The organism is Segetibacter sp. 3557_3, assembly GCF_004354985.1.
Lineage (GTDB): Bacteria > Bacteroidota > Bacteroidia > Chitinophagales > Chitinophagaceae > Segetibacter.
Genome location: NZ_SMSK01000001.1, coordinates 173,015 through 403,700, shown reverse-complemented (window position 1 = coordinate 403,700; position 230,686 = coordinate 173,015). Strand labels below are relative to the sequence as shown.

General features: G+C 45.2%; 145 protein-coding genes and 1 tRNA gene (2 of these 146 cut by a window edge). 55 read left to right on the top strand and 91 right to left on the bottom strand.

Annotated features, from left to right (window positions below; all coding sequences use genetic code 11):
• Positions 1–401 carry the 5' portion of a glycosyltransferase family 4 protein gene (locus EXU57_RS01375; protein WP_133266365.1) on the bottom strand. 751 nt of this gene lie to the left of the window's left edge, so 401 of the gene's 1,152 nt are visible here — the first part of the coding sequence; the start codon lies at positions 399–401; its stop codon lies off the left edge, out of view.
• Between the two features lie 120 nt (positions 402–521).
• Here EXU57_RS01375 and EXU57_RS01370 point away from each other — a divergent pair, with 120 nt between their 5' ends.
• The 3 genes from EXU57_RS01370 to EXU57_RS01360 all read left to right on the top strand — a co-directional run bounded on the left by EXU57_RS01370 (position 522) and on the right by EXU57_RS01360 (position 3,256).
• The gene (locus tag EXU57_RS01370; RefSeq protein ID WP_165957993.1) at positions 522–1,169 is read left to right on the top strand and encodes a TlpA family protein disulfide reductase; all 648 of its coding nucleotides are present in this window, start codon (positions 522–524) and stop codon (positions 1,167–1,169) included.
• A gap of 65 nt (positions 1,170–1,234) precedes the next feature.
• Complete coding sequence (locus EXU57_RS01365) at positions 1,235–2,074, top strand: 2,3,4,5-tetrahydropyridine-2,6-dicarboxylate N-succinyltransferase (RefSeq protein WP_133266363.1); 840 nt, start codon at positions 1,235–1,237, stop codon at positions 2,072–2,074.
• Between the two features lie 270 nt (positions 2,075–2,344).
• Positions 2,345–3,256 carry a DMT family transporter gene (locus EXU57_RS01360; RefSeq protein WP_133266362.1) on the top strand — a complete coding sequence of 304 codons (912 nt, stop codon included), beginning with the start codon at positions 2,345–2,347 and terminating at the stop codon, positions 3,254–3,256.
• 262 nt (positions 3,257–3,518) lie between these two features.
• Here the strand turns inward: EXU57_RS01360 and EXU57_RS01355 are convergent, their stop codons facing one another.
• The 14 genes from EXU57_RS01355 to EXU57_RS01290 form a co-directional block, all read right to left on the bottom strand.
• Positions 3,519–4,661 carry an endo-1,4-beta-xylanase gene (locus EXU57_RS01355; protein ID WP_133266361.1) on the bottom strand — a complete coding sequence of 381 codons (1,143 nt, stop codon included), beginning with the start codon at positions 4,659–4,661 and terminating at the stop codon, positions 3,519–3,521.
• Positions 4,662–4,959: 298 nt separating this feature from the next.
• Complete coding sequence (locus EXU57_RS01350) at positions 4,960–5,976, bottom strand: mannonate dehydratase (RefSeq protein WP_133266360.1); 1,017 nt, start codon at positions 5,974–5,976, stop codon at positions 4,960–4,962.
• Between the two features lie 545 nt (positions 5,977–6,521).
• Positions 6,522–7,265 (bottom strand): RraA family protein, encoded by a 744-nt coding sequence (locus EXU57_RS01345; RefSeq protein WP_133266359.1) that lies wholly within the window; start codon positions 7,263–7,265, stop codon positions 6,522–6,524.
• 34 nt (positions 7,266–7,299) lie between these two features.
• Positions 7,300–8,142 carry an SDR family oxidoreductase gene (locus EXU57_RS01340; RefSeq protein ID WP_133266358.1) on the bottom strand — a complete coding sequence of 281 codons (843 nt, stop codon included), beginning with the start codon at positions 8,140–8,142 and terminating at the stop codon, positions 7,300–7,302.
• Positions 8,135–9,538 carry a glucuronate isomerase gene (gene uxaC, locus EXU57_RS01335; protein ID WP_133266357.1) on the bottom strand — a complete coding sequence of 468 codons (1,404 nt, stop codon included), beginning with the start codon at positions 9,536–9,538 and terminating at the stop codon, positions 8,135–8,137. Before uxaC ends, EXU57_RS01340 begins: the two co-directional genes overlap by 8 nt.
• A 13-nt stretch (positions 9,539–9,551) precedes the next feature.
• Entirely contained in the window at positions 9,552–11,090 is a 1,539-nt protein-coding gene (locus tag EXU57_RS01330; RefSeq protein ID WP_207955355.1) for a beta-galactosidase, read from the bottom strand.
• Positions 11,091–11,116: 26 nt separating this feature from the next.
• The gene (locus tag EXU57_RS01325; RefSeq protein ID WP_133266356.1) at positions 11,117–12,808 is read right to left on the bottom strand and encodes a sodium:solute symporter family protein; all 1,692 of its coding nucleotides are present in this window, start codon (positions 12,806–12,808) and stop codon (positions 11,117–11,119) included.
• Positions 12,809–13,037: 229 nt separating this feature from the next.
• Complete coding sequence (locus EXU57_RS01320) at positions 13,038–14,321, bottom strand: hypothetical protein (protein WP_207955354.1); 1,284 nt, start codon at positions 14,319–14,321, stop codon at positions 13,038–13,040.
• A gap of 16 nt (positions 14,322–14,337) precedes the next feature.
• Positions 14,338–15,753 (bottom strand): GH39 family glycosyl hydrolase, encoded by a 1,416-nt coding sequence (locus tag EXU57_RS01315; protein ID WP_133266355.1) that lies wholly within the window; start codon positions 15,751–15,753, stop codon positions 14,338–14,340.
• 28 nt (positions 15,754–15,781) lie between these two features.
• Positions 15,782–16,720, bottom strand: coding sequence for an RraA family protein (locus EXU57_RS01310; RefSeq protein WP_133266354.1), 939 nt, complete (start codon positions 16,718–16,720; stop codon positions 15,782–15,784).
• Between the two features lie 355 nt (positions 16,721–17,075).
• Entirely contained in the window at positions 17,076–19,019 is a 1,944-nt protein-coding gene (locus EXU57_RS01305) for a DUF4861 family protein (protein WP_133266353.1), read from the bottom strand.
• Between the two features lie 51 nt (positions 19,020–19,070).
• Positions 19,071–20,540 (bottom strand): RagB/SusD family nutrient uptake outer membrane protein, encoded by a 1,470-nt coding sequence (locus tag EXU57_RS01300; RefSeq protein WP_133266352.1) that lies wholly within the window; start codon positions 20,538–20,540, stop codon positions 19,071–19,073.
• A 20-nt stretch (positions 20,541–20,560) separates the two neighbouring features.
• On the bottom strand, positions 20,561–23,671 hold the full coding sequence (locus EXU57_RS01295; RefSeq protein WP_133266351.1) for a SusC/RagA family TonB-linked outer membrane protein: 3,111 nt from the start codon (positions 23,669–23,671) through the stop codon (positions 20,561–20,563).
• A gap of 319 nt (positions 23,672–23,990) precedes the next feature.
• On the bottom strand, positions 23,991–24,632 hold the full coding sequence (locus tag EXU57_RS01290) for a beta-L-arabinofuranosidase domain-containing protein (RefSeq protein WP_133266350.1): 642 nt from the start codon (positions 24,630–24,632) through the stop codon (positions 23,991–23,993).
• Positions 24,633–25,336: 704 nt separating this feature from the next.
• Between EXU57_RS01290 and EXU57_RS01280 the strand changes: the two genes are divergently transcribed.
• Entirely contained in the window at positions 25,337–26,083 is a 747-nt protein-coding gene (locus tag EXU57_RS01280; protein WP_133266349.1) for an IclR family transcriptional regulator, read from the top strand.
• 631 nt (positions 26,084–26,714) lie between these two features.
• On the opposite strand, the gene EXU57_RS01275 is transcribed toward EXU57_RS01280, so the two are convergent.
• The 3 genes from EXU57_RS01275 to EXU57_RS01265 form a co-directional block, all read right to left on the bottom strand.
• Complete coding sequence (locus tag EXU57_RS01275) at positions 26,715–27,833, bottom strand: two-component regulator propeller domain-containing protein (protein ID WP_207955353.1); 1,119 nt, start codon at positions 27,831–27,833, stop codon at positions 26,715–26,717.
• Positions 27,834–27,843: 10 nt separating this feature from the next.
• Entirely contained in the window at positions 27,844–28,479 is a 636-nt protein-coding gene (locus tag EXU57_RS01270; protein WP_133266348.1) for a YceI family protein, read from the bottom strand.
• A 469-nt stretch (positions 28,480–28,948) separates the two neighbouring features.
• Positions 28,949–30,046: a two-component regulator propeller domain-containing protein gene (locus EXU57_RS01265; protein WP_133266347.1), complete on the bottom strand. Its 1,098-nt coding sequence runs from the start codon at positions 30,044–30,046 to the stop codon at positions 28,949–28,951.
• Positions 30,047–30,494: 448 nt separating this feature from the next.
• Between EXU57_RS01265 and EXU57_RS01260 the strand changes: the two genes are divergently transcribed.
• Positions 30,495–31,631: a winged helix-turn-helix domain-containing protein gene (locus EXU57_RS01260; RefSeq protein ID WP_207955352.1), complete on the top strand. Its 1,137-nt coding sequence runs from the start codon at positions 30,495–30,497 to the stop codon at positions 31,629–31,631.
• Between the two features lie 299 nt (positions 31,632–31,930).
• Here EXU57_RS01260 and EXU57_RS01255 read toward each other — a convergent pair whose 3' ends face one another.
• Positions 31,931–32,884 (bottom strand): DUF1259 domain-containing protein, encoded by a 954-nt coding sequence (locus tag EXU57_RS01255; RefSeq protein ID WP_133266346.1) that lies wholly within the window; start codon positions 32,882–32,884, stop codon positions 31,931–31,933.
• A gap of 729 nt (positions 32,885–33,613) precedes the next feature.
• Between EXU57_RS01255 and EXU57_RS01250 the strand changes: the two genes are divergently transcribed.
• A complete protein-coding gene (locus tag EXU57_RS01250; RefSeq protein ID WP_133266345.1) occupies positions 33,614–34,789 on the top strand; it encodes a chromate transporter in 1,176 nt (391 codons plus the stop codon).
• 145 nt (positions 34,790–34,934) lie between these two features.
• On the opposite strand, the gene EXU57_RS01245 is transcribed toward EXU57_RS01250, so the two are convergent.
• Both EXU57_RS01245 and EXU57_RS01240 read right to left on the bottom strand, forming a co-directional pair.
• A complete protein-coding gene (locus tag EXU57_RS01245) occupies positions 34,935–35,222 on the bottom strand; it encodes a PD40 domain-containing protein (RefSeq protein WP_165957992.1) in 288 nt (95 codons plus the stop codon).
• Positions 35,194–36,822, bottom strand: a complete 1,629-nt coding sequence (locus tag EXU57_RS01240) for a PD40 domain-containing protein (RefSeq protein ID WP_165957991.1) — start codon at positions 36,820–36,822, stop codon at positions 35,194–35,196. The genes EXU57_RS01245 and EXU57_RS01240 overlap by 29 nt, the downstream gene beginning before the upstream one ends.
• Before the next feature lie 727 nt (positions 36,823–37,549).
• Here EXU57_RS01240 and EXU57_RS01235 point away from each other — a divergent pair.
• On the top strand, positions 37,550–38,494 hold the full coding sequence (locus EXU57_RS01235; protein ID WP_133266342.1) for a Na/Pi cotransporter family protein: 945 nt from the start codon (positions 37,550–37,552) through the stop codon (positions 38,492–38,494).
• A gap of 662 nt (positions 38,495–39,156) precedes the next feature.
• Here the strand turns inward: EXU57_RS01235 and EXU57_RS01230 are convergent.
• The 10 genes from EXU57_RS01230 to EXU57_RS01185 all read right to left on the bottom strand — a co-directional run bounded on the left by EXU57_RS01230 (position 39,157) and on the right by EXU57_RS01185 (position 52,653).
• On the bottom strand, positions 39,157–42,309 hold the full coding sequence (locus EXU57_RS01230; protein WP_133266341.1) for a TonB-dependent receptor: 3,153 nt from the start codon (positions 42,307–42,309) through the stop codon (positions 39,157–39,159).
• 724 nt (positions 42,310–43,033) lie between these two features.
• Complete coding sequence (locus tag EXU57_RS01225) at positions 43,034–43,513, bottom strand: hypothetical protein (protein WP_133266340.1); 480 nt, start codon at positions 43,511–43,513, stop codon at positions 43,034–43,036.
• Positions 43,514–43,914: 401 nt separating this feature from the next.
• Positions 43,915–44,292: a hypothetical protein gene (locus EXU57_RS25305; RefSeq protein WP_243745472.1), complete on the bottom strand. Its 378-nt coding sequence runs from the start codon at positions 44,290–44,292 to the stop codon at positions 43,915–43,917.
• A complete protein-coding gene (locus EXU57_RS25300) occupies positions 44,273–44,557 on the bottom strand; it encodes a hypothetical protein (RefSeq protein ID WP_207955350.1) in 285 nt (94 codons plus the stop codon). Before EXU57_RS25300 ends, EXU57_RS25305 begins: the two co-directional genes overlap by 20 nt.
• A gap of 179 nt (positions 44,558–44,736) precedes the next feature.
• On the bottom strand, positions 44,737–44,955 hold the full coding sequence (locus tag EXU57_RS01215; protein WP_133266339.1) for a DUF4287 domain-containing protein: 219 nt from the start codon (positions 44,953–44,955) through the stop codon (positions 44,737–44,739).
• The gene (locus tag EXU57_RS01210) at positions 44,930–45,364 is read right to left on the bottom strand and encodes a DoxX family protein (protein WP_133266338.1); all 435 of its coding nucleotides are present in this window, start codon (positions 45,362–45,364) and stop codon (positions 44,930–44,932) included. Before EXU57_RS01210 ends, EXU57_RS01215 begins: the two co-directional genes overlap by 26 nt.
• Positions 45,365–46,158: 794 nt before the next feature.
• Positions 46,159–47,229 carry a PKD domain-containing protein gene (locus EXU57_RS01205; protein WP_133266337.1) on the bottom strand — a complete coding sequence of 357 codons (1,071 nt, stop codon included), beginning with the start codon at positions 47,227–47,229 and terminating at the stop codon, positions 46,159–46,161.
• A 399-nt stretch (positions 47,230–47,628) separates the two neighbouring features.
• Positions 47,629–48,873, bottom strand: a complete 1,245-nt coding sequence (locus EXU57_RS01200; protein WP_133266336.1) for a glycosyltransferase — start codon at positions 48,871–48,873, stop codon at positions 47,629–47,631.
• A gap of 635 nt (positions 48,874–49,508) precedes the next feature.
• The gene (locus EXU57_RS01190; protein WP_133266335.1) at positions 49,509–50,819 is read right to left on the bottom strand and encodes an MFS transporter; all 1,311 of its coding nucleotides are present in this window, start codon (positions 50,817–50,819) and stop codon (positions 49,509–49,511) included.
• A gap of 118 nt (positions 50,820–50,937) precedes the next feature.
• Complete coding sequence (locus EXU57_RS01185) at positions 50,938–52,653, bottom strand: IlvD/Edd family dehydratase (RefSeq protein WP_133266334.1); 1,716 nt, start codon at positions 52,651–52,653, stop codon at positions 50,938–50,940.
• 311 nt (positions 52,654–52,964) lie between these two features.
• On the opposite strand from EXU57_RS01185, the gene EXU57_RS01180 reads away from it, so the two are divergent.
• The 3 genes from EXU57_RS01180 (at position 52,965) to EXU57_RS01170 (ending at position 56,078) form a co-directional block, all read left to right on the top strand.
• Positions 52,965–53,837 carry a chlorophyllase/cutinase-like alpha/beta fold protein gene (locus EXU57_RS01180; RefSeq protein ID WP_133266333.1) on the top strand — a complete coding sequence of 291 codons (873 nt, stop codon included), beginning with the start codon at positions 52,965–52,967 and terminating at the stop codon, positions 53,835–53,837.
• 7 nt (positions 53,838–53,844) lie between these two features.
• The gene (locus tag EXU57_RS01175; protein ID WP_133266332.1) at positions 53,845–54,711 is read left to right on the top strand and encodes an alpha/beta hydrolase; all 867 of its coding nucleotides are present in this window, start codon (positions 53,845–53,847) and stop codon (positions 54,709–54,711) included.
• A gap of 374 nt (positions 54,712–55,085) precedes the next feature.
• On the top strand, positions 55,086–56,078 hold the full coding sequence (locus EXU57_RS01170; protein WP_133266331.1) for an SMP-30/gluconolactonase/LRE family protein: 993 nt from the start codon (positions 55,086–55,088) through the stop codon (positions 56,076–56,078).
• Positions 56,079–56,639: 561 nt separating this feature from the next.
• Here the strand turns inward: EXU57_RS01170 and EXU57_RS01165 are convergent.
• Together EXU57_RS01165 and EXU57_RS01160 are read right to left on the bottom strand one after the other, a co-directional pair.
• Positions 56,640–58,040 (bottom strand): family 43 glycosylhydrolase, encoded by a 1,401-nt coding sequence (locus tag EXU57_RS01165; RefSeq protein ID WP_207955349.1) that lies wholly within the window; start codon positions 58,038–58,040, stop codon positions 56,640–56,642.
• 727 nt (positions 58,041–58,767) lie between these two features.
• Positions 58,768–60,387 carry a family 43 glycosylhydrolase gene (locus EXU57_RS01160; protein WP_133266330.1) on the bottom strand — a complete coding sequence of 540 codons (1,620 nt, stop codon included), beginning with the start codon at positions 60,385–60,387 and terminating at the stop codon, positions 58,768–58,770.
• A 954-nt stretch (positions 60,388–61,341) separates the two neighbouring features.
• Between EXU57_RS01160 and EXU57_RS01155 the strand changes: the two genes are divergently transcribed.
• Both EXU57_RS01155 and EXU57_RS01150 read left to right on the top strand, forming a co-directional pair.
• Positions 61,342–62,418 carry a hypothetical protein gene (locus EXU57_RS01155; RefSeq protein ID WP_133266329.1) on the top strand — a complete coding sequence of 359 codons (1,077 nt, stop codon included), beginning with the start codon at positions 61,342–61,344 and terminating at the stop codon, positions 62,416–62,418.
• Positions 62,419–62,550: 132 nt separating this feature from the next.
• Positions 62,551–73,488 (top strand): CARDB domain-containing protein, encoded by a 10,938-nt coding sequence (locus tag EXU57_RS01150; protein ID WP_133266328.1) that lies wholly within the window; start codon positions 62,551–62,553, stop codon positions 73,486–73,488.
• A 1,262-nt stretch (positions 73,489–74,750) separates the two neighbouring features.
• Here EXU57_RS01150 and EXU57_RS01145 read toward each other — a convergent pair.
• Complete coding sequence (locus EXU57_RS01145) at positions 74,751–75,710, bottom strand: alpha/beta fold hydrolase (protein WP_133266327.1); 960 nt, start codon at positions 75,708–75,710, stop codon at positions 74,751–74,753.
• A 752-nt stretch (positions 75,711–76,462) separates the two neighbouring features.
• Between EXU57_RS01145 and EXU57_RS01140 the strand changes: the two genes are divergently transcribed.
• The 4 genes from EXU57_RS01140 to EXU57_RS01125 all read left to right on the top strand — a co-directional run bounded on the left by EXU57_RS01140 (position 76,463) and on the right by EXU57_RS01125 (position 80,832).
• Positions 76,463–76,669, top strand: a complete 207-nt coding sequence (locus EXU57_RS01140) for a hypothetical protein (RefSeq protein ID WP_133266326.1) — start codon at positions 76,463–76,465, stop codon at positions 76,667–76,669.
• A gap of 898 nt (positions 76,670–77,567) precedes the next feature.
• Positions 77,568–78,209 (top strand): adenylate/guanylate cyclase domain-containing protein, encoded by a 642-nt coding sequence (locus EXU57_RS01135; RefSeq protein ID WP_133266325.1) that lies wholly within the window; start codon positions 77,568–77,570, stop codon positions 78,207–78,209.
• A 1,349-nt stretch (positions 78,210–79,558) separates the two neighbouring features.
• Entirely contained in the window at positions 79,559–80,275 is a 717-nt protein-coding gene (locus EXU57_RS01130) for a hypothetical protein (RefSeq protein ID WP_133266324.1), read from the top strand.
• 29 nt (positions 80,276–80,304) lie between these two features.
• Positions 80,305–80,832, top strand: a complete 528-nt coding sequence (locus EXU57_RS01125; RefSeq protein WP_133266323.1) for a hypothetical protein — start codon at positions 80,305–80,307, stop codon at positions 80,830–80,832.
• Positions 80,833–81,238: 406 nt separating this feature from the next.
• On the opposite strand, the gene EXU57_RS01120 is transcribed toward EXU57_RS01125, so the two are convergent.
• The 4 genes from EXU57_RS01120 to EXU57_RS01105 form a co-directional block, all read right to left on the bottom strand.
• Positions 81,239–82,282, bottom strand: coding sequence for a WD40/YVTN/BNR-like repeat-containing protein (locus EXU57_RS01120; RefSeq protein ID WP_133266322.1), 1,044 nt, complete (start codon positions 82,280–82,282; stop codon positions 81,239–81,241).
• Positions 82,283–83,255: 973 nt separating this feature from the next.
• Positions 83,256–84,044: a DUF3823 domain-containing protein gene (locus tag EXU57_RS01115; protein ID WP_133266321.1), complete on the bottom strand. Its 789-nt coding sequence runs from the start codon at positions 84,042–84,044 to the stop codon at positions 83,256–83,258.
• Positions 84,045–84,069: 25 nt separating this feature from the next.
• Positions 84,070–85,983, bottom strand: a complete 1,914-nt coding sequence (locus EXU57_RS01110; protein ID WP_165957990.1) for a RagB/SusD family nutrient uptake outer membrane protein — start codon at positions 85,981–85,983, stop codon at positions 84,070–84,072.
• 12 nt (positions 85,984–85,995) lie between these two features.
• On the bottom strand, positions 85,996–89,244 hold the full coding sequence (locus EXU57_RS01105; RefSeq protein ID WP_133266319.1) for a SusC/RagA family TonB-linked outer membrane protein: 3,249 nt from the start codon (positions 89,242–89,244) through the stop codon (positions 85,996–85,998).
• A gap of 1,704 nt (positions 89,245–90,948) precedes the next feature.
• Here EXU57_RS01105 and EXU57_RS01095 point away from each other — a divergent pair.
• From EXU57_RS01095 to EXU57_RS01055, 9 genes are all read left to right on the top strand, one after another.
• Positions 90,949–91,278: an ArsR/SmtB family transcription factor gene (locus EXU57_RS01095; protein ID WP_133266318.1), complete on the top strand. Its 330-nt coding sequence runs from the start codon at positions 90,949–90,951 to the stop codon at positions 91,276–91,278.
• A gap of 57 nt (positions 91,279–91,335) precedes the next feature.
• Positions 91,336–92,184, top strand: a complete 849-nt coding sequence (locus tag EXU57_RS01090; protein WP_133266317.1) for an arsenite methyltransferase — start codon at positions 91,336–91,338, stop codon at positions 92,182–92,184.
• A gap of 22 nt (positions 92,185–92,206) precedes the next feature.
• Positions 92,207–93,289: an ACR3 family arsenite efflux transporter gene (gene arsB / locus EXU57_RS01085; protein WP_133266316.1), complete on the top strand. Its 1,083-nt coding sequence runs from the start codon at positions 92,207–92,209 to the stop codon at positions 93,287–93,289.
• A gap of 11 nt (positions 93,290–93,300) precedes the next feature.
• Positions 93,301–94,074 carry a metallophosphoesterase family protein gene (locus EXU57_RS01080; protein WP_133266315.1) on the top strand — a complete coding sequence of 258 codons (774 nt, stop codon included), beginning with the start codon at positions 93,301–93,303 and terminating at the stop codon, positions 94,072–94,074.
• A gap of 244 nt (positions 94,075–94,318) precedes the next feature.
• Entirely contained in the window at positions 94,319–94,537 is a 219-nt protein-coding gene (locus EXU57_RS25795) for a DoxX family membrane protein (protein ID WP_207955387.1), read from the top strand.
• Between the two features lie 131 nt (positions 94,538–94,668).
• Positions 94,669–95,799 carry a chromate efflux transporter gene (gene chrA, locus EXU57_RS01070; protein WP_133266314.1) on the top strand — a complete coding sequence of 377 codons (1,131 nt, stop codon included), beginning with the start codon at positions 94,669–94,671 and terminating at the stop codon, positions 95,797–95,799.
• A gap of 823 nt (positions 95,800–96,622) precedes the next feature.
• Positions 96,623–97,693, top strand: coding sequence for a serine hydrolase domain-containing protein (locus tag EXU57_RS01065; RefSeq protein ID WP_133266313.1), 1,071 nt, complete (start codon positions 96,623–96,625; stop codon positions 97,691–97,693).
• Positions 97,694–98,255: 562 nt separating this feature from the next.
• The gene (locus EXU57_RS01060) at positions 98,256–102,437 is read left to right on the top strand and encodes a Calx-beta domain-containing protein (RefSeq protein ID WP_133266312.1); all 4,182 of its coding nucleotides are present in this window, start codon (positions 98,256–98,258) and stop codon (positions 102,435–102,437) included.
• 274 nt (positions 102,438–102,711) lie between these two features.
• Positions 102,712–102,972: a hypothetical protein gene (locus EXU57_RS01055; protein ID WP_133266311.1), complete on the top strand. Its 261-nt coding sequence runs from the start codon at positions 102,712–102,714 to the stop codon at positions 102,970–102,972.
• Between the two features lie 313 nt (positions 102,973–103,285).
• On the opposite strand, the gene EXU57_RS01050 is transcribed toward EXU57_RS01055, so the two are convergent.
• The 12 genes from EXU57_RS01050 to EXU57_RS00995 all read right to left on the bottom strand — a co-directional run bounded on the left by EXU57_RS01050 (position 103,286) and on the right by EXU57_RS00995 (position 117,914).
• Positions 103,286–103,369, bottom strand: a tRNA-Leu gene (locus EXU57_RS01050).
• 268 nt (positions 103,370–103,637) lie between these two features.
• The gene (locus EXU57_RS01045) at positions 103,638–105,347 is read right to left on the bottom strand and encodes a serine protease (RefSeq protein ID WP_133266310.1); all 1,710 of its coding nucleotides are present in this window, start codon (positions 105,345–105,347) and stop codon (positions 103,638–103,640) included.
• A gap of 448 nt (positions 105,348–105,795) precedes the next feature.
• The gene (locus tag EXU57_RS01040; RefSeq protein ID WP_133266309.1) at positions 105,796–106,257 is read right to left on the bottom strand and encodes a DUF2846 domain-containing protein; all 462 of its coding nucleotides are present in this window, start codon (positions 106,255–106,257) and stop codon (positions 105,796–105,798) included.
• Positions 106,258–106,859: 602 nt separating this feature from the next.
• Positions 106,860–109,589 (bottom strand): DUF5695 domain-containing protein, encoded by a 2,730-nt coding sequence (locus EXU57_RS01035; protein WP_133266308.1) that lies wholly within the window; start codon positions 109,587–109,589, stop codon positions 106,860–106,862.
• Positions 109,590–109,845: 256 nt separating this feature from the next.
• Complete coding sequence (locus tag EXU57_RS01030; RefSeq protein WP_133266307.1) at positions 109,846–110,355, bottom strand: ferritin; 510 nt, start codon at positions 110,353–110,355, stop codon at positions 109,846–109,848.
• Between the two features lie 664 nt (positions 110,356–111,019).
• Complete coding sequence (locus tag EXU57_RS01025; RefSeq protein WP_133266306.1) at positions 111,020–112,138, bottom strand: ABC transporter permease; 1,119 nt, start codon at positions 112,136–112,138, stop codon at positions 111,020–111,022.
• On the bottom strand, positions 112,135–113,241 hold the full coding sequence (locus tag EXU57_RS01020) for an ABC transporter permease (protein WP_133266305.1): 1,107 nt from the start codon (positions 113,239–113,241) through the stop codon (positions 112,135–112,137). The genes EXU57_RS01025 and EXU57_RS01020 overlap by 4 nt, the downstream gene beginning before the upstream one ends.
• 11 nt (positions 113,242–113,252) lie before the next feature.
• Positions 113,253–113,993, bottom strand: a complete 741-nt coding sequence (locus EXU57_RS01015; RefSeq protein ID WP_133266304.1) for an ABC transporter ATP-binding protein — start codon at positions 113,991–113,993, stop codon at positions 113,253–113,255.
• Position 113,994: 1 nt separating this feature from the next.
• Positions 113,995–114,909 carry an ABC transporter ATP-binding protein gene (locus tag EXU57_RS01010; RefSeq protein ID WP_133266303.1) on the bottom strand — a complete coding sequence of 305 codons (915 nt, stop codon included), beginning with the start codon at positions 114,907–114,909 and terminating at the stop codon, positions 113,995–113,997.
• A 112-nt stretch (positions 114,910–115,021) separates the two neighbouring features.
• Positions 115,022–115,912 carry an HlyD family secretion protein gene (locus EXU57_RS01005; protein WP_133266302.1) on the bottom strand — a complete coding sequence of 297 codons (891 nt, stop codon included), beginning with the start codon at positions 115,910–115,912 and terminating at the stop codon, positions 115,022–115,024.
• A 3-nt stretch (positions 115,913–115,915) separates the two neighbouring features.
• Positions 115,916–117,193, bottom strand: a complete 1,278-nt coding sequence (locus tag EXU57_RS01000; protein ID WP_133266301.1) for a TolC family protein — start codon at positions 117,191–117,193, stop codon at positions 115,916–115,918.
• A gap of 64 nt (positions 117,194–117,257) precedes the next feature.
• The gene (locus EXU57_RS00995) at positions 117,258–117,914 is read right to left on the bottom strand and encodes a TetR/AcrR family transcriptional regulator (protein WP_243745471.1); all 657 of its coding nucleotides are present in this window, start codon (positions 117,912–117,914) and stop codon (positions 117,258–117,260) included.
• A gap of 731 nt (positions 117,915–118,645) precedes the next feature.
• On the opposite strand from EXU57_RS00995, the gene EXU57_RS00990 reads away from it, so the two are divergent.
• From EXU57_RS00990 to EXU57_RS00955, 9 genes are all read left to right on the top strand, one after another.
• Positions 118,646–120,958 carry a tetratricopeptide repeat protein gene (locus EXU57_RS00990; protein WP_165957989.1) on the top strand — a complete coding sequence of 771 codons (2,313 nt, stop codon included), beginning with the start codon at positions 118,646–118,648 and terminating at the stop codon, positions 120,956–120,958.
• Positions 120,959–121,015: 57 nt separating this feature from the next.
• Positions 121,016–121,666 (top strand): response regulator, encoded by a 651-nt coding sequence (locus tag EXU57_RS00985; RefSeq protein ID WP_133266299.1) that lies wholly within the window; start codon positions 121,016–121,018, stop codon positions 121,664–121,666.
• A 655-nt stretch (positions 121,667–122,321) separates the two neighbouring features.
• Positions 122,322–125,018: a LamG-like jellyroll fold domain-containing protein gene (locus EXU57_RS25715; RefSeq protein WP_133266298.1), complete on the top strand. Its 2,697-nt coding sequence runs from the start codon at positions 122,322–122,324 to the stop codon at positions 125,016–125,018.
• A gap of 68 nt (positions 125,019–125,086) precedes the next feature.
• Positions 125,087–126,304, top strand: a complete 1,218-nt coding sequence (locus EXU57_RS24930; RefSeq protein WP_165957988.1) for a hypothetical protein — start codon at positions 125,087–125,089, stop codon at positions 126,302–126,304.
• 284 nt (positions 126,305–126,588) lie between these two features.
• Entirely contained in the window at positions 126,589–127,008 is a 420-nt protein-coding gene (locus tag EXU57_RS00975) for a DUF5675 family protein (protein ID WP_133266297.1), read from the top strand.
• Between the two features lie 1,266 nt (positions 127,009–128,274).
• Entirely contained in the window at positions 128,275–130,638 is a 2,364-nt protein-coding gene (locus tag EXU57_RS00970; RefSeq protein ID WP_133266296.1) for a glycoside hydrolase family 127 protein, read from the top strand.
• A gap of 292 nt (positions 130,639–130,930) precedes the next feature.
• Positions 130,931–131,230, top strand: coding sequence for a hypothetical protein (locus tag EXU57_RS00965; protein WP_133266295.1), 300 nt, complete (start codon positions 130,931–130,933; stop codon positions 131,228–131,230).
• A 90-nt stretch (positions 131,231–131,320) separates the two neighbouring features.
• Complete coding sequence (locus EXU57_RS00960) at positions 131,321–132,949, top strand: SulP family inorganic anion transporter (RefSeq protein ID WP_133266294.1); 1,629 nt, start codon at positions 131,321–131,323, stop codon at positions 132,947–132,949.
• The gene (locus EXU57_RS00955; RefSeq protein WP_317130020.1) at positions 132,940–133,638 is read left to right on the top strand and encodes a carbonic anhydrase family protein; all 699 of its coding nucleotides are present in this window, start codon (positions 132,940–132,942) and stop codon (positions 133,636–133,638) included. Before EXU57_RS00960 ends, EXU57_RS00955 begins: the two co-directional genes overlap by 10 nt.
• A gap of 508 nt (positions 133,639–134,146) precedes the next feature.
• Here the strand turns inward: EXU57_RS00955 and EXU57_RS00950 are convergent.
• On the bottom strand, positions 134,147–135,088 hold the full coding sequence (locus tag EXU57_RS00950) for an ornithine cyclodeaminase family protein (RefSeq protein WP_133266292.1): 942 nt from the start codon (positions 135,086–135,088) through the stop codon (positions 134,147–134,149).
• A 339-nt stretch (positions 135,089–135,427) separates the two neighbouring features.
• Between EXU57_RS00950 and EXU57_RS00945 the strand changes: the two genes are divergently transcribed.
• Positions 135,428–136,276, top strand: coding sequence for an NAD(P)-dependent oxidoreductase (locus tag EXU57_RS00945; protein WP_133266291.1), 849 nt, complete (start codon positions 135,428–135,430; stop codon positions 136,274–136,276).
• Between the two features lie 602 nt (positions 136,277–136,878).
• On the opposite strand, the gene EXU57_RS00940 is transcribed toward EXU57_RS00945, so the two are convergent.
• A complete protein-coding gene (locus EXU57_RS00940) occupies positions 136,879–137,682 on the bottom strand; it encodes a YtxH domain-containing protein (protein WP_133266290.1) in 804 nt (267 codons plus the stop codon).
• A 297-nt stretch (positions 137,683–137,979) separates the two neighbouring features.
• Here EXU57_RS00940 and EXU57_RS00935 point away from each other — a divergent pair, with 297 nt between their 5' ends.
• On the top strand, positions 137,980–138,906 hold the full coding sequence (locus EXU57_RS00935; RefSeq protein WP_133266289.1) for a bestrophin family protein: 927 nt from the start codon (positions 137,980–137,982) through the stop codon (positions 138,904–138,906).
• 244 nt (positions 138,907–139,150) lie between these two features.
• Here the strand turns inward: EXU57_RS00935 and EXU57_RS00930 are convergent, their stop codons facing one another.
• Together EXU57_RS00930 and EXU57_RS00925 are read right to left on the bottom strand one after the other, a co-directional pair.
• On the bottom strand, positions 139,151–139,723 hold the full coding sequence (locus EXU57_RS00930; protein WP_165957987.1) for an MOSC domain-containing protein: 573 nt from the start codon (positions 139,721–139,723) through the stop codon (positions 139,151–139,153).
• A gap of 197 nt (positions 139,724–139,920) precedes the next feature.
• Complete coding sequence (locus EXU57_RS00925) at positions 139,921–141,039, bottom strand: Gfo/Idh/MocA family protein (RefSeq protein ID WP_133266287.1); 1,119 nt, start codon at positions 141,037–141,039, stop codon at positions 139,921–139,923.
• 238 nt (positions 141,040–141,277) lie between these two features.
• Here EXU57_RS00925 and EXU57_RS00920 point away from each other — a divergent pair, with 238 nt between their 5' ends.
• Entirely contained in the window at positions 141,278–142,144 is an 867-nt protein-coding gene (locus tag EXU57_RS00920; protein WP_133266286.1) for a metallophosphoesterase family protein, read from the top strand.
• Positions 142,145–142,250: 106 nt separating this feature from the next.
• Here the strand turns inward: EXU57_RS00920 and EXU57_RS00915 are convergent, their stop codons facing one another.
• The 13 genes from EXU57_RS00915 to EXU57_RS00850 all read right to left on the bottom strand — a co-directional run bounded on the left by EXU57_RS00915 (position 142,251) and on the right by EXU57_RS00850 (position 170,834).
• On the bottom strand, positions 142,251–143,657 hold the full coding sequence (locus EXU57_RS00915; protein WP_133266285.1) for a Gfo/Idh/MocA family protein: 1,407 nt from the start codon (positions 143,655–143,657) through the stop codon (positions 142,251–142,253).
• Positions 143,658–144,020: 363 nt separating this feature from the next.
• Positions 144,021–144,851 (bottom strand): endonuclease/exonuclease/phosphatase family protein, encoded by an 831-nt coding sequence (locus EXU57_RS00910; RefSeq protein ID WP_133266284.1) that lies wholly within the window; start codon positions 144,849–144,851, stop codon positions 144,021–144,023.
• Between the two features lie 145 nt (positions 144,852–144,996).
• A complete protein-coding gene (locus EXU57_RS00905) occupies positions 144,997–155,130 on the bottom strand; it encodes a right-handed parallel beta-helix repeat-containing protein (RefSeq protein ID WP_133266283.1) in 10,134 nt (3,377 codons plus the stop codon).
• 430 nt (positions 155,131–155,560) lie between these two features.
• Positions 155,561–156,478: a glycerophosphodiester phosphodiesterase family protein gene (locus EXU57_RS00895; protein WP_133266282.1), complete on the bottom strand. Its 918-nt coding sequence runs from the start codon at positions 156,476–156,478 to the stop codon at positions 155,561–155,563.
• 5 nt (positions 156,479–156,483) lie between these two features.
• On the bottom strand, positions 156,484–157,173 hold the full coding sequence (locus EXU57_RS00890) for a GDSL-type esterase/lipase family protein (protein ID WP_133266281.1): 690 nt from the start codon (positions 157,171–157,173) through the stop codon (positions 156,484–156,486).
• A 107-nt stretch (positions 157,174–157,280) separates the two neighbouring features.
• Entirely contained in the window at positions 157,281–158,684 is a 1,404-nt protein-coding gene (locus EXU57_RS00885; RefSeq protein WP_133266280.1) for a calcineurin-like phosphoesterase C-terminal domain-containing protein, read from the bottom strand.
• A 379-nt stretch (positions 158,685–159,063) separates the two neighbouring features.
• A complete protein-coding gene (locus tag EXU57_RS00880) occupies positions 159,064–160,584 on the bottom strand; it encodes a DUF5689 domain-containing protein (RefSeq protein ID WP_133266279.1) in 1,521 nt (506 codons plus the stop codon).
• Between the two features lie 52 nt (positions 160,585–160,636).
• Positions 160,637–162,217 (bottom strand): SusD/RagB family nutrient-binding outer membrane lipoprotein, encoded by a 1,581-nt coding sequence (locus EXU57_RS00875; RefSeq protein ID WP_133266278.1) that lies wholly within the window; start codon positions 162,215–162,217, stop codon positions 160,637–160,639.
• 13 nt (positions 162,218–162,230) lie between these two features.
• Entirely contained in the window at positions 162,231–165,449 is a 3,219-nt protein-coding gene (locus EXU57_RS00870) for a SusC/RagA family TonB-linked outer membrane protein (RefSeq protein ID WP_133266277.1), read from the bottom strand.
• Between the two features lie 24 nt (positions 165,450–165,473).
• Positions 165,474–166,805 carry a glycerol-3-phosphate transporter gene (glpT, locus tag EXU57_RS00865; RefSeq protein ID WP_133266276.1) on the bottom strand — a complete coding sequence of 444 codons (1,332 nt, stop codon included), beginning with the start codon at positions 166,803–166,805 and terminating at the stop codon, positions 165,474–165,476.
• A 70-nt stretch (positions 166,806–166,875) separates the two neighbouring features.
• A complete protein-coding gene (locus EXU57_RS00860) occupies positions 166,876–167,604 on the bottom strand; it encodes an MIP/aquaporin family protein (protein ID WP_133266275.1) in 729 nt (242 codons plus the stop codon).
• Positions 167,605–167,649: 45 nt separating this feature from the next.
• Positions 167,650–169,164 (bottom strand): glycerol kinase GlpK, encoded by a 1,515-nt coding sequence (gene glpK / locus EXU57_RS00855; protein ID WP_133266274.1) that lies wholly within the window; start codon positions 169,162–169,164, stop codon positions 167,650–167,652.
• Between the two features lie 41 nt (positions 169,165–169,205).
• Positions 169,206–170,834, bottom strand: a complete 1,629-nt coding sequence (locus EXU57_RS00850) for a glycerol-3-phosphate dehydrogenase/oxidase (RefSeq protein ID WP_133266273.1) — start codon at positions 170,832–170,834, stop codon at positions 169,206–169,208.
• A 169-nt stretch (positions 170,835–171,003) separates the two neighbouring features.
• Between EXU57_RS00850 and EXU57_RS00845 the strand changes: the two genes are divergently transcribed.
• Positions 171,004–171,768, top strand: coding sequence for a DeoR/GlpR family DNA-binding transcription regulator (locus tag EXU57_RS00845; RefSeq protein ID WP_133266272.1), 765 nt, complete (start codon positions 171,004–171,006; stop codon positions 171,766–171,768).
• A 346-nt stretch (positions 171,769–172,114) separates the two neighbouring features.
• On the opposite strand, the gene EXU57_RS00840 is transcribed toward EXU57_RS00845, so the two are convergent.
• The 15 genes from EXU57_RS00840 to EXU57_RS00770 all read right to left on the bottom strand — a co-directional run bounded on the left by EXU57_RS00840 (position 172,115) and on the right by EXU57_RS00770 (position 196,355).
• On the bottom strand, positions 172,115–173,143 hold the full coding sequence (locus EXU57_RS00840; RefSeq protein WP_133266271.1) for a formylglycine-generating enzyme family protein: 1,029 nt from the start codon (positions 173,141–173,143) through the stop codon (positions 172,115–172,117).
• 346 nt (positions 173,144–173,489) lie between these two features.
• On the bottom strand, positions 173,490–174,335 hold the full coding sequence (locus EXU57_RS00835) for a glycerophosphodiester phosphodiesterase family protein (protein WP_133266270.1): 846 nt from the start codon (positions 174,333–174,335) through the stop codon (positions 173,490–173,492).
• Positions 174,336–174,473: 138 nt separating this feature from the next.
• Complete coding sequence (locus EXU57_RS00830; RefSeq protein WP_133266269.1) at positions 174,474–175,430, bottom strand: glycerophosphodiester phosphodiesterase family protein; 957 nt, start codon at positions 175,428–175,430, stop codon at positions 174,474–174,476.
• A gap of 28 nt (positions 175,431–175,458) precedes the next feature.
• Entirely contained in the window at positions 175,459–176,061 is a 603-nt protein-coding gene (locus EXU57_RS00825; RefSeq protein WP_133266268.1) for a histidine phosphatase family protein, read from the bottom strand.
• A 187-nt stretch (positions 176,062–176,248) separates the two neighbouring features.
• On the bottom strand, positions 176,249–177,757 hold the full coding sequence (locus tag EXU57_RS00820; RefSeq protein ID WP_243745470.1) for an FGGY-family carbohydrate kinase: 1,509 nt from the start codon (positions 177,755–177,757) through the stop codon (positions 176,249–176,251).
• Positions 177,703–179,163 carry an FGGY-family carbohydrate kinase gene (locus EXU57_RS00815; protein ID WP_133266267.1) on the bottom strand — a complete coding sequence of 487 codons (1,461 nt, stop codon included), beginning with the start codon at positions 179,161–179,163 and terminating at the stop codon, positions 177,703–177,705. The genes EXU57_RS00820 and EXU57_RS00815 overlap by 55 nt, the downstream gene beginning before the upstream one ends.
• Positions 179,164–179,166: 3 nt before the next feature.
• Positions 179,167–180,180, bottom strand: a complete 1,014-nt coding sequence (locus EXU57_RS00810; protein ID WP_133266266.1) for a 2-hydroxyacid dehydrogenase — start codon at positions 180,178–180,180, stop codon at positions 179,167–179,169.
• A gap of 102 nt (positions 180,181–180,282) precedes the next feature.
• Positions 180,283–180,507: a hypothetical protein gene (locus EXU57_RS00805; protein WP_133266265.1), complete on the bottom strand. Its 225-nt coding sequence runs from the start codon at positions 180,505–180,507 to the stop codon at positions 180,283–180,285.
• 130 nt (positions 180,508–180,637) lie between these two features.
• Positions 180,638–181,930 (bottom strand): MFS transporter, encoded by a 1,293-nt coding sequence (locus EXU57_RS00800; RefSeq protein WP_133266264.1) that lies wholly within the window; start codon positions 181,928–181,930, stop codon positions 180,638–180,640.
• Between the two features lie 85 nt (positions 181,931–182,015).
• Positions 182,016–185,333 carry a carboxypeptidase regulatory-like domain-containing protein gene (locus EXU57_RS00795; protein ID WP_133266263.1) on the bottom strand — a complete coding sequence of 1,106 codons (3,318 nt, stop codon included), beginning with the start codon at positions 185,331–185,333 and terminating at the stop codon, positions 182,016–182,018.
• A gap of 448 nt (positions 185,334–185,781) precedes the next feature.
• Positions 185,782–188,208, bottom strand: coding sequence for a bifunctional YncE family protein/alkaline phosphatase family protein (locus EXU57_RS00790; protein ID WP_133266262.1), 2,427 nt, complete (start codon positions 188,206–188,208; stop codon positions 185,782–185,784).
• 551 nt (positions 188,209–188,759) lie between these two features.
• Positions 188,760–190,193, bottom strand: coding sequence for an FAD-dependent oxidoreductase (locus EXU57_RS00785; RefSeq protein ID WP_133266261.1), 1,434 nt, complete (start codon positions 190,191–190,193; stop codon positions 188,760–188,762).
• Entirely contained in the window at positions 190,180–191,460 is a 1,281-nt protein-coding gene (locus EXU57_RS00780) for an MFS transporter (RefSeq protein ID WP_133266260.1), read from the bottom strand. Before EXU57_RS00780 ends, EXU57_RS00785 begins: the two co-directional genes overlap by 14 nt.
• A 130-nt stretch (positions 191,461–191,590) precedes the next feature.
• The gene (locus EXU57_RS00775; RefSeq protein ID WP_133266259.1) at positions 191,591–193,270 is read right to left on the bottom strand and encodes a RagB/SusD family nutrient uptake outer membrane protein; all 1,680 of its coding nucleotides are present in this window, start codon (positions 193,268–193,270) and stop codon (positions 191,591–191,593) included.
• A 10-nt stretch (positions 193,271–193,280) separates the two neighbouring features.
• Entirely contained in the window at positions 193,281–196,355 is a 3,075-nt protein-coding gene (locus EXU57_RS00770; RefSeq protein WP_133266258.1) for a SusC/RagA family TonB-linked outer membrane protein, read from the bottom strand.
• Between the two features lie 479 nt (positions 196,356–196,834).
• On the opposite strand from EXU57_RS00770, the gene EXU57_RS00765 reads away from it, so the two are divergent.
• From EXU57_RS00765 to EXU57_RS00750, 4 genes are all read left to right on the top strand, one after another.
• Positions 196,835–197,599: a DeoR/GlpR family DNA-binding transcription regulator gene (locus tag EXU57_RS00765; RefSeq protein WP_133266257.1), complete on the top strand. Its 765-nt coding sequence runs from the start codon at positions 196,835–196,837 to the stop codon at positions 197,597–197,599.
• 164 nt (positions 197,600–197,763) lie between these two features.
• Positions 197,764–198,774, top strand: a complete 1,011-nt coding sequence (locus EXU57_RS00760) for an aldo/keto reductase (protein ID WP_133266256.1) — start codon at positions 197,764–197,766, stop codon at positions 198,772–198,774.
• A gap of 154 nt (positions 198,775–198,928) precedes the next feature.
• Positions 198,929–199,849 carry a helix-turn-helix domain-containing protein gene (locus EXU57_RS00755; protein ID WP_133266255.1) on the top strand — a complete coding sequence of 307 codons (921 nt, stop codon included), beginning with the start codon at positions 198,929–198,931 and terminating at the stop codon, positions 199,847–199,849.
• A 311-nt stretch (positions 199,850–200,160) separates the two neighbouring features.
• Positions 200,161–200,484 (top strand): putative quinol monooxygenase, encoded by a 324-nt coding sequence (locus EXU57_RS00750; RefSeq protein ID WP_133266254.1) that lies wholly within the window; start codon positions 200,161–200,163, stop codon positions 200,482–200,484.
• A 422-nt stretch (positions 200,485–200,906) separates the two neighbouring features.
• Here EXU57_RS00750 and fabF read toward each other — a convergent pair whose 3' ends face one another.
• The 4 genes from fabF to EXU57_RS00735 all read right to left on the bottom strand — a co-directional run bounded on the left by fabF (position 200,907) and on the right by EXU57_RS00735 (position 204,477).
• Positions 200,907–202,157, bottom strand: a complete 1,251-nt coding sequence (fabF, locus tag EXU57_RS00745) for a beta-ketoacyl-ACP synthase II (RefSeq protein WP_133266253.1) — start codon at positions 202,155–202,157, stop codon at positions 200,907–200,909.
• Between the two features lie 146 nt (positions 202,158–202,303).
• Positions 202,304–203,554 (bottom strand): MFS transporter, encoded by a 1,251-nt coding sequence (locus tag EXU57_RS00740; protein ID WP_133266252.1) that lies wholly within the window; start codon positions 203,552–203,554, stop codon positions 202,304–202,306.
• Positions 203,555–203,629: 75 nt separating this feature from the next.
• Positions 203,630–203,803, bottom strand: a complete 174-nt coding sequence (locus EXU57_RS24925; RefSeq protein WP_165957986.1) for a hypothetical protein — start codon at positions 203,801–203,803, stop codon at positions 203,630–203,632.
• Between the two features lie 80 nt (positions 203,804–203,883).
• Complete coding sequence (locus EXU57_RS00735; protein ID WP_133266251.1) at positions 203,884–204,477, bottom strand: TetR/AcrR family transcriptional regulator; 594 nt, start codon at positions 204,475–204,477, stop codon at positions 203,884–203,886.
• Between the two features lie 413 nt (positions 204,478–204,890).
• Between EXU57_RS00735 and EXU57_RS00730 the strand changes: the two genes are divergently transcribed.
• The 4 genes from EXU57_RS00730 (at position 204,891) to EXU57_RS00715 (ending at position 207,387) form a co-directional block, all read left to right on the top strand.
• Positions 204,891–205,343 (top strand): nucleoside deaminase, encoded by a 453-nt coding sequence (locus EXU57_RS00730; RefSeq protein WP_133266250.1) that lies wholly within the window; start codon positions 204,891–204,893, stop codon positions 205,341–205,343.
• A gap of 208 nt (positions 205,344–205,551) precedes the next feature.
• The gene (locus EXU57_RS00725; protein WP_133266249.1) at positions 205,552–206,004 is read left to right on the top strand and encodes a GNAT family N-acetyltransferase; all 453 of its coding nucleotides are present in this window, start codon (positions 205,552–205,554) and stop codon (positions 206,002–206,004) included.
• 131 nt (positions 206,005–206,135) lie between these two features.
• A complete protein-coding gene (locus EXU57_RS00720) occupies positions 206,136–206,882 on the top strand; it encodes a trypsin-like serine protease (RefSeq protein WP_133266248.1) in 747 nt (248 codons plus the stop codon).
• A 40-nt stretch (positions 206,883–206,922) separates the two neighbouring features.
• Positions 206,923–207,387, top strand: coding sequence for a hypothetical protein (locus EXU57_RS00715; protein ID WP_133266247.1), 465 nt, complete (start codon positions 206,923–206,925; stop codon positions 207,385–207,387).
• Positions 207,388–207,515: 128 nt separating this feature from the next.
• Here EXU57_RS00715 and EXU57_RS00710 read toward each other — a convergent pair whose 3' ends face one another.
• Positions 207,516–209,108 (bottom strand): RagB/SusD family nutrient uptake outer membrane protein, encoded by a 1,593-nt coding sequence (locus EXU57_RS00710; RefSeq protein WP_133266246.1) that lies wholly within the window; start codon positions 209,106–209,108, stop codon positions 207,516–207,518.
• An 18-nt stretch (positions 209,109–209,126) separates the two neighbouring features.
• Positions 209,127–212,339 (bottom strand): SusC/RagA family TonB-linked outer membrane protein, encoded by a 3,213-nt coding sequence (locus tag EXU57_RS00705; RefSeq protein ID WP_133266245.1) that lies wholly within the window; start codon positions 212,337–212,339, stop codon positions 209,127–209,129.
• Between the two features lie 330 nt (positions 212,340–212,669).
• Here EXU57_RS00705 and EXU57_RS00700 point away from each other — a divergent pair, with 330 nt between their 5' ends.
• From EXU57_RS00700 to EXU57_RS00665, 8 genes are all read left to right on the top strand, one after another.
• Positions 212,670–213,380, top strand: a complete 711-nt coding sequence (locus EXU57_RS00700; protein ID WP_133266244.1) for a FadR/GntR family transcriptional regulator — start codon at positions 212,670–212,672, stop codon at positions 213,378–213,380.
• Positions 213,381–213,531: 151 nt separating this feature from the next.
• Entirely contained in the window at positions 213,532–215,841 is a 2,310-nt protein-coding gene (locus tag EXU57_RS00695; RefSeq protein WP_133266243.1) for a chondroitinase-B domain-containing protein, read from the top strand.
• An 8-nt stretch (positions 215,842–215,849) separates the two neighbouring features.
• On the top strand, positions 215,850–217,988 hold the full coding sequence (locus EXU57_RS00690; RefSeq protein ID WP_243745469.1) for a heparinase II/III family protein: 2,139 nt from the start codon (positions 215,850–215,852) through the stop codon (positions 217,986–217,988).
• 1,156 nt (positions 217,989–219,144) lie between these two features.
• Positions 219,145–220,029 (top strand): alpha/beta hydrolase, encoded by an 885-nt coding sequence (locus EXU57_RS00685; protein ID WP_133266241.1) that lies wholly within the window; start codon positions 219,145–219,147, stop codon positions 220,027–220,029.
• Between the two features lie 47 nt (positions 220,030–220,076).
• Positions 220,077–221,087, top strand: a complete 1,011-nt coding sequence (locus EXU57_RS00680; protein WP_133266240.1) for a coagulation factor 5/8 type domain-containing protein — start codon at positions 220,077–220,079, stop codon at positions 221,085–221,087.
• A gap of 134 nt (positions 221,088–221,221) precedes the next feature.
• A complete protein-coding gene (locus EXU57_RS00675) occupies positions 221,222–222,511 on the top strand; it encodes an MFS transporter (RefSeq protein ID WP_133266239.1) in 1,290 nt (429 codons plus the stop codon).
• Between the two features lie 11 nt (positions 222,512–222,522).
• Complete coding sequence (locus tag EXU57_RS00670) at positions 222,523–223,275, top strand: SDR family NAD(P)-dependent oxidoreductase (RefSeq protein ID WP_133266238.1); 753 nt, start codon at positions 222,523–222,525, stop codon at positions 223,273–223,275.
• A gap of 580 nt (positions 223,276–223,855) precedes the next feature.
• Positions 223,856–225,295, top strand: coding sequence for a polysaccharide lyase 6 family protein (locus EXU57_RS00665; protein ID WP_133266237.1), 1,440 nt, complete (start codon positions 223,856–223,858; stop codon positions 225,293–225,295).
• Positions 225,296–225,378: 83 nt separating this feature from the next.
• Here EXU57_RS00665 and EXU57_RS00660 read toward each other — a convergent pair whose 3' ends face one another.
• Positions 225,379–226,161, bottom strand: a complete 783-nt coding sequence (locus EXU57_RS00660; RefSeq protein WP_133266236.1) for an ion transporter — start codon at positions 226,159–226,161, stop codon at positions 225,379–225,381.
• 222 nt (positions 226,162–226,383) lie between these two features.
• Positions 226,384–228,213, bottom strand: coding sequence for a glycoside hydrolase family 15 protein (locus EXU57_RS00655; RefSeq protein WP_133266235.1), 1,830 nt, complete (start codon positions 228,211–228,213; stop codon positions 226,384–226,386).
• Positions 228,214–228,492: 279 nt separating this feature from the next.
• Here EXU57_RS00655 and EXU57_RS00650 point away from each other — a divergent pair, with 279 nt between their 5' ends.
• Positions 228,493–229,512 carry an AI-2E family transporter gene (locus EXU57_RS00650; protein WP_133266234.1) on the top strand — a complete coding sequence of 340 codons (1,020 nt, stop codon included), beginning with the start codon at positions 228,493–228,495 and terminating at the stop codon, positions 229,510–229,512.
• A gap of 2 nt (positions 229,513–229,514) precedes the next feature.
• On the opposite strand, the gene EXU57_RS00645 is transcribed toward EXU57_RS00650, so the two are convergent.
• Positions 229,515–230,686, bottom strand: partial view of a glycoside hydrolase family 125 protein gene (locus EXU57_RS00645; RefSeq protein WP_133266233.1) — the 3' portion only. 247 nt of this gene lie beyond the right edge of the window; the window shows 1,172 of its 1,419 coding nt (coding positions 248–1,419); the start codon falls outside the window, past its right edge — the gene reads right to left on this strand; the stop codon is at positions 229,515–229,517.

Below are 230,686 nucleotides of genomic sequence, written 5' to 3'. Positions count from 1 at the left end.
TTCCTGTAGATATGCACGTCTACCCAGTTGTATAGCTCGGGATAACGCTCGAAGATCAGGTCATGAATGGTCACGACTGTTTGGATACCCGACGACCTGATGCAAACGGGTATTTCGTTACTAAGGCCGTGGTAGATGTTAATGTTTGAAGCCACGAGATCCTCGGTCACCCATTTGCTTCGCCACAAAGATTTCAGCTTTTTGGCGGCCATGGTTTCAGGAACGATATTGTGCATGTTTCTAAAGCCGGCAATACTATACCTATTGGTTAGTTTTGGGGCACAGAGGAAATATTCATTTTCGGGATAAGCGTTAGCGAGTGAAGTAATCAGGGTTCGGCTATAATACCCTAGTCCAGTATTATTTTGGTATGCACGCTTTGCATCAAAGGCGATCTTCATAGTTTAAAATCCTTGGATAAGAATACACTAATGTACAGTACAATTCAGTTCGCAGAAGTAAGGTCCCGGAAAACTTACTGCCTCTCCTATGTTTTACTTCTCCTGACAATTTATTCGAGTATGCTCACAGCTCAGGGTCAGCAAGTTGTTTATGATCCCAAAATTGCGGCAACATTCGACTACCTCAATGGTAAAATCTTGCAATTGCCCGAGATGGAAGATGAAACCGGAAACATTTTCAAGAATGAACAATTAAAAGGAAAAACCCTTTACGTTGATTTTTGGTTTACCACCTGCCCGCCTTGCCTTGAGGAAATCGAACCGGCACGGGCGTTGAAAACCTTCTTCCAGGCTGATACAAATATTGTTTTCCTGAACATTTGCATCGAGAATTTTGAAAAGAAAGAAGCCTGGAAAACAATGATTAAAGAAAAGCAGATAAAAGGAATAAACTTGTTTTATGCGCGCAACCGCCCACAACGGCTCAACCTGGTGCGCTTATATGGTGTAGACGATTTTCCAACTTACCTGCTCGTGAACCCCCGGGCACAGGTAATTGGCTATCGCGCTCCCCGGCCATCACAGTCGGGGTGGGTGCATTGGGCACTCTACAATGCCGGCTCCGGACAAAGCCTATCGTCAAGTTACCGGCAGATGTTTGGAAACGATAAAAACCGCCAGCAATTCTTTGCTCAAAACAGGCAGCGGATAGATTCCCTGAACGTCATCACCGGAATGTCTCCCTCAACTGAAAATATCCGGGAGTAAAGGATAAATAGCTATGCATAATCTTTTAAATGGCTAACCCTGTATTTTCGCACAAATTTTTATTCATGGAATTAAAGTCACTGATACAACAGGCCTGGGGAAGCCGCGACCTGCTAAAGACACAACGTTACGAAAATGCCGTACGCGATACCATTGACCAGATCGATAAAGGTTTGCTTCGTGTTGCTGAGCCATCAGACAGCGTGCGGTTAAACGACGAGGAAGGAAAAGGTTGGGTAACCAATGAATGGGTAAAGCAGGCCATCCTGATGTACTTTGGCATACAGCAAATGCAAACGTATACCCTTGAACCTTTTGAGTTCTACGATAAAATGAAGTTGAAAAGTAATTACAAAGACCTGGGGGTACGTGCTGTTCCGCATGCTGTTGCACGTTATGGGGCGTTCCTTGGTAGAAACGTGGTTCTGATGCCAAGCTACGTAAATATCGGTGCCTATGTTGATGAGGGCACTATGGTAGATACATGGGCAACGGTTGGCAGTTGCGCGCAGATTGGTAAAGGTGTTCACCTCAGTGGAGGGGTTGGCATTGGCGGGGTTCTGGAGCCTTTACAAGCCAGTCCGGTGATTGTTGAAGACGGCTGTTTTATCGGCAGCAGATGCATTGTTGTGGAAGGCGTAATCGTAGAAAAAGAGGCCGTACTGGGAGCAAATGTTGTACTTACACAGAGCACGAAAATCATTGATGTTAGTGGCGAACAGCCGGTAGAGTACCGTGGTCGGGTACCGGCGCGCAGCGTTGTTATACCGGGTGGATATAATAAGAAATTCCCGGCCGGAGAATATAATGTAAGCTGTGCACTCATCATCGGGCAACGAAAACCGAGCACCGATTTAAAGACGAGTTTAAACGACGCTTTGCGGGATTTCAATGTTTCCGTATAAATGCGTTTAGCCTAATTTAACTTATAAGTGGGGGCCGTCTGTATCATCAGGCGGCCTCTCCTATTTGGTCAACATCTTTGATTTAAACAGCCGTTGTTGCTTGATTGCGCTTACATTAAGCGGTTGCCACTTCGTTTTTGGTAGTGGACATAGAGTACGTCAAGCAGCCGCGCAACCAAAGTACCGGATTGTAAAAGTGCCGGAAGATAAATGTTGTTCCATCTCGCCAGCTGCGGCGGAAATACTTAGCTGAATTTAATGTAAATACGAATGCACAAACAGGTAAAATATAAGATCAGTATAGCAGGATTTATGATCACGTTTATCGGTGCCGTACTATTTTCGACAAAGGCCATATTTGTAAAACGGGCATTTGCCGACACCAGCTCTGATGTGCTTACACTACTGACACTCAGAATGCTATTCTCCTTACCTTTTTATTTAATTGCAGCTTATTTTACCTCGCGCAAAATGGGGAATGTGCGTATGAACCGCCGGCAGTGGCTTTATGTGCTTGGCCTTGGGTTAATGGGGTATCACATTAGTAGTTACCTCGATTTCTCCGGACTGCAATTCATTTCGGCAGGCCTCGAGCGGCTGATCCTGTTTTTATACCCAACTTTCGCGGTGTTGATCAACGCATTTGTGTTTAAACAGAACATGAAGCGAAACCAGAAAATAGCGTTGCTGTTGACGTATACGGGGATCGCAATTGCCTATTTTGGCGAATTGCAGATTGAGATGAGCCCTGAATTTTTTTGGGGTAGTTTCCTGGTTTTTCTGTGCGCAGTAACCTATTCGATCTACATCGTTGGGGGTGGCAAGTTGGTGCCCGTTGTGGGTTCAGCCAAATTCACTGCCTATGCCATGCTTGGGGCGACTGTGGGTATTTTCATCCATTTTTTAGTTGCTGGCGATTACCATAACTTGAACACTGGTGCGGGATTGTGGTGGTACGGCATACTGCTGGCGGTAGTGGCAACCGTTATCCCCTCCTTTATGATCTCCGAGGGGATGAAACGTATAGGCTCAAATAATGTCGCCATCATCTCCAGTATCGGCCCGGTCTCAACGATTTTGCAGGCGCATTATGTGCTGGGTGAAAAGATGTTTATGGAACAGGTTATTGGTACCCTGCTGGTAATTGCGGGAGTGCTCTTGATCGGCTGGAAAGGAAATTGAGCGCAACCCGGTTTTTTACCCGTTCATTTATCACGCATTATGAAGTAGTGGCTGAGGTCAAGGGTACGACTGTTACTTCACATACTGCCTGAGCATGCTTGTAACCCGCCCTTAATTCCCCGTTGTCGAGCAAAGTTTTGACTCAGGTAGCAGGAATGTATCCTTGTGCAGACGTGCATTTACCCATTCCCTTTCGCCGGCAGCTTTAGTCGGGGTTCGGCTATTCATCTGTGTTTGTTTAGCGTTTATATACCGGTTTACGCTATTGTACGGTTTTTACTACCTCCCAATAGGCTTTTTTTGGCTTTAGGTTCTGGTCGAATAGCAAAGGATAATCTTTCCGGTTTCTCACGGGAAAGTTATCTAACCAGCTATACCGGTCGGCGAGATTCCAAAAGGTGATACTGGTAATTGCACTCCGGTATTTCTTAAATAGTTCGAAACACATCCGGTACTTCTCGGTTTGAGCCTGTTCTCTTTCCGCCGTAAAGTCGGCAAAGGCATCTTCGGGCCTTCTTTCGCGTGCATCATGTTCTTTCGGATAAACGGAGATGTCTAACTCGGTAATCTGGATCTTTAATCCAAGATCGGCAAACCTTTTCAGCGTACTATCAAGTTGTCCGCGGCTTGGTTCATTGATTGCCCAATGCGCCTGTAAGCCCACTCCATGGATGGGTACACCAGCGTCTTTAAGACTTTTTACCAACCGGTAGATTTTTTCCCGTTTTATTGGGCTGATCTCGTTATAGTCATTGTAAAACAACTGGGCTCCAGGGTCAACCTCGTGAGCCCACTGAAAAGCTTTTATGATGTAATCCTCGCCACATATCTTATACCATTCAGACGGGCGCAGGTACTCGTCGGGCTTATCGGAGATTACCTCATTTGCTACGTCCCATGCATATAGCTTGCCTTTGTACCGGCTCACCACCGTGGTGATATGGTCTTTTAACCTTTGTAGTACCAATTCTTTGGAGGCCTGGTTACCATCTTTATCTTTAAATATCCATTTCGGTGTTTGTGACTCAAAGTGCCAAACCAAATTGTGACCGCGAACTTTCAGGTTGTTTCTTTGTGCAAAAGCCACTATGGCATCTGCATTCGCGAAATTATAACGGCCTTCTTCGGGGTGAATGGGCCCAATTTTCATGTCGTTTTCGGGAGTGATACTGTTAAACTCTTTTACAATCAAAGCGGAGTCATCGCCGCGTAGCGACCTCGTATTTACTGCAACACCTATGGGAAAGTACTGGCTGAAATAATCCTTCAGCCCTTTATTTGCTTGTGTTTGATTGTTTTGGGTTCCTGTGCTAACCGGATTTTGGGGTACAATTTTGCTTTGGCAACCAGTAATGATTACAGTTGCAGTCAGCAGGTGCCCCAAGCGCTTTAATATTCCTGACATGGTGGTTGGTTTTGTTCACTCAATAGATTAGGTACTTCGTCGATCCTGCAAAGGAACATATTAGGTGGCTTGAGATAACCAATTGCCAAGTACAATGGCTTTGGCTATCGTATACTCAAGGTGTCACACAACACAGGTCCGGTAGCATTTCGCAGGGTCGGGGTACAATGTAGCCATACTCTTCCAAATTGTAACATCCGGGTTGAGGTGAGTTCAAAGTTTCTCTTAAGATGAGATGCAGATAGCCGTTGCCAGCCGCCGTTTCGCCGATGCACCAACAGCAGGTCTGGCGAAGGTGTTAAAATAGATTTTCAACGTAGGTTTGATCATGACTCGGTGCCGGCGTCTTCTCTCCATCTAACGCGTCCAGCAAGCCCTTTATGTACCCAATTCCAAAGAGGCTACCTTTCATTTCGTAACCCGCGTGTTCATTGTTTTCACCTGCCATTGTTGGCACATGATCCGAACGAAGCGGACCATCAAAGCCCACTTCCTTATACGCCTTCATCATATCGAACATGTTCGTGGGACCATTGTCGTGAAAAGTTTCCCTGAACTTTGTTGGTGTACCAACAACATCACGAATGTGTACAAAAAAGATTTTCTTGCTGCTTCCAAATTCGTGAATTAAGCTTCGTACATCTTCGTTCATGGTCGTATAGGTGCCCTGGCAAAATGTAAGGCCATGCGATGGGCTATCGGAAAAGGATAATGCCCTTCTGATCGCGTCGGCAGAGGTCAGTATTCTCCCGATACCATTGACCGGGCTAATTGGCGGATCATCGGGGTGCAACGCCATCTTCACCCCGCTCCTTTCAGCCACGGGCATCACCTGCTCAATAAACCAATGATAGTTGTCCCACACCTGGCTTTCACTTACCGGTGCATATTTGTTATCGGGCTCCTTTAAGGCCGCCTCGTACGAAAAGCCACTCACCAGTGCGCCACCGCGTTCACGAATTGCCTTATGTGTACGATACCAGCCTGTATACATAAAATTGTAGCAGATCAGGTTTACGTTCAGCCGGCCCATGTTTTCCAGCATCCGGCAATACAAGTCAACGTCTTGTTCCCTCCCCGGAAGTCCGAGTTTGATGCGTGTCATATCCATCTGGTCGCCTTCTAGCCCTGTCAGCTCGAAACCTTGTTCTTCGTAAACAGCTTTTGACCTGGCAAAGGAATCATAGTCCCATGGTGGCAAATCACCCGTAAGTTCCGGAGCCAGCTTTGCTATTGCATGGCCAATGCCCATCTGGCTGCATAGCTGGAACTTTTCATCGGGCTTATTGCCAAAAAATAAAAACGATAATTGCATGGTGCTGGTATAACATGTTCTATCAAAAAATCTGCGTCTCAAACGCATGTGACGACACTGATTTATATACCGTAATCAAAAGATATTGTTTCTTTTGGTACCCGTCTGAGGCACTTCGATGATTTATCGTTGCCCTGCGCAACGACCCACTGCCTCCATGGTGTAGCGGGTCTAGAACGCAATGGCAACGATAATTCTCTTGTTAATTCTTTGTCAATGCCATGTAGTTAAGCTTCGCACTGCGTTAAAGGGGAATATTGAAACTGCAGTACAAGCCCGCCCGGCTGAAGCCATTCGGACGGGAGTGCGACGCAAGGATGCCAAATAGAAATATGACGGCCTGGTCCAAAAAAAAGAATTAACTAAACGACACTCATCCCTTTATCATCGTGCAACAAGAATGGTCACCGCTGCTTTCTGAGTATTATTTTTTGCGGTACAATTGAGTGCCCAAGGCTTTGGGACTGAGCACGCACAACGATGTTGATTAGCGTACAACTGTTTACCCCAAAAAAATATCCCTGCTCACTACAGGTTACAATTGGCTAAAAGTAGCCGCCCTTTTCTGTTATTTCATGTACAGTCTGACCTTCTGCCACCCAGCCAAATATCTTTTTCTCGTTCTCCTTGATTTCCTCAGCACGGAGTAATACATCGTAGGCAATATCACGCGGCACAACTAAAACCCCATCAATATCACCAACAACAACGTCGCCTGGCTTTATGGTAACATCGCCTATTTTAATTGGAATTTGGTAATGCGTAATCAGGCAACGCCCAAGACTGCCGTTTGAAATACGATATTCGTAAAAGACAGGAAAGTCGGCTTCCAGAATCTGGTGGGTGTCGCGAATGCCACCATCAATGCAAGCTGCCTTCAACTTTTTACCCTTTGCCGTTGCGGTCATTACACCGCCCCAAAGCGTTGCTTTTTTATCGCGGCTGGTATCCCAAACAACAAAGGCGTCTTCATGCATCGCATCTAGCATATGGGTGCGAAATTCCATTTCACCGGTTACCTGTACATTGGGTGAACTCTTAACCGTAAAGGCAAACCCTGCAACCGTGCGGTATTCGCGCAATGGAATAATGTGACCTGGCAGCGCCTGGTCTAATAAGCAAAACTCGCGAAGCACATCATTTAATGCACCTGTATATAGCTTCTCGAAACGATACAACAACTCCTTATCACTAATGGGGAAAGTGGCATCGGAAATGGTTTCCCTGGATTCGATTAGCTTTTCAAGATTCATCATTCCTACTTCCTTTTTATACTGATCGACACTCATGGCTTAAAATTTTATGGGTTAAATATTTTGATTACTATACTCCTGAACTTGATAAGAAACCGCCATCAATCGGTATCACCGTTCCGGTAACAAATCCTGCGGCTTCATCACTGATCAACCAATTCATACAACCGATCAATTCGGGCGCTTCGCCAAAACGTTTCATAGGGGTGTGCGACAAAACACTCTTTGCCCTTGCGGTGTGACTGCCATCTTCATTAAACATGATCTTACGGCTCCGGTCGTTGAGAAAGAAGCCGGGGGCAATTGCATTAACCCTTATGTTGGCAGGTGCGAGATATGCAGCAAGCCATTGCGTGAAGTTTGCAATGCCTGCCTTCGCGATGCCATATGCGCCGACCTTAGAAAGTGGGCGATAACTATTCATAGATGCAACATTGATGATCACACCTTGTTTTTGCCTTGCCATGGACCTGCCAAAAACAAAGCAGGGTATTACCGTACCCATGGTGTTGACTTTTATGACATTTCCAAAGACATCCATGCTGAGGTTAAAAAACCCCTTTACTATTCCATCATCCAACAACTCCCGCTCATCAAATTCGGTTATGTTGGTCAGGGCATCAGGCTGATTGCCTCCTGCACCATTTATTAAAACAGAACAGGTGCCGAGTTCTTGTTCGATGGTGTTTCTGGCAGCCTTAACGGCAGCTTCATCAGCCACATCGGTACTAACCGAAATAGCAGTACCTCCTTTTGCGATGATCTCCTCCTCTACTGCTTTCAGTTTTCCCATATCTCTTCCCAGCAAAGCCACCTTGTAACCTTGTGCTGCTAAGTTTATCGCCATTACCGAACAGAGTGTACCCCCGGCACCGGTCACAACGGCTACTTTATTTTTTGGTGTATCAGTCATTTTTTATCCAGCTTTTTATGTTGTTGTAAGAGATATTTTTCACCATCGTTGATAACAGTATCCAATCGTCGGGGAGTCTCCCTTCTTCTACCCAGCTGCCCAGGAGACTACAAAGTATGCGGCGGTAGTATTGGTGCCTGATAAAAGAAACTAAACTTCTGGAATCGGTAGTCATGCCTATTGCAGTACTTAACAGTCCGAAACTGCTCAGTGCATTTAGTTGCCTGAGTATACCCTCGTGGTGATCGTTATACCACCATGCGGGGCCAAATTGAATTTTTGCCTGCACACCGCCTTCACTATAGGAACCGGTTAGCGAAGCAAACACGTCGTTGTCGGCCGGGTTTAACGTGTACAAAATTGTTTTGGGTAAACCACCATCCTTATCGAGATCATCTAACAAATGGGTGAGCGATTGAACATCAACCGTATTGCCAATACAGGCATATCCTCCTGCAGGTCCCACTTTGCTTCTTAGTACAGAGCTCGTATACCGGTAGGCACCAATATGCAACTGCATCTTCCACTTGCGCTTTGCGTACTCATTACCTAGAAAGTACAGGAGGTATGATTGAAGGCGAACCATCTCATCGGTTGTAAGTGGCTCATTTGATAACAACCGTTGAAAGAGCCGTGCGGCTGAATTGCTGTCGCAGGTCGTGTATGTGAAACCACTATCCAGCGAATGGTCGCTTAACAAGCATCCTGCCTGATGAAAGAAGTTAAGGCGGTTGACGATAGCATCGGTATACGTTTGCAGGTCAACTACATCAATAGTCGATTGTGCCTGCAGTTGTTGCAACCAGCCTTTAAATGATGGTTGATCAAACGCCAGGATGCTGTCTGCACGCAACGAAGGCAGGCAGGTTACGCCTGGTTGTTGCTTTGCCAATTGAATATGATGTTCAAGCGAATCGTTTAAATCATCCGATGTACAAAGCATTTCTACGCCAAAGCCTTTTACAATCCCCAGGGCTGAAAACTTATCCTGTTGCAGTAAGTTGTTCGCTGTGTCCCAAACCTGTTGTGCATTTTGGGGGGTGAGTATGTCTGTGATTCCAAACAGGGTTTTTAGTTCCATGCACGACCAATGAAATAGGGGGTTACCTACCGTAGCTGGTAAACATGTCGCCCAGGCAACAAACTTCTCGTAATCGGGACCGGAGCCTGTAACCAGATCTTCAGGTATTCCGTATATACGCATTGCCCTATGTTTATACGGGTCGTGATGCACCCAAAGCTGGTAGATATTCTCAAACTTTTTATTGGTAGCCAGTGCACCGGCATCGATATGGTTATGTGGATCGATAACTGGCAATGACGCTGCGATCTCATGGTACAATCGCTTACCATAATCGTTCATCAACAGGAAGTCATTGTCGTTAAATGGTTTCATCTGGTTAATCCGTTTATCGGGTTGGTATTAAACTTTTATCAGCAATCAGGATGGGTGAATCGTATATCGGCATGTCTTTGAAAGTGTACTTATTGCCCTTCCTCGTCCAGTTGCCAGACGGAATTTCGAATACCGCACCCGTAATCAGATCAACATAAACGGGCTCACTAAAATTGGCATTTAGAAAGGTGAGGGTGATGTTTCTTGTTGTGTTGCTATTTGTTGGTATATACTCATCGTTCCAGATGGAATACAGTTGCATTTTTGTACTGATTTTTTCGTACCCATAAACCGAAATGCTTCTGTCGGTGTTTTTGGCATACCTGTGTTCCAAAGTATCCACCCGGGGATCGGCATTAAAGGTTGGGTGCAGATCTTTTAAGCGTTGAAGTGAGTGATCGAAAATCGCTGCAACATTTTGCATGGCATAATAGGCCATCTTTGGCCGGATTGCCCTTTTCGTAGAGTCGGACTCTATTATGCCTTTGACATTCATCCTGGTGATGGGCCCGGTTTTAGGATAGTTCATATCGATTATCCCGAGGATACTTGACTCTATGTCGTGACCAAGATCACCCAGCATTCGCCTGATGTTCCATTTTGCCTGCGACAGTTCCGTCCAATCGTAATCGCCTATCGCGCCCCGGTTCGGTCCACCGAATGAAGGTGAACCGTTTTCGCCCTGTCTCAGTTTCACCTGTGGTGCATATTTGTCCAGTACCCGCCTTAGATCCCCCACATGCCCGTAGTTGGCGTCAGGATTATACACATAGTCGTGATAGGTCATGTTATCGAACAAGTTCATTTTCTTCTTCTGGTGAATGACCCTAAAGAAAGCATCAGCATAGTCAAGGCTGATATGGCCCATGGCAAGACCAGAAATCGTTGCTGCAGGCTGATTTTTTTTAATGATTTCAGCCGTCCTGATATTGAGTGCTGCGACCAATTCCGGGCGGTTGATTTCATTATCTCCAAAGTTTGGCTCATTCCAAATCTCCCAGTCTTTTACTTTATCCTTGTAGCGTTTCACCAGGGCATCAACCCACTTGTCCCATGCCTTTAAAGCAACTGCCGAGGTAGGTATTCCACCGCTAAGGGTTATGCCACCACCACCTTCGTAAAGCGGGTTACCGTAGCCGGTCTCCAACCAGGGTTGAAAGCCCTGCTTTGCAGCGTCGTTGATGATGTTATCCAACCATGCCCAATCGTAAACACCTTTGGTCTTTTCCGTTTTTGCCCATCCCGCCTGCATGCGCAAACGTTTTATGCCCAACGGAGCGATGTATGCTTTGTACTGCTCATAATCCGTCATATCGCGGTCGAGCGTTTCGCAACCCAGGATCCAGTTGGAAGATTGTATTTCGTTGGTTGACCTGGGCTTTATTGAACCGATCAGTGCAAAAGGAACCTTTAGATCTGTAATCACACGGTTACGTGAGGTGTCGATGTTTTGCGCATCTCCATGGGCCGGCAGTAGTATCATTGTAAGGCAAACCAGCAGCAAACACATCGTGCATATGGATAACATCTCTTCTCCTACTGATTGTTTCATTGTTTTCATAAGGCGATTATTACGGCTTACTGCTCCAACAGTTGTTCTGATTTTGACTCCACCCTTATTGGTGTACCCTTTCTAACCCGGTTTGAATAAAAAACGGCTGCACCTATCAGGCATAATACACCAGAGCCTATTGCAAGCTTACCGCTCATTGTGGCCGCAGAAGGGATCCCCATTACGATAAACATAGCCCCCGTTACTATAAATGCAATTGCATACAACGACATCAGCCCGCTGATCACTGCATTATCGGTCGCATCAGCTTCGGGCGCCGGTGTAGCCAGCTTTTTGAAAAAGGCAATAACCCGCTTGTTGTAGGCCCCATCCTTTGAAGGAACAAATCCGGAGGCCAGGAACACCACAATACAAACCACCACTTCGATTAATGTTGCCATTTCCCAACTAAAGAGCTTACTGGCATTCAGCAGGCTGCCAACACCAATACCAATTACCATTGAAGCAATGGCACCCCATGGTTGCGGACGCCAGAATATCACACCCATTATTACCGGTATAATCATCGGGATAGCGAATATGCCCGAGAGGTATTGATTCACCTGGAACGCACCACCTAACTTTTCAACGTATAAGGCGCCGGTGGCTACAATAACACCAACGGCCATCGTCATGATCCTGGCTACCCAAAGCGTTTCCGTTGGTTGTGCGTTTTTTCTAAACAAGCGTTGGTAGATGTCGCGGGTAAGCACACTTGCGGTAACGTTAAACTCGGCACTAAGCACCGACATTGTCGCGGCGAACATTGCTGCAATCATCAATCCCATGATACCCGATGGCAGCAACTTCAGACATAGAGCAACATAGGCCATCTCAGGATTTTTTAAGTCAGGAAGTATAACCCTGGCGGCGACGGAAGGAAACAAAAATATCACGGGAAAAACGAGGAACAACCCGGCTGAAAGCCAACCAATTTTTTTGCCATCTTCCTCCGACCGGGCGCTGTAAAACCGTTGGATGAATGTCCAATTTCCCAGGTATTTTATGATGATCGTTAGATAGTACACCAATAAGAAGAAAGGCACTCCACGATGTCCGTTAAAAAAACTCATGTTCTCCGGAATTACCCTTTGCATGTTGGATAGCCCGCCCGCAGCATTGTAAGCAAGCGGTACCAGGATAAGGGTGGAAAAGAACAGGATTACAAATTGTACAACGTCGGTTACGATCACCGCAAGAAAGCCACCCACCACCGTATAAACGGCAACGACCAAACCACAATAAATCACCGCGGTTTGAAATGGGATACCGGATGCTGCCGTCACAAAGATGCCGATTGAGTAGAGCTTGATCATGTCGTCGAGCAGTTTAAGAAAGACCCCGCTCCATGAAAAGACTTGCCTTATTGGTGCATTGTACCGCGTTTCCAGAAACTCAACCGGGCTGATGATACCTGCACGCTTCCATAATTTGGCATAAACAAATACTGCGATCAATGAAGGCAAAATTGTAGACCACATCAAAGTAATTGCTACCATACCGTCGGAGTAGGCAATGCCTGCGTATGCAACAAATACAAAGGTGCTGAACTTCGTCATGAAGTTGCTGATACCGCCTGCTACCCACGACACTCCGCTGCCACCTTTAAAATAGTCACTGATGTTCTTGATGTATTTGCCCAGGAACAAACCAATGCCTGCCATCAGCACCATGTAAATGATGATCGTTATATAATCAAGTTGTTGCAGTTTGTTCATTTTGCTATAGCGATTTAGCTGACGATTAAGAATTCTAATTTCAGTTGTTGTTTTTTGTTGACCAGCATGTGCTTTCCATGGCAGCTTCCGATGTCCGACCGCATTAATCCGTTCGGACGGGGGGGCAATCACCTGGACGGCAAACCAATGGTCTTCATCGATTAGCGGACCAAGCTGATTTTGTTCGTCGTTGCAACAACACTAAGGTTACAGGCTAACACTGAAAGTTTCATTTTAGAATTTTTTTTAGGTCAGCTACAAATACATTGCGTGTGTTTCCGACATATCCATTAAATATAACAAAGCGTCCGCTTTTGTCCCATGCCGGGTGTGGATCTATTCTAAATTCACCATTTGTATTGGATACAAAAACTTCTGCTATGTTTTCTTCCCTATTTGTATCGGTATGTAAAAGACGAAGGGGTACTGTACCGTTACGCTTTGTGATCGGTTCATCAGGATAAGCATCTGTAATAATCAAAGGCAGGGCCTTTGGATGGAAAGACGGATGGCCCGATCCTGGTGAAAAAACAGACTTCAGACCAGTACCATCATACTTTACAGATATCAATTCCAATCCTTCCTTACCATCAATGTTTAAGTTCATCGAAAGATGCTCGCCATCTGGCATCCAGTTTATATGATGTCCGCCTTTTGCCCATTGTTCCGGCGTAATCGCGGTGTGTATATCAGTTCCATTGGGGCGCATGGTAATGACTGAACGCAACCTCGGCCCTCCCCCAATCGGGGACCATTGTACTGTTGTTAATAACCTTGTTCCCTGCGGGTTCCATTTTACCTGGAAACAATAATATTCGTAGTCCCGGGGATTAGAGATAGCGATTGAAGGTGTTGTTTTCTCGTAGATATCTTCGATGCTAACAATCCGTTTTGTTTTGCCACTTGCAATATCGGTGATGTAAATTCCATCATTATCTACAGGACCAAGGTTTTTCTTGACCAGGTTTTTAGGAATAATAACCCCATAACCAACTTGTGCATAAATCGAATTAACCAGGTTATAGCTTGCTATCTTCTTACCATCATTTGAAGCCATGAAGATTGTTCCATCAAGCTTCCTTGCTTTACCTGTTTGCGGATTGAGCACTACACAATATGCTTTCCAGGTAGTGGTATCAACATCGTTAAAAAGAAGTTCCCTATCCGACTTACCCCATTGCACATTGGCGCCTAGCTGTACCTCCCAGCCCCTTGATTGTGCGACTACGCTTTCTTTGCCCGTTTTCATATCGATAAGAACTACCTCTCCTGCATCTCCTGCCCTCGGCGACTTGTTCTCATAAGGCATTCTAAATAGAGCAAGATACCTGCCCGAAGGACTGAGCGGCGATGTGTCGAAAAAGCGATGGATGACCCTATCCGTACTTACCTTTCTTACACTTACACCTTCCCCGGCAATAATTTCTGTAGCCACCGCAGCGCCTGCCTTTTGTGCCAGCAGCTTTGTAGTAGCCGTAATCAGCATAAGAGATATAAGTACTTTATTAAACATTGCTATTCTTATCTATTTAGTTCTTCAACGGTATCAGTGATTTCTCTGCAATAACTATCGGGTAGTCGGTTACTGGTATTCCACTGAATGTATAGGTATTACCAGCTTTCCTGAAATTTGCAGTAGGTATCTCATAAACCTTACCCGTTATCAAGTCAGCTAATACTGGATTTTTAAATGTTGCGCCTTCTACAGTTAGCGTAGTTGGCTTCGGTTGGTATGTATCCGAAGGCCGGTCTTCATGTTGCCAGATGGTAAACAATGCGGATTTATCGTCGGATCTGTAAGCAAAAAAACTCTGATCGGCGCTGCTGGATTTGATCTTCACTGTGGTATCTACACGAACCTGGCTATCAAATAATGAAAATACATGCTGCGCAGCCCTATAAGCCATTTTAGGCCGGTCAATTGTTTTATCAGGATTGGTCTTCAGTATTCCTTTTGAGTTCACTCCTACCATGTGATCTCCGGGTTCATAGTGAATGTCGCTTATGGTAAACAGGTTAGTCGCAATACCGCGCCCATGATCGCCTAACATGCGGTGCAGGTCCCATTTGGCCTGGGTAAGCTCAGACCAATCAAATTGACGTAATGCACCAATGGTGATTTCTTTTGGCGTTGATGGCGCGCCGTTTTCCCCCTGCATAAATACTATGGATGGTTTGTACGTCCAGACCAAAGCCCTTAATTTTTCAATTTGCGGATAAGATGTAGATGGGTTTGGCGCATATTCATGGTATGTCATAACCTCAATAAGACCTAATGCATTATTTTCTTTCAGGTAATCCATGAAGTCTTTTACAAAATCCAGTTTTGTAACACTCGCCATTCCCAGCGCTATCAGCCTGGCATTTGATTGAATGGAACGAACAACTTTCGCAGTTCTTACATAAAACGCCCCGATTTCTTTACCGGTATGTGCAGGGTTTAGGTCGGGTTCATTCCATATCTCCCATTCCGGAACATAATCCTTGTAACGATCAACGATTGCTTTCACCCAATTATCCCATGCAGTTAAAGCCTCCGGTGATGTTGGAATATGCCCGGCAAGCTTTGCTTCGCCCCCACCTTCATAAATCGGATTACCGTAAGACAGCTCTACCCAGGGATAAACACCTCTTGATACCGCATCAGGAATAACGGAGTCAAGCCATGCAAAATCATATCGGCCCTTTACCTTTTCACATTTTGCCCAACCACCCTGAAGACGGATGCGTTTTGCTCCCAGCGGCCCAAGGTATTTTTTGTAGGATTGATAGTCGGTGTAATTACGGTCCAACGTCTCTCCGCCTATTGACCAGGTGCTTGCTTTGATGTCTTTTGCGTCACGTGTTCTCAATTGCCCAACTTCTTTCCACGACAGCTGCAATTGGCCCACTGTTGAAAATGCTACCGATAAAAAAGCCAAAGAAAATATGAGATACTTTGCCATTAGTATATTAGAATTTTGGAGAACAGTTTTAAAAATTTCGTGTTTCTAAATATTTATCCAACGATTCTCTTGACATAGGCAATTGACCCTTGTAATCCTTTACCCAATCCTTAAAATCCTTCTTTATTGAATTTGTCCATTTGCTATCTATTTCACCTGCCGTGTATTTCTTTTCTTTTATTCGTTGTTGTCCGAATACATCAAATAGTTTTGTCACCTCTCCCGTCAGTACTACATGTTCTACCAGGTGAGAAGGAACAAACAGGACCCCATCTTTTTTTGCAAGCACAGCGTCACCTGGTAATACTATGGCCTGCCCTATGCGAATTGGCGCGTTTATAGAAGTAAGAATGGTTTGCCGCATATACGATGGATGAGAACCTTTAATCCAGCCGTTAAAGCCTTTTATTTTACGCAAGTCTTCCATATCTCTTACGTAACCATAAAAGACAACACCCTTCCCTGTTCTTGTAAAAACGCCGTTGCCTAAATTAGAGCCGACAATAGTACCAAGCACCGTTTTGCCATAACCATCAGCAACGTATATATCACCTGTCGTAAGCGTTGGTATGGCCCATGAAACGGTAGCCTTATCATAAGCTCTGCCCTCAACCTTTCCCTGTTCCCTGACTTGCTTTTCAAGGTCGGGACGGGCTGGCATGAATTGAGCGGTAACGGCCCGACCGACCATTGTTGCCTCTTCCGATTCGTTGATTAACTTCCATTCACCTTCAAACTGGTTTGGGTAGCCAAGTTCAATTAATTCGGCCCAGGCTTCCTCGAGGGTTAACTTCTGTAAACGGTCGAGCAGGTTATCTGAAACTTTAGGCCTGCCGTCGGCTAAACGTTCCCCCTTCCAATCTGCACTTAAGGCTTTAATATAATCAGGAGATGATCCAACATTTTGTGCACTCATAAAAAGACCGTTTATACAAAAGGCAGCTAATAAGATGAACTTCTTTATCATGACTTATACTTCTGTTTTTTTCTTACCCATGCAGTATCGCTCCTATTCCACATCGTTGCCCCGGGATGACCCGGTTGACTGGATTATACACTCTTGTACTTCGATATCTTAATTCAGCATCTCTTAACCGGTTAATACTAAACTTTATCTATGCTCAGGGAATACTATTGGCATGAACATCTCGCCTATATTTTAATACTCAATACTGTCAATAGTCGCGTGGTGTCGCTTTTACATATTGCTGAATAGCATTACTATCCGTACAAGTGAGTGACACAACGATGTTTAATCAAACATTCCAATGTTGGTGCCCCAAAAAGCAACTCTCACACTTACATTTCAGTTCAGTGACGCTTTAGCTAAACTTAACTTTCTTCGATTCATTCACTACATATGTTTTCCAATCGATGTTTTTTTTTATGCGCGTACTCTTGTCCCACCCTGCACCCGCATAATAGGTGAAGGGAACATTTGTTTTCACTTTAACCAGTATATGTTCATCACCATTAGCTGCAGCAAAACCGGCGAACTGTGCAGGAGCAACAAGTACAGCAGTTCCTAAGCTCCCATGAGATGAGCCAAAGTTCTCCCATACCGTAAGAGCAGAAAGTTTTTTATCCCGCTGAACTTCCTGTTTACCATACGTAGTAAGGCCAATGGCCACAGTAATATCAACGTCTTGATCGCTTTTCAACGTGCTTGTTACTTTAAAGAAATTGGTACCCTGTTCCATCTCAATCCTTTTTAATTCCGTTATTTTCAAGCCGGGAACGTTCCATGTTTTGTATTCTAATTCTACCCCAACCCTATCGTTTTGATTTTGTCTTATTTTATAAGAGTCGAACGTTTCCGAAGCATAAGGTTTACCGTCGATCCATACAGCAAGGGCACCACACCCGAGTTGTTTACCCATGTGATAAAAATCGTGTCCTTCGCCGCGATCAGTATGATAATCTTTCCCTTGTGCATTTAGTTTATACCATTTGTCGAGAACAGGATAGCCAACTGATTTTGCCCATATATCTATACCACTGCGAACCTTGTTGCGAACAGACGGTCCACCATAGACCCGAAAACCAATGCGGTCATTTTCCCAGGAGACATCAGTTCCGCGGGCATAAGTGGCATAAGTTCTTGGCACATTTGGCTTATCGATAATGGAGTAATAACCTAGTTCTTTTGCTGGCTTTATGTTGGTGATACCCATCTTTGCTGCCTGTGCAAAAGCAAGCACAACCGGCCCGAAAGCATGAGGGTCGTTATATACCCATGGGTGGCTCGTATAATCTTGTTTTGTTCCTTTACCCGGGCATAAGCAGCTGAAGCACGAATGACTAACAGAACCGTCGCTGCCTATATAAGAGGTTAAACTTTGCAGCCCTCGTTTGAAGTGTTGCATATACTCATTGTCAATAAGGCCTTGTTCAAGCATGATGCCTTGGCCATACAGCAGCAAACCACTTCCTGAAGTTTCCACGTACGATGTGGGGTCGCTTATTTCCTGGTGCCATAAACCTTCTTTATTTTGGAATTTAAAAACAGCATTGAAAAACTGCTTTGCCAGTGCTTCAACTTCTGTACGTTTAGGATGGTTTCCAGGCAAGTCTCTTACCAGGATTGCGAGCGCAAAAGCACCCCATCCATTTCCGCGGCTCCAATTGTCTTCAGTCAAATTACCCAAGCCATTATAACCTCTTGCCTGATGCAGCAACCCGGTCTTTTCGTCTTTTAATATTTTAAACAATCCCAGTGTCTCAAAAGCAGCAAAATCAATGTACTCCTGATTACCGAGCTTTAAACCTGAATACAATAGATAAGGGGTAACAGCAAACGCCATATCAATAAATACCTGGTGCAATTCATTGTTTGCACTCATGGCAGTCATCAGACCTTCGGGTGAGCGCTTTTGCTTTCTCATCATTTTATCTGCCGCTATTGATACCTGTTCGTCGAGCTTATTACTCGCACTTTTATACGCCAAATAAGCTGCGCCCGAACCGCCTGCTTCATAAGAAATGAAGTTCCCTTTGGCCTTTATTTCACCAGTCCCAAATTTTTCGTACAAGCCAACAACACGTGCCAGTAATTCATCATTACCTTGTAATACAGCAAATTCACTGATGCCGTGCATCATTAAGGTGCCTGCATAAAAATCGATGTCGGTATGTTGGAGCCCTTTTTCAAAAACTGAGTTAGTTATATCGAGGGTGGACACAAACTTGCTCTTCTGCCCAAGTGAAAGCGCCGGATTGATAACAACCGCAAAAAGAACGGGCAATATGTATTTTAGTTTTTCCAACTTTTTAGATGTAAAGATTTCGAAATCGACAGAATGACTATGCGAATGTTCTTACTTATACCCTTCGTTCTGGGCAAGCGATGGGTTTAAATCAGTTTCACGCTGAGGAATGGGATAAAACTTATGAAACTCTTTTGTAGCATAACCCTTTGAAGTCATTACCGCCAGGTAACGCCCGGTACGTATCAAATCGAACCAGCGATGAGCCTCAAAAGCAAGTTCGAACCGGCGCTCATTTTCAATAGCCATTCGTGCGTCTGCCTGTGAAAGTGTGGTTGACAAGCCAGCCAAACCTGCTCTTGTGCGCACCTGGTTTACAAAGGGGACCGCCGTTGCTACCTGCCCCTGCTCAACCAAAGCTTCGGCATACATCAGTAACACGTCGGCATAACGTAATACCGGAAAGTCGATATCGGCTTCGTTTTGATTGATACCATTCTGCCGGTATTTTACGAGGTAGCGTTCGTTAACGGTTGTATTTCCAATCATATAGGAGGTAGCAACAGTTGCAGCTTTTCTTAAATCGCCGGGCTCGTAGGCATTTATCATTTCAGCAGTAGGACGCAAAAAGCCTTCTCCACTTCCACCGTTTACCCCGAACGAGGTTGCAGGGCCACCCCAGGGTATAGTAGCAGACCATATTGCACTGCCCTGACCGATATTGCCGGATTTATACTGAACAGCGAAGATGATGTCTTTGTTAGCACTGAAAGCGGTAAGGTTACTGAAAACCGCAGCATAGGTATTGGCCGTAACGTTAAACTGTGCCGAAGCAATTATTTCGTTAAGTTTCGTGGCCGCTTTTACATATTCTTTTTGGGTGAGGTAAACTTTCCCTAACAACGCCTTTGCAGCCCAACGGGAAGCCCGACCAGCTTCTGCATTAGAGATTGCAGCTGGCAGTAATGTTTCGGCAGCGCTCAGATCGCTGATGATTTGTTCGTACACTTTTGCCGCAGGGCTCTTTAGAATGTTGTAGCCTTCGTTTGGATCATTTGTTTCGGTAGTTACCAGTTGAACATCGCCGAACAAACGCACCAGGTTAAAGTAAAACAGCCCGCGCAAAAATTTTGCTTCCCCTTCAAAGCGGTCGCTGAGGGCTTTGTCGAGGGAAGCAGCCGGCAGCCTGCTCAGGATGGTATTGGTTCTGGCGATGCCAATGTAATGGCCCGTCCAGGCCGACGAGAAAAAGGTATTGCTTAGTGAAAAGTTGAAGTCCTCCAACTCGAAGGTTGAAACATTACTTACGGCCCGGGTAGCGCCAAAGTCGGCATTGTCAGAAACTGTTTCGCCTAAATTCAGCAACGCAGCGTTAGCCCCTCCATTACCGTACAATCCGTTGTGTTTAAGCGTTGAATAAGCCCCGATAACGGCATTATAAAAATCTCCTGAAGTTTTATAAACAGTATTTGTAGTGCGGGTTGTTTCGGGCAACTGTTCCAAAAAGTCTTTGTTGCAGGAAGAGGTAACGAGGAATAGAACAAAGACAAGGGCGGTATATATTACGAATTGCTTTTTCATTGTTGATCGGTTATCAGTAATTAAAAAGAGATGTTTACGCCGAGCGTGGCAGTGCGGGCAAGTGGATAGGTACCAAAGTCGACACCAAAAGAGGTTTGGTTGTCGCCGCCATTTCCCACTTCGGGATCGAAGCCCCAATATTTGGTGAAGGTGTGCACATTGGTGATGCCTGCATAAATCCTGGCTGACTGTATCTTTAGCTTTTTAGTAAATGGCCCGGGAAGATTGTAACCGAAGTTGATTTGACGGATGCGGAAAAAAGAGGCGTCGTATAAGAACAAAGAACTGTATTGAAAGTTGTTATTCCTGCCGCCACGAATAGCCCTTCCAAGCTGGCCAAGATTGCCACTGCCGGGTTTATCCGTGCTTCTCCACCGTGCCTCATCTACAAACGCCGCATTATTTTGCACGGACGAATTGTTCGCATTAAACGTGCCCGAATAAATACTTTGGCCCACCATTGCGTTGGTCAGCACATCAAGTGTAAAACCGTTGTATGAAAAGGTATTATTGAACCCAAGGAAGTAGTCGGGATGCGGTGTTCCGATTACCTCCCGGTCGTTATCGTCTATTTTCCCGTTATTGTCTATATCCTTGAACTTAATGTCGCCGGCCGTGGCAAAAGGTTGAGCACCGTAAGCCTTTGCTTCTGCATCAGAAGCAAATACACCAATCGCTCTGCGTCCATAGAACACGCCGATAGGCTGGCCGACCATGGTGACGTTGGTATTGGTGGCGGTAGCGGCCCCGTTGAATATCTTATCGTTTGCGGTGCTCATCGACAAGACCTTGTTACGATTGAAAGTGATGTTGAAGTTGGTGTTCCAGCTCAACCTGCCTGTAAGGTTGCGGGTGGTTAGCGTGAACTCAAACCCTTTGTTCTGCACTTCGCCCAGGTTGACCGTAGCTGAGGTGAAACCGGTGACCGAAGGGGTTTGCACCGTAAAGAGCATGTCTTTGTTCCGCTTATCATAGAAATCAGCAATCAGGCTTACCCGGTTGTTAAATAAAGACAGGTCTAAACCGATGTCGAACTGGCTCTGCGACTCCCATCCCAGGTTTCGGTTCGCCAGTGAGCTGGGGGTTGTACCAGGGGTAAGTGCGTCGCCAATGATATAGTTAGATGTAGAAAGCAGGCTAAGTGCGCGGTAGTTGCCAATTGCATTGTTCCCTGTTACCCCGTAGCTGGCCCTTAACTTAAAGTCTGAAACAAATTTCAGGCTTTCCATAAAGGCTTCCTCCGACACCCGCCAGCCAATGGCTCCCGACGGGAAATTACCCCAACGACGGTTTTCGCCAAACCGTGACGAACCATCCCTGCGCAACGTTGCTGTGAATAGATACTTGCCTTTAAGTACATAATTGGCGCGCGCCAGGAAGGACAGAATATTGTTGCGGTCGACGCTTTCTCCACCTGAGGTAACCGTGCCCCCGTTAATGTTCTGCAAAAGATCATCTGCAAAGTTGACCGCAGATGCATTTATAGCATTGAAGTAATCGCTTTGTGCTGTGAAGCCCGCAACAGCATCCAGGCGGTGGTCATTCCTGTCGAATTTGTAAGACACCGTGGTTTCGCTAAGCCAGTTAGTAGCTTCGTTATTTGCAGCATTGGCAAGTGCAGGCGCCGTGGGCGAGTTGGACGACAACGTGGAGGGTTTAAATTCACGCCGTTTAAAGTAATTGAGGTCCGCACCGAAAGAAGAACGCAATTTCAGGCCAGGGCGAAAAGCGTATTCAGCATATGTGTTGCTGAAAAAGCGTGATTGCGTAAAGCGGAGCTTGTACTCATTTGCAATCTTAATGGGATTAGCCATTTGTGTATTTCCGCCGTCGGGAGATATGTAGCTGTAGCTGCCATCGGGGTTGTATACCGGAATGGTCGGGTCTATACCTAGTGCCGTAACAATAATCCCGAGCGCTCCATAGTGGCCCTGGATCATTGGTGTTCTTTCCTGGGTATATGTAGGCAGGATGCTTGTGCCAACACTTAGTTTGTCTGAAAGTTTTGCATCAATATTTGCTTTGAAACTATATCGTTTGAAGTTGGAGTTGAGAATGATGCCCTCCTGGTTGAAATAGCTGCCGGATAACGAGTACCGCACAGCTTCATTGCCGCCTGATACGGTTAGCTGGTGTTGACTAATGGGCGCTCTTCTGAAAATCTGGTCCTGCCAGTCGGTGCCTTTCCCAATTGAATCCATAAAGGTTTTATTCAGGTAGCGCTCTGGGATGTCCCATGATGCACCTGGCCGCACGTTGTTGTTGTCGTTGATCGTTCCGTTGGGGTTGTTGTCTAAGTAACCGGCGTTGCGCCCATCAATAACAAAGGATGCGAACTGCTGAGCATCCATCAGCTTTATACGGTGGGCCACTTCCTGGAAACCAACATAGTTGTCAAACTCGATCCTGGGCTTACCCGACTTGCCCCTTTTGGTAGTCACGATAATAACCCCGTTCGAACCTCTTGACCCGTAGATGGCGGTAGCGGAGGCATCTTTCAAGACATCAACAGATTCAATGTCAGCCGGGTTTATGGTAGATAAAGGATTGCTGTATCCAACACTCGTTACCGGATAACCGTCGATAACAAAAAGGGGCTCTACGCCTCCGGTGATCGAGCTGATACCCCTGACTAAAATGGTCGTATTGCCGCCGGGGGCCCCCGATGTGGTCGAGATCTGCAAACCTGCGACCTGGCCCTGTAAAGCTTTGTCTACACCATTGGTTGGTATTTTTTCGATTTCTTTTGCGCCAACGGATGCAATTGCGCCCGTAAGATCTTTTTTACGTTGTGTACCATAACCAACAACCACCACGTCGTTTAGCTGGCGTTGTTCACTTGTCATGGTTATGGATAGAGTGCTTTGGTTGTTCACCCCCACTTCCTTTTCAGCATAGCCAACGGCTGACAGCAGCAGGCGTGCATTTTGGCCGCTCAGCCGGATAGAGAAGCTTCCATCGTCTTTGGTAACTGTGGCGTTTCCGCTTCCTTTTTCGGTTATGGTGATACCTGCAAGCGGTTGGTTGGCACCGTCGGTAACCTTACCGGCAACGCTGGATTGCGCAAAGAGCTGTAATGAGAAGAATGTAAAAAGCAGCAGGATTACGATCGGGGGAATAAAAAACTTCATGGCAAACGTTTAAAGTTAATTATTATTGAATAACAATTACATTACGTAAAACTTGTGAAAATTATTGAACAAACAAAAAAAATCGCTCCCTTTTTCATAAAAATCTTTTTTGTAGAGGCAAATCTTATGAAACACCAGTTCAGTAATATTGAATTAATCTCGGGCTAACCTCCCGAATTGATAATCAATTACCAGGTTCAGGTAGACAACTCGTTTTCTATGCTTTTGATACCCGGTAGTCGACTCATTACATACGATATGTGACGGAAGCAAAAAAAGTCGCAGAAAGGCGACTTTGAGGATGTATATACCGGCTTAGCTATTCCATAGCCACGTGAACGTGCGCATCTCCAGACCCCTGGATGGGGTCATATTCGTGTGGAATCATCGCAATACCTCTTGGAACACTCGACATGCAGCAGGTGATGTTACATCCAAAAGGTTTTTGCCCTTCCAACGGGGTATAATAGCTTACACAACCGGTTTGCGGGTTCTCTGCACCCATAAGGTGATTATATGCCCCCCTTTCCAGTTCATCGAGGTACTGCATTTTACCGGAAAGTAAAAGCAACTGGTAATTCATTTGTATCCATGTAGTGGTTACGCAGCCTTCACCCATATGGTCGTTTACGCCGGCGGGCAGCACATGATCATCTTTGAAATGTTCAAAAGAACATGTTGTTCCGGTAATATACAGGCGGTTTGCGGCAATGTGTTTCCACGATTTTAGCACAGGGTTGTATACGCTTGTGTCGCCGGTGATCTTGTAAAGTTTGATTAAGCCAACAAGGTTCGACATCATCTCATAAGCTTTTGCATTTGCCGTTTTATCAACCCGGCCATCAGTAGCATTCAGCGTTTTAATTAGTGCAGGGCCATCTTTTACGTTGTAGCTGTCCACGATATAATAACAAAAGTCGAGGTACTTCTTATCACCGGTAAACAGGTAAAGATCAGTCATCGGGTCGCTTCTATGCCTGTGAGGTCGCTGGGTTCGAGTGCACCATTTGCGCCTGAAGCCACTACTATACAGTTCTCACCTTGCTCATCAACGGTGATGAGTGCGACACCGGATGGAAGGTTAGCTCAGTTATATTGAATAGTATATCAATAATGTTGTAAATGGAAGAATTTTATTTAGTTCCACCAAACTATTTTGGTGATATTTCTCAACAATGCTGTTCCACCCCGGCACATCAAATTCTTTCCTATCTCCTCCCCCTTCTATGTTATTATGGTTCATCTGCGGGAGCCGTTAAGTACAGGTATACAGCTCCACTGTAGTTATCCGTTTTGCTCCGAACGCATGAAGGCAGGTGCTTTGCTGCATATGTGGTTTTTTATGGCACCAGCAGTAGAAGTTCAATTGGGCTCCGGTTGTGTCACTCCCTTGTACGGCATCTCGTTATTCACCGGGTGATCAGCTAAATTCATGAAACCATGTAAAACAGGAGAATATCCGGGTTTATTGTCAGCCCGGGAAATTATAAAGTGCGTTGAACATACAAATGGAGGTTTATCTCCCTCGCCTTGGAGAAAAGCGGTTCAACCTGCGGCCTCGGTCTAAGAGAAGGCCCGTATAGCAAGTATTTATTTTAAGGCAAGACAAATAATTCAACCTAATTGAACTGTAAATTTTACTAGTTTTACGCGAATTACTTCGCAATGATACAAGTTATTGAAAGAGCCCTTGACATCCTGGAGTTTGTTGCCCAACATGGAAAAGAGCCTGTACAGTTGATTAAGATTGCCGAAAATGCCGGACTCAGTCAACCTACTACCGCCAATATTGTCAAAACTCTGGTAAACAGGAACTACCTGGAACATGTTGGCCGGAAAGAAGGTTACCGTTTAGGCGCGAATGCTTATCAATTAACCGGCAACCTTGCTTATAGCCAAAACCTTATCCTTGCCGCAAAAGATCTCATGGAAGATCTTACCGAAAGTTTAAACGAAACCTGCCTCCTTGCGGTAATCAGGAACAACAAGCGATTTGTTGTTCATACTGTTCAAAGTAACCAGGATCTCCAGGTGCGCACCCGAATTGAGGCCCCGATCTACCAGACAGCCAGCGGCAGGCTTTTGCTTGCGTACCAATCCCAAAAGGATCTCGATAGATTTATACAGGTTGTAGGTATTCCCGATGCCCAACAATGGCCAGGTGTTCAAACCCGGGAGAAGCTCGAAAAGGCGTTGCAGAAGATCAGGGAAGACCAGTTTAGTCATACTGTAAATGCCAATCATATATTAGGTTTTGCCGTTCCTATTTACAAGAATAAACAGGTAGTTGCCAGCCTTAGCGTATACCTTCCTGAAAGCCGGCTTACGCCAGCCCATAAAGCGAACATTACAAAGTTGATGTTGCGCACAGCGAACAAAATAAAAGAACGATTGAATAAAGAAAATGGTTAGCATCAACGAGGTATGCGTAGGTTAGACCGGCTGCTTTAGTCCTTGGCTGGAGTTCTTTTTGACGGAGCAAATCTTTGCAGCTTCCTTGGATGTCCCGGGATAATTGTTGTACTTGTTATATGATTTGTATAAGGATCTGCTATTGTGCTCACTTCTTAAGTGTGCGCCCCGTACACCCGGCAATCTTATAAAGCTTATATCAAAGCTTCAGAAACAAAGTATTACTGAAGATGAATAAAGATAGACTACAGAGCCAACAAGACTCAAATAACTAATTGGCAATGTCGGGAATAATTGCTTACATCCAGTCGTATATGACCAAAACCTCTCTGCTAGACTCAGCCCTGCAAAAGTAAAGGTAGACGCTCTCCAGTGCTAAAAAGGGAACGTTTATACCTTGTGGACAGACCTGGTATCAGGCAAATTGCCGGGTGTTTTAGACCGGCAATAGTGAGGTGTAAGCGTAATTAAAGTAGGGACTTGCAGGGTCTGGCTCAAACAAAAGGGTGTCATATGATCAAGGTCATCCTGGCAGCAATTGTTTGCATGCAATGGAGTACTGCGGATCTCGCGATCTCTATGACGGCTTCCTAAGGTGTGTACTGCCACATGACGAGTCGTTACCTTACAGCTATTGCGGGAAAGGCAGCCAGACAGGCTTTTCCCAAGGCCCTTTTTGTTTGACCTTAGAAAAGCGTGATCCATCAAATCGATAAAGCCCCTGGCCGGTACCCAACCACACATTTCCTGACTTATCTTGATACATACTTTGCACACAGCAATTTAAACCGTTGTCGGGTGTATACACAGTAAACGCTTTTGCATTTGGTAAAGGTATAGAAGGGTCAAATCTTGTTGTACTGCCCCTGGCGGTAACCCAAATCTTACCTGACTGTTCAACGAGTATGCCCCAAAACTCATTTCCCCATAGACCGTCTTTGGAAGTATATTTTGTAAAGGTCTTTCCATCATATTTGCAAATACCATTTTTCATGGTAAACCACATATTACCTGCTTTATCTTCAGCAATCCCACCTGCATAGTTATTGCCTAAGCCTTCTATCTCGTTGAAATTTACAATCGCTTTACCGTCATATCGAAAAACACCTTTATCAAACGAAGCGAACCACATATTGCCCTTTCTGTCTTCCACCATGTCTGCAACACCTATCGGTGGAAGTGATTCGAAAAGCGAGAATGATAAACCGCCTTTACTATCTGCCGATGCGTCGTAACGGTAAACCCCACCGTGTGTGCCTACCCAAATAGTACCCCATTTATCAACAAGGATGCTTTTACGCCCAATCACTAAGTTCTTAAGTCCATCTTTCTCGTTGAAGTTTCTAAATGTTTTCCCATTGTATTTATAAACGCCCTGGTCAGTGCCAAACCAAATATTGCCAACTTTATCTTCAGTAATAGCAAAAACAGTGTTGTTATAAAAACCTTCCGGATGGGAAAAGTAGGTCAAGGTTTTTACATCATACCTAACTGCTCCTTCGCCCATGGTGCCAAACCATAAATTTCCTTTCGAGTCCTGGAAAATACTTCGTATGTATTGACTGACTAAAGTAGTGTCAAAATCCGGCGGCAAGGCAGCAGCCTTAAAGTTTCTTATTACCATCGGACTTGGTTTCGATGTATTTTGGTCTTTAGGAGTATTTGTGTTTACTTGTCCGCTACATGAAGTAATCAATGCAAATAGCAGGAACAGGCCGGAAAAAGGTGCGCACAGTTTCATTGTACTCATTATAGATTTTTTATTTCTTAGTAAATACCAGGTTCAGGCTAACCGGAATATCATTATCAACAAGATGACCTTTCATGCTGTCAAAAAGATTCCACGACTTGGGTTTCTGCTGGAGATTGATATTCCAATTCTCGCGGTTGATGACGAGGTTTGCTTTGGCAGTAATCGTATTGCCCTGTTGTTTCAGGATAGCAGTAAATTCAATGGGTTTGGTCACGTTTTTAATCGTTAGATCGCCGTAAACGCTGAAGGTTGTGCCATTAGGTTCGGCGCGTATCTTGTTTACTACTATGGTGGCAGTCGGGTATCTTGAAACAGCAAAGAACCCCTCGCTTCTCAACTCGTCGTCAACCCTTTCTCTTCCCTCGGGGGAACTTTCGTCAGTACTTCGCATGCTGTTCATATCTATGCTAAAATGACCACGGGTTGGATGGCCCGCAATAACGCCGCTAAGGGTACCGGAATTAAATAAGATGAAACCATGATGGCGGTTGCCGGGAGCGTTCCATAATAGTTTGCTTTGTTTAACATCGAGCTGGTAATCGGGTCCCTGACTCCCTTGCTTTTGCCGGGCATGTGCAGTAAAGAAAATCGATCCGGTCAGTATAATTAGCAGGCTATACAAAAGCTTTTTAATATGTTTCATGGTTTTATTAATTCAATTAGACAAACTTAGGTTGCTCCCTTTTTGCAAGGGCGGTTCGGCCGGTAAGGAGAAGTACTTTTCTGAATAAATGTCTTTGTGACCGTTTAGGGGGTATACTTTAAGTAGTTCTTATGGTGGAATTGCTTAAAACTTTATTTGATGATGATCTTGTGTACTGGTAAGCATTGCTCGGTAGCTGCAGCATTATCTCGATGGTGTTTTCAGCAGTCTTGTTTTTTGATTCCATTCTAAATGGCATTGTACTTTAAATGTCTCCAAACGCTGAACGCATGATTTTTTTTATCAGCTCCTTGCACCCGGATCTTCTATTTCAAATCAGCTAAGGTGACTTCATTAATCGGACAGCTTAATTTACCAACTTATAGCCCTTTTTGAAACTAAAACTGGTAACATCAAAGCGTTCACCACCATACGCCGACCATGTTTGTTGCTTCTTTGTGTTAGTTGTTTATTTTTCTTCAGAAAAGCTTATGAATGATTTCCCATCAAAGCGGTACAAACCGGTATTACTGGTGCCGATCCAAAGGTTGCCCGTTTTATCTTCCAACATTGACCATACACCATTACTCTTTCCAGCTTCCCGCGATAACCATGTTCCGCTATCGATTACCCTATCTTGTACTGTAAAGTGAGTAACAGACTTTCCATCGTAGCTCCAAAGTCCCCCAGCACCTCCAAACCAAAGATTTCCTTTTCTATCTTCAAGCATTCGGGTAATAGGATTAAGAGGATTTGTAGATAAGCCATCCATTTTGATCAATGATTTGCCATCATATCGGTGTGCTCCGGCCCAGTTGGTGAACCAAATATTTCCTTTTTTGTCCTGCAAAGCAGGCCAGGCCCAAGTAAGATCCTTTTGTTCGCTGATTTTGAGGTTGGTTATGGCCTTTCCGTCGTATCGATACACGCCGTCAGTAGCGCGTCCTCCAAACCAGATGTTACCTGCTTTATCTTCCAGGATAGATTCTACGTTATGATTACTACTCATAAAGCCAGGTCCATCTTTTTTTATAATAAAGGGCAAAAAGGTTTTACCATCGTAGGTGTAAACCCCATCAATGGTTGCGAACCATAATTTTCCGCTTTTGTCCTGCATAATGCTGAATACATTGTGGGTATTTCTCTGCGAGTTAGGAGGCATATCTTTTCGCAGCGGAATTTGGACGGTAGCAAATGTGTTACCATCGAAAACATTAAGACCTGCTTCGGTTCCGATCCAAATTTTACCCGATCTATCTTCTAACAGAGAAGTGATCTTGTTACTGTTCAACCCACTATCAATTGTAAACTGCCGGAAAGATTTTCCTTCATACTTATACAGGCCATCACCTGTTCCAAACCAAAGGTCACCAGCTTTGTCCTGCACGCTACCAGAAACATTGTTCCCTTTGGTTCTTCCTATTTTTGGCGGTTCAACAGCTTGTGTTTTTGGCTCACTAACGCTTTCTTTTCGTAGATCTTTGGTGGTTTGTCCGTTGCAGGAACAACAAGAAATGGTTATTGTCAGGAGAAGAAGGCGTCGGATTTGCCCAAGATATCTTTTCATTGTTCAAATTTTAAGTTTTAGTCTTTAGCTGGCTTTTGGTGGCAGTTTAAAAATCGCTGATACACTGGAACGTTCTTTATCAGGTTAACTGAATTTATACCAAAACCCTTTCGGTTTTACTACCCTGCTCGCCAGCCGGGTTGAACTTCAGACTGTTTACATTTACGATGGCCGCTCTCTTTTGATAAGTCACTTTTTCTTGGCCGAAATCTCTTGTCAATATTTTAATAGATCATCACTCGACTTTGCTTGCCCGTTTTTTTGTTTAGACGTCCGGCAATCAAGACCTCACCATCTGGATACAGCCTGGTCAGGGTTGTAGCGATGTCAACTTTCGAAAAGAACATTCTCCCTCTGCGCTCCATAATCCAAATTGATTAACTTCCCTGTCCAAACGTACGGTCGAACCTTGCTGTTACTTGTAAATCAATTGTAAAATGAAGTGTAAATGAGTGTAAATCCCGCCTTTGCAGGCGTTTTTAGTAACCGTTTAGTCATGCGTTATGGTAGTGCGACCATGTTGCTGGCGGCTTTAGTTATTTTTTCGGGTTTTAAAGAACATTCCGGGCGGGACTCACGGGCTAAGCAAGTGAACCTTTTAATTCGCGAGATCGGAAATCGGTTGCTGCTGCAGGCGGGTGACTCAACCTCACGTGTATTGCCCGTTATCGAAACTAAAGAAGGCACTTTTCTGCTCAGGTTCGAAAAGGAACTTGTTTTTAGCCACGATTCACTGATGGTGATGTCTGACGACTTGCTGCCCAAAACTGCGTTCAGATCCGGCTATGCCGTCACAGTACAAGATTGCACGAAACGGGACATTGTTTACGGTTTTCAGGTGAGTAATAGTTCACCCGACATCCTGCCCTGCAAACGCCGGAGTCAACCTCCTGGTTGTTACACAATTGAATTTGCATTTCCGGATTTATATGAGAATGCAGATCGGAAGAATTCTAAAACTTCTTCTTTAACTCAGCCAGTTGACCTCAATCCTCAGGAAGTCAACCCCAGACCTGAAAAAGTAACTACGACAACCGTTGACATCGGGCAGGAGACTAAAGAACTCAAACCAGGCGAAGCTGACCCTAAGAAATTCAATTCACGGCTTGAAGGAGTAAAAACGTCAATCGCAGGCAATCCGTTAAGAGATTTGGTCTATGCTGGCGTATTGGTGTTATTGGCTGGCATCTTGTTTATGGGGCGTTTTGGAAAATCTTTAAGGCGCCTGCCCTTGCAGCGTGGAAATTCTGCTTTTGTAAATGCCCCCGTTCCGGAATTTGCTGCACTTGGGAAATTTTTATTTGACGTGCAGGATCGGCGCCTGCTTTTAGGTACTGACGTGATTAGCCTGACAGATAAGGAATGCAAGGTTCTGGAATTGCTCCACGAAAGTTTCGGGGAACTGATCCCGCGAGAAACGTTGTTGCAGAAAGTTTGGATTGACGAAGGGGTCATCACCGGACGTAGCCTGGACATGTTTGTGTCAAAACTGCGAAAGAAGTTAAGCCCTGATCCCGAACTCAGAATAACGAATATACATGGAAAGGGGTACAAGCTGGAAATACTCGAAGGGCTAAAAATTTAAAGTCCTGGTGAGCCTGAAATCATTTGTCACTGCCTGGCCTTTCCCAGCGTTCCGCGTAATTCTTGCATAAGTTGATCCCGCAGTTCCCTGATCTCCGAAGTGCGCCTAGCATTTTTACGGCGAAACCTGTCTTTTGAAAGCTGGTCAACCCGGAAACGTTTTGGAGCTAATCGGTACTTGCCGGATTTCAGATCTGTAGTATGGTAGACCTAATGTGTGTCCTGACATTGACATTTCCTTAACCCCCCTGGCACTGTCGATCGAAGTACATAACTTGACCATCTCCAGTAAGGCCATTTTTAATGCATGCCCATCCGCATGGTATTTTTCCCTGTTGCATTCAGTGCTGTCCTGAGGCCTCGTGCTAATTGTTCCGCATTGCCAACGCCCCAATAATGTAAAAAGAACGTGCGCGGCTTTTCATGTACCATATGATTATGCAGGGCAACCACTTCAATACCATTTTCAATTAATGCTTTCAAAACGGGCTCAACTTCGTCCTCCAGCATTGTAAAGTCGCCAGCCACGGCAGCTTTGTCCGGTGTTCCCTGGAAAGCTGCCCAGGTATTAAAACCCAGGAAGGTACTTACAGGCACGCCATGTTCAGTAAGCTTAACATCCGGACGGCCGATGGTGTATTTATATACTCCTTTAGTCATTTCCCCTTTGTGGCCAATTAGCTCATCCAATCTTTTTGTATCTAATGTATTGACAACCGCTTCTAATGAAGCAGTGCCGGCAGACGGGTTTGTCTTTCGTACTTCTTTAACCTTATCCAGCACAGCTCTGGTTTTTTGTGCCATCATCTCGGTACTTCCTGAGCCACCCATGTGCATAAACATGATGTTGGGGTGGTTACGGACAAAGTGGTTGTGAATGGCAGTGGTTGTTAGACCTTGCTTGATAATCTCCTGCTGTACTATCTTTAAGTCGTCTTCAGTTACTACAATATCTCCCATTACCATTACTCCGTTTTTCGATGGGGTAAATGCGACCCAGGTACTAAGACCCATGGCAGGTATTATCTTAAAACCGTCTACGAGTACGCTAAGGTCATTTTGTGGAATCGTTATCTTGTATTCCCCGTTGTTGCTCTTTCCTTTTATAGCCACAATCTGCTCAATAGCTGCAGTGTCAATTGGCTTGAAGTTTCTTTTGTGTTTTTGAGCAAAAACATCCTGAAAAATGGTTGATGCTGATACGGCCAGTAAAAAGGCCAGTAGCTTAAATTCACATCGATAAGTTGCCTGCATAGTAGTTGCTTGTGTTCTCGTGAACCGAAGGACAATAATCTCCAAAGGTGTTATCAAATATATGACCCATTTTATAGTAATTTGACATAAACTAGCTTCGGTAGTGCACCCCCTTCTTGCGGCGTCGAAAAGCTGACCGTTGGCAACAGTTGTTTATTCAATTGGTATTGGATTTAATTTCAGTTCAGCAAGTATTCGACTTCCTGGCAGTAGTAAAACCCTTTACTATTCCATGAAGGTTAAAACAAAACTTGAGGCAATTCAACTGGTCTCTGCATTTTACTCTCATGGAGCCGGTAGACCTAAGCGATCAAAGAAAGACCGATTGCTTAACCCATATTTTTTCCACCTTTGTAAACAATTGCGGAGTTCATGTATGTTCTCGGATGGACAGGCTTTGTACAAGCCGGGGGTTATAAACTATACCCCACAGAATTCCCGGAGCTGAATATTCAGATGAAATGAGTATTGTACTTTTGAAAACATCATAATAAATTAGAACCTGGCTGATCCGTATCAGCCGATAGCTATCATCGTTTTGCGTGTGAATACAGATCGCTTGACCTTGCTCCGCAGGCGGCAGGCGTTTGGCAATTCCTGCTGGACTTTCCAAAAATGAGCAATCGACTATGACATACTTGCTATGGGTATGAAGACACGTGTTGGTAAATAAAGGCATGCTTAACATAGGACAAGACGAAAACACATGTTGCAACCAAAATCAGCCGAATGGAAGAAAACAAAATGACACCGGTCTATGAACTAAAAGCGTTGATAGGGTACTTCTTCAAACTTGGCTATGCTGGGTTTGGAGGCCCGGTAGCACTGGTCGGATATATGCATCGGGATCTGGTAGAAGATCGTAAGTGGATCTCCGAAGAGGATTATAAAGACGGTTTGGCTTTAGCACAACTTGCCCCCGGGCCGCTGGCAGCACAGCTGGGGATCTATTTAGGGTATGTCCACTACCGGACCTTAGGTGCAACGCTATGCGGTTTAGCTTTTATACTACCCTCATTTTTTATGGTTGTCGCTTTCGGAATTGCCTATAGAGCGTTTGGAGGGTTACCCTGGATGCAAGCTATTTTCTACGGAGTAGCTGCAGCTGTAGTAGGTATTATCATCATTAGCAGTTTTAGGCTCACTGAAAAGTCTATCAGCAAAATAAACATAAAGTCACTGGCCGAAAAATGGATGCTTTGGTTATTCTTTTTTTTAGCCGCGCTTATCACTATCCTTACAGAGAAGGAAGAGGTCTTATTGTTTGTAGCAGCAGGGTTGATCTATATGTTAGTAAAAAGTCCGCCTAAATGGTTTAAGAAACCTGCCGTATCAAACGTGATACTTCTTTTTGGGACTGGTTTTTGGCAATTTGAGACGGATACATTGGGTCAAATTGCGTGGTTTTTTACAAAGGCTGGTGCTTTTGTATTTGGCAGTGGCCTGGCAATCGTTCCATTTCTACACACCGGTGTTGTTACTGAGTATCATTGGTTGAATGAACACGAGTTTATCGACGCGGTAGCTGTTGCTATGATAACACCCGGTCCTGTCGTAATTACGGTAAGTTTCATTGGCTACCTTGTTGCGGGTTTTCCCGGTGCTTGTATCGCTGCCTTTGCTACCTTTTTGCCTTGTTACCTTTTTACAATCCTTCCAGCTCCGTATTTCAAAAAACACGGCAGGAACCCAAGCATTAAGGCTTTTGTAGATGGGATAACAGCGGCAGTTGTAGGCGCGTTGGCAGGAGCAGTCATAGTTATTGCTCTCCGAACCATTATAGACCTTCCGACTGCTGCGATAGCTTTAATCACTGCTATTATCCTGCTAAAAACAAAGAAAGTCAAAGAGCCCCATATTATCTTAATCGCGGCACTCGTTGGGATGGCGCTTAAGTTGATTTGATAGCCGCCTGTTTGCTTTACGGCTTTGACTCCAAAGCCACTTTAATCCGGGTCAACTTTGCTTGATAAGACGCTAACTAAGCATATGGTCTAAGCCTTAAATTGTGCCTTGAAATTCGCTGATCTTTTAGCTAAACCAACGAAATCTATTTAGCATAATAGCCCCAAAAAGGCATCCCGTCTTCCCATTTATCATGTGTTAATTGAATCGGTGGTTTGTCGCTGCCAATTTTCTTAATAAAAACCTCTCCATACGGTTGGGGGTTAAATCCGCAAAGAGGAAACTCATCATACATAAAGGCTCTGGAAGAAACAAACACAACCCATTTACCATCCGGTGAAAACCGCGGATGCAAATCTAGTTTGTCGGTAACGGCATCAAGCGGCACTCCTTTATCGTTTGGATTATTGACCTCCTGTACATAAATGTTCAAGGCATTTGTCATTGCATTTTGACGACAATAAACGATCCACTTGCCAATCAGGGGAGATGGCGGGCATGGTTTCCGTTTCGGGTGTGTGGGTCTTTTGTCTTAGATTCTTCCCCTCACAATCCATCAAAAAGATGTCTTTATTTTCTTTCCCGTTTTCGTTTTTAACGCCGCGGAAAACAATCCAATTACCATCATATGAAACATCTGGAAAAGCATTATTACCCGGCATGCTGGCGGTTAAGTTAACAGGTGCTGTGCCGTCGTATTTTACCTTCCAGATATCAACTTTTTCCCCGGAACCGGCAAACCTGGCTCCGGAACCGAAAATGATCCATTTTTTATCCCGGGTTACAACAGGGGTCCAGGCAAAACCGTTTTTCGAAGTAAACAGGGTCCGATAACTATTGCCGTTTAGATCGCAGGTAACAATAGGTGAAGACCCAAGCGACTTTTCATACGGCGTAAACTCATTGACCCATTCGGCCGAGATAATTTCTTTGCCGTCGGCAGTTAGCGTGGGCGTGTATCCCCTGATCCCGCCAATCAAAAGTTTTTCATTATCAACGGTAACTTCCCGGATGGTTTGAGGGCGGGCAAATGTTTCGCCATTCGATTTTTTGTTCATTCCCTCGATTGGTCCATTTCCGTACAGCAGGATCTGGTTTCGGGTGTTTATTTTGGGGTGGTAATAGTTAATGTTAGCCGTTTTCAAGAGAATCTTCTTTCCCCCTTTCGCATCGGTTTTTGCCAGGTAAAAGTATTGGTTGATTCTTCTATGTGACAATGTCGTTAAGCTATCATCCCGCTGAACATAGACTACTTCATTACCGGAATTTATGGCGGGGCTAAAGGCATGGCTAAATGTATCAGTCACAAAACTCGTTCTCTTGCTGGCGAGATCCATCACCATTATGCCACCTGTTTTACCGACGCCCTTGATGACATCGCTGAGGTCCTTGTAGTAATAAAGATTGGTTCCGGTCTGATCCCAGCATGGCGAACCATATATGGCTTTAGTATCCGTTAACTGTCGGAGATTTTTCCCGTTTTTATCAACTACATAGATATCTGTCCAATCAGGCCATACATAGTCTAGCTCTCCCTTATTCTTGAACCGTTGTATAGCCGCTTGATTGGAAGAAAAAGCAATCTGCTGTCCATCCGGGGAAAAGACCGGGTTAAATTCGCCATACTCTTTCGTTTCAGTGACTGCTCTGGCTTCCTGTTCCGTTTTTGATGAAGGAGCTAATGCATTGAAGGGCATTATCCAAAGCGAGGCATTGCCGCTGCGGGTACTCATAAAAACAATCTGCTTACCGTCCGGAGAAAAAGTTGCCTGGTCATCTACTCCTTTATCGGTTGTCAGGCGTATACTATGCTCATCTGTTTTACCATTTTGCAAGGCATACAAATCCGTATTGCCATTATGTTCAGAGGTATAAACAATCCATTTATTACCTGGTGAAAAGCTGGCATTGTAATCCATCCCCTTATGGTTGGTTATTCGTTTGGGAACGGTGCTATTTTCTTCCAGTAAAAAAATATCATACTGTTCGGGTTGCAAAGTAGTATATACAATTGCCTGCTGGCGTGATGACATTTTTTGATTACCTAAAAGAAGTATAAAAATGATAGGCAAGAAATGTTTAAGACGTATCATAATTGAGCATTTTAAAACTTACCCAGGAAGGTTTGCGGCAGTACCGATCATGGTTTTATAGATGCTTTAAATTACCCTTTATTTCCTTAAGATAGTACCTTAATTTAATTAACTAAAAAGCAGACGATCGTCGAGCGATATATGTACCCCAACTCATAATTTTCAATTGTCGACCCTGCTAATCACCTTAAGAGCACTGCCTTTACTATCATTATCATGTTTGGCCTTCAGGGTGAACAGATTGTACGTATCTCAAAACCTTGCCCATCTATCGTACACGAACCATCTTGTAAAACCATATGACTCAAGAGATCTACAGACTTTACCTGCTCACGCCGCCGAAATGCTTAGAAAAGAATTTGAATAATACTTCGAATTGGTTTCCAATAGAGAAAACTCATGATCAAACATTAAAGGCGGCGGAACCATTTACCTCCAGTGAGCCTGCAGTTAGAGATGTTTATCCCAATCCACTCCAAGTGGTAACTGATCACTAAATTAAATCTGTCGAAGTCTGTAATGATCTGTTGACTCTGCAGTGAAGCTGACTGATAAAACCAGGGAAGCCTGTCACAGTTTAGGCTTAAGAAGAATCTGAACACAAGTAAGCAAATGGGGTAACAATAAGATAACGTTGACCAACTTAGAAGTTCTTTTACCTTTTAAGATGGAAATCATTTTACTAGTTATTGGTGGCTTGAGCCTGTTTCTCTTTGCGGTCAACAATCTTTCTGAAACCCTTAAAGAACTACTAGGCGAAAAATCCAAAAAATGGATGAGCTATCTTACCAAGAACCTGCTTGCCGGCATACTTACCGGTGCAGTGGTGACTATTCTTTTAGACTCTTCTTCAGCCGTCATAATAATGACCATAGTATTAGTGAACTCCGGAATGATAACCTTTCGACAATCAATGGGTGTGGTCATGGGTGCAAATATTGGTACCACTATTTCAAGCCAGATTATTGCGCTCGATATTGGCCAATGGTCCCCTATTCCCATTTTTGTGGGCCTGGTATTAAGTTTTTTTGCTAAGAAAGCAGAAGTGTCCGCTACTGCCAAGGTGATCATCTATTTTGGCATTTTATTCTTTGGTTTGTACACGATGGAGAGAGCAGTAGAGCCTTTAAAAAACCATGAGCAATTTATCAGTTGGATGACGCGGTTGGAAAATCCGCTAGTCGGATCGGGAACCGGCGCGCTGGTGACACTTATAATTCAATCATCATCAGCCACGGTCGGCATGGCAATCACACTTGCGAAAAAAAGCTTATTGACGCTGCCAGCCGGGATCGCCGTTATGCTTGGGGCGGAATTGGGAACATGCTCAGATACACTGTTGGCAACTATTAGATCGGATCGCCAAGCCATTAAAACGGGTGTATTTCATTTTACGTTTAATCTCATCTGCATCTGCCTTGGCCTTATTACATTTAATAGCTACATACAACTCATAAATTATATATCAGGAACCGCGTCCATTGAACAGAAAATAGCCACGTCTCACATGCTTTTCAATCTTGCCGGCGTAATATTATTTATTCCTTTCGTTCCGTTGATTGAGCAAGTTCTTAATAAATGGCTGCCTGAAAAGGCTAAAGCTGTTTCTTGATGCGACCCTAGTTGAAGTTGATACCAAACATTGTGGACCCAATAGCCGCTTATGGCTTTGTAATGGTTACGCTGGTCGGACTTCAATTTTAATTGCCTCTTTTTTGGTGACTCATCATTATATACCGGAGCTATGCGAGTCGACAACGACCGCTCAGTCCCAAAGTCTGCCACTCATTTAGTTTATTTTACTTCGGTGGATGACCCTAAGCAATTGAACACAAGATCATTCATGCTATACTTGTGAATAACCCCGGGAGCTAATCTATTAGGTATTAATCTCGATACGGTTGATGATCATCCACTGCCGGATAGGAGGTCAACACATTGTTCCCTAACGATATCATCAGTCAATCTGCTGGGTTTTAGATTGCACCCCGCATCAATGTAGTTTCGTAATGTGATTAAGACCTGGTGCAAAAGCGCGGGTGAATATCAAGCGTTGATACGAGAACCTTGCGATAAGGAAGGTCATTGGAGATTTTATATGATGTAATAGAAAAGTACCTCAGCCAGGAGAATAAGCAACCTATACTGGATTATTAGGAGCAAGTGAACCGGAGCATATAACAATAAAGTGGTGCCCAACTATTAGCTGGGCACCACTTATTAATGACGCATAATCGATTTAATGGCGATAATGCTCGAGATTACAAAAACGACTTAAAAGCTGTACCGTAATCCAACTTGCGCCTGGAAAGGAGTACCGCCTAAAGGCGACACGCCAGAAGTCGTGTTGACGCGATACCCAAACGTGGCTGCTTCGGTGTTGAAAGAAGTTACATTATAGATATTCTGCTTACCTAAGTTCCGATTTACACCCCGCTTTTTGTTAAAGGTGTTTGCCACATTGAAAAGGTCCATCGACAACTCTACGCCGTGCTTTCTATGTATCATCACCTTTTTAGCCAGGCGCAAGTCGAAGGTGCCAAAGAAGCCATTAATACCGCCGTTGCGTTCGGCAATTTCACCAAAGCTGCGGGTAATATAATCCTTTAGACTTTGCTCCACGTCGGGGTTGTCCAGTATGGCATTAATACCATCGGCAATATACTTAGGAGTGGAAGGATTCTTTGGATCGTAGATGTAAGCAAGGTCGTTGGAGTTCACAAAGTCACCGTTCATGTTGCCGGCCACTGCCAGGGAGTAACGTGTGCCACCTATTCCCGAGAACCGAAGACCAAGCGTGATACCCTTAATACTTGGTGCATTCGCATATACCACCACCTTGGTTCTAAATTGATTATCGGCATAAGCCATGTTGCGCAAGTCGCGGGGATCATCTTTTACCATAAGGTTAAGGGTAGCTGTGTTAGCTACGTTACCATTGTAGGAAGTATTGTCCCGGCTGTCACTCCAGGTGTATGATGCCGTAATCTGGCCATCCTTGTAATAACGGTAGGTTCCATCTACTACAATCGCGTACTGGTTCTTCTTACCATCGCTGATCAATTCCAGAACGCGGCCGAGTGTGTTTGTTTTACGGCTGTTTACCCAATTCGCTACCCCATTTCGGTTATTGATCGTAGCAGCTGGCACATAAACCCCCCGGTTTGCTTCCTGCTCAATGGTAAAGAAAGGTTGGTCAACCATGTTGCGGTCTACATACATATAATTCTTACGAGCAAGGGTGGCATAAGCACTCACACCCATTCGCAGCTTTGTGCCAAAAATATGATTATAGGTAAGGCTGGCCTTGTACACCGTAGGCACCTTAACATCCTTACTGTTAGTGTTTATTGTTACCAACTTCTCAACGCCTGGTATATCAAATAATTCTTTGCCGGGTGCCGTGGTGGGATCCTGGCGATAACCAATGAAATCAGGTGAAGGCAGGTTGGTCGTCAGATCCACCGAAGCCACCTTTGTGCCATCAAACAGGATGTTGTTGATCATCGAGTATGGGTTCAGGTTAGATCCAAAAATACCTGCACCGAAACGGATAAAGTCCGTTTTCTTTTCGCTTACATCCCACATTAATTCAAATCGGGGTTGCAATTGGGTAGTATTGATCTTGTTACTGGTATTTATATTCAGCTGCTTATCAGCTATGGCGTTATAATCAGCTCCGTTCAGGTATTGGGTATTGTCCACCCGGATCCCCGCCAGCAGGTTTACACCCCTGCCCAGTTTCGTTTCCATTTGGGCGTAAGCGCCTGAAGCCATTTGATGAAGTATGGTAGATGGATCATCAACAATTGCTATTTCCCGCACATACCGATAAGGAGTCCTGTTCTGGAAATTGTCGAGTCCGGTAAAGAAGAAACGGCCGTTCATCTCACTTCCATACACGTTATGCATGCGGGTGTACATTAAGTCAACTCCAAAGGTATATTTCACCCTGGAGGTGTTCAGGTATAGGTTGTTTACGGCCTGGTACACGGTTCCTTTAAACCACTCGGGAGAGAAACGCTGCCCACCAATCTGGATAGAGTTGGTGTAGGTGGTTCCATTTTGACCGGTTGAGGTAACGTTTTCAACAATCGCCCTCGGTATACTTGCCGACGGCAGCTCCGGGCTGGGGATTACAAATTCGTGCTGAAGAAATTGCTGTGCTTTGAACTCATTAGTGAGTTTGGGATTAATGGAAGTGCGCAAGGAAAGAATCAAGCTATTGTTCATCTTCTTGCGATCAATATAGGACTCGATAGCGTTTATACCCGAATTGTCTCCTTCTGAAAGGTTATCGGTTTCAGATACGTAGTTGTTGCGAATAGAAAGGAGATTTTTGCTGTTCAGCTGCCAGTCAATTCTTCCAAACAGTGCGTCGGTAGAGCGGCGCTTATCAAATGACCCAAACTGTTCGGTATTTCCTACGCCGTACTTTTCGCGGGCAACCTGGGTGAAGCGCTCCAGTGTGCTTTCGGTCACCCGGAAAGCAGCTTCATCAGCTGGTGTCCGGATGTCTGCATTGTTCAATGGCCGCGAATCTTGCTGATGGTCCCACACAAAGAAGAAATGTGCTTTATCCTTGACAATAGGGCCACCCATAGAAACACCATACTGTGCTGTTGAGAAAGGCTGGTTTCTCTTGTTTCCACGGATATCGTAAGAGCTGGATAACTTATTATGGCGCAGAAAGCCAAAGACACTACCGGAGAAGGTATTTGTGCCCGATTTGGTTACCGTGCTAATGGTACCACCACCGGCGCGTCCTTCGGTTACATCATATTCATTGTTCACTACTTTAAACTCACGAATGGCTTCGATCGAAATGGAATAGGCCCCTGAGGTGTTACCACCTGCAATAGTGCCTCGAGCTGTCATACCATCAATGGTAAAGTTGGTAGAGGACTGCAATTGTCCGCCGATGCTGGTGCCATTGGCCACCGGTGACAGGTCAATCAGGGTAGTAAAATTGCGTCCATTCACCGGTAAGGTGTTCAGGTCTTTTGGGGAGATGGTGGTGGCGGCTCCCACATTGGCAACATTGCGGCGTAGCGTATTGGTGGTAACCACTACTTCTGTAAGCGTGCCTTCGCTTCTGATCAGGTCAAAACCAATATCAATGCGATCGCCCTGATTTAAGGTGATGCCTGTCTTTTTTTCCGACTTAAAGCCTACGAAAGACACGGTGATGGAATAAGGGCTGCCCAGGGGAAGCTGATTGAAGATATAACCCCCTTCTTTGTTGGTTAGCGTAGTGGCGGTAAAACCAGTAGACTCGTTTTTTACTGATAAGGTTGCGCCCTGAACGGGTCCATCCGGGCTTGACACCATGCCGAGTACAACAGCCTGGGTTGCATTTTGCGCCCATGAGAAAACAGGGCTCAGCAGGAAAATTAAAACCACCGAAATAGTAAACTTTGATCTCATTTTTATAATTGTTGATTATAGCAGGTAATTCCCACCAGGAAAAAAGATCGGAATACGGGTGCATAGCATGCCGCATATATGGCACGTCCAGGGCATAACACTTTTGCACCTGCAGTTGATGCCGCTTTCGTTTAAAGGGCAAACTGAATGATTCGATGTAACCTTATAATGAAGGGAATGTGACGGTTATGTTAATTCAACAATAGAGCTTGCTGTTTCAAAAAGTCTTTCACTAACACGATTACCCAGGTAACTTCAATATAGTGCTGGCACACAGCTTTACTTAGCGATGAAATGAACCGGGGCTTTTTTGTAAACGACTTGTTCAATACGATCATTTGACCGTTGTTATGAGCAGAGAGATAGCAACCTCAGCGCTCGTTATGACGGGGAGTTTAACTAAAAGAATTTCTGAATCGGCATTACAAGAGCAATACATTAAAGAAAGGGCTAAAGACCTTGCATTAGCGGATGAAATGGCACCGAACATTTCCAGTCGGCAATATGTAAAGGAAGGCAGAAGCCTAGTTCAGCTTTGAAAATCAGTATAGCCGACTGACCATAATTGTAGGTATTTAAGGCAGCCTTATTGAGGATGCCCCGGTCCTACTTAGCGATTTTAGTAAGCGGGATGGGGTGGATCGTATGTTGGATCATCAACACTGTAAGCAATGCATAAAGCTCCGGTTGTGTACCGGATGACGAGGGTTTCCCGAGTCGGAAGCTACTCAGAACCAAAATTAGTTTTGTTGTAGATAGAACGCTGCCTGAGCGCCTGCAAACTATAGCTTTCGGTATGTTGCAGGTATTCAATTTGTAACTCTTCGCCGCGCGTTTTGTATTCATCCCTGCGCACCTTTAGCCTTACGGTGCAATTCTGTCCTGAGTCGTCAACCCCCGAAAAAACCATAGTTGTACTATCCTTCTCAAAACTGGGCGACTTCATGTCGCCTGATATCGAAATCGTTTTTTTAACATGAAACGTGTCGGTACTAAACATTCCCGTCGATCTGAATAGAATCCTTTTTTGGTCGAGGTCGAAATGTATATGCATTTGTTGAAGCATTCTTTCTTTAACCCTCGTTACATTACCATTCATATCTTTCTGAGCAACAGAAAAACCCAGGGATAAAAATGTAACAGCCTGGGCTTTTAGGCCAACAATAAACAAAACGCAAAGCAGGGTAAGTGTTATCCTTCTCATCGTATGGACTTCTTTATATTAAAGTTAGATAAAAAGAAGTATCTCTGGGTACCGGTCATACCCTCTTTGCAATTGAAAGTTTACCTGGCGTTATAATCTTTAACTACTAACGTTCTTCTCAGCCAGGTTAGCTGATAAAGTGATTGCGACGTTCGTCTTGATGAAGCCGGGCAGTCGACAATGATGCAAATTGGCATCGTGAATGCAAATCCATATAAAAGGGGCAAACACATCGTTTTTGAAAGCGTTAGCGTGTTTACGCTAGTGGATTATTATCGCTGGTTAACCAAAGCTATTCAGTACATTAAAGCCCGATGATCATACACTGAACTTTATTCCCATTAGTTGCAATCAGAAATCGTCCCAGCTTCCGGTGTCTTTTAAACGTTCTGTTCCGTTAATCATAAACTTCGCTTGGTGCTTTCAAACCTAATGAACTCGGGCAAGTAATCAGGGGTACACCCTTTTGATAACTTGTCGCCTTTGTAAAGACCGGTTCTGTGTCCAATTTCAATACAGCGCCTTCGATATTTTATATCAAAAACCCCAATCCATCCTGCCGTGAAATTCATTGCCCATTGTACTTCCGATTTTTCGCTTGCTATCTGTTTTTCAATTGTAGAAAGCAATGCTTCTGTATTTGGAGGAGGTGTTTGTCCGAGCCAACGCAAGCGAGCCTGGTAATACCAATATACACGTCTTTGTAGTGAAGAAGGGCTGTTTTGCCAGGACTCCATAAGCGTTATGGTCTTCTTGTCTTTAGAAAGTTGGTTTGCCATCAACCAGTCCACCAGGTTGATTTCGTTCATCAATTGGATGATCCTGCATGTCCTTGTCAAGCTTATCTATGAAATCCTGCGTAAGCAGCTTATTGTTCAAAATAAGGATCGCGAGTTGGCGCGGCAAAAGTTCACGCGTTGACCATAGTTCCATCGCCAGTTCATGATCCTTCTTAATTTCCCTGGCCATTTTCCGCAAGTCGCCCAACCTGGTTTCGCTATTAATTTGACCCAGGATGTTTTCAGCCTTCGAAGACAGTATCATCTCAATCTCTTCTGTTTTTTACCAGCGACAAACAAGATGCCTGGTCATTATGCTTTTCAATGTTGCAGAATAAGAAAAGCCATCACCCTGGTTCAGGATACCACGGTGATTGAAGCATCATTGTGCTTTGTGCCATCAACCCCAATCTAGCATATCCTCCTGTTTGCGCGAATGATTGCCTAACCTGTTTTGCCTTTAAATGCAGCATAAAGTGCCATCGCATGTCCATGTCCGAGTGCAAATTCTTTTTTCAACCAATTCGTGATCTCTGTGGCTTTTACCGTTGGCTTAATTTCTCCTTTCTCCAGGAAGCCTTTTTTCTCTGCAAGTATTTTGAATTCGGCGACGTCTTTACCGGTTTTCTCTTTTATGTTACTGATGTATGCTTGAAACGACATAATCGTTGGCTTTAAATGTTAGCTTACTATTATTCTGGTATCTGTTAAGTCTAAAATAGAAAATGTAAGAGGTAATAAGTATAGCCAGGAAAAAAAGCGGGAAGAAGGTCTGTCCGCCAAAGCCGTCTACCGCCCAATGACTGATACCGGCAAAGATAAAGTCAAAAGCAAAACCTGCATAGGCCCATTCCTTGATACGATTTGGAACCTTTGGCATTATCAAAACGATTGCACCCAAAACTTTGAAGACAACCAGGGCTTTGCCAAAGTATTCAGGATAGCCCAAATGCCGGATGCCTTCTTTTGCAAGTTCTGTGTGGGATGTTAGGGCTGGCATGACACCTTCCATCACGAATATAAGGATGGTAGTTGTCCAATAGATGATCTTTTCAGTCTTTGTAGTTTTCATGATTGTTGTTTTTTGATAATAGTACAAAGCTCGAACTTGCTATATAATTCCAGGGGTGCAGTTACGCCATTTTAGACCGCTTTTTGCGACAAAATTAGTCAGCTCTTTGAGGGAGGTTCATCTGCTTGCTACCATACCAAGCTGGTGATCCGAATCAAAAATAAATTGGACCTTGATGGTTTGTTTACAGGGTTTAAGTCGCTCTGAGGTCAAGCTTATTACATCTGAAGCACCTTTACCCAACTTGGAGCCTACAGTGGGTATGCCGTCAAGAAAAGAGAGGTCACCGGCAGGAAGATCAGGGTGTGGGGCTCACGCCATTGATTGCATCCACATGAATGGGCGTACAAAGAGTTTTTCGTTGGGCGAGGCAATGGTAAACCTACCCTCTATGATCGTTAGTTCCATCGAAACGACATCGGCAAAGTAACCTTTAGATTCAAGGTATGTTCAGGGCGCAGTGCCGGTTAAGGTAACGGTCCCACGCTTTTCTGAATAACGTGCCTGGGCGTAGCCCATTGTACTGCAATTAGGAATATGCTGAATTGAATAATGTTGAGTCTGGTTTATGCAAACTTGTGTTTATTACGAGTTTTTTTGATAGAACCCGGTTTACATGAGCCTAAGTGATCCGACATCGTTTAGTTAAGCGGATTCTTTGGACCCGGCTTGTACTCCATATCGTTACTCCGAAAATCAACTGCACAAACGGCTCAACTAAAAGATCATCGATAAATGAATGATTGTGTAGAATTGAACGCGTGATGTGCACGGTATAATTCACTATAAAAACATCATTTTACCGCCACATCCCAAACGTTAGCCATCCGGCTTTTACCTGCCGGACCTTCAACATCCAACACCACGATATACTTGCCCGGTTTTGTGTATTTGTGCACAGGATTTTGCTCGTTTGAAGAAGTGCCATCACCAAAGTCCCAATGCCACTTCTTTATTTCGCCACGGCTTTCATCTTTAAATAATACTTCCCGTTTGTTCATATCCGTAATCACGAATGACCATCCAGCTTCAAATGACTTTTTATATTTCTCCTCGAGTGGCATCAAGGTAAACAGCAGCCCCAGGCTTGCGTTACCATACATTTTATGGTGCTGCGATAAATTCCAGAAACCCTTGTTCTTTTCATCCTTTACATCATCATAATCAATCACCGCCCACGACAAGCCAATCTTTTTATTATCGTACAGTTTTGACTCCACTGCACGGGCAGGGCCCTCCGCACCTGCATAGTCGAACGGGGTAATCCAGAATTCAGCAACCAATTTACCTGGCTCTCCTGGTTTGAAATTGTAATTGTAAGCAATGTTAGCATAAGGCATCTGTTTGATCCATGGCTGGCTGCCCCAAGCCAGCGCCCAGTCTTTACCAACTGCCGGGGTGAAGATGTGGTAATTTTGTGCATGCACCCCATGGTATTCAAAATAGCGCTGCTGCCAGGGTATCTCCTGTTTTGGGTGTTGCTCATCGATCAGCGGACCGCCCGAAGCATCTCCGTCTACAACAATTTCTAAGATGTCGTTGTGCAAACCAGGCAGGGAAAAGTCCCAATAGTTATCAAAAGCTTCATAAAGAAAATACAAGCGATTCAAACCTTTTACCCAGGCCACTTTTACTTTAACATCAAGGTTCTTTGGGTCAGGTGCGGGGTAACGTTTTGAGTCGTCCCACAACTTGTCTGTACCCACGATGTACGATGTGGGAAAACTATCCCAGTCACCTGTTTTTCCATCAATCGTTGGGATCATGTTAGCCGGGAACTGGTAGATCTTAAAGCCTTTGTCCTCTTGTGCAAAGGCTGCCATGCACAGGAAGACTGATAAGATTAGTGTTTGTATTTTCCGCATTACAATAGTATTTCAAGCTGGTATGTGTATAGTACTTTGCTGTTCAAAAGCCCGGTAAGATATTGAAGAACCGCTAACGGTGTCAGAAAGCTCAATCTGTTCAACATTCTTGTTAGTAACCTGTTCTCTTTCCTCCACGGTTGCAGGCAGACCCTATAAGTGAACATCGGGGTCATGTTCAAATACCCTTTGCAATCCACTGCAGTTTGAAAAATTATATTCTACAGCATATACTTCAGTGAGCTATGCATCACCGTTCTGTTGGGCGCTCGTTCATTTTAATGTTCAAAATTAGGCTCGAGGATTTTTCGTTGTGTCCATTGGGCGTGAACACTCGCCGATCATCAATTTGTGCATTGAAGCCAGACCAAAGTTGTAATAGTAGCACGTAATCCGCCGCTAAGTCAAGTTGCTGTTAGCCGTGGTGTTTTCTATGTCTTCAATTGTCTTCTCAAGTCCATTTTCGCTGTTAACAAGTTGTTGCATCTGTCTTGCATTGTCATAAAGTCGATTGTTGGTCAACAGTTCCTGTACACCCTCAAAGAACATTTTCTCTGTCATTTTGCTGATGGGTGTGGGCTTAACTGCAACTCCTTTTTTGAAGGCGTGTTGCCCCCAAAAAAACTGGTCGCCAATGGGGTAAAGAATTGGGCAAATCATAAAAGGTTTGCCTGCTCTCAAACATTCGGCGGTTGTGCCAATGCCACCATGATGAATGATTGCTTTTGTAAACGGGAAAAGTTTGTCGTACGGTGCAGCTTCGATTATTTTAATCTTTGGATTGTTTTCAATTGTTTCTGTGTGGTTAAGTCCCCAACCTTTAACAACGATGATTCTCGTGTTAAATTTTTCAATGACTTTGATTATACCTGTCTGCAAATCAAACTTGCTCTTGAATGGCATACTACCAAAAGTCAGAAGCAAAGGCGGTTCTCCTGTTTTTAAAAACAATTCCAGGTCTGGGGTCAACTCCGTTTTTGCTGAACCAAACCAAAAGCCTGTAAATTTAGATTGGCTCGAAAAGTCGTGTGGAAGCGGTAAGAAACCGGGACTTATTCCATAAATATTCTTTATGAGGGGAACCTTGAATTTCTTGGATAAATTAAGCTTGTTTCTAAACTGACCAATTGGTTTCGAAAGTAGCTTTTGGCTGAGGGTTGAAAATGTATAGGTCAATCGGTTAAGAAATCCAGGAACAGGTAAACCACTCAAGGCGGGATTTGCAAATTCATTTGTCGGTTCTACGATTGGTAAAACTGAAGTCCGAATCATCTTTTCGGGGAACTGGTCGGCAAAACTGTCCGCTAATGTCTTAACGTGATAAAGAACAACGTCACTCTGTTTTGCCAGGTTGTAAAAGTCAACAAGGGAATTAGTGATTAAAGGATAAACCCAACTGTTCAGATTTCGCTTGATGGCAAAAGGATTTCCCTTCATCATCTTTTTGCCTTCTTCAGTGTTTAAAATCTGCTGAAAGTCCGCATCAACAGGTAAAAAGTCAATATGATAGGATTTCACAAGTTCCTCAAAATTTTTTGCCGTTGATAAAGTCACTTGATGCCCGCGCTGTTGCAGCGCTTCTCCTAAGACGGCATATGGTTGAACGTCTCCACGGGTTCCAAGTGTTAGTATGGCTATTTTCATTGTTTTATGGTCGCCTGGGTTGAAGATTTGCGAACCTTGTCGGGGGTTACAATAGACTGATAATTGAAAATCCGATATCCATGAGATCGCCGTGGTTTGTTATATACTGAAGTACAAAGTTTGGTACATCTGCCTAATTTTCACATGGTTGGTTGTTGTGGCGGGAGGGCGCCCGGCTGAAGCCGTTCGGACGGGAGTGCGACACACCAATAAATTGGGGGCACGGCGCAACGATGTACCATTGAAAACTGCCGCTGGGTCCAAAAGAATCTACTTATTCGATTGTTTACCGGTTTAAGCTATGCAGGATACGCCCAACCCGCCGGGTTCAAAAGACTTCCCCTCGAAGTTTCTCCACACATAAACTATGTAGTGTCTTCATTACCTTGACACCTTTTTGTTCATTTCAGAATCAATGCCGTTTACTTAAGCAAATTTTTATGGACCTGGCCACAGGAATTCTATAGGACATCGTTGCGTCGCACTCTTGTACGATTGGAAGTAGCTGGGCAAACAAATTACATAATCGGCTTAACTAAACGACATTGATTTCAGAATGTTTAGACTCACGCTAACCGCGAAAGTTAACCAATAGCCACAGCAATAGTATCTTTTAGACATTGCGAAGTTGTTCGCTAATGAATATCGTCTTCATCTTTAATCCGCTCAATTTTACCCACGATGAAAATATAAGAGCAGGCACCTATCACGGTTATTGTACCAATAAACAAAAGAGCAGGTTCGAAATTTCCGTCCCGCGCTAAAAACCCGATGACTATCGGAACAACGACAGAAGCCAGGTTGCCAATGAAATTAAATACACCACCGGTTAAGCCGATGAGGTTTTTGGGAGCTAAGGTGGAAACAAAGATCCAGGTGATTGTAGCAAAGCCATTACCAAAGAAAGCAAGCGCCATAAAAAAAATAATCCACGCCGTACTGTCAACATAATTAGCTCCTATAATTGATGCCGATAACAATAAGCCAAAAATAACCGGTGCTTTACGCGCTATGTTTACAGACACACCTTTTCGTAATAAATAGTCGGATAAAAAACCCGATGTAAGTAATCCTGCAAAGGCTGCAAGAAAAGGCGCAGACGCAAGGAAGCCGGACTTTAGAAAATCCAATCCACGATACTTTACCAGGTAAGTTGGAAACCAGGTTAGAAAAAACCAAAGGGTAGAGTTAACAGCAAACTGCCCTATGTATATGCCCCAAAGTTTACGGTACATAAATACCTTCTTCAGGTTTCGCCATTCGAATTTTGGCTTTGCCAATGTTGTGCCTGACGCCCTGTTTATTAACCCACCACCCCGTTCTATATGATCCAATTCTGACTGGTTTGCCATTGGATGGCTTGTTGGATCACGATATCGCCAGTACCAGATAATACCCCAAATGATACCTACTAAGCCAGTGACAATAAACAAACCTCTCCAACCAAGGTACAGTTGAATGAAGGCTAAAACAGGAGTTACAAAAGCGATTCCAAGAAACTGCCCTGAGGTATAAACAGCAATAGCCGTTGCCCTTTCATTGTCGGGGAACCAACTGGTAACAACACGATTGTTTATAGGATAAGCTGGTGCTTCGAAAACCCCTATTGCGAGCCTCAGACCAAACAATGCCGAAAAACCCCGGGCAAAGCCCTGGAAAAGGGTCATGAGTGACCATGTAATGAGGCTAAAGGTGTATAACACGCGTGGACTAAACTTGTCGACTAAAATGCCACCCGGAATTTGAAGTGCAGCATAGGTCCAGCCGAAGGCTGAAAATAAAAGGCCCAATTGTACAGATGTTAACTGAAGGTCTTCTGTAATCGCGGTAGCTGCTACAGATATGTTGGTGCGGTCCATGTAGTTGATGACAACACTTACAAATATGAGTGCAAGAATCCGGTATCTTATTTTCGATGGCCTGGCAACATTCGTTAGATTGTTCATTGGCAATGAGTGGTAAGTGTGTTCACATACTGCTGATAGTAGAATCTATCAGTACAAGTGAGTGACACAACGATGTTGAAAAAAGATCGAAAGCCGGCGTCAAAAAAACTCAACCCCATTAGTGTGAGTGACGGGTAACCTTCGACCCTGAACTTCCTACAAGATAATCCAGGTCTGCTCCTTTATCTGCTTGCTGCACATGTTTGATATACATGCTTGCATATCCCCTGTCTGCTACCGGATCAGGTGCCGTCCAGTTTTGTCTTCTCCTGGATAACACCTCAACAGGCACGTCTAAGTGTAACCTCCTGTTCGGAACATCCACTTCAATAAAATCACCATTTTCAACAAGAGCCAGGGTGCCTCCAATTGCCGCTTCGGGAGATACGTGTAATATAACCGTTCCAAATGCGGTACCACTCATTCTGCCATCTGAGATCCGCACCATGTCTGTAATTCCCTTTTCGAGGATCTTTTTCGGAAGCAACATATTTCCTACTTCAGGCATACCCGGGTAACCCACCGGCCCCACATATTTTAAAACCATAACGCAGGTTTCATCAATATCAAGGTCAGGATCATCTACCCTTGCATGATAGTCTTCTATCGTTTCAAACACCACTGCCCGTCCGCGATGCTTCATAAGCGCCGGACTTGCTGCTGACGGTTTTATTACCGCCCCGTTTTCAGCCAGGTTTCCTTTTAAAACAGCAATACCTGCTTCAGCGATAAGAGGCTCTTCAATTGTTGATATTACTTCGGTGTTGTAATTATGATAGTTTCCTTCGATATTATCGTGATGACTTTTACCCGTTACTGTAATGGCATTGATGTGCAGATGTTTCCTGATTTCATGAAGTATAACCGGAAGCCCGCCTGCATAGAAAAAATCTTCCATCAAATACTTTCCTGAAGGCATCAGGTTTAATAATAACGGAATCTTGCTGCCTAACTTGTCAAAATCATCCAGGTCTAAATCAATACCTATTCTGCCGGCAATTGCTAAAAGATGAATAATGAGGTTTGTGGATCCACCTACTGCAGCATTTACCTTTATCGCGTTCTCAAATGCGTCACGGGTTAATATCTTTGATAATCGAAGATCTTCTTTTACCATCTCCACTATTCTCATTCCACTTAAATGAGCCAGGATTTTCTTTCTTGAATCAACTGCGGGGATAGCTGCAGCACCGGGAAGTGTAAGACCTAATGCCTCTACCATACAAGCCATGGTTGAAGCAGTACCCATGGTCATACAATGACCTGCACTTCTTGACATACAATTTTCTGCGGCCAGGTAATCTTTAGGGGTCATTGCGCCCGTTTTCATATCTGCAGCAAACTTGATAACGTGCGTTCCTGAACCAATATCTTTTCCCTGGAATTTTCCATTCAACATCGGTCCGCCAGGAACAACTATGGTTGGAAGGTCTACACTGGCTGCGCCCATAACTGTTGCAGGCGTGGTTTTATCGCAGCCCGTAAGCAGGACTACACCATCAATAGGATTTCCACGTATCGACTCTTCAACTTCCATGCTTGCCAGGTTTCTGAAAAGCATTGCTGTGGGCTTAAGCTGGGTTTCGCCCAAAGACATCGCCGGAAATTCCAACGGAAATCCACCTGCCTCATATACGCCTCTTTTAACCACTTCTGCAATCTCTCTCAGGTGTGCATTGCATGGTGTTAATTCAGAAAATGTATTACAGATGCCTATTACTGGTCTTCCTTCAAATAGATGGTTTGGATATCCCTGGTTTTTAAACCAGCTCCGGTAGTAAAACCCCATTTTATCTGTTTTCCCAAACCATCCCTGGCTTCTTAATTCAGACATTGTATTCGTTTATAGTTGTGATTGATAAGTGAATATAAATTGCTTTGGTTAAATACAAAATAGAAAAACGCGGACAATCGGGTAAGATGGTGAATAGTTTTTTTCTGAGTCCTTCCTGCATGCAGCTATCGCAGATAGCAATCTAGAATAATTCGTATATCCTGCTATCTTTGAAGCAGTACTGTAACTTGCCGTAGTGAAATTTCTGCCTGCCTATTGTTTAGATCCTATGTCTTAAAGCTTTCATAGGTTTGACATCGGAAAATAACCGCGGTTCGATTTTATTCCCTTACCACCAACCTAACGAATGCATGAAAAAGTTACTTTTCGCAGTTTGCTTGTTTTGCTCAACCGGTAGCATTACAAACGCCCAGGTCGTAGATTTAAAGGTTATTGACAATGGTAGCAGTGGTCCTTACAAAGCAATTGCCGCGAAAGAAGCGACTTTGCCAGACTTCACAGTGTACAGGCCAAAAGACCTTACTGTTGCTTCCAAAGCAGAAGGTAAACTTCCGGTTATTGTTTTTGGCAACGGTGGTTGTTCCAACACCTCCATCACCCACGAAAAGGTACTATCCGAAATTGCCTCACACGGTTATATCATCATAGCCGTTGGCCCTTTGCCAAAAGAACCCCGGGTACCCGATGCCAGTACCCCATCAAAAATGCTTATTGACGCGATTGACTGGATGATTGCACAAAGTAAGGACAAGAACAGCGAGTATTTCCAGTCGGCAGATACAAACAAGATAGCAGCAGCAGGCCAATCCTGCGGCGGAGCACAAGTGGTATATGCATCCGCTGATCCCCGGGTTAAATCTTCCATTATGTTTAATTCAGGTATGGGTGAAATGACCATGGCCGGAGCCAGTAAAGAGTCATTGAAAAAATTACATGCGCCAATTGTTTACATCATCGGGGGCCCTTCAGACGTAGCCTTTGCTAATGCACAGTTGGACTACGACAGACTGACGCATGTTCCTGTGGCCGTTGCTGGTTTAGGAAACGGAGGACATATGGGTACATTCGGTGTCGAGTTCGGAGGCTCTTTCTCTAAAATAGCCCTTAAATGGTTGGACTGGCAGTTCAAGGCAAAGAGTTCGGGTGCTGAGGTATTTCTCGAAAACGACTTAACCAACTTCCCCGGGTGGACTGTAAAAGCAAAAAATTTCGCTTCAAAATAATTGTAACATGAAAATAATCATCCACCTTTTAATCGTGTGTTTTTTTGTTGCAGGTATACTCGCCTGTAATCGTGCTTTCAGAAAAAACACCAATGTCCCTCCAATGCAGGATACAGCATTCAAAACAGTCAGCATCGCAAAGAATATCCGCTATCGTGAAGGCAACAGTGCATCATGGGTTTTGGACATGGCCGTACCAGCTAATCAAACCGGCAAATTGCGCCCGGCTATTGTTATTGTTCATGGGGGCGGATGGAGTGCGGGATCGAAAACAGACCAGGTATACCAAAAGTTGATGCTTGAATATGCCCTGAAAGGATATGTTACCATCAATGTTAATTACCGCCTTACCGGCGAAGCGCCTTTCCCGGCTTGTATAGAAGATGTTAAGTGTGCCGTACGCTGGCTTCGTGCCCACGCCAACAAGTACCAAATTGACACCAATCGCATAGGAGGATACGGTCATTCGGCAGGCGCCCACCTTGTGCTAATGCTGGCCATGACAACAAAGTCAGCAGGCTTGGAAGGCGATGGTGGTTGGGATGGATATTCAAGCAGGCTGAACATGGTAATCGCAGGCTCACCGCCAACTGAGTTGGGGCGCCAATCTCCTATGGCAAAAAAAGAGTGGTGGCCGATTGCATATATATCGGCTGATCATCCTCCCATGTTCCTCATCCAGGGAACGGATGACAATATTGTTCGTGCACCTTTAACCGAAGATTTTGTAACTAAGATGAAAGCCGCCGGCGCCAACATTGAGTACCTGAAGATTGACGGTGTAGGACATGCTGTAGCTTATAACGAAAAACTTTCCATTACCGATCCGGCGATGGAAAAATTCTTTGCGAAGTATCTTAAGCCAGGGCAGTAAGCATTATAATTCTTAGCCGCTGAGGTCCTGTTATTCCGAGGTACGAGGAAACCCATCCAACATGGAAACTCATGGATGTATTGCATAGATCGTTCGCACGCCGAGAACCTCCTTCGTCAGCATGGGAACTAAAAGCAGTCACCCTGGCAACAAGGGATGTATGCCAGGTGTATAGCAAACGTATGGCAGTAGCGATTTCTGCATTGGATCCTACTCATGATACTATACCAGGTGTTCGTAAAGGCATCGCCTGAGCTGCAGGGTTTTGAACAAGGGAAGGCTCAAACAGATGGTGAAACAGGGAATTACATTTCGCTATGGACAGAACATTATACATTTACTTTGAACCATTTATCTATCTAACCTAATTAAAGATGAACAGGCACTTAATCATTCTTCCGATTTTTCTGAGCTTATGTTTAGCAGGCGTATGCCAGGATAAGTTCAGCGCGCAGGTTGTTAAGTTCAATCCTAAACTGGATGCAATCATTAGTGAGAACGCGGAAGTAGAAGTTATCGCCGAAGGTTTCCTTTGGTGCGAGGGCCCACTATGGCTCGAAAAAGAACAAATGCTACTTTTTTCAGACGTTCCGGCAAACACTATTTATAAGTGGACTAAGCAAAAAGGAAAAGAAGTTTATTTAACACCATCAGGATATACAGGAACGATTAAACGCGGTGGCGAAACGGGTTCAAATGGTTTATTGCTAAATAGAAAGGGACAACTTATTCTTTGCCAACATGGAGACCGAAGAATTGCACTAATGGACGCTCCCTTGAAGCAGCCGGCTCCAAAATTTATAACACTTGCAAACCTTTACAATAATAAAAAGTTCGATAGTCCCAACGATGCGGTGGTACGCAGCAACGGGGATATCTATTTTACCGACCCGCCCTATGGGCTGGAAAGAAATGTAAGAGATACAAACAAGGCTGCACCTTACCAGGGTGTCTACAAAGTCGATACAAAGGGAAAGGTTACTTTACTCACTGACACCATTACCCGTCCAAACGGCATTGCTTTTTTTCCAGGGGAAAAGAAAATATTGATTGCAAACTCCGATCCTCGTAAACCGTATTGGTATATATATGATATCAGTAAAGATAGGGAGCTTACTAATGGCCGGATTTTTTATGATGCCACCAACGAAGCTAAAACTGAACGGGGCGCCCCGGATGGTTTAAAGATCGATAAAAAAGGCAATGTCTTTGCTACCGGACCGGGCGGTGTCTGGATATTCGACAGCAATGGCAACGTGCTTGGAAAGATCAAAGTAAACGACCTGACATCAAATTGCGCTATTTCAAAAGATGGAACGCTTTACATAACGGCTAATCGTCGCGTGCTAAAAGTGAAGCTTAAGTAACGCGCAAAAAATCGCTATTGATTCTGGTAAACATTGCTGCACAAATTTGTGGCAGTTTCAACACGTAGTGTTTAATTAGCAGCAAGAGAATTGACAAATACCAACTAACATCAAACCCTTTGAGTTCATTTTAGGATAACGTGTAAGTTGCACAACGGGTGTTTCTGGTACGGCCAGCATATCGTGATGATACATCTTTGCCCGCCCGGATGAACCAGTTCGGACGGGCGTCGCATTCCGTTCATCTCTTGTACACTATTCAGCAGGTCGAGAACCCGGTAGAGTCAAACCTGCTTACCCCTGCAATCATTCATTTATTGGCGAACAGCGGAAACTCAAGCCATCTTTTTGAGTATCGATTATTGGATAACTGATAAGTACGGCTACGAACTTTTCCAATTATAATTCTATTCCGTTTATTAAGCAAAGGCTTTTGGACCCAACTAAAAGATGGCTATTTAACATCCTTGCGTCGCACTCTTGTACAATAGTAGTTGCCTGAGCCAAAAAAACTGTTTATCGCTTTAAGTAAACGACATTGAATTATGAACTAGTAACGGGTTACTTCTGCGCTGTAGACCTTTTTGGGGGCACTACAGGCCAGCCATTATCCCAGGCAAGCTTATCTATCCCCAGCCGGTTTCCCTGCCTGGTATAAGCATGATAAACGAGGTAATCAACGCCGTCGAATGTATAGGCGGAGTTATGTCCCAATGCAGCGATTACTCTGGGTTCGGTGGAATCTCCTCCAAGAACCAGTGTTCCGCCACCTTTCGCCAGGTCAACCCCGTCCTTGTCGAGATAAGGACCGGTAATTTTTTCTGATCTTCCAACACGGATATTGTAAGTAACACTGTCAAACACGGTACAGCATCTTCCCCACGATGTAAAAAGATAATAGTACTTATCTTTTTTAAATATAAATGAACCTTCTATAGCATGTGGCCTTTCGCCTGCTTTATCATCCGGGGTCTTTAATATATCCCTTCCACGGCTAGCTATTGTTGACCATTTTTCTGGCTGAGCAATAGATTTTAGATCAGGATTTAATTTGACCAATTTAATTCCATTCCACCAAGAACCGAAATTCAACCAGGGAGTTCCTGTTTCATCAAAAGCAAGGTTTGGGTCAATTGCATTCCACATATCCCTCCCCGTAACTGACTGCACCACTTTCCCTAAATCCACCCATTTATAATCGGGAGACGAGCGATCGAGCGTTTTATTTGTAGCCACACCTATTGCAGAACTGTTCGCTCCAAAACTGGAGACACAATAATACAAGTACCATAAGCCGTTGTGGAAAGTGATGTCGGGAGCCCAGTAAGAACCGGCCCTGATACCTGCTTCTCTAACCCATGCAGGCATGGCGTCAAAAACAGGAGGTTCTTTTTTCCATGTTGTCATATCTTTTGAAGACCATACACCTCCCCCGGTATAGAACACATAATAAGTGTCACCTTCCTTAGCCATAACAGGGTCATGTACATCGGGTGTTGTAGTGATTGAACCGACGGGTAGTCCGCCACGACCTCCACCAACCTGGCCAAAGCCCTGGGTTGCAGGACGTGCTTTTGCAATTACATCGTATGCAGTCTTCTGAGAAGCATTTAAAACCTTAATGAAATTCTTCTCGTTTGCCTGCATAATTTCCAGGCGCTTAGGTTGTAAAGCTGCGAGTTGAGTGGGCCTGTCGGCCGCATCGGCAGGAATGGTCGCGTTCAAAGCGTCTAAGGCTTTATTTTGGCCAACAAGAATAGCCAGGACTTTTGTTTTCTGGTCCGGGGTCAGGTTAAGTGAAGCGAAACCCGGTCCGTCAAGGGTCCGCTGAGCCCTCACCTCAGGCGTTGCAGCTTGTTGTCCGGCACCCTGCCCAAGGCCTTGTCCACCAGCTGGTGGCTGTGCGGTACCAAACAGTACCATATTTACAAGTAATACAAAGATAGTTACACCTTTTTTCATTGTGTTTCTGTGGTTATCTTATGCGATATTGTTAAGTCTACTTTTGATTTTGCCACCGGCCCCGGTTGAACAACAGGCCCCCTGCCCTCCTGTCACAAGTATCATCCCGAGTCTGTTTCCATATTGCCGATATGGATGAAACAAGTTAAAGAAAATATAGTAGAAGGCTTTGGTAAGATATAACATCGACTTAGTACCAAGTGACATTTTCTTCGGTACGTTCTTCTAAGCTATCCTGCGACAATGATGTGAAATGTATGCTTTTCATTCAAGGGCTCGTTTTCGTCATTACATCGTGCATCCTTCAACAGCCTGCTGGTGATTAGGAAACCGCTTGTCCCCAAATGAACTTTAGGCAGTAGACTTAGCACAAGAATGGGAGACAGAATGCCTGGTACTATAGATTTCCGAAATTTTCATTTTATGAAATTTTATTGAGTTCCTTGCTGGCTTATTTTCCCCAGGATGGTTTGCAGTACAAGCCTCCGCCCGAACGTCGTGCATATGGGCGTGCAACGATTTACTACTCCCAAGCGGTGGCTCGGTTCATAGGGAATTGCTTAACTAAACGAATATGCATTTACATGCATGATTATCTTACCAGGCCGCAAGTCCAACCGGCGAACAAAAATTACACATTGCTGGAGTACGGACAAAGTATACCGATCAAAATAGGCTACGAAGCAGTGTGAAAATGCCCTGCTGCGTTTGCAGCTAATCAAAAATGCTATTCTTTCAAAAGGGATATATCATCCACATAACAAAAGGAGTTGGCCGAGCCATCCGCGAGAAATCCAATCTCCAATTTCTTGCCGTCAACTCTTATGTTGTCAATTCTGATAACCTCCCATTCGGTGGTTGCTTTTTTAATCTGATGCCTGAAAGTCTTGCCCGTGGACGTTGCATACATTTCGAGATTGTTGAACCCATTGCTGTTTTTCACTTTTGCTATTAAAGTATAATTGCCGTTCTCCAGTTTTACATATGGCGAGGAAGAGATGGTCTGAAATACTTTGCGCTTGAACGATACCTTGTCACTCAGGTTAAGGCTTTTTTCACCAATAACAACCTTTCTTTCAGCGTCCGTATTATTGTGGTTCAGGACAGGAGATAAGGAGCTGTCCTGGCTTATGAGATTGCCTTTCAGCACGACGCTGGTCCAGCCTGTCAGTTGATCCTGCACAGGCTTTACGGGACTGGGGATTAGTTTCCGGTCGGCTTCAAAGCTTCCATTCATTACAAAATTGTTGCCGGCAGCTACGGTCCATTCACCTGTTTTTGCATCCAATTTCCAGGCGCTGAGAGAATTGAAATAGGGCGTAGCTCCATCAAAGGAAAGTGGTACCCATTGGTTATACCCTAGTCCGTTACCTGCAAAATTGGCCCAGCGGTCCCCGCAATAAACCACCGTTTCTTGTTTGCTTCCTTTCACGTTTACAAAAAAGCCCGTTTGCGTAACGTGTGCATAATCTTCGGTGGCGCCGTTAATGATCTTCATGTTGTTTTCGGGAAGGTAGGGTCCGCGAATGTTGTCTGCGACCAGGTAGTACGCCAGCGAAGCATCCCAACCGTACAAATTCGATGCAAACATGTAATACTTGCCTTTGTATTTAAACATGCAATTTCCTTCCCTACCGGCGCCCTGGAAAATCCTGGTGCAGTCCAGCAGGTTCACCATGCCGTCTTTTACACCAATCTCCGATACGTAGATTTTATTTCTTCCCTGTCCATACGAATATACAAGGTAAGATTTGCCGCTGTCTTCGTCGGTAAACACGGTTTGATCGCCCGTGTTGGGCGTGCCGATCATTTCCTGCATACTGATGCGCTGATGCCAGGTAAAAGGGCCGCCTGGCGAATCGGAGACGGTAATCAGTACCTGGTTCCCGTGCTGCACTAACATCGCATACTTTTTCAGCTCCTTCACATAAGCTACACCGAGGCGGCCTACCCAAAAGGTTCTTCCGTGCGCATCCAGTTCTTCTTTGGTCAGCACGTTACCTTCAAAGGTCCAGCTTACCAGGTCGGTGGAAGTGTAACAGGTTACGGCAGCAAAGTTGGTGCGCGGATGCGTAATGGAGGGATTGGAGCGATAGGCCTCGGCTTCTTTGTAATGTACACCGTACCAGTAGTATTTTTCTTTGTTGGTTTTAGGATCGGTAAACCGGAAAATGCCTCCTCCCTGGCTGTAAATCGGTTGGCCATCTACAGTGTTCCAGAATATGTCGTTTTCGATGATCCCTGCCGCTGCTGCGGAAGAATTCGCCTGAAACCCACTCAGGGGTTGTGCCGCAACCTTAATCCAAAATAGCAACGTACAGGTGAAAGTTAAAAGCAGTGTTTTCATCTATTGATTTTTGCAAATGAGTATATGTAGGAACAGGAATTAGAAAAGAGTACTAAATGTAGATATTACTGGTTAATCCTTGCGGGAAGCTGTCTTTTTAAAAATCAACTTAACAGGCAACTGCATATCAGTCGCTCTTTTGTCAACTAATATATGTCAGCTGCTTTAAAGGTAAATGGGGTAAAAAAGATAATTATGCAATCGAATCAAAACCTGGAACAAATCTGTAAAGTGAAGTCCAGGAAAGAAACACGTATATTGCTGTGATGTAACGATCAACAGGCCTTAGCATTCAGTCACCTGATAGTTTTTTTGACATCTTCGTACGTGAACAATAAGCTGCGTTGATTAACTGCCCGCCCGCAAAAAGATTGATGTAGCCGACATCAGTTTTGGATTTTGCTAGTTGCGACGTGGTACCTCTCTTCGTATGCCCACGAACTAATAAGAGAAAATCGCGTCACAAAAGGTACAAAAAACATTATCACGATTATTTAAACCATTTGCAACAAACTGGCCGATTCAGCTCCACGGAAAATTTTTGAATTCAGCAGCTAAAAGTGTTTCCGTAGGCACCCGCAAAGTAAGGATTGGATGGTCTAAGAATTAACTTTGCAACTACCATGTATTGTACTTTCTATATTGAACATATCCAACTACCAATGCGTCTGCGAGCAAGTTGAGATCGGCGCAAAAAAATTCATTTGCCTTTTCTTGCAAATAAAATTCGAGTTATATATTTTTAACGACTCAGCAAGACATCAATAAACCACCTGCGTGGTTGATAGGCATAATCATGCATTTGAATAGTCAGGTAAAACATCGATTGAGCACGATATCAAAATAAATTGATACTGTAATTCATTATTGTATCTGGTATAGTCTATCTCTTATTGAGAATAGTCTATAGTTTTTTTTGCACCTCCGCATTTTGTACACCTAAACCTACCGCTTATGTTCAAGCTTTGCTCTACTACATTTTTTGTTGTTTACTTACTTACAATCTCCTCTACAACGTTCGCCAAAATCTGGCGTGTAAATAACAACTCCGGTATTGCCGCAGATTTTACTACACTGACCAATGCGCATAACGGAGCAGCAGCAGGCGACACGTTACATGTGGAGGGCTCTCCTAACAGCTATGGAAGCCTAACTGCAACTAAGAGGCTTATCATCATTGGTCCGGGATATTATCTGTCTCAAAACGAAAATACCCAGGCATTGAAGCTTACTGCACGGGTCGACGGTATAACTGTGAATACGGGTGCCAGCGGCACCCAAATTATGGGGATGGACTTCAATGGTTATAGCGTATCAGTTTTTGCGAATGACGTGGTCATAAAAAGAAACAGGTTTTCCTCCACAAATGGGGCAAACATGGATTGGGTTGCCGGATTAATTAATACTTATTATACAAACAACAGTTCAAATCTGCCGGCGAATAATATCATCATTAGCCAAAACTATGGTGTAAGGATTGATATAAATTACCCGTCTACCGGCGTGTTGATAACTAACAACTATCTACTATATGGTACTGGTTATGGTGATAATACAACGGGAGCAGCGTTAGGTATGCATGCCAATGCGATTGCAATCATTCAAAACAACGTAATCAGAAACGGAAAATTAGCAATTAATAACAGCAGTTTTACGAACAATATTATGGTTGCGGGCTCCTTCGACGGCGCGGGTAACTTAATTTCCAACAACCTGGCCAGTGGTACCCAATTTGGAACTGAGAATAATAACAGGGCAAATGTGGATATGAGTTCCGTATTTATAGGTGCAGGTGCCAATGTGTCTCCCGATCAACAATGGCGACTTAAAGCAGGATCCCCTGCCATCGGAGCAGGTTTCGGAAGCACAGCCCAAAACCCCGTGGATGCAGGCATGTTTAGTGGCCACACCCCATACGTTCTGGCCGGTTTGCCTCCTGTGCCAACCATATATTTCTTCGAAAACAAGCCAGTGGGCAGTGATACAGATCCCATTACTGTCACAATCAAAGTGAAGTCTGTGGGTAATTGACAAGTGATCTGCTTTTCTTGAAAGTACCAGGTACGTGAAGCAAACTGCAACTTGCGTTGCTAAGATTCTACAGCTACCAGCTGTCATCGTTACACTCTGCCCTACAACCTTCTGCCACACTACAAGCTTACTATGAGAGCTATATACCCGCCCATTAAAGTTTGCACTACAGCCCTTGCTTTGTTGTGTATATCGGTTATTACAAGTGCACAAAACATTTCGAGGATTGAATACTTTGTAAATACCGATCCTGGCTTTGGTCAGGCTACCAGCGTGCCGGTTTCTTCGGGGCAGGATATTACCTCCTCCTTTCAGTTCCATGTCAACTCGCTTACGCCCGGCTTTCATAGCCTTTATGTCAGAAGTTATGTTGCTCCTTATAAATCACCGGGAGATACCACATGGAAAGGTGGTTGGTCCTTAACCAGCAAACGCACTTTCTTTAAAGAAACGATTAGCAGCAATACAGCTAATTTAGCTAATGTAGTTGCCGGCGAGTATTTTGTGGATAGTGATCCTGGCTTTGGTAGAGGTACGAACATTCCTGTTTCACCATCCACCAATTTATCTAATGTTTCTTTTACAATAGACATTACATCTTTATCAAATGGCTTTCATAACCTGTACGCCAGATTTAGAAATGCAGATGGCACATGGGGATTAACAACAGTAAAAACGTTCTATAAAGAACACGTTCCAAACGTTGGCAGCGCACTTTCCAATATCGTAACTGGAGAATATTTCATTGATACTGATCCCGGTTTTGGTGCCGGCATCAACATACCATTTACACCTCGCACAGATGTTAGTAACATAACTTTCACCGCCGACATCACCACCGTCAGCAATGGGTTCCATACATTATACGTTCGGTTTAGAGATGCTGACGGAAAGTGGGGTCATACAAATACACGAAATTTCTATAAGGAACAATTGCGGTCAGGACAAGCTGTTCCAAACGTTGTGCGGATGGAATACTTCATCGACAATGATCCTGGTTTTGGTAATGGAAAGGCCGTAGCAATTAATGCCTCAGCCGACATCAACAATCTGGTATTTCCAATAGATATGTCCAACATTTCTATAGGAAATCACAGAATTTATGTACGGGCGCAGGATGCGAACGGGGTATGGAGTCTTACCAGCACAGGGAGCTTTAAGGTAGAGGCTCCTGGTGAACTGTTTATCACTGTTGCCAGTGTTGGAAGTCCACTATGCGCAGGCGCTGCGGTTGCGGTTCCCTTTACAGTTAATGCTCCTTTCGGTTCAAATAACGTATTTACCGCGCAACTATCCAGCAGTAATGGCAGCTTTACAAATGCGGTAAACATTGGTACGTTCGCGGGCCGCGACTCGGACACTATCCGCGCCACCATTCCGGCGAATGCTGCTGCAGGCACCGGGTATCGCATCCGTGTTATCGCAAGCTCTCCGCTTGATACAAGCGCAGCAAATAGTCAGCCTATAACCATCAATAGGGTTCCGGATCAAGGATTTTCCATCAGTGGCCGGGCAACATCATGTATCGCAACTGAAGTGTATAGTGTAAGCAGTGTTCAGAACAATGTTAATTACACATGGAGTTTAACAGGAGGTGGCAGTTTTGACACTTCCGGTATATCTACCACCGTTACCTGGTCCGGTACTGGTTTGCATACCTTGTCTGTAACTCCGTCGAATGCATGTGGAAACGGTCCGGTGAGAACCTTACAAGTACGTGTTTTTGATGTACCCCCGGCGATTACACCAACTATTACTTCCAATGGTAAGATACTGATTATACCACCTGCTACAGCAACACAGGGCGTCGCAGGGTACGAGTGGTATAAAGATGGCGTTTTGATAACGGGAGCAACTTCTACCACGTATAACGCGACTGCCGACGGATCCTACCGGGCCGCGTATGTAAATCCTTGTGGCGCGGGTCCTCTTTCAAGTCCGGTGAGTATCAACACATCTCTGACTGATTTTGTACTACGTGGAGAGGCTCTTTCGGAAGACAATAATTGCTTCCTGTTAACGCCGAACGCGGGCTCGAGATGGGGTGCGGTATGGTATAAGAACTACATAGATCTAACCGAGAACTTCGACTTCAATTTCAAGGTGTTCTTAGGAAATAACGACGGAGGTGCTGATGGAATTGCCTTTGTTCTTCAGCCAACCAGCACATCTTCAGGCAGCGAAGGTTTTGGCCTGGGTTACCAGGGCATCAATCCCTCCATTGCAGTTGAGTACGACACGTGGCAGAACAGCGGCGAACCTTCGTATGATCATATAGCTATCCATCGAAATGGCGATCCTTTAACCACCGGGGTAGTGGCAGGTCCCGTACAGGCGCATTCAACAAGGGTTAATATTGAAGATGGTCAATGGCATACCACCAGGTTGGTTTGGAATGCTACAGCAAAAACCCTGATCGTCTATTTCGACAGTACTGAAAGGATCACCTATACCAACGATATCATTGCAAACATGTTCAACGGTAATCCTCGCGTATACTGGGGCTTTACTGCTGCAACAGGTTCAGCATCTAACCTTCAAAAGTTTTGCATCGACTCCAGTTCATTCCAATTATACAAACAGGTACAAACGATCAGTTTCGACTCAATACCCGATAAAACTTTCAATGATCCCCCGATAAAATTAAATGCAACTGCTTCATCCGGCTTGCCGGTAACCTTTAGTGTTGTCAGCGGACCGGCTACAGTTAGAAACGATACACTTACCATTACTGGTGCAGGTATTGTAAGAGTCCGTGCTCAGCAGTCCGGCGATAGTGTATATCATAGTGCATCCGCAGAACGTACCTTCAATGTAACCAAGGCTAACGCTTCGATCACCTTGGGTAACCTAATTCAAACCTATACGGGTACAGCTAGAACGGTGTCGGTACAAACCCAGCCAGCAGGGCTGCCGGTAAGTGTCACTTATAATGGCAACACGTCTGCACCGGTAAATGCCGGCAGGTACGAAGTAATTGCCACTGTAAACACGGCTAATTATACGGCTACTGTTTCCGACACGTTAGAAATACAGAAGGCCAACCAGGTAATCAATCTCGAAGCAATAACAAACGTATTTCCCGGCTCAGATCCTGTTGCAATACGTGCAAGTTCTACCTCTGGATTAAAGGTGGTTTTCACGCTTCAAACCGACCCTCCCGGCATTGCAACGATCAGTAATGATTTACTTACCGTTACAGCGCCCGGCAGTATAACGATCATTGCGAACCAGGCGGGCAATGCTAACTATAATCCTGCACCACAGGTTACGCATACTTTCCAGGTCACTGGTGCGCCTGCGAACATGGAGTATGTATCAGGCACTGCTACACAGCCAAATACCGTCAGCATTCAAAAGAATACTGCCAATAATTTGATATTGGGTATTGAAATTGTTACTACAGGCTTGTTCAGCCCTATCAAACCTGTATTTACATTCAATACAAATGGTTCCATTAACCCGGCGACAGATATTACAAGAGCTAAGCTCTTTTATACTGGAGGTAACAGCACCTTCTCAACAAGCACCCTTGCAGGCACATTCAATGCTCCTAACGGTACATTCCAGATTGCAAGTTCGGTCGCACTTGCAGGAAACGTCACCAACTATTTCTGGCTGGTGTATGATGTGCCTTCCTCTGCAGGAAATGGTAACCTGCTCGATGCAGAGTTGATATCGATAGATGCCAGGGGAGCAAAAGTGCCCACTGTTCAGGCACCGGCTGGTAATCGGTTCATCTGCCCTACTCCAACAATTGCAGCCAACAGAACTACAATATGTGCCGGCACATCTGTGACATTAACCTCTGACATTGCTTCTAACATAAGATGGTCAACCGGTGAGACAACGCAAAGCATCCAAGTGACCCGGGCCGGTACTTACCAGGTTATTTACAACGATCCCGGCAACTGCTCCAGCACTTCCAGTCCGCTTACAATAACGGTTGAACCGAGGCCTTCTATTTCGATTTCCGGAGCCTCTACACTTTGCCGAGGAGATGCGGTACAACTGGCAGTAAACAATGCATCAGGCGTTCAATGGTCCACCGGACAAACAACTAATGCGATAACTGTATCACCTACCGATACTGCAAAGTATCGGGCTACTTATACTACTGCACTCAACTGCACGTATACCGACAGTGTTACCATCAACGTGATCTCTCCATCAACACCAACTGCAGTTAGCAACATGCTTCCTTCGAACGGTGTCCTCAATGCATTTTTACCACTAAACTTTTCATGGGCGCCCGGTACAAATGCATCAGATTACGATCTGTACATCTGGCCGGCAGGTAATACTCGCCCCGCAACTCCGACCGTTCCAAATATCAAGGTCATCAACCTGACTTACAATGGCAACCTTACTTATGGCATAGTATACAACTGGCAGATCATCTCTAAAAACTCATGTTTGCAAACAGAAGGTCCGGTTCAAACATTTACCTTACGCAATCTGCCCGATTTGATTGTTGAGAAGGTACAAACGCCTAATTTCCTGTATGCTAGTCAACGATTAACGGTTAGTTGGGAGGTAAAGAATACAGGTTTGGGAAGCACCAATTCGCAAAGCTGGAGAGATGGTGTGTATCTATCCCTTGACACCGTCTTAAATACAACCGTAGACATACAGCTAGGCACCGTAAACAACCTGAGTTATTTACCTCCCGGGCAAAGCTATATTCAGAATGCATCCTTTGCTTTACCTGAGAATATTGCTGGCAGTTACTACGTGCTGGTGAAGACAGACGCACTTGAGCAATTGCAGGAGCAGGCAGAAGAGAATAACTATTCCCACAACCAGGGCGAAACGATGTTGAGCATATCCATTCCACCTAAAGCTGACCTTATAGTAAGCTCAGTGGGTGCACCAATATCGGCCTTCGGTGGAAGTAATATCACTTTAAATTACTCCGTGAAAAACGTAGGACAAGTCGATGCCGCAGGCAGAGCTGTCACTTCCTACCCTGCCGTTTCCAGTACTACAACCGGTAGTGTTGACCCGACACGCTGCGATCTTACCGAGCGGTACTGGAGAGACGTAGTTTACATTTCCGAAGACTCTGTTTTCAGTTTATCTAAGTCTACTTTGCTGAGCGATGTATATATAGGATTTAGATCAGCAGCAGCCATACCGCGGGTGTGTGAGAATTCTGCATCGTGGAATGCAGTAAACGACTATCTGTTGAAGGATAGCAGCTACAGCAGAGCTGTACCGCTCAAAATTCCTCATACCTATGTTGGCCGATATTTCCTCTTTGTGTTGACAGATCGATATGATCACGTTTCGGAACTCACCGACATTAACAATTTACAGCGTAGTGCAGTGATCAGTATAACACTTACCCCGCCCCCTGACCTGGTGGTCAGCAACATAAGTGCTCCTACAACCGCATTATCGGGCAGCAATACAACAACTACCTGGCGGGTAACGAATAGTGGGGCTAATCCTCCCGTTGAATCTACATGGAAAGACAAAGTATACCTCTCAACTTCCGAGAACTGGAATGCCGCACAAAGCATCCTGGTCGGAACGTTTGTTAAAACCCATGGAAATTTGCTGAGTGCAGATTCAGCTTACGCTCCATCAATCAACTTCAGGATACCCGACGGGTTATCCGGTACGTACTATGTTTATGTACACACGGATGCGGAGAACAATGTGTTCGAATACACTTTTGATAACAACAATATCAGCCGTTCCGCAAACTCTATCAACATAGTCCTTTCTGCTTATCCTGATCTGATTGTTGAATCAATACAGGTGAGTGATACAGTAGAAGCTGAAAAACCTTTTGATGTAACATGGGTGGTGAAGAACCAGGGTGCTGCAAAAACAAGTAGCAGCTGGACGGACAGAGTTTACTGGTCAAAAGACTCCGTGTGGAATATTGCGACTGCGGGCGAACTTGCAACTATCACCCATGTCAAGGCTTTAGACACTAGTGAGACCTATACCAGTAAGGCTGCCATCACATTACCCCGCGGCGTAACCGGCTCGTTTTATATGTACGTAGCTACCGATTTAACTAACGATGTTTATGAGCACTTACACGAAGACAACAATGTAAGGCAGTTGCAGAACAACGGCACTACGTCGCCTCGTCCTTTGCCGTTTGTTGTTACCCCAAGTACAAACTCTGCTGACCTGGCAATAACTTCCTTTACGGGTCCCTCTTCAACAGGATCTGGTGATACGGTTACCGTCAATTGGTCGGTCGTTAACAGCGGTAATGCAGCTACGAATACCAGGGTATGGACAGATAGAGTATTTATTTCTGCAGATACTACAATAGATGCAGGTGATATACAGCTCACAGGTAGAACAAAGACTGCCGTTCTGCAGTCTGGCAGTACATATAACGAGAGTGCGAGGCTGGCAATACCGAACTCATATAACGGCCTGTACTATATTCTGGTAAGAGCCGACGCTGATGGGAAGATCACCAACGAATCGTCGACCACCAATAATCTCGCCCGGTTCGCGATCAACATTACACAAACGACTGTGCCCGATTTGATCGTACAGAGTCTTACTATCCCTGCCACATTAATCAGTGGCCAGCAGTTGACGGTGTCTTTCACAATACGAAACCAGGGGGCTGGTGCAACAAGACCCGGAGCTTGGTCCGAACAATTCTTTATAGGTTCAAGCCCGGACCCCAGGAATGCCACCCCATTAACAGCCTTCAACCGAAATGCACCACTCGCAGCCGGAGAAACTTATACCGGCACTGTAACGGTCACCATGCCGTCTTATTTGTCGGGCAACTACTATTTTATTGCTGTTACCGATCAGAATAATAAGGTGTACGAGGCAAGTGCCGAAAATAACAACATCAGCACAACTGTAATAAATCTTAGTATTCCTGCACCTGCTAATTTATTAGTTAGCACGCTGAATGTTCCTGGCAGCGTAACGCTTGGTGATGATGTAAACGTAAACTATACTGTAAAGAACGTGGGTACCAATCCGGCTGTCGGTAAACTACGCGATGCATTACACCTTTCTGTTGATACCATTTTAAATGGAGCAGTGGACAAGTTGATCTTCAATAAAGATCAACAGATATTGATCAATCCCGGTGATTCAATTAGTAATAGTGTCACTGCCCAAATGCCTGGCGTACTGGAAGGAAATTACTACGGAATAGCCAGCACCAACACGCTTCAGCGCATCATAGAAACGGATTACAGTGATAACGCAAAAGTTTCAAACAATACATTAGCCGTATCTATTAAGCAACTAACACTGGGTGTAACTGAAACTACTAATCTGGCCAACAGCAACTATCTGTACTACAAAGTAGCAGTAGGTGCCAACCTCGATCTCATTGTCGATCTAAAGAGCAACCAGCCAAACGGCTCTAACGAAATGTATGTTGCCTTTGGCCGGGTTCCTTCCCCGAACGACTTCGACTACTTATTTGAACGGCCAAATAGTACTGAGCAACAGGTTCTGGTGCCCGGAACGCAACAAGGCTTCTATTACATCATGGTTAGCACTGTAACCCAGTTTGGTACACCGCAGCAGGTTGAAATTCTGGCTGAGGCATTGCCGTTTACTGTGCTTTCAGTAGCGCCGCACGCGGTAGGTAAAAGTGTGGTGACGACCCTGGTGAAGGGTGCAGGCTTTAAGCCAGGTACACAGTTCTACCTCAATACAAACACTGGTGCAGTTACCGGTACTATAAAGAGGTTGTATAACAGCATGAAGGCAGATTTGACATGGGACTTGACAAACGTTCCGGTTGGATCTTATACGGTTTATGCAAAGAATCCGGATAACGAAGTGGTGCAACTGAACAATGGACTCGTAGTAGAAACATCGAGCGGATTCCTCGTGGATTACAACCCCGTTGCCCCAAGTCTTCTAAGAGTAGGCGGTAAGGGTCATTATACCTTCTACTTCCAAAATAAAGGCAATGTAGATATACCAATCGCACAAGGAGATATAACAATACTAACCAGCGCAGAGGTCGTTCAGCTTAAAACCACGGGAAAAGTTCGCAGCAGAAGGCAACTCGCGCAAAACAGTGCAATTGGAATAGAAGACTATTACCTGGAAGGTAATGGAAAAGTTATTCCGTTTATCGCCCATCATCTGGCACCGGGTGAAACATTCTCCATAAATCTTGTTGTAAGTAATTTCACTACTGCCACTTTCCCTGTCAGGGTAAGAGCAGAGGGATATTCTACTAACAACTTCATCGAAAGGCAGGCTGTGGTAGCAGAAAACTTACGACAGTCAGTGTTAAGCGGCCTTGCGCCTGTAAGTGGCATCCCCGGAATGCGTACACTTGCAGCAGATAGCATTGCATTTATTGACTCAATTTTCGGCGTTTATTACGATGCAGACTTATTTACAAGGCAAGATGTAAATGCGATACAAATAGTAGGTTGCCCAACATGCACCGGAGCCGAACCGATTGACACTACCACCAGGCGCAGATCTGGCTATACCTTTAGCCCTGGTGCCAGCCCTGGTACAGCTAACTTGACCAATGTTACTTTTGGTCCCGCACAATACATGTTATGGGAAATAAATCAGTATGCCGGCACGCCCGGGGGTAATCCGGGCTGGGACTTGATTCGGGCAAGTGGAACTTTGAATATAACCGCTACACCCCATTCGCCGTTTACCATTGTCGTAGCCTCACTCGATTACAATAACTACGGTAGCTACATGGCAGGCTGGTATCCCGCAGTGGATACAAGTTGGCCTATAGCAATAGCTGCAGGAGGGATAACAGGCTTCGATGCAGCCAAATTTGCTCTCGACACTTCACTGTTTGTGTTATACAATTATACCTATGGAGGAAAGTTTGGTTTAAGGTTGAAAGGTACTGATACCCTTCTGCTTACGTTCACGTCCTTTAAACCTGGCCCTGGCCAGCCTGGTGTACCCGGTGCACCAGGTGGATGGGGGCAGCCTGGTTCTCCGGGTGGCCCCGGAGGTCCTGGTGCTCCCGGTGGCCCGGGAGGTGCTGGAGGCCCAGGTGCTCCCGGTGGTCCCGGTGGACCCGGCGGGCCCCCACCCGGTCCTGGTCTGCCACCCGGTCCAAGTGGTCCTTCTGGTCCGGATACACCAACTCCACCCCCAGGTACCCCTCCTGGAACACCCCCCGGAACGCCTCCAGGCACACCACCTGCGACACCTCCCGGTACGCCTCCGGGTACTGGTCCTGGCAGTGGCCCCGGCCCCGGCAGCGGTTCCGGTTCCGGTTCAGGCTCGGGATCAGGGTCGGGCTCAGGATCAGGTTCGGGTTCTGGACCTGCTCCGGGCCCTGGTCCCGGTCCGGTACCATGTGGCTCTGACAATCTTGGGCAGATAATATGCAATGTTACGTTTACTACCACCGGTTGCATTCTTACAGGTGCCGGTTGCTGGGCCGGATATACTGCGGTGGCTAATGTGCCAGGTGCGATCATCGGAGGGGCAATTTGTGGTCTTGGAATTGCGAGCTGCATCAATAGTATAAAAGGGGTAATAGATGATCCTGCCAATACAGGCGGAGTTGACCTGATGGGATGTATCCCTGGTGTAAATGGCAAAGGAGTTCCAGACATAAGTCTAGGTGGTTTGGCATCACCCATCAATTGCGGATTGCAATGGCTGTGTAACCAGGTCGTAAAATCATGCGATCCAAACGATATCATAGGTCCGCAAGGTTATGCCGCACCTAAGTATGTTGCAGCAAACAGCATCATGCCTTACACCATCAGGTTTGAGAATGACTCAACTTTCGCTACTGCACCAGCGCAAATGGTTGAAATCAGGCAGGTGTTAGACGCAAATCTGAATCCGTTATCGTTTAGAGTAAAAGACTTTGGTTTTGGAAGTTACACGTTTACTGTTCCTGAAAACACCTCGTCTTACTTCCATACTGTGGACTTACCAGACTCGCTCGGTTACGATTTACAGGTAACTGCTGGCATCGATATCACTAAAAATGAGGCATTCTGGATCCTGCAAACCGTGGATCCCGCTACTGGTTTACCTCCTGTAGACCCCTTAAAAGGTTTCCTTGCTATCAACGACATCAAGGGAAGTGGTGAGGGTTTTGTAAGCTATACGGTGAGACCCAGAGTTACGGTAAACACAGGAGATACGGTATATGCATTGGCCGATATCGTGTTTGACATAAACGCGCCAATTGTGACCCCACGAATATTTAACACCATTGATGCTTTACCACCTGTAAGTAAGATGAACCCTTTGCCAACGAGAACCGACAGTACATCTGTATCGCTGACCTGGAGTGGCAGGGATGATATGGGAGGTAGCGACATTCGGGAATATGCCCTTTATGTTTCTGAGAACGGGGGTCCTTTCGTTCAATATATGAAGGGTATTCTAGACACAACGATTACGTTCAGCGGCGCTTTGGGCAATACTTATGGCTTCTTTACTATAGCCACTGATAATGTAGGCAATCAGGAACAAATGAAATCCGGAGCAGAAGCAACCATCTATATTGGCAGCGGTGGCCCCTTACCTATCACATTAATGCACTTTAAAGGCGAACAAATACGTCAGGCTGTGATATTAACCTGGATCACTGCAAATGAAGTGAACAATAAATTGTTTATCATAGAAAGATCCATCGACGGGGTGCGATTTGAGAAAATTGGGAACGTGAAAGCGGTAGGCAACAGCACCCGGATTAACTATTATAGTTTTGCCGATAATGATGCTTTAGCTCAGTCTGCAAAAGTTCTTTACTATCGTCTTCAACAGGTAGATGCAGATGATAAAGGGACTTATTCGAATGTTGTGATGATAACATTAGGGAAGGTTTCGAATGAACAGGAATTCAGGGTTTATCCAAATCCATTTACTAAAACAATTAACCTTTTAATTAATACAGCCGGTTCAGTTAAAAGTGATGATAAGGTGGAATTATTGACTATTGAAGGACAATTGTTGTACCAGAAGAATTTATCAGGAAGGAGAAACAATGTACCGGTTTATTTGAATGATTTACCAAACGTTGCTTCTGGTATCTACATTCTAAAAACGGTCCTGAATGGTAAACCAACTTCCACAAAAATTTACAAGCAATAACGGGATAAGCTGTAGGTGAAACAAAATCCATCTTAACAACGCTCTAAAAGCAATGAAACTATTTTCGGGTGCCGGTTATCTGCGGTCCGGTTTTCCTTGACATACTTTTCATAATAGTCGAAGAAATTAGCCATGAGCTTATGTTGCAGGATATAACCTGAACCTACTGCCTTGGCGGTCCAGGATCACCTGTGCCCGTTTGGTCTTCAGGAAAGCAAATGCTTCCTTGTTGTGGGTCTTCCGGATTGGGGTACCTTGATGTGCATAAGTATAGATCACGGTTGCACGACTTTCGCCGGATCCCTTGCCTTATTAGAAATCGTACCAGAATTTTGCGCTATCTCTGGAGGGTTTGGTGTAGAGCTTTACATTTTTATGGCTCCTTTTTATGCGAGCCAGGTGGGGACAGCCGTGAGCAAAATCTAAGCCCAAAGGGGTGAAAAAGCGTAACAAGGTGGCAGAAAATGGCTCGCAAATCGATATCTATTTGACACTTTGTATATACCCCTGATGATAAGCCCTCGAATTAACCGTATGTTTAGTGGAGCACATATTTGGCACTTCGTCTACATTCATCAAACCTTTTTTAAATTGAACAGCTTGTTTTTTAGAATGTTTGCAAAGCGAGCCTTCGATGATATACTTTAAGGGGAGCTTCAACTCGTAAGACTTAGACAGTGATAAGAATAGTGTCTCGCGTTATTGCGACAATAAACTGGTGTGTATCGGTTCTATCGACGATAAAAAGAATAATCGAGACAATATCCTTAATACGGTCTCATGGCATAAAGTTGCCCCTAGCAGGTCTCTAGTAATATTTCCAGAAGTTTTAGCTCTTTACTTTGTTCTAGTGAGCTATACTGGCAAAACGTGTTCGTGTGATTGCGTATGGTAAGTTTTTATTTTATAGAAAAGTTCAATTACTGCTACAATAAACGCGACCACAGCTGCGATTACAGCTGTGCTGCACAAGTGAAAGTATCTGTGGTTTGTTCTTTTACAACCGGAAAGTCGGCTGATTGACGTGTTAATAGTTCTAGGTGCCTTAAAATAGATTTATCTCCTGATTGTTCAGTGCGTCTCTCGGGCCTGCTCGCTCTCCCTTAAACAAAAAATCTCAGCAACTGTGCTAACAATTCTTAAACAGGCAAATTAAGATCTTCCACAAAGAAGCGGAATTTATTTGTGTAGAAGTCGCTTGGCGAAAAGTTTCATTTAGGTACTAAATGATGAGCTAATTGACATCATTTGCTTTGCACGTACTAATCTTTTCGAAGAAAATGATTAACAGCCCGGAAGAATTGTCTTGGCACCTCAAGATATGGAAAATGTCCAACTCCCTTAAGCAGTAAGAGCCGACCATTAGGAAGAACTGTGGCCCACTCTTGAGCGGCTGATTGTGGCAGGGGGTCTGCAGTTCCATGGATGATGAGCGTTGGTGCTAGGACCTTGCTTAGCGGTGATCGCCAGTCCCATTGTCCAAGAGATGCCATTGTATAACGATCTACACTACTCATTTTGTTGCGGCGTGACTCCAACGTCCCGGCACAAAAATCTCCTTTACTGCGTGTCGCGGCATTACGATTTCCGTAGAATGCTTCAAACCAAAGTGCGTACAAAGCCGTGCAAACAGCTGTGTTACCTGGATCGGCCACACTTTTTTCATGTAACTCACGCATACGCTTTAGGGTGGTACTGTCTCGTCTAGCTTCCAAGTTCCGGGAGGCTTCTCCCAACTGATGCTGTTGCAGTGGGAGGGCACCTACAATGATCATTTTGTCCACTTTCTCAGGATAGCGGGTTGCGTAAAGTGATATGACCGCAGACCCCCACGAATGTCCCAGCAATGCCAATTTTTTAATACCGAAGTACTTCCGTATCGCTTCTAAATCTTCAGCGAAGCGTTGCGCATCAAGCGAGATAGAGTCGCTAACAAGTGTTGACCGGCCTGTACCACGTTGATCGTAAAAAAGAAGTGTGTGATTGACAGCAAGTGGCGCCAGATCGTCAAAAAAATAATCCATGGTCAATCCGGGTCCACCATGAATAACTACCAAGGTATCTGGGCGAGCCCCAAGTAGACGGTAGAACAGGCGCACACCATTAGCGGCCTCAACATAGCCTTCCTGTGCTCGGAACACCGTCGATGTTCTCTCAGCTGTCTTGCAACCGAACAGAACAACAAGAAGAAACAACATCGAATTTGACACACTCTTTAACATATTAATTTCGGTAGGCAATTCGCGACTGGCAACTGACCATAACAGTTGCGCTTGTGCAAAATAGCATTACTGACGCCTAGTTAGGGCAATAACGCTACTATAAGTGCCACAGCAACAATCAAAATTATCAACGCTGCCATAAAGTGGTTAAAACTTGGTTCAGTAACTTATGGTTACCAGAAGCAATTGCCCTTCTTGTATAAAGCTGTAGTTAATGTACAAATATTTTTAAACATATACTACTCTTCAACTAAGTCGATGGATAAGCACCTGCGGAAGAAGGTTTGTACTTTGTCGAAACGTACCGTTGTTTAAGACGGCGTGAGTTATTACTCGGTTATCCGTGGGCATGGTAAAGAGCAGCTGAGCAGTTTGAGGAACGAAAAACACATTTTTTCTGAGACAAGGTTCGCTCAGCAATAAACCACAGTCAACGTTGGTTATAATCGCTTGATGTGAGTCATTTGCGATAATAGGTACTGGGTCTGAACGAAAGATCCTTTTTTTTGTGGTTTAAATTCCGCGCGGATTCGAACTAGTTGCCTTAACCCAGATCCCCTAAGGTCAAGCCTGGCTAGATAATGACCATTACGCTTCCGGCGCCACGGTTTCCACATCCTGAAACACGTATAAAATGAGTCATTTTCTTAAAAAAATCGTAAAAGACAAAATGGAACACTACTACGAATAGTGTCTCACTGTTTATGGAGAATTTCAAAAGTTCAGTCTTAGGTAAAATAAAAACTGTTACTATGAAGCAATTATTTTTTCTTTTTTGTTTTGTTTTTGGCTTAGCTTCCTACTCCTACTCCCAGCAGAAGAAGACTCCACCCAAAGTTAATTTAGAGAACTTTCAGCCGCCAAAGGAAAAGAACATTAAAAAGGAAAAGAAAAGTAAAAAGATGGCAATTCCAAAAGTTGACATATCTAATTTCAAGCCTCCAAAAAAAGAAAATTAGCAGGGTATAAAAGAAAACGGCAGACAGCCTGTATCCTTAGTCGGCTCTTGTTTTAAAGGTATTTGTTGCGGTAATCAAGCATCAAATGTGCAAACCAACACACTCCCAAATGGAAGTGTTATAGCCAAATCCTTAGTAACCGCGTGAAAGAACAACCATATTACTAGATAATCCTTTTGATCACATATATACGGAGCAATCAACATTGGTAAAAGTAAAGAGACATAATTGCTCATACTGTCTCACACATGTACATTTTCCTTTTCAGAAACGTATATTGATAACTGTTCACCTCAACCATAAACTACACCTCTTAAGGTTATCTCTTTTTATTTCATGTGTAAGCAATGAGTTTGGCCATTATCCCAATTCAATACGTAAGGACTCCATACGACCCAACCTTACGGCAAATATTCAAGAAGATTTTATCAATTAGGGTGACCCTACATTGCGAAACCAGATGATTAGATTCAACAATACAATGGTGGGAAACATACGAATAGTCCAATAATTCCCGGATGCCAGATTTGCTTTCGTAAAAAATAAGGTGCATCAACATGCACCTTATTACAAAGAACTTACAATCTGCGCTGAGGTTGTAAGTTTACTCAACCCCGCACGTTGATGGCACTAATCTGGGCAGCAAACGCACTCAGCGCACGTACATACATCACAATTGCAATTCGGATTGCCGCAACTTTTACATGTTTGGCTTATCAGCCTTTTAAACTTTTTCATCATTTTTTATTTTGATTTATAATTCAAAGTTAGATACACGGTGAACCTTTCCGGTTACACTATTATGGATAAGATTTGTAAGATTTTGTGTTCCCCATATCGTTCCTTACTACTTGCATAAGTCTTTATATAAATGTATTTTTAAGCGTTGATTCCTTTTATGGAACAGGATATTGCTATATTGTTTGCGGATCTCTCAGGTTATACGGCGTTAACTGAAACCCATGGTTCGTTATCTGCCGCCGACTTGATTGATAGATATTTGTCTATTGTTAACGCTTCACTTATAGGTAGCAGTAAGTTGCAAGAACGTGTAGGAGATGAAGTATTGATTGTTTCCAACTTTGCTGATGAACTCCTTGCTACAGCTGAACTTTTATTGCAAAGAACGCAGGAGGAATACAACTTCTTGGAAGTCCATGGAGGTTTGCACGTGGGAAAAGTATTGAAACGCAATAATGGTTATTTTGGCTCTGCGCTTAATCTTACCGCCAGGTTAGCTTCGCAGGCAAATCCTGGAACTTTCCTGTGCTCCGGCGAGTTTATAAACGTAATTAGCAACAAGTCGATATATAAGTTCCTACCCAAAGGTCAATGTTATTTCAAAAATGTAAAAGACGCGATAGAGGTGTACGAAATCAAACTTTCGAAACCTACACATCTTTATATAGATCCTGTCTGCAAGATGATTGTGAACAATGAAGGAACTTCGTTTTCTCATCCCAACAAGCCTGACATTTTATTTTGTTCGCAACATTGCCTTGAGACGTATTTACAAACCCATGAAGTAAGATCAACTTGATTAAGGCTTGGTTACAGATTTAGCCAGATGTTAGCCATCTTTATCGCTCAAGAACTCGCCGGATCCAAAGCAAGTTTCTATTCCCGCCCGTTTTAAATGTGTTTATTGCTCAACTGATAAAATAACACGTTAGCCGGCTCAAACGAAGAGTTCCATCGTCGATAACGACCAGGATGATATCCATAGTTCTATTTCCCAAAGCATCACACGGTTGGTTTCCACTTTCCTGTCTGTTGAGGCGATCTCTTTGTCGAAACAGTGCCGTCGCCGAGCTGACCCAGACCATGCTATTCCACGCCCATTGTGTTTCGTCGGCTTTCAAGGCAAAGCTGTGGCTGTGGCCTACAGCCACGGTCGCCCATTTATTTACTGTGACCACCTGTGCCGTCGTCCAAAGGAAGACTGAGGTGCCTACACCAGTTGGCCGTCTTCATTTCGTTCCCAAGCCACAGGGTACCTTGTTTAATTTCGAGTTTAATTCGCATTTACGATAAACGTAAAACGGGTTGCGGAAAACGGAAATCAGGCATTTTGTGTAAGCGTAATAGTAAACCTCAATGGATTGTAAAACAATTTAGAGCAGTTTTTCTTTTGCTTTTACTTAATTAAGAGTCAATGTCGTCTAGCTAAGAATTTTTTTTTGGACCCAACTACTGGATTGCGATCGAACATCGTTGCGCTGTGCCCCCAATTTGTTGGTGGGTCGCACTCTTGTACTGCATAGCATTATTGAGCTGGTTAATTGACAAGCGACTTAACTAAACGACAACGAAACAAAAATGGATATAAAATGAATGTATCACATACAGAATGTTAACAAAGGAAAGAGCAATCCTGGTCATCTACCAACATTTCAAACCTAAAATCGCCAAAACGAATATGACCTCCCACGAGAACAGACCCGTTTTGTCGCTACCAATGCTCCACATCCGAAAAATAGCATTTCTACGGTTGGGCAAAGTCAACGGATCATCGTAGAACTTTAAGGCTAACAATAGTAAATCGATTTAAACCTATCTGCTTGCAACGTCTTGATGAGCCGTTAGTGAGAAACGGACTCCGATTCTCTCCATTACTAAGGGAGCGCTTTGCCACGGTGCGATAGCGGCTTTAATTGTCAGTGTGGAGCCACTTTGTCCTGTATAAAATGTTTGTCTGAAGCAACCTGAAATTTTCTAGTGTTTCAGTTGGTTTACGCGTTTGAATAATGATTGTAAGTCCATTTGTGGCTTCATACAATTGTAAGAGAACTGAAGCTCGGACGAGAACATGAAAACTATCTTAGCCCCTAACAATTTGCGAGGAACAAAAACGTTCTATACGGAAATTATACCCATTCAAATTATCCTATGTTGAAACAATTTTTCCTGGCGCTGCTAATTGTTGCTTTACTACCATCTTGTACTAAAGAAGACGTCACTGTCTCTACCACTCCGGAATTTTTTAGGGATAAAATAGTATTACACGATCCGCAAGCTAGTGCAGACTCGGTGGTATTAACATGGAGTAAATTAGATACTGCTGCTTTCCGGCAATATGTAGTATGGAGAAAAGAAGATCCAACGGATGCAGGAGCCCAGATAGGTGCCATCTATGATAGGACTATCAATAAATTTACGGATAAGAATGTTCCTTATACCCCTTATGTTGAATATGAGATTAGGGGAGTCCTGCTTTCGGGTGCTGTCATTTCCAGTAATAAGGTGATCTACACACGTTCTGAGATTAAGCTAATAAATTCAACCCCGTTCGATGTGATTTTCAGCCCTCAGGACCGCCTGCTTTATTTGTTCGATAAGAACGGCGACATCACCCAATACAGTCTACAGTCGAGCCAGATAGTCAAAAAAATAAGTACAGGAGCTGTAATAGGATACTCTGATCTGGGCACATACAATAATAAGAAAGAGTTATATGTACCACGCAACGATGGCTGGATATTTGTTTATGATGCAATAACATTAGATAAAATTGACCAGATAAATGTGGGCCTAAACTCAACGTGCGTGGTTTTCAATAATAATACATTATTGTGTCCACCGCTGCCTGGACTAATCGGCCTTTAAAAGTATACAATCGATCAACCAAAACATTGGTGTCAGAAACGGGAGATTTTGATTTAACAAGGTTTAAGAAAATACCTGGTTCTAACACAGAATTACTCGAGATTACAATTAACATAGGCCCGGTTGACCAGGATTATTATTCCTTCGGACCAACCGGCAATTTTATTACTCGTCTCAACGATAAGTATCATGGAGACTATCCGCTTGATCATAGAATTTTTGAAATTTTCCCCTCAGGAAATAAATATATTACACACTCTTCTGGTGCCATATACAACAAGACCATGACGTTTGAAGCGACTTTGCCAAGAGGAAACCTTGAATTTACAACCTTCGATTTTGATGTAGCTAATAGTCACATTTATGCGGGAACAAAAACAAAAACAGTAGAAGTTTACACCATGGATAGTTATACCAAGGTAAGATCAATACCCACTAAGGCTTATCCAATTAAGATATTCAAAGATAACGCTGGTGTCATTTGCGTTAGTTCTACAATCGCGCCCAGTAATTTTTCCAACACACCTTTCAAAGTTATAATTGAAGAGATTAAGTAGGTTGTTTATTAGTGTTGGAGAGCAGCTGCCATAGTGAACACAACTACTTTAAGCAATCAGCGTAATTATTAAGTCTGCCTTTTCGAGTCATCATTTTTTATGTTTCTTAAGTCTGTATTATGCTAGCAATTTCTAGGCAAATGCATGAGGGAAGACTCAAAAATCAACTTAAGTATTACAATCGGCAAGAAGATCGCTGTACATGTTGGGCTGATGAAACTAATTATGCTACCATCTTTGCTGGTGCAAAAATTGAGTAAGCAATCCTTGAACAAAGGACTCAAATAGCTCTATTATCAAATCGGCTTAAAACACCAACAAATCATAGTCATTCAAAACCATATAGGCCAGTTGAGGGCTTGAGGAAACTTTCACCCACGGAATGAAATTTGTTAACCTGAATTTTTTAACATCCACCCTTGCTGGGTATGGCATAGATCACGTTACCTAAAACAAATAAATTGAAACTTTTATCTTCTACAGAGGGAAGTAACAATTTCCATGTTTGTCCCTCGTCTGATGACCTGAAAATGCCGTCAGGATGAGTACAAAGGAAGTTTCCACCCACCTGGATAATTGAAGTCAAGAACGCTTGCACACGAGGGCGATCATCCCAGGTCCTCCATATCAAGTCAATAAAAACTTTGTTCTGAAAGCCGGCATCAACTGGCTGCCAGGTTTTACCGCTGTCGTAAGATGTCCTTAAGCTTCTGGTATTCGTCTCTGAACTAGCAGTTATAGCGGCGAACCCACCCTTTATGTGTTTTACATCGAAAGCCACACCGTCTTTGCTGTTCACCACCGTCCAGGTTTCGCCATCATCGGTGGATCTTATTATCCTTCTCATACTGGTGGCTAAGAGTACGCCATCTGACTCTGCCAAATGCCCTACCAAGCCTCCGGCATGGACATGTTTCCAGGTTTTTCCAAGGTTGACAGATTTAAAAAGGCCTTTGGCGGTGCCAAGGAAAATTGCACCTTTGGTGGTCTCAAAAACGCTGCGTATTCGTGGCTCGTAATGATTTTCAAATAATGGCGACCATACACTCGTTCCATTTCTTGTTTTCAAATTTACACCCCAGAAATTAAAGGTAATTGTTCGGGGCTTACCAGCGGCAACGCTGCTAGGTTCGTCAGGGAAAATCTCTTTGGTCCAAAAAGGAGCTGAGGCATTTGGTTTACTGTTATAGCGTCCGTTTCCAACCTTCAAAAACAGTCCTTTATCATTTGCATAGAAGCTATTTCCCTGAATACTATCTTCCCGCAAATTTTTAGGCAGCCCTTCGCTGATGTCCTGCCAGCTTTGTCCGCCATCTGTAGACTTGAAAACAACTTTTGCAGTTCCGGCCGTCTCTGTTTTTGGGTCTGGATGGCTATCACTGAGAAGAGAAGACGAGGAAACACCGAAAAGGAGCAAAAGAGCTAAGAACCCGTACATAATTTCTTTCATATCACTGGAGGTTTAAAGAATATAGATCTTCGTCTAAGACATTTCTTGTAATCTTGATAAACTTTTAAGTTGGTGCAACAAAATACTCTGGTAGTGATCAGAAACAGGAACCTGGATTGTAAATTTTAGTGTAAATTTTGTAAATCCCGTTTTTGCATTACGCATTTTAGAAGGACCAACAGCACGGCAAAGAAGACATGGAACTTCGTTTCTTAAAGAACAAACTTTGACGTCGAGTTAATCGAGAGGAAAGCTGACTGCGTAGACCACACAGTTGTTTATGTGTCAACTCATAAGAAGGTAGCCTGGGAAGTCGTTAGACAATGATTTTTGATCCTTCGTAAGAATACTCCAGAAACACCTGACAATACGTGCGCTTACACTTGCAAATCATAGCCGGCGTGGAAGATATTTTGATTAACCCTAGATCAAGATAATCCAAAAAAAAAGAAAAGGTATTTATTTGTGCAGAGGTCGCTTGGGGAAGGTTTCGTCTAAGTCCAGAGATGAGCGAATTGACCTCGTTTGCTTTGGCGACAGACCATAACAGTTTGCGCTTTGGCGAAAATAGCATTGCTGCCGCCTAGGTGCCTGTTCCCTGCAGTCCGGTTTTCCTTAACATACTTTTCATAGTAGTCGAGGAACAACAAGCCTTTCTATATCAAACGAAAACCTGGGCCGAAGAAAAAAGATAAGGAGTAATAATCAATTCTTGTATTAGCTTCGGAATGCTTGTTACAAAATTATTAGAATGGCCTTTCGAATTTCAATAAGGGTTGAAGTCAACACCCGGGCTGGAATAATTTACATTCCCAATAAAGGTTGTGGCAAAATGTGTGTAAGAACCTGAACAAGATTAAAAACCGTTAGCTGTAACTATGACGTTCAACAACAATTAGAAAACCCTAAGCTAAAACTTCGGTGAATTTACAGCTGCGTAGAATTCCAAAACGGAAGACAATAAATTTGCTTTTTACTTCAGTAACACTGCTTGTTGGTATAACGCATCAGCTATTGTTGAAGTCTTGACGGCTACATTTGCCCATAGTAAGCCTGTAGTAGCTTTCATCGCATTCCTTTCAGCGGCAGACATTCCGGAGCCTTTTAAATCAACTTTTATCGTGCAATTACCATTCACGTTCACGCCTTGAGCTGGAGTAGTAAAAGTACGTTCAAAGATTTTACCGCTTATATCCGCTAGTCTTGTCGTGTTGAAATATACTTTAACATTCTCCAGGGGTGTTACTACATCTACCCCCTGGCTATTTTTAATGGTGGGTACGATCCTGTCGAGTTTGAACGTTGCTGTAAAAACCGAATCAACATAAGTAGTCTGGTAATTACTCACCCAAAAGTATGGCGTTACTGCGAAGTCTATTTTAATGTTACCTTTTAACGTAAACTGGACAGGCGTAACATCTAAAAAAGGGTTTTTCTTAGCCACACCGGTAGATATTATGTAATCACCGTCAAAAGTGTTAATCGAGTAGGTGCCATCGTTTTTGGCAAAAACTTTAATAAACCCTCCGCTCAACGGCTGAGGTGCAGTTTGCACCAACTGAAATATATGCTGCGTGTTATTAGTTGAGTTAAGATCATTCGAAGTAGGTATCATATAAACTGGCTGGCCGTTGTATGTAATAGCACCAGACACTACTGACGGTGGGTATGCTTCTTTATTGTCCTTCTTGCACGATTGCACAAGAAAGCCTGCTGCAGCTAGCAGCATTATCAAAAGTGAAATTCTATTTTTCGTTTTCATATTTTTCTACAATTGATGATAACGGTTATTGGTAAGGGTTTCTTACCCAATTCGGGTTATTAGGATTTATCCATCCCAAATCTATACTTGCATAATAACTTTCGGCACGAAAATCAAATGGAGTGGTTACACGCCTGTAGGCTCTCCTTCTATCAAATACCCATTTCCCGTTATTAGGATCCCCTGGTACTTTGACCTGGAAAGCATATAATGCAAACGCCTGAGCGTTGGGATCATCTTGTACACCGTTCCAGAAAACATGTGCTAATCTCCATCTTTTTAAATCCCAAACCCGGTGGTCTTCAAATGCGAACTCAACAAAGTTCTCGTTTACGATCTTATCAAACGTAAAGGCAGCAAGGGAAAGCGGTTGTATACGGCCGTGGTCTACCCTAATTTTGTTTATGTACGGTAAACCCACTGGTGCCTGGTTTAATTCCAAAGCAGCTTCGGCAGCTATCAGGTAGGCTTCTGACAAGCGGAAACGCGGAAACCATACTTCGCTAAAGTTTGGCAATACCCCGGCACCCGCGGTTTCGTCGAGCCATTTGCGTACGCCAAAACCTGTTTTGTTTACAAAATTACTGCTTACATCTGCCGGTCCGTTTGGACCGGTAGATGCATTTGGAGCGGATCTTAAAGGTGGAGTTGTAGCATAGGTATACGGCAAAGTAGTTTTTGTTAAATCACCGGCCTTTAATGATACGGGGGTGCCGCGGTATAACGCATTAGGCCATATAACTGTTCCCCATAACCGGGCATCCTTTGCCTTAAACGGCGCTTCAACATCATCATAAAAAACGTAAGCAGAGGTAGGACCGCCAACTCTATCCTTGATCTTAGGATCTGACCCATCCCTGTTTTCAAACCTTTCAACCGTGTTAAGTGTTGCACCCAGGCTATTACCTTTAGACCCATCTGAGTGGCTTAGGGGGGCCACATCACTGGTATATTCTGTTCTTACATTAGGAGATTTTCTGTCAGTTGCCCATATTACTTCGGTATTGTTTGCTTTTAAGGTAGTTGCATTGTAAAACGAATATTCAGGGTTTGATGCATTTGACATTAAAGTATAAGGGCTGTTTTCTATAACGTCTTTTGCAGCGTCCAGGGCCGCAGTATAAAAACCAGCAGCCTGGCTGGCAGGAATACCTACTACATCGGTGCCTTTCGCATCTTTCATTACATTACCAGGCGCACGTAACGGTGTATATTTAGCTATCGCAGCGGCAGTTATGGCTGCACGCGATTTAAGCATCAAAGCTGCCCATTTATTGGCAATAGCTCCGTTGAGTGTGCGTGCGGTACCTAGATTAGTGTTATTATTTGAGATTGTGACGGCATGTGCAAACTTTGAAGCAGCAGAATCGCATTGATCCATTATATATTGATAACATTCAGCTTCTGAGTTGCGATGCAGTTGAAGTGGCGTGACATCCATACCTGAACTGTAGGTAAATACCTGGTCACCTACAATACTCATTCCCCCCAAAGTACGAGTCATGAAAAAATAATTCCAGGCACGTAAAAACAAAGCCTGTGCTTCAAAGTTGGCATTCTCACCTGGGGTCATTGCTTTTTTTGATACATCTGACCGTATACCTTCCAGGAACTGGTTTATTCTTCGTATAAGCGCATAATCCATCACACGGTACCTGTCTCTTCCCCAAACAAGGTTGCCGGTACTTGGAGCGCCGTTATTATTTACACCCTCGTCAGGGTCCTGCTGATAGTTGTTCCAATTATCGTTGAACGCACCATAGCCTTGCGTTTGCTGGTAAAAGCGGGCTAACACCGATGTTATTAGGTTTTTATCGGTATAAATGTCGTCCGTTGGTAACAGGCTATTTGGAACAACGGTCAAATCCTTTTTGCATCCTGTGAACAAAGCGTTTGTCGCAAAGATTGCAATAAGACAATATAATATTTTCTTTATCATACTCATTTGCTTTTAGAATTTCGCTTGAACACCCACGGTTAAAATCCTGGGGTTAGGATATCCCTGACCGCCACCGGATGTAATTTCAGGATCAAGCTTTGCAGGCATGTTCGAAAAAGTGATCACATTCTGTCCGGATACGTATACCTTAAAATTTGAGATACCTAATGGTTTCATTACTGAGAATGGGAGGGTATAGCCGATATCTATGTTCCGTAATTTAACATAGGTCACACTGGTTTGCCACCCCGTGCTTGTATAACTTGTATTGGGGGGAGGGGTTTGTTGCAAGAGCATCGGATATTTACCGACAATTATCGGACTGTTCCTATCCCAGATGTCACTATAATAACTTGAGTTATCCATCAGATATTGCGATGTATTTTGGTTAGGGAACCACTCACGCATAAAGTTTGGCGCAGTATTGTTACTGACAGCGTCCTGTTGAAACGTGAACATTGAACCACCCGCAAAATCCATCCTGATATCAAACCCTTTGTAACTGGCACCCATATTGAAGCCAAAGCCTAGCATTGGGTTACCCCCATTTATACCGTAGGTGGCTATTTGCCTGTCAAGGTCATTAATAAAACCATCGTTGTTTGTATCCTGGTATATAAAATCGCCCGGGCGAAGGGTTTGATTGCCTTTACCATCCTGGTCAATGGGATGATTAGCGATTTGTGTCCAGTTTTGAAATTGCCCTGTTGTTATCAATTGGAATGTTCCGCCCGTTAAACGGCCTTCGTCATTAGCCGGATTTCGCCACCTGGAATAAAGGCTGCTAAAAAGTTGTTGATAACGGAAACCCGTTATATTTCTTCCGTAGATAAAGTTACCTCCTATCTGATAAGTAACGTTGCCGATACGATCACGCCATGAAACATTGCCATCAATACCGCGGTTTTTATCGGTGTTAAGATTTTCACTGCCAATAGTGTAACCTGCCAGGTTCGGCACAAACACATCATTCCTTGGAGCCAGAATACCCGTCCTTAAACGGTTGAAATAATCAAACGTAATGCTTAGGCGGTTTCTTAACAAGGTAAAGTCAATACCTACGTTGGTCGATTTAGAGCGGCCCCAGGTTACATAATCAGAATTAAGACCTCTTGCCTGTGATCCAATTATAGTGTTACCGTTTAAAACCGCCACAGCAGTATTGTTATTGCCAGGGTTATAATCATAACCTGTTAAGAAGTTACCATCATTTTCGAAGCCTAAAATACCATACGAGGCCCTAACTTTAAAATCATTGATCTTCGTTAAGAACGAACTTTTCTTCCAGAAATCTTCCTGAGAAATACGATAAGCCACCGACCCTCCGGGGAAGAACCCGTATCGCTTGCTGGGTTTAAATAAAGGCGAACCATCATAAGTTCCGAAAAACTCAGCAATGTATTTTCCACCGTAGTCATAATTAAGTCGTACTATATATCCATGCCTTGGTGTATATACACTGATGTCATCATTAACGTTAGTCACAAACGTTAAGATATTGGGTACAAAAGCTATGTTGTTAGCAGGAGGCGCACCGTTAACCCTTATCTGTGGTGAATAATTTAACCTGGTCTCCATACCGCCATTTGCCTGCATGTTATGCTTGCCAAAAGATCTTTTATACTCTAATTGGAAGTTGGTTGAAGTATTGTCAGTATTGGTAAAAACATGATCCACATTCCGGTTTTCGGTAGAAAAAGCAACATTATAAGAATTGGTTGCTGCGTTAAAGCTATATAGTGTGGGTGATTTACGGCGCGAGTCAAGTTGATTCGATAAAAACGAATAGCTGCCAAGCATACGTGCCTTAAGTCCTCTTAAGATGTCTATTTCCAGATTAGCATTTATCTGTACACTTCTTCTTGTGGTCGATTCAACTCCGGAAAATTCCGGACTTACTAAACCATAGCTATAGGTGAAGTCACCGGCCGCTGAATTTTGCGGGTATAATGGGTTATCATTGGCAAAGGGGCGATGTGTTGGCAAGTTACGGTATGAGGTTTCGCCTGCAAAGTCATAATCATCGCCGGGAATATTTGTATTGGATAATCTTGACCAGTATCCGTTCAATTGAACACCGAATTTAACACGCTTGCTTACTGTAGCGTTAACATTAGCCTGCACATTGTGGCGGGTAAGACCATCGCCAAAGTTGCGTAGCATCGGTTTCTGCGATATGGTAGTTCCGGCTATATAATAGTCTGCATTATCCGATCCACCGCTAATAGAAACCTTGTGCGACGATTGCGGTGCATCTATGTATATATATTTATACCAGTCAAATCCCTCGTAACCCGGCACTGCACCTCCCTTACCGCCAGCCATCCACTTATCGTATTCTTCGCGTGTTATCGTTCTATTAGCTGTGCTTGTAATACCGTTTCCGTATGTTTCGGTTTGTACTATGCCTCTGATATAACTTTTTATATCGGCTGGCTTATTGAAGTTAACGATCTGTTGTACACCATAATAGCTATCATAGCCCAGAGTAGGCTTTTGATTTCTTTTACCCTTTTTTGTGGTTACAACGATTACACCGTTTTCTGCCTGCATGCCGTAAATAGCAGCGGAGCCGTCTTTTAGAACGTTTAATGATTCAATATCATTAAAGTCCAGGTTATTAAAAGCATCCAGGTTCCGTCGTACACCATCAATTACATATAGTGGGTTACCGCCAAAGTTACGGATGCGAATATCCGGCGCCGACCCCGGCCGGCCTTGAGCTTGCCTGAAGTTTACACCTGCTACCTTACCTACTAACGCGCCGGAGGCTGATGTGGCACGTGAGCGCGACAACTCCTCGCCACTAACCGTTGCCTGAGCCCCGGCAACTGTCTTCTTTTTCGTAGTTAAGCCAAAACCTTGTACAACAACCTCCTCTAAGTTGGTTGTTACTCTGGATAGCTTTATATCAAGCACCGTTTTGCCTTCTAATGGAACTTCCTGTTCTGTGTAGCCCACAAATGTCACTATCAAAACGGAATTGGCGTTTGGCACCTCTATAGAAAAATGACCTGCACGGTCAACAGGTACGCCAGTATTTCTGCCTTGTACTCTTACTGTAGCGCCAATCAAAGTTTCACCAGTTGAAACGTCTGTTACTAACCCTGATACCCTTAGCGATCTCGGAGCACTTTGGGAATAGGCCCAATTACTGCTAGACAAAATGATCGCTATAAAAAGAGAGACTGCAATTTTTGCCGATAAGATTTCCCAAGCGGATTTGACCAATAAGAAATACTTGTTTGTAAAAAGAGTCATGATTGACGGGTTGTAGGATGATAGATTATGATCGCGCAAGGGCAATCCTCAGAATCGAGCGGCTGCTCAGTTCAAGGGAAGTTTGGCATGCAATGTTAGTTTGTGTTAATTGTTTGGTAATATAATGGAAAATTTGAACCAAAAAAATATAAGTTGAGGTATAGGGTCTACAGATTTCGGCTTCACATGTCGCCAGAAGCATGGCTTGGGCGTCAAGCACTTCGCTGGAAATTGTCCATTGAAGCTTAACATGCATTGCAGCCTCATTTATTTGGGTGCGTCCGTCAAACGAAGTCGCGTGTGCCGGTACAAAAAAGGTTTTCGTCCATAACCCAGCTTGTATAACAATGGTCGATATGGATTTAATATCGTTTACTTAAAACCTTTTTTTGGCGACCTGCTGGAGGAATGCTATTCACCATCGTTGTGTCACTCACTTTTACCGCATCACTTTATTCACCATATTTCTGGTAACAAGCTTAAGTAAACGACATGGACAATGATTGATGATCCGGATTGTCTCCAATTATCATCGCCTTGTCTGCTACTCGGACGCCAGGACGTACACGCAGGTGCCGGATGATTACATTGTATTCAATAACAAACACGCATCAAACGATCAGGTACGGCAATCATTCAAGTCGCGAAATAAAACTGCAATTGACCTGGCCTTTTTACACCGTCCAAATCAATCATCAGCAGATCTGATTAACACCTCAGCAAAAAAAAAAAATTAGTACTGTCCTCAGGCAGAATGAGTCAGGATTAATCTACGGCTTGACCCATGTGGACCATAAAACAAGGTGCGTGTTTAACGTCAGTGACCTTGGCAAGCAATACACAGCTAAACGCATTGGTGAACGTCTCTAACTCGCAATGGAACCGATGGCTCAAGAGCATCAATATGCTAAACAATCACAACAAATGAGTCTGGTCCAGAGACACGAAGACGAAGAGGCTCCTGCTTTTGGTAAACAGGGCATTTTACAAAGCTTGTAACGCCGAAACAGTCGGCTGAACATATCCCCAATCGGCGAAAAAAGGCGGCAAAAAGAAAACGAAAAACAGATATCAAAAAACCTTTAACCTACAAACAAGCGGTGTGGTATAGAAATAACCAACGATCACGGACTAAGAAAAATCCAGGACATGACAAGGCTAATCAGCCTGACTATGCTAGGACTAAACTTTACTATTGACTCTACCAGGCTTTTAAAGTCTGGAGACTAACGGGATCAATATTTGACCGCGATCTCACCGTTCTTCTCCACTCGGCAACGACTGAAAACGTTTAATGAGCAAAGCTGATTTTAATTGGCTTTCTGATCATTTCCATAGGTCGGAGAAAGAAGCCAGAAGAATTCACAGTTCAAATACAAAACCGGAATGACTCACCTTTTGATCGGACTCGGGCTTTAATACTAAAGGGCGGCAGTTGCTGCTTTTACATGAGTACGACCGAGATCGGGGATACCGTAGTGCTTAGTGGAGTATTGGGCTTTCCCAGGTCGTAGATGAAAAGATCATCAACAACGTCATTTTTAAACCTTGAAAGTGACAGCGCCTCATAATTGATCGGGTAAATCAACGAATGACATGTCTGAATAAAGATCAACACATGTAAAGAGCTTTTAGGCACCCAAACGCTCTTGGATTATCTTAAAATTAGTTTTTGGTTTCTAAAACTAATCGTAATATTGCGATATGGGAGCTACGAAATCAGATGAGTTTAGTGTAAAGGAGAACAAAGTTGCCAACATCGCAAAGGCTCTGGGGCATCCTGCAAGAGTTGCTATTTTAACCCTATTGGCAAAACGGTCGGCCTGCGTTTGCGGAGACATAGTAGAAGAATTGCCGCTTTCTCAAAGTACCGTATCACAGCACCTCAAAGAACTAAAGGAAGCCGGATTGATCCAAGGGGAAATAGATGGTGCCAAAGTTTGTTACTGTATAGACCCTAAAGCATGGCAGGCGGCGCAGGCTGTAATAAATGAAATGTTCGACAGCTACAAAGCTGGCAGCAATTGCTGCTAAGCTTTTTTTTGCAAATGATCATCGTAATATTTCGATAAACATCTAAAAATTTAAACTATGGAGACTCAACAACAAGTTAAGGACCTGGTGAGGCAGAAGTATTCAGAGATTGCCTTGCAGGATAAGGAAACCAACCAAAGTTCATGCTGTGGATCCGGTTGCTGCTCGACGGAAGTATACAACATCATGGCTGACGACTATAATGAGCTGGAGGGCTACAATCCGGATGCAGATCTCGGCTTAGGCTGCGGCTTGCCGACACAATTTGCCAAGATCAAAGAAGGGGATGTAGTAATAGACTTAGGGAGCGGTGCAGGTAATGATGCCTTCGTTGCCAGGCACGAGACTGGGGAGACAGGAAAAGTAATAGGGATAGACTTCACACCCGCTATGATTGAACGAGCCAGGATAAATAATGAAGTGAGAGGCTTTAACAATGTTGAGTTCAGGCAGGGAGACATAGAAAAGATGCCTGTAACAGCAAATACCGCGGATGTAATCGTAAGTAACTGTGTTCTGAACTTGGTTCCCAACAAAAACGAGGTTTTTAAAGAGATCTACCGGGTATTGAAGCCAGGGGGACACTTTAGTATTTCAGATATCGTGTTGGAAGGCGAACTACCAGCCGAAATCAAAGAAGCTGCGGAAATGTATGCAGGCTGTGTCGCTGGTGCTATCCAAAAAGGCGCTTATTTGGAACTAATAGAGAGCAATGGCTTCACTAACCTTACCATTCAGAAAGACAAGGCCATTGTCATCCCTGATGATATCCTAAGCAATTATTTATCCGCTGAACAAAACGCAGACTTTAAGCAGTCAGGAACCGGGATCCGAAGCATAACAGTTTATGCTGAGAAGCCCGTTGCCGAGCAGGCAGCTTGTTGTGCTCCGGGATGTTGCAATTAATCCAATACTAAATCTGCTCAAAATGTCTGCAAACAACTGTGCTCCGGCCAGTGAACGGAAGAAACTTAGTTTCCTGGATAGATACTTAACGCTTTGGATTTTTATTGCAATGGCGCTGGGTGTTGCTCTTGGCTATCTGTTCCCTTCCTCCTCTACCTTCATCAATTCGTTTTCTACAGGCACCACCAATATTCCTCTGGCAATCGGGTTGATTTTGATGATGTATCCCCCTTTTGCAAAGGTGAAGTACGACAAACTAAAAGAGGTTTTCAAGAACACTAAGGTTTTAGGCGTCTCGCTGCTGCTTAATTGGATAATCGGGCCTATTCTTATGTTTATCCTGGCCATGGTCTTTTTACATGGCTATCCTGAGTATATGGTGGGCCTGATCCTGATCGGGCTTGCACGATGCATCGCTATGGTAATCGTCTGGAATGAACTAGCCGAAGGTAGCAGAGAATATGCCGCGGGACTTGTTGCCTTAAACAGCATCTTTCAGGTGCTTCTCTACAGCATTTACGCTTATGTTTTTATTACTGTACTACCTCCGCTCTTCGGCGGGACGGGATCGGAAGTAAATATCACAATCGGCCAGATTGCTGAGAGTGTTGCGATCTATCTAGGTATTCCATTTGCCGCTGGTGTTATAAGCCGCTATGCCCTTATTAGCCTTAAGAGCATTGAATGGTATGAAACGAAGTTTATCCCGTTCATCTCGCCAATTACCTTAATAGCACTGCTTTTTACCATTGTTATCATGTTCAGTCTTAAAGGCGAACTGATTGTACGTATCCCGCTTGACGTAGTTCGAATTGCCATTCCTTTGGTCATATACTTCGCTGTAATGTTCCTGGTCAGTTTTTTTATCGGCAAAAAGATGGGAGCAGATTATTCAACAAATGCGTCGATCGCCTTTACTGCAGCTGGAAATAACTTTGAACTAGCCATTGCTGTTGCGATAGGGGTATTTGGAATCAACAGCGGGCAGGCTTTTGCAGGAGTCATAGGTCCGCTGGTAGAAGTGCCTGCATTGATTGCCCTGGTCAATGTTGCATTCTGGTTAAGAAATAAGTATTACTCCAAACCTCAACTTCAAAACGCATAAATCTCTTCTACATGAGAATTGCATTGTTCAGTGATATACACGCGAACCTTCCTGCATTGGAAGCTTGCTTTAAGAGCATAGAAGCGCAGATGCCTGATGCCATTTACTGCCTTGGGGATTTAGTTGGCTACAATATCTGGCCCAATGAAGTAATCAACGAAATCAGGAAAAGAGGTATTCCAACCATTGCAGGAAATTATGATCAGGGTATCGGCCTGATGAGTGACGAATGTGGCTGCGCCTATAAAACAGAACCTGAAAAGGACATGGGTAAGATTTCGATATCCTACACAAACTCGCTGGTGAAACCTGATGAGAGAAGATATCTAAGGACCTTACCTGCTCACATCAAAGTAGAATTTCAGTTAAATGAAGACAACCTAAACCTGTTATTGGTACATGGTAGTCCCCGAAAAATAAACGAGTACCTTTTTGAAGATAGAGACGAGAAAAGCTTGCTGAGAATTATGGAGCAGGCTGACGCTGATATCATGTGCTTTGGACATACCCACAAACCCTATCACCGGATCCTTTCAGCTGATCCTGGGGGAACTCCCCGTCATCGGCATGCCATTAATATTGGCTCTGTAGGCAAGCCCAAGGATAACTATCCAAAGGGCTGCTATGTCATTCTAACGATAAATCCTGAGAGCTCAATATCAAACAAGGCGGCCATTCAGGTCGACTTTGTAAGGTTTGAATATGATGTAGAAAAGGCAGCTAAGGCCGTTGAGGAAAGTCCCTTACCTAATGAATACGCCGAAATGCTTAGAAAAGGATGTTGATGACTCACTAAAAGCAAAGATCAAAAACTAAAGAGATCTAAACTATGAATGATCTGCACCTGAACGCGTAGTAAAAAGCAACCGACTGCTACACTTCTGATAACTTAGGCTGTATCGAAACACAGGTAAAATGTGCTTGGGTTTCGGCTCTCACCCATCAGTACACGAAAAATAACATGTTTCCAAAAATCAGAACAGACAATCAGAAAACCACCGTACTGATACGACTAACGGTAGGAGCTTTATCTCTAACAGATGGTATACAAAAGTTTTTGTTTGCAAAAAATTAGTATCGGGACGGTTTGCCAAAGTTGGGTTACCAAATCCGGACTTTTTTTGTCCTCTTGTCGCGACCTTGGAAATTACTTGCGGAATACTTCTTCTTTTGGGACTACTAACCTGGCTTGCTGCTATTCCTCTTTTCCTTTATCATGCTGGTAGCCATCCCTACGACAAAAGCTGAAGTTTTAGCCAATGAAGGTTTATGGTCAATGATGCATGGCAGCCGAACAGACTGCGCAATGCTGTTAGGTAGCATTTTCTTAATCACCAAAGGTGGTGGCCGATGGTCGGTCGACAGTAAATTACAACGCAATGGGACAGGATAACACCAGGCTTGGCGATATAGCCCGATTATTTCTAAAGTTAGGTGTAATCGGGTTTGGCGGCCCTGCCGTACACATCGCTATGATGGAAGAAGAAGTTGTTAGAAAAAGAGGCTGGATGAGCCATCAGCATTTCTTGGATTTAGTTGGAGCTACCAGTTTAATCCCTGGTCCAAATTCTACGGAAATGACCATGCACATCGGCCATGAAAGAGGAGGTTGGAAGGGACTAGTGGTGGCTGGTAGTTGTTTTATCATTCCGGCGGTGGTTATTACGGCTTTGTTTGCATGGGCATATCAATTGTATGGCCAGTTGCCACAAGTGCAACCTTTTATTTATGGCATCAAGCCTGCGATAATTGCTGTTATCGTAGTAACTATGATCAATCTCGGAAAGAAGGCATTGAAAAACGTGCAATTAGCCATTTTAGGTGCTTTGTCCGCAATAGCTGTCTTAGCTGGCCTGAACGAAATTTTCGTTCTGTTTGGTGCGGGCCTGGTTGGGATCTTGCTCTATTTCATTCAGAGCGGTAGAAACACAGCCTGGAGCATCTTTCCGTTCACCTTGTTTCAGATTGGCTACTCACATCCTAATGTTACGTCACTGAAATTGTTTCTGATTTTTTTAAAGGTCGGTGCTATCCTTTACGGAAGCGGCTATGTTTTGTTTGCTTTTTTAGATGCGGAGCTGGTAGCCAGCGGCCTTCTCACAAAACAGCAGCTCATTGACGCGATAGCTGTAGGACAATTCACCCCTGGGCCGGTTTTTTCCTCAGCCACCTTTATCGGCTGGCAGATTGGTGGTTTCGGTGGTGCCCTTGCCGCAACAATAGGTATATTCTTGCCTTCTTTTCTTTTTGTTGCCCTTTTTAACCCTTTATTACTAAAGCTTCGACACTCTAAGATCTTCAGCGCTTTTTTAGATACAGTGAATGTAGCGTCCATTGCTATCATTTTTGCCATTTTAGTAGAAATGAGCAGGGAGACATTGCTGGACTGGAGAACCATTACTATCGTGGTACTCAGCTTTGCCGTAACTTATTACTTTAAAAAGATGAATACGGCATTCATTGTTATAGGTGGAGCCTTGTTGGGCTATCTCTTAATTTTAATTCCATAAATAATAGTTCAAACAAAAAACAAACAAGAAATGACCGTGCAAGTACAAAGTCACACAAAGAAAGTTCTAACACCTGATAACAGCCTAATAGCCATCCTTGTCCTTGCAATACTTAGCACCATCACGGCTTTTAGTAGAAAAACACAGGGACCGGTTCCGGAATTTTTTGCTGGTAAGCTTGTCTGCCGGTATCCGAACGCTACCACCGGCGATCTCGTCCCTGCAAAAGCGTGCTGAGAAGATGCAGGAACTGACTGCTCAGCGTCGCCCGGAGCAAGGCTGGATACTTTCAGGATGCACTAAGTACACACCCATTAATGTAAAGCTTATAAGATTAAGGGATGGTCTTCTGGACCTGGTTTAAGTATTTTTTAAACTCTTTTCTTTTTAATTGCTCGACGAAGTGAGCAATCGTTTTTTGGGTTCGCCCACTCTTCTATCTTGTTCTAAGGAACCTGTGAAGTGTTTTCATCGTGGGTTAGTAATCGAGCTGTGCTTAGGTGTATGAACCTGCCGAGCTTTTGATGGTTGTTCAAACTTGACTAACAAACTTATTCGTCTGCGATAATTTCGGGATGAAAATTTAAACAAGAGCGAACCAACCAGCAAATTTTAACTGCTAGGCTTAAGATGCATCAAACACTGATATCAGGTAAAAATTCCTACTAAAACAATTTTAATTTTTACAAATAAGTTTGTACCCACGCTGATTACCCGCCAACTTTTTAGGGTTGCGTCTCATATTCACTGTTCTGGTCCACTAAGCGTAAATATCGCTTTGACACATTAAACGTTTTATTACCCCCATCGTCATAGTTAACTTATGAGATGCTTTTTATCAATAATTTTTGCGACCATTCTAACTACGAGTTGTAAGAAACAGAACAACACACTTTCTTATTCCAGCATGTACTTTCCCCCGCTATCAAGTAGCTGGGAGATGATTACACCATCTTCGCAAGGATGGAATGAGATAGAACTTAATAACCTTTATACTTTCCTGGATCAGAAAGGCACAAAAGGATTTATTGTGCTTAAGAACGGACGCATAGTAGTGGAACGATACTTTGGATCGTTCAATGCAGATAGTAACTGGTATTGGGCATCGGCTGGAAAGACACTTACATCATATCTGGTAGGGATCGCGCAACAAGAAGGTAAACTAAGGCTGAGCGATAAGACCTCTAAATATCTCGGTGTGGGATGGACGTCACTACAAGCTGAAAAAGAAAACCTCATCACCATTCGTCATCAACTTACTATGACCACCGGTTTTGATGATGGATTAGGAAATCCCGATTGCACTTTACCCTCCTGCCTGCAGTATAAAGCTGATGCATCAACACGTTGGGCGTATCACAATGCACCATACACCTTGCTGGAAAAAGTGGTAGAAGCTGCCACTCATACTACTTACAACAACTATTTTCAGCAAAAAATCAGGAATCCTATCGGTATGAATGGGCTTTGGGTAAGGCAGGGCTACAACAACGTATATTTCAGCACACCCCGTAGTATGGCTCGCTTTGGGTTACTGTTACTAAACAAAGGTATGTGGGATGGAAAACCTATTTTAACCGATTCAGCTTATATATCCGCCCAGGTAAATAGTTCTCAAGACATTAACCCCAGTTATGGTTATTTAACCTGGCTTAATGGAAAAAGCAGCTACATGCTGCCCCAAACACAATTTAAATTTAACGGTTCACTAATCTCCAATGCGCCGGCAGACACTTACGCTGCCTTGGGGAAGAATGATCAGAAGTTATATGTCGTTCCCTCACAGAATCTCGTAGTGATCCGAATGGGTGAAGATGCCGGCAATGTTCAACCTGCAGCGTCTGGCTTTGATAATGATCTTTGGGGTAAACTTAAGTTGGTGATGAAGTTATAAACTTCAGATTTACACTTAAATATATCGACCTGTGGATAAGGTGCGTTTTAAACTATAGCTGCAAGAAAACGTTTCCCTTCTTACGCCATTATAAATAGCACCCTTCGAGTTTCGGCCTTTGTGTCCAACTTGGATTAATTTGTTAAGCTCCTAAATAATCTGAACTTAAGGAGTAAATCTATAGACCTTTGTTCCGGCTGTTGTAGACAGACGCAATGGACCTCAAGGCTTTTTACATTCCGTAACGAGGCGAAAGGATGATCCTCGTCTACTGTTTTGAGATAATATAGTATTTAATGTTTGTTACCGTTGAAGCTATCTGTGTTGCAAAGCAGCGAAATAAAGATTATATTCATCATCTGACTGAGCGATGAAACTCCCCACTGTCGCTTACCCTAACTCGGCAATACATCTTGTAATTTCTTGAACAAGCTCAAGGATAAGATCATGTATTAATTGGATGATGGTAAACTCAGGTTTAACGCCAATATCGTTTCTTTTACCTCCATGTTCGATTGACAAACCACGCGTGTTGTAATTTATCCTTTTTAAGAACATTGCTATGCCCCATCTTTTACCCCTTCGTTATTTTCTTGTGTTATTGACGCTTATGTTGCAGGGATTAACTGCGATTTGCCAGAAAATGCAAGCCACGATAAAGCCCGGATCAACCCCAACAAGTGTTGATATTTATACAAGGTCTACAGTGTCTTTTTCAAGGTATGATGACCAGGTTACGATAACCCTGGCGATACCGGCAAGTGTTGTACCCGTTCCGGGGGAGTCGAAATCACCAACCATTCTTAACCAGGCCGGCCTGGTTCCCGGATTAAATGGAGTACGCCCTAATATCCTGTATACAGGTATTACGGCTGAAAATGTTGAGGTAGTTACCAGCATGGAAACCATTAATAATCTTCCTTACTCTGTATACACCATTGTATTCGGATACACAACGCCTATTTTTCATACGTATGTTGCAGGCGTAGAACAGAAGGTGCTGACCGTTCAATTTGAAGGTTGCACATCCAATTGCAGTCTTCTTGCTACAGATATATTAATGGTAAGTCTACCTAACGGCGGAAAAAACGCCATCAGCTATTTCTATTATCAATCCAATACCATTGCCGATATTACAGATGTTACAGAAATGTTCTACCAAAATCCGCAGTCGAGAAAACCCATCAACGGCGGAAGCTACGAACACCTTTCTACCATCGGCGTTGCGGGCCCGATAGAAATAGGCGATTTGAAGCAAGCAGAAGGAGATTCAGGTACCACCCTTTTCAATTTTAATGTTAACCTGCGGCAGCCGGCGCCTCCGGGAGGCATTACTTTTCACCTGAACACTTCCGAGGGTACGGCTACCCCAGGTGTTGATTATACGCCCGTGAACAGATCTTTTGCTATTCCCTCAGGCAGTAGTTCGATTGTTGTGCCCGTCAATATCTCCGGCGACAGAACAACAGAACCCCACGAGACGTTCAACGTAAATATCACCCAGGCCAACATCGACAATTTTGCACCCAGAACTGCTGTTGGAACGATTATTAGTGATGACGGGGTGCTTCCGCCTAACCTTACCATTGACGACGTGCAGCAAACTGAGGGACACAACAGCGGTATTATGGGTTTTAAGGTAGCTTTATCACATCCGGCACCAGCAGGCGGCGTCAGATTTTCAGTTGCACTTAAGCCTGGTATTGCTCAGGTTTCCATCGATTATGGACCGATAATCAGCAGTACTTTGTATGAGATCCCGGAAGGAGGCTTATCAACAGTGATTCCTGTTCAGATCCTGGGTGATCGCGCTGCCGAAGCAGATGAAGACTTCCAAATGATTATTACCAGCGCTTACAACGCTATAATTGTTGACTCTATTGGTACGGGTACAATTTTAAACGATGACACGCTCTTGTTACCAGCCTTGTCAGTAGCAAACATTTCAAAAGCTGAAGGGAACGGTGGCACTACGAAGTTTGAATTCAAGGTAAGCCTATCCTCTCCAGCGCCAACCGAGGGTGTTACTTTCAGATTTGTTACGATCGGTGGCACAGCATCACCAGCAAGTGACTTCGTGTCTTTAACGTCCGTTGGTCGAATTCAACATGATAGTACTTCAACAACGGTTATCGTAAATGTTCTTGGTGACTTTGCGAAGGAAGCAGACGAAACTTTTAACGTAAGCATTACCGACGCGACAAATGCAGATATCACAGTTGGTACTGCGACTGCAACAATCACTAATGATGATGTACTTGAACTCCGTGAGATAACGATGCCCCCCTCACCGGTAATGCAAAACGAAGGTAACAGCGGGACAACAACATTCAACATTCAAGTTGACCTGTCAGCACCTGCACCAGCAGGTGGAGTAACCTTTAGGGTCAGAACCCTCGATGGCTCTGCACGTTCCTTAAACGACTACGTTCCTTTAGATACAAATTGGCATATTTCTGCGGGAAACATTTCGACAACCATACCGATTAAAATACTCGCGGATCTTATTCGTGAAGACAATGAATATTTTTACATGAACCTTTTGAGTATCACTAATGCTTACCTGTTGACTGCTACCCTGGAGGTCCGTATACTAAATGATGACTCACCGCCCGGCTTTAGTAATCCTGCGGATCACTTCCGCTCACGACAACCTGGAGGATTTACATCATATAGTACCTGGGAGTCCTCACCCGACTCATTCAAAACAATCATTGTATCTCCGGCTACGACTCGCCCGGACTACAGGGCAAACACAATCACCATTAGGCATGATCTTAGGTTGAACACGGATATCATGCTTGATCAAACTACAATCACGCCCGGGGGCAGCATCTCAATCAATAATAACTTCACCCTCGAGGTTGTAGATGGTGAAGGGCCCGATATGATCGTCAATGGTAAGATCACGATCAACCCGGGAGGAAAAATGATTATCAAGTCATCAGCTACCGGAACTGCTTCCGTTGGAAAATCATCAGGTAGCGTTATGGGCGAAGTAACCGTAGAACGGTATATTCCGGATAATGGTCACCGGGCGTGGAGGTTGTTAAGTGTGCCGGTTAATGGAACACGGAGCATTATGGAAACATGGCAAGAAAGTGGACAGGCGCTTCCATACTACGGAACGCTTCTTTTTTCAAATTTCTACCATGGTGCTACTGGCTTCGATGGGTTTTCAGACTCATCAACAATTTTTACGTATAAGCAGGGCGGAATTGCCGGTCCGCAATGGCTGCCCTTACCTTCTACTACGCTCCCGCTTTCGAGCCACAATGCTTACCGGGTTTTTGTACATGGCGACAAGTCAGCCTTGCCATCAAACAACCTGCGTAAACCCACTACCCTACGCAGCACCGGTGATTTAAACATGGGAATACAGCCACCCATAGTGGTACCTGCTACAGGCCCGGGATATACCCTGGTGGGAAACCCTTATGCATCCCCGGTAAGTTTCGAGAACATTGCCTCTACTGCAAACCTAAACCCCTTGTATTACGCCTGGGACGCAAACCTTGGTGGTACAACAGGTGTTGGCGGGTACCGGCTTGTCGAACGGCTCAGCCCTGGTGTGTATCGTCAAACCCCACAACTTGCCGGAGCGGCCTCCGACAATAGCAACCTGCAGTTCATCCATTCCGGGCAGGCAATTATGCTCAAGGCAAGTGGTGCAGATGCAGTCGTAAAATTTATTGAAGACTTTAAGTCAGACCAGCTGCCGCCATTCAATCCATTCCGAACCGTAGCCTTACAGCCCGAGCTTTCGATAAATCTTTTGTCGGTGCCTGCCGGTGAAGCTCCTGAATTAGTTGACGGTGTAAGGGTGAACTTTGATAATGCATATTCGGACAAGGTGACTCCAGAAGATATTATAAAGCTGCACAACTTTTCAGAAAACCTTGCGGTGCGCGCCGGCAACACCATGCTGATCGTAGACAAGCGACCTGAAGTGATGATTGCAGACACGGTCTTTTTACAACTCACCAATACCCGGATCGGAAGCTACCGTTTCGAAATCAGCGGTAAAAACATGTTGTCGGGATATGCTGCTTATTTGCATGACTCTTACCTGAACAGTCAAACCCCGCTCGACCTTACGACTTCAACTTATGTAGATTATACCGTTAGCGCTGATGTTCGTTCTTCAGCTGCCGACCGCTTCAAAGTCGTGGTGAAAACATTGAATACGCTTCCTGTTACCCTTACTTCATTTAAAGCTTTTCAGCAGGCTGATGGAATTGCCGTTGAGTGGAAGGTGCAAAATGAAAGTAGTATCAAGCACTATGAACTGGAGAAGTCTTATGAGGGCCGAACTTTCAAAAGTACTATTACAAAACCGGCAACAGGTAACAACATGAGTAAAGTTGATTATGCCTGGTTTGATAGGGATGCAAAACAAGGTAACAACTTCTACCGGCTGCGCAGCATCGGAGTAAATGGACAGATACAGTTGAGCCACGTGGTAAATGTATTTATTACCAATAAAAAAGCTGGTTTCCTGGTTTATCCAAACCCGATAACTAGCGGAATTATCAACCTGCAGTTTGTCAACCAACCAACAGGGATATACACGGTTCGCTTGTCGAATGCCATTGGTCAGCTGATATCGGCTAAGTCGATCAACCACACCGCGGGAAGCAGTACCGAGAGCCTGCAACTGGATTACAATGTACTAACAGGTAACTACTTTCTCGAGGTCAATGGACCAGGTAAGATCAGGCAGTCGTTTAAGATAACGAGGTAGCTACTGACTTGGGGGCTAACGGAACTACCTATAACCTAACCACAACTGAAAGGCTTCCATTAAACGATACAGTAGAAGAACACCAGGACTTAACATTCTGGGCGGAACGGGGTATCACGATCCTTAAAATAAAACTTAGCTAGTATCGATATGAAAACATGTTTCGTTATAATCGTGGTTTTTCTGATCTGGTCACAAGATATCATGCTCAACGTTGGATGAAAATGATGAATATCCAAAAACATTATTCCTTCATGCAAGTAGTTAAGGGAATATGAGAAAGAAGGAAAGAGACAGGCGTAAAAAGCGACTGAAAACAAATGGCAGGCCAGGCAATGTAGCTGAGGACGAAACCGAAGAGATGTCCAACGTGTATAACAGGTTCAATTGGATATGGGTAAAACGGGTTGAAGCGAACGGTAAGTATTCGGATGAACCCAGGGCTATTAGCGAATGGAAGGACTTTGAAAACTCCGATTCACGTCGAAGTCAAAGAACATTAAGAGTTTTTTCGAAGCCCATGTTTACATCCTAGGGTCATTTGCTGTACCTGGGGAGGAGCATGGTATAGGGCGAATGGACTTTATCGGATTTCATCCTACAGATCCTAACGTATTTTATCCCATTGCCAATGCCGGGCAACTTGGCAAAACAAGAGATGGAAGCTAAAATTTTGCTATGACACTCGTGTTATGAGCGTACCATTCATAACGGCTGTGTGTCAAAGTGAGCGTCAATTGGGTGTCAAACTCAGTAAGAATATGCTTGAAAAAGCGGCGAAAAATGGCCCACAGCATTAAAAAACCCCTGTAAATCACTCATTTACAGGGGTTTAGAAATCTTTGTTGTGCCCAGGACTGGATTCGAACCAGCACATCCTTGCGAACGCTGCGACCTGAACACAGTGCGTCTACCAATTTCGCCACCTGGGCATTGCAACATTAAGGGGTACTTTTTGCTGTCAGGAGCGCAAATATAGATAAAACTGGAATCCGGCAATCAACTGGAGCTAAAATTTATCGACCTGCTTTGGGGTCCTTTCGGCGTAATAAACCCTAGCAGAAGAACCGATTTACGCCAAAAGAAGACGATGTCTAAAATTCACCAACGACCTCACAAACACTTGCCTGCCAATAACAATTGGAACGATGGCGCGTTGCCAGCTGCATTGCTTATAAATCTGTTGCCGGGTAGACATGCTCACCAGTCCTTTTCAGCGAATTTCCGCCTGATGGTTTGGATAGCTATTCCTTCATTAGCGTTGTAAGTGCCCGGTTTGCCGTTTAAACAGCTCATTTCTACGCTGCCGGCATGATGTAGTCCGATCAGTTCCCATTGCTGGTTGAATACAGGACTGCCGGAACTGCCACCTTCAGTAGGGGTGCGGTAATGCAACCTGGGATCTTCGCAATCCAGTAGAATGTTATCCTGAAATGATAATTGTAATGTGCCTCCATACGGATGACCAATAACATAAACTCGCTCAGCCACACCGTTACTAGCGGGTAAAGGCAGTGTTTTAGCGACTGGATAATGGTCAATACCCGAGGTGAGCTTTTGTAATCGTTGCTGGTCAAGTGGCGTAAACCTTATGATCGTGGCATCCAGCTCCCAGCTGGATGATGTAAAAAGGATCTCCCCAACCTTAAATTCTTCATCACGATCCAAAGCCTCAAAAATAATGACTGCTTCGTGCGGTCTCAAGCCTTTTTCATGGGGATCATCACTTACCACATGCGCGTTCGTTACTAACACCAACTCATCGTTCAAATTGTGATGTAGCTCCTGGCCTTTTAAAAGAAATCCTGTTCCGGCGCCCTTCGAGCTATCCCTTCCAATTCTTGCCACTGGCAGGCACCGCGATGCCCCCCGCATGTACCATTTATAAGTTTTGAAAGAGTCATCACCAAATACCTTTTCAAGCCGAAGGCCGGATTGATCCGGGGTCTTAACCGCGAGGGAATTGTAGACTTCGGTCGTGGCAATCTCACTGCTTTTTTGTTTTTGCAGCTCATCGAAACTGATCGTTAGAGTTCCGCCTTCACGTTTGAGCAATTCAGACCTGAGCAAAGGCAATATCAGGCTGCCTGCTGCTGAGTTCATATTCAGGTTCCAGACGGTTTCAAGTTGCCTAAGCGTTCCGGCAAGTTCAAAAGCATTAACGAGAGGCATTCGTGCATAAACGCTAAACCACTCAACTGCTTCTTTAGTACGGCCAAGTGCTACGCAAGCCTCTGCGGCAACTGCAAGATCCCAGGCAAGGGCTTCCTGTTTGTAAAACCTTGTTGCTATTGTGTCTAAAATCGTCTTTGCAATAGAAGTGAAATCGGGGTATGAATATGTGTCTATGCCGTTTCGTTTCGCGCTATGCAACAACGCCACTACGTTGATCCCATGCCAGGTATAAGTCTGACTTTCCGAATTGTAAACTTCCAGGTAGTGATCAATTGCACCCTTTAAATTGTAAGTCTTCTTTTCAATAGAATCATGAACCCGGTTAATATAAAGCTGCTTAAAAATGCGCCCTAACAGGCCCTTTGCTTCATTGGCCTCGCTTTTTGCATTTGCATCAACATGCGACACCTTTTCGGCATCATGAATCAACCCGCTTAATATTGCAGTTGCCGCCGTGAAGATATTTTGATCAACAAGGGATTGCCCGTAAAGCTTGCGAATTTTAAACGATTCCTTTCCTGTCTGGATAAGCGCGTCGCCCACTTTCATCATCGAAACAAACATCCGTTTGCTTCGTAGTTGCTGCATTATAGTTTCTGCATCATCTACATCGAAGGGCTCATTTGTATAAGTGAGCCAGGCGATCAGTTCTTCAACAACTGCCACTGCACCCGTTTTATCAAATGTTTTTAGCGCTTCAACCAGTTGAATTAAATACTGCTTTAAAGGTGCCATGACATGGAGATTGTTAAGCGAACGGGTTCTGGCGTTCAGATATGATTAAGCCAACCTGGGTGTTAGCTTGATTAAGTGCACATGCTGCCCTGGCCAGTTCTTTACAGGCACACTTTACGTACCGCCTGGAGTTTTCCGTTGGTTTCGCGCAATTTCACGATGGCGAAAAGTAGAATTGATGTCCTCTCAGGCTATCCGCCATCATCATACCCGCGGTTCCTGAAAGCAAGTGGAACCGGGTTAAGTAATCATCAAATTACACCATCCTTTAACCACTTACAATAGGTGAAAGCAATAAACCCCCAAAATATTTTATCAGCTTTTTCATGCACATAAAAACATTGTATCAGCCTACCCTGTAAACGGTATCATCATCTTCAACCTGGAACTGTTATGCTTAACAATTACATTTGAACCAATAATTACCTGGACTGGTACCGGCCGCAGTTTAATCGCATTCGTCGTGTTTATATTTTGCAATCAGCGGCGCGGCAGTGTTGTAAGTAATTTCCTCAAGGGTGATTTCGGTGCTTGCAAATCGCTGCTTGATCTTCATGGTCATATAATAGGTCTTCCCTGCTTCTACCGGCACTTTCAATGCGAATTTTTCTCTGGAACCTGGCTTGTCCCAGGAAGTGGCATTAAACAGGTGGGTACCGGGCTGAACAAAAAACTCGGCGTACCGGTTGTTGTGTACTTTGCAAAACATCATGTCGTCTACCAGCACCCTGAGGTTTATGGCACTACCAACATGCCCGGTGGATCTGATGACATAAATTTTCGACATCGAGGCACTATCAACCGTATTTGTTTGTACGGATCTCGATGTGTCGATAGTAGTTGAATCTGCTTGTGCAGAAAGCGAGGTGGCGGCAATGGTAAAGATTGCAGCGAAAATCAGGTTTTTCATTTACAGTTAATCGGGCAATTAATGGTGATTGTATAAAGCGCTTTGCGCGAGATTTATAACGAACGTGTTTGGGTGTTCAGTATCTCCGCTGTATCACTTTTTCAATTGCTCCCGAATTATGTAAAATCTAAGCAAACGTTATTGATCTTAAACCAACGTCAATGTTTGTGGAAGTAAGGAAGGCACCATAGAACCCAGGCTTGCCAACTGTTCATGCATAAAACAACAACCCAGTAAACGCAGAATAAAAAGCATTTTTTTGGACCAGGCATTTGTAACACAGATGTAACCCCGGTTGCGACGCACTACTTTCATCGGTTGTAATGCTTATCAACAGAACGAGGAAAAGCAAGATGAACACCGTGCCTTTACCGACTTAGCACTACCATTGGATTGTATACGCGTTTGGCAGGTGACAATGATTAGCCGAGTCAACTACACCAGTACAAGAGTGCGACGCAACGGAAGTTAAATAGATAATCACCGGCTGGTGCCAAAAAAAATACCCGAATCGGAGATTGCATATTTCAATTGCACAAGTATTTAGTCTCGTTGCATTGTAATAAATCTAAACGTCGTTGATTGAAGTTGATAGGCCACAATTACTTATTTACGCGAACCAGTACTACTTCTGTTTCCCGTTGTCCAAGGTTTATTTCATAGTTGTCCCGCGTCTGAATACCGGCGCCCACCTTATAACCGTACCGTGCTTTAGCTGCTGGTTGCTCAATGCTCATAAAAGCTTTTGGCGTAAATTGATCTGCTACGTCAAGCTGTATCTTGATCTGACCAGTGGATGGTTGGTAAGCTATCTTTGTTATCTGCCCTGCTTTTAGGTTCACGCTAACACCTGCAGGAGCGATGAAAACAGACCTTCTTCCAGCAGTTGTGGGTGACACTTCTATCCACTGGTCTTTCCTGGTTACGTTGCCGCCAAATGCCAGCCATCCAAAGTCCGGATGCTGCACCAGGTATGTCGCCGAATTGATAGCATAGCCAAAAAAGCCCGAACCATAATCACCGGATATAGGATCGTTTTTAAGGGTGGAAGGATAGCTGTGAAAAGCCGTTGGTGCAAATCCTTCTTCGGTAATGTTGGAGAGTGCACCAAGCACGCCACCGTAACCAACACGCAACAAATAAAAGTTATCCGGTTTCCGCCGGTACTCCGTTAACACCGGGATGGCATTTAGGGGCGAACCATAGTGATGGATCATTCGCTCTACCCGTCGCAAGCCTCCGGCATACAGGAAATCCCAATAGCGCCTAGCATTGCCGTTATAAGCCCAATGCGGGATGGTAGGCATGTATGCAAGTATTGCATCCAGGGTAACTGCTGCTTTTTCTTCGTAGCCAAAAAAGAGCGACCAGATGTATACTTCCTCCTGGCCGGTAGAATCCCATGGCATCTCACTTCCAAACGGGTATGGCAATGAGGCCCAATGCAGGGTTCTTTGTTTCATGGCTGCTTCCAGTGCGGCCGACATCTCGCTTTTACCTTCGGCTTTCAGGTCTTTGAGCACAAGGTAAAAGATGGTTCCTTCCATTTGCCCAAACTCGGCATACTGTGGCGCGAGACGAACCATTGCCATGGCCGTTTCGTATGCATTGGCGAGGTACCAGTCCCAGGTTTGATCGGTAACTAATCCGGTATGGTTCCGGGCGAGCCGGTACATCACCCAATGGGCCGCTGCAACGTGTGGGTAATTATAGGAACGTCCAAGTGAGTTGGCTTCTTTCTTTCGCCAGAATGTCCACTGTTTTAAGTTGACCGGGTTTTTATAGGTACCCGCGGGTAAGGAGTCTGGTTCGTAATAAAAAACGCTCTTGCGTACACCGAACTTTGTTGGCCCTTCCGAAACCTGTATGCGACCCCACATGGTTTGGTTGATAAAACGTTGCAATTTGTCGATCTCCGACTTGTTGGGAATGACAGATTGTTTCATTACTGCACCAAGCCAGCTTCCCGCACCACCTTCGTCGCTGAGGCCCGAAACCCATGCCCGCGAATCTTCTACCACCTGTTCCTTTTTTTCGTTGTCGTAGGTGATTACAGATGGGCTGCGACCAAAAGGGTCACCTTCTTTTTCAAACCATTGTTTGGTGAGTGAAAAATTGCCATAATCTGAAACGGTTTCTCTTTCGGGTTTGATCACCTTATAGTGAACCGTTTGTACCAGCCCGTCGTCGTAGCGGATCGTTATCCGTGCCCTGCCCCATTTTGTTCCCCTTACGGCATACGATTTCCAGCCATTTTTAACGGTCTGCGCAGCACCTATCGTCAACGCGCCGGCAGGCTCGACCAGTAAGTCTTTTACCTTGCTTTTGTAATTAATAAACAGGCTGCCATTTACATCCTGTGGCAATACATAACCCGGAATGCCGACCGCGACAGGCCGGTTATGCTGCATGAGCGATTTTTCGATGCCGGCAGGCGGACCTGCCAGCACAAAGCGAAGGCCATATGTTTTTGTCTCTCCCGGTTTGACGATAATCGACGTGGGTTGGTTCCATTGTTCTGCAGCTTTCCATTCATTCTCTGCATATGCCTTGCTGCAAACAACCCATTCGTAAAAACCTTCAAAGGCCACTCCCCTTGGCGTGGGATCGTCGTTTAATGGGTTGTATGCTTCGAAAGGTGTTTTGTTATATGGAAGCACCAGCAGCGTTGAATCGCGTCCATGCAGCCGGGTTACCTGCAGGTAGCCCGCATCCAGGCCAAGGTAGGGATCGTACAAAACGTTCTTTGCATGCGCCTTTACCAGGGTGTTTCCTTCGAGAATGTTATTAAAGATGAGGGGGATGCCCATGGAGCCAATTTCAACTTCCTGGCTGGAACGATTCACGAGTTCAAATCGCAGTATAAGCTGACCCCTTTCGAGTTGCCAGAATCGTTTAACATTAAGCGGGATGTCGTCGGGTAAGGTGTTCGACAAGTCGGCCGCAGCAAGCACCGCACCAGCAGCAGGCAAGGCTGTAACTGGCTTGCGGTCTGTTGCAGTGGAGAAGTACTTCCAATCTTTAGAATCGCCCTGGCGAATGCGCATGTTGAGGTCGCCGGGATGATACATGCCTTTACTGCTGCGTACTTTTAGCCGGTCGCCCGGGGTAAAATCAAACCCTGTGTCGGACTTAGGATGTAAAGCTGAAAGTGTTTGTGAACTCTTTAGAAACCCGCCGCTGAATGAAGCCGATTGAAAAGGAATTGATCCCTGCTCAAGGTTCAACACGGATGACCTTTCAGCAAGCTCTTTCCAGGATTGGGCATACTGGCTAAGCGGCGCAATAAGTAGTAAAGATCCAAAGGTTAGTCGAAGTCCAAACAATTTCATACCGGCACGTATTGGTTTATTCAACATGGTGGTTATTGGCTTTAGCTGAAACAGCAGGCCGAAAATTACGATATAGTTTCGGTCGGCACACTTATGTACCCCAGGCGGAGACCGTACACTACCAGGCAACATTGCGATCCCAAAGTGGCGCCGTTTTTTAAGCAGCAGCCAATCATTCCTAATGAAGCCAATAGGAGAACGATGTTTACGATGATGGTCGCAATACCTTATTTACATAGGCAGGTATTCGGCTATCCTACTTCTTTTGTTCACCTTGCCTGGTCGACATGATATCACGGTCGAACAGGTAAAGCCCGCTTTTATCGTTGCCAATTAGCTCCAGCTTATCGTTTAATACCCTTGCACTTCTTTCTTCTTCTATCTGCTCACTAACGTACCACTGCAGGAAATTATGGGTAGCATAATCTTTCTCCTTTAATGCCAGGTCAACCAACTCGTTTATACTTTGAGAAATGTCTATCTCGTGTTTCAGGAACTCTTCGAACATGCTCTTTAACCCTTTGAAAGTTATAATGGGTTGTTGAAGTGCCGGAACCAGCGCAAAGCCGCCACGTTCGTTTACAAAGCGAATGAGCTTTAGCATATGCACCCGCTCCTCTTCGCTTTGAAGAAAGAAGTACTCAGCTACATTGTCGAGACCTGGCTGAATTTCACTCCAGCTGGCCATAGCGAGGTAAGCCTGTGATGAGGCAGCTTCTAACATGACCTGCCTGTTAAGCGCATCTTGCATCGATTTCGAGAGCATATAAGTTGTTTAGACAGTAAAGTAAGCGTTTTTATTATTTAGAAGAACCCCTGGGAACTATATAGCTATACTACCCGCCCGAGAACACCTTTATGAGTCAGGCAGAAAGAACAATGTGCAACAGCCGTTGCCCGCCCGGCTGAAGCCATTCGGACGGGGGCGTCGCACTCTTGTACAGTTTGTTCTCAATTGAAAACTATCCCAGATAACGTAAACAAAACTAAAGAATTGAGAATGATCTTTCGGGCAATAGCAGTGAAAGTTGAAAGTGAACTGTACCGAAGATTTTATAAGTGACCGAGTCTCGGCCGTTCCCGGAAGAAAACATAGCTGCCATCAAGCTTTGCCGTTAAAGGCCTACCGTGTGTACACAATAAGCACAGGCACAAGGATTTCACGGAATAATGAATTCAAATTTTAAACGAAATCCGTATACATAGAGCGCTTTGCTATACTTCCTGTACCAGGTAGGCAGATTTCTGCCACGCAGAACGATAGTCCACACCTATCCGTCCAATCGGGGTCATCGGTATGCCATTTACAACCTGTTCAAAGACGTGTCCACACGCGAGTTACTCTATTTCAGCTGTTCCAAGCTCTTTTGAAAAAACCAGATGACGAGTGGAGTGGTTGGCTGGTAGCGTAAAATTACAACAGAGTATTCCTAACTCGTCTTTTTATAATTCAACATTGCCCAGCAGTTTAAAACTACTGCAAACCCGGCGATGATGGCAAGGTGCTTCCAGATGTCGACAAGCCCGCTTCCTTTTAGAATAACCATCCGCATTACCTCTATTAAATAACTTACCGGGTTAAACCAGGTAACCACTTTTGCCCATTGTGGCATACTGTCGATTGCGGTAAACAGTCCACCCATGAGAATAAATACCATCATAAAAAAGAACATTATAAACATTGCCTGTTGCTGTGTATCGCAATAGGTGGAAACAAGCAAGCCAAAGCCAAGCACCGCCAGCAGGTACACTGAAATAAAGCCGTACAATAATACAATGCTCCCGAGTGGAACTATATCATAAATGAGCCACGAAACTAAAAGACCAATAGAAAAAACCACATTGCCAAGGATCCAGAAGGGAATGAGTTTTCCCAATATGAAGTGATGTTTACGAATTGGGGTTACATTGATCTGTTCGATGGTACCGACTTCTTTTTCCTTCACGATGTTAAGTGCTGAAAGAAAACCCCCGATCATGGTAACCAGTATTGCAAGGATGCCCGGTACCATAAACAATTTATAGTTGAGCAAAGGATTGAACCAGTTCATCGGAACTACGCTTATAACGGGTTGTGGACTTAATCGCCCCGGTTGCACCAGGTCGAAGCGGATTTCACCAGTGTAGTCGCGAATGATGGTACCAAGATAAGCACCGCCAAGATTAGCCTTCGTACCGTTGATAGCGTTTACGGCAACAAAAAGTTGTTGCTCGTTTTCGCGAATCAGGTTGCCCTCAAAACCAGCAGGTATTTCAAGAATTAAGTCCGCCTGGTCTTGCTCGATGAATTTAAAGGCTTGTTTAAATGAAAAATTGTACGCTGCTAATTTGAAGTACCCTGAGGCGGTAATTTTTGCAATTAGCTTTTGCGAGTAAGATGAATGATCATTATCGATGATGGCTATGTTGATGTTCTTCACTTCGTAGTTTGCAGCAAGCGGCAAAATGATCAACTGCATCACCGGCATAAAAATCACCATTGCCAGAATAGACTTATTCCTGAAGATCTGCCTGAATTCTTTTTGCAATAAAAACCTGATCGTTCTCATGATAGCCGTATTTTGAAACTTTTCAAACTCACCATTAACAAGACGAGAGTTATGCCGGCAAGAATTAACGTCTCCCGCCAAATAGCACTAAAACCCAGTCCTTTAATCATGATGGCTTTAGCGATAATGTAGAACCATTTCGCTGGAATGGCATTCGAGATAATTTGTAAAGGCAGCGGCATGTTTTCTATCGGAAACATAAAACCACTAAATAAAATGGTCGGCAGTAACATTCCCATCAACGAAATGAGCATTGCAACCTGCTGCGAGCTCGTTTTGACCGAAATGAAAATGCCAATCGTGAGACAGGTGATGATGAAAAGTGTGCTTTCAGCAAAGAGTAGCAAAACACTACCGTTCACCGGTAGATCAAGTACAAACACACTTAATAATAAAATGGATACAAGATTGATGAGGGACAATAATAGATAAGGTACTGTTTTGGCTACAATTACGAGTATGGGTTTAAATGGAGAAGCCAGCAAAATTTCCATCGTACGTGTCTCCTTCTCTTTAACGATGGAAACGGCCGTCATCATTACGCAGACCAACATCAATACCAAAGCCATCACACCGGGAACAAAATTGTGGGCGCCTTTTAATTGTGGGTTATACAACATCCTCACCTGCGTTGTAACCTGGTAAGGCATCACCTCGGAACGGTTAAGATCCGTTGTGTAATCCTGTACAATTGAGTTTACATAATTGGTTAAGGTAGCCGCCGTATTTGGATCTGAGGCATCGGCAATTACCTGTAGCTGTGCACTATTTTGATGCAAAAGGTCGTGGTGGAAGTTCAGCGGAAAGACAACTGCGAGTTTGACTTGTCCTTGCTTAAAAGTGGATTCAACTTCATGCACATTGTTTGATTTTTCTTCGATTTCGAAATATCGTGACGCTTCAAGTTTATCTATGATTTGTCGTGAAGCGATATCATTTGCCTGGTCGACGACCAAAACTTTTGCATTTTTGACTTCGTTCGTCAGTGCAAATCCGAAGATGAGTATCTGGACCACGGGCATGCCAAATAAGATTAGCAAGGTTTTCCGGTCGCGCAGCACGTGTGCAAATTCTTTTTTGATAAGTGCTAAAAACTGTTTCATTGATCAATCATTTATTCACCCCTTTTAGCGCCACGTGCCAGTTGGTAAAAGACTTCGTCCATTGAAGTGGCCCCGTACTTTTCTTTCAGGTTTCCTGGTGTATCCAAAGCTTCAATTTTGCCGTCAACCATTATAGAAACACGATTGCAATACTCGGCTTCATCCATGTAGTGCGTGGTGACGAATACCGTAATACTATTTTCGACGGACTCATAAATTAATTCCCAAAACTGCCGCCGTGTTACCGGGTCCACCCCGCCAGTGGGTTCATCGAGAAACACCACCTTGGGGCTATGTAAAACTGCCACCAAAAAAGACAGTTTTTGTTTCCATCCAAGGGGTAACGTGCCAACCAGCCTGTCCTTGTCTTTTTGCAGGTTGAGCCTATGAATTAATTCGATTGATTTTGCTTTCAACTGCTGGTTGCTTAAGCCATAAATACCGCCAAAGAAGCGGATGTTTTCCAATACCGTCAGGTCTTCGTACAGTGAAAATTTTTGACTCATGTAACCAATGCTTTTCTTGATCTTTTCAGTTTGTTTATAAACGTCGAATCCGGCAACAGTTCCTGCTCCTGAGCTGGGTATCAACAAGCCGCATAACATACGCATTGCAGTAGTCTTACCCGCCCCGTTTGCTCCGAGGAAGCCGAAAATTTCTCCTTGCTGCACTTCAAACGAAATGGCATTTGTCGCAATAAACTCACCAAACCTTTTGGTGAGCTTATCGGTTTTGATTACTGCTTCCCTCATATTAGTTGCTTAAGCGTTTGATAAAACAATCTTCTATGGTCGCAGGAGTTCTTCTCAGTTCAATGCCACTTAACCCCTGTTGTTGCAAATAACTTTGAACGACATTAACCTCTATCGCTTGATCTTTGAAGGAGACGTGGGCATATTCGCCAAAGGCGTTATTGCTTAGTACCTCGTCGTAAGCACTCAGCGTTTTAAGGAGTGCTGGCATATTGTCCGCTTTCACAGCATAAAGTTGTTCGGGATAAGCGGATATGATGTTCGCTGGTGTGTCAACGGTGAGCAGGTCCCCGGATTGAATCAACCCAATCCTATCGCAAAGATTAGCTTCATCCATATAGGGTGTAGAGACCACAATGGTAATTGCTTGCTGCTTAAGTTGCTTGAGCATTTCCCAAAATTCTCTTCGTGAAACCGGGTCAACTCCTGTAGTGGGTTCATCTAAAAACAATACGGCTGGCTTATGAATGAGCGCACAGCAAAGTGCAAGTTTTTGTTTCATACCACCAGATAACTTGCCGGCCATGCGCTTTTTAAAGGGTTCAAGTTGTATGTAAATGTCTTTGATGAGATGGTAGTTTTCTGCAAGACGGGTATTAAAAATAGTCGCGAAGAAGGTCAGGTTTTCCTCAACCGTCAGGTCGGGGTATAATGAAAACCTGCCCGGCATGTAGCCTACCCTGCTGCGAATTTTCTTGTGGTCTTTTACCACGTCGAGGCCAATGACTGATGCGGAGCCACCATCGGGTAAAAGCAACGTAGTTAGCATTCGAAAAATACTCGTCTTGCCAGCGCCGTCGGGCCCGATCAAACCAAACAATTCTCCATTGCTCACTTCGAATGACACCTTGTTTACGGCAATAGCCTTTCCCTTGCCATAAACCTTGCTGAGCCCGTTAAGTGTTACTGCTTTCATAGCGGTTTTTTAAGAGAAGACGACTTATTGTATACCTCGCTGATCATTAGCTGTTGTAGTAGTTGTAAGCCGTGGTTACATCAACATGGAAATTTAGAAGACAGGAATTCACTTAAAACATTACTTCACCATACATGCCGATTTTTAGATAGCCGTCGTTTTTCACGCGGATTTTAATTGCATAAACCAGGTTGGCACGTTCATCTTTTGTTTGTATTGTTTTCGGGGTAAACTCTGCTTTATTACTGATCCACGAAATTGTGCCCGGGTATTCTTTGTAGGTTCCCTTTACGTCGTCGACCAATACCTTAACTTGCTGCCCGGTTTTTACCCCGCTGATCTGATCACCTGTAATGTATGCCCTGAGCGTGATTGAGCCCACATCGGCTATCTTATAAAGCGGTTTACCTACAGCGGTCACCTCATTGCTTTCGGCATATTTTGTCAGCACCGTGCCTTGGATAGGATTAACGATCCGGCACCTGGCAAGCTGATCGTCTATTTGCTGCACCTGTACCTGGATTGGTGTCGCCTCTTCCTTCAGGCTGCCAGTGCTGATCACCAAAGATGAATGCTGGGCAGCGATTTGCTTTTTGATTATGGCGATTTGTGCATTAGCTTCATCGAGTTGTTTTGGAGTAGCTGCATCTGCCTTTACTAAATTTTCCAAACGCAGCTGCTCCCTTTCTGCATGGCGAAGCTGCTCCTGCAGGGATGCCGTTTGTGCAGCTATGTCGGGCTTCCTGCTTAAGACGGCCCTTGCCTGCGCCCTTAGCTGCTGCTTTTTCAGGTAGAGCTGCAGGCTATCAATGTATCCCACGACAACACCTGCTGATAAAAGTTGTCCCTCCTCAACATCAAAGGTTTTAATTGTGCCGGAGGCTTCCGCCGAAACAATTGTTTCAACAGCTTCAAAGCTTCCGGCAGCATCAAATACGTTTTCCTTTTGTCTACAATGGATAAAGCTGATTAGTATCAAAGTAATTATCGGTACGGTTTTCATACTTTACTGTTTATTTCCTGTGGTTGTTTGTTGGTTATATTCAGCCATTAATAACTGGGTCTCGTGCACTATTTTGCTTTGCCTGGCCTGGTCCTCTGCGTTCACCTCTCTCAGGTAATCATTTGAATTGATCACACCATTTTCCAGTTGTGCAAAAGCGGTGTTTTTAAACTTTGTTCTTAAAGCAATGATCTCGTCATCTGAAGCGAGTAATTGAATGTATTTGCTGATCTCTAAAGTTTGTTGACTAACCATCATGTTGGTGTTCAACAGAAAAGTTTCTTTCTGCACTTCAATATGCTGACGACTTATTTCGATGAGCGACCGGTCACGTTTAAGCGTATATATTCCCACAAGGCTCCAATTCAATCGAATGCCACCGATGTAATAGGGCTCGAACTTGTTGCTGAGCATGTTCAGGCCGGGTCGGCCAGCGCCTGCCTGCACGAAAACGTTCACTCTGGGCCGGGTTTTTACCGCGAGCATTTTGTCCTGCGCATCAAGCAGCCGGCTTTGTTCCTTATACACGATCAACTCAGGCCGGTTGATGACGTTACCTGTTATAATAGCTGCCGGCCGGACCAATAAAGAAGGTGATCCGATTGTTTGGCCGATAAACAAGCTCAACGTATTGATATAAGCAGTCTGATTTGCCTGGAGTTCAATGGTACGTTGTTGACTCCTGAGTAGCTCAGCCCTTAATACATCTGCGTTACTTTTTAACGCAGTGCCGTAACTAATTGCCGCTTGAACTTTGTTTATTCCTGTTTGAATATCGTTAATGAGTAGATGGCTTTGCTTTAACTGTTCGGCGATGAGTAATGTGCCAAAAAACAATTGATTAACGCGTTCTTTTAGCTTGTACAATTCAGCTTCCAGTTGTTGCTGTTGTATGGACTCACTTGTTTGTTGAAGCTGCTCTTGCTGCCGTGTTTGGCCGCCATCAAACACGAGCAGGCTTAGATCTCCATAAAGCCGGTACTGGTCTTTACTGATTGTTGGCGGCACAACGCCGGGCAATTTGAAAGGGAGCTCTGTTACGGATGACTGGTAGCTGGCCTGGCCGAGCACACTGAGTTGTGGCAATAACCCTTTTTGAATATTTTCAATGGTTAAAGCCGAAGCTTTTTGGATCAGCCCACGCTGTTTCACCAGGGGATAATTACGCATTGCAAGCTCATAACACTCTTCAAGGGTGAGGTAATCCCCCCGCTGTGCATGAGAAATGCTTGAGGCGGAAGCCAGGCACAGGATTGATAATATGATGAAAGGAGTTTTCATGTTAATCAAGACGTTTATTAATTTGATTTAGTCAAACGATTAAAAGCGAGGTAAAAAAATTTTCTTATCTGACGAGCAATTTCATCCACTTTGAAACCAGTTCTTTCCGTTCTCCCATAAGCTGTTCAAACATTTTATCGTTTACTGCGCCTGCGGCTTGTAACACCGGCTTAGCGATAAACGGAAAAATAAGCATCCCGAGCAAACTCATGATTAGCTGAACCGGGTTTACATCCGGCTTCTTTTCTGCAAGCTGCTTTACGAAGTGCGATTTCAGTAAAACATCATCAACATGGATCGCTTTACTAAAGCTTTCCGGGTTGTTGCGTATCTCACTTAATACAAACAGCGGAAGATCTGTGTTTTTAACAAGCAAATCAATGTACCTGGTTGTAATCAGATCAATTTTCGTGTTCAGTGAAGTTTCCTTATCAGTAAATACCGGAGCAATAGCAGCAAATAGCTGTTGAACCTTCTCCATCATAATGATCTCAAAAAGCTTTTCCTTACTCCTGAAGTAATAATTCAATAATGCAAGATTTAAACCAGCTTGTTCTGCAATATCCCGGGTTTTTGTAGCGGCATAACCTTTTTTCAAAAACACAATCCTGGCCGCCTCTTTAATTTTCTCTTCTGTCGTTAGCTTCTCGTCTGCTTTCAATACCTGGTCCATTCTTCTTATTATTACTTCAAAGGTATAATCGTTTTTGGATTTATTCAAGTATTTTAATCAAATGTTTAAAAAAAGTTGGGTGCATGTTCCTGCTTCTGTCAGGGAGTTGTTTTCTGGCCGTTGCGACAATATTTTTGATGATAAATGGGTCTAAATTGCATAGGGTTCATACGGGCGGGCACAGCGGGACCAACCGTAGTGTAATCTGGCATCCACTGCTTGCTCCATAAAAAGGCTATTTAAATCCATGCTACCACATACTATTTCGCATTCTTTCCCCAGGAAATAATTTAGCGAGTAGTTTGTCGAACATTTTTATATGGCTTTCCACCAATTTCTGAAATGAATGCAACAGCCTGGAAAATTAATCTTCCGGGCTCAGCAATATCTATCCCATAGCTATCCGGTCGATGTAGCTGACAATCTTCTTAAAGCCGCCGCAAGCTAAGGTGTATTTTGTCGATGTCATTTCCTGGTATTTATTATTGATACAACTGAATGGGCCTATTATGATTATATCTGTTTAACACGTTTCTTGTGTACTCAACTAAGGCGTCTGCACGTTGTGATGTTGCCACACAATCGCCCATCCGGGAAGGACTCGCACTGCATTGTAAACAAAAGCCTTTGATGCCTGCAGCGGCTAAATTGAATGATATTGAGTTATGATCCACTATGATCACGGATTTGCAATCACTAATAAACTTGCTGATCTGCTAGATGATATGATAAAAGTATTATATCTTAATAGTGCCAACATTCTTTACAAAACACCCGCTATGAAAAAGGCACTGCTATTTGCTTTCCTTTTTTTCTGTGTATCCTACTCCTTCCCCCAGCATAAAACAATCGACTCACTTTATAAAGCCCTTCATGTGCATATGGAGGACACCAATAAAGTGAACACGTTACTCCACATTACAAGGGGAATACTTATGCAGGGAGATACCGCCGAAGCAATTCGTTGCGCAAAGGAGGCCCTGTCAATTTCTAATAAACTCCATTACAAACGTGGCGAAGGGCGTGCTAATCGCGAATTAGGTTTAATTAAAATGAACCAAAAACAATTCCAGCAAGCACTGGCCCATTTTCAAATAGCTCATGATTGCTTTAGGGCAATAAATGATAAAGACGGACTTGGGCAAGCCATGTTCAGTATTGGCGATACTTATGCAGCCATGCGGAATTTTTCGGCGGCGGTAAATAGCTATTCCGTCGTGCTACAACATTATAAAGCAGTAAACAACAAGCGAGGGATCGCAAATACATATCGTTCAATTGGCGATACTTATTCTGCGCAGCAGATCAGCCCTGAGGCGTTAAGAAATTACTATTCGGCCTTAAAGCTTTATGAACCACTGCCGGATAAAATGCCGCTCGCACTTTGTATGTCGAGGATTGCGAGAGAACACCAATTGCAGGAAAACCACCCACTAACCATTAATTATTACCGGCAAAGTTTGAAATTATTAGAAGAAGTTGGAAACAGGGTAGAAATTGCCAGGGTAAGTAATCTTTTAGGTACCGCCTATTTTGTAATCGGCAAATATGATGATGCAATGCAGGCGCATCTAAAGGCCTTAAAGATTGCAAATGAAATAAAGGGGATTCGCTGGCTTTTGCCTATGACCCATGCCCGGCTCGGGGGCGATGTTGAGGCACTGGCACAAATCGCTGCTGCAGCCGGTGATACCACCACATCAAACCGGCTTTACAGCGATGCTTTGTCGTATTATGGCCAGGCGCTTAAATCAAACCGGGAACAGGGAAGCAAAATGGGTGAGGCTGACGTGAACTGGCATTTTGGAAGTATATATACCAAGCTCAAAAAATATCAACTTGCGCGAAAACACTTCCAGGAAGCCTTAGCACTATACAAAGAAGAGCATTTTAAACCGTTTGTTGCATTAAGTTACTACAGCCTTTCCCAGCTTGACAGCATTGATGGCAATTTTCGCCAGGCTTATGAGCACTTTAAAGCCGGTAAAACATATCGCGACAGTACCTTTAATGATGAGACCTCGCGCAATGCGATAAAGGCCAAAGTAGAATATGAATACATCAGGAAAGAAGACTCGCTTAAAACGGAGCAGCTGCTCACCGCCGAAATGCTTAAACGGCAACAACTCCTGACTATTCAACAGCGGCAACGCATGCAATTACAATTGGCTTCGCTTAGTTTGACAGAGCAGCAAAAGGAACTGAACCGGCTGGCCTACCTTCGAACCCAGGCTGAACTACAGGTAGAACAAGGTCAACGGCAAGAGCGCGAAAAGCAGCTTATTATCCTCGCAAATGAAAAGGCACTTGAACAAGCCAACCTGAAAATCAAAAATCATGAACTGTTGCTCAAAACCGAGGAAGTAAAAGCAAAATCACTGGAGCGAAATGTTATTGTAACAACAGCTGTTGCCATCCTGGTTTTAGGTATCGCCCTTTGGCAAAACCACCGGCGCAGGCAGATCGCCAACAACCTGCTGGAAAAACATAAAATGCGAATGCAGATAGCCAGTGATCTACATGACGATGTAGGCTCTGAACTTTCCAGTATTTCATTCTACAGTGAGATGGCCCGGATGAACCTGGCAGTAGAAAACGGCACTGCCAACAACCTGCTTGGAAAAATCGGCGACAACGCCAGGAATGTAATTAACAATATGAGTGACGTTGTATGGCTCATCAATCCCGAAAATGATGTGTCCGCAAATCTCTTAAAACGCATGAAACTTCATGCTGCGGAGATTTGTAGCGAAAGGGGAATTGCATACAGGTTTACGGCAGATGACCAAATTGCAACAGCAAACCTCGATATGCGTCAACGTAAAAACATCTATCTCATTTTTAAGGAAGCCATACACAATGCAATAAAGTATGCGGATTGCAACGAGATCGACATAACCTTTTACCAGGGTAATCATAGCCTTAAAATGATCGTCCATGATGATGGAAAAGGGTTTGATCCAATGAGCGCAAGGGAGGGTAATGGATTAAGCAGTATGAAGCGCCGTGCTACCGAAATTAATGCAACGATTGAAATCCAAAGTCGCAGGGATAGTGGCACATCCATAATTCTGAAAGCAAAAATCACCTGATGTGGTGATAGTATTTATAGTCATTCCGGTGTTTATTTGTAATCGTCAACCGTCACCATGTCGATCCCCCTCATCAAAGTAACACTTTTTGAAGACAAGAAAGATACCCGGGAAAGCATCCAGGCAATATTAAATTGTAGTCCCGGGTTTACCTGTTCCGGTGCATTTGCAAATTGTAACAACCTGGTAAAACGTTTAACCGAAAGTGATCTCGATGTCGTGCTTATGGATATTCAAATGCCTGGAATTTCCGGTATAGAAGCTGTCGCGATCATCCGGCAGCAGTACAGTGATGTACCGGTGTTAATGCAAACGGTGTTTGAAGAAGAGTCCAAAATTTTCGCGGCAATCTGTGCCGGAGCTAATGGTTACCTGCTCAAAAGTACTGTGCCTTCCAAATACATCGACGCTATCAGGGAAGTGGCAGAAGGCGGTTCTCCTATGTCACCGGTAATTGCAGCTAAAGTATTAAAAATGTTTAAGCACCAGAACGTTCAGGTTGATTCCATCACCGACTATAATTTAAGTAGCCGTGAGCAGGAGATTTTAGGCTTGCTCGTTGACGGCCTCAGCTATAAACTTATTGCCGGTAAGCTGTTTATCAACTATGAAACGGTACATTCTCATGTTAAAAACATTTATAAGAAATTGCACGTAAGCTGTGTTAATGAAGCCGTTTCAAAAGCCATCCGCAACAAGCTCGTTTAGCGCTGTTGCTATGCCGTTTGTAATTAAACCGATTTGCGAATATTATTCATCGCCTAAACATTTCTTCTCGCTCCGGCCTCAAACGAATAATCATTTCTCTGCCTGGCAGATCTATAGATCGTAATTATTCGGGTTATCCCTATCATCCCTGTTCCTTTTTAAACCGGCTCGGCAGATGTGTCCACACGAGCATTGCAGAAGAGGAACCAGCCAAAGCACTACCGGTAATCACCCCGGTTAAGACTCATTTACCGCCATATTACCACAATTATATACAACCACAGAATACCTCGACCAACTTCTTTAAGTTGGCGCGCTCAATCAGGCTTTTGCTGATGTGCCATCTGGTGCACCTCAGCCCTCCTGGTTCAAGTTCTAATGGCTGCTAAGCATACCACAGCCTGGCAAAGCAAAACCTTACATCAAAAATCGCCCTAAGAATTTACTTGAAAGGTGATGAAATCACCACGACGAATTCGAGACTACACTCCTACTTTCTTGATCTATCACAGGGGTGGGGGTTGCATTTAAATAAAATAATGCTGTTATTGTTAGTCCCTTTTAATGCTAACGACTCCCGGACAGGCGATACATGCTGCTGATCAAAAACACTTAAGGGGCAACAAACGCAATTATTCACTTTCAATCCTAAATCATGTCAAAAACACTTGTCTTTTTGCGAACCGAAAACAATGATGTTTTCGATGGATCAGTTAAGGGTACCGCGGTAAAGCTTGTTGGCGATGTTACCCACTCGAAACGTGAAAACGCTTTCGTCATCAAACGCGGAAGTATCGAGTTGGGAACCATTCCGGAGTGGCAAACAAGCGATTCCTTCACTTTTGAAGCTTATGTTACACCGCAGGCAATCGGGCCAGGCAGGCAAAACATTATCGAATCGCAAAGTCCCCCCGCAGCCTTTTTTATCGATCCTGCGGGCCTGATTGTTGGCAGTGTACACACCCCCGCCGGCTGGCAGTCTGTCCAAAGTCAACAAGCGCTGCCTGCGGGTCAAACATCCATGGTCCGGTTTAGCCGCGACGACAACGGACAGCTTAATCTTGAGCTAAATGGAAACAATGTAGGGAGTAAAAGCATTCCAGGTAAACTCGTTCCGGTGGGTAATCTGCCGGTGAAAGTTGGTGCTGGTATGGACGGACGTGCGTTCCAGTTTACGGGCGAAATTGCTGATGTACAAATCGCTAAAGGCGCAATCAACGCAGCTGAAGTTAAAAGCCGGTTTGCAATCGCCAAAAACCTTGAAGATGCAATACGAACAAAAATCGGAACCCATGCGGGCATACGCGTAGTCGCAAGTCTCGATGAAAGTCATTCCCGCTTACAGCCGATCAAGGATATCATGAATGCAGCGGGTGTACAGAAGTTGTCTGATTTGTCGACCCTTCGCGTTACCGTGCCTACAAAAATGTCGCGGGGCAAAATACTGGTTGCCGCAAAAAAGAACGACGTGGCCACCGTGGACTGGGGTAAGATCGCAACCAGTTTCACTACACTCGATGTGACAAAGAAAAAAGAACAACTGGCTAAATTCCTTCCAAATCGCAACAGCACTGCAACCTTCAAAACCGCATCGATAGAGCCATCTTCTGCACCAGTTCGGCCTCCAAGGGTGCCGGGTGTGCCGCCCCTTGCAGCTGCTGCACGTGCCTTCCGGCCGGGCATAAACATTGCCAACCACATCAAAATTCAGGATCCGGGTTTTAAGATCGTTAATCCTGATCTGCTGATAAAAAACCTGGCTGATAAAACACCCTCACTCTGGCCCAAACTTTCAGAACCTCCGCAACCGGTGTTATTGAAAACAATACCCGTTGGTTCTTCGGTGATCATCGCCCAGGTACTCGATCTTACCGATACACATTTGATTATTGAACCCGATGTTGAAAAGCTTTACATCATTGCAGAGAAGGTAATCTGTGGACCTAATGCGAAAATCACCTGGCGTCGGCCGGGGGGTTCAACCGCACCGCGGGCGTCCAATCCCGATCTTAACGGGCGTGGCTGGAACGGCATTCATACCAAGCCGGGTTCGCGTGACGGCTTAGATGGAGATGATGGCAGAAGTGGCGAAGCAGGTATAGGTGGGGCCACAGGTCGCCATGCCCCCGCACTTGAAATGTGGGTTAAGGAGATGACGAACATACCAAACATCGACCTGAATGGCGAAGATGGCATTATCGGGGGAGCTGGTCAACGGGGCGGTCGCGGTGGAGATGGGGCCGACGCAGCAGGCGGCGAGCGGATATGGTTTTTCGGCTGGCACTGCACTGCTGACCCCGGCGATGGCGGCCATGGTGGGGACGGCGGCAATGGTGGTCGTGGGGGTCTCGGCGGGCGCGGTGGTAATGGTGCAAGCCTGACCATTGGCGTACTGGACGGCACACTAGCGGGCACTGTTACAAACAACAGCTTCAGGCTAAAAAACCAGGGTGGTCAAAAGGGCCGTGGTGGACCCGGAGGCGTCGGCGGTTCAGGAGGTTCTGGCGGACGTAGCGGCAATGGCGACACTTGCCGCAGTGCCGACAATGGTCGCCGCGGTGCACCAGGTCAGCCAGGTGCACAGGGTCCCGACGGTGCTTCAACAGGCAGCGATGGCCTTATCCAGTTTTTCCAGTTTAGTGAAGATGCATGGGAGGAGATGCTCACCCGCCCATACATTACCGAAGTTGCACCCAACCAGGTTTTTCCCGGCAATACCATTACCCTTCGGGGAAGTCGGTTTACCGATAGCGATCGCGTGGTAATCGAAAGTGCGTCGATTGCACCCAACATTAATCCCGACGAAAGTTTAAGCATTACCGTACCGGCAAACATTACCGGTGGTGCGAAGTCAATATTTGTCCGCCGCCCTGACGGTACAGAAAGTAACCGGGTATCCATCAGGGTAAAGCCACAACTTGAGCCTGTTACCGCGGCCCTTGCACCAAATGCCACCGTGCAGTTAACCGGAAAAGCATTTTTGGCAGGCGCCGCTGTGCTCATCAATGGCTCCGCGATACCAGCGAGTGTGGTAAATTCCAATACCCTAAGCTTTGTAATTCCTGGTACTGGCGGGGCCGGAAGCCAGGTGGTTCTGTGGTGGTACAGGTGCGCAACCCCGACGGGCTTGTCAGCAATAGCCGCACAGCAACACGTCCGGGCATCCTCGAAATACCTTTTACTTATGGGGTTAACAACCTGCCTTTCGACAACTTTACCGATGGGCTACCAACATGGGGCACATTCGAAGATACTTTTGGGAAGGCCGAAGTATGGCACGAACTCCTCGATCCTGTTTTCGGGCACCCTGTTCTTACCGGGGCTTACTTCGCCTTTTATAAGCACTTCTTAAAAGGCAAAGCCAACGGGGGACTTGCTACCGGCTATTGCACTTCGCTCGCAAGTCTTGTCGCGGATAAGTTGTGGAAGGGTGAAAACGATACCATCACGCAAACGGAGGCTGCCTGGAAGCCATGGTTAACCGGGGTGCATGGCAAGTTACTCAGCCGCGAAAGTTTACTTACCTTCCACGACCAGGGACGTGAGGGCAATGCGAGGGTACAAAAAACGTATCGCGAAATCGAGCATACTTTTATGACCGGCTGCGATCGCAATGTTGCTCCGCTCCTGTTCTTCATTCCATCCGGCGAAGTTTGGGACTCCGGTTATTTCGATAAGTTGAGCGACTCGCATTGCATTATGCCATTCCGTTTTGTTTATCCCGCGGGGCGAAACCCACAACTAAGTCCTGATGGTAGTACAACCGTCACCGATCCCAACGAAGTTGAACTGTTTTGCTGGGACTGTAATAATCCCACCAACTCAAATTGCCGTTTAAAGTTCAGGCGCACCGGCGGGGAGATAAGGTTCGATTACTTTGATGGTGGTACAACACGCAAATTTTGCAGTGAAGATGGGATTACACTGGGCATGATGACCAATGGCGATTACCTGCTTGCCGACCATGATCTGCCTTTCAGCGGCCCATTTGGACTAACCAGTTTTATCATTGATTTCCTGTTGTCGCCTGCCGAACTCGAGATTACCGACGAGGATGGCCTGCGGGTTGGCACCTTTGGTAAACAAATCCTCAGCGAAGTACCCGACTCACATCCTTGTTACCTTTTCAAAGGCGCATACCTCATGCCTGTAGATCGAAACTACACCAAACGGATTGTTGGAACCGGCACGGGCAAGTATACCTACAACAGCATAATGCCAGATGGAACAACGCTCGTAATTGAAGATGTAAGTACACAGGCCGGGCACCAGGATACATTGATGGTTAATGCCGATGCTTCGCAAATCAGGTTTGCTCCGCATGCCGAAAAAAGCTTCAGCGTTACATTTTCAAAACTGGTGGGCACCCAAATGCGATCCCTGGCGCTTACCGGGGTAGGCGGCGGCCCCGCAACCGAAGTAGATATTACGGTTGCACCCGATCTGTCGTTGTTCAGGCTGGGTAATCGTAGCAGTGTTAAAAACGTGGAAGTACGCGCATTTACCATCGAGCGAACTACAAATGTTCCGGTCAATAAAAAAATCAGCGGACTTAACGTGCCCACCAACCACGACCTGGTTGTAACGGTACCAAACTGGAACACCCTCGACCTGAATGCAGAAGCAATCGCCTTCTAGTAGGCATTCCTAAGCACACCCCCGCCGGCAGGAAATACAGTATCCTGCCGGCTGCGGGTTTATGTATACGTTTCCGAACCTGTTTTGGCTTTGGTATACATAAGCGCATTTTTATGAACCCGGCGGCAGATACGCTGTTGTAGCCCCGGTTGCGTCGCACTCTTATACCACAACAATACTATTCGCCGCTGCTCTGCCTGCAGTTGAAGTCAACAATCCGGGATAAACTATTAGCGGCTATTGCACCATCGAAATGTTTCTTCTACTTTTCTAAAAAATATATTATGGAGCTTAAAGTAGTTCGTTCGGTATTTACAGATACTTCCATTATGGGAAAGATGTATCTCGATGGTAAGTTTTTTGCGTACACCTGTGAAGACAAAGACAGGGGACTTAATGGTGATTGCAGTAAAAAAGTCAAAAACAAAACGGCAATTGACAGGGGTAAATATGAAGTCATCCTAAGCTTTAGTAATCGCTTCAAAAAGTACCTGCCGTTAGTGCTTAATGTCTGCTGCTTCGAAGGAATTCGAATACATGGCGGCAATACAAGTGAAAACAGCGAAGGTTGTATTTTGATCGGCGCCGAAGGCGATATGAAAAATCGCATCTGGAATTGTGCAGGCAAGGTAAATAGCCTGGTGGCGGCTTTAAAAACTTACGAACGCAAGGAAAAGATCTGGTTGAACATCGTGAATGAATAAGTTGCGTCCATGATACCGGTGCCTTGCGCACCGTTTTTATTTAAACTGAGAAATCAAACTATCGCTTTGCATAATCTTACTAAAACACATCCTTTCTCGCCCGTATAAGGCCTGTGCTTTAATTCTCAAAGAACATTACCATTTAGCACAACCCACTTCCCCCCCATCCTGCCAATCCCCCCCCGTACAACATTCAACGGATAACATCAACATAGACCAAAGCCTCCAAAAGCTGTACCCATAGCTCATAATGGTCTACATACAACATCTGTTGTCGTTTAGTTCAGCTGTTGCACTGCATGAGAGCTGCGTGTTGTAGCTGTAGTACAGGAGTGCCACCCACCCACATATTGGGGGCACCGCGCAACGATTTACAATTAGAAAACTGCTGCCTGGTCCATAAAAGATTGCAATACCTAAACGACATTGATGTAACATTCAACACACACCAAGACTCATACCCTGCGCTCATAACTCTCCCATACAACATTCAACGTGTAACATAACTCAACTCATAACGCTGCTCTCATACCTCATAGCTCTCCCATACAAAAATTTACCCTACAACATATAACGTAAGCAACCGACTCATAATTCTGCACTCATAATTCAATGTCGTTTAGTTAAGCCGATTATGCAATTTGTTTGCCCAGCTACTTCCAATCGTACAAGAGTGCGACGCAACGATGTCCTATAGAATTCCTGTGGCCGGGTCCATAAAAATTTGCTTAACTAAACGGCATTGACTCATAATTCTTAACTCCCTACATACAACATCCAACATAGACCACCGACTCATAACTCTGCACGCTTAACTCATTATTCTCTACATACAACATTCAACATACAACATATAACATAAGCCACCGACTCATAACTCTGCACTCTTTACTCTTAACTCCCTACATACAACATTCAACATAGCCCGCCGACTCATAACTCTGAACTCTTAACTCTTAACACCCTTCATACAACATATAACATAAGCCGCCGACTCATATCTCTGCACTCTTAAATCTCAACTCCCTCCATACAACATTCAACATACAACATATAACATAAGCTATCGACTCATAACTCTGCACTCTTAAATCTCAACTCCCTACATAACGCTGCACTCCTAATTCTTAACTCTCTACATCCAACTTTCTACATATAACATCAGCATAAACCAACGACTCTCGCTATTTTTGGGGCGAATGGCGGCCCAAAACGCGGTTTACCCGACCGGCCGTCTTGCGATCACCCGGATAATAATATGTAATCATGAAATGTATCTTGCTTGCCTTAACGATCTTGTTGGCTGTTCCATTTGGGGGTTTCACGCAAACAGGCCAGGTAAAAATGTTTCCCCTTTCGGCCGTCCGGCTGTTGAACAGCCCTTTCAGGCAGGCGCAGCAAACAGACCTGAAGTATATACTCGCCCTTAATCCTGATAAATTGCTTGCCCCCTACCTACGCGAAGCTGGTATCGAACCCGGGGTAAGAACCTATGGGAACTGGGAAGGAACCGGGCTTGATGGGCATATAGGTGGGCATTATCTGTCGGCTCTCGCCAATATGTATGCGGCAACGGGAGATAAAGAGTTGTTAAGGAGGTTAAATTATATGATCGACAAGCTGGCGGAGTGCCAGCAGAAGAACGGTGACGGATATGTAGGCGGGGTGCCCGGTGGCAAAGCCATGTGGAAGGATGTTGCAGAAGGAAAGATCAATGCAGGGAGCTTTTCGCTTAACAATAAGTGGGTGCCATGGTACAACATCCATAAGCTGTTCGCGGGGCTGGCCGATGTATACCTTATTGCGGGTAATCAAAAAGCAAAAACGGTGTTGGTCAAACTTTCCGATTGGGCAATCAACTTGACCACCGGCCTAAGCGACCAACAGGTTCAACGTATGCTACGAAGTGAGCATGGTGGCATGAACGAAGTGTTTGCGGATGTATCTGCAATAACAGGTGACCCAAAATACCTTCAACTCGCAAAGCGCTTTTCCCATCAGACAATCCTTAATCCCCTACTCGAGTCAAAAGACTCCTTAACGGGCCTACATGCAAACACGCAGATACCGAAAGTAATCGGGTATATGCGGGTGGCCGAAGTTGCGGGCCAGGAAGATTGGGCAAATGCAGCCCGCTTCTTCTGGAACACGGTAGTGGAGAACAGAACAGTTTCTATTGGTGGAAACAGTGTAAGGGAACACTTTCATCCTGCTGACAATTTTGCATCAATGATGGAGTCCAAAGAGGGTCCCGAAACCTGTAATTCGTACAACATGCTTAAACTTACGAAGCACCTTTTTCTGGCAAAGCCTTCAGTTGAATATATGGATTATTATGAGCGTACGTTGTACAACCACATCTTGTCCTCGCAACATCCCGATGGCGGATTTGTTTATTTCACTCCTATGCGACCAAGGCATTACCGGGTATACTCACAGCCAGACCAGGGTTTTTGGTGTTGTGTAGGTTCGGGACTGGAAAATCATGGCAAATATGGTGAACTGATATACAGTCACCATGAAAACGACCTTTATGTTAACCTGTTTATCCCTTCTCAACTGAACTGGAAAGAAAAAGGAATCAACGTTACCCAAACAACATCCTTCCCTGCCAGCGAAACATCAACCATTGCAATAACCATGAATCGCCCAAGCAGCTTTGCGCTAAACCTGAGGTACCCGGGATGGGTAAAAAAAGGTCAAGTAAAAGTGTTGGTGAACAACAAACCTGTGGCCATTGGTGCAAGCCCCGCAACTTACATTACGATTAACCGGACGTGGAAATCCGGCGACCGGGTAACGATTTCGCTACCTATGGAAACGAAAACAGAGTACCTGCCTGATGGCTCCGATTGGGTGTCTTTTGTTCACGGTCCTGTTGTTCTCGCCGCTGCAACAGATACAACCGACCTCGTTGGGTTGCGTGCAGACAGCAGCAGGATGGGCCATATTGCCAATGGTCCGCTTTACCCGGTAGAAGAAGCACCGTTTATCGTAGCTGAAAACAAAGACTTCAAACCGGCGTTAACACCGGTACCTGGTAAACCCATCACTTTTTCGGCAGCAAATTTCATATATCCCGACCGTTTCAAAAGGGTTGAACTGGTTCCGTTTTACACGATACATGACAGCCGTTATATGGTGTACTGGCCGGTGACAACAGCCGATAAGCTTACAGAAAAGCTGCAAGCCTTCAAAGCACATGAAGAAACCCGGCTTGCACTGGAAAAAATTACCATAGACCAGGTAGCGCCAGGGGAACAACAACCTGAGTCGGACCATAACTACCAGGGCGACCGATCCGAAACCGGGGTTTATAAAGACCAGCACTGGCGAAACGCCAAAGGCTGGTTCAGTTATGATTTGAAGAATACTGCCGGGCAAGCAAGCAAACTTAGGGTAACCTATTATGGTGCTGAAAAAGACCGGAACTTTAATATTACAATCAACGACACCCTTGTAAAAACAGTTCAGCTAGATGGAACCTCAGGTGGCAAATTCGTAGACGTAGATTATGACATTCCGGAGGCGGTGCTGAAGACTTCCGCCAATGGACTGTTGCGGGTAAAATTTATTGCACAACCGAACTCATCAACGGCAAACGTTTACTATATACGATTGTTGAAATAAAGGATTTCTTGGTAGGCTCGGCAACAAAGTTGATCCACAAGGTTATGGAAACTTTTCACCAATTTAAGTGTTGACACCTGGAAAGTTGCAAACTTATGCCCTGGTCATTGTTGCCAATGGCGCATGCACGAACTTGGTTGATTGGTGCATCCTGTCAAATGGAACTCGCATGCCGGCTCACATGAACCAGGATTGGTGGCGTTAAAATCCCGGAATACAAAAAAATTTTCAACCATTAAACTAAGATCTGCATACATTTTGTTGGCGGTTTTATGCATCATCTGATGGGCTTATGTTACGCGTATTGCTGATTTTGATAACTCTTGCAACGTTATTTAAGAACGTTACAAACTGCAGCATCCTTGCGGGCAAGAGTAGTATGGCCCTGTTTACCCAGGAAGATGAGGAGGGTAAAACAGAGAAAAATAACGAGAAGAATTCCAAAGATAATGGCGACCAGGTTCATGAATATCATACAGCCAACATTCAGCATTTGGCTTCGTTTTTAAAATCATCGGCTGCCTTTCGCGATCAAAAGAATTATTGCAGTTTTCACGATCGCCCAAATACTCCCCCTCCCAACCGGATCTGACATCTTTCCACTTAAGTCGACATCTCCTTGCACAGGCTAACGATGTGTCGTCTAGTATGCTCATTGATTTACGAACTTAAATGTCAGGTCATGAAAAGGTCTTTATTGGCAAATCTGAAATACGATATTCCATCGGGTATAGTGGTTTTTTTGGTTGCGGTGCCATTGTGTCTTGGTATAGCGCTTGCCTCAGGTGCCCCTTTCTTCAGCGGTTTAATTTCCGGCATTGTCGGCGGCATTGTAATCGGATCGATCAGTAATTCCAACCTAAGTGTAAGTGGCCCGGCAGCGGGGTTGACTGCCATCGTACTAGCCGGAATAACCCGCTTGGGAACATTTGAGGTATTTTTGGTTGCGGTGTTTCTTGCAGGGGTGTTCCAGTTGATTTTAGGACTTTTAAGAGCAGGAAGCATTGCCAACTATTTTCCGGGCAGCGTTATTAAAGGTATGCTTACTGCCATTGGCATTATTATCATATTAAAACAACTACCGCACGCTGTTGGTTACGAAGCACCTGCGGAGGGCGCAGCCGCAGCTACTCCCGGGAGCGACAATTTTAGTGGCTGGTTCGCGCCCTTGCAACACATACATCCCGGGGTCACCATAATCACCCTGGTGTCCATAGCCATACTTCTGTTTTGGGAAAAGCCGTTTATGAAACGACTAAAACTTTTGCCCGGCGCATTGGCAGCGGTGTTAGTGAGCATACTGCTAAATATTTTATTTACAGCAGCTTTTCCTGCTCTTGCCGTATCAGGCAAGCAACTGGTACAGGTACCGGTTGCCGACAGTTTCAACGACTTTTTAGCACTGTTTACGCACCCGGATTTTACAGCCATAACAAACAAAGATGTAATTATAACGGCCATAACAATCGCAGCTGTCGCCTCTGTTGAAACACTCCTGTGTATCGAAGCAGTGGATAAGATGGATCCGCTGCGCAGGATCACCAGTCAGAACCGTGAATTGAAGGCACAGGGTATTGGCAATATGGTTGCGGGTCTCCTGGGCGGGTTGCCATTAACCAGTGTAATTGTACGATCTTCGGCCAATATCAATGCAGGAGCAAAAACAAAAGCCTCGACCATTTTTCATGGCTTATTGATCCTGGTTTGTTCCGCATTAATCCCCGGTATTTTAAATATGATTCCACTGGGTGCACTCGCCGCTATTTTGTTGCTCACGGGGTATAAACTTGCGCGTATTTCAATTTTCAAAAACATGTATGCCAACGGCAAGTTTCAGTTTGTTCCATTTCTTGCTACCGTAGTTGCTGTGGTCACTACCGATTTGTTGTTGGGCGTAGGGCTTGGTTTGCTAACCAGTATGCTTGGGGTGCTTTATGGCAACATGAAAAATCCCTATTACTTTCATAAGGAGAATCATCACCAGGGTGAAATCATAAAGATCTATTTGTCTGAAGAAGTATCTTTTCTGAATAAGGCAAGTATCAAACTCACCCTTGATCATTTACCCGCAGGATCCAGGGTAGTAATAGATGCTTCCAAGACCCGGTATATAGACTTCGATGTTTTGGAGCTGATTACCGAATTCAAAAACATAAAGGCGCCTGATAAAAACATTGAATGTATTCTAACCGGGTTTAAGGAAAAGTACAACATCCACAACAATCACCATGTACTATCAGAGCACCAGGATAAAGAAGTACATACAGAGAAAAGCCAGGCTAAACATAAGCCGGCGGTCGCATTTCATTAAGCTTAATCGTAAACAGTTCAATAATGAGAACACTTAACAAAGAGTTACAGCAACAGATTACGCCGCACAAGGCGCTCGAATTACTCCAGGAGGGTAATAAGCGGTTTATCAAAAACCTGCAATTACACCGTGACCTGCTGGAACAGGTAAATGATACCCGTGATGGTCAGTGGCCATTTGCAGTTGTTTTAAGTTGCATTGACAGTCGGACCTCGGCAGAATTGATTTTCGACCAGGGGTTGGGCGATATTTTCAGCGTCAGGATTGCTGGCAATGTTATCAACAACGACATATTAGGCAGCATGGAGTTTGCCTGTAAAGTGGCGGGCTCCAGGTTGATTATGGTGCTGGGACATTCGAACTGTGGGGCGATTAAGGGCGCATGCGACCATGTAGATATGGGTCACCTGTCTGAGTTGCTTCATAAAATAGAGCCAGCGGTCGAGGCGGAAAATACGACACAGGATAATCGAACCTCTGCTAATGCTGATTTCGTTGAACGGGTAGCGAGATTAAACGTAGAGAAAGGTGTCCGGGAAATTCTTGAGCGAAGCAACATTCTTAGGGAAATGGTGGAAGAAGGAAAAGTCGGCATCTGCGGAGCCATGTATGATGTAAAAAGTGGTAATGTGGAAATATATGAGCACACAATTACCATCAATAATCCTGCAACAGCAGCAATGGCATAAGACTTAGCAAACACGGATGAGCTTGGTCAAGCTCATCCGTGTATTTATTTAGTTGGTGGCTACAAGAATCGTTTCTTCAATAAGCTGGTGATGGAAAACTGTAAATGCCAGCTGTACTCAACTAAGCATTCCTGCAGCTGCGTTCATCGACCAAATATCCGCCTGATTATGTGTAGAAGTGAACCGTAACCATACTTGTAAGTCAACGCGGTTAGCCATGACCGGCAATGGGTAGATAAGACTGAGGCGGCTTACGATATAGGCTCCTGGTTACTCCCTTACTGCCTGATCAAAAATGGACATACTGCGATAATCTTGGAGGGTGACGTAACCTGGACTTCCTCAAGAATAAATTATTCTCATTGAAAACTGAGTCAAAATCTCGTTATCCATGATTGATTCGATAAAGCCGCTTCGATAGGTTATTAAAACCTGGGAGTAACGAGGATCAGAGCGTTAGCATAAGACCTTCCATCTTGAACAATCAACTTTTCCAATGTACGGAAAGTCATTCGTGCATTTGTGAGCGGTAAATTATTAACGCTGCTGCAAGGTCCTCTACTGCGAGTCCCGCGGATTTGAATAAGGTAATTTCCTGTTCACTGGTTCGTCCGGGGTGAATGCCTTTAACCAATTCAACGATGTCGGCTTTTACGTCATTTTCGCTGATTAAGCCGGTGGCAATTGGTATGGCCAACTCCCCCGTTTCATGAAGCGCACCCATCCGGGAATCCACAAAGATGGAACTAAGCCCAATCGCATGATTGTCGGCCTCGCGGGTGTCGGGTTTATGTGCCCCCACAAGGTCGAGGTGGGTACCCGGCTTAAGCCAGGATCCTTTTATCAGTGGTGTTTTTGAAAGCGTTGCACAAGTAATAACATCAGCTTGTCTCGCAGCCGACTCCAGGTCACTAACGGGAACAACCCTAATTCCGCTCCGCCCTGCCTCCGTCACAAAGGCTTGAGATTTGGCAGGGTCACGCATCCAAACGTAAGTATTTTCATAATCACGTACCACCGCGTGTGCAGCTACCAGATGTTTTGCTACACTGCCCCCGCCTACAATCAGCAGGGTCTTTGCGTCTTTACGGGCAAGGTAAGAAGCAGCCAATGCAGATGTGCATGCCGTTCGCCTTGCCGTTAGCTCAGTTGCATTCATGAACGCTAACGGAACACCGGTTCGAGTGTCTAGCAAAGTGTATTGGGCATGGATAGCCGGAAGATTTTCATCACGGTTACCTGGCGCAACAATCACCTGCTTAATGCCCATATAATCCTCGTTCCAGACCGGCATCAGGATGAGTGTATTATCATCACCTGATTTGTTTTTATAGAAATGATGATGGCGTAAGGGCATTTGGTATGCGGAGGCAAAGATTTCTTTAAGCGCAGGGATCAGGGCTTCATACTTTAAGGCAACGCTTATTTGTTCGTCTGATATTATGATCATTGATCTTGATTTTACGGGTTGCAAGCCGCTTCGAAAATATCGCTCTTTCGTGGAAGAGGACGGAAATCATTTGGTGTATGCAGGGTCCCGGAGGCTTTGTAATTATTCACATTTTAGCGTTTGCTGCAATGCGTGTCATCCAGGTGGTGATGAAAAGCTGCTTCCCATGTATTGTTCACCGGGGTCCTCAAGGAACATCAGGGTATTGGGTTGGTATGCCTTGTCTCAGAGAAGATTCTGGGTCACCTCCCGCCGTTAAACAACATGATCTTGTCCCCATCCAACCTTGCAATGTTATCACTGGTTTCAACACCTAACTTTGCGAAAAATCAAGATTATATGAAAGCTTTCTTAGGGATGGGATTATTGGGTTCGAACTTTGTAAAAGCAATGTTACAAAAAGGGGAAGAGGTACAAGTCTGGAACCGTACTACTGCCCGGGCACAGGCATTGGAACAATTTGGTGCTAAATCCTTTGAACAGGTACACGAAGCGGTGCAGGGAGCAGACATTATACATGTTACCCTGAAGGATGACGCCGCTGTAGATGAGGTGCTTGGAAATGCTGCTTCAGGGTTTCAGCAGGGAGCCATAATCGTAGATCATACCACAACTTCGGCCAGGGGGGCCATTGAACGTGTGCAAGCCTGGAAAAGCCGTGGTGTCAGGTACCTGCATGCGCCAGTTTTTATGGGACCTTCCAACGCATTAGAAGGCAGCGGTGCGATGTTGGCTTCAGGTGACCAGGAACTCATAAAAGAGCTGGAGCCTGTACTATCAAAGATGACCGGCAAATTCATCAATCTCGGACCTGTAGAAGGTAAAGCTGCAGGTATTAAGCTAACAGGTAATTCCTTCCTGCTGAGCCTGACCGCAGGATTGTCCGATGCACTTGCTGTCGCTAAATCACATGGCATTAGTGCCGCTGAAGTGCTTGGCCTATTTGATGGCTGGAACCCGGGTGCAGGTGTGCCGGCGAGACTAAAGAAAATTACTGAAGGCAATTTTCATGACCCATCATGGGAACTGGTCATGGCTCGCAAAGATGCAGGTTTGATGTTAAGTGCCGCGGAAGCTGCCGGAACCCGGCTCGCTATAATCCCCGCAATTGCAGCTGAAATGGATCAATGGATAGCACAGGGGAACGGCAACCAGGATTGGAGTATCATAGCGAAGGATAATATCTGATGGGAGCATCGATGAACGCAATGGAGCAAAAGTCAAAAGTAAAAAGTAAGAAGTAAAAAGCGGAGTTCGCATTGGATCATGACCATTGCTCGATTAAGATCGGTAGTTGGCTTTTCTCTGCGCAGTCTCTGCCGCTCTTGTTCTCCGCGTAAAAAAGTCAAAAGTAAAAAGTCATAAGTAAAAAGTAAAAAGCGGAGTTTACACTGGATCAAGCCCTTGATCGAATTAAATTGATTATTGGCTGTCCTCTGCGTCTCTTGTTCTCCGCAGTAAAAAGCAAAAGTCAAAAGTAAAAAGTAAAAAGCCGAGTTTAAACTGGATCATGACCCTTGCTCGAATAATATTGATTACTGGCTCTCCTTTGCGTCTCTTGTTCTCCGCGGTAAAAATCCGGAATCCGTTCATCCGCAATCCCCAATGAACTCTCCTCTGCGTAGCCTCTGCTTCTCTTGTTCTCTGCGGTAGAATCCGGAATTCGTCCATTCGCAATTCGCAATGAACTGCCTCTCTTGTTCTCTGCCGTTAAGGATCGTCTTCTGATAAAAAAAGGGCTGAAACACTTATTGTGCTTCAGCCCTTTCATCGTTATATGAGGGATTGACTTATAAAGCGCCAATGCCGCTTCCGCCGGTATAAGTACCACCTCCGCCAACAGTAGTTGACCCTGAAAGTGGTGTTGTGCCCGGTGAATAAGTGGTAGGTGCTGTTGACGTACCGGCACCAGATGTACCCGTTGCGCCGGTAAGTCCCTGTTGCTCTTGCTGGGTTCTTTGTTGTTCCTGTGCAATCAGGTCATTTGCACCCTCTTTTGCTGCCTCGTAGGTATCTGCCAAAACCTCCTTTACCTGCGATGCTTTCTCCTTTAGGTCAGACGCCATCTTCTTACTGCCCTTAGCCAGCCGCTTCCTGGTGTCTTTGCCTTTTTCAGTTGCGAAACTCCAGATTACTGTGCCAGCTATCGAAGCGATCAATGCGCCCAACAATACTTTCTTCTTGGTGTCGTTGCTGCTGCTGTGACTACTGTAAAGCTGGTTGGTGGTATAACCGGCGCTGCTGGCATAAGCTGGTCGCCCGCCATAACTTGTTCTGCTGGATGAAAGGCCAACTTTCTGTTTACCTTTCTCGATCAGGCTGGAAGCTCCTTCTTTGGCAGACTCGAAACTGTTGACAACCGCATCTTTAACATCAACAGCTTTATGCTTAATGTTATCAGCTAATTTCTTCCCTTGCTGAGCTGCACGGTGGCGGATCTGGACGCCCTGAGGGGTAAATGCACCTGCTACAAGTGTACCGAACGCGGCTCCTGCCAACGCCCCGATAATAATCTTATTTGCGTCCTCCTTGTTGTTATCTGTATACGATGTACCATAGTATTCATCGTCGAAGTCTCTTGAGTCGTAATTCATATCGTAATGTTTTGAGGTGAATGAATCTGAGTTGTCCTGTAATCAGCCTTAAAAAAACGATGCCATCATTATTACACATCCACCGATGTTGGTCTTGCACGGGGGTTACCAGAATTATTACTAAGTTCGGGGCAACCTTTCTCGAAGTAATTGGTTGACGCTAGCTCAGAAAATGTAACGCCTCCAATTTGGTGATGCATACGCAGGAGCTTTCATAAGGGTTCATCTCCGGATCGCCATTAAAGGGGGCGTTTCGGTGCAAGTTTGAAAACAAAACACAGCAAGACAACATCTTATATGATCATCTATCAATCAAACAGGAACTGGCTACGCGACATTCGGCACCTTTTTACCAGCTTCACAATGCAGAAAGTGGTAAAAAGTACACTCTTAGTTATGCTACTTACCGGGGTAATCGCCTGGGTTCAATCAGATATGATTAATTTAGGACGCCGGGGTCTCGATGTTACGGTATTTTCTTTACTTGGCGTTGTTTTGAGTATCCTGCTTTCGTTTCGGACGAATACGGCCTACGATCGTTGGTGGGAAGGCCGCAAACTATGGGGTGAGCTCGTAAACAATTGCAGGAATATGGCGGCTTACCTCCACAGCACTCTGCCAGATGAAGACTTAAGTTCGAGGCGTTTTATTGCTTTCAGGCTGAGTAATTTTTGTATTGTGCTAAAGGGCCATTTGCGTAACAGTATCGAAATGAAAGAACTGCTGAGTGTGAGCGAGGAAGATATCCGGGTATATTCAACAAAATCGCACTTGCCCTCATTTATTGCTTATGAAATCATGCACCACATACAAGGCTTTTTAAAAGCAGGTGAAATCAGGGGTGAAGACCTGATCAATCTGCATGAACACTCAAAAGCGTTACTGAATATAGCAGGTGCCTGCGAGAGGATCCGCAAGACACCTATTCCATTTTCGTACAATGTTTACCTGAAATTGTTTATCACCGTATATGCCCTATGTCTGCCGTTTGCACTGATTCCGATGTTCCACTACTGGTCGGTGCTGCTGGTAGGCTTTGTGTTTTTTGCCTTCATCGGATTGGAACTGATGGCAGAAGAAATAGAAGATCCTTTTGGGCTCGATTGTAACGACCTGCCTATCGCAGAGATCGCGAACAACATTAAAAAGAATATTTTTGAAATTTTTGAGCTACGCCAACCCGAACAGGAGCCTGCCAACCCATTGTACACCAAGGTATTTTAGGGGAGCTAAGTTATCCTGTTACGTCAGTAACGATTGCAAATCTTTTTCGGCAGCAATTCAAATAGTACTAGAAATATGATCCATGACTCGCGACTAATTGGGAATGCGTAACAACCCTCTCGAAAGAAGAAGCACTACATTTAACTTATATGGGTTCTGACGAAAGACACTTAAAAACAACTCCCCTTTACAACCGGATTTAAGCAGCATCACCATTTTGTGCCTGCCAAATTTCGATAGCTGGTTATTGATGGAAACTTTTGAATGCCTTATACAGATATTCCGGCAGAAAGTCAATTTTAAGTATATCAGCCAACAAGTCTTTGTCTGCTCCTTTGTTGTAATAGCAATCTACGAGTTGCTGAATGGTGACTTGATGCGGAGTTTTTTCAACCAAATGGATTTTATCACCTGCTTGCAGCCTTCCCGGTTGTAACACGGAAAAGTAAGTGCCGTTTCTTGCTACTTTGGTAAATAGCTGGATCATATTGTTATTTGCAAACCTGATATTAAGCTTAAAGCAGGGAAACCGGGGCTGAACTGCCTTAAGTACAACTGAACCCACCTGGTAAACATCGCCGACGCATATGCTGTCGTCCGCAAGGCCTTCAGTTGTAAGGTTTTCACCAAATAAGCCATAACTCCAGTCCTCGCGATCAATAATATTTTTCCATAGATCGTAATAAGAACGGTCGTACGAATAAACAGCTTTAAGGCGGCCTCCATGAACCGAAAGGTCTGATTGTTCGTCGCCCTCGATATTAACAGCTGTTACATCCCGCGCACCAGCAACAGGGAACTTGAAAATGGAAGTCATGCCGTGTTTCCCTCGATATGCATAAGGTTGAGGTTTGCCTACGTTAAGCGAAATAAGCTTCATGTCGGCAAGATATAAAAGTAACGAGAGTCAGCATTGCGAACATATCATAGACATCCGTCTGAACGCAATTCTTGCCAGGCATCTTCTACTTAGAGGGATGACCAATATTAATCAATCGGGTTTAAGCTTCCCGACTATACTTTTAAACTGACTTTCCTACCCTCTTTTACGGCCGCATAGATTGCATCGATGATCTTCAGGTCCCTTAAGCCTTCTTCACCATCTACCGGTATTATGGGTTGTTTTCCTTCGAGGATAATGCCTGCCATCTCTTCCATCTGCACGGTTTGGTGGGTGATATGGGGCTGATCGAGTTCGCCTTTATGAGTACGACCCCGGATTGGCCCGTAACCTGTTGCAGGCAGTAACTCGCCAAATCCTTTTTCGCCATTCAGGAAAAAGCGATCCAGGTTGTTCATGTTGTAGGTCGACAGGCATGAGGCTACTGCTCCGCTCGGAAATCCGAGTTGAAATTGTATCGTCTCATCTACACCGGCTTTGAATTTTACGGGGTCGGTCTTAGTTTCCTGGGCAGTTACCCATATCGGCTCCTCGCCGACCATATAGCGGGAACCATTTATTGAGTAGATACCAATATCCATCATTGCGCCACCCCCGGCAAGTTGCTTGTTAAGCCGCCATTGTGTAGGGTCTCCCGCTCTGAAACCCGAAAGTCCCTGGAAAAACATAATCTTACCCAGCTCTCCATCCTTGCGCATGCGCACGATCTCCAGGGTTTTTGGTTCGAAGTGCAGGCGATATCCCACGAGCAATTTTACCTTTGCTGCTTTACATGCGTCAACCATCTCCTGCCCTTCTTTCGCGTTTATAGCCATCGGTTTTTCGCAGATCACGTGCTTGCCCGCCTTGGCTACACGAATTACCTGGTCGTGGTGCAGTGCATTTGGTGTGATAACGTACACCGCATCGATGTCGGGGTTGTTTTTTACCTGGTCGAAGTTTTCGTAATTGTAACAGTTCTTTTCCGGGATATTGAACTTGCTCTGCCACTCTTTTATTTTGGAAGGAGTTCCACTAATTACACCCGTAAGTTTTGCCTTTTTACAGGCAACCATCGCGTCGGCTACTCTTCTGCCATAGCTGCCAAGACCCATAATGGCTACCCTTAACACCGGCCCTTGATAAGGCATGGCCAAGGGATTAATCGAACCAGCTTTTGTTTTCTCTGATAGCAGTGGAAGTGCAACTATTGGTGCGGCCAGTTTTTGCAGGAATGAACGACGAGAACTCATAAGATTTGTTTTTGGGTGATGCGGCTGTTATGGTATGCAGCGCCTGGGGCTGTTTGAACTGAATAAATATAGTTACGATTATTAAGCCAATAAAAAAATTATACTCACCCATTTACCCCCTAAGCAAATCGGGAATGGCGCACAAGCCGAGTCTATTATTTTAGTCTCCGGGTAGGCGATAGAACTTAAACAAAAGGTAATACGCACAAACCGGCTTATCAAACAATTAGCTACCTTAATGCTTACTTTTATACCCACCATTTATCAGATTATGCATTATCATCGGAGGCGCTTTCTAAAGCAAGCCATTACAGGAGCAGTTTGTATCAGCACGGGCAACACCCTTAAGGTTCTTGGGAACAACTTTACATTGCCGCCGGCGAACAAGTTGAAATTGCGTGTGGCAATCGGTTCGGATGGGCATTATGGTGAACCTAAAACCGCGTACGAGCAGCGGCACACCGAGATGATCCGCCTCTTCAATGCCGAGAAGGCTGACCGGGGGGTTGACTTTGCCTTTATTAATGGCGACTTGTTTCACAATGATGTCGCTTTTTTTCAACCCATGAAAAAACACTGGGACACACTCACAATGCCCTATTTCGTGTCTCACGGCAACCATGATATGGTTGATGAGGAAACCTGGACAAAAACATTTAATCACGGTTGGCACTATGGCTTTGAAAACAAGGATATCGGTTTTGTGGTGTTGAATACCGCAGACGTAACGGGTAAGTACGTGAGCCCCGACGTTGAAAAAACGAGGCAACTGCTGCAACAGTATGCAAAATACGGGCAGTTGTTTGTATTTATGCACATTACCCCGATCAAATGGACAACCCACGCAATTGAGTGCCCTGAGATTGTAGAGATGTTCAACAAGCAATTCAACCTGAAAGCCGTCTTTCATGGTCATGATCACGACCAGGATAGTGTAAAAGAAAATGCAGGGAAATGCTATTTCTTCGACTCGCATATTTCCGGCAGCTGGGGCACCGATTATTATGGATACCGGATTCTCGAGGTGATGGAAAACGGGGAGATTCTCACCTATCAAATGAACCCCGGGGCAAAAGCACAGGTAAATAGCCGGAAGCTTACTTGAGTGCAACATAAAAGCAATTGACAAAACCTAATGCCTCCAAAATACAAAATCCCGGACTCCCGGGATTTTGCGTTTATCCTACTAAGCGATATCGTTGCTTCCCGTGCTAAACGGCTTTATTTCTATTAATTTTTATGTCCATAAACCGGTTATTTTTTCTGCTTTCTTCGGCCATGAATCCCATAATATGCGACTCAATGGATTCATCGATTGTTGAGGTCAGCAAGGCAGGGTTTTGTTGCGAAACTGCTTGTACAAAGTCGCGCGCCAGTAACCAGTCACCACCGCCATGACCGCTATTGGCATAACCTTCTACGTCTTCTGCTTTCGGGGTCAGCTTGGTTTGCTTGCCCGTTCTAAAGTCGTTGATGACCAGGTTGTTCATATCGCCTTCCATATCACCCATTGAACCCATTATCCTGGTTCGTCTTCCTGCATAGCTGGTAAAAGCTTCCATCGAGAAATTGGCGGTAACATTATCTGCAAACCTGATGCTCGTGATGTAGTGATCAGGCTGGTCGTTATCCATCCGGTACACACAGCGACCGTAATTGGTGGTCTTGAGCCGGTCCATGATCTCATCAGCATGTTTGGATTTATCGGCCGAGAGGTCGAACACATTTAACCGTTGCCGTTTATCGTAATAACTCCTGATGGCTGAGTATGGGCATTCCCGTTCAACCTTGCAGCCATCGGTACAGCGGTTGGTGCTGCCCTCCGGTGCATTTTCTTTCCTAAACCATTTCAGGTCGCCCATTGCGATAATCTGCTTGCTTGGTTTATCGATCACCCATTTGATGATGTCAAGGTCGTGGCAAGACTTCGCAAGTATGATTGGTGTCGTCTCCTTCGAGTTATGCCAGTTGCCACGAACATACGAATGCGCCATGTGGGTATGCTCGATCGGTTCAAGGTGTTGCACACTCATGATCTCTCCCACTGCTCCCTTAGCCAATAGTTCTTTCATCTTAACAAAGTAAGGCGCATACCGGAGCACATGGCAAACAGCCACAATCCGGCCGGTCTTTTTTGACAAAGCAAGTATGTCGCGGCATTCCCGTTCCGTTGGTGCGATGGGTTTTTCAAGCAGCACATCATAACCCATCTCCAGCGCTTTCATACAAGGGCCATAATGCAGCCTGTCGGGGGTCGAAATGATAATTGCATCTGCAAATTTTGGGCGTTGAAAAACATGCTCCCATGTCGTGAAACGGTTCGCATCCGGAATGGTGTGGATCTTTGCATAACGGTCGTTTCGGTAAGGTACCGGTTCGGCAACACCAACGATCTTCATTTGTGTTGCATTACCTGCAGCAAAGCCACCATATACCATTCCACGATTGCCTGCACCCAGTGTAATCGCCGTTATCGGCTTGTCCAGGGGTTTGTGTAAAGGGTTCGGCGGAATCGCAAACTCATAAGCGCCTTCACCTGTTCGCGCGAGAAGCTGGGTTGACACAATGGTTCCACCGAGGCTAAGCGCAAACGACTTCAAAAGTTTTCTCCTATTCATATCGTCAGGGATTGTGCGAGAAATGTAGTTAATAATTTTTACGTGACCAGCTTTTGTATTCCATGTGATCCATCGTTGTGCGGTGCCTCCAATTATGGGCCGGTCACTCCCTTGTACGTTCGTACGCTGATGAGCTAACAAAGGATGCCGGAGAGTCAAATATGGATTTGCGGGTGTCGTTTATTTAAGTTTATTATACAGTTTGTTGCTCAATCAATTTCAGCGGTACAAGAATGCGACACCGGGCAAGGATGTTCCATTGGGATCCTGCAGCCTGGTTCAAAAAAAATTGCGTACGGAATGACATTGATTGAGCCGGAGCCTTTCGAAACTGTGCTAACTAAGTGTTCATCAATCTGTAACTCATTTAAGTTGTAATACAACTTCTACCGGCAGGTGATCCGAAGCATACTTTTCATCGATGACCTGGTGTTTAACAATGGTGAAAGCAGTTGATGGTTTGTAAGCAACGAAGTCGATCGTTTTGGTTGGATTGATTACCGGGATGGTAAAGCCACAATTCTGGATACAACTCCTGGTAAAAGATTGATCTAGTATGTTGATGACCTCTCCACCTGCTACGGCATTAAAATCGCCCGCAATCACAACTGTAAGTTTTTCCTGTTTCAAAACTTCTCCAATTTTTTGTACCTGCAAAAGCCTGTTTGTATCGGATCGTTGTGCGTCGAGGTGTGTACACGCAAAAACAAACTTGCTTCTATTGGGAAGGGTAACCTCGGCTGTTGCCAGTGTTCTTGGCTCGCCGTTCGTACCGGCGGCTGTTGGAAGAGGGGTATTCTTCATGTTTGATAATGGCAATCTCGACAAAATCGCAACCCCGTATTCCCCGCCATCGTAATTGATCGCTTTGGCAAAATAATAGTGTGGCATGCCCGACAATCGCGCAAGGTCTTCTGCCTGGTTCGAAGTTTTTCCTGAACGGTTGGTGTTCACATCCACTTCCTGTAAGGCGACAATATCCGGGGATGATTGCCTGATTACTTTAGCAATTGCATCAAGATCGATCACACCCGGCTTTGAAGGCGGGCTTGCATGATGAATGTTGTAACAAAGCACATGAAGTTCATTGGACCAGTTAGTATTTGTGCCAGCCGATGAACCAGTCTGCGCAAGTTTGCGTGTACAGCCAAAGGTTGCCAAAAAGATCACCAGGAAGAAAGAAAATAATTTCATTCTCATTATATAGCTGAATAGGTTTTGATGTGGTTTGATTATGTAAATTTTTTTCTTGATTGCTTTGCCTGCTGGCTGCTCAGTCGCCGGGTAAGTATTCTGCAAACCGCGTAAAGCTCCGCTCCTCTGGTCCTCTGCATTCGCTTTATTTAAATAATCTAATGACATGTGTTTCGCCTGCTATTATAATCTTTAACAGGTACAATCCACTACTCCATTGTTCAAGTCCTCCTACGGGCAATGAAGTAAGACCCGCGCTAACTTGTCTGCTTCGCTTAATCAACATAGCGCCTTTTGAGTCCGTAATGGAGAATACTACGGAGGCATCAGCGACGGAATTGATGTTAATTAAAACTCTGTCGGAAAAAGGATTTGGTGTTACGGTGATCAAATTACTTCCTGTCTCGATGTCAATCTGGACCACTCTTGAATATTCGAGGGTGCCATCTTTACTCATCATCTTCAACCTGTAATAAAGCACCTTACTCGTTGCACGACTAAGTATTCCCCGATCAACTAAGGTATAATTTTGAACGCCCGAGATTCCATTTGCACTTAGCAGCCCGGCTCCTTCGAACGTTCGTCCATTTGCCGATCGTTGAACTTCGAAACTGGCGGTATTTACCCCGTTTGTCGTTTTCCAGGCCACGACAACATCGTTGCCGGCCTTTGCCGCAGTAAATGTAAGCAGGTTAACAGGTAGAGGTGAATTGTTTTCCATAGCCGCGAACAAGGAAAAATTACTGAGCTGACTATACCCTATTGTATTCGAAACCGTATCGGGAATTGAGTTAGCATAGGTGACCCAACTTGCCGGACTGTTTCGTTTAGCAAGCCTGGTCAGCCTCTCGTTTAGTAATGTTCCAAGCCATGGATCTTTATAGTTGATATCGATACTATAATTGTAGGGGCCCGTGCCAAAGGCCTGGATACTGTCGAAAAAGTACATGGACTTTGTTGTGGGTACGACCGAAGGCGGAATGACACCGGAGTACCTGCTGACCTTAACGGAGTCAGGTACCCGGGCACCCGCGGCCCACGTGATTTTTGCAATTGTATCTGTTGCAAATAAAAACGATTGGGTTGTTCCTGCTGAAGGAAGGGCAGGCACTGCGGTGGCAACAGGTGGCCCCACACGGGGTGTAAACTCGTATGCACCAAGGTCAGGAACACCTTCAACTAACGTGGTTGGACGAGCCCTGCCAAGTTTGTCCCGGTCATTTCCGGGCACCTGCACACCTTGCCCATGTAACGCCCACACTTCCGCTTTAAGGGTGTCGGGGTATAACGGTCGTGGATTGTCGCCTGAAAAGTCACGGATAAATACCGGTGGATAGCTGATTGAGTTTTTGTCTAACCCTGTTGCATTTCGCCAGGCTTGTAGCGTATTGTAAGCAGCGGCCGGAGATCCTGATCGTACAAGTACAGCACCGCTGCTATAGATATCGTTGTAGTCGCTTGTGAATGCAGCCGGGTTTTGGAGAGAGAGTGCTGTACCCAATCCGTTAGTCTGAGAAAAAATATTGTTTTTAAGAATGCCGATGCCTGCACTAAGCGAAGTTCCCCGCACGTTGGCATTGGTTGAATTTCCGCCTGCGTCGATACTCACGGTATTGTTGTAAGCCTCCAGTTGATTGGCGTTTATAGATAAAGCCACGGAGTTTGAAAAATAAGTATTAACCTCAACCGTGTTATTTACAAACATTACGTTATTCGAACTGATCACTAATCCTGTAAGGCTGGTAGCAGCGTCATTCGATGTACCGCTGCCGGAAACCGCATTGTTCATTATTCTCAGCGGCTCCGAGCCTGCGGCAGAGCAACTGATCACGAAGGCAGTAGCACTACGATTAAAGTTATAAGAGATGCCCGCACTTACCCTGTTGTTCAAAATTTCAACTGTACTATCCCCATTCAAGATTACGGCCGTATTGAAACGGGTGTCACCACCTGTACTAACCTTATTAGCGTTAAAGGTGAGCAACCGGGAGCGCGTGATATTCACCCCCTGAACAAGGGTAGTTATTGAATTTCCTCTCATTGTTAGGTTTCTACCAGCCTCAAGGTAGATGCCGTAAGAACCCGCAAAAACAGCCGAATTGATGATGGCGCAATCGTTACCCATACTCCCTTGTATACCGATGGCCGACATACCCGTGGCATCGTCATAAGCAGCAGGCAGCGAAATGGAACAGGCAATAATGCTGTCGGCATGTCCGCCATTCAGGTTTATACCCCTTCCATATGGATTGGTAAAAGGTACATTGTTCACTGCCCGAATAGCAATACCACGAAGGGTTACAAAACTTGAAAATAAGTTGATCAGTGTATAATTAGATGCGGTAGTCACCATCGAAAGTTCAGGACGGTTAAGGCTATCTACCGCCTGGAAGGTTATTCGGTTGGAAGCGGAAGATCCGTTTATGAAATTGATCGTGATCTGCTCATTGTACGTGCCAGGCGCGATGTTAAATACAACCGGCCCCGCTATCCCACATGCAAGTGCGTTAACCGCGGCGTTGAAACTTTCGTAGTTCCTGCCTCCCGTTGGCTTCGCCTGATTGATGGTGTACGTACCGGAAAGCCGTGCAGGAAAGACCACTTGTACCGGAGTTGAGAATTGCGTATTGCCTCCGCAGGTTACAGCTGCCCGATAGTAGGATGTGCCGGAGACCTGGACAATCGTGTCGGACCGTATAGAAAAATTACCAATTGAAGTAAAAGGTCCCGTGGCATTAAATGCCCTTTGCCATTGGTAGGTTTGACCAGCCCCTGCTGAGTTGCCTGTAAGTGCTAACTGAACCTGCGCCAGGGAACAGGCGTTGGTTATTGCTCCTAAGGTGGCTACCGCCGTTCCGGGTGTTGGTGGATCTACACATAATGGAACAGTAAATTCATATGCCCCGATATCGGGTGTGCTGGTACTTCTTGCAACGTCCCTGATATCTGTTGAAACACCAACAGGTGTGCCTTTGTTATCGAGCAAAGGAGAAAACGGTTGAAAGTTGCCGCTCGCCGGGTTCACGAATTGCGGGTCGGTACTCGAACTATTCACATCTTGTGCGGTGGCTGCCTGCCATGCCGATAGTGTTGCATAATTGATGCTATTTGTAACACCGATAAACCGGTTTGCTTTTGGAGGAGCATAATAGTTGTTGTTGTTGAATATAGCTCCATTAGGTTGCATGTATACAGCTACCTGTAAGCCTGTACCTGACCTGGTCAGGTTGATTAAGTTGTTGGCTATTTTGTTGGAGGAATTATTTGCAAACTGAATGATGATCCCATATACCACCCCGGTTGACGTGGTCACTGTATCGTTGAGAACAATTGTATTGTGATAAAGGCCCACATTAGTGGAAGAGCTTAGCGATATGCCGGTGATACTGCCCTGCCCATTAAGATTGTAGATTAGGTTATTGCTTACTATGTTATCCTGTGTACCAAGCCCGGTACATGATTGAAGCGAAATACCGTTCATTTGCAAGTTGTTTGAACGATTCATTTCAAAAGGGTTGAACAGCCGGTTTTTTGAAACAACGGCTGCTTTACTGTTGATCAGGTAAATGCCCCTGAATAGTGCAACATTTAAGCGGTAGGGTCTTGAAAGTGCATTCTTTTCAATAACTACGTTTTCATTACGGTCGATGTATATGCCCGTATAATGAAAATCGGTAATGCTGTTGTTTTGAACAACGTTGCTTTTGCAAAAGAACGAGTCATTGCCAATGGCTGTTATTCCATAATATCCTCCATTAATCTTATTTGATGTGATCAGGTTACTTTGGCAAATGAAAGCACCGGCACCTGCCTGATCGGCGGCATTTAGGTTGGGATTTAACACAATACCTGTAGACGACCAGGCATTTGATGCCGTGGTGGTGTCAATATAAACCGAACAGTTCTTTACTGTGTTAAAACTTGCATTTCTGATGAACTGTAAACCGTATTGGTACATGCCCGCGCCACGGGAATCGATAACCAAACTATCCAAAGTAATGAATTTCGCTCCATTCAGTTTTACAACTGCCCGTTCCTGCATGTTATTGGAACTGTAGTTTATAGATGCGCCGTTTCCATTGAACGTAATGGTATTCGTTGCGGACATTCCTGGTATGGAATCGATAACGACCTGCTCATAATACGGACCGCTTCCGGGAGCAACGTTAAACACGACAGGTCCGCTGATCCCGCACTTTGTGGCTTCAGTTGCGGCAGCAAAACTTTGGAAATTTCCTCCACCCGTTACTGCCCTCGAGTTGATGGTATAGGTGCCACCCTGGAAAAGCAGACCTGTACTAACAAGTACCGGCTGTGCAAATCCTGTGTTTCCGGCACACGTAATCGCAGCTCGGTAGTACCGCGAATTTGATATGTTGATAATGGTATCCGGGTGGTATTGTGGAGTACCCAGGTTTGAATATGGCCCTGATGCATTGTTGGCAGTTTGCCACTGGTAAGTTTGCCCTGGCCCTACCGACTGGCCTGTTACTTCAAGTAATACGGGGGTTCCGGAACAAACAGAACTTAACGATGCTGTTGTTGTTCCCGGGACCGGTGGCGTAGTACAAGTAGCTGCACCAAATTCGTAGGCACCAACATCGGGAGTGTTGGTATCGCGGGTGCGACCCGTAAAGTCGGAAAGTATACCAACGGGCGTTCCCCTGTTGTCTAATGCGGCGTTGGTCGGTAAGAAATTCAGCACGGCCGTATCAGTGAACTGGGGGTTTAATGTAGTTGAATGTTTATCCCAACCCGTTGCTGCCTGCCATTGCTGTAAACTGCGAAAAGTAATTTGTGTAGTGTCACCTATGGCATTGTTGCCTGAGCTACCGTTGATAAAGTAGTTATTAAAGTCAGCAGTCAGCCCTGTTGTCCTTTCCGAAACTGCAAGGCCTACATTTTTTCCTGTTCCCCCACCTGTAATGCTGATAATGTTATTCTTAAACTCCGTATTTGTACTTCGATTATGTTCGTAGCCTGTCGAGCCTGATAAGGACTGTGAAGATCGGTTAGCAAATACAACTGTGTTATTTGAAACCCTAATGAAGCTCGAGTTTGTCACGAACAAACCAGTTCTTCCGCCGGCTCCATCCATCTGGTACACAAGATTGTTACTCACGAGCACTTCGTTGCCTGCAGTTGCAAAAGCAGAGGCAACAGAAATACCCGTAGCCAAAGCGTCAAGAACGAGGTTTCCACCGAAAGGATGATGAATAACATTCTGCGAAATGTCGATGTTATTGGCTGTACCTTCTGCAAAAATTCCAACAAATCGATCAGGATTGCTTCTTAAAGGCCTGCTGATGTCATTGCGTCGAACAATTGCGCCTGGAGCATTGGATAAGTAAATGCCGTGAGAGTAAAAATCCTGCACGATGTTGTGTTCAAGGGTGTTTGGCTGCCCGTTAGACAGGATGCCATAAAATCCGCCTAATATGCTGTTGTCGGCGCACAGGTTCCCTCTGCTGCCATTCATGTCTATTCCAATGAAACCGAAACTGGTAGTACTTCGCGACATGTTGATGGTACACCTCCTGATGACATTAGAGTCTGACCGACGAGTCAGTTCAAACCCAGTTCCAAATGTTCCGGTTCCGGTATTTAAGATGAGGCTGTCGAAGGTGACAAATTTTGCGCTCTCAAGCTTAACAATGGCTTTTTCGCTTGATGTATTGATGTTGAAGCTGATGACAGCTCCATTGCCATTAAAGGTAACCGTGTTAGCTGGTGAAGCACCGGGTATGGATATGATTTTAACCTGCTCGTTGTATGGCCCGCTTCCGGGTGCCACATTGAAAATTACTGGGCCATCAATGCCACACCTGATGGCATCAACGGCATCTTTAAAACTTTTAAAATTTGTTCCGCCCGTTGCCGCTGCTGAATTGATCGTGTAGATACCGACTGCAAAAACAGGTTGTAAATTGATATGGAGGGTATTCGAAAACGCAGTGTTTCCTCCACAGCTTACGGCAGCGCGATAATAAAAATTACCGGAACCCAGGAAACTGGTATCGGGCAGCAACATGGGTTCGCCCATTGCCGTCCACGGACCCTGCTCTGAATCGGATTTCTGCCACTGGTAGGTTTGGCCATCACCCTCGGAGTTCCCTTGCAGGTATAACCTGATCATGGATCCATTACACCAGTTGGATACTCCTGTAACCGTATCCCTGGCCAAGCCAGGGTTAGGAGGAGTTGTACAAGATGGGCCGGTAAATTCGTATGCGCCCATGTCGGGGTATTTGAAACTCCGCTGCTGACCATTGATGTCGATGGCAATGCCAACCGGTCTGCCTTTGTTATCCAACGCTGCCGTGAGGGGTTGGTAGTTTCCTGCTAAAGGATCGACGTATCTCGGATCAGTAAAAACCGATGCTAAATCCCTTCCGAACCTTTGCCATTGCGACAAACTGGAAACATTACCACCTGAATAAGCCACAAAACTATTTGCGCCGGGTGAAATAAACAACCCGTTGTTATCGGAGCTTAAAATGGTATTGGTACTTGAACTTGCGAAGTAAAAAAGGTACTTGTTGCCCGTTCCGCCACGATTGATCGTGATGATGTTATTGAATATTAGCTGCTGTGATAACGGGCTAGAACTTGAGGGGAATTCCATCCCAACGGTGCCCCAAAGTGATCTGCTACTGGTATCGTCCAAAGCAATAGTATTATGATATATGCTCACCTTTTCGGCACTTGAGTTGCGTATGCCAACTATGCCGCGTTCGCTAAAGAAGTGATACAGCAGGTTGTTTGTTAAGATGTATCCTTGTCCACCTGGCTTGCCCCTGGTAATGTGTATACCCGTGGCCGATACAGTAGCCAGGCGATTTACACCAAAAGGATCAGAAATGCGGTTCCTGGTTATTACGGCGCTTCTTGCACCATCTAATTCAATTCCGGTGAACTCTGCTACATTAACCCTGGCGGGGCGGGCGATAATATTCCGTTCGATGACAACATCCGTATTTGAAACTGTCCGGATCCCATAATTAAAAAAGTTGGTTATGGTATTTCCGGCTACGCTGTTATTTCTTTGCTCTGCCGTATCGCTCCCATTAAGATAGATCCCAATGTATCCACCATCAACTTTATTGGAGCTAATGGTGTTGCTGTCACACGAAATACTTCCTGTTAACGCAGCTAATTTGCTCAAGTCATCGGCATTTACCAGTATCCCGGTGTACATTTCCCCGGTGGGCGCTATTGTAGTGTCCGTATAAATTGTGCATCGCTTTATGGTGTTAAAATCTGCATTGTTCACGAGTTGAATGCCCACCTGGCGCCTGCCGCTCCCTCTTGCGTCAATTACTAAACTGTCAAGCGTAATCCGTTTTGCACCCCGGAGTTTAATAACAGCCCGCTCATCTGCGTTATTTGAACTGAAACGAAGGATTGCCCCGTTGCCATTGAATGTAACCGGGTTTGCAGCAGACCCGTCTGCAACAGAGTCCATTATTACCTGTTCATTATAGGGACCGCTACCGGGAGCAACGTTAAAAACAACCGGGCCTGTAGTACCACACTTTACCGCAAGTACAGCATCGGCAAAACTTTTAAAGTTTGTTCCCCCGGTACTAACGAATGAATTAATTGTATAAGTTCCTCCTGGGAACAGCTGGCTGGCCTGGACCCTGAATGGTATTGAGTACTGGGTACTTCCACTGCACGTAACTGCCGCGCGGTAGTAGTTGTTGTTTATCGCGTTGACAATGGTATCCGGGTAAAACAGCTGATTTCCTATGGACGTATATGGGCCTGTTGCTGAAGTCGACGTTTGCCATTGATAGGTTTGTCCTGCACCAGTTGAGTTGCCCGTTAGTTTAAGGGACACCCCAGTTGCCGCACATATTACCGGGTTGGGTGAAGTTGCCGTTCCGGCTGATGCGGGGCTCACGCAGGTTGTAAACTCATAAGCACCAATGTCGGGAGTGCTTACATTTCGCGGCTGGTTCAAAATATCGGTGGTAATCCCAACGTATACGCCTTTGTTATTGAGCGCAAGGGCAAGCGGTTGATAATTGGCGGCTGCAGTATCGGTGAATAAAGGATTTAGCGTAAGCGAGTGTACATCCTGGCCCGATGCTACCTGCCATTGGGCCAACGTAGACTGGAACGTATTGTTGGTTTGCCCGATATAATTTGTTATAGTTCCGGTAAGATAATAACTGTTGTAATCAGCGCGGAAAACGGAGGATGAATAAGTTGAAGGGACATCAAAGACCAGGGCGCTGCCCTTTCCGCCGCTTCCGATATTAAAGATGTTGTTGAACAAGTGAGTAGCAGTACCGATTCCGCTACCGGTAGCGTTGGAATAAAAACCTATCCTGGTGCTGTTATAGACCGCCCGCTTTTTGTCATCAAGTGAAATCGTGTTATGATAAATCCTGAAGCCGCGTGAACTGAAAAGATAAAGGCCGTATATCCATCCCTGGCCATGCATATTATAAACGAGGTTATTACTGATTGTTCCCTCCTCACCCTGGTACGGGTTAACACTGCTCAGATATATTCCATATGCCGAAGCTGGACTGGAGGGATCACCGCCAAAAGGATCATGGATCCGGTTTTTGGAAATGATAAAATTTGCGTTGTCGTATGTGGCGTAGATACCGGTGAAGGAAGCACCCTGCCTTAATGGATTACTAATATCGTTGCCCTCAATTATGGTTGCTTTCGTTTGAGTGAGGTACATCCCGCTGGATTGGAAGTCAGTGATTACATTGTTCGTTACTGTGTTGCCGTTGTCACTGTATTGCCGGTTGAAGCCAACGATGGTAATACCATAACCACCGCCGGTAATATAATTAGATGTAATCAGGTTAAAATTACAAATGCCCTGAGCAGTCCCCGTTGAGGTTGGGCTTTTCGAATCAGAGCTAATTACGATACCTGCAGCATTGTCGGAGCCAGCCGTTAGGGATGAAACTATGCGGCACCGCCTGATGATATTTGTATCAGCGTTATTTGCAAGTTGTATTCCCCATCCATATAACCCTGAACCGGTGTTGATGGTCAGACTATCGATGATTATTCGATCTGCTCCATCCAACTTTAATACCGGCCTTTCATTAGAGTTAAGCGAATTAAACGTAAGCTCGGCACCATTCCCGTTTATTGTGATCGTATTTGTGGCAGATGTGCCGGCTACTGCTTTCATCCTAACCTGTTCCACGTAAGGTGTGCCTGGCTGAACATTGAATACAACGGGGCCACTGACCTGGCACAGGTTTGAAAACGCGTCGGAGAAAGTATTGAAATTTCTACCAGCTGTAGGTTGTTGATTATTGATGGTATAAGTTCCCGACATGGGTAGCGGGGTCGTGATCCTGACACTTTCTGACATAGCGGTTGTTGTGCCGCAAAGGAGAAACACCCGGTACCAGGTGGATACATTCTGAACCGTCCTGAAGGTTGCACCGGAAGCGCCCGGAATGCTGTACCAGGTAACATTGTCGGGCGAATATTGCCATTGATATACCAGGCCCGACGCATAAGTGGGTTCACTAAGGGTAAAGCTATCCCGTGCGCACTGCACTGTCGAGTTAACCACAATGGGCACCGTGACCGGCGGACTCGTGCAAGGGCCCACTTCGCAAGTAACGGTGCCACAAAAATTCGCCGGAGAATACAAAAGGTTACCTGGTCCGTAATAACCAACGTTTTGTTCCGCAATCTTTGTATCACCTGTCTTCAAATTTATTCCCGTTGAGGAGAAGACCTTCGTCTCTCCCCTGTCAATTGCAGTATACAGTACACCTATCTGGCTAGTCTTTAGCGCAAAGCGGAATTGTCTGTTTGCAGGAACGACCAAATTCAGGCTGCTGAAAATTGAAGTAATCCCATCTGCAGTAGCCTGGATTGGAGCAGATGTCGCAACTTCAAGCCATTCAGGTGAGGAGATTGTTGAGGGGCCGGAAAGTGACGTGGAAGAATAGTACAGTGTAAAGACCGTTGCAGGACCACTTCGCAATAAGTAATTGGATACTCCCTTTACCGTTAAAGGCACATTGTTGGTATTCTCTACAACAAAGGTTACCACGCTCGACGAGAATAGGGGGCTGAGTGTAACTGAAGGCGGGGCCGGTATGGTAACGGTTTGTGCATTTGCTGAAAAGTTTACCTGCGAAAAAAACACCAACAGTAAAATGATAATCTTCAATCCCCGGGCCTTTTTACCGGGCCCATATATCCCTGGTCCGGAAAAAATGATCGTGTTATGTGGGGTATCTGAAGCAGGATTGCAATTGAAGGGTAGGGTTTTATTCATAAGCAGGCTTAGTTAATAAATATAAACGAATAAAATCACCGATTATTGACTATTTGCTAACCTGGCGCTGCATACGTTTAAATAATTGTTTTGAACGTTTTCCATGCTTTTGCAAGCAATGGCAGTCAAATATGCACCGGCATATTCAGCGAGAGCGGCAGTTATTTAGCGGTCCTGGTAATATCCACGCCTACCCTACCAACAAAAGCTATTAATTGATCTGTTCTCGATTGATATCCAAACGGCAAGCACTAAACTTTTTTGGTGATGAGCGAATCACCAGGATGGTGCATTGTTGCCCCTGCAGCTTCGCCAGTTGGAGCCCGCCCGAATGAAGCCCTGTTCGGCAGGCGGCAACCCTTCAACCACATATTGGCTATTCAGCTTTAGATGAGCGCGTAGTGAGGTTGTTCGGAACGCTCCCTTGAAGCTATTTATTTACCTGCAGTTGTTTAAAAAGGTTGGGATAATCTGAAATAATCCCATCAACTCCCATATCTACCAGGCTATTCATTTCATTAACCGTGTTAACCGTCCAGGGAATTACCTGCATGTTTTTACGATGGCATTCGTCAACCACCTCTTTGGTTAACATTGGGTAGTTTGGGCTGTATGCTGTTGGCGTAAAACCAAGCTTACTCATTTGTTCTGAAAAAGGCACCGTTGTATTTTCAACCAGGTAGGAAAGTTTTATAGAAGGATGTGACTGGTGAATGTATTGTAGTGGTCGAACGTCGAACGACTGAACTATGGTACGGTCAATGATCTTTTTACTGTTTAACACGGCAATGAGCAGTTCCGAAAACTCCGGCGGTGCAGGATGTCTTGTACCATCAAAACCAGCCCGTGATTTGATCTCGATATTATACGACATGCTTTTGCCGTTGGATTTGGCATAAGCCTCTACTGAGTCAATCAACTCCGACAAAAGCGGTTTGTAAGCAGCAATTTTCTGTTGTTGCGGAAAACCGGGATGAGGTTTAATTCCAACATCGTATTTCCTGATGCTATCATAATCCATCCTGTACAACAGTAGTTCTTCAGCTTCCTGTTTTGTAAGGTGTTTTCCGTCGGGAGTAGTGGTAATAATATCATTGAAATGGGCATCATGCGAAACCACAACTTTATTGTCGCGGGATATCACAACGTCTAACTCGAGTGTCGTTACATCCAGGTCAACTGAATTTTTCATTGCGATAATCGTATTCTCGGGCATCAAACCCCTTCCACCGCGATGCGCTTCAAAGTCGAACTTTCCCCCGGTTGTTAAGGAACCAACCGGTTTTTGCGAAGTACAACCCGTGTTTATTACGGCTGCTATCAGAAGGGTGCGAATAAGATTTTTCATATGTTTCAATTTAAATAACCGCCTTGCTTAAGTATGCTGGTCCAGAGGGCATAGCCGGCAGCATTTAGATGTAGTCCGTCTTCGGTATACTTTTTATCGAGTTTCTTATCGGCATCTAAAAATTTCGGGTATAAATCAATAACCGTAAATTTCTCCGTTATGCCGAGTAACCTCAGTTGTTCATTCACCCAAAGAATATGTTGGTCTTTGTTATAATGATTTTTGAATTGGGTGAAGTCACTATTAACCGGCATGAGGGTATGAAAGTAGATCTTTGTTTGTGGCGACTGCCGCCTGATCGTAGAAACAATTGTTCGATAGTTGTTGAGGATTACTATGTCGGGTATGTTCCTGGAGATGTCGTTGATACCAATCAACACAAAGACCTTTGCGGGCCTACCTTCGGTAACCTCCTGTAATCTTTCGATAACACCAAATGTAATATCACCCGATATGCCGCGATTACGCGCATTACGGATACCCAGCTGTTCGTTCCAGTCGGTACCAGCTGTAATACTGTTACCAAGAAAAACAATGTCGGATATAGCATTTGGAAAAGACTTAAACAAACCCACTTTAAGGGAAAAGTTGTTGGGCCGGTAAGTGCTATCCCATGCTGCTTGCTGGCTGCTTGCGGGCAGGCTCGCAATGCCGATAAAGCATACAACAGTAAAAACAATTTTGAAAACAGTCATGAATCAATTTTTGGGGTGGTCGGTGGTTCGCTGATTTTTCATAGTTGCCCGCCCGGCTGCGCCAGTCGGACCGGCAACGCTCCGGTTGAGCAGCTTTTCAGATCGGTTTAAGCAACCAACTCATATTTGTTTCCGAAGCGGTCTGTTGCAAGTACCTTAACCTGCTGCGCTCCCTGGGGAATAGTTGCCTTAAATACGTGGTCGGTTTTCCTTGGTTCAACAAACGGCCTCGACTTGGGCAACTGGTCACCTTTATACAGTGCAACAGCCATAGGATCGAAATCGGTAAAACGCGGCAGTGCGCCTTTATTTACCCCATCAACCTGGTATTCTACTTTCCAGGTAGGATCCCAGTTCCATACATTGGCTACGAGTTGCTGTTCGTTGCTGGTGCCACGCTCCATCATCGCCCTGATCTGGTGATCCCTGGGCTGACCAACGGATTTATAAAACCACTTTAACTCGGTACCATTTACTTCGTATACCGCATAACCCGGCGGTGTTCCATCCCCGCATATCGGACCGGTCCACCAGGCGCCGCACACGGTGCCGTGCACGTGTTCATACACGTTGTCGTTTATGATGTTGTTGTTGTAATGGGTATGCCCGGTCATGATGTGCACCTTATATTCTGTGATCAAATTATAAAGCGCCTGTTTGTTTTCGACGGCATGCACGGGTATATGGGCACATAATACAAGCAACTTATCTTTTGCTACAAAGGAGAGATCTTTTGCAAGCCAGGCGAGTTGCTCATCTGTAATGAACCCCTTGTATTCGCGCTCATTGCCGAGGTACCAAACATCGTCAAGAACCACGTAGTGAACCTGGCCGCGATTGAACGAATAATAACTCGGACCATAAGTTTTTTTAAAGGTATTATCCGAAGTTTCGTCTCCACCCATCCGGTAGTCCATATCGTGGTTGCCGATTACCTGGAAAAATGGGAGCCCGCATTGATCGATAGCAGCATTATAGTTCGAAAACAGGGGCAGGTTATCCCATACCAGGTCGCCGACGCATATGCCATGAATAAGCGCATTTGCAGGCAATGACTTCATATAGTTTTGTACGTCAGGAACAGACTGGGTCATCAGCTTTCGAACGTCGTTATCGTTTTTAATCTGCGGGTCGGCCCAGATCATAAACTGGTGCTGATCGTCGTTAACACCTAAGGCTTCAAGCTCAAAATTCCAATTGTCTGTCGTTCCCAGGTCTTTGTAATGGCGCGCAATATGTTTTTCATGTGGCAATGCATATCCCGCCGGAACCGATACAAATACGTGTTCGGCAAGAGGGGCTTTTCGAAATTCGTAGCTACCGTTTGCGGATGTTTTAACAACGGAAAAGCCGTCGCTTACCACCACATCAGCCACACCTTTACCACCCGATAATACCTTGCCTTTTATAACTGCTCCTTCACGAGTGGCTGAACTTAAACGCTTACTACAGCCAGCAAGCAGGCCACCTGTGATCCACAAGAGGTTTTGAATGAAATTTCTTCTTTGCATTAACTATACTCTTTATTACAACTTAAGATAACAAGATGTGTGTAGAAGACCACGAAGCAACAATGAAACCGACTTACAATTGAATACATGGCTACTCCTTGCTTGTTGCTATGCATGTTCATACCTGTTAATCTAAATTCAGCCATCAGGTATGATCGTTTACTGTAGTGCCTGCAGTTTCGCCGACTTGAAGAACCAATTGTACAAGTGAGTGACACAACGATGTTTAATAGACTACAAAAAGCCGGTCACCAAATCAACGTGTTCTGGCAACTCATTTTTTCATTGCAGGGATGCAGTCTCGGACTTGCGTATGTTCGTGAAAGGATAGCTAAAGCTCCGCCTTTTGAATTTTTAATTTTGCATTTTAAATTTTCTTCTACTGCACCAATTTGGTTGCTCCTTCACCTTCAATTTCTGTAAGCGGGGATGACTTGCTAAGGTCAACAAAGGTTTGTGTTCTTGCCTTCATCCACCTGCCAAGTACCGGGTTATATTCGCCGCCCAGCTTATTAAACATGCCCTGGTCGCCGGCTGGATAGCTGAGGTTAAGTGTATTTGAACCCATCCTGTAAAAAGGCTGATCCTGGAGGGTGACCGGGTTTTTAACGTCGTACCAGTCGTTATTTGCAACCCGGTATCCACGCTCGCCGAGGAACAGACTACCACCCGTGGCAACAAACATAACGTCGATTGGCTTACTTGCAAGACTAACCGCTGTTTCTTCGAATACAGCTATACCGGACGCATTACCACTGTTTGCAAACAAGCCCGACGTAGCATTGCCCACACCATCATCGCCGGCTGTTGTTGAATAATTGAATGACCTGATCCAGTTTGAAGCAGCCATGCTGGTGGAACTTGCGCCATTGATCAGTTTGGTTGAACCACCAACATAAAAGAAAGACCCTTTTGCTGCTGTGCCTGAAGTAAGGTTAAACTTGTAGGTGCGTTGTCCGCCTGTTCCCCATCCGTTGACCGGGGCCCCGGTTGGTGTCGCAGTATTTGCGTTATTGGTAACAACAACAGCAAAAGGAGTCGCTGCAAAATTGATATCCCTTGTTGCCATCAGCTGGATATACTCGTAATTGCCATCACCACCTTCAACATCGGGCATAAAACCAGTAATGAGCACGGATTGTACCTCTACGGTTGAACTCAGCACGACAATGTCGTTAAGGTTGCGCACGCGTAACTCGGGCTTAAGTGTTTTGTCGGGCATCATAGTATTGAAAACAATGCCGTAGTAATTGGAATTAAATGATAGTTTGCTGTTTGCAAAAGACGCTGTTGGTTCTGTATGCAAGGTGAGGTTACCAAAGCCATCGTTGAGGGTTTTGTCGCCCGACAATACATCTGTAGGTGATGGCAAGGGATTGAAACCACCTTTTACAATTACCACCAGGGTGTTTTCATACTTTTCCGGGTTAGCGAGAATGAGGTTTGATGGAACCCTGTTTGCAGGTATCGCAACACCCGAGGCCACCTTAGTAACAGCACTTGCAGGTACCCCTTTGATTTGCTGCATACCGTTAACCCTGGTTAAAACGCCACCGGCAACGGTAATGGTAACCGAGTCTCCCGGTACATATTTGGCCGCATCTGCACCAATATCGATTGCTATACCCCGCAATTCATTTAAACGACGAGCTTCCTGAACAATCAGCAAACCTGCTGGCATATTGCCGCCGGAATGATCTGATACAACCATCGCAGTGATCTGGGTTGAACCGTACATGTTTTCCGGACGTAGGCTAACGTCTTCGCCTTTGTACAATTCTTTGACGTCGAATATGGAAATATATGGACTAACACGACCCCCCGGATAGTTATACTTTTCGCATCCCCAGAAGAAAGCTAACACCAGCAAAAAGGAAGAATATCTTAGAAGAAATTTCATTTTAAATTGTTTAATTGTGACTGCAATGAACTTGGTAACAGCACATGTTGCCCTATGGTTTTTGCCACCAAACTGGTGTAGAAACTACGTCCGGTCCCTGCCGGTCTACCGCGATTCTGTAGTTAGTAGGATTTGTTGATTGTATGTATACCGGGTAATTTAATCTTGCCGGCATTACTCCACCATTTACCAGGCCTCCTCCTTTTGGCAAATTCGGGTGCCCTGTACGACGGTACTCGAACCACTGCTGGAAGTCGACGAGGAACAATGCATAATACTTTTGCAAATGGATTCTCTCCATCTTACTCTCCACGGGTAAGCTCTCTTCCCATTCGATATCAGCGGCAGTTAAAAATCTTCTTATGTTATTAGGCAACGAGTCCACAGGATTGATTCTCGAAGACCAATCGGGTATCCAGTAGGTTATACTTGCCAGGGCACCGTTCTCGTAGTAGGTTTCCGCTGTACCTGTACCTATCCAACCCTTTACAGCAGCTTCAGCAAGAATAAACTGCACCTCTGCGTAATTCATCATAATACCGGTTGCACTGTCTTTTTGTAAAGATTGGGCTGAACCGTTGGCAAGGAAGTAAGATCCAGTTTGAGGGGTTGAACCAGCGGGGTAACCACTTGGAATTCCAAAATACCTACCGGATGCAGGAGCAATCCCCCAACGATTAATACCCCCGGTTCCATAAGTAGGAATATCAATTCGCGGATCGTTCCACGCAACCAGGTTATCTATAAAAAAGCTTGCAAGACCAGGTCCGTCAAAGTCGGTGGGTCGAACACTACCCAATGGCGAGGTTAAAGGTTCGCTGGTTAGAATTGTACCTGTCCATTTGACCCTGGCTGTTTCATCATTGCGTTCGATCTTAGGATAGGTCGACGCCTTTGTTTCAACGATCTCCTTAATTTTTGCAATAGCCTGGGCCGATACCTCCGCTTTTCCGGAAAGCCTGAGCAGCAATCGTAAATACAACGAATTGCCAAATTTCCGCCATTTCGCCCGGTCGCCAGCATAAACCGGGTCATATGCAGGTTCTATAATTTCGAGTGCATTCCTTTGAGTAGCAGCAAGCAAAGTATTGGCTTGTTCCAGCTTATCAAACATATCGAGGTAGATCGCTTTTTGAGGATCAAACGCAGGTTCAAATATTAGCGAGTCCCTCCCTTTATTAGCTTGGAAGTAAGGCACATCCCCAAACGTGTCGGTAAGCAACGAATGGACCCACACCTGGAGAATTAATGATACCCCCATATAGTACCGGTTATAGGTGAGCAAGGTTGTGTCGGAAGACAATTTATAGATGTCTTTGATGTTCGTTAACTCGTTGTACCAACTGTTGTACATACCGTCGCCTACGTTTGCCCGGATGTCGTACCTGAAAACCCTTCCTTCAGCATCGCTAGGGTCAACGGTGACCTGCATCAATTCGTTATTGAAATTGCGATTGCGGGTGAGATTGTTGGATAATACTCCTACAATTGCAGGTGTTAACAACTGTCCGGGCTTTGCGATGGATATATTATTCGGGTCGGTATTCATGTCCTCAAATCCCTTGGTGCAGGATGACAGCACGAGGGAGAACAATATGAAAACCCCTGAGATCCGGTAGATGATCTTTTTCATTTGTTGAATGATTTTATAGTCCGATAACTAAGTTGACACCCATTGTGCGGGTAGCCGGGAATTGCGCAATTTCAAAACCTCTCACGATGTCTGATCCACTAAGGGTACCAAACTCGGGGTCAAATGCGGGCCATGGAGACCAGATAAAAAGGTCACGTCCATAAAGGCCTATCGTAGCACGTTGCAAGCCCAACCTTTTTACAAGATTGGCATTCACAGTAAAGTCAATCCTTGCTTCCCTGAACTTGATGAAGTCAGTACTAAAGGTGTTACCCTCTGCATTGTCACCTGCAAAAACAGATGTGTAAAAAGCTGCTACATCTTTCGCGATTACATCGTTTGGTCTGTATTTGCCATCCTGGCCCATTACAACACCGTTTCCGATTATGCCATTGTACCTGCCCGGCAGTGTGACTTTCAACTTGCCCTGCCCGGACTGGGTATGGAAGCTATGTGATTGACCGACAGCACCCGCTTGCGCATCGAACAAAAACTGAAGGCGGAAAGACTTATAAGAAAATTGGTTGGTCCAGCCGATCTTATACTTAGGGATCGTATTACCAAGGCGTTTTACGTCGGTGCCAATTAACGCAACACCAGTTTGTGCATCATACACCACCTGGCCGTCCGGGGCACGCACAAAACCTCTTCCATAAAGGTCGCCCATGCTTCCACCAATGGTTGCTAAAACCTGGGAAGATCCGGTTCGGCCAACGGATAGTACAACTGTGCTATCGGCAAGCTCTACGATCTTGTTACGGTTATAGGAGAACACCACATTTGAGGTCCACTTGAATGCTTTTGTTTGCACAGGGGTGCCATTAAGCGCCACTTCTATACCCGTGTTATTCACTTTTCCCGCGTTAATCAACTGGGTGTTGTAACCCGATGAACGGTCGACGATCCGTAGTAAGTGCTGATCGCGTGTGCTGCCTTTATATACTGCGATGTCAAGTCCTAAGCGGCTCTTGAACAACCTCAAGTCCACGCCTGCCTCGTATGTTACCGTTCTAAGCGGTCTCAAATTCGGGTTAGGCATTAAGGTTGGATTTTGCAACGACCCCGCAAATACTCCGCCTAAAGGCGCTATTGCTGGAGTGTAATTGTACGACGTGCGATAAGGGTTTGTACCACCGCTACCTACACTCGATGCGGAAAACCTGAACTTGGCATAGTTGATCGCTTTCGGCAACCTGGTATAATCCGACAAAATGAAACTAAGGTTGGCTGCGGGATAAAAGAACCCGGCATTTTCGGTACGGTTCGGGGTTGCAAGCGGACTTGCCCAGTCCTGCCTTGCAGTTAGATCAAGGTACAGGTACCTCTTGTACGATGCCGAGGCCAAACCGTAAAAGCTGTTGATACCAAAGTGTGCCTCATATGGAAGGGTAACTAAGTTTCCTGCGGCGTTCACCAGGGTATACAAACCCGGGTAAACAAGGCCATCTGCCTGGATCTCACGTCTTCTGTAATTGTTCCTTAGCCTGCTTCCACCCCCGGTAAGGCTAAAGTCGAAGTCGTTACTTACCTTTTTTTCATACTTCAACAAAAAGTCAGTGCTCGATTCCTGGGTAAAGATATCCTGGGTACGGTAGCTTCCCCGGGTAAGTCTTGGTCCTGCATCCCAGGGACGTTTTTGTGCACGATCCTCAAAGGCAAAGTCCATAGATGCCCGAACCATAAGGCTCAACTCTTTAGTGAAAGCATAGGTTGCCTGAACGTTACCAACAGCGTTGTGACGGTTGTTCTGGTTGATAAATTCGTGTGCAATAGCATATGGGTTTTCGGGGAAGCTGCTGAAAGGAAACGCAATTGCCTGTCCCTCTTGTCCTTTGATCCAATAATTTCTCAACCAGTTGATATCCGCACTAGGCTGCCAAAACAAATACCAGTACATGATGGACTGGTTACCATAACCAGCGCCTGGTAAGTTGTCGCTAAACTTATTGGTGTAATTGATCTTTGAGGTAAGCGTTAGTTTGTCATTTACTTTTGAGTTGACCGACAATGAAACCGTGTGACGGTTATATCCCGTATTTGGTGTGATCCACTTATTGCGCACATTGGTGTACGAAAAACGTGCTGTGGTTCTGTCGGTACCACCATCAACACTTACGGTGTTGGTAAAAGTGTTTCCTGTTTCAAAGTAGCCATTCACCCCATTTTTACCGGAGTAAGGCACCCATGGGGTTCTTACCGTATCCTGGCCCTGCAAGCCGGCATTATACTGGAAAAACATCTGTCCATTAAATCTTGGTCCATAGGCCGAGCTGGTTGAACGGGTAGATGGTCCGTCAACAGTGGTACCCCATGAAGAATAGTTTTGTCCACCGGTACCATGCCCGTATTCGTATTGCAGATCGGGCCGGGCATTATTCATTTGCTCGATAGAGGCATTAGAACTCCAGGTAAGACCAAATCCTTTCCTTTTTGCGCTTCCGGATTTTGTTGTAATAATTACCGCTCCGTTAGCCCCGCGCTGGCCATATAAAGCCGCTGCACCCGGGCCTTTTAGTACCGTAACGGTTTCAATATCCTCGGGATTAATATCGTTAAGACTGCTACCATAATCGGCCTGCATATTATCGCCGCTGGTACCGTAAGTAGACTCATTGCGGTTAGCTGTACGACCGCCACTGCTTGAGCTGATCACAACCCCGTCCACCACAATCAGGGCTTCATTATTACCGGTCAGGTTATTTTCTCCCCGAAGGATAATACTGTTAGAACCGGTTGGACCACTATTGGATCTCACCAGGTTTAAACCAGCCACCTTGCCCGATAAAGCATCGGTCCAGTTCGAAGACATGGCATCGGTGAGCTGTTCCGAGGTGACCGTAGTAGTTGAATAACCCAACGCCCTTTGTTCTCTTTTGATGCCTAATGCAGTTACCACTACACGGTCCAACTGATTGGAACTTTCCGAAAGCGTGATGTTGATAACCGGATCTCTACCTACAATAACTTCCTGCGACTGGTAGCCGACGAAGCTTAGCACAAGGGTTTCACCTTGTTTTGCGTTTATTGAAAATACCCCCTGCGCATTCGTAGTAGTGCCAGACGATTTGCCTTTGATCGAAACGCTTACATTTCCCACAGGAACATTAAGAGAGTCGCGAACGACGCCTGTAACGGTCTGTTGTGCAAATATGGTGATACTGAACAGCATCATAATGGTGCTCAACCAAACATGTTTCCATTTTGGTGAACAAAAAAGCATTGGTTTAGCCATAAGTAAATGTTGAAGAGGTTGCTATTAATTCAGATGTTTTTTCTCGTGTTTCCATGTTAAGGCAGTAAAAAACATGGTTAGGATGCATGCGGCAACTAATATGATAAACCCGCCGTCCCATCCCCACCGGTCTACGATCATGCCCATGGCGATGTTGGCGAACAAGGCCCCTCCCAGGTAGCCGAATAAGCCTGTAAGCCCCGCCGCAGTACCGGCAGCTTTTTTTGGTACCAGATCCAGTGCATGAACACCGATGAGCATTACCGGGCCATAAATCAGGAACCCGATTATGATCAGCGCAATGTTGTCGATCATCGGCTGACCAGGAGGATTTTTCCAGTATAGAATAATGGCTGCAAGCACAAGTACCATATAGATGATGGTAGCCGGTGCACGTCGTCCGCGAAAAACTTTATCGCTCAACCAGCCACACAACAAGGTGCCTGGTATGCCGGCATATTCATAAGCGAAATATGCCCATCCTGACTCGGTTACGGAAAAACCTTTGGCTTCTTTCAAATACGTAGGTGCCCAGTCAAGTACCCCGTATCGAACCAGGTAAACAAACACGTTTGCAAAAGCGATGTACCAAAGCATCCGGTTGTTGAATATATAATCAAAGAATATCCGCTTTGCTGTCAGCTCCACTTCCTGTTGTTCGGAGTAATCTTTCGAATAATCATTTTTATATTTTTCAATCGGTGGTAGCCCACACGACTGTGGGGTATCCCTGATTAAGATGAAAGCAATTACCGCAACCACCAGGGCAATAAAACCTGGGAAATAAAACTTGCTCTGCCAGCTTCCGAAAATCGCGAGCCCTGCAATCGAAAGTGGCCCAACCAATCCACCACCGATGTTGTGGGCCGTGTTCCAGATGGACATTTTAAAGCCACGTTCCCGTATCGAAAACCAGTGTACCATTACCCTTCCGCACGGTGGCCATCCCATTCCCTGGAACCAGCCGTTGAAAAACAGGATGATGAACATGATCGCAATTGAACTCGTCGCAAATGCAAACACCCCCATCAAAATCATACTGAGGGCCGAGAGTACAAGACCAAGCGAAAGAAAAATCCTCGCGTTACTCCGGTCCGATACGTTCCCCATCAGGAATTTGCTTAAGCCGTACGCGATCGAAACACCCGACAACGCAAACCCAAGATCTGTTTTTGAGAAGCCCCGGTCTACCAGGTCGGGCATTACCATCGAAAAGTTTTTTCGTACCAGGTAGTAACCCGCATAGCCAATAAAGATCCCCAGGAAAACCTGCAACCTGAGTTGTTTATACCGGCCGTCTACTTCCTCTTTTGCCAGGGGCGCCTTGTGCGCCGCTGGTGCCAGTATTCCAGTCATATCCATAAGCAATCGAACTAAGTAAGCTGTCGTATAATGGTTTGCACTTCTGCTAAAATTCCTGTTTGTGTTACTGTAAAAGCATGAATAGCCCTGATGCTATTGCTGCGCCGATAAAAGGCCCGATTATGGGTATCCAGGCGTACTTCCAGTTGCTGCTGCATTTGGCCTTCAGCGGCAGTACGGCATGTGCTATTCTTGGGCCCAGGTCGCGCGCCGGATTGATGGCATAACCTGTTGTGCCCCCAAGTGAGAGCCCTATGCTCCAGACCAAAAATGCAACCGGTATTGCACCCAGCGAACCCAGGCCAATAGGTGTTTTAGCATCAGTGATCTCTGCATTTGTAAAATAGAATATGACAAAAACCAATACGAAGGTTCCTACGATTTCGCTGAGAAAGTTGAATAAACGATTGTGGATGGCAGGTGCAGTGCAGAAGGCAGCCATCTCTGTGTTTGGATCATTGGTCGTATTAAAATGATCACGGTATACAATCCATACAATTACCGCCCCGATTATAGAGCCGATTAACTGTGCAATGATAAACATGATAACTTTACTCCAGGCAAACTTACCTACGATAGCCAGCGCAAATGTAACAGCCGGGTTTAAGTGCGCGCCACTGTAAGGAGCGGCAATCACCACACCTACGTATACCGCCAGCGCCCACCCGGTCGTGATCACCATCCAGCCACCATTATATCCTTTCGTTCCTTTTAACACCACGTTTGCTACAACACCATTTCCAAGAATTATCAACAACATCGTCCCTATCAATTCGGCCGTAAATTCATTCATAACAATAATGATTATGCGCTTTGGTTGTTAAGTTTATATGAACTCTTAAAGATCTCCCGGTTCCTGGAGCTTTGCCCAGGCCTCACAAGCGTTTACAGCTTTTTTCCATCCCTTCATCAGTCCGGCCTGATGAAGGGCATTCGATGGCTCAAACGTTTTGTTGATCTGCCATTGTTGTTGAATTTCGTTGATGTTGTTCCAATACCCAACAGCAAGGCCGGCGAGGTAAGCTGCGCCCATAGCTGTGGTTTCGGTTATTTCCGGACGAACAACTTTGGCCTGTAACACATCGGCCTGTATTTGCATAAGCAGGTTGTTTACGGTCGCTCCACCATCAACCCGAAGTTCCTGTATGGCTGCGCCTGAGTCTGCTTCCATTGCCTGCAACACTTCCATGGTTTGAAGGGCAATGCTTTCCAAAGCCGCCCTGGCAATGTGTGCAGAAGTGGTACCACGCGTTATACCCACCATGGTGCCACGGGCCTCCTGGTTCCAGTAAGGTGCCCCCAGGCCTGCAAATGCGGGTACAAGGTAAACCCCGCCATTGTCTTCAACCCGCTGCGCAAGCTGCTCTACTTCAGCAGACGAGGATATAATGCCCAGCCCGTCGCGTAACCATTGCACTACGGCGCCGCCAATAAAAATACTGCCTTCAAGTGCGTATTGAACCTCGTCGCCTATTTTCCAGGCAATCGTTGTAATAAGTTTGTGTTTCGAGAGTGTGGGTTTGTTTCCAATATTCATCAACATGAAACAGCCAGTGCCATACGTATTTTTTACCATGCCGGGTTTGGTGCACATCTGACCAAATAAAGCAGCTTGCTGATCTCCGGCAATTCCGGCAATCGGGATTTTGGCTGCCAGTATCTGGCCCGCCGTTTCACCAATTACCTCGCTTGAAGCACTTACAACCGGCAGCATTGATTTAGGAATGTCGAAAAGTGCGAGTAATTCGTCGTCCCAGGCCAGCGTGTGAATATTGTAAATCATGGTCCTCGACGCATTGGTAACGTCGGTTGCGTGAACCTTTCCGCCGGTCAGGTTCCAAATGAGCCAGGAGTCAACGGTGCCGAAAGCAAGGTTCCCCTGGTTGGCGCGGTCACGTGCGCCGGGCACTTCATCGAGGATCCACTTAATTTTTGTTGCTGAAAAATAGGCATCTACAATAAGGCCGGTTTTTTCCTGTATGGTCTTATCATGTCCCTGCTCTTTGAGGCTGTTGCAATAAGCCGATGTTCTGCGGTCCTGCCAAACAATTGCATTATAAATAGGCCGGCCAGTTTCCCTATCCCAAACCACGGTTGTTTCACGCTGGTTGGTAATGCCAATTGCAGCAATGTCGGCAGGGGTAGTTTGAGCCTTTAACACTGCTTCGGTGGCAACGGTTAGCTGCGACGACCATATTTCATTTGCATCATGTTCTACCCAACCCGGCTGGGGGTAATACTGTTGAAACTCACGTTGGGCAACGGATACGATTTCACCGGATCTATTAAATATAATGGCACGGGAACTTGTAGTACCCTGGTCGAAGGATAAGATGTATTTAGGCAAGCTCATTAAGGTTTTGGTATCGTTAGTGCGGGGTTAAAAGTATCGTTTTATACGACCTGTTCACTAAATACGGGTATTTTCTCGTTGGTTAATTTAATGGACGGTGCCAGTATATAATTTCCTGCTAGAGCATTAAACTCCAGCACCTGTCGCTTCTCCCATGCCTCATCGTAGCCAAGCTCCATCGACATTAGTTCAGCAACCCGGGGTGCCGCCTGTATGGCAGCTTTGGCATCTAAAAACAATAGGCGCAGTCGCCTGGCAAGCACATCTTCCACGGTGCGGGCCATTTCATTTCGCGTGGCCCAAACAACTTCCGCTTCCGTGTGCGAAAGTTCAGCAACCAATCGTTTGCCCAGTTCGGGCGATTTTTTGATCAGCTGCTCGATTTCTTTATAATCCGTACCATAATAAGACGACACATTTTCCGCATCGCTTTCTGCGCATCCATGTATGCTGATGTCTTTTGTCCGGCATTCCACTTCATGGAGCGAACCAACAGTAATCGCTTTATCTACTGTTTCTTCGCCCATCTTGCGGTAAGTGGTCCATTTTCCGCCGGTTATCGTAATCAGTCCCGACTCGCTAACGAATAACTTATGGTCCCTTGATATTTCTTTGGTGCTGTTGGTATCCTTATCTGGCGCCGCCAGTGGCCTAAGCCCCGCAAAAACGCTCAGCACGTCTTTGTCGGTGGGTGGCGAAGTCATATACTGCTTTACCGTCTCCAAAATAAAGCTGACTTCTTTATCTAACGCAACCGGTTCCATTGAATGCTTTTCCAGTGGGGTGTCTGTTGTACCTAACAACAGGTGGTTATGCCATGGAACGGCAAACAATACTCGTCCGTCTTCCGTCTCTGGTATCATCATGGCACTTTTGCCATTTAAAAACGACTTGTCAACAACAACGTGTACGCCCTGGCTGGGACGAACGATTGGCCTGCTTCCGGGCTTGTCCATTTGGAGTACATCGTCTACAAATACCCCCGTTGCATTGATCACCACTTTACTGTTGATCGTAAAGGTTTTATTTGTTTCGATGTCCACAGCCCGGATACCGCTTACTTTTTCTTTGTCTTTCAACAGGCCGGTAACCTTAAAGTAGTTTAGCAGGGTCCCACCATTTTCTGCGGCTGTTTGTGCCAGGTTTACTGCGAGCCGCGCATCATCAAACTGTCCATCAAAATATTCAATGCCTCCGGTCAGGTGTTTAGGGTTAATCCCGGGAAGCTGGGCGAGAGTTTCCTTTTTATTTAGAAAACGCGACTTACCAAAACTGAAACGACCCGAAAGCCAGTCGTACATCTTTAGACCAACCAGGTATTTCATTTTCGAAAACCAGCTGTAACACGGAATGATGAATGGCTGGCGTTTAACGAGGTGCGGAGCATTTTTAAGTAGGAGTCCCCTTTCCCGCAAGGCGGCATAAACCAGGCGGATGTCGCCCTGGGCAAGGTAACGAACCCCGCCATGGACCAGTTTTGTACTCCTGCTGGAGGTGCCTTTGGCAAAATCAGACTGTTCCAACAGCAATGTTGCATATCCTCGGCTTGCACTGTCTACCGCAATTCCGAGACCTGTTGCGCCTCCGCCAACAATTACGACATCCCAGCAATCGGTCTCATTTAAGCGCCGGATAAATTTTTCCCTGTCTAAGGCAGCTGTGGTAAACATTACTTTCAATTGGTTTCGTTTCTACACGTTTCTTTGTTAATTAAAAGTAAGTATAATTTTATTTGCAGCAAACTGAAACAAAATAAAAGTTTCCCCAGCTCGATCTTATTTCGGGTGGTTTTCTAACACTGTCTAAAATATTTAGCTATTTTTATCTCATCTGCCTGATATGATTAACATTACTGAACGCCACCAGTTTATTCTCAGCAAGCTTCAAAAGGAAGGATACACCCAGGTATTGGACCTTTGTAAAGAATTAAATGTATCGTCGGTAACCATCCGAAAGGATCTGAAATTACTGGAAGACAAAAAGCTCCTCTTTCGTACCCATGGCGGAGCCAGCATGAACAATCCGTACACCGTAGATAAGCCGGTGAACGAAAAAGAAAAGCTGCAATCATCGGAGAAAACAAAAATTGGCGAAGCTGCTGCTCAAACCATAGAAGCAAACGACTCCATCATCATAGCATCGGGTACTACCGTGCTGGCACTTGCTAAAAGTATCCACCCCGAAAAAGGGCTCACCGTCATAACGTCTGCCCTTAACGTCGCGCTTGAATTATTGCACCACGATAATGTTGAGATCATCCAGCTTGGCGGAATTATCCGGCGTACCTCTTCTTCTATTACCGGAAGCTATGCCCAGCATATGCTCACCGATTTTTTTTGCAGCAAGTTGTTTCTGGGGGTGGATGGTATTGACATCGAATATGGCCTCACCACAACAAGTGTCGTTGAAGCGCACCTGAACCGGCAGATGATTAAGGCATCGCAGAAAGTTATCGTGCTTTCCGATTCTACAAAGTTTGGCAAACGCGGTTTCGGCCGGATCTGTGGGATAGAGGAGGTCAACCAGGTCATCACCGACAAAGGCATTCCCGAACATTATGTCAACCACCTTGAAGGTATGGGAATAGAAGTCACGATTGTTTAAGAGATCCATTCAGGGGCTGATCCCAGGTTAATACCCGGAGACGTAAATTAACCTTCCAGGTTAGCGAAGGTCCAGACATGTTAGATTACCCGATTTGCTGCACCGGTGACCCGTCCCTGTTCAACGTTCTTAGTCCTGGTTAACGATTACCGAGATGAGCAATATTTTTTGGACCAAACAGCAGCACTGCTGGGCGACTGCCGTTGCGTCGCACTCTTGTACGGCATAGCATTGCTGGGCAGCTTACTCAATTAAATCATTCCAGCGGGGCGGATAGCTGGTAAGAAAGCGCAAGCGGGAACTGTTGTGGAAGAGGCAATTATTATTTAATCATGAACGAACCAGGTTAATTTGCCGTATTGTCTTTTACACACCTGAACCCCAGGTTATTGCTGCCGCTGGTAACTTCCCCTTTGCCCCTGCTACCCGTTCGGTATCGTATACAATATTGATCGCTGCACAAAAAGGATCCACCCCGTTGCACACGCTTTACAGTCCCGGGTTCGTCAGGGTCAAAACTGTCCGCGGGCCCTGGCGGGTTTTTCACCGGGCTTTTCTCGTAATAGTCGGGCCGGTAATAGTCGTTGCACCATTCCCAAACATTGCCTTCGAGATCGTACAAGCCATAAGCATTTGGGGGATATGATTTGACCGGGGCAATACCCGCAAAGCCATCTTCTTTGGTGTCGGTAACTGGAAAATCCCCTTCAAAGATATTTGCCACGAACTTCCCGCCCGGCTTCAGTTCATTACCCCAATAAAACTTTAACGGCCTGGTTCGCCCACCCAGGGCAGCATACTCCCATTCCGCTTCGGTTGGCAAACGTTTGCCGGCCCATTTGGCATATGCAAGTGCGTCTTCGTAAGCTACATGCACGACAGGATCGTTTGCCTGGCTGTTAACTGTGCTACCTGGCCCCAGCGGGGTCTTCCAGTTTGCACCCGGAATATACTTCCACCATTGTAAGGGTTCGTCAAGCGAAACATTCTGCGCAGGCGGCACAAATACGGCTGAACCTGGCACCAGGCTCGAAGCGTCTACGCCAGGGAAATCGGTGGGATTAAGTTGCCGTTCGGCAGCCGTGATGTAGTTGGTCGCTTTTACGAAACGGGCAAACTCGGCATTGGTCACCTCGTGTTCATCCATGAAAAAGCCCGACAAGCTCACCCTGTGTAGCGGTTGCGCGTCGGGGAATAGCGGATCCGTTGAGCCCATTGCGAAAGTCCCCCCTGGTATCCACACCATTTTGGAGGGAATGCTATCCAGTATCGTTTCAGCTATTGCAGGCTTATTTCCATTTTCGTTTTGAACAATCCCCTCGCATCCCAATACGGATAAACTAAACAGCCCTGCAACCACACGCTTTATCACCATAATTTTTGGGTGTTTTTAGACCACCGACCAGTTACAATAATAACAAATGTTCTGATCTGAAGATGCCGGCAGGCAAGGATTGTGCAGGTGACAAGTTGCAGGTGACAACACCTGCACGGGCGGAGAATGTGTAGGTGACAACACCTACACGGGCGGGATGACAAGTTGCAGGTGACAACACCTGCAAAGGCGGGGGCGACAACCCTGCAAAGGCGGAATGTGTAGGTGACAATACCTGCACGGGCGGGATGACAAGTTGCAGGTGTCAACACCTGCACCGGCGGAAGATACCTACACGGCGGGGAATGTGTAGGTGACAACACCTGCACGGGCTACCCGGGCGGGGCTAGTGGAGGTCTTTGAACAAATTTGGATAATCGGTGATAATGCCGTCGACTTTGAGTGACTTCAGGCGCTTCATTTCCGGCAAGTCATTCACCGTCCATGGGGTGACCTTTATGCCTTTTACATGCGCCTTTGCAATGAGTGCTGCGTCTACCAGTGAATAGTGTGGATTATAATATTCCGGCGTGAAGCCCAGACCTGCCAGGTTTTGCTCAAACGTAAGTGCCTTTTCCCCTGTTAAAAACCCAAGGGTCAGGCGAGGATGGGTGCGGTGTAAAACCTGCAGCGGGCGCATGTCGAAAGACTGCACAATAAGTCGTTCGCCAAGCTGGTACGGATCAAGCACATCCATCATTAGCTTCATATAGGTCTCAGGTGCAGGCTGCTCTACCCCATCTGTCTTCTCTTTTGATTTTACTTCTACGAGGTAATAAACCGGCTTTAAACTCCGTGATTTCGTAAACGCTTCAACTGAGTCAATCAGTTCTGATAATAACGGCGCATAAATAGCCATCCGTTGTTGTTGCGGATAAGCAGGGTAAGGCTTCGAACCAACATCAAATTTCCGGATCACATCGTAGTTCATCTGGTAAAACGTATACTTCTGCCGGTCTTGTTTTGGTATTTCACCCCCGCCTGGCATTGTCGTATAATCCGGGTTAAAAGACTCGTCGTGGTAAACAATCAGTTTGTTGTCTTTGGATACATGTACGTCGAGCTCGATAACGTTTGCACCAAGCTCAATTGCCTTCTGCATGGAAGGGATTGTATTTTCAGGCATCAATCCCCTTGTACCCCGGTGTCCGATCTGGAGAAACCCGGGTTGTAAAGTCTCAGTGGTTGTCATCTTCCGTACTGATTTACAATGAGCCAATATGCCACATGTACATAAGGCTAAGCACACGTAACAAAACCATTTGAGTTGATGCATTTGCTAAAAGTTAGTACTGAAACCAGATGAAATACCCGGCAAAACTAAGGCCGGCTAGCTGGACTTCTTTGTTACAAAGTACTTGTTTTTCGGACTTTGTTTTGGTGTCAGGGCCTGCACGGCCTCGCCTGCCTCGATTGGCAAATCTGACTCAACCACATTTGCACCTTGCTGAATAATATCAGCATAGGCTTTTTTGCGGGCTTGTGGATCAGGCAGCTTGTCGTAAGATGGTGCAGCAGATATCATACACATCACTCCTTTGGCGTGCAACAGGTCGTACAATAGCTTGTTTTCCGGTTTATTTGTCGGTCCAACATAAGCCATCACGTGCGACCAGGGTATTCCTTCTTTTTCGTATTCGTCAAAGGCTGCCTTTGTAAGTACAAAAGCCGAAAACATCACGTTGGGATTATTGGTAATGTAGTATTTGGCTTCTTTAGCATTGTGCACGGTAAGCATTACATGGGCTTCGGCTTTATGCTGTTTTAATTTTGCTGATGTCATTTCAAGAGGAACATCTTTCTTATCAAGATTAATGATCGTTTTCCCCTTACTCCAAACAATTACTTCGTCCAGGGTAGGAATTTTAAATTCACTGACATTACCCTGCGGATCCTTTAACCTGAACTGTTTTAGTTGTTCATAGGTATAATCAGCAAGCTTGCCCTTACCATTGGTAGTACGATCAAGGGTGGCATCATGCAGCAACACGATCACACTATCTTTAGTTAACCGTGGATCAATTTCAAAAAAAGCCGGGGTGTAACGAAGTGTGTTCTCAAAGGTTGGGATACAATTTTCCGGAAATCCTTTTGTGGTACCACCACGATGTCCGCTAACCAGTGGTACGTCATTGCCGGTATACCTGAAAAAATCCAGCAGTTCTTTGCTGCTATTGATTTTAAGTGTATTGATTGTATGCTGTTGCCCTATTCCGCCCTCGTATGCTAATACAGAAAATGCAAACAACAACAATGATCTTTTCGCGCGTTTAATTAGGTGCTTCATCAGTTTCTCTGATTGAGGGTTATTGGTGTTACTTCAATTTACTATTCAGATGAACAAGTGTAAGTTCTGCGTCTTCATCCAACTGGAACATGCTCACGGTTGAGTTTTCCTGTACAAGTTTACGGTAATGTTTCATGGGCATACCAAGTTTGTGGGCCAGGTATAAGCGGTTGACACCATTGTGCGCAACAACCATAATACTTCCTGTTTTATGCTGCTGTAAAACGGAATGAAAAAAATCATCAACCCGGTTGGTGAGATCACGTGCTGTTTCACCTGTACCGCCGGCTTTCACATCCGTTGGGTCGGCATCCCAGTTATTCCACAAACCAGGATCTTCCTCAATGAATTCAGCCCTGGTTTTTCCCTCCCAACCACCGAAATCTACTTCGATAAGGCGTTCGTCTATGATCACTTTTTTCCCTCCGCATGCTATCTCAGCGGTCTTGTATGCGCGCTGCAGTGGTGATGAATACACGGCATTGAATTCAATTCCTTCCAACTGAGACCTCACCAGTTCAGCCTGGTTGATTCCTTTCTCTGTTAGTGGAATATCCGTGCGGCCGCAATACCTGTTGCCGGCAGCGTTCCAACTTGTTTGTCCGTGGCGTAATAAGTAAACATCCAGCATAAAGTTTATACTTAATCCATGAAGCCTGCTAAAGCAATATCTCCAGGAATGGTGAGTAAAATAATGACAGTACAAGAGTGCCACACCCCGTCCGAACCGCCGGCCCGAAAGAATTCATTCTGGCGGGGTTCATCCAGGCGGGCAACGATGCCCAAATAGCAATCGGGACGCCTGGTCCAAAAAAATCTTAGTTGATCGACATGGCTTTTGTAAAACCTTTTTCTTGTAAAATTTCAACAAATGTTTGATAGTATCGTTCGTAAACAGCAGCGAGTTTCGGTTCGGGTTGAACTTGAGTTTCAACCTGCGTCATTGCTTTTACAGCCTCGAAAATAGATGGAAAATGGGTTTTAGATGCAGCAAGTATTGCAGCACCGGCTGCGCCGGTTACATGGCGCATTTTAATGAGCGGCTGGTTCAGGATGTTGCTTCGGATTTTAAGCCAGGTATCGTTGTTACTGGCTCCACCTGCCGTAAAGACCCGGTTAATTTTTTCACCGGTAAGCCCTTGTATCGTTTCAAATGCCAATCGCTCCACGTAGGCTACCCCTTCCATATTGGCGGCAAACAATGCAGCCTTAGATAGCCCGGTGGGGGCAAACCCCCTTGCGTGTGGTGCAACAAAAGGAAAGCGCTCGCCCTGCTGTTGTAAGGGGTAGGCAAAATGCCCGGTTGGAATTAGTTGCAACGCCTCTTTGGTCAGGTTGCTAAGATCCTCACCGAACTTGCTTGTAACCCAGTCCGCCCCGATGTTGCCGGCACCTCCGGGCATCCAAAATCCCTCGGGATGACGATGACTATAGATACGATCCTGCGGATCTTTAATTTCTTCCCTGGTAACTCCTTTAATAACGAGGGTGGTTCCGATGGTCGTATTCCATTCTCCCGGATGAACGGCACCTGAGGCTATCTGCGATGCACAACCATCAGTCATCCCGGCAACAACGGTAATTTCCTGCGTAAGCCCAAGTTCATGGGCCAATGATGGGTCGATATACCCGATGACTGTTCCCGGCGCAACAACCTCAGGAAACCAGGCGCGAACCAGTGGCAGTTTTTGAAACAGGTAACCCGGCCAGCATAAGTTACGGAGATCATAACCTGACTTTAGTACGTTGGTATAATCTGTGATCCCCCATCTGCCGCTGAGCTTCCCAATAATGAAGTCAGCTGCATGTACCCAGCGATGTATAAGGATTGCTTTTCCAGGGAAACGTTCAACAAACCAAACCATTTTGGAGAGTCCGCTGGAACTGTTGAAGCCGGTATAACCATCCGGTGCATACTCCATTGCAAGTTTCCTGCATAAGCTACCCTGTGCTTCGGAGCGCTTATCACTATACATGATAGCATTATGCAAGGGCTGTTGATTCACATCCAGGGGAATTACGGTACCCGATGTGGAAGTAACGGAGATCGCCCGGAGGCTTGTCAGGTCGACATCAGCTTTAGCCCGGGTAACAACAGCTTTAATAAGGTTTAAAGAAATGCTCCACCATTCCTGTGGTGACTGTTCTTCACGCGACTGTTCGCTTAATGCAAACGTTTCACCGGCAGTCGCCGCCACGTTACCCTGCACGTCGATCATCACAACGCGTGCTCCCTGGGTACCGATGTCGATACCTAAAAACAAGGGCGCACTCATAGTACTTCCTCCAATGTTGTTTGACGGAAGTCCGCCCGCACTCTTTTCCATTTATCGTACATGATAAGCTCACTCCCTTTGGGCCGGGGAATGATTTCATTGATATGGTTCTGCTGTATCATCGGTACCCCTAATGCTTCATTGCAAACGAGTGCGCCACCAACTACAGACGCTTGCTCAAAACCATCCCGGATGAGTATTCTTTTATCAATCAGGTTTGCAATAAATTGTAAGAGCATGCTGCTTTGAAATCCGCCACCACATGCCCAGACAAATTCGGGTGTATGCCCCGAAACAGCGCAAAGGGTTTGAAAATTCTCCCGGATCGAACAGGCAATGTCCCATAGTGTTGCCCGAACGAAACTTGCGCGGGTTAATTCATGCGATACCGGTGTACTAAAAATGAACCCGCCTTTTATAAGCGGTGACTTCTCTTCGGCTACCAATGACCCTAAGGAAGCTACGCAAGTTGACTTGCTGCTTTCTGCGAGCTCTTTTTCAATCACGTCGTAGCTTTCATTGGGGTAGAAAATCTCTTTTAACCGCTGATAATTTAAACCGGTGACCCCTGCATTTGCTTCCAGGATAAAGTGATCCCGATCAATGTGACGATTGGTCCACGTACGTTGCTGTTCGTCTGTTATATAATTGCCTACAATTTTGGCGATGGGTGTAGTTGTGCCCGAGACAATGACGATATCATCAACAGCCGGTTGCGTGCTTTTTATGGCAAGCTGTGTATCAGCACCGCCAACGATAACGACGGCTTTGGGGTTAATATTCAGCTGCTCAGCATAGTTTGGCAAAACCTTGCCGAGAATTGTTCCTGATAATGCAAGTGGTGGCAACGCAGCTTCGTCAATGTCGAAAATGGAACAAAGTTGCTCTGACCAACGTTTGTTCGCAACATCGTACAACAGGGTTTCAGAAGCTTGTGAGTGCTCGTAAACCGCGATACCCGATAATTGAAACTGGGCCCAGTCGCTTATGCTCAACATGAGGTTGAACCGGGTATAAATCTCGGGGCGGCGCTTTTTTATGCCGATCACCTTAAACGCCGAAAACAACGAGGTAGGATACCGGCCCGTAAGGCTGTAAACGAGGTTCTTGTCTTCAACAAGGTCCTCCCATTCGCGACCCCGGTGGTCGTGGTTTGATAACCCAATTAAAGCGTTACCCTCCCTATCTAACAACACTATTCCCTCCCGTTGACTTGATGCTGTTATCGCGATGATGTTGACTTCAGGATGGCGGTTCATTGCATCTGCAGCAAGAACCATGATCTGTTGCCATAATTCATTAGGGTCGAAATATAAGGCATCAGGATATCGATCATCGTTAACATACCTCAGGTTATCACGACCGAGGTATAATACCGTTCCGGCCTGGCTGGTCAGGGCTACCCGAACATTGCCCGTGCCGATATCAATAACCATGTAGCCTTCTTGTGTTGCCATAGTTTATAATTTATGTTCGGTGTGTGTTGCTAATACTTCTTTGTTCACCAGTAATCCATTTGATGAATTGCCGTTTACAAACCAATTCAACACGGCCTCGTTCATAATAGCTGCATGATGATCTTCTACTTCAAACGTTGCACCCATGATGTGGGGGGTAGCAAGTACGTTCGGCAAATGAATGATCTTATTATCAATTTCGTCTGGAGGCTCATGATCAAATACATCAAGCACGGCACCACGAATACGTTTCATTTCCAAAGCCTCAAGCAGGTGATCGCGGTTAACAACGATAGCCCTTGCTGAATTCACAAATATGGCATCCGGTTTCATTCGCGCAAGCAGCTCGCGGTTGATCATCCCTTTTGTATCCTCATTCACCGGCAGATGGATTGAAACGATATCGCTGCTTTCAAAAACATCTTCGATCGTTGTTTTGCGATAGCCTGGATCGTAGGATTTAATATAAGGATCGTAAAACTGGATCTTACAGGGAAAGTACCGTACCATATTTGCAATGCGTTGACCCACCGCCCCGAATCCTACCATACCTATCGTCTTTCCTGCGAGCTCATTACCTTTAAACTGCAGGTAAGATGTATGTGCTCCTTCACCCCAGTTTCCTCCTTTAAGCCATTCTATACCGGGAAGCGTATTGCGCAAAAATGTGATCACGTTTGCGATAAACATTTCGGCGACAGCCTGTGCATTACGTGCCGGGGTGTAGAACACGGGTATGCCTGCACGTGTAGCTGATGGTATTGCAACGTTTGAGGGGGTACCACGGCAAACCCCTATAAAATGCAGGTCGGGAAACAACGCAATTACCTTTTCTGTTACCTGGTCGTGCTCGGTAATTAATGCTTCTGCCCCGGTTTCAGTTAACAACCCCATCAATTCAGACTCGCTATATGCACGACCATTTTCTTTCCATGGCCTGTAAACAATCTCACCGATGGCATCGCTTAGTTGCTGTTGAGCCTGGCTGGTGTAAGGTGCCGTTATTAGTATCTTCATAACACTTGTTTTGCTGTTAACTATTGGTATTGTATTTACGTCACTGATCCGCGGGTTTCCGTGTGCTTTTTTGCGATCACAAAGTGTTTTGCCATCCATTGCCTATCCTGCGCACAGGTTAAAACCAAATTCGAGATTAAGCTTGTAAGCCTCCTTCATGGAGTATTTCAACAGTTCAATCCATTCCGGAGATAAGAACCTGGCACTTTGCGAAATGGTAGTGATCCGCCCAAGCCTCCGGCACTGCTCACCAGGAAACACTGCCCATTCCCCTTCGCCGAAATGCTTCCAGGTCCCTGGTGATACCTTCCTTATCGATGTTGCCATTGAACTACCAATGATTACACGAAGCCTTCGCCGCATCGGCAGGATTAAGAAAATTGTTTTGCAATCCGGCAAGCGAATAGTTCCTGTTGTAATCTCAATAGCAGCAAACCCTTACCCGCAATCAGGTGTATTAACTTGCCACTTGTTCGACAACCACATCCTGCCGCATATGACTTGTTGTTCTTGCATTTTCAGGCAGGGTGATAAACTTCGTTAAAATTGCGCTGATCACATACATCACCGCTAAGATCCAGATCACTCCCTCGTCGCCGGCTGATCCGATAAAAAGTCCAACAATCGCCGGACCGACAAATACCGGCAAACCCGCGCCCAGGTTTAATATCGCCATTGCAGCGCCTTTATCTTTTTTAACAAGGGATGGCACAAGGGCAGTCAGCGGAACATAGCCGGCAAGCGCCGCACCCCACAGAACCCCACAGAACAATACCATCCAGTAACTTGCACCAAACAGCTGTGGCGAATAGAAAAACAATAATGTGGTAATTGCACAGCCCACACCACCAAACCACATTACGGTATTACGCCAGCCGACAAAATCCCCAACGAAACCGAAGATGAGGTTGAATACGATATTGCTGGTGAAGATGGTTCCCCAAATGGTCAGCCATTCGATCGTAGAAAATCCGAATTGCGACATATACGTAGGCAAAAACACGGGGAAAGCAAACTGGGCCGTCGTGTTAATGATCCGAACTATTCCACCAAGCAAAACTTTAGGTTCTTCTTTTACAATCGTCAGACCCTTTACCAGCTCCTGCGCCTTGCTTCCAGCTTCGCCTTTATGCTGCGAAACAAACTTGTCCTTGTTAAGTATAAGCGCAAAAAACGCACCCACCAACACCCAGAAAATAGAACTCCAAAGCGTATTTAAATAGCCGAGGTGTTGAATTGCCCAACTTGAATAATAAGCACCAAATACATTCAGCCCACCGGTAAATACAAACCAAAACCAACCTACCGCCCTGCCCAATTTATTGTGAGGACTTCGATAAGTAATCCACACCAGGAATGAATAAGCAAACAGAGGGTAACCAAAACCACGGATTGCATAGGTGATTAGCATGATGCTGTAGTTCTGATCCTCCAATCCATAGCCAACGAAGCCACAGGTTCCAATAATATAAAGTAGCAAACCGACGAGCATAGTTTTCTTTGGGCCATAACCTTCGGCCAGTACCCCCGAGAACCACGACGAAACAGCGATTGTAATCCCATAAACCGTAAACAGCAAGGCAGATTGTTGAATGCTCATTCCCTTCTCCAATAAATAAGGACTCAGCCATCCCTGTTCAACCCCATCCCCCATCATAAATATGAGGATTCCGAGGTACCCCCACCCTAATGATTTGGGGATCCCGACACGGTCAAGGAGCCCGTTTTCTGTTGTGCTTGTATTGTGCATTTCATTAATGTTGTGATGATCAGAAACGAGGACGAGAAATATATCTTCAGGTCTTACTCAAGAAAGGTTTTTGGTTTACATCCGGCTATTGGAATGAATAGCGAATGCCCAGTTGAATTCTCCATGGGGTTCCACCGATTTGTTGCGCACTAATATTCTGCACCGCATATTGGTATTGCCGGGTTGCCTGGTTAAAGCCATTAATATTAAGCAGGTTGGTATTACCGCGATTGTTGTTTCTCCCTTTCTCTTTATCAAAGAGGTTTATAAAGTTAAAGATGTCGGCAGACAACTCTATTCGTTGGCTTTTGAGTGTTTTGATCGCTTTAATTAACCTTACATCCAGCGTTGTATAAAATGGGTTAACACCTCCATTGCGTTCAGCGATCTTGCCTAAACTCCTATTGATGTAATCTTTTACACTTTTGTCGGTAGCGGGATTACTCAACAAGTCCGCTATACCCTTTTTGATAGCATCTGGTGTGGCCGGATCATTAGGGTCATAAACATAAGCAAGGTCATTGTTCAAGACAAAGTCGCCGTTCAAACTGGTGCCGCCGCCAACGAGGAAGGAGTAGCGTGTGCCACCAATGCCGATGAGGGTTGCGCCCAGCTGAAAGCCTTTCCAGGATGGTGTTGCCCCGTTTAGTACAAGCTTGTCCCGGAAGTTTACATCGGCATACGAGTAGTTTAATTTTCTGGGATCATCCTTCACAGGTAAGCCGGTTGAGGTATTGGCTACGCAACAATTATAAGTAGAGTTATCCTTAGTGGTGTTGTAAGTATAGCTGGTATTTACGTAGCCATCGTTTCCTACACGCACGCTTGCATCCACCACCCAGGTCAGTTGATTACCCTCGCCCGGAGATATTAGTTCCAGCACGCGCCCAACCTCTGTTGTCTTCCTGGAGTCCTGCCAGTCAACAAGCCCTTTCGAGTTAATTTTTGCTGCAGGTACAAATACCCCGCGGTTGTCTTCCGCCTCAATACGAAAATATGGATCGTCCACCAGGTTGCGGTCTACATAAACATAGTTCTTCCAGGTATGCGAGTAGATGGCATTTAATCCTACCCTAAACCTTTCGCTAAAGAAATGATTGAAGTTAATGTTTGCTTTAAAGGTTGAAGGAACCTCGAAGTCTTTGCTAACCGCGTTAATGGTGGAAACGTATTTCACGCCTTGTGGTATGCCCGGTATGGAGCTGACATCCTTCCGGTATGCGGCAAAATCTGGTCTCGGAACCAGGTCACCGGTAACGTCGATCGACCCCACCTTGGTACCACTGTTCTGGATATTATTGACCATTGCATAATAGTGCGGTTGTGCCGCAAAAATGCCGCCTCCGATTTTAAGTATGTTTTTGCGTTTCCCATCGATATCCCATGTAGCCTGGAAACGTGGCTGAATGTTATTCCAGTCGTGCGGTTTTACATCGGTTCTTACGCCGAGCGTTTTATCAACAACCGGATTGTAATCCCCGGCGGTAAGAAAGGCTGTAGCATCGTAGCGCACGCCCAATTCAAGCTCAAGGTTATCCAAGGGACGCATATTCGCCTGGGCAAATACCGCCAGGTCGAGAATGGTTTGCTGAACGGTAGGCGCGCCTTGCAGGGGAACTTCACGTGCGTACCGGTATGCCTTCAGTGCGGCAAGGTCGGAGAGGTTATTAAAGAAAAACCGGCCATTCTGTTCACTAGATAAGTAGGTATCCATATAGGTGACCATGTTATCGGTGCCAAAGGTGAAATTTACTTTGTCGGTGTTCCAGTAAGCGGTATTGGACAGGTGCAACTGTTTCATCAGGTTTGACTCCGGGGAAAAGCGTTGACCGCCAAACTGCACTGTCCGGGTTTGTGTTGCATTTGGATTGGTAGTGGTTGGAAACGGAGAGGTTACGTTGATGATGGCACGTGGAATATTCTGGTAAGGAATGGGGTCCTGCGGTGTTTTAGGTTTATACGAGTACAGGTATTGAACATTTAATTCATTGGTCAGTTTTGGAGATATCGACGAGCGAAGTCCCAACATGATACTGGTTGAAACATCTTTGAAATTGTTGTACGACTCCAACAGGTTGATATTCGAGTTGTCGCCGTCGTTATAAGGCGAAAGGAAATGGGTGGTATTGCTTCTCAACGTTAATTTGTGCTTCCTGTTCAGTTGCCAGTCGAGCCTGAGAAAAGCCGTATTCGTGGTGGTCTTGCGGTCAAACTGACCAACCTGCTGACCCTTGACACCATAGAGCTCGGAAGCTATTTTAAGCAATTTATCGAGGGTGTCTTTCCTGATGCCTAACCTTGCTTCATCGTCCGCGTTTTTTATGTCGGCAATAACCAATGGTTGTGCGGCATCCTGGCGATCGTAGGCAATAAAAAAGTGGAGCTTGTCTTTGATGATCGGTCCACCAAGACTAAAGCCTGTCTGGTAATTACTAAAATCCTGCTCGCGTTTCACTCCCCTGATATCATAAGAACTCGACAATGCATTATTACGGAAATACATAAAGGCTGAGCCTTCAAAGTTGTTTGTACCGCTTTTTGTAACAGCGTTTATTGATCCACCCGATTGACGACCCTGCGAGACGTCGTAAGCATTTGTGACAATCTTGTATTCACGGATGGCCTCCAGTGAAATGGCATAGGGTCCTTCTGCTACCGTGCCGTTGGTCCATTGATTTTTGGCATTCATGCCATCAATGGTAATGTTGGTTCCAGTTTGCCGTTGTCCGCCTAAGCTAAAGTCGGTTGCACCCTGCAGTGGCGACAAGCTGTTTAGCCTTGTAAAGTTCCGGCCTTCATTAGGCAGGGTTTTAATTTGCCCGGCTGTAATTGACGTGGCGGCGCCGGCTTTCTGAATTTCCTTCTTGTACCCGCCCCTATCAGTTACCACCACTTCCTGCAGTATGCCGGCAGACTTTGATAAATCAATGTCGATGGTGAGCTTGTCACCAAAGTTCAAGGTATAACCTGTCCGCTTCTGCGATTGATAGTTGACATAGGTTACGGTGATGGTATAAGGTCCGCCGAGTGGAAGCTGGCGAAAAGAATACTCGCCTTTACCCGTCGTAATGGTGCGAGTGTTAAAACCTGTCGACTCGTTTCTGACCAACACCGTTGCACCCTGTAAGTAGCTACCGTCGGCCTCTTTTACAAGCCCGGTTATTGAAGCATCCGTACCCTGGGAAAAGCCGGAATTCGCCGCAAGCAGCAATGCTGTTAGAACAACACAAATTCGCAACCTGACATGAAGGCTCACCTTTGTATGGTGAGGAATCGTTTCGGCTGGCTGATGACCAATTTGTTGGTGACGGTTCTGCAGCGACAGGGCAACAGGTTGATGGAAAAAAAGCAGATTTGAAAAAAGGGCAACTCGTTCATTGGAGCAACCGTTAAGTTTTTTCATATGGCTTTGTTTTGGTAAGATGAAGGAAACAATCGTTGTAAGGAGGTAACCAGGATAAAAGGCGCCTGTGAATACCATGCGTCCACAGTACAATTATAAATTGTTTTTAGAAGTAAAAGAAAGTTTTGAAACAATTTTTTAAATAAAATAAACATTTTTAAACAGAAGGAAAGCTCATACAATATGAAGAGTATCAATAACCATATAGAGAGTCAAGCACTCCAACTAATATCCTGGTGTCTCTGTTGAATATGCACATAGCCTTAATCAATAGCACTTCTGTTCTTGTCGCTTAAGAGATGTTTACCTGATAGAACGATTAATATGCTGTAAGCCCGCCGATCACGCGAGCAGGACAGTAAGCAGCCGATAAGCGGCGCAACAAGGGCTTTACAGATGGTTCAGCCGGACCACGCAAAACTGATTGGTTAATTCAACTACAGGCTAACTAATCATCATCATCGTCTGCTTCAACCACTTTCAAAAACGCCGCACGTTTGGGTCCAGGGAAAGGAATAGACGGACCCTTGATTCCATACCAGAGCACCTCGTTAAATTCAACATCAGGTTCGGAGTCTTCTTTCGCCAGGTCGAATAATTCACTTCTGCGCTGCCAGGCGTTTCTTGCTTTGTTGGTTTCTTTCAGGTTAACTGCAGGGGTTTTTACCACCATGTTATACGGGCGCGATATGGTATCGAAGCACCGCCACATCGGGGTGGCAGCAGCATCGTATTGACTCATGGGCGGCAAGCCAAGAATGAGCTCTATCGTACGTAGCATGGAAGACGTGGTGTAGGGGGTATGATCAACCATTCCTCTTTTAACAAAGCCACCGGCCAGGTAAGCAGTACTCCTGTGCGCATCAACATGATCAGCTCCATTCTGTGCATCATCTTCAATTATGAAAACTGCAGTCTCGTTCCATATGGGGCTTTTGCTAAGGTGTTCAATAAATAAACCCACTGCAAGGTCATTATCTGCAACGTGTGCAAACGGTGTTGGCCGGTTTAGCTTAAGTCCTTCCGTATGATCATTACCCATACGGATGCTGCTAAAGCGGGGCACCGCATTAAGGGCTAACAAGGAGTCGAAGTCACGTTTCCATTGAGAAAAGCGTGTTGTATCGGGCACTGTCATATCGAACTCTTTGAAGTAAGGACACACATGATTGTTAAGGACTGGAAGATGTGCCCGGGTGCCGGTTGAAAACTCGCCATAGGTGCGATAAGAAAGACCGGCATCTTTACAAAGGTTCCAGATATACGTTTTGTTGTTTGCGATGGCCCTTTTGCCGGCAGCCGGCGATACTCCACCCCTGTTACTGTATTGTGCAGGCCAGTGTTTTTCGATAAAGTCTGTGGCATATGCGCCCATGGTCCAGCTATGCCCGTCAACACTTACTTCTGCATCAACAAAGAAGTTGTCGAGCAACACAAAGTCCCTGGCGAGCTGGTGTTGGTTAGGGGTAATTCGCTCACCAAAAAGCACGAGCGAAGTATCACCATTACCTTCTTTCATATCGCCCAAAACCTGGTCGTAGGTCCGGTTTTCTTTGATCACGTAAAACACATATTTGATTGGCGACTTGCCACCGGCGCGTGTGGGTACAGGATTGCCGGCTTTACCTTCGGCTGTTTCCCGGATTTTCTTGTTGTATGGCGTATTGTTATAAACCGCTTTTGAGTATATAGCTAATTGCGGGGCTGCCGGCTGCGGAATAATGCTGAGGCTGCCTTTAAAAAGGGCGGAAATATGTTGTACCTCGTCCGACTCATCTTCCCCTTCACCGGATATTGTTACCACTGTTTTTCTTTGCGCGGGATTAGGTCCCCGCGGGTTGGGCAATGAGGTTAGCCCCTTACCATTGGTTACCCATATCTGCTTATTGATGACTTTTACGTTTGTAGGATACCAGCCCGTTGGAATAAAACCTTTCGAGACACTTTTTCCAGGGTGTTCCACTTCAAATACGGAAAGGCAATTGTTATCGGCATTAGCGATGTACAGGTATTCTTCATTTGCACTCAGGGCAAGACCGTTTGGCGTAGAGCCCGCTGGTGCATCAGCAAACAGCGCGGTATTCAGGGTTTCGATAACGGCACCTTTTTCCAGGTCGATCAGCGATACGGTATTATCGTTAGCATTGCATACATACAGGTACCGTCCATTTTTCGACAGTACCATCTCGTTTGGATTATCGCCTACCCCAATTTCTCGCGTAAACCTTTTTGCAAGCACATCAAATTGCAAAACCTTATCGCAACCCCAGCAACTGATGTAAAGCAGGTTTTTATTTGCATCAAATACACAGGTATAAGCTTCACCAGGCAGGTCGAAACGTTCAACTACCTGCTTCGATTTCAGGTCCAGAATATAAAGGCTGTTGTTCTCTTTTGTTACAACATAAAGCATGTTTGCCTTTTCATTGATGGCGATGCCGCCGGGCGAAATCCGGGTTGGCCAGCGGGTGCCCAATACAAGGCTGTCTATAAGTTTTAGTTTACGATTAGTGATCGAATATTTCAGGATGATGTTGTTGTTGCCACCTGAAGCATAGAGAAACTGATCATTGCTGCCGAAAGCAAGTCCATACCACGCCCTGTCCACAGGAACCGAGTCAAGTTCCCGCCGGCTCTTTGCATCGAACAGCTGAATGCTTTGTGCGCCACGCCCATTGTTGGTGATGGCTACGTATTGACCGGATGGGCTCACCGCCATGTTTAGTGGAAGATCGCCCAATGGCAGGCTTTTACCAACCGGTGTTAACCGCCATCCGTTTGGTAGCTGAACCCGGCCCTGTTCTATTGAAGGCAAGGTTTGTCCGAACACCGTTGTAATGATTATTGAAAAGAAGGAAAGGAAGAAATACTTCATGAGTGGATGAACGATAAAGGATGAACTATGATGTTGAACTATGAATGATGAACGATGAATCAATGTCGTTGACTTAAGAACTTTTTTTGGAAGCCGGCGTTCGGAAAACTATTGAGCATCGTTGTGTCACTCACTTGTACTTGCAGCTATTCTATTCGGCTTTTTTTTATCTGATGCTTAAGTAAACTACATTGAACTATGAATGATGAACTCTAGGTGATGAAACGAAACATGGGGCAGCATCGCTGCAACCCGGATGAACTGCGTTTGGACAGGTGGCACTCCATCTTACAACAATTTCGCTACGAAGCTTTTCATAAAAGGTGGTAACGAAAATATATAAAACCTTAACTAAGCGATCAATATAGACCCGTTATCGCATATTCATGTTCGTCAACCTTGATGAATAAAGCGTTACCGTACAAGTGAGTGACACAACGATGTTGAAGAATATACTTCAGTTCGTCCCCAAAAAATATAATGCAAATGGCTATGCTCGTATTAGTTCGTTGCGCCAAATTCGCCAACACCATGTTGTAAAGACACCAGGTTTAGTAAGCAGCGCCGGCAGATAGCTCCTGCATGGTTTCCTTAGCATCTGGCGTACGCAGGTAAGCTCCGCTATCCAGGAGTTCCTGTTGCAATTCACTTACATCGACATCAGCCACCCGTATGCCTTTACGTACCGCCAGCTTTGCTGCCCTGCCTGCAGCTTCGCCCATGGCCATACAGGGCGCCATCACTCGTATGGCCGACATAGCTTCGTGAGTGGTGGAGATGCAACGACCAGCCACCAATAAGTTATTTACCCTTTGCGGCAGGAATGATCGGTACGGAATGTCGTAACAATCGCCGCACCAGGTGAGCGTACAACCGCCGCCAACGGGATGGTGTATATCCAGCGGGTAACTTGCTACGGCAACCGCATCGGGGAAATGCGCGCAACCCAAAACGTCTTCCTGGGTCATCACGTATTGCCCGACTATTCGCCTGGTTTCGCGTATGCCCAGGAAAGGCGCCGTCTTTGTAAAAAATGCATTTTCGAACCCTGGAACGTAGTTGACGAGGTACTTCTGGATGTCTTCTATTTGGCGGCGGCCCTCAATTTCACCATACGATAAACTTCCCGGATCTGTTCCATCTACCCCGTTTACACGGGTCATGTTCACCCACATCTCACCTTTACGCAACCCCGTAATCAGGATGGTTCTTTCTGTTGGCAGCTTGAGTCCATCCTCCTGTGCATGTTGAATATGATTGCGGAGGCCCACTAATACATACTGGTGATTTTGGCCAAAATATTCTGCCGGTATAAAGTCGGTTAGGTAGGTCCTTGGTTCCTCGGCGATACTGAGCCTGAGTTTGTCGGTATCCACCCCGCCCAGACAAAACATAAGGGTTGGAGGTTGCATGCCGCCGTTTTCATTGCCTTTTTCGCAAGGCACACCGGCACGGTAGGCTACATCGGCGTCGCCTGTGCAGTCTATGACAACTTTTGCAAGAATCACTTCGCGTCCCGCTTTACTTTCGATGATGACGCCTTGCAAGTCATCGCCATGCATTACTACACCCGCGCAAAAAACATAGAATAGCACCTCCACCCCAGCTTCTACCAGCATACTTAAAGCAACCGCCTTTACAGCCTCCTGCTCAACCAGCGTAAGGCTCATATGTAGCGGACAAGGGCGGTGTTCGCTTGCCGCATCTTGTTCTTTTAAACGATCGATAAACTTCTGTGGAAGGCCTTTAATGATCTGGTTGCCTTTTTGCCCGAGAAATCCAAGTATGGGTAAGCCAATCGTGAGGTTGCCACCAACAAATGAGCGGCTCTCGATCAGCATAACATTCAGGCCATCCTCCGCTGCCGCCTGTGCGGCAATGATGCCTGAGGGTCCGCCCCCAACAACCAATATGTCAACTTGTTTTCGAACCGGCACTTGCTTTTCCGGTTCTGTGATATAGCCAAATGAATTATTGTTCTGCATATGTTTTAGTTAAGGTAATGGTGTCAGATGTTGCATTTGCAGGACGCTCCTTTCTTACCATGATCCATAAAATCAGGATGGCGATTGGATGAAGGAGCGCCATAGCAATAAATATTTTTTCAGCTCCCAGGGTACCGATAAACTGGCCGATAAAGTAATTAAATAGTACCGCACCTGCTGCCCCAAATCCACCCGCTATACCAAGTACGCTGGCCGCATTGTTAACCGGGAATGCCTCGGCGATAACTACGCTAATGGTGAACAGCCACGACAAGGCGGCAATGGCAACAATGCTAAATATGGCAAGCGTAAACACGGCATTTGGCAGGTATGGGGTAAGCGCACAAAGCGGGGCAAAAAAGCCTATGGTAGTAAGCATTTTTTTACGCGCGGCTAATGGCTGCATCCCATTTTTTACCATCCTGTCGGACCAGGCGGAAGTACTGATACTGCCGAGATCAGCTACCAGGAAAGGTATCCATCCAACCATGCCCACCTGTGCAAGGGTAAGTCCTGACGCTTCCTGCAGGTAACCGGGTAACCAGAACAAACAGAAGTACCACACCGGATCGCTGATAAAGCGAATCAACAGGATACCCCACAACGTCCTGGTTCGCCAAAGCTGCCCCCATCTAAACTGCCGGGTATCCCTGATCTGAGCGGTACCCACGGCTTCTGCTATGATCTCTTTAGGTGGATCGCGGTAAATGAGCCACCAGCTGATTGCAATGAATAACCCGATGGCACCTGAAACATAAAACACGGTGTGCCAATTATACCTAATCGCCAGCCAAGCCACCAGCGGTGGTGCTATGATCGCACCGATAGAGCTACCTGCAACGCAAAGGCTGTTTGCAGTAGCCCGTAATTTTCCCGGAAACCAGATGGTGATAACCTTTAGCTGAGCCGGAAAATTGGTTGGTTCAGCAAGGCCGAGCATCGCCCTAAAAAAGCCAAACTGCCCAACGGTCCTGGAGATACCACCACCGATACAGGCAAGGGACCAGCCGATAATACCAAAAAACATGATCCGCTTTGCGCCAAACCTGTCGACCAGCCACCCGCTAACCGGGTACATAACGGCATAGCAAATGGTGAACAGGTTGATGATTACAGCATAGCCATCATCACCAAGGTTAAACTCTCCCTTGAGCACCGGCTTTAAGATTGATACAATCTGCCGGTCGAGGTAGTTAAATACAATTGCAACAAATATGATTGCAACAATAAACCACCGGCGCTTTCCAGGTACAATAGTTATCGCCATTCAATGTCGTTAGATATAAAGGAATGCAGTTTCCTGATCCTTGTTCCTGGTGTTAATTGTACTTAAAGCTGGTACACATTTTACTGATTGGCAGCTTTGCACTAATCCATTTTCGAAGCCTGTTGTACCACTAATAACCTGGATTTTGCACCAGCTTTTTATTGGTTAATATTTCGATACCGGGAATAGGAAATAAGTAATCGCGACCAGCATTAAAAATCTTTGTCTCTATTAACCGCATATCTGCGCGATTGGTAACATTGCTGTAGTTTGGTGTTCCATTGGCGTCGATTACCGGTGGGTTCGAAAGCAAGCCTCTTGGTACCCTGCCATAAACGGGTCCGTTCATTACCTGTTCAGCAATCTTCCAACGGCGGATATCTGCAAGCCTCAGGCCCTCCATTGCAAATTCATATTTGCGCTCCTTGCGTACTGCAGAACGCATTTCGGCCTGGGTTTTACCTGGTGTGATAACTGGCATGAGCACCGTAGGCCGTTGCCTGACGGCGTTGATGGCGGCGTAAACCGAGTTGTCGATCTGGTTCAATTCAATCTTCGCTTCTGCATAGATCAGTAATACCTCAGCATAACGCATCAGGATTATCGGCAACTCCGAATTCTGGTTATCGGCCCGGTCAACTTCATCGCAATACTTTCGCCACACATAACCCGTGAAAGTAGCAAAAGCGTGGGTTGCATCGGTATTGGCCACCCGGGTAGCGGGTGTTGTATTGTAGTTCCAGGTGGTGAGGCTGTCCTTATGGGTTTCGAAATTAAAGCCAAACAGCACGGTGCCTGGCAGCGCTACAGTCATCCCCAAACGCGGATCCCGGTTGTCGTATGGCCTTGCCGGATTGTAAAGTGGCGACTTATCGATAGACAGTCCGTCCCTGGCTTCGTAGGTATCGATAAAACTTTGTAGTGGTACTTTGTCGCAAACTCCTCCCGGCAGGCGGGAAAGAAAGTAACGGGGCGTGGTATGGGTTACAACCGTTTTCTTATACTGTAATGAAAGAATGATCTCCCTTGATGATGCACCAGCGTACCTGAATAACTCTCCGAAATTGGTGTGCAACTGGTATTTGTTCAGGTTCATCACCTCTTGCGCCGCCTGTGCGGCCATATCCCATTTTGCGTGATACAAGGCTGTTCTTGCCTTGAAAGCAAGCGCGGCACCTTTTGTTGCGCGGCCATTGTTCATCGCATCCTGGTTAAGTGGAAGATCAACAGCAGCTTCAGTCATTTCTTTCAGGATGAAGTCCACAACCTCTTCTTTCTTAGTACGCTCTACCTGCGATGCTTCGAGGCTTAGCCCGGTGGTAATTAAGGGCACGTCGCCAAAAAGCGTAAGAAGGTAGTGGTAGTGTAGGGCTCGAATAAAACGGGCCTCCGCTTTTACCTGGTTAAACAGGTTTGCCGGTATTTTATCTTTAAGCCGATCGATGTTATCGAGTAAAAAGTTGCACCGGCCGATGCCTTTGTAGGTCTCCCGCCACTTTAGTAAAACGATGTCGTTGTTGACGTCGAAGGCACCCTTACCAAGATCCTGCAGGGCGCCGTTTGTACGTTCCCAGCAGATGTCGGAAACAGCGTCGATAAAAATGTGCCATGGCAATCTCAGGGAGCCATTGCCGTAATTGAGTTGCTGGTAACAACCATAAAGACCCATCATCAGCTCATCCTGGTTGGAATAAAATGAAGCGGAAGACGGCCCGGAAAGCGGGTACTTTTCAAGGTAATCCTTGTTGCACCCCGGCAGGATTGTAATCAGGCAAATTGCCGCCAGAAATGTTATCGTAATTTTTGACATTGGGGTTCATTTAAAAGTTAACATCCACACCGAAAGTATACACCTTAACCTGCGGGTAAACGTTGCCGGTACCTACGGGAGTTTCCACATCGTATCCACGCCAGAAATTATCCCAGGTAAACAGGTTGCGTGCATTGACGTATATTCTGAGGTTCCTTATTCCACCTCGCTGGGTAAGGCGCCCGGGGATGGTATAGCCAAGCTGCAGGTTTTTCACGCGCAGGTAAGCCGCATCTTTCATCCAGAAACTCGAATTTTTTTCATTATTGGATTCACCGAATGCAAGCCTCGGAAAGGCGGCACCAGGGTTTTGCGGACTCCAGTAATCCTTATGTTGTTCGTGAACAGTTCCACCGTTAAAGAACGGCATAATGCTTTGCTCGTACAGGTAGCCGTTGGCCTTGCCTACACCCTGTAAGAACAAGCTGATGTTAAGACCCTTGTAAGAGGCATTCATGGTTGAGCTGTAAGTGTACCGCGGTATGGTGCTGCCGATGATGATATTGTCAGCGTCGTTGATGATGCCATCACCGTTCTGGTCCTTGTAAATGATATCACCTGCCTTTACACTGCCGAATTGTTTTGCATGTTTAGCCACCTCATCGTCTGATTGGAAGATGCCTAAAGCCTCGAAACCGTAGAGTGAATTGATCGGGTAACCTTCATTACTGACTGTTATCCCTGTCCGGTTTACCCCTTTAAGGTCCACAACTTTATTTTGAACATCCGAGATGTTGAAGTTTACATCGTAACGGAAATCTTTTGTTCCGCCGGCATAGGCAACCCCTAACTCCCACCCCTTATTTTGAACCACCCCGGCATTCTGGTATGGTTTAGCTAAGCCAAGCGTGAGCGGGATATCAAGGTCGTAAAGGATATCGCTGGTGCGTTTGGTATAATAATCAGCTGTAATACTGAAGTTGCCAAATAACCTTGCGTCGAGACCGATGTTCGTCATTTCAGTGGTCTCCCAGGAGATTTCCGGGTTGGCCATGGTATTTAACGCGGCCGTATTTACGATCTGGCCGCCCATTGCATATGCACCTAATACGATGGATGAAGTAAACGGATAGGTACCGATCAACTGATTGCCCAGTTGCCCCCATGATGCACGTAATTTAAAATCGTTGATTACCGGTTTCATTGATACAAAAAAAGCTTCCTCCGAAACCCGCCACCCTGCAGACACAGATGGGAAAAAACCATATTGTTTGCCGCGGGCAAAACGGGATGATCCATCGTAACGGCTATTTAGCTCGAGCAGGTAACGTTCTTTGTAATCATAGTTTATCCTGCCAAAAACAGATTGCAGTGCCCATTCTGAAGCAGTGCCCGTATTTACCTGGGTGCTTGATGAACCTGTGTTCAGCACAGGGTAATCCGGCAATACAAACCCGTCGCGGGAAGCTGAGAAGTTTTCGTTTTTGTAATCCTCCCGTGAAACACCGCCCAGCACTTTCAGGTGATGATCGCCAAAGTTGCCGGTGTAGGTAAGTGTTGTTCTCAGGTTATTGTACAAACTCTTGCTGTTCGATTGATCCAACGAGGTAATTGCCGGAGACGTGAACGCAACTGAGCCATCGGCTTTGTAAGTTGTTACCGCACGTGCAAAGTTTTTATCGTTCGACTCGTTGTAGCGTGGAGCAACCGTGAACTCCGCAAGCAGGGATTTTGTTGGCCGGTAATTTAATGTTGCATTTAGCAACAAGTTCGGACTGGTATTTTTTTGTAAGCCCCCATTTGACCTGCTGTATGCAATCGGATTATTGCCGTTAGAACCTTCACCCCAGTTTCCGTTCGCAAAAATGCCCGGAACATTGGAGCCGATGCGGTTCATTTGGTTAAAGACCGAAGCTGAGCCACGGCCAGACTCCGTAGTAATTGAATGGGACAACTGGATGTCGAAACGGACATTTACCTTATCTGAAAAGATCATGTCGGCATTGTTGCGCAGGGTGTATCGTTTGAAGCCCGAAGTTGGGTACAGCCCCTTTTGATCGAGGTAGCCAAGTGATGTGATGAACTTAATTTTCTCACTTCCGCCATTCAGGCTAAGAAAGTGGTTCTGCATAAAGCCGGAACCTGATAATACTTCTTTCTGCCAGTCGGTATCCGGGTATAGGTCGCGGTTGGAAGCACCCTCCGTAATATATTTTTGGATAAGGTCATTACTGTACAGCGGCGCCCGTCCCGAGTTAACATAGGCAACATTGATCAACTGCATATGATCAAGTGCGTTTACGATTTCGGGGAGGTTAGTGGGACTTTGCCAGCCGAGGTAGTTGTTGTAAGCTACAGACAGCCGGTTGCCTTTTGCCCGTTTAGTGGTAACCAGGATAACACCGTTTGCTGCTCTCGAGCCATAGATAGAGGCCGAAGCAGCGTCTTTCAAAACGGAGACCGATTCAACAAGATTTGGATCTACGCTGTTAATGGCGCCTTCGATCCCGTCGATCAATACAAGTGGATTGGCGTCGTTCAGGGTTCCAATACCGCGGATGCGAATGGTTCCACCATCGCCACCGGGTCTGCCGGACCCTTGCGTAACCGTGATGCCGGGAGCAAGTCCCTGCAATCCTGCAGAGAGTTGTGCAACCGGCCGTGATGCAAGGTCTTTGGAAGAAATCGAAGACACCGAACCGGTAAGGTTTACTTTCTTCTGGGTTCCAAAACCTACCACAACAACGCTGTTTAAAGCTACGGCATCCGGTTGGAGCACGATCTTAAGATTTTGCTGGTTGTTAACGGGGATCTCCTGGGTGGCATAACCAACAGAACTGACCAGGAGCACCGGACGGCTACCGGATACTGCTATTGAAAAGTCACCCATTGGGCCCGTGGCCGTTCCTACATTGGTTCCTTTCAGGGTGATGCTCACATCTGCGAGGGGAGCACCTTTTTCGTCTGTTACCTGGCCTTTTACAGTTGTTGTGCCGGGAGCGTTGTCCTGTGCACCGGCCATAGTGGGAGTTAGCAACAATAACACGAAAATAAAAGCGGGAATCAATGAAGCAGCAAACGCCAACCGGGGTGGTAATTTCAGTACACGTACATGGGGTAAGCGACTGGCTTTTAAGGGGGTCATACAAGCAATGTTATGGAGTGAAAAAATACCCGGATGATCACGGGAACAACCTCATGTTTAAACAAAGTGAAGATTTTAAAAGATTATAAATACCTGGATTAATAGGTATATAGTATTTACAAAGTTGTAAAAATGCTTCTTACCCGAATATTATCTAAAGGTTATGTCTGCAAATTGGTAAGTACATGCTGGCAGGTGAAGTTTATCTTCAATCCGTGTCAGCGTATTTTACCGGCCTGTCTGTATTGCGTAGCCCTGCTTCTGCTAAGTCCTGTTACTTACGGTTGCTTGTTTATATGCAACAGATACGGATACAAGAATAATGATAATTTTCAGATATGAAAAAGAAACTTAAACATTTTTAAATAGAAAGTAAAGATTATTAAATGTCAGTTTAAAGTTTAGTCCTTGCAACTTCAACTTACCGGCGAATAGACTTATTTTGTTTTTGAAATAAATTATAAACGGAACCTTCACCCATGAATATCACAGAGCGGCATCAATCCATCTTACAGCTTTTACAAGAAAAAGGGCGTGTCGACATACAGGAACTCAGTGAGCGTTTGCAGGTAACCGGGGTCACTATCCGGAAAGACCTTAAACTTCTGGAAGAACGAAATCTGTTGTTTCGAACAAAGGGAGGTTCATCAATCGATAACCCTTATGCCCTTGAAAAGCCCATCAATGAAAAAGAGTTTATTAATGTAGACCAGAAGAAGAAGATCGCCAGGGCCGCTGTACCGCTTACGACTAAAACGGATTCGATCATTATTGGCTCGGGCACTACCGTTTACGAGCTGTCCCGTTGTTTGTACCCCTCCAAACATACGGTGGTTATTACACCTGCATTAAAGGTTGCACTGGAACTACATAACCGGCCCTTTGTTGAAGTGCTGCAACTCGCCGGACTTATCCATCAAAGCTCAGCATCAGCCGCTGGTTCGTTTGCTGAAATGATCCTCGACCATATTTCCTGTGATGTATTGTTTTTGGGTGCGGACGGGATTGATCCCGAGTTTGGTATCTCTATCACTAACCTGAATGAGTCGAGTCTGAATAAAAAGATGATCAACATAGCACAGCAGGTTGTGATCATGGCGGATAGTTCGAAGTTTGGCCGTCGGGGACTGGGCCGTATCTGTAACCTCGACATGGTGCAGGTAATTATTACCGATAGTGGAGTGGCTGATGAAACTATAAAACTGCTGGAAGAAAAAGGCATAAAGGTGATTATTGCTGACTAGCGTTGTTAAGCGCTACTGCTAAGCGTACATCCATCGTGCAAGATCCATTAGCTTCAGCTGGTACCATACATTACTGTTTCCTTGTTTTGGATACGGGTTAACCTGATCCGGCTACTTTTTGGTCTCTGATGGTATCCACCTTTGCATTACAAAATCATTGTAATATGAACAAGATGAAAACAACACCTTTAGGAACCCAGGGGCTTATCGTACCCGTGCAGGGACTTGGGTGCATGGGCATGACCACTATTGCCGGAAATGATATTTACGGCCGGGCCGACGAAAAGGAGTCCATCGCCACTATACATCGCTCACTTGACCTTGGCGGCAACTTCCTGGATACCGCTGACCTTTATGGACCGGTATTAAACGAGCAATTGGTGGCACGGGCAATTAAAGGCAATCGTGACCGGTATATTATTGCTACAAAATTCGGTTTCGAAATCGACGATAATGATGCGCTTACCTGGAAGATAAACGGTGAACCTGCTTATGTAAAGAAAGCTGCTGAACGCAGTTTGAAAAACCTGGGTACCGACGTCATTGACTTATACTACCTGCACAGGGTTGACCCGAACACACCCATCGAAGACACCGTTGGCGCAATGGCTGAGTTGGTTTCGGAAGGTAAGGTCCGTTATATCGGCCTTTCTGAAGCGTCAGCAGAAACCATCAGGAAGGCGCATGGGGTTCATCCTATTTCGGCGGTACAAACCGAATACTCCTTGTTTGAAAGAGCCGTTGAAGAAAACGGGGTATTGGAAACACTTGAAGCGTTTGGGATTGGTTTCGTAGCCTACTCGCCACTCGGAAGGGGCTTTATCTCCGGTGACATTAAAAGCCCGGATGATTTTGAACCGAATGATTTCAGGCGTAGTATTCCCCGCTTCCAGGGTGAGCACTTTTACCAGAACATACAGCTTGTTGAGGCAATCACCAGGTTAGCCCAGGCAAAAGGTGTAACGGCATCTCAACTTGCACTTGCCTGGGTGCTTTCCAAAGGGAGTGTAGCCATACCGGGAACCAAACGCCTAAAGTACATAGAGGAAAACATAGCTGCCACAGAAATCACCCTGAGCAGTGAGGAGATCCTTGAACTCGAAAGCATTGTGCCGCCTGGTATGTCAACCGGGGCGCGGTACGATGAAGCGGGTATGTCGATGATTAACAGGTAAACTAACAAGGACAGATTGCATTAACAATCCTGTTCACGTATTAGGGGGAAAGGGGAAGGGTTAACTTCCCCGTTGCCCCTCCCTTTCTTTCTAAACAGCATCAAATACAGGTTCGATGTACCTGGTAACGAATATCAATGCCTAAATGATCTATATGAAAAAGCCATCCGGTGGTCCACGTTTAATCGAATCCATTTCAGAGGTGCATAGAATTTTATCGCTTCCAAAACCTGAGCATTCGTTGATTAGCCTTGTCAGGCACAGCGAAGTGGTGAACCTGGACAAAGAGGATTGGAACAAACTGGTTTTTAATTTTTATAATATTTCGATGAAGAAAAGCTTCAAGGGTAAAATGCGCTATGGTAAAAATTATTATGATTTTGATGAAGGTACCATGAGCTTCGTTTCGCCCGGACAAGTGATCTCCGTTGACAACGACGACTCGCGGGATTGCGCCGGGTGGTCGCTGTTCTTTCATCCGGACTTTATCCTCAACTACCCGCTGGGCAAAAATATCAGGAACTACGGCTTCTTTTCTTACGAAGTAAACGAAGCGCTGCACCTCTCAGATAAGGAAGAGCAGACCATTGAACAGATTACGACGAACATCCGGCAGGAATACCATTCTTCAATCGATCAATTTAGCCAGGACGTGATGGTTTCACAACTGGAACTGTTGCTCAACTATTGTAACCGTTATTACAACCGGCAATTTATCACCCGCAAAACGGCGACAAGTGACCTGCTGGTACAACTGGAGGACATACTGGCGAAATACTTCAATGGCGAACAGGTAGGGCAGTCAGGGTTACCAACCGTGCAATACCTATCAGAACAATTGCACCTGTCGCCCAACTACCTCAGCGATATGTTGCGAACCTTAACGGGATTAAATACCCAACAGCACATCCACAGAAAACTGATTGAAAAGGCCAAAGAAGCCTTAACGACAACTACGCTTTCCGTTAGCGAGATAGCTTACCAACTTGGTTTTGAATTCCCGCAATCGTTCAATAAATTATTCAAGAGCAAAACAAACCTCTCCCCTCTTGAATTCAGGAGCTCTTTTAATTAAGGTTTAAGCACCGGTTTGAGCCCTAAAAAGTCCGTTTGCCTGTTGCAAAGTATGGCTCAGGACGGTTGCACTGCACCAGTGACCCTTCATCAAAAAGTCTGGGGTATGACGTGATTATGATCAACCCCATTGTACATTCCTTCCGGTAAAAAGCTTACGGTTTTAACAGACTTAATTATTATAGCAGTTTTGAAATACCTGTTTGACAACTTATCTTGAAGCGGGTAAAGCTTTGTGTTCACATTGGTAAAAAAGATACTCAGGCCGATTGAATCTTTAAGTCACAGCTTTGCATCTCAAAATATTTCATCATGACGATAGAATACATCCGTTATAAAGTTGGTGTTGACCAAAGGGAAAACTTTGTGCAGGCGTACCGGAGTGCTTCCGCACAGCTCGATGACTCCGAGTATTGCACGGCATACGAGTTGTCAGAGTGTGAAGAAGAACCGGGTCAGTATATGTTGCGCATCGAGTGGACCTCCACCCAGGATCACCTGGAAGGTTTTCGGAAAAGCCCTGGCTTTCGTACTTTTTATGGTCACATCAAGGCCTTTTTCAGCAACATACAGGAAATGCGGCATTACCAGGTAACGGAAGTTGTGAGCAGGAAAAAAGTCAAAAGTCAAAATTAAAAAGTAAAAACAACGAGGCCGTGAGAAATGACAAATTAAAAATGTAAAATGTAAAAAAAACTTTTGCACGCAAAACACTCCAACGTCGTGAAAATTAAAAATTAAAAATGTAAAATGTAAAAAAAATTCTTGCTGGCAAAACATTCTAACTGCAATTAAAAATGTAAAATGTAAAAGAAAACTTTTGCGCGCTAACTAATTCATTCCATCAAACTCAGAACAGTCAACCAGTCAACCAATCAACTTCTCAACCAGTCAACCAATCAACTTATCAACCAGTCAACCAATCAACTTCTCAACCAGTCAACCAATCAACTTATCAACCAGTCAACCAATCAACTTATCAACCAATCAACTTATCAACAAGTCAACCTATCAACCAGTCAACTAATCAACCAATCAACTATCCCATCCGCAAATCCCTAATCCGAATACCGTTTGAACACAGAGCTTGCCGTATGACCGCCAAAGCCAAAAGTATTGTTCAATACGTAGTTTACCTCCTGGCTGATCGTCTTGCCGATGATGATGTTTAATCCTGCAGGAACCGCCGCATCAATGTTTTCCGTGTTGATGGTAGCAGGTACCTGGTTGTATTTAATTGCCAGCAAGCTGATCACACTTTCAATGGCACCTGCCGCGCCAAGCAAGTGACCCGTCATCGACTTTGTACCACTGATCGCAACCGGCAGATCGTTAAACAACCGCTTAATCCCAACCAACTCACTTATATCGCCGAGGCCGGTTGAAGTAGCGTGGGCGTTAATATAGTCGATCTTGTCGGGGGTTACACCAGCGTCTTTCAATGCATTCACCATTCCCAGGTATGCCCCATAGCCATCTGCAGGAGTTCCGGTGAGATGATAGGCGTCTGCGGCCATACCTCCACCCACCATTTCTCCGTAAATCGGCGCACCTCTTTCCAGGGCGTGTTCCAGCTCTTCCAACACCAGCGCGCCGGCACCTTCAGCCATCACAAATCCATCCCGATCTTTGTCAAACGGACGGGATGCTTTTGCGGGTTCATCGTTACGCTTCGACAAGGCTTGTGCCGCACTGAAACCCCCGACCGAAGATGGGGTGATGGCCGCTTCCGAGCCACCTGCAATCATGGTCACTGCCTTTCCCAGCCGTATCGTATCAAATGCATTTATTATGGCTGTATTCGACGAGGCACAAGCGGACACCGTGCAGTAGTTTGGTCCATGTAGCCCATGCCGGATCGATATCACACCTGCAGCAATGTCGACAATCATTTTAGGAATAAAGTAGGGATTGAACCTTGGAGTTCCATCACCGGCGTGGAACTCCCGGAGTTGTTCTTCAAAAGTACCAATACCGCCGTTTCCTGAAGCCCAGATTACCCCGGTTGCATCACGTTCCTGCTCACTGGCCTGCTTAAAGTCAAGTCCTGCATCTTTCATTGCAATGTCGGATGCCGCAATAGCATATTGGGTAAACAGATCGTATTTTTTTACTTCCTTTTTGTCGAAGTATTGTAGCGGATCAAAGTCCCTTACTTCACACGCAAACCTCGTTTTAAACTTCGCGGGGTCAAATTTCGTAAGACCGGCGGCCCCACTTTTACCGGCAACAATATTAGACCAGAATTCTGCTATTGTATTACCTAAAGGCGATATCACACCTAAACCCGTGACCACGACTCTTTTCATTACGTTAGTTGTTTAATCGAACAATACTACACCATGTGCTGCACACTTGTGCAAATCAGTAATGCCCGCTTGTGAATAAGTTAGTTTATATCAGCTAACGGGAGCTGGAAGCAACCCGATCCCAGGCGCATTACGCCCCTGGTTTATCAAATCACTGCCGGCTTTGAATCACCAGGTAAAAACGACGCCTGGCGGTTGTTAACCAATGTATCGGTTCTTTTTACTTTATTAAAAAGCAAGAAAAATACGGCGATCAGCAAGTTCAGCACCAGGTATCCAAAACCCAATAACGCCATGCTTTTTATATTTAAAGCGTTGATCACCCCATAACTGAATATGGAAGTAATAATGTACATCGATCCCCCGGTGATCCCACTGGCAATCCCCGCATTGGTTGAAAATCTGCCGAGGCAATAAGAGAAGAAGTTGTTGAACAAAAATCCCGACAACAGGTGTATGACTAACACCATTGTCATCAGAAAAAAGATGTTTTGAAAAAACGACGAACCCGCTATTAAACCAATGGCACATAATAATTGAAGCACAATCCCGATCCTGATCTTACGTGTAAGCGGCTTCCGGATGAAGGTTTTACTTACCATCCCACCAATCATTAGTGCCACTCCTGAAAGCAGGGAGCAATACCCTGTTATCACCGGCGAATAGTTGAAAACATGCTCGATAATAAACGGACCAGTCATTCCATAAACCATCAGCATGGCATAACATAAGCCAATAATAATAAGGCCAAGGCTAAAGTCTGCAGTTTTGATGGTCGTATAATATACCCTTGCAATCCTGTTTAGGTTAAATGGCTGCAAATGTTTGAGGGTCTCACCTCCATAGATTAACTCCAGACAAAGTATCAAGGCGGTCAGGATACCGAGAAAGTAAAAGTTCGACTCCCAGCCAAAAGCAACCTGCAAATAGCCACCCAAAAACGGGGCGATTATAGGTGCGGTGGCCCAGATGATAGAAAACAAACTGGTGAAGTGTTTTAGTTTATCGCCGGAAAAACGATCGACGAAATACGCCCGCTTTCCAACAACGATGATCGCAATCGTGATTCCATGTATCACCCGCATCAGGTATATCAGGTATATATTATCTGTAACCGCTATCGTAAAACTGGCCAGTACAAATACAAGTAAGGCCATAATCCCCAGCCTGTACCTGCCAAAGCTATCCAATAAACTACCCACAAATAGTTGACTTATACCTGAGCTTACCATGAAGATGATGAGCGAAAATTGCACGGCGGTATTGCTCACGCTCAAGTCGGTGGCCATCGACGGCAGCGACGGCAGGTAGATGTCGGTTGCAAAACCAGATAAAGGAATAAGGGCAAACGACAAAATCGTGCTTATTGCCTGGTGCTCTTGTTTTAGGTATTTCATCGTTACACTTTGGGGTGGGAACCAATGGTTGCGGGTTTGTTGCCTATAGGTGCAAATAGGATTCCAACGTTGCCGCTAATTACTGAAGGCTTGCAGTTCCTTGCTGCTGTTGGTCATCAAAGAAAGCGCATCTGCCGGTGAAGCAGGAAACAGGCGGTACATTACCTCAGTTTGTTCCACCCTTATTTCAAATCCATTCGTTCTCAGTTCTTCCGTCGTTATTACTACGGTCTTGCCTGTTGTGTTCATTTCGATGTTTTTAGAAATTCCTGATGACTAAAGGAATACAGTCAGGATTATACCGACCGGTATAAAACCGGAGTAAAAAATTAAGGTTTAAGTTCGTTGTTGATGATGCTTTCGACACGGCTGATGCAGGTGTTTAACATCGAGATATCACCGGTAACCTTCGCAAGCATGATCCCGCCTTCGATGATGGCAATAAACTCAGTGGCAAACAGCGCAGCATTTACGACCGGGTTAATTTCACCGGCAGCAATGCCTTTTTTAATAATACTTTCGATGGATTTCTTCCAGTCCTTCAGGCTTTTTGCGGCCTTTGCTTTCAAAGCAGGATGTGTATCGTCGGCGTCAATAGCGGTGTTGAAAATCGGGCAACCACCCATAGTAAGGGTTTGCTTCATCTGTGAGCGGTAAAAATTTGCCATCAGCAGTAATTTGTCTGTTGCCGTTGCTGACTCTGCAACCACTGAGTTCAGACCCCTGTTTAGTATGCCTACATTATAATCGTATACCGCCAGTGCGATCTCATCCTTATTCGCAAAGTTGCCATAGATGCTCCCTTTTGTCAAGCCTGTGGCAGCAGTAATGTCGCTGAGTGATGTTCCTGCATAACCTTTCATGTTAAACACAGGTGCGGTTTTCTCAACAATATATTGTTTTGTTTTTTCTGCTTTTGTCATCAGGAAAAATAATGATAACACAAATATATACCGACCGGTATAATTACATTATTTTTTTCTCATAAAAAATTTCCAACAAGATCAGGGCGCCCGGGCGGGCTATCCGCAGTACTCCGCAGCCGCTTTCTTAACGCCGCAGCTTCGCTTTCCGCTAGGCTAAAGCGGCTTTACGGGGTACTTGCTCCTATCCCTGGCGCGGCAAGGATGCAGAAGTACTTAGCAGTTCCAATCATGCGAGGATTGGATTTCGGATTAGCATTGCTGAAGGTACCCTGGCCAAGGTTTAGGAAATAAAGTGGATTAAACAGCAAGCGGTTTGAAAAAGATTCAGAACCCATTTAATTATCGGGCGATCTTTCCTAGTATTGCCATGTTCTTTACATTTTACAACAAGACGACTTATTGTTATCAGGATGGCAAACGAACCTACACCGGATCACTTCAGCTATATGCGTCAGTGCATCGTGCTCGCCGGGAGAGCGAAAGCGCGGGGTGATAGTCCCGTGGGCTCGCTGGTGATATGCAGAGGAAAGGTAATTGGTGAAGGAATTGAAGGCGCTAAAACTTTTAACGACATCACCTTTCACGCAGAGATCGAGGCTATTCGCCAGGCAACAAAGCTGTTAAAGTCAATGGATTTATCGGCTTGTATGCTTGTTACTACGCATGAACCTTGCATTATGTGCTCGTATGTAATCCGGCATCATCGGCTGCACACGGTTTATTTCGGACTTTCATCCGGCGAAATCGGAGGGTATAGCTCGAAGCATACAATATTAACAGATGATCAAATAGGAATATGGCACAAGCCTCCGCAGGTCATCGGGGGTATCTTATCAGATGAAGTCCGGGAGCTGCATGTATGATTTAGGTTCATCAATATGGATGACATTCGTTGCCGCTCTATACCGTCCTTTAGGAGAACACTCTGGAAATAGCTCTGGTAAGAATATAATGCACATACGATATAACAGAGAGATTTATGACGTTTTGAGGTCTCCGGGATGTTGAGAAATCTATCACCTCCGGATCGCCATTAAGATGAAGACGACACCGTTAAAGCATAATTTAAACATGTTCCAGCTTAAAAGAACCGACTCAACGGATCCGGATTTTATTGCATTGATTAAACGGCTTGATGCGGAACTCGCAGAACGCGACGGCAGCGACCACGCATTTTACGCTACGTTTAACAAAGTAGACCAGATCAAACATGTAGTTGTTGCTTATGAAGGCGGGCTGCCCATTGGTTGCGGAGCCATGAAAGCATTCAGCGGAGAGGCCATGGAAGTTAAACGCATGTATACCCTACCCCATCTCCGCGGCAAAGGAGTTGCAAAACTTGTACTCACTGCATTAGAGCAATGGGCGAAAGTATTACAGTATCAACGGTGCGTATTAGAAACCGGGAAGAGGCGACCCGAAGCCATCAGGCTTTACGAAAAAAGCGGATATACCATCATAGATAACTACGGACAGTACGCAGGAATGGAGAATAGTGTGTGTTTTCAAAAGCAAATCACCTAGCCTGATCCGCAAATTTTATAACGCTTGCCAGTGGTTAAGCGGTACCTTAATCGTGCCTGGCGCTTCTTTACTTCTAAAAACATCCGCCATCATTTACACCAAAACAGGGCCTTGGTGGTCAAAATACGATTATGAAAATAACAATGTTTCTTGCCTTTCTAGCTTTCACCTCTGCTGCCTGCACCAGCCAGGAAAAGGTGTCTACAAAAACCTTCGATGATATAGCCCTTGTCAACGGGATCGAGTTCGTAAACAAAAAGTTTAACCAACCGAGATTTAGCTGTGGGTTCCTGCTGAAACATAATAACGACACCTTTGCTGTAACGGCAAAACACCTGTTGAAAATCATCAAAACAGATGAGATGAAAACATTGTCAATATCAAACCAGGTTGAAAAATGGCAGCTTTATCCTTTAACTAAACCAAGCGAAGTAGTGGTCACCGACAAATTGCTGAATGCTAATCCCGGGGAACTACTAGAGGAAAAATCAACTTACAACGAAGACTGGTTGGTATTCTCGTTAAAAGAAAATCGGTCGAACACAAAGCCGCTGCAGTTTAGATCAACCCCTTTGCTGCCTGGTGAAAAACTTTATGTCGTTGGCTGGACGCGTAAAATGGAAAGCGGGGAACAACGGGTTTACGAATTTGAATACCATAAAACAGTTGGTAACCGCATCTTGTTGAAAGAGATCCTGGTTCCGGAACAGTTTGGCGGGTTGAGTGGTGCACCCGTAGTTGATGGAGCCGGATATGTAGTTGCACTCGTTTCAAATTCCACGGCTGACCCTGAAACCAACAAGAAATACTTCTCGCCATGCACATTAACATCATTGGTAGGTCTCCTCGATAAAATGGCCCCTGTCTCCCAACTGTAAGCATTGGCATTTATCAATCCTTAATACCCTAGCTACAGGCATGTCAAAACGATCCGCTAGAATTTTTCAGGCCGGACTGGTTGTCGGAACCCTGGATATAACTGCTGCTTTACTTTATTACTTCGTGAAAACGGGCAACAATCCCGTGTTGATCCTTAAGTACATCGCAAGCGCCCTGTTCGGTAAGGCGGCTTATTCATCAGGAAACAAGATGATCGTAGCAGGACTTGCACTTCATTTTATTATTGCTTTCGCTTTTACACTACTGTTCTTTCTGATCTACCAGGCATTCAATTTGCTAAGAAGGTCCATCCTGCTGACCGGTATAATCTATGGCCTGTTTATCTGGGTGGTGATGAACCTAATCGTTGTGCCATTATCAAAGATACCAGCGCAGCCATTTAATCTTGAGAATAGGATCGCCAACATGATTATGCTTAACGTCTGTATTGGATTACCGCTTTCTTATATGGCCGCCAATTACTATCATACTGCACGCACCTAAAACGGGGAGCGTTATCAACTCCACAGGTACTTTACCAAAGCACAAGAATAGGGTGCATCAGTGATCAAAAAAAGGCTGCCCCGTTGCCGGAACAGCCTTGATTATCGAAGACTTTTTTAATGACTAACTTAATAACCAGGGTTCTGCGTAATGCGCAAACTGGTATTGGTATCTATTTCGCGTTGTGGTATCGGGAGTAACAATCGTTCTCTTGTAACCTGGTTCTGAAGCTCTGGCAAGGTTAGTCTTGGTAAGGGATACTCTACGTAGTGCACAGGATATTCTCTTGCAAAGTGTTCCTTCATCGTTCCTTCAGCCGTAACCGTGGTCATGGTGGTATTAAAGCGTAGAAGGTCAAACCAACGTTGGTTCTCGAATGCAAACTCAATTCTTCTTTCCGCGGAAAGTGTATCCTCAAATAACTTTACCGATGTAATACCGGCATTATTAATCGGTGTTGCGCCTGCACGGGTTCTCACGGTATTGATGAGGTCGATACTAGCCTGGGAATTACCCTGGGCTTCTGCAAGCATTAAGAGCACATCGGCATACCTGAGAACGGGCCAATCACTTTCTGAGTCGTTCGACGTCATCGACTGCGGATTACTGGTCGGGTTCGGGTTTGGAAAGTATTTCCTGGTATAGGATTTCGTTGAGGCACCACTCACCAGCCGCGCCACGTCGATATTCTTGCGTGCATCATTTGTACGTATGCTCGAGTCTAAGTCGGCAGTCGGGTAATTCAGGCCCTGCCCATCTCCTGGTACGATTGTCGCGAGCGTATTCAGCGGACCAAAGCGGTTTGCAAAAGGCGCACCTAATCCGAGCCCACCCGCCTTGTACCGAATGGTAAAAATGATTTCTGAATTAACTTCATTGCCGGCGGAAAAGATGTTTGCATAAGCGCTTCCCGCAGAACCCGGTGCTGTTACCAACGCATGACCGCTGTTTGTTCTGACATCATTTAGCAGGGTGATTGCGTCTGCCTTCTTATTCAATGTTAGGTAGACTTTTGCAAGAAGGGTTTTTGCAGCCCAGCCGGTAACTTTCCCCAACTCAGTTGCGGGCAGCTGGTTGTACCGCAGTGTATTCATTGATTCCGTAGCCGTTTTTAAATCCGCCTGCACCAGCTTGTAAATATCTTCAGCGCTGGCCCGGTTCATCGTTTTGGCAACATCAGCCGTAATGGTCGTGTGAACCAAAAACACCCCTCCAAAAAGACGTACCAGGTTAAAGTAATGATGTGCCCTGATGAATAAAGCTTCGCCCGCCAGTTGCTTACGATCGGCATCAGAAACGGGAACGTCAATCGTTTGAAAGCTGGTTACCCCAGTTGCAGGATCGTAAGAAACACCAAGCTTTTGGAGTATGATGTTTACGTTGCGGATGTTGTTGTAGGAAGCCAGCCAGTAATCGTATACCCTGGGGTGTAATGAGTTCAGGTAGAACATATCAAGTTCGTTCAACTCGCGGTTGGAAGCACTGCTGCTACCGGGAACCCCCTGCTTGGCATTATCTGAACGGAGCTCTGTCATCATCCACTCTGTTTCAAGTGGGGCACGTAAACCATTGTAACAGCCCGTTAAACCCGCTCGTATTTCGGTAACGTTCGAATAGAAAGTTCCGGTGTTCAGGTTTGATTGTGGATATAGGTCGATCGTTTTTTTACAACCCGCAAAAAGCATCGCTGCAAGAACAGGAATATATAAGATCCTTTTCATGATAAGTTTTTGTAAGATTTAAAAATTGATGTCTAAGCCAAATAAGATAGTGCGCGGCATAGGAAAACCGCCTCTTTGGTATCCATCAATTAATGGGGTAGCGTAATTACCGCTGGTGTTCCTGGCTTCGGGGTTGATGCCCCTGTAGTTGTTTGCCCAACGCATATAAGCATTCTGCACCGAGCAATACAATCTTGCAGAGCTCAACCGTGCAGCCTTAGATAATGACTCGGGCAGTTTGTAACCAAAGATGATTTCGCGTAAGGCGATGTAGGAACCATCTTCTACAACGTAATCGGTGAGCATCCAGTCGAAACCACTGGTGAAATAGGGTGTTTTACCGTCCCCGGGGGCAAGCGCACTTACCCACCTGTTGCCATTGTTGTATTTACGATTGTACTTGCGGGACTCGTTATAGAAAGCATCACCGTTAATTACGTCAACTCCCTGGACACCTTGTATCAGAAAGCTCAGGTCGAAGTTTTTGTAATTAAAGCTATTGTTTAAGCCAAAGGTGAACTCAGGAAATGGCGATCCGATATTTGTCCGATCAGCCGGGTCAATCTTGCCATCGTTGTTCAGATCCTGGAGTTTTATACCACCGGCGGTAAAGTAAACAGCCGGGTTTGCAGTTCCCTTATCCTTTGCTCTTGCAGCATCAGCGTCGGCCTGCGACAGCCAGACACCGTCAGTTTTATAACCCCAGAAGCGGATGGAAGGGAAACCTACAGCTGTGCTGTATGCCTCGTTCCGTTCGCCGGTACTCAGCTGGAAAGCTTCACCACCGAACTCAAGTAACTTGTTCCTGTTACGTGCAAGGTTTGCCGTTGTGGTCCACCTGAAGTTGCTTCTTCTGAAGTTATTCGAGGTCAACTCGAACTCAATTCCGTTGTTTTGAATCCGCCCAATGTTGTTCCATGCCTGGTTTGCACCGGTAAAGCCCATCACAGCCTGCCTGAGCAAAAGGCGATCAGTTTTAGATTGGTAAACCTCTGCAGATAAACTAACCGCGTTATTTAGTATGCTTAGGTCAGCCCCGTAATTGTATTGAAAAGTACGCTCCCAGGTGATGTTCGGATTGGCAAGAATTTCCCTCGAAGGCAACTGGCCTGAAGCCACCGTTCCTGTTCCGCTGCCATAAGCATAACTGGATGCATAAAGCAGATCGACAAATGCAAAATCAACTATACGATTGTTACCCGTTGCGCCATAACTCGCCCGGAGTTTCAACTGCGATAACCAGTCGATATCCCTCATGAAGTTCTCTTTGGAAACGACCCATCCTGCAGAAACAGAAGGAAAATTACCCCACTTGTTCCCCGGCGCAAAATAGGAGCTTCCATCCCGCCGGAAACTTGCCGAAAACAGGTAGCGGTCCTTAAAGCTGTATGTTGCCCGTCCAAGGTAAGAGATCAGGCCAATGTTGTTTTGTAAAGTGTAGGTGCCCTGCTGGTTACCGGATGCATCAACACTGGGTTGTACAATCTGTAGGGCCGTATTCAGTGTTCTGATGTTATCGCTGGGGAAGTTTGTCGCCTCCGTTCTCACCGACTTAATATTTGTCTTCTGCGCGGTAAAGCCGGCCAGGGCAGTAAATGAATGATCCCCTACCCGCTTAACATAGTTGAGTGTATTTTCCGACAACAGGTCTACGAACAACCGGTTGGTATAGATGCCACGGTTGATGTCTCCCTGCCGGTTATTGTTGGTCTGCGCATAGTCCAGGCCATCAGCGTAGGTAACATAAACACTTCCGGTTGTTTTCAGATCAAGGCCTTTTGCAAGATTAAAGGTAAGGTCACCACTACTCAACACCCGGTACTCATCGGTATTGATATCCCTGGTTTCCATTACAGATTTGGGATTGTTGTTACTTGATGCAAACGGATCAGTTGCTGCGGTATTGGTCCAGGTGCTACCGTCGGGCATAAGACCGCTGTAGACCCGCCCGTTAAAATGACCAACCTGTGCCCAATCACCAGGCCTGATGTTCGGCGAGTTTACGAATGCGGCACTTGCATCGGTGTGCCGTGCCGGCATAAAGGAAGGGAAACGAACAAAATCGATATAGCCTACCGCAGGTCGTTCACGTTTGGTGTAAGTAGGATTGATGTTCAGGTTCAATTTAACCCGCTTACCCAACTCTGTTTCCATTTTTGCACGAAGGCTTAGTTTATCATAACTGCTGTGGTACATTAAACCATCATCCTTATTATAGCCACCGGAAATAAAATATTTGATATTGCTTCTTCCACCTGAAACATTCATTTGAACGTTGGTTACATTAGCTGTACGCAATGCCTCTTTTTGCCAATCGGTTGGCACCCCACCCATAATGGTGTTTTCAATTACGTATTGCGCCCGCTCCTGTGCAGTAATCCTGTTCTTTTGTGTGGCCGGAACAGAAGGATCATCTGCCCGAAGTGCCGCTTCGTTAAACAACAGGGACACATAATCAGAAACCGTCATCATGTCCTGGGTCTTATAAGCTGTTTTAACCCCGGAAGAAATTTTTACCCCATAGCGTGTCCGATCTGTTTTGGCGCTTTTCGTTGTAACAAGGATTACCCCACTTGCTCCGCGAGAACCATAGATCGCTGCGGAGGCCGCATCTTTAAGCACCTCAACCGACTCAACATCCGCCATGTTTACAAAAGCAAGTCCGTCTGGTACCGGGTGTCCATCAACAACAACCAGCGGATCTGATCCTGCATTGATCGAACTTAAACCCCTAACCCTGATGCGTGGATTTGCACCAGCCTCAGAGGTGGTATTCTGAATTTGAACCCCTGCGATCTTACCCTGTAACGCCTGGTCGAGACGGGCAACAGGTGCTTCATCCATCCGGTCGTTGCTGTATTTCGAAACCGAACCCGTAACATGAGATTTCCGCTGGGTACCATAACCAACAACTACTACATCGTCAAGCGTAGACTGCGCCGGCTGAAGCGTAACATCAATGGTACTTCTACCGCCAATGGGGATTGTTTGTGTTGTAAAGCCAACATAAGAGACCACCAGGGTACTGGTTTTGTTGTTGACACGAATGGTGAAAGTTCCATCTCCCTGGGTAATGGCAGAAGATGACTTCTGATCTGTCAGGATACTCACACCAGGTAATGGCTGTCCCTTGTTATCGAGAACTTTGCCGGTGATTTGTTTCGTTTGAGCAAACAGCATCCCAGACACCAACAAAAGAAAGATTGCCAGGAGGGGTCTTTTCAATTTCATAATGACAAGTTTTAAAATTTTCGATCCTCGTTAAAAACAAAATTAAAAGTATACTTTTTGGTCTACCAAAATCAAAGTGGTAGAAAATATATTTATTCAAAGCCAATTCTAATGTCTTAATCGGTTAATAATGAAAACGTTATATTAATAAACATTTTTTTCAGCCAGAATTTATTTGGTCGACCAATTTTAAGTTGCTTATTTTACAACGGTTACAACGCGCTTAAACCAGCCAATCTCACTGATGTATTTGTACATCAACTTTCTATTGTAATCACCAAATCGCACTGCTAACAAGCCAGACCACGTACATCAACGAAAATTGAAAACATGGATCATGTATTGGAAAATTTAAAGGAGGTAGTTGCCACCAAGCCTACCGACATTATTATTCAGCAGGTGAAAGACTTGCTGATGTCGGGACAACTAAAACCTGGTGATAAGTTGCCGCCGGAGCGAAAATTATCTGAAAAGTTTGGGGTCGGACGCACCCATGTACGGGAAGCAATCAGAAAGCTCGAGTTCTATGGGATTTTAAAGACCCGTCCGCAAAGTGGGACCTACGTTGCAAGCATAGGCATATCAGCTTTAGAGTCGCTGATTGCGGACGTATTAAAAATTGATGGTTATTCTTTTCTTTCTTTAGTGGAAACAAGGGAGGTACTGGAACTGTCGTCTGTTTTTCATGCGTGCGAACGCCACAATGAAGAAGACATCAGGCTACTGGAGAATTCACTCAACGACTATATTGTAAAAGCCGAGAAACATGTTACGGCAGTTGAAGAAGACCTCATGTTTCACCTTACCATTGCGGACCTTGGGAAAAACAAGGTTCTAAAATCGATGCTGCTGATCATCATCCCGGATATAATTGCGAGCTACAACGTATTTAATGTTTGTCAAAGTTCAACAAACAAAGCACTTGAAGAACATCGCATCCTTTATGATCAGATCAAAAAACGGGATGCTGAAGCGGCCGTCCAAACCATGAAGGAACACCTTAAGGGGGTAATGACCTTTGCCAGGTCAATCATCCAGTGATGCTTTGTCGCGATCGCTGACGATACTTTAATCCCGAATCTTTAGCTAGAGCAAGTGATCTTGATACGTTTACATAAACTAGGCTACCGTCCTGATCTAAGGAGCCTGGTCTGAAAAACGAAACGATTGCATTTTCTTAGAATTTGAGCCAATGAAAATTACTTCTTCAATTCTTTTCTTCCTGCTGTTTGCAGCAAACGCATCTGCTTACTCCGATGTTGCGGGCCTGGTAAAAGCGGTCAAAACGGCGAAACCCGGGGACACGCTAATGCTGGACAACGGCACATACAAGGATGCTCAGCTCGTGCTCGTCGGAAAAGGTGCCCAGGGGAGACCCATAGTAATCAAAGCGCAAACAGCCGGTGGTGTTAAGCTAACCGGCAATTCCTATCTAAAACTGGGTGGCGAATACCTGGAAGTTTCGGGTTTTCACTTCACCAACGGATTTACCAAAGAGCCGCCGGTGATTGAGTTCCGGGAAAACAACCAGAACCTTGCAAATCATTGCCGGGTTACCGGTTTTGTAATCGACGACTACAGTAAGCCGGATAGATTTGACACAGACAGTTGGGTCGTTTTATGGGGCAAAAACAATCGCCTTGATCATTGTACAATAGGAGACAAATTGAACGGGGGGACGACACTGATCGTAAACCTTGACGACGAAAGAAGCAGGGAAAATCACCACGTTATCGACAGCAACTATTTTGCGGGTCGCCAGCGCCTTGGTTCAAATGGAGGTGAAACCATCCGGGTGGGTGTATCCCGCTACTCACTCACCCCATCACATACACGGATTGCCTATAACTACTTTGAACATGTAAATGGTGAAGTGGAGATCATCTCCATCAAATCAGGAAGCAACCATGTTGTAAACAACACTTTTTATGAGTGCGAAGGCGGTGTAGTTCTTCGTCACGGAAGCAAAAACATCATTGAGTCCAATTTATTTATTGGTAACAATAAACCGTATACCGGAGGCATCAGGGTAATCAACCCGGGGCACAAGGTATTCAACAACCTTTTGATCGATTGTGCGGGCGACAGGTTCAGGTCGGCTTTCGGTGTTTTGAATGGTGTTCCAAATTCGCTGATTAACCGTTACTACCAGGTGACGGATGCCGATATTTACAACAACAGTTTTATCAATTGTAAAAGCATTTTGTTTGGTGCAGGCAAAGATGCCGAACGAACACTCGCGCCTAAAGATGTTACTTTCACCCGCAACTTCATCAGTACACAAAACCGCATGCTCTTTGAAGACGCGAACAAAGATGGAGGTGTTCGATTTGAAGCAAATTCGTTTGTAGCAAACCTAAACACAGTAGTAAAAGGCTTTCAACCTACGACTGGCAAACCAGTGAAATGGAATGATTTGACCGTGATGGTACCCGCAAATAAAACAGGTGTGGACCTTTCGCGCTTATCGAGAATGACGGCAGAAAGTACAGGGGCCTCATGGTACCGCCCGGCTGTGAAACCGTCGATCAACCCGGAGACCCATAAGGTTACCGCGTCCCGAAGTAAAGAGCTTCCTTTAATCATCTCAAGAGCCAAACCGGGCGACATCATTGTGCTCTCCCCGGCAGATGTTCCTTATGAGCTGGACAAGGAAATCATTATTGACAAGCCCATTACCATTAAGGCAGAAGATAGTACAAGAAAGGTGGAATTTGTAAACGTTGCCGAGAAGAGCCTGCAAGCTTTTATTACGATTGAAAATGGCGCCTTGCTTACATTGTCGGGAATCAAGTTTAACGGGGCATACAAAAGTTATGGCGATGTAAATGCGGGCATTGCAACATCTGCAAAAAAGCCCATGAACCAGCACTATACTTTGCAGGTAAACAATTGTGAATTCTATAATTATAATGAGGGCTCGCAAAGCGGTATCAAAGCCACTAAAAGCACCTTTGCCGACCTGGTAGTTGTAAGCAATTGCCTGTTTAGAAATATTTCAGGAACAGGTATTGATTTCTCTGCTGAAAAAGAGGACAAGGGTATTTACAATGTTGAAAGGATCGAAATCATTAAAACCGCATTTAGTAACATCTTAGGGACTGCCATCGTCGTTTATCGCGGCGGTAATGACGAAAGCACAACCGGCCCTTCCGTTATAATTGATCACTGTGTTTTTAATGAAGTCAATAACATGGAACAGGGTTCCGTGGTTAAACTGCTGGGAGCACAGGAGGCAACGATTACCAACTCCATATTTAGTAAAAGTGGCCAGGGCGGCAGAACCATATGGTTTGAAGAAAATAGCTGGGACAAACTGCGGGTGGATTACACCAACTTCTACCAGTCCGGGCGTGTGCAAAGTTTTTACAACAGGGTTCTCGGAAAAAACATCTTCAACACCGACCCCCAGTTTGTTGACCCTGCGAAATACAACTTCGGGTTGAAACCGACAGCTAATTTACTCCGCAAAGGAGCTAATGGTAAAACACCCGGTATATAATGAAGAGAATGAAATTAATCCTGATATGGTGCCTGCTTGTTGCTGGCTTCTTCGGAAACGCAGCCGCCCAAAGCAAACATCCATCCATTATGCTAACAGCCAAAAATGTGGCGGCTGTTCGGCAGGGTATAAAGCAATACCCGTTGCTCCAATCATCCTTTAACGATGTTGAAGCTGCTGCCGATGAAGCACTGAGGCTCCCGATAGAGGTACCGGTTCCAAAAGATGGTGGCGGCGGCTATACGCATGAGCAACATAAACGAAACTACCAGAACATTCTCGCTTGTGGAGTAGCCTACCAGATTACAAGGGATGCACGTTATGCTGCCTACGTGGAAGATATACTGTTGAACTATGCGGGTCGATATGAAAAATGGCCGCTGCATCCTAAGCGTAAAGAAAACCACCCGGCTGGTAGGATTTTCTGGCAAAATCTTAATGACTGCGTATGGCAGGTTTATGTGATACAAGGCTACGACCATGTTTATGATTACCTGACCCCAGCCAAAAGAAAGATTATCGAAGAAAAGTTGTTTTCACCGATCGTAAAATTTTTTACCGTTGACACCTATGACGTTTTCAACCGGATACATAACCATGGTACCTGGTCGGTTGCAGCCGTTGGCATTACGGGGTATGTGATGAACAGACCTGAGTGGGCCGAAATGGCGCTACGTGGGTCGGGTAAAGATGGCAAAACCGGTTACCTTATGCAGTTGAACCAGCTGTTCTCACCAGACGGTTATTACAATGAAGGACCATATTATCAACGATATGCCCTACTGCCCTTTATTGTTTTTGCCAGGGCAGTGCAGCAATACCAGCCACAATTAAAAATCTTTGAACACCGGAATGGGGTGCTTGCAAAAGCTATTCATACCTGCCTTCAACTGACCTACACCAATGGATCATTTTTCCCTTTTAACGACGCAATAAAGGATAAGACCTTCGAGAGCGAAGAACTGGTATACGGGGTGGACATTGCATATGCCGACATTCAAGCTGCTGCGGATCTTTTAGACGTAGCGAAGCAACAAAAAAGAGTTATCATTTCTGATGCGGGCTTAAAGGTAGCTGCTGATATCCATGCAGGTAAGTCTAAACCCTTTGTGTATAAGCCAACATGGATCAAAGACGGAAATGAAGGCAATAAAGGCGGTGTTGGTATTCTACGTACGGGACCAAATGCTGACCAGCAGTGTATTGTTTTTAAAGCGGCTTCGCAGGGCATGGGACATGGGCATTTCGACCGGCTAAACTTTTTGTACTACGATAATGGTGGCGAAGTTATTACCGACTATGGGTCAGCAAGGTTTATAAATATAGAAACAAAAAGCGGTGGTGATTACCTGCCTGAAAACAAAAGCTGGGCAAAACAAACCATTGCCCACAACACGGTGGTCGTCGACAAGACCTCTCACTTTAACGGTAACGTAGATAGCGGTGAGTTATACCATCCAAACCTGGTATACTTCAGTCCTCGTGCCGACATGCAAATAGTCTCAGCAACCGAAGAAAATGCCTACAGTGGCGTTAAGCTGATGAGAACAATGGGACTGGTTACAATGGCGGGTTTTGAGAAACCGCTGATGATCGATGTATTTAAAGTGTCGTCGGAAACTGCACATGATTATGATTTGCCTTTCTGGTATGCGGGACATATAACCAACGCGCCGCTGAAGATGAATACCAACAAGACCAGGCTTGAGCCACTCGGAAGCGATAATGGCTATCAACACATCTGGCTAAATGCAACGGGCACGGCAACAGGCACAGGGTCGGTAACGTTCTTAAACAATAAGCGTTTTTATACCAACAGCTTTTTAGCCGACAGTAGCACCCGCATCAACTTTGTAACCCTCGGCGCCAATGACCCCAACTTCAACCTGAGAAGTGAGAAGGGATTTATCCTTTCGCCTCCGAAAAAGAAATCGCACACCTTTATCTCATTGGTTGAGTCACATGGCAAAACAAACCCGGTTGCTGAAACAACGTCGGGCTTTACCGGGAGTATACGATCAATAAAGATGATTACCGACCGGGATGATAGTACGGTATTTGAATTTGAAGCAAACGGCAAAACGCATCGGGTCAGCTTGCAATATGGTGACAAGGACAAATTTTTTACACTAAGCGGCGGGAGGTGATTGGTTGATAGGTTGAGTAGTTGATAAGTTGACTGGTTGAGAAGGTGATAGGTTGAGTAGTTGATAGGTTGAGTAGTTGATAAGTTGATAGGTTGACTGGTTGATAGGTTGAGTAGTTGATTGGTTGATAAGTTGACTAGTTGATAAGTTGATTGGTCAGTTGAGTGCAGGAAACTTGTTTAGTGCACAAGTTTTTTTCATTTTACATCTTTCATTTTGCATTTTTTAAACCGCGGAGAACAAGAGAAGCAGAGATTGGCGCAGAGTGCGGGGTGAAGTTGATAGGTTGATAAGTTGACAGGTTGATTGGTTGATAAGTTGACTAGTTGATAAGTTGACTAGTTGATAAGTTGATTGGTTAGTTGAGTGCAAGAAACTATGATTATTGCAGCGGATAGGTTTTTCATTTTACATTTTTCATGTTGCATTTTTTAAACCGCGGAGAACAAGAGAAGCAGAGATTGGCGCGGAGGGGAGTTAAGTTGATAAGTTGACTGGTTGATTGGTTGATAAGTTGACTAGTTGATAAGTTAACTAGTTGATAAGTTGATTGGTCAGTTGAGTGCAAGAAACTTTGATTATTGCAGTGGATAGGTTTTTCATTTTACATTTTTCATGTTGCATTTTTAAAACCGCGGAGAACAAGAGAAGCAGAGATTGGCGCAGAGGGGAGTTAAGTTGATAAGTTGACTGGTTGATTGGTTGATAGGTTGAGTAGTTGATAAGTTGACTGGTTGAGAAGGTGATAGGTTGACTGGTTGATAAGTTGATAGGTTGACTGGTTGATTGGTTGATAAGTTGATAAGTTGACTAGTTGATTGGTCAGTTGAGTGCAAGAAACTATGATTATTGCAGCGGATAGGTTTTTCATTTTACATTTTTCATTTTGCATTTTTTAAACCGCAGAGAACAAGAGAAGCAGAGATTGACGCAGAGGGCAGGGTGAAGTTGATAGGTTGATAAGTTGAATGGTTGATAAGTTGAGAGTCAAGTGCAGGAAACCCGTTTAGTGCACAAGAGATTTTCATTTTACATTTTATCTTTTTCATTTTCAAGGGAGATTCTGCGGTACAAGAGTGCGACGCAACCGGGGCCACAACAAAGCTTTGCCGCCCGGTCCATAAAAAATATTTCTTCAGCAATACAACACCAGGCCATGTGCAAACTATTCTGTTTTTTTCTCGCATTATGTATCTCTGCTTCGATGTATGCACAGGATGATACTACCTATAAACCGGTGGAACTACCAGCAGGATTTTCGTCGCAGTTAGACGTTGTTTATACCAGGGTTGGTGATTGGGAGGGTAAGATGGATGTTTACCTGCCTACGCCAAAGGGAAAGCCCACTCCTGTAATTATAAACATACATGGTGGCGGCTGGAACCACGGCACAAGAGCATCGCAAACAGGGTTCAATACCTTTTTTAAAATGGGCTATGCAGTCGCGAATATCTCGTATCGCCTGACCGGAGCCGCTACCGCGCCTGCGGCTATCGAAGACGCAAGGTGTGCGCTGATCTACCTGGTTAAACGTGCAAAGTCATTAAACATAGATCCGGATAAGATTGTGGTCATGGGTGGTTCGGCGGGGGCTCACCTGGCATTAATGGCGGGTCTGCTTGAAAATGATCACCGTTTTGATACAAACTGCACGGGGGTAGAAAATATAAAAGTTGCCGCGATTGTAGATAAGTATGGGATAGCTGATGTTTGGGACTGGGGTTATGGTCCCCACATCACGAGCAAAAGTGCAACCAGGTGGCTTGGCGACAAGGCGAAGGATCAACAGTTTGCGGCAAGTGTTTCACCGATTACTTATGTTAAAAAGACGAGTCCGCCCACCTTTATTGTACACGGCGATGCTGATCCAACAGTTTCCTATCAACAATCTGTCGCGCTACATAAAAAGTTTGTAGAAGCGGGTGTAAAAACACAATTCATGACGATCGCCGGAGGGCAGCATGGTAAGTTTTCCAAAGAGAAGAATTCGGAATTGAATAAAGCCATAGCAGACTTTTTAAAAGGTCTCGGCATAATTTAGTTGCCCCCACGTATAGAACATCAACAAACAGCCTCATACAAACACACATGAACCTCTTATATCTTCTTGCCTTAACGTTATTGACCTCCTGTACAAAAAAGGGCGAATTGGACCCGATACCCTTTGTTCAGCCGAACACAAACATCGTGCGTGTTGCAACAGCTGCGGAACTCAAATCTGCCTTATTGGTCGCAAAGCCAGGTGATGAGATTATACTGGCAGACGGGTTGTATAGCGGGCGGTTTGTTATCCCCGCAGGGGTAAACGGAACATCCTCAAGCCCGATCATATTGCGCGGATCCCGGCAGGCAATCCTGGACGGTGGCTCCACGAGTACAGGCTATGTGTTACATGTACAATCAAGCTACTGGGTAGTCAAAGGTTTTACCGTAAAGAACGGGCTCAAAGGAATTATGGCAGATGGGGTCAACCATTCGTTGTTCGACAGCCTGTATATCACCAACGTTGGCGAAGAGGCACTTCACATTCGTAAGTTCAGTTCGTTCAATACCATTCAGCATTGCGAAATCACCTATGCCGGGTTGAAAACGCCGGACTATGGCGAAGGTGTTTATATCGGTACCGCAAAGTCGAACTGGGCCACCGTTACAAATGGCGAAATTGATCGTTGCGACTCGAATAAAATACTGAACAACAAGATCGGGCCTTTTATCGCCGCGGAGTGTATCGACATCAAAGAAGGCACAACAGGCGGCCTGATACGCGGCAACACGTTCGACTCACAAGGCATACAGGGTGCGAACAGCGCAGACAGCTGGATAGATGTAAAAGGCAACAACTACCTTATTGAAGACAACATCGGGAACAACGCCCAACCATCGGCATTGCTGGACGGCTACCAGGTAAACGTAGCTTATAATGGCTGGGGAAACAACAATGAATTTAAAGCGAATACCTGCAATGTGCATGCGGCCGGCCACGGTATTAATGTGCGGCTTAGTAGCAGCAGCGGAACAGCAACAGGCAATAAAGTGTATACCAGCAACCAGGTTAACGGTGCAGCTAAAGGCATTTCAAACATCCCACTGACCAACTAGCCTTATCGCCAGACCCTTCTTACGACCTAAAACGAAAAACCTACAGCAGGGAGTAATATAAGTTGAAGATGACAACCCCATTTGGAAGTCCGCTCCTATCCGGTGCGGTTGAATAAACGACACATCCATAGCATATGACAACAGTTAAAGGTCTTCGTTGGTACATTATCACCCTGATTGGTATTGCTACAATCATCAATTATATCGATAGAAGTGCGATCAACATCATGTGGCCGTATATCTATAAAGACTTTGGGATCACCGACGCGCAAAGCAAGCAGTCACTAGCTTACATTACGACCTTCTTTATGATTGCTTATGCCATCGGGCAAACGTTTACCGGCAAGATGATGGACGCCATCGGAACGCGATTGGGTTTCGTGGTATCAATTGTGGGCTGGAGTATATCAATAGCATTGCATGCGGTTGCGAGAACGCTTGCATCATTTACAATATTCCGCTTTTTTCTTGGCTTATTCGAAGCGGGTAACTGGCCCGGTGCCACCAAGAGCAATGCAGAATGGTTCCCGGTGAAAGAACGTGCAATCGCCCAGGGGATCTTTGGTGCAGGCGCGTCGCTTGGCGGCGTTGTTGCCGCCCCGTTTATAGCAGCGTTATATCTTGCGCTTGGTTGGCAAGGTACTTTCGCGGGTATAGCCGTGTTGGGTTTCATCTGGATTGTTCCCTGGCTCTGGATGAATAAAGCAACACCCGATAAACATCCCTGGATCACAAAAGCAGAGCAGGATCATATTCTTTCGGACCAACCTCGCACCGATGCCGCTGCACCTGAGGTTCAGGTATACAAATGGAAGGCTTTGTTACGGTTTAAACGGACCTGGAGTATTATTCTATCACGCTTTTTTATTGACCCGGTGTGGTGGCTATTTGTAACCTGGTTACCCACGTTTTTGAAAGAGCAGTTCCAGTTCGACATTAAACAGGTTGGTGCATTTGCATGGGTGCCATACCTGTTTGCAGCACTTGGAGGGCTACTCGGCGGATTTTATTCATCCTGGCTGATCAGGCGTGGAAAAGATGCTGCTGCGGCAAGAAGGTCGGCCATCCTGGTGGGTTCCGTTATCATGCTGCTGTCGTTGGTTGCTACGGTTTTTGTGCTCCAGGGTTTAAAAAACGAACCTGCAATGGCAATAGGCCTGATCTCTACTACCCTTTTTGGCTTCCAGTTTTTAATCAATAACCTGCAAACATTACCGAGCGACTATTTCCATGGTAAAAACGTTGGCACTGTCGCGGGCATGGGCGGAACATCCGCGGTGTTGGGAACACTGATCACTACCCTTGCTGTGCCTGTGCTGACCCAAACGAGCTATGTAAGCTTTTTTGTTCTAGCAGCCGTGCTGGTGCCATTGTCGTACATATCACTTTTAATATTCTCGGATAAAAAACCGGCTATTAAGTAAACTATCAATAAATGAAATTAACAAACAAGGTTGCAATTGTAACAGGCGGCGGGCGTGATATCGGCAAAGCCGTTTCCTTAAAGTTAGCAGCAGCAGGTGCTAAGGTTGTCTTGAATTATTTTGGTTCAGCGGAAAGCGCGACACATACGGTTGATGAAATAACATCGAATGGTGGCGAGGCGATCGCCGTAAAAGGCGACATGACCAAAAGTGAAGATGTAGCCTTATTGATTGAAGCATCAAAAAAGGCTTTTGGAAACGAGGTGCACATCTTGGTGAATGTTGTTGGAGGACTAGTTGCACGCAAAACACTCGAAGAAATGGATGAAGCTTTTTGGGATGGTGTAATCAACCTGAACTTAAAGACGGTGTTTTTACTGGCAAAACATGTTGTTCCGCTAATGTCGAAAGGTGCTACGATTGTAAACTTTTCGTCGCAGGCTGGCAGGGATGGTGGCGGGCCCGGTGCATCGGCATATGCAACCGGCAAAGGCGCTGTAACCACCTTCACACGTGGTCTCGCAAAGGAACTTGGTCCCAAAGGTATTCGGGTAAATGCGGTGTGCCCGGGTATGATTGCCACGACCTTTCACGACACGTTTACCAAACCTGAGGTGCGGACAAATGTGGCCAATTCAACACCATTACGCCGGCAGGGCGAAGCGAATGAAGTAGCGGACCTTGTTGTTTACCTGGCGAGTGACGAGGCATCGTTTATAACAGGCGCGAACATCGACATTAACGGTGGAACGTATTTTTCGTAAAAGGATTATCGGATTGCGGATTACGGATGGACGGCTTGGGCGGAATCAGTTGATTGGTTAATAAGTTGAAAGGTTGACAGGTAATGAGGCGTAGCAGTTTTCTAGTGGTCGGGGATGTTACTTTTTACTTTTTGCTTTTTACTTTTTATTTTTCTTCACCGCGGAGAAGGGAGAAGCAGAGAATTGGATTGCGGATTAGCGGATTGCGGATGGGCGGATTGCGGATGGACGGATTTGGGTTTTTACCGCGGAGAAGGGAGAAGCAGAGGTTCACGCAGAGACTTTGATTGCGGATTAGCGACTCATGTAGTGAGATAGCAACCTTATGGGCCAAACCGTAGGATGTCGGTTTCGCATCCTTGCCCGCCCGGATGAACCTGGTTCGGACTGGCGTCGCACTGTTGTACAGCATAGTTTTAATGAGCACCACGAAAGAGATCAGGTTAACTAACGACATTGCATCGATGACTCCCATGATCGATGTCGGCTGGCCAGAACGGATTATGAACTGTTAGCGGATGTCTATCAAGTTCGTCTTTTTTGGTAACTGTAACTGAATTGTCCCTTTAATATTTGATTTATGAAGAAAGTGATTTGTTGCATAATGCTGCTTGTTGCGGGGCAATATTGTTTTGCTGAGGATTACCTGGTGAGTTCGGTCCAGGAGGCAACAGCTATGCTGAAAAAAGCAAAGGCGGGTGACCGCGTGCTCCTCAAGAACGGGACCTACAACAATGAAAAGATTAAATTCGAAAACACTAACGGCACCCCAAACCTGCCGGTGGTTTTCGCTGCGGAAACCCCGGGCAATGTATTTTTTGAAAAAAATTCCTCCTTATCTGTTTCGGGAAAACACGTTACCGTTACCGGTTTCACCTGGCGGAATGGCGGAAGCGATTTAGGTAAAACTTCGGTGATAGAACTGAGAACAGCCTTTGGCAAGTTTTCCGATTGTGCAATAGTTGCCTACAACAGTGTTGATACGATCGATAATAAATGGGTCAGCATTTATGGCGAATACAATACGGTAAGTAATTGCCTGTTTAAAGACAAAAGAAACCTTGGCGCAACCCTGACCGTATGGTTAACCCCCGGTACAGCGGCGCACCATACCATTAGTCACAACTATTTTCTTGGCCGTCAGAACGGACCCAACCAGGATAATGGTCTTGAAAGTATTCGTATCGGTGATAGCAAAACATCATTTGAAAATGCACATTGCGTGGTTGCGTTAAACCGGTTTGAAGATTGTGACGGTGAAATTGAAATTATCTCCAACAAATCGTGTTACAACTCTTACCTGCACAATACTTTTTATAAAAGCGATGGCGGACTAACCCTGCGGCACGGGAACAACTGCCTGGTGGACGGCAATGTTTTCGACGGAGCGGGCAAACCCCTGGCATACGGTGTGCGCTTTATCGGAGAGGGACATGCAGCCATCAACAATTATTTTTACAACTTACCGTCACCAAAACGGGAGACCTTTCGTGCTCCCTTGTCGTTGGTAACAGGAGTGGTGAACACAGCCATAAACGGATACTTCCAGGTAAGAAGGGCGTATATCGCCTCAAACCTCTTTGTGAATTCAGGCACTCCCCATATCAGGGTGGGCGCAACACCAAAGCGGGAAGGCGCAGTACTGGCACCTGATACCGTGAAAATCGCAAACAACTTGTTTTTCTCGGACACCGTTGGCGGGGGCAGTGTTTATGAAGAAGTTCTATCCCCGGAGAATGCCACTATTGCAAACAATGTTGTTATCGGCAAAAAGCTCGAAGCGGGAAAAAGTGGCTTCACAAAAACAGCCTTGCAAGTCCGAAGAAACGGGATCCTGCTTGTTACCGACAACAAGGATCAACAGGCGGCCAAATTAATGGGTAAAGCAGCTTTGCCAAAAGACATCAAGGCCGGAGCAAACCAGGTAAGTGACTCGATTATCAATGCAATCTCCGGCATAAAATTCACCATTGTAGGGGTAGCCCAGGTTGGGCCTTCCTGGACCCATTCGAAACAATAACAATCACTGTAAAAAGCCTTGCATTAAGTGTAGCAACTACTAGCGTGATACCTGTTGTGGAGGTGCAAACGTTTGCCGTCGTATCAATGGGGATTGTTCCGAACTTCTCTTTTCAGCTCCTCGATTGAAGTCGTTAATTTGATTATCTCAGCTTTCAGTTCACTTACATCTTTACTTCCGGCAACGGGGGCACTTTTTTCTTCGGCGTCGCGCCCGATAAAGAAAGTAGCGAATGTAGCCGTAACATAACCAAATATGGTATAGCCAAAAATAGCAATCAGCAAAGCAAGGCCCCTGCCTTCCGGTGTTGCGGGATTAAACTCATTACCTGCAGTGATCACCCGCATAGCTGTCCACCACAACGCCATTCCATAAGAGTCAAATCCAGGGGTTGTGCGTTCAAGCGCATACATGCCGGCGGCACCCGCGAAGGTCACAAACAGGGTTATAGTCAGCACATACCCAAAGGCCCGGCGTTGCATAGTTCTACCCAGGCTGTTCATACTCCTGTTGAGAGATGATACGATTCTTACGAGCCTGATCCCACGCAATCCCCTGAGCAACCGTACAAACCGGAAAATACGAACAACCCGCAACGCAGGTATTAAAAGCGAAATGGCGGTCAACCAGTTTTTTTTGAAGTAGGCCGACTTATCAGGCGATAAGATCAGCTTCACGAGAAAGTCAATGATAAAAACTACCCAGATGAGTAAGCTTAGGTACTCCAGTGGTTTACTTAGTCCCCAAACCAATTCGATGACCAGCAGGATAAGCCAGGCAAAGCCAAGAAATATCATTGGCGCCTCCAACCACTTGTCGATCGATGTAAGCAATCGCCGGCGTTCATTCATCAATTGATTTCTCATGAGGCAAACGTTTAGATCAACGATTTTAGTCTCCCGGTACCAGGCTGACTGGCAAATGATCGTTGATGGTGTTAAACATAAAACGGAATACAACTTTTTGATCTTTGCCCTGCTGGTCTTGGAATGCTCATGCGCTAAGTCGATTAAACGTAGCCACAATGAAGGCCATTATTCCGACCGGCTTGGAGCTGTGGTGCATGTTAGTTGTTCGCCAAATCGGGTTTAGGCATTGCCGTTTACATTTTTGTTTCGCTTGTTGTCGAGTTGTCTATTCAGGTTGTATGCCGCACTGATCAAACCAAGGTGGGTAAACGCCTGCGGAAAATTACCAAGGTGCTCGCCTTGAAAACCCAGCTGTTCAGCATATAAGCCGAGGTGGTTTGCATAACCCAACATCTTTTCGAAAACGAACCTGGCTTTTTCCAGCTGACCGGACCGCGACAGGCATTCAACATACCAGAAGGTGCACATGGAAAAGGTTCCCTCATGACTTAGAAAGCCATCATTAGCCGCCTTGTCCTGCCGGTATCGATACACCAGCGAATCAGAAACCAGTTCTTCCTCGATGCATTTCATTGTAGATAACCACCGTGGATCCCTTGGGCTGATAAACCGGATGAGAGGCATGAGTAATGCTGAAGCATCAACCGTGTCAGCACCCGGATATTGCACAAAGGCCTCCTTTTTAGCGTCCCAGAATTCGGTATAAATGCTGTTGTAAATAGTATCACGTTCTTTCCGCCATTTTTCATTTAAGGGAAACGATCTTGCTTCGGCAATCCTGATAGCGCGATCGAAGGCTACCCAACACAAAAGCCGGGAGTAAAGAAAACGCTGTCTTCCGCCCCTCACTTCCCATATACCTTCATCTGGCTGGCTCCAGTTTTCAGCCAGCCAATCGATGTGTTTCTCCAGGTCCTTCCAAAAATCATAGGAAATGGGTTCGCCATATTTGTTGAACAGGTAAACCGAGTCAAGCAGTTCCCCATAGATATCCAGCTGTAGCTGTCCATAGGCATCGTTGCCGACCCGAACCGGGGCAGACTGACGGTACCCCTCCAGATGATCAAGTGTAAATTCTTCTAATTCACGGTGGCCGTCAACTGCATACATGATCCCTAAACGTTCTCTTCCCTCGATGTCCTGGCAAAGTTTTTCGACCCAATGCATAAACGCACCTGCCTCACGGGTATAGCCTAAGCGGATAAGGGCATATACCGAAAACGAAGCATCCCTGATCCATGTAAACCGGTAGTCAAAATTGCGTGTGCCTCCAATACTTTCAGGGAGACTGAATGTGGCAGCAGCGATGATGGATCCATGTTTATAAGAAGTCAACAATTTCAACACCAGCGCAGACCGGTTTACCATTTCGAGCCATCGGCCAGTATAAGTGGATTGCCCGATCCAGTTTTGCCAGTAGTTAACCGTTTCAAATAAGGTTTGCGTGATAAATGATTTAAAATCTACCTGGTCAGAATGCCCTTTCTCAATGTGCTCCAGAAGGAAGTCTGCAGTTTGGGTAGGGCGTAAAGTAAACCTTGCAAATACATCATTCCCCGACAACTCAAGTGGAACGGAACTGGTCAGCCGCAGCACGGTTTCGTCTTCACCCTTACTTTTGAATATGGCCTGTTTGTCTGTAACCAGTTCAACGGTGTGTTCGCTTTTGGCATAATTGAAACGTGGCATACACTTCATCTCGTAATTCACCTCTCCCCTGATGGTAGTTACCCTGCGGATAAGCTCCTTGCCGTTAAAGAGCTCTTCAACCGGCATGAAGTCGGTTATCTCCCCTACCCCATCTTCAGAAAGAAAGCGGGTAAGTAAGACATTGGTGTCCGGTAGATACAACTGCTTGGTTTTCTGCTCATCGAAGAGAGGGTTCACCTTAAATTGACCGCCCTTATCGCGGTCGAGTAAAGCAGCGAATATACTTGGCGAGTCGAAGTTGGGAAAGCACATATAATCTATCGAGCCGTCTAAGCCGATTAGTGCAACCGTATTAAGGTCGCCGATAATACCATAATTTTCGATTGGCTGATAGTTCATAAGTTGCTGGTTTGTAGGCTTGGTACAATTAGCATTCCACTACAAACAGCAAAACAATCCTGTTCACTAAGCAGCCCGTGAAAGCAAGGTGCCATGATCCTTTAGATTACAATCCTGTTGTTTTGGACGGCTGATATCGTTGATGTAGTATCCGGTATCGGTTCAGCGTGGAACAGCTATTGCAGATTTTATTAACGGGATTGAACAAACACGCCTGATACGAGTGACAGCAGCGCTGATGCAAAGCCCATTCTAAACTGAATTCTAAAACGAACCCCTATGGATGGTCCTGGAGAAAAGCATTACTCATTTCCTGCAAAAGTCTGGATTACGGGTGGGGTGTTTGCCCTGATCGTAGTCGTGCTGCTGCTCATTAAAGCAACATTTAATGTACTCCTTCTAATACTTGCAGGAGCCTTAATTGGTGTACTGTTCAGGGGCATGAACGGCCTGTTGCAAAGGAAAACAGGGTGGAAAAGTAAAGTAAGTTTACCGGTAACCATACTTGGAACCCTCATACTTTTCGTGCTGTTGAGTTGGTTTATCGGGGCAAAAGTTCAGGAGCAATCTCAAGAGCTAAGTAAAGCACTGCCGGGTACAATCGAAAACGCAAAAAACTATTTAAATCAAAGCTCCCTTGGGCAACAACTTCTACAGAAGGTTTCTTCTCCTGAGGCTAAGAAACAAGCACAAACGTTTGCCCAATCCTTTTTTAAAACCAGTTTCGGAGTGTTGGGTGATGTTTATGTTGTTTTGTTCTTAGGGATATTCTTTACCGTTGGTGCAGCGAATTACAAACACGGAATTGTTGCGCTTGTACCCAAAAAAGGTAAAACTGAAGCATCACGGGTGCTCGACAAACTTGGCGAGAACCTTACCAAATGGTTAAAGGGTCAGCTGTTTGCCATGCTAGTTGTATTTGTACTTACGGCGATTGGACTGGCTATCATCGGAATTCCGTTATGGCTCATATTGGCAATCATTGCCGGAATTCTGAATTTCATTCCCAACTTCGGACCTATGATTGCCATGGTTCCGGCTATTTTGGTAGCGCTGGTAGAAAGCCCTGCAAAAGCCGCATTTGTTGCAGGATTGTACATTTTAGTACAAGTTGCAGAAAGCAATTTTATAACACCCATGGTGCAAAAAAAGCTGCTGGATACTCCTCCGGCAATGATCATCATTGCACAATTGTTAATGACGACGCTCACCGGTGGTTGGGGTATCATCCTGGCGATACCATTGTTCGTATTATTAATGACACTGGTACAAGAGCTCTACATCAATAAGCAAGATTAGCGCTAAGCCAGCAGCCCCGGACGTTCTTTATACACCTTCCACATAAATTCTCCGAACATCGTGTTTGCCCAGGCGAACCACTTACGCGTAAATTTGGATGCATCGTCTTTATGAAACGACTCATGCATAAATCCTGTTCCCGCATGGGTTGTCCGAAGAAGGTCAATACAGCTTTTGATCTCCGTATTGCTTGTGCTGGTTAATCCACGCATGGTAATTCCGAGTGGCCAGATCATGTCGAAGCCAACATGGGGCCCACCGATACCCTCGCCTGCTTTGCCTTTAAAAAAGAAGGGGTTGTTTGCTGACCATACCAGTTTTCGCGTGTTCTGGTATATGGGATCGTTTGCTTTTACAACGCCGAGGTAGGGCATAGAAAGTAAGCTCGGCACATTCGCATCATCCATGAGCAGGTGACTGCCAAAACCATCCACTTCATAGGCATAAACTTTTCCGTATTGCGGGTGGTTGATCACAGCGTATTGCTGCAGGGCCCTCTCCACCTCGGCAGCAAGGCTGGTTAAGCCTGATGCAAGGGTTTTGTCTTTACCAATAGCCGTGACCATTTCGGCTGCTTGTCGCAAGCTGGCCACTGCAAAAAAATTGGAAGGGATCAGGAAGGAAAGCAGGGTTGCGTCGTCGCTGGGTCGGAATGATGAACATATAAGTCCAACCGGCTTGACAGGATATCCATAGCCACCTGGCGGCATGGTATCGCTGGCCTTTTCAGTCACCCTTTGAAAGGTATAAGGACCTAAACCCTCTTTACGCTGCTGTTCCCTGAACGTTTGCAGCACCAGCTTTATGCTGTTCTGCCACTGATCGTTGAACGGTGCAACATCGCCGGTAATTTTCCAATAGTGGTAAGCCAAACGAATGGGATAACAAAGGGAGTCAATCTCCCACTTGCGCTCATGTACCCCGGGAAGCATCCTGGTTCTGTCCGACTTCCATTCGCTGACTTTGTTTACGTCTTTATAAAAGGCGTTCGCATAAGGGTCCTTCACAATGTTCAGCGACTGCCGGTAGATCACACCTGCAATAAGCTGCTGAAGCGCAGGATCCCCTTTGATAAACTGCAGGTAAGGCCAAACCTGCGCTGTGCTGTCGCGCAACCACATCGCATCGATGTCGCCGGTAATCACATAGGTATCGGGCTGGTTATTGTTATTCG

What these genes read in the sequence shown, in the direction of transcription:
- EXU57_RS00765 (WP_133266257.1), top strand. Translation starts at nt 196,835, where the DNA reads ATGAATATCACAGAGCGGCATCAATCCATCTTACAGCTTTTACAAGAA.
- arsB (WP_133266316.1), top strand. Translation starts at nt 92,207, where the DNA reads ATGTCTGCAAACAACTGTGCTCCGGCCAGTGAACGGAAGAAACTTAGT.
- fabF (WP_133266253.1), bottom strand. Translation starts at nt 202,157, where the DNA reads ATGAAAAGAGTCGTGGTCACGGGTTTAGGTGTGATATCGCCTTTAGGT.
- EXU57_RS00685 (WP_133266241.1), top strand. Translation starts at nt 219,145, where the DNA reads ATGTGCAAACTATTCTGTTTTTTTCTCGCATTATGTATCTCTGCTTCG.
- EXU57_RS00795 (WP_133266263.1), bottom strand. Translation starts at nt 185,333, where the DNA reads ATGAAAAAACTTAACGGTTGCTCCAATGAACGAGTTGCCCTTTTTTCA.
- EXU57_RS00785 (WP_133266261.1), bottom strand. Translation starts at nt 190,193, where the DNA reads ATGCAGAACAATAATTCATTTGGCTATATCACAGAACCGGAAAAGCAA.
- EXU57_RS01065 (WP_133266313.1), top strand. Translation starts at nt 96,623, where the DNA reads ATGAGATGCTTTTTATCAATAATTTTTGCGACCATTCTAACTACGAGT.
- EXU57_RS01055 (WP_133266311.1), top strand. Translation starts at nt 102,712, where the DNA reads ATGAGAAAGAAGGAAAGAGACAGGCGTAAAAAGCGACTGAAAACAAAT.
- EXU57_RS01185 (WP_133266334.1), bottom strand. Translation starts at nt 52,653, where the DNA reads ATGTCTGAATTAAGAAGCCAGGGATGGTTTGGGAAAACAGATAAAATG.
- EXU57_RS00700 (WP_133266244.1), top strand. Translation starts at nt 212,670, where the DNA reads ATGGATCATGTATTGGAAAATTTAAAGGAGGTAGTTGCCACCAAGCCT.
- EXU57_RS01330 (WP_207955355.1), bottom strand. Translation starts at nt 11,090, where the DNA reads ATGAAACAATCAGTAGGAGAAGAGATGTTATCCATATGCACGATGTGT.
- EXU57_RS01035 (WP_133266308.1), bottom strand. Translation starts at nt 109,589, where the DNA reads ATGAAATTGTTTGGACTTCGACTAACCTTTGGATCTTTACTACTTATT.
- EXU57_RS01135 (WP_133266325.1), top strand. Translation starts at nt 77,568, where the DNA reads ATGGAACAGGATATTGCTATATTGTTTGCGGATCTCTCAGGTTATACG.
- glpT (WP_133266276.1), bottom strand. Translation starts at nt 166,805, where the DNA reads ATGACTGGAATACTGGCACCAGCGGCGCACAAGGCGCCCCTGGCAAAA.
- EXU57_RS00760 (WP_133266256.1), top strand. Translation starts at nt 197,764, where the DNA reads ATGAACAAGATGAAAACAACACCTTTAGGAACCCAGGGGCTTATCGTA.
- EXU57_RS00840 (WP_133266271.1), bottom strand. Translation starts at nt 173,143, where the DNA reads ATGGTGATAAAGCGTGTGGTTGCAGGGCTGTTTAGTTTATCCGTATTG.
- EXU57_RS00920 (WP_133266286.1), top strand. Translation starts at nt 141,278, where the DNA reads ATGCTTACTTTTATACCCACCATTTATCAGATTATGCATTATCATCGG.
- EXU57_RS00940 (WP_133266290.1), bottom strand. Translation starts at nt 137,682, where the DNA reads ATGAATTACGACTCAAGAGACTTCGACGATGAATACTATGGTACATCG.
- EXU57_RS01040 (WP_133266309.1), bottom strand. Translation starts at nt 106,257, where the DNA reads ATGAAAAACCTGATTTTCGCTGCAATCTTTACCATTGCCGCCACCTCG.
- EXU57_RS01360 (WP_133266362.1), top strand. Translation starts at nt 2,345, where the DNA reads ATGCACAAACAGGTAAAATATAAGATCAGTATAGCAGGATTTATGATC.
- EXU57_RS00730 (WP_133266250.1), top strand. Translation starts at nt 204,891, where the DNA reads ATGGCAAACGAACCTACACCGGATCACTTCAGCTATATGCGTCAGTGC.
- EXU57_RS00850 (WP_133266273.1), bottom strand. Translation starts at nt 170,834, where the DNA reads ATGTTTACCACAGCTGCCTTAGACAGGGAAAAATTTATCCGGCGCTTA.
- EXU57_RS00935 (WP_133266289.1), top strand. Translation starts at nt 137,980, where the DNA reads ATGATCATCTATCAATCAAACAGGAACTGGCTACGCGACATTCGGCAC.
- EXU57_RS00715 (WP_133266247.1), top strand. Translation starts at nt 206,923, where the DNA reads ATGTCAAAACGATCCGCTAGAATTTTTCAGGCCGGACTGGTTGTCGGA.
- EXU57_RS01020 (WP_133266305.1), bottom strand. Translation starts at nt 113,241, where the DNA reads ATGAAACAGTTTTTAGCACTTATCAAAAAAGAATTTGCACACGTGCTG.
- EXU57_RS00655 (WP_133266235.1), bottom strand. Translation starts at nt 228,213, where the DNA reads ATGAACTATCAGCCAATCGAAAATTATGGTATTATCGGCGACCTTAAT.
- EXU57_RS01235 (WP_133266342.1), top strand. Translation starts at nt 37,550, where the DNA reads ATGGAAATCATTTTACTAGTTATTGGTGGCTTGAGCCTGTTTCTCTTT.
- EXU57_RS00915 (WP_133266285.1), bottom strand. Translation starts at nt 143,657, where the DNA reads ATGAATAGGAGAAAACTTTTGAAGTCGTTTGCGCTTAGCCTCGGTGGA.
- EXU57_RS00880 (WP_133266279.1), bottom strand. Translation starts at nt 160,584, where the DNA reads ATGAAATTTCTTCTAAGATATTCTTCCTTTTTGCTGGTGTTAGCTTTC.
- EXU57_RS00945 (WP_133266291.1), top strand. Translation starts at nt 135,428, where the DNA reads ATGAAAGCTTTCTTAGGGATGGGATTATTGGGTTCGAACTTTGTAAAA.
- EXU57_RS00975 (WP_133266297.1), top strand. Translation starts at nt 126,589, where the DNA reads ATGGAGCTTAAAGTAGTTCGTTCGGTATTTACAGATACTTCCATTATG.
- glpK (WP_133266274.1), bottom strand. Translation starts at nt 169,164, where the DNA reads ATGAGCTTGCCTAAATACATCTTATCCTTCGACCAGGGTACTACAAGT.
- EXU57_RS01095 (WP_133266318.1), top strand. Translation starts at nt 90,949, where the DNA reads ATGGGAGCTACGAAATCAGATGAGTTTAGTGTAAAGGAGAACAAAGTT.
- EXU57_RS01355 (WP_133266361.1), bottom strand. Translation starts at nt 4,661, where the DNA reads ATGTCAGGAATATTAAAGCGCTTGGGGCACCTGCTGACTGCAACTGTA.
- EXU57_RS01060 (WP_133266312.1), top strand. Translation starts at nt 98,256, where the DNA reads ATGCCCCATCTTTTACCCCTTCGTTATTTTCTTGTGTTATTGACGCTT.
- EXU57_RS01260 (WP_207955352.1), top strand. Translation starts at nt 30,495, where the DNA reads ATGAGTGTAAATCCCGCCTTTGCAGGCGTTTTTAGTAACCGTTTAGTC.
- EXU57_RS01210 (WP_133266338.1), bottom strand. Translation starts at nt 45,364, where the DNA reads ATGAAAACTACAAAGACTGAAAAGATCATCTATTGGACAACTACCATC.
- EXU57_RS00845 (WP_133266272.1), top strand. Translation starts at nt 171,004, where the DNA reads ATGATTAACATTACTGAACGCCACCAGTTTATTCTCAGCAAGCTTCAA.
- EXU57_RS00930 (WP_165957987.1), bottom strand. Translation starts at nt 139,723, where the DNA reads ATGACTTCCATTTTCAAGTTCCCTGTTGCTGGTGCGCGGGATGTAACA.
- EXU57_RS01030 (WP_133266307.1), bottom strand. Translation starts at nt 110,355, where the DNA reads ATGCTCTCGAAATCGATGCAAGATGCGCTTAACAGGCAGGTCATGTTA.
- EXU57_RS00665 (WP_133266237.1), top strand. Translation starts at nt 223,856, where the DNA reads ATGAAGAAAGTGATTTGTTGCATAATGCTGCTTGTTGCGGGGCAATAT.
- EXU57_RS01200 (WP_133266336.1), bottom strand. Translation starts at nt 48,873, where the DNA reads ATGAAAATAGCCATACTAACACTTGGAACCCGTGGAGACGTTCAACCA.
- EXU57_RS00985 (WP_133266299.1), top strand. Translation starts at nt 121,016, where the DNA reads ATGTCGATCCCCCTCATCAAAGTAACACTTTTTGAAGACAAGAAAGAT.
- chrA (WP_133266314.1), top strand. Translation starts at nt 94,669, where the DNA reads ATGGGACAGGATAACACCAGGCTTGGCGATATAGCCCGATTATTTCTA.
- EXU57_RS01120 (WP_133266322.1), bottom strand. Translation starts at nt 82,282, where the DNA reads ATGAAAGAAATTATGTACGGGTTCTTAGCTCTTTTGCTCCTTTTCGGT.
- EXU57_RS01005 (WP_133266302.1), bottom strand. Translation starts at nt 115,912, where the DNA reads ATGAAAACCGTACCGATAATTACTTTGATACTAATCAGCTTTATCCAT.
- EXU57_RS00910 (WP_133266284.1), bottom strand. Translation starts at nt 144,851, where the DNA reads ATGAAATTATTTTCTTTCTTCCTGGTGATCTTTTTGGCAACCTTTGGC.
- EXU57_RS01105 (WP_133266319.1), bottom strand. Translation starts at nt 89,244, where the DNA reads ATGACTCTTTTTACAAACAAGTATTTCTTATTGGTCAAATCCGCTTGG.
- EXU57_RS01115 (WP_133266321.1), bottom strand. Translation starts at nt 84,044, where the DNA reads ATGAAAACGAAAAATAGAATTTCACTTTTGATAATGCTGCTAGCTGCA.
- EXU57_RS00830 (WP_133266269.1), bottom strand. Translation starts at nt 175,430, where the DNA reads ATGAAGCACCTAATTAAACGCGCGAAAAGATCATTGTTGTTGTTTGCA.
- EXU57_RS00890 (WP_133266281.1), bottom strand. Translation starts at nt 157,173, where the DNA reads ATGACTGTTTTCAAAATTGTTTTTACTGTTGTATGCTTTATCGGCATT.
- EXU57_RS01130 (WP_133266324.1), top strand. Translation starts at nt 79,559, where the DNA reads ATGTTGAAACAATTTTTCCTGGCGCTGCTAATTGTTGCTTTACTACCA.
- EXU57_RS01350 (WP_133266360.1), bottom strand. Translation starts at nt 5,976, where the DNA reads ATGCAATTATCGTTTTTATTTTTTGGCAATAAGCCCGATGAAAAGTTC.
- EXU57_RS01315 (WP_133266355.1), bottom strand. Translation starts at nt 15,753, where the DNA reads ATGGCAAAGTATCTCATATTTTCTTTGGCTTTTTTATCGGTAGCATTT.
- EXU57_RS00800 (WP_133266264.1), bottom strand. Translation starts at nt 181,930, where the DNA reads ATGCACAATACAAGCACAACAGAAAACGGGCTCCTTGACCGTGTCGGG.
- EXU57_RS01180 (WP_133266333.1), top strand. Translation starts at nt 52,965, where the DNA reads ATGAAAAAGTTACTTTTCGCAGTTTGCTTGTTTTGCTCAACCGGTAGC.
- EXU57_RS01090 (WP_133266317.1), top strand. Translation starts at nt 91,336, where the DNA reads ATGGAGACTCAACAACAAGTTAAGGACCTGGTGAGGCAGAAGTATTCA.
- EXU57_RS00660 (WP_133266236.1), bottom strand. Translation starts at nt 226,161, where the DNA reads ATGAGAAATCAATTGATGAATGAACGCCGGCGATTGCTTACATCGATC.
- EXU57_RS00670 (WP_133266238.1), top strand. Translation starts at nt 222,523, where the DNA reads ATGAAATTAACAAACAAGGTTGCAATTGTAACAGGCGGCGGGCGTGAT.
- EXU57_RS00790 (WP_133266262.1), bottom strand. Translation starts at nt 188,208, where the DNA reads ATGAAGTATTTCTTCCTTTCCTTCTTTTCAATAATCATTACAACGGTG.
- EXU57_RS01300 (WP_133266352.1), bottom strand. Translation starts at nt 20,540, where the DNA reads ATGAAAAAGCAATTCGTAATATATACCGCCCTTGTCTTTGTTCTATTC.
- EXU57_RS00820 (WP_243745470.1), bottom strand. Translation starts at nt 177,757, where the DNA reads ATGGAAAAGAGTGCGGGCGGACTTCCGTCAAACAACATTGGAGGAAGT.
- EXU57_RS01275 (WP_207955353.1), bottom strand. Translation starts at nt 27,833, where the DNA reads ATGAGTACAATGAAACTGTGCGCACCTTTTTCCGGCCTGTTCCTGCTA.
- EXU57_RS01080 (WP_133266315.1), top strand. Translation starts at nt 93,301, where the DNA reads ATGAGAATTGCATTGTTCAGTGATATACACGCGAACCTTCCTGCATTG.
- EXU57_RS00750 (WP_133266254.1), top strand. Translation starts at nt 200,161, where the DNA reads ATGACGATAGAATACATCCGTTATAAAGTTGGTGTTGACCAAAGGGAA.
- EXU57_RS01225 (WP_133266340.1), bottom strand. Translation starts at nt 43,513, where the DNA reads ATGAGAAGGATAACACTTACCCTGCTTTGCGTTTTGTTTATTGTTGGC.
- EXU57_RS00950 (WP_133266292.1), bottom strand. Translation starts at nt 135,088, where the DNA reads ATGATCATAATATCAGACGAACAAATAAGCGTTGCCTTAAAGTATGAA.
- EXU57_RS01160 (WP_133266330.1), bottom strand. Translation starts at nt 60,387, where the DNA reads ATGAAAACACTGCTTTTAACTTTCACCTGTACGTTGCTATTTTGGATT.
- EXU57_RS00815 (WP_133266267.1), bottom strand. Translation starts at nt 179,163, where the DNA reads ATGGCAACACAAGAAGGCTACATGGTTATTGATATCGGCACGGGCAAT.
- EXU57_RS00725 (WP_133266249.1), top strand. Translation starts at nt 205,552, where the DNA reads ATGTTCCAGCTTAAAAGAACCGACTCAACGGATCCGGATTTTATTGCA.
- EXU57_RS01170 (WP_133266331.1), top strand. Translation starts at nt 55,086, where the DNA reads ATGAACAGGCACTTAATCATTCTTCCGATTTTTCTGAGCTTATGTTTA.
- EXU57_RS00885 (WP_133266280.1), bottom strand. Translation starts at nt 158,684, where the DNA reads ATGCAAAGAAGAAATTTCATTCAAAACCTCTTGTGGATCACAGGTGGC.
- EXU57_RS00895 (WP_133266282.1), bottom strand. Translation starts at nt 156,478, where the DNA reads ATGAAAAATCTTATTCGCACCCTTCTGATAGCAGCCGTAATAAACACG.
- EXU57_RS00755 (WP_133266255.1), top strand. Translation starts at nt 198,929, where the DNA reads ATGAAAAAGCCATCCGGTGGTCCACGTTTAATCGAATCCATTTCAGAG.
- EXU57_RS00775 (WP_133266259.1), bottom strand. Translation starts at nt 193,270, where the DNA reads ATGTCAAAAATTACGATAACATTTCTGGCGGCAATTTGCCTGATTACA.
- EXU57_RS01280 (WP_133266349.1), top strand. Translation starts at nt 25,337, where the DNA reads ATGATACAAGTTATTGAAAGAGCCCTTGACATCCTGGAGTTTGTTGCC.
- EXU57_RS00905 (WP_133266283.1), bottom strand. Translation starts at nt 155,130, where the DNA reads ATGAATAAAACCCTACCCTTCAATTGCAATCCTGCTTCAGATACCCCA.
- EXU57_RS00770 (WP_133266258.1), bottom strand. Translation starts at nt 196,355, where the DNA reads ATGACCCCCTTAAAAGCCAGTCGCTTACCCCATGTACGTGTACTGAAA.
- EXU57_RS01215 (WP_133266339.1), bottom strand. Translation starts at nt 44,955, where the DNA reads ATGTCGTTTCAAGCATACATCAGTAACATAAAAGAGAAAACCGGTAAA.
- EXU57_RS01140 (WP_133266326.1), top strand. Translation starts at nt 76,463, where the DNA reads ATGAAGCAATTATTTTTTCTTTTTTGTTTTGTTTTTGGCTTAGCTTCC.
- EXU57_RS01000 (WP_133266301.1), bottom strand. Translation starts at nt 117,193, where the DNA reads ATGAAAACTCCTTTCATCATATTATCAATCCTGTGCCTGGCTTCCGCC.
- EXU57_RS01290 (WP_133266350.1), bottom strand. Translation starts at nt 24,632, where the DNA reads ATGACTGATCTTTACCTGTTTACCGGTGATAAGAAGTACCTCGACTTT.
- EXU57_RS01365 (WP_133266363.1), top strand. Translation starts at nt 1,235, where the DNA reads ATGGAATTAAAGTCACTGATACAACAGGCCTGGGGAAGCCGCGACCTG.
- EXU57_RS00870 (WP_133266277.1), bottom strand. Translation starts at nt 165,449, where the DNA reads ATGGCTAAACCAATGCTTTTTTGTTCACCAAAATGGAAACATGTTTGG.
- EXU57_RS25305 (WP_243745472.1), bottom strand. Translation starts at nt 44,292, where the DNA reads ATGGCAAACCAACTTTCTAAAGACAAGAAGACCATAACGCTTATGGAG.
- EXU57_RS01265 (WP_133266347.1), bottom strand. Translation starts at nt 30,046, where the DNA reads ATGAAAAGATATCTTGGGCAAATCCGACGCCTTCTTCTCCTGACAATA.
- EXU57_RS01190 (WP_133266335.1), bottom strand. Translation starts at nt 50,819, where the DNA reads ATGAACAATCTAACGAATGTTGCCAGGCCATCGAAAATAAGATACCGG.
- EXU57_RS00740 (WP_133266252.1), bottom strand. Translation starts at nt 203,554, where the DNA reads ATGAAATACCTAAAACAAGAGCACCAGGCAATAAGCACGATTTTGTCG.
- EXU57_RS00805 (WP_133266265.1), bottom strand. Translation starts at nt 180,507, where the DNA reads ATGGCAACATCGATAAGGAAGGTATCACCAGGGACCTGGAAGCATTTC.
- EXU57_RS00710 (WP_133266246.1), bottom strand. Translation starts at nt 209,108, where the DNA reads ATGAAAAGGATCTTATATATTCCTGTTCTTGCAGCGATGCTTTTTGCG.
- EXU57_RS01340 (WP_133266358.1), bottom strand. Translation starts at nt 8,142, where the DNA reads ATGACTGATACACCAAAAAATAAAGTAGCCGTTGTGACCGGTGCCGGG.
- EXU57_RS00720 (WP_133266248.1), top strand. Translation starts at nt 206,136, where the DNA reads ATGAAAATAACAATGTTTCTTGCCTTTCTAGCTTTCACCTCTGCTGCC.
- EXU57_RS00825 (WP_133266268.1), bottom strand. Translation starts at nt 176,061, where the DNA reads ATGCTGGATGTTTACTTATTACGCCACGGACAAACAAGTTGGAACGCT.
- EXU57_RS25300 (WP_207955350.1), bottom strand. Translation starts at nt 44,557, where the DNA reads ATGATACTGTCTTCGAAGGCTGAAAACATCCTGGGTCAAATTAATAGC.
- EXU57_RS00780 (WP_133266260.1), bottom strand. Translation starts at nt 191,460, where the DNA reads ATGGCGATAACTATTGTACCTGGAAAGCGCCGGTGGTTTATTGTTGCA.
- EXU57_RS00860 (WP_133266275.1), bottom strand. Translation starts at nt 167,604, where the DNA reads ATGAATGAATTTACGGCCGAATTGATAGGGACGATGTTGTTGATAATT.
- EXU57_RS01155 (WP_133266329.1), top strand. Translation starts at nt 61,342, where the DNA reads ATGTTCAAGCTTTGCTCTACTACATTTTTTGTTGTTTACTTACTTACA.
- EXU57_RS01270 (WP_133266348.1), bottom strand. Translation starts at nt 28,479, where the DNA reads ATGAAACATATTAAAAAGCTTTTGTATAGCCTGCTAATTATACTGACC.
- EXU57_RS00835 (WP_133266270.1), bottom strand. Translation starts at nt 174,335, where the DNA reads ATGACAACCACTGAGACTTTACAACCCGGGTTTCTCCAGATCGGACAC.
- EXU57_RS01240 (WP_165957991.1), bottom strand. Translation starts at nt 36,822, where the DNA reads ATGTCATCACGCCAGCAGGCAATTGTATATACTACTTTGCAACCCGAA.
- EXU57_RS01320 (WP_207955354.1), bottom strand. Translation starts at nt 14,321, where the DNA reads ATGTTTAATAAAGTACTTATATCTCTTATGCTGATTACGGCTACTACA.
- EXU57_RS01165 (WP_207955349.1), bottom strand. Translation starts at nt 58,040, where the DNA reads ATGAAAAAAGGTGTAACTATCTTTGTATTACTTGTAAATATGGTACTG.
- EXU57_RS25715 (WP_133266298.1), top strand. Translation starts at nt 122,322, where the DNA reads ATGTCAAAAACACTTGTCTTTTTGCGAACCGAAAACAATGATGTTTTC.
- EXU57_RS01110 (WP_165957990.1), bottom strand. Translation starts at nt 85,983, where the DNA reads ATGATAAAGAAAATATTATATTGTCTTATTGCAATCTTTGCGACAAAC.
- EXU57_RS00810 (WP_133266266.1), bottom strand. Translation starts at nt 180,180, where the DNA reads ATGAAGATACTAATAACGGCACCTTACACCAGCCAGGCTCAACAGCAA.
- EXU57_RS01345 (WP_133266359.1), bottom strand. Translation starts at nt 7,265, where the DNA reads ATGAGTGTCGATCAGTATAAAAAGGAAGTAGGAATGATGAATCTTGAA.
- EXU57_RS01370 (WP_165957993.1), top strand. Translation starts at nt 522, where the DNA reads ATGCTCACAGCTCAGGGTCAGCAAGTTGTTTATGATCCCAAAATTGCG.
- EXU57_RS00650 (WP_133266234.1), top strand. Translation starts at nt 228,493, where the DNA reads ATGGATGGTCCTGGAGAAAAGCATTACTCATTTCCTGCAAAAGTCTGG.
- EXU57_RS00705 (WP_133266245.1), bottom strand. Translation starts at nt 212,339, where the DNA reads ATGAAATTGAAAAGACCCCTCCTGGCAATCTTTCTTTTGTTGGTGTCT.
- EXU57_RS00990 (WP_165957989.1), top strand. Translation starts at nt 118,646, where the DNA reads ATGAAAAAGGCACTGCTATTTGCTTTCCTTTTTTTCTGTGTATCCTAC.
- EXU57_RS00690 (WP_243745469.1), top strand. Translation starts at nt 215,850, where the DNA reads ATGAAATTAATCCTGATATGGTGCCTGCTTGTTGCTGGCTTCTTCGGA.
- EXU57_RS01010 (WP_133266303.1), bottom strand. Translation starts at nt 114,909, where the DNA reads ATGAAAGCAGTAACACTTAACGGGCTCAGCAAGGTTTATGGCAAGGGA.
- EXU57_RS24925 (WP_165957986.1), bottom strand. Translation starts at nt 203,803, where the DNA reads ATGAACACAACAGGCAAGACCGTAGTAATAACGACGGAAGAACTGAGA.
- EXU57_RS01325 (WP_133266356.1), bottom strand. Translation starts at nt 12,808, where the DNA reads ATGAACAAACTGCAACAACTTGATTATATAACGATCATCATTTACATG.
- EXU57_RS01205 (WP_133266337.1), bottom strand. Translation starts at nt 47,229, where the DNA reads ATGCGGAAAATACAAACACTAATCTTATCAGTCTTCCTGTGCATGGCA.
- EXU57_RS01295 (WP_133266351.1), bottom strand. Translation starts at nt 23,671, where the DNA reads ATGAAGTTTTTTATTCCCCCGATCGTAATCCTGCTGCTTTTTACATTC.
- EXU57_RS00960 (WP_133266294.1), top strand. Translation starts at nt 131,321, where the DNA reads ATGAAAAGGTCTTTATTGGCAAATCTGAAATACGATATTCCATCGGGT.
- EXU57_RS01045 (WP_133266310.1), bottom strand. Translation starts at nt 105,347, where the DNA reads ATGGCACCTTTAAAGCAGTATTTAATTCAACTGGTTGAAGCGCTAAAA.
- EXU57_RS00925 (WP_133266287.1), bottom strand. Translation starts at nt 141,039, where the DNA reads ATGAGTTCTCGTCGTTCATTCCTGCAAAAACTGGCCGCACCAATAGTT.
- EXU57_RS00680 (WP_133266240.1), top strand. Translation starts at nt 220,077, where the DNA reads ATGAACCTCTTATATCTTCTTGCCTTAACGTTATTGACCTCCTGTACA.
- EXU57_RS00695 (WP_133266243.1), top strand. Translation starts at nt 213,532, where the DNA reads ATGAAAATTACTTCTTCAATTCTTTTCTTCCTGCTGTTTGCAGCAAAC.
- EXU57_RS01250 (WP_133266345.1), top strand. Translation starts at nt 33,614, where the DNA reads ATGGAAGAAAACAAAATGACACCGGTCTATGAACTAAAAGCGTTGATA.
- EXU57_RS01145 (WP_133266327.1), bottom strand. Translation starts at nt 75,710, where the DNA reads ATGTTAAAGAGTGTGTCAAATTCGATGTTGTTTCTTCTTGTTGTTCTG.
- EXU57_RS00675 (WP_133266239.1), top strand. Translation starts at nt 221,222, where the DNA reads ATGACAACAGTTAAAGGTCTTCGTTGGTACATTATCACCCTGATTGGT.
- EXU57_RS01015 (WP_133266304.1), bottom strand. Translation starts at nt 113,993, where the DNA reads ATGAGGGAAGCAGTAATCAAAACCGATAAGCTCACCAAAAGGTTTGGT.
- EXU57_RS01230 (WP_133266341.1), bottom strand. Translation starts at nt 42,309, where the DNA reads ATGAGATCAAAGTTTACTATTTCGGTGGTTTTAATTTTCCTGCTGAGC.
- EXU57_RS00965 (WP_133266295.1), top strand. Translation starts at nt 130,931, where the DNA reads ATGTTACGCGTATTGCTGATTTTGATAACTCTTGCAACGTTATTTAAG.
- EXU57_RS01310 (WP_133266354.1), bottom strand. Translation starts at nt 16,720, where the DNA reads ATGATAAAGAAGTTCATCTTATTAGCTGCCTTTTGTATAAACGGTCTT.
- EXU57_RS00970 (WP_133266296.1), top strand. Translation starts at nt 128,275, where the DNA reads ATGAAATGTATCTTGCTTGCCTTAACGATCTTGTTGGCTGTTCCATTT.
- EXU57_RS01255 (WP_133266346.1), bottom strand. Translation starts at nt 32,884, where the DNA reads ATGCAGGCAACTTATCGATGTGAATTTAAGCTACTGGCCTTTTTACTG.
- EXU57_RS01025 (WP_133266306.1), bottom strand. Translation starts at nt 112,138, where the DNA reads ATGAGAACGATCAGGTTTTTATTGCAAAAAGAATTCAGGCAGATCTTC.
- EXU57_RS01150 (WP_133266328.1), top strand. Translation starts at nt 62,551, where the DNA reads ATGAGAGCTATATACCCGCCCATTAAAGTTTGCACTACAGCCCTTGCT.
- uxaC (WP_133266357.1), bottom strand. Translation starts at nt 9,538, where the DNA reads ATGAAACCATTTAACGACAATGACTTCCTGTTGATGAACGATTATGGT.
- EXU57_RS00875 (WP_133266278.1), bottom strand. Translation starts at nt 162,217, where the DNA reads ATGAAAAAGATCATCTACCGGATCTCAGGGGTTTTCATATTGTTCTCC.
- EXU57_RS00735 (WP_133266251.1), bottom strand. Translation starts at nt 204,477, where the DNA reads ATGACAAAAGCAGAAAAAACAAAACAATATATTGTTGAGAAAACCGCA.
- EXU57_RS01175 (WP_133266332.1), top strand. Translation starts at nt 53,845, where the DNA reads ATGAAAATAATCATCCACCTTTTAATCGTGTGTTTTTTTGTTGCAGGT.